Annotated in this window: 165 protein-coding genes, 7 tRNA genes, 1 rRNA gene and 1 pseudogene; 101 read left to right on the top strand and 73 right to left on the bottom strand. The window is 33.3% G+C overall.

The window, feature by feature from the left end; genetic code table 11:
* On the top strand, positions 1–388 hold a 388-nt coding region (locus tag EAH81_RS27480), incomplete at its 5' end, for a tetratricopeptide repeat protein (RefSeq protein ID WP_161595825.1).
* 431 nt (positions 389–819) lie between these two features.
* Here EAH81_RS27480 and EAH81_RS27475 read toward each other — a convergent pair.
* Positions 820–960 carry a hypothetical protein gene (locus tag EAH81_RS27475; protein WP_161595824.1) on the bottom strand — a complete coding sequence of 47 codons (141 nt, stop codon included), beginning with the start codon at positions 958–960 and terminating at the stop codon, positions 820–822.
* A 138-nt stretch (positions 961–1,098) separates the two neighbouring features.
* Between EAH81_RS27475 and EAH81_RS17235 the strand changes: the two genes are divergently transcribed.
* On the top strand, positions 1,099–1,485 hold the full coding sequence (locus EAH81_RS17235) for a hypothetical protein (RefSeq protein ID WP_140509393.1): 387 nt from the start codon (positions 1,099–1,101) through the stop codon (positions 1,483–1,485).
* Between the two features lie 267 nt (positions 1,486–1,752).
* On the opposite strand, the gene EAH81_RS17230 is transcribed toward EAH81_RS17235, so the two are convergent.
* The 7 genes from EAH81_RS17230 to EAH81_RS17200 form a co-directional block, all read right to left on the bottom strand.
* A complete protein-coding gene (locus EAH81_RS17230) occupies positions 1,753–2,157 on the bottom strand; it encodes a helix-turn-helix domain-containing protein (RefSeq protein ID WP_140509391.1) in 405 nt (134 codons plus the stop codon).
* Between the two features lie 163 nt (positions 2,158–2,320).
* A tRNA-Met gene (locus EAH81_RS17225) sits at positions 2,321–2,393 on the bottom strand.
* A 127-nt stretch (positions 2,394–2,520) separates the two neighbouring features.
* Positions 2,521–3,045 carry a DUF4269 domain-containing protein gene (locus EAH81_RS17220; protein WP_140509389.1) on the bottom strand — a complete coding sequence of 175 codons (525 nt, stop codon included), beginning with the start codon at positions 3,043–3,045 and terminating at the stop codon, positions 2,521–2,523.
* 2 nt (positions 3,046–3,047) lie between these two features.
* Positions 3,048–4,574, bottom strand: a complete 1,527-nt coding sequence (locus EAH81_RS17215) for a glycosyltransferase family 39 protein (RefSeq protein WP_140509387.1) — start codon at positions 4,572–4,574, stop codon at positions 3,048–3,050.
* Between the two features lie 157 nt (positions 4,575–4,731).
* A complete protein-coding gene (locus EAH81_RS17210) occupies positions 4,732–5,172 on the bottom strand; it encodes a hypothetical protein (protein WP_140509385.1) in 441 nt (146 codons plus the stop codon).
* Between the two features lie 78 nt (positions 5,173–5,250).
* Positions 5,251–5,793, bottom strand: coding sequence for a DUF4494 domain-containing protein (locus tag EAH81_RS17205; protein WP_140509383.1), 543 nt, complete (start codon positions 5,791–5,793; stop codon positions 5,251–5,253).
* 150 nt (positions 5,794–5,943) lie between these two features.
* On the bottom strand, positions 5,944–6,363 hold the full coding sequence (locus EAH81_RS17200; protein WP_140509381.1) for a hypothetical protein: 420 nt from the start codon (positions 6,361–6,363) through the stop codon (positions 5,944–5,946).
* A gap of 194 nt (positions 6,364–6,557) precedes the next feature.
* Between EAH81_RS17200 and EAH81_RS17195 the strand changes: the two genes are divergently transcribed.
* The 11 genes from EAH81_RS17195 (at position 6,558) to EAH81_RS17145 (ending at position 27,637) form a co-directional block, all read left to right on the top strand.
* Positions 6,558–8,657, top strand: a complete 2,100-nt coding sequence (locus tag EAH81_RS17195; RefSeq protein ID WP_140509379.1) for a glycoside hydrolase family 97 protein — start codon at positions 6,558–6,560, stop codon at positions 8,655–8,657.
* A gap of 424 nt (positions 8,658–9,081) precedes the next feature.
* Positions 9,082–10,050: a type I phosphomannose isomerase catalytic subunit gene (locus EAH81_RS17190; RefSeq protein ID WP_140509376.1), complete on the top strand. Its 969-nt coding sequence runs from the start codon at positions 9,082–9,084 to the stop codon at positions 10,048–10,050.
* Positions 10,051–10,456: 406 nt separating this feature from the next.
* On the top strand, positions 10,457–11,467 hold the full coding sequence (locus EAH81_RS17185) for a LacI family DNA-binding transcriptional regulator (protein WP_140509374.1): 1,011 nt from the start codon (positions 10,457–10,459) through the stop codon (positions 11,465–11,467).
* Between the two features lie 301 nt (positions 11,468–11,768).
* On the top strand, positions 11,769–14,858 hold the full coding sequence (locus tag EAH81_RS17180) for a SusC/RagA family TonB-linked outer membrane protein (RefSeq protein ID WP_241676579.1): 3,090 nt from the start codon (positions 11,769–11,771) through the stop codon (positions 14,856–14,858).
* 15 nt (positions 14,859–14,873) lie between these two features.
* Positions 14,874–16,388: a SusD/RagB family nutrient-binding outer membrane lipoprotein gene (locus EAH81_RS17175; RefSeq protein WP_140509370.1), complete on the top strand. Its 1,515-nt coding sequence runs from the start codon at positions 14,874–14,876 to the stop codon at positions 16,386–16,388.
* Positions 16,389–16,828: 440 nt separating this feature from the next.
* Entirely contained in the window at positions 16,829–18,817 is a 1,989-nt protein-coding gene (locus EAH81_RS17170) for a beta-mannosidase (RefSeq protein WP_140509368.1), read from the top strand.
* Positions 18,818–19,148: 331 nt separating this feature from the next.
* Positions 19,149–21,413: a GH92 family glycosyl hydrolase gene (locus EAH81_RS17165; protein ID WP_140509365.1), complete on the top strand. Its 2,265-nt coding sequence runs from the start codon at positions 19,149–19,151 to the stop codon at positions 21,411–21,413.
* Between the two features lie 158 nt (positions 21,414–21,571).
* Complete coding sequence (locus tag EAH81_RS17160) at positions 21,572–23,857, top strand: GH92 family glycosyl hydrolase (protein ID WP_140509363.1); 2,286 nt, start codon at positions 21,572–21,574, stop codon at positions 23,855–23,857.
* Positions 23,858–23,862: 5 nt separating this feature from the next.
* The gene (locus tag EAH81_RS17155; protein ID WP_140509361.1) at positions 23,863–25,323 is read left to right on the top strand and encodes a glycoside hydrolase family 125 protein; all 1,461 of its coding nucleotides are present in this window, start codon (positions 23,863–23,865) and stop codon (positions 25,321–25,323) included.
* Between the two features lie 142 nt (positions 25,324–25,465).
* Positions 25,466–26,368: an ROK family protein gene (locus EAH81_RS17150; protein WP_140509359.1), complete on the top strand. Its 903-nt coding sequence runs from the start codon at positions 25,466–25,468 to the stop codon at positions 26,366–26,368.
* A gap of 261 nt (positions 26,369–26,629) precedes the next feature.
* Entirely contained in the window at positions 26,630–27,637 is a 1,008-nt protein-coding gene (locus EAH81_RS17145) for an isoaspartyl peptidase/L-asparaginase family protein (RefSeq protein WP_140509357.1), read from the top strand.
* A gap of 98 nt (positions 27,638–27,735) precedes the next feature.
* Here the strand turns inward: EAH81_RS17145 and EAH81_RS17140 are convergent, their stop codons facing one another.
* Together EAH81_RS17140 and EAH81_RS17135 are read right to left on the bottom strand one after the other, a co-directional pair.
* A complete protein-coding gene (locus EAH81_RS17140; protein ID WP_140509355.1) occupies positions 27,736–28,866 on the bottom strand; it encodes an FAD-dependent oxidoreductase in 1,131 nt (376 codons plus the stop codon).
* A gap of 48 nt (positions 28,867–28,914) precedes the next feature.
* Complete coding sequence (locus EAH81_RS17135; protein WP_140509353.1) at positions 28,915–29,748, bottom strand: helix-turn-helix domain-containing protein; 834 nt, start codon at positions 29,746–29,748, stop codon at positions 28,915–28,917.
* Between the two features lie 391 nt (positions 29,749–30,139).
* On the opposite strand from EAH81_RS17135, the gene EAH81_RS17130 reads away from it, so the two are divergent.
* The 6 genes from EAH81_RS17130 to EAH81_RS17105 all read left to right on the top strand — a co-directional run bounded on the left by EAH81_RS17130 (position 30,140) and on the right by EAH81_RS17105 (position 33,618).
* The gene (locus EAH81_RS17130) at positions 30,140–30,661 is read left to right on the top strand and encodes a hypothetical protein (protein ID WP_140509351.1); all 522 of its coding nucleotides are present in this window, start codon (positions 30,140–30,142) and stop codon (positions 30,659–30,661) included.
* 144 nt (positions 30,662–30,805) lie between these two features.
* Entirely contained in the window at positions 30,806–31,126 is a 321-nt protein-coding gene (locus tag EAH81_RS17125) for a hypothetical protein (RefSeq protein WP_140509348.1), read from the top strand.
* A gap of 76 nt (positions 31,127–31,202) precedes the next feature.
* Entirely contained in the window at positions 31,203–31,550 is a 348-nt protein-coding gene (locus EAH81_RS17120; RefSeq protein WP_140509345.1) for a hypothetical protein, read from the top strand.
* Positions 31,551–31,742: 192 nt separating this feature from the next.
* Complete coding sequence (locus tag EAH81_RS17115; RefSeq protein ID WP_140509343.1) at positions 31,743–32,090, top strand: hypothetical protein; 348 nt, start codon at positions 31,743–31,745, stop codon at positions 32,088–32,090.
* Between the two features lie 150 nt (positions 32,091–32,240).
* Positions 32,241–32,588: a hypothetical protein gene (locus EAH81_RS17110; RefSeq protein WP_140509341.1), complete on the top strand. Its 348-nt coding sequence runs from the start codon at positions 32,241–32,243 to the stop codon at positions 32,586–32,588.
* A gap of 460 nt (positions 32,589–33,048) precedes the next feature.
* Positions 33,049–33,618 (top strand): DUF922 domain-containing protein, encoded by a 570-nt coding sequence (locus EAH81_RS17105; protein ID WP_140509339.1) that lies wholly within the window; start codon positions 33,049–33,051, stop codon positions 33,616–33,618.
* A 435-nt stretch (positions 33,619–34,053) separates the two neighbouring features.
* Here the strand turns inward: EAH81_RS17105 and EAH81_RS17100 are convergent, their stop codons facing one another.
* Together EAH81_RS17100 and EAH81_RS17095 are read right to left on the bottom strand one after the other, a co-directional pair.
* The gene (locus EAH81_RS17100) at positions 34,054–34,737 is read right to left on the bottom strand and encodes a hypothetical protein (RefSeq protein ID WP_140509337.1); all 684 of its coding nucleotides are present in this window, start codon (positions 34,735–34,737) and stop codon (positions 34,054–34,056) included.
* 142 nt (positions 34,738–34,879) lie between these two features.
* On the bottom strand, positions 34,880–35,974 hold the full coding sequence (locus EAH81_RS17095) for an exopolyphosphatase (protein ID WP_140509334.1): 1,095 nt from the start codon (positions 35,972–35,974) through the stop codon (positions 34,880–34,882).
* Positions 35,975–36,603: 629 nt separating this feature from the next.
* Between EAH81_RS17095 and EAH81_RS27470 the strand changes: the two genes are divergently transcribed.
* Both EAH81_RS27470 and EAH81_RS17090 read left to right on the top strand, forming a co-directional pair.
* Positions 36,604–36,780 carry a hypothetical protein gene (locus tag EAH81_RS27470; protein WP_161595823.1) on the top strand — a complete coding sequence of 59 codons (177 nt, stop codon included), beginning with the start codon at positions 36,604–36,606 and terminating at the stop codon, positions 36,778–36,780.
* A gap of 268 nt (positions 36,781–37,048) precedes the next feature.
* Positions 37,049–37,393, top strand: a complete 345-nt coding sequence (locus EAH81_RS17090) for a hypothetical protein (RefSeq protein ID WP_140509332.1) — start codon at positions 37,049–37,051, stop codon at positions 37,391–37,393.
* 319 nt (positions 37,394–37,712) lie between these two features.
* On the opposite strand, the gene EAH81_RS17085 is transcribed toward EAH81_RS17090, so the two are convergent.
* Positions 37,713–37,787: transfer RNA gene (locus EAH81_RS17085), tRNA-Glu, on the bottom strand.
* 310 nt (positions 37,788–38,097) lie between these two features.
* Here EAH81_RS17085 and EAH81_RS17080 point away from each other — a divergent pair.
* The gene (locus EAH81_RS17080; protein WP_140509330.1) at positions 38,098–39,156 is read left to right on the top strand and encodes a hypothetical protein; all 1,059 of its coding nucleotides are present in this window, start codon (positions 38,098–38,100) and stop codon (positions 39,154–39,156) included.
* A gap of 410 nt (positions 39,157–39,566) precedes the next feature.
* On the opposite strand, the gene EAH81_RS17075 is transcribed toward EAH81_RS17080, so the two are convergent.
* The 3 genes from EAH81_RS17075 to EAH81_RS17065 all read right to left on the bottom strand — a co-directional run bounded on the left by EAH81_RS17075 (position 39,567) and on the right by EAH81_RS17065 (position 46,168).
* On the bottom strand, positions 39,567–40,067 hold the full coding sequence (locus tag EAH81_RS17075; protein WP_140509327.1) for a GNAT family N-acetyltransferase: 501 nt from the start codon (positions 40,065–40,067) through the stop codon (positions 39,567–39,569).
* 399 nt (positions 40,068–40,466) lie between these two features.
* Entirely contained in the window at positions 40,467–41,162 is a 696-nt protein-coding gene (locus EAH81_RS17070) for a pseudouridine synthase (RefSeq protein ID WP_140509325.1), read from the bottom strand.
* Positions 41,163–41,320: 158 nt separating this feature from the next.
* Entirely contained in the window at positions 41,321–46,168 is a 4,848-nt protein-coding gene (locus tag EAH81_RS17065) for a RecQ family ATP-dependent DNA helicase (protein ID WP_140509322.1), read from the bottom strand.
* 603 nt (positions 46,169–46,771) lie between these two features.
* On the opposite strand from EAH81_RS17065, the gene EAH81_RS17060 reads away from it, so the two are divergent.
* Positions 46,772–47,584 (top strand): DUF5694 domain-containing protein, encoded by an 813-nt coding sequence (locus EAH81_RS17060; protein WP_140509320.1) that lies wholly within the window; start codon positions 46,772–46,774, stop codon positions 47,582–47,584.
* A 157-nt stretch (positions 47,585–47,741) separates the two neighbouring features.
* Positions 47,742–49,763, top strand: a complete 2,022-nt coding sequence (locus EAH81_RS17055; protein ID WP_140509318.1) for a M13 family metallopeptidase — start codon at positions 47,742–47,744, stop codon at positions 49,761–49,763.
* Positions 49,764–49,981: 218 nt separating this feature from the next.
* On the opposite strand, the gene EAH81_RS17050 is transcribed toward EAH81_RS17055, so the two are convergent.
* On the bottom strand, positions 49,982–50,386 hold the full coding sequence (locus EAH81_RS17050) for a helix-turn-helix domain-containing protein (protein WP_140509399.1): 405 nt from the start codon (positions 50,384–50,386) through the stop codon (positions 49,982–49,984).
* Between the two features lie 284 nt (positions 50,387–50,670).
* Here EAH81_RS17050 and EAH81_RS17045 point away from each other — a divergent pair, with 284 nt between their 5' ends.
* The 10 genes from EAH81_RS17045 (at position 50,671) to EAH81_RS16995 (ending at position 58,759) form a co-directional block, all read left to right on the top strand.
* Positions 50,671–51,273 (top strand): hypothetical protein, encoded by a 603-nt coding sequence (locus EAH81_RS17045; RefSeq protein ID WP_140509315.1) that lies wholly within the window; start codon positions 50,671–50,673, stop codon positions 51,271–51,273.
* Between the two features lie 206 nt (positions 51,274–51,479).
* Positions 51,480–52,001, top strand: coding sequence for an STM3941 family protein (locus EAH81_RS17040; RefSeq protein ID WP_140509313.1), 522 nt, complete (start codon positions 51,480–51,482; stop codon positions 51,999–52,001).
* Between the two features lie 526 nt (positions 52,002–52,527).
* Positions 52,528–53,208 (top strand): tetratricopeptide repeat protein, encoded by a 681-nt coding sequence (locus EAH81_RS17030; RefSeq protein ID WP_161595822.1) that lies wholly within the window; start codon positions 52,528–52,530, stop codon positions 53,206–53,208.
* Positions 53,209–53,401: 193 nt separating this feature from the next.
* Positions 53,402–53,815, top strand: a complete 414-nt coding sequence (locus tag EAH81_RS17025) for a hypothetical protein (RefSeq protein ID WP_140509306.1) — start codon at positions 53,402–53,404, stop codon at positions 53,813–53,815.
* 162 nt (positions 53,816–53,977) lie between these two features.
* On the top strand, positions 53,978–54,409 hold the full coding sequence (locus EAH81_RS17020) for a DUF4279 domain-containing protein (protein WP_140509304.1): 432 nt from the start codon (positions 53,978–53,980) through the stop codon (positions 54,407–54,409).
* A gap of 441 nt (positions 54,410–54,850) precedes the next feature.
* Positions 54,851–55,531 (top strand): DUF4844 domain-containing protein, encoded by a 681-nt coding sequence (locus EAH81_RS17015; protein WP_161595821.1) that lies wholly within the window; start codon positions 54,851–54,853, stop codon positions 55,529–55,531.
* A 151-nt stretch (positions 55,532–55,682) separates the two neighbouring features.
* The gene (locus tag EAH81_RS17010) at positions 55,683–56,351 is read left to right on the top strand and encodes a hypothetical protein (RefSeq protein ID WP_140509299.1); all 669 of its coding nucleotides are present in this window, start codon (positions 55,683–55,685) and stop codon (positions 56,349–56,351) included.
* 168 nt (positions 56,352–56,519) lie between these two features.
* Positions 56,520–56,954, top strand: a complete 435-nt coding sequence (locus EAH81_RS17005; protein ID WP_140509296.1) for a GNAT family N-acetyltransferase — start codon at positions 56,520–56,522, stop codon at positions 56,952–56,954.
* A gap of 222 nt (positions 56,955–57,176) precedes the next feature.
* Entirely contained in the window at positions 57,177–57,815 is a 639-nt protein-coding gene (locus EAH81_RS17000) for a hypothetical protein (RefSeq protein ID WP_140509294.1), read from the top strand.
* Positions 57,816–58,003: 188 nt separating this feature from the next.
* Complete coding sequence (locus tag EAH81_RS16995) at positions 58,004–58,759, top strand: alpha/beta hydrolase family protein (RefSeq protein WP_140509291.1); 756 nt, start codon at positions 58,004–58,006, stop codon at positions 58,757–58,759.
* A 217-nt stretch (positions 58,760–58,976) separates the two neighbouring features.
* Here EAH81_RS16995 and EAH81_RS16990 read toward each other — a convergent pair whose 3' ends face one another.
* The 3 genes from EAH81_RS16990 to EAH81_RS16980 all read right to left on the bottom strand — a co-directional run bounded on the left by EAH81_RS16990 (position 58,977) and on the right by EAH81_RS16980 (position 59,734).
* Complete coding sequence (locus tag EAH81_RS16990) at positions 58,977–59,231, bottom strand: GIY-YIG nuclease family protein (RefSeq protein ID WP_140509288.1); 255 nt, start codon at positions 59,229–59,231, stop codon at positions 58,977–58,979.
* Between the two features lie 115 nt (positions 59,232–59,346).
* Positions 59,347–59,601 carry a GIY-YIG nuclease family protein gene (locus EAH81_RS16985; RefSeq protein WP_140509286.1) on the bottom strand — a complete coding sequence of 85 codons (255 nt, stop codon included), beginning with the start codon at positions 59,599–59,601 and terminating at the stop codon, positions 59,347–59,349.
* Positions 59,602–59,661: 60 nt separating this feature from the next.
* Positions 59,662–59,734 (bottom strand) — tRNA-Met (locus EAH81_RS16980).
* 116 nt (positions 59,735–59,850) lie between these two features.
* Here EAH81_RS16980 and era point away from each other — a divergent pair.
* Positions 59,851–60,732 (top strand): GTPase Era, encoded by an 882-nt coding sequence (era, locus tag EAH81_RS16975; protein ID WP_140509284.1) that lies wholly within the window; start codon positions 59,851–59,853, stop codon positions 60,730–60,732.
* A 452-nt stretch (positions 60,733–61,184) separates the two neighbouring features.
* On the top strand, positions 61,185–62,495 hold the full coding sequence (der, locus tag EAH81_RS16970) for a ribosome biogenesis GTPase Der (protein ID WP_140509281.1): 1,311 nt from the start codon (positions 61,185–61,187) through the stop codon (positions 62,493–62,495).
* 72 nt (positions 62,496–62,567) lie between these two features.
* Here the strand turns inward: der and EAH81_RS16965 are convergent, their stop codons facing one another.
* On the bottom strand, positions 62,568–64,445 hold the full coding sequence (locus EAH81_RS16965) for a hypothetical protein (protein WP_140509279.1): 1,878 nt from the start codon (positions 64,443–64,445) through the stop codon (positions 62,568–62,570).
* Positions 64,446–64,770: 325 nt separating this feature from the next.
* Between EAH81_RS16965 and EAH81_RS16960 the strand changes: the two genes are divergently transcribed.
* The gene (locus tag EAH81_RS16960) at positions 64,771–67,521 is read left to right on the top strand and encodes an outer membrane beta-barrel protein (protein ID WP_140509277.1); all 2,751 of its coding nucleotides are present in this window, start codon (positions 64,771–64,773) and stop codon (positions 67,519–67,521) included.
* 169 nt (positions 67,522–67,690) lie between these two features.
* Here the strand turns inward: EAH81_RS16960 and EAH81_RS16955 are convergent, their stop codons facing one another.
* The 9 genes from EAH81_RS16955 to EAH81_RS16915 form a co-directional block, all read right to left on the bottom strand.
* On the bottom strand, positions 67,691–68,431 hold the full coding sequence (locus EAH81_RS16955; protein WP_140509274.1) for a DUF2490 domain-containing protein: 741 nt from the start codon (positions 68,429–68,431) through the stop codon (positions 67,691–67,693).
* 175 nt (positions 68,432–68,606) lie between these two features.
* A complete protein-coding gene (locus EAH81_RS16950; protein ID WP_140509272.1) occupies positions 68,607–71,168 on the bottom strand; it encodes a TonB-dependent receptor in 2,562 nt (853 codons plus the stop codon).
* 248 nt (positions 71,169–71,416) lie between these two features.
* Positions 71,417–71,830 (bottom strand): RrF2 family transcriptional regulator, encoded by a 414-nt coding sequence (locus EAH81_RS16945; protein WP_099711089.1) that lies wholly within the window; start codon positions 71,828–71,830, stop codon positions 71,417–71,419.
* Between the two features lie 9 nt (positions 71,831–71,839).
* Positions 71,840–72,619, bottom strand: a complete 780-nt coding sequence (locus EAH81_RS16940) for a tetratricopeptide repeat protein (protein WP_140509270.1) — start codon at positions 72,617–72,619, stop codon at positions 71,840–71,842.
* A 55-nt stretch (positions 72,620–72,674) separates the two neighbouring features.
* Complete coding sequence (locus tag EAH81_RS16935; protein ID WP_140509267.1) at positions 72,675–73,502, bottom strand: TPM domain-containing protein; 828 nt, start codon at positions 73,500–73,502, stop codon at positions 72,675–72,677.
* Positions 73,503–73,505: 3 nt separating this feature from the next.
* A complete protein-coding gene (locus EAH81_RS16930; protein ID WP_140509265.1) occupies positions 73,506–73,943 on the bottom strand; it encodes a TPM domain-containing protein in 438 nt (145 codons plus the stop codon).
* 90 nt (positions 73,944–74,033) lie between these two features.
* Positions 74,034–74,615 (bottom strand): LemA family protein, encoded by a 582-nt coding sequence (locus tag EAH81_RS16925; RefSeq protein ID WP_140509263.1) that lies wholly within the window; start codon positions 74,613–74,615, stop codon positions 74,034–74,036.
* 42 nt (positions 74,616–74,657) lie between these two features.
* The gene (locus EAH81_RS16920) at positions 74,658–74,990 is read right to left on the bottom strand and encodes a MerR family transcriptional regulator (protein WP_140509261.1); all 333 of its coding nucleotides are present in this window, start codon (positions 74,988–74,990) and stop codon (positions 74,658–74,660) included.
* A 48-nt stretch (positions 74,991–75,038) separates the two neighbouring features.
* The gene (locus EAH81_RS16915) at positions 75,039–76,016 is read right to left on the bottom strand and encodes a peptidoglycan DD-metalloendopeptidase family protein (RefSeq protein ID WP_140509258.1); all 978 of its coding nucleotides are present in this window, start codon (positions 76,014–76,016) and stop codon (positions 75,039–75,041) included.
* A 205-nt stretch (positions 76,017–76,221) separates the two neighbouring features.
* On the opposite strand from EAH81_RS16915, the gene alaS reads away from it, so the two are divergent.
* Positions 76,222–78,858 (top strand): alanine--tRNA ligase, encoded by a 2,637-nt coding sequence (gene alaS, locus EAH81_RS16910; protein ID WP_140509256.1) that lies wholly within the window; start codon positions 76,222–76,224, stop codon positions 78,856–78,858.
* Positions 78,859–78,968: 110 nt separating this feature from the next.
* On the top strand, positions 78,969–79,346 hold the full coding sequence (locus EAH81_RS16905; protein WP_140509254.1) for a GxxExxY protein: 378 nt from the start codon (positions 78,969–78,971) through the stop codon (positions 79,344–79,346).
* Positions 79,347–79,418: 72 nt separating this feature from the next.
* Here EAH81_RS16905 and EAH81_RS16900 read toward each other — a convergent pair whose 3' ends face one another.
* Positions 79,419–81,164: an ABC transporter ATP-binding protein gene (locus EAH81_RS16900; RefSeq protein ID WP_140509252.1), complete on the bottom strand. Its 1,746-nt coding sequence runs from the start codon at positions 81,162–81,164 to the stop codon at positions 79,419–79,421.
* Positions 81,165–81,544: 380 nt separating this feature from the next.
* Between EAH81_RS16900 and EAH81_RS16895 the strand changes: the two genes are divergently transcribed.
* From EAH81_RS16895 to EAH81_RS16865, 7 genes are all read left to right on the top strand, one after another.
* Positions 81,545–82,324: a hypothetical protein gene (locus EAH81_RS16895; protein WP_140509250.1), complete on the top strand. Its 780-nt coding sequence runs from the start codon at positions 81,545–81,547 to the stop codon at positions 82,322–82,324.
* A gap of 236 nt (positions 82,325–82,560) precedes the next feature.
* A complete protein-coding gene (locus EAH81_RS16890) occupies positions 82,561–83,301 on the top strand; it encodes a hypothetical protein (RefSeq protein ID WP_140509247.1) in 741 nt (246 codons plus the stop codon).
* Positions 83,302–83,544: 243 nt separating this feature from the next.
* On the top strand, positions 83,545–84,297 hold the full coding sequence (locus tag EAH81_RS16885; protein ID WP_140509245.1) for a hypothetical protein: 753 nt from the start codon (positions 83,545–83,547) through the stop codon (positions 84,295–84,297).
* A gap of 54 nt (positions 84,298–84,351) precedes the next feature.
* Positions 84,352–85,308: a GSCFA domain-containing protein gene (locus EAH81_RS16880; protein ID WP_140509243.1), complete on the top strand. Its 957-nt coding sequence runs from the start codon at positions 84,352–84,354 to the stop codon at positions 85,306–85,308.
* A 600-nt stretch (positions 85,309–85,908) separates the two neighbouring features.
* Entirely contained in the window at positions 85,909–90,999 is a 5,091-nt protein-coding gene (locus EAH81_RS16875; RefSeq protein ID WP_140509241.1) for a translocation/assembly module TamB, read from the top strand.
* Positions 90,983–93,301: a BamA/TamA family outer membrane protein gene (locus EAH81_RS16870; RefSeq protein ID WP_140509238.1), complete on the top strand. Its 2,319-nt coding sequence runs from the start codon at positions 90,983–90,985 to the stop codon at positions 93,299–93,301. The genes EAH81_RS16875 and EAH81_RS16870 overlap by 17 nt, the downstream gene beginning before the upstream one ends.
* A gap of 224 nt (positions 93,302–93,525) precedes the next feature.
* The gene (locus tag EAH81_RS16865; protein ID WP_140509236.1) at positions 93,526–94,155 is read left to right on the top strand and encodes a DUF4230 domain-containing protein; all 630 of its coding nucleotides are present in this window, start codon (positions 93,526–93,528) and stop codon (positions 94,153–94,155) included.
* Positions 94,156–94,441: 286 nt separating this feature from the next.
* Here the strand turns inward: EAH81_RS16865 and EAH81_RS16860 are convergent, their stop codons facing one another.
* Together EAH81_RS16860 and EAH81_RS16855 are read right to left on the bottom strand one after the other, a co-directional pair.
* A complete protein-coding gene (locus EAH81_RS16860) occupies positions 94,442–96,199 on the bottom strand; it encodes an aromatic amino acid hydroxylase (RefSeq protein ID WP_140509233.1) in 1,758 nt (585 codons plus the stop codon).
* A gap of 637 nt (positions 96,200–96,836) precedes the next feature.
* On the bottom strand, positions 96,837–97,223 hold the full coding sequence (locus tag EAH81_RS16855; protein ID WP_140509231.1) for a group III truncated hemoglobin: 387 nt from the start codon (positions 97,221–97,223) through the stop codon (positions 96,837–96,839).
* Between the two features lie 397 nt (positions 97,224–97,620).
* Here EAH81_RS16855 and EAH81_RS16850 point away from each other — a divergent pair, with 397 nt between their 5' ends.
* A complete protein-coding gene (locus EAH81_RS16850) occupies positions 97,621–100,020 on the top strand; it encodes an RICIN domain-containing protein (RefSeq protein ID WP_140509229.1) in 2,400 nt (799 codons plus the stop codon).
* An 82-nt stretch (positions 100,021–100,102) separates the two neighbouring features.
* On the opposite strand, the pseudogene ilvA reads toward EAH81_RS16850, so the two are convergent.
* The 4 genes and pseudogenes from ilvA to EAH81_RS16825 form a co-directional block, all read right to left on the bottom strand.
* Positions 100,103–101,346, bottom strand: a pseudogene (gene ilvA, locus EAH81_RS16845) (threonine ammonia-lyase IlvA).
* A 365-nt stretch (positions 101,347–101,711) separates the two neighbouring features.
* The gene (locus EAH81_RS16840; RefSeq protein ID WP_140509226.1) at positions 101,712–102,254 is read right to left on the bottom strand and encodes a DUF4136 domain-containing protein; all 543 of its coding nucleotides are present in this window, start codon (positions 102,252–102,254) and stop codon (positions 101,712–101,714) included.
* Positions 102,255–102,470: 216 nt separating this feature from the next.
* On the bottom strand, positions 102,471–104,447 hold the full coding sequence (locus EAH81_RS16830) for a urocanate hydratase (RefSeq protein WP_140509224.1): 1,977 nt from the start codon (positions 104,445–104,447) through the stop codon (positions 102,471–102,473).
* A 493-nt stretch (positions 104,448–104,940) separates the two neighbouring features.
* Positions 104,941–105,126 (bottom strand): DUF5522 domain-containing protein, encoded by a 186-nt coding sequence (locus EAH81_RS16825; protein WP_140509222.1) that lies wholly within the window; start codon positions 105,124–105,126, stop codon positions 104,941–104,943.
* A 113-nt stretch (positions 105,127–105,239) separates the two neighbouring features.
* On the opposite strand from EAH81_RS16825, the gene EAH81_RS16820 reads away from it, so the two are divergent.
* The 5 genes from EAH81_RS16820 to hemL all read left to right on the top strand — a co-directional run bounded on the left by EAH81_RS16820 (position 105,240) and on the right by hemL (position 109,287).
* Complete coding sequence (locus tag EAH81_RS16820) at positions 105,240–105,581, top strand: hypothetical protein (protein ID WP_140509219.1); 342 nt, start codon at positions 105,240–105,242, stop codon at positions 105,579–105,581.
* A gap of 3 nt (positions 105,582–105,584) precedes the next feature.
* Complete coding sequence (locus tag EAH81_RS16815; RefSeq protein WP_140509217.1) at positions 105,585–106,481, top strand: 1-aminocyclopropane-1-carboxylate deaminase/D-cysteine desulfhydrase; 897 nt, start codon at positions 105,585–105,587, stop codon at positions 106,479–106,481.
* Positions 106,474–107,364, top strand: coding sequence for a glucosaminidase domain-containing protein (locus EAH81_RS16810; protein WP_140509215.1), 891 nt, complete (start codon positions 106,474–106,476; stop codon positions 107,362–107,364). The genes EAH81_RS16815 and EAH81_RS16810 overlap by 8 nt, the downstream gene beginning before the upstream one ends.
* 49 nt (positions 107,365–107,413) lie before the next feature.
* Entirely contained in the window at positions 107,414–107,923 is a 510-nt protein-coding gene (locus EAH81_RS16805) for a hypothetical protein (protein WP_140509212.1), read from the top strand.
* Positions 107,924–108,000: 77 nt separating this feature from the next.
* Entirely contained in the window at positions 108,001–109,287 is a 1,287-nt protein-coding gene (hemL, locus tag EAH81_RS16800; protein ID WP_140509210.1) for a glutamate-1-semialdehyde 2,1-aminomutase, read from the top strand.
* A 48-nt stretch (positions 109,288–109,335) separates the two neighbouring features.
* On the opposite strand, the gene EAH81_RS16795 is transcribed toward hemL, so the two are convergent.
* Positions 109,336–109,776, bottom strand: a complete 441-nt coding sequence (locus tag EAH81_RS16795; protein WP_140509207.1) for a hypothetical protein — start codon at positions 109,774–109,776, stop codon at positions 109,336–109,338.
* A 232-nt stretch (positions 109,777–110,008) separates the two neighbouring features.
* On the opposite strand from EAH81_RS16795, the gene EAH81_RS16790 reads away from it, so the two are divergent.
* From EAH81_RS16790 to EAH81_RS16780, 3 genes are all read left to right on the top strand, one after another.
* Positions 110,009–110,932, top strand: coding sequence for a DUF4274 domain-containing protein (locus tag EAH81_RS16790; RefSeq protein ID WP_140509205.1), 924 nt, complete (start codon positions 110,009–110,011; stop codon positions 110,930–110,932).
* Between the two features lie 119 nt (positions 110,933–111,051).
* Positions 111,052–112,077 (top strand): 2-hydroxyacid dehydrogenase, encoded by a 1,026-nt coding sequence (locus tag EAH81_RS16785; RefSeq protein WP_140509203.1) that lies wholly within the window; start codon positions 111,052–111,054, stop codon positions 112,075–112,077.
* 53 nt (positions 112,078–112,130) lie between these two features.
* Entirely contained in the window at positions 112,131–112,730 is a 600-nt protein-coding gene (locus tag EAH81_RS16780; RefSeq protein ID WP_140509201.1) for a hypothetical protein, read from the top strand.
* A gap of 21 nt (positions 112,731–112,751) precedes the next feature.
* Here EAH81_RS16780 and EAH81_RS16775 read toward each other — a convergent pair whose 3' ends face one another.
* The 3 genes from EAH81_RS16775 to lysS all read right to left on the bottom strand — a co-directional run bounded on the left by EAH81_RS16775 (position 112,752) and on the right by lysS (position 116,317).
* Positions 112,752–113,279 (bottom strand): hypothetical protein, encoded by a 528-nt coding sequence (locus tag EAH81_RS16775; protein WP_140509199.1) that lies wholly within the window; start codon positions 113,277–113,279, stop codon positions 112,752–112,754.
* Positions 113,276–114,529, bottom strand: a complete 1,254-nt coding sequence (locus EAH81_RS16770) for an AAA family ATPase (protein ID WP_140509196.1) — start codon at positions 114,527–114,529, stop codon at positions 113,276–113,278. The genes EAH81_RS16775 and EAH81_RS16770 overlap by 4 nt, the downstream gene beginning before the upstream one ends.
* Positions 114,530–114,616: 87 nt before the next feature.
* Complete coding sequence (gene lysS, locus EAH81_RS16765) at positions 114,617–116,317, bottom strand: lysine--tRNA ligase (RefSeq protein WP_140509194.1); 1,701 nt, start codon at positions 116,315–116,317, stop codon at positions 114,617–114,619.
* A 625-nt stretch (positions 116,318–116,942) separates the two neighbouring features.
* On the opposite strand from lysS, the gene EAH81_RS16760 reads away from it, so the two are divergent.
* From EAH81_RS16760 to EAH81_RS16720, 9 genes are all read left to right on the top strand, one after another.
* The gene (locus EAH81_RS16760) at positions 116,943–117,668 is read left to right on the top strand and encodes a hypothetical protein (protein ID WP_140509191.1); all 726 of its coding nucleotides are present in this window, start codon (positions 116,943–116,945) and stop codon (positions 117,666–117,668) included.
* 461 nt (positions 117,669–118,129) lie between these two features.
* Positions 118,130–118,885, top strand: coding sequence for a hypothetical protein (locus EAH81_RS16755; RefSeq protein WP_140509189.1), 756 nt, complete (start codon positions 118,130–118,132; stop codon positions 118,883–118,885).
* Positions 118,886–118,890: 5 nt separating this feature from the next.
* Complete coding sequence (gene lipB, locus EAH81_RS16750) at positions 118,891–119,592, top strand: lipoyl(octanoyl) transferase LipB (protein ID WP_140509187.1); 702 nt, start codon at positions 118,891–118,893, stop codon at positions 119,590–119,592.
* Positions 119,593–119,776: 184 nt separating this feature from the next.
* Positions 119,777–120,598 (top strand): AraC family transcriptional regulator, encoded by an 822-nt coding sequence (locus EAH81_RS16745; protein ID WP_140509185.1) that lies wholly within the window; start codon positions 119,777–119,779, stop codon positions 120,596–120,598.
* A gap of 27 nt (positions 120,599–120,625) precedes the next feature.
* On the top strand, positions 120,626–121,525 hold the full coding sequence (locus EAH81_RS16740; protein ID WP_140509183.1) for a helix-turn-helix domain-containing protein: 900 nt from the start codon (positions 120,626–120,628) through the stop codon (positions 121,523–121,525).
* An 84-nt stretch (positions 121,526–121,609) separates the two neighbouring features.
* A complete protein-coding gene (locus EAH81_RS16735) occupies positions 121,610–122,449 on the top strand; it encodes an oxidoreductase (protein WP_140509181.1) in 840 nt (279 codons plus the stop codon).
* A 13-nt stretch (positions 122,450–122,462) separates the two neighbouring features.
* A complete protein-coding gene (locus EAH81_RS16730) occupies positions 122,463–123,302 on the top strand; it encodes an SDR family NAD(P)-dependent oxidoreductase (protein ID WP_140509179.1) in 840 nt (279 codons plus the stop codon).
* 288 nt (positions 123,303–123,590) lie between these two features.
* Positions 123,591–124,190: an NAD(P)H-dependent oxidoreductase gene (locus tag EAH81_RS16725; RefSeq protein ID WP_140509177.1), complete on the top strand. Its 600-nt coding sequence runs from the start codon at positions 123,591–123,593 to the stop codon at positions 124,188–124,190.
* A gap of 155 nt (positions 124,191–124,345) precedes the next feature.
* Positions 124,346–125,197, top strand: a complete 852-nt coding sequence (locus EAH81_RS16720; RefSeq protein ID WP_140509175.1) for a nuclear transport factor 2 family protein — start codon at positions 124,346–124,348, stop codon at positions 125,195–125,197.
* A gap of 93 nt (positions 125,198–125,290) precedes the next feature.
* Here EAH81_RS16720 and EAH81_RS16715 read toward each other — a convergent pair whose 3' ends face one another.
* Positions 125,291–125,950, bottom strand: coding sequence for a ribonuclease HII (locus EAH81_RS16715; protein WP_140509173.1), 660 nt, complete (start codon positions 125,948–125,950; stop codon positions 125,291–125,293).
* A 300-nt stretch (positions 125,951–126,250) separates the two neighbouring features.
* Here EAH81_RS16715 and EAH81_RS16710 point away from each other — a divergent pair, with 300 nt between their 5' ends.
* The 7 genes from EAH81_RS16710 (at position 126,251) to EAH81_RS16680 (ending at position 136,681) form a co-directional block, all read left to right on the top strand.
* Positions 126,251–129,418: a SusC/RagA family TonB-linked outer membrane protein gene (locus tag EAH81_RS16710; protein WP_140509171.1), complete on the top strand. Its 3,168-nt coding sequence runs from the start codon at positions 126,251–126,253 to the stop codon at positions 129,416–129,418.
* Positions 129,419–129,422: 4 nt separating this feature from the next.
* Positions 129,423–130,898 carry a RagB/SusD family nutrient uptake outer membrane protein gene (locus EAH81_RS16705; protein WP_140509169.1) on the top strand — a complete coding sequence of 492 codons (1,476 nt, stop codon included), beginning with the start codon at positions 129,423–129,425 and terminating at the stop codon, positions 130,896–130,898.
* 158 nt (positions 130,899–131,056) lie between these two features.
* Positions 131,057–133,024 (top strand): putative porin, encoded by a 1,968-nt coding sequence (locus EAH81_RS16700; protein WP_140509167.1) that lies wholly within the window; start codon positions 131,057–131,059, stop codon positions 133,022–133,024.
* 47 nt (positions 133,025–133,071) lie between these two features.
* Positions 133,072–134,433, top strand: coding sequence for a pyridoxal-phosphate dependent enzyme (locus EAH81_RS16695; protein ID WP_140509165.1), 1,362 nt, complete (start codon positions 133,072–133,074; stop codon positions 134,431–134,433).
* A gap of 84 nt (positions 134,434–134,517) precedes the next feature.
* The gene (locus tag EAH81_RS16690) at positions 134,518–135,000 is read left to right on the top strand and encodes a 3'-5' exonuclease (RefSeq protein WP_140509163.1); all 483 of its coding nucleotides are present in this window, start codon (positions 134,518–134,520) and stop codon (positions 134,998–135,000) included.
* A gap of 77 nt (positions 135,001–135,077) precedes the next feature.
* Complete coding sequence (locus EAH81_RS16685; RefSeq protein WP_140509161.1) at positions 135,078–136,349, top strand: DUF2851 family protein; 1,272 nt, start codon at positions 135,078–135,080, stop codon at positions 136,347–136,349.
* Positions 136,350–136,453: 104 nt separating this feature from the next.
* Positions 136,454–136,681: a PspC family transcriptional regulator gene (locus EAH81_RS16680; protein WP_007810860.1), complete on the top strand. Its 228-nt coding sequence runs from the start codon at positions 136,454–136,456 to the stop codon at positions 136,679–136,681.
* A gap of 60 nt (positions 136,682–136,741) precedes the next feature.
* On the opposite strand, the gene EAH81_RS16675 is transcribed toward EAH81_RS16680, so the two are convergent.
* Positions 136,742–138,220 carry an APC family permease gene (locus EAH81_RS16675; protein ID WP_140509159.1) on the bottom strand — a complete coding sequence of 493 codons (1,479 nt, stop codon included), beginning with the start codon at positions 138,218–138,220 and terminating at the stop codon, positions 136,742–136,744.
* Positions 138,221–138,492: 272 nt separating this feature from the next.
* Here EAH81_RS16675 and EAH81_RS16670 point away from each other — a divergent pair, with 272 nt between their 5' ends.
* From EAH81_RS16670 to EAH81_RS16580, 19 genes are all read left to right on the top strand, one after another.
* Positions 138,493–139,380: a ComEA family DNA-binding protein gene (locus EAH81_RS16670; RefSeq protein WP_140509157.1), complete on the top strand. Its 888-nt coding sequence runs from the start codon at positions 138,493–138,495 to the stop codon at positions 139,378–139,380.
* Between the two features lie 14 nt (positions 139,381–139,394).
* Positions 139,395–140,537, top strand: a complete 1,143-nt coding sequence (locus EAH81_RS16665; protein WP_140509156.1) for an acyl-CoA dehydrogenase family protein — start codon at positions 139,395–139,397, stop codon at positions 140,535–140,537.
* A gap of 158 nt (positions 140,538–140,695) precedes the next feature.
* On the top strand, positions 140,696–140,890 hold the full coding sequence (gene rpsU, locus EAH81_RS16660) for a 30S ribosomal protein S21 (RefSeq protein ID WP_140509154.1): 195 nt from the start codon (positions 140,696–140,698) through the stop codon (positions 140,888–140,890).
* A 148-nt stretch (positions 140,891–141,038) separates the two neighbouring features.
* Positions 141,039–141,932: a tyrosine-type recombinase/integrase gene (locus EAH81_RS16655; RefSeq protein ID WP_140509151.1), complete on the top strand. Its 894-nt coding sequence runs from the start codon at positions 141,039–141,041 to the stop codon at positions 141,930–141,932.
* Positions 141,933–141,966: 34 nt separating this feature from the next.
* Positions 141,967–142,269, top strand: a complete 303-nt coding sequence (hpf, locus tag EAH81_RS16650; RefSeq protein ID WP_140509149.1) for a ribosome hibernation-promoting factor, HPF/YfiA family — start codon at positions 141,967–141,969, stop codon at positions 142,267–142,269.
* A 101-nt stretch (positions 142,270–142,370) separates the two neighbouring features.
* A tRNA-Thr gene (locus EAH81_RS16645) sits at positions 142,371–142,444 on the top strand.
* Positions 142,445–142,498: 54 nt separating this feature from the next.
* Positions 142,499–142,579, top strand: a tRNA-Tyr gene (locus EAH81_RS16640).
* A gap of 120 nt (positions 142,580–142,699) precedes the next feature.
* Positions 142,700–142,771, top strand: a tRNA-Thr gene (locus tag EAH81_RS16635).
* A gap of 55 nt (positions 142,772–142,826) precedes the next feature.
* On the top strand, positions 142,827–144,014 hold the full coding sequence (tuf, locus tag EAH81_RS16630; RefSeq protein WP_089481524.1) for an elongation factor Tu: 1,188 nt from the start codon (positions 142,827–142,829) through the stop codon (positions 144,012–144,014).
* A 56-nt stretch (positions 144,015–144,070) separates the two neighbouring features.
* A tRNA-Trp gene (locus EAH81_RS16625) sits at positions 144,071–144,141 on the top strand.
* Positions 144,142–144,159: 18 nt separating this feature from the next.
* Positions 144,160–144,357: a preprotein translocase subunit SecE gene (gene secE / locus EAH81_RS16620; RefSeq protein ID WP_140509147.1), complete on the top strand. Its 198-nt coding sequence runs from the start codon at positions 144,160–144,162 to the stop codon at positions 144,355–144,357.
* 10 nt (positions 144,358–144,367) lie between these two features.
* A complete protein-coding gene (gene nusG, locus EAH81_RS16615; RefSeq protein WP_059116013.1) occupies positions 144,368–144,919 on the top strand; it encodes a transcription termination/antitermination protein NusG in 552 nt (183 codons plus the stop codon).
* Between the two features lie 67 nt (positions 144,920–144,986).
* Positions 144,987–145,424 carry a 50S ribosomal protein L11 gene (gene rplK, locus EAH81_RS16610; protein ID WP_007807442.1) on the top strand — a complete coding sequence of 146 codons (438 nt, stop codon included), beginning with the start codon at positions 144,987–144,989 and terminating at the stop codon, positions 145,422–145,424.
* Positions 145,425–145,437: 13 nt separating this feature from the next.
* On the top strand, positions 145,438–146,127 hold the full coding sequence (rplA, locus tag EAH81_RS16605; protein WP_072944426.1) for a 50S ribosomal protein L1: 690 nt from the start codon (positions 145,438–145,440) through the stop codon (positions 146,125–146,127).
* A gap of 22 nt (positions 146,128–146,149) precedes the next feature.
* Entirely contained in the window at positions 146,150–146,656 is a 507-nt protein-coding gene (rplJ, locus tag EAH81_RS16600) for a 50S ribosomal protein L10 (protein ID WP_140509145.1), read from the top strand.
* 91 nt (positions 146,657–146,747) lie between these two features.
* Entirely contained in the window at positions 146,748–147,119 is a 372-nt protein-coding gene (rplL, locus tag EAH81_RS16595) for a 50S ribosomal protein L7/L12 (protein WP_007807437.1), read from the top strand.
* Positions 147,120–147,381: 262 nt separating this feature from the next.
* Complete coding sequence (gene rpoB / locus EAH81_RS16590; protein WP_140509143.1) at positions 147,382–151,194, top strand: DNA-directed RNA polymerase subunit beta; 3,813 nt, start codon at positions 147,382–147,384, stop codon at positions 151,192–151,194.
* Between the two features lie 274 nt (positions 151,195–151,468).
* A complete protein-coding gene (gene rpoC / locus EAH81_RS16585) occupies positions 151,469–155,779 on the top strand; it encodes a DNA-directed RNA polymerase subunit beta' (RefSeq protein WP_140509141.1) in 4,311 nt (1,436 codons plus the stop codon).
* Positions 155,780–155,789: 10 nt separating this feature from the next.
* A complete protein-coding gene (locus tag EAH81_RS16580) occupies positions 155,790–156,101 on the top strand; it encodes a DUF3467 domain-containing protein (RefSeq protein ID WP_072959407.1) in 312 nt (103 codons plus the stop codon).
* 701 nt (positions 156,102–156,802) lie between these two features.
* On the opposite strand, the gene EAH81_RS16575 is transcribed toward EAH81_RS16580, so the two are convergent.
* Complete coding sequence (locus EAH81_RS16575) at positions 156,803–158,392, bottom strand: peptide chain release factor 3 (RefSeq protein ID WP_140509139.1); 1,590 nt, start codon at positions 158,390–158,392, stop codon at positions 156,803–156,805.
* 157 nt (positions 158,393–158,549) lie between these two features.
* Positions 158,550–159,992, bottom strand: coding sequence for an alpha-amylase (locus EAH81_RS16570; protein ID WP_140509137.1), 1,443 nt, complete (start codon positions 159,990–159,992; stop codon positions 158,550–158,552).
* Positions 159,993–160,532: 540 nt separating this feature from the next.
* Here EAH81_RS16570 and EAH81_RS16565 point away from each other — a divergent pair.
* Together EAH81_RS16565 and EAH81_RS16560 are read left to right on the top strand one after the other, a co-directional pair.
* Positions 160,533–161,963, top strand: a complete 1,431-nt coding sequence (locus tag EAH81_RS16565) for a peptidylprolyl isomerase (protein ID WP_140509135.1) — start codon at positions 160,533–160,535, stop codon at positions 161,961–161,963.
* A gap of 78 nt (positions 161,964–162,041) precedes the next feature.
* Positions 162,042–162,995: an AAA family ATPase gene (locus EAH81_RS16560; RefSeq protein ID WP_140509133.1), complete on the top strand. Its 954-nt coding sequence runs from the start codon at positions 162,042–162,044 to the stop codon at positions 162,993–162,995.
* 56 nt (positions 162,996–163,051) lie between these two features.
* On the opposite strand, the gene xrtN is transcribed toward EAH81_RS16560, so the two are convergent.
* Complete coding sequence (gene xrtN / locus EAH81_RS16555; RefSeq protein ID WP_140509131.1) at positions 163,052–164,293, bottom strand: exosortase N; 1,242 nt, start codon at positions 164,291–164,293, stop codon at positions 163,052–163,054.
* Complete coding sequence (locus EAH81_RS16550) at positions 164,286–166,790, bottom strand: XrtN system VIT domain-containing protein (RefSeq protein WP_140509128.1); 2,505 nt, start codon at positions 166,788–166,790, stop codon at positions 164,286–164,288. The genes xrtN and EAH81_RS16550 overlap by 8 nt, the downstream gene beginning before the upstream one ends.
* A gap of 436 nt (positions 166,791–167,226) precedes the next feature.
* On the opposite strand from EAH81_RS16550, the gene EAH81_RS16545 reads away from it, so the two are divergent.
* Positions 167,227–169,998, top strand: a complete 2,772-nt coding sequence (locus tag EAH81_RS16545) for a bifunctional aconitate hydratase 2/2-methylisocitrate dehydratase (protein WP_140509126.1) — start codon at positions 167,227–167,229, stop codon at positions 169,996–169,998.
* A 133-nt stretch (positions 169,999–170,131) separates the two neighbouring features.
* Complete coding sequence (locus EAH81_RS16540; RefSeq protein ID WP_140509124.1) at positions 170,132–172,396, top strand: aconitate hydratase; 2,265 nt, start codon at positions 170,132–170,134, stop codon at positions 172,394–172,396.
* Between the two features lie 232 nt (positions 172,397–172,628).
* Here EAH81_RS16540 and EAH81_RS16535 read toward each other — a convergent pair whose 3' ends face one another.
* Entirely contained in the window at positions 172,629–174,011 is a 1,383-nt protein-coding gene (locus tag EAH81_RS16535) for a carboxypeptidase-like regulatory domain-containing protein (RefSeq protein ID WP_140509122.1), read from the bottom strand.
* Positions 174,012–174,262: 251 nt separating this feature from the next.
* Here EAH81_RS16535 and EAH81_RS16530 point away from each other — a divergent pair, with 251 nt between their 5' ends.
* A complete protein-coding gene (locus EAH81_RS16530; RefSeq protein ID WP_140509120.1) occupies positions 174,263–175,690 on the top strand; it encodes a LysM peptidoglycan-binding domain-containing protein in 1,428 nt (475 codons plus the stop codon).
* Here EAH81_RS16530 and EAH81_RS16525 read toward each other — a convergent pair.
* The 6 genes from EAH81_RS16525 to EAH81_RS16500 all read right to left on the bottom strand — a co-directional run bounded on the left by EAH81_RS16525 (position 175,682) and on the right by EAH81_RS16500 (position 180,445).
* Positions 175,682–176,089, bottom strand: a complete 408-nt coding sequence (locus tag EAH81_RS16525; RefSeq protein WP_140509118.1) for a response regulator — start codon at positions 176,087–176,089, stop codon at positions 175,682–175,684. The two genes, EAH81_RS16530 and EAH81_RS16525, sit on opposite strands and share 9 nt — an antisense overlap.
* Positions 176,079–177,503 (bottom strand): sensor histidine kinase, encoded by a 1,425-nt coding sequence (locus tag EAH81_RS16520; protein WP_140509116.1) that lies wholly within the window; start codon positions 177,501–177,503, stop codon positions 176,079–176,081. Before EAH81_RS16520 ends, EAH81_RS16525 begins: the two co-directional genes overlap by 11 nt.
* A gap of 407 nt (positions 177,504–177,910) precedes the next feature.
* The gene (locus EAH81_RS16515) at positions 177,911–178,720 is read right to left on the bottom strand and encodes a hypothetical protein (RefSeq protein ID WP_140509114.1); all 810 of its coding nucleotides are present in this window, start codon (positions 178,718–178,720) and stop codon (positions 177,911–177,913) included.
* A 21-nt stretch (positions 178,721–178,741) separates the two neighbouring features.
* Entirely contained in the window at positions 178,742–179,152 is a 411-nt protein-coding gene (locus tag EAH81_RS16510; RefSeq protein ID WP_140509112.1) for a DUF5958 family protein, read from the bottom strand.
* Between the two features lie 200 nt (positions 179,153–179,352).
* A complete protein-coding gene (locus EAH81_RS16505; RefSeq protein ID WP_140509109.1) occupies positions 179,353–179,775 on the bottom strand; it encodes a hypothetical protein in 423 nt (140 codons plus the stop codon).
* A 16-nt stretch (positions 179,776–179,791) separates the two neighbouring features.
* Positions 179,792–180,445 (bottom strand): potassium channel family protein, encoded by a 654-nt coding sequence (locus EAH81_RS16500; protein WP_140509107.1) that lies wholly within the window; start codon positions 180,443–180,445, stop codon positions 179,792–179,794.
* 362 nt (positions 180,446–180,807) lie between these two features.
* Here EAH81_RS16500 and EAH81_RS16495 point away from each other — a divergent pair, with 362 nt between their 5' ends.
* Positions 180,808–182,217, top strand: a complete 1,410-nt coding sequence (locus EAH81_RS16495; RefSeq protein ID WP_140509105.1) for an APC family permease — start codon at positions 180,808–180,810, stop codon at positions 182,215–182,217.
* 524 nt (positions 182,218–182,741) lie between these two features.
* Here the strand turns inward: EAH81_RS16495 and EAH81_RS16490 are convergent.
* The 6 genes from EAH81_RS16490 to dinB form a co-directional block, all read right to left on the bottom strand.
* Positions 182,742–183,203, bottom strand: a complete 462-nt coding sequence (locus EAH81_RS16490; protein ID WP_140509103.1) for a DUF1810 domain-containing protein — start codon at positions 183,201–183,203, stop codon at positions 182,742–182,744.
* Positions 183,204–183,347: 144 nt separating this feature from the next.
* Positions 183,348–183,974, bottom strand: a complete 627-nt coding sequence (locus tag EAH81_RS16485; protein ID WP_140509101.1) for an alpha-ketoglutarate-dependent dioxygenase AlkB family protein — start codon at positions 183,972–183,974, stop codon at positions 183,348–183,350.
* A gap of 7 nt (positions 183,975–183,981) precedes the next feature.
* Complete coding sequence (xth, locus tag EAH81_RS16480; RefSeq protein WP_241676578.1) at positions 183,982–184,782, bottom strand: exodeoxyribonuclease III; 801 nt, start codon at positions 184,780–184,782, stop codon at positions 183,982–183,984.
* A 47-nt stretch (positions 184,783–184,829) separates the two neighbouring features.
* Positions 184,830–186,209 carry an exonuclease domain-containing protein gene (locus EAH81_RS16475; protein WP_140509099.1) on the bottom strand — a complete coding sequence of 460 codons (1,380 nt, stop codon included), beginning with the start codon at positions 186,207–186,209 and terminating at the stop codon, positions 184,830–184,832.
* A gap of 54 nt (positions 186,210–186,263) precedes the next feature.
* Complete coding sequence (locus EAH81_RS16470) at positions 186,264–189,329, bottom strand: DNA polymerase III subunit alpha (protein ID WP_140509097.1); 3,066 nt, start codon at positions 189,327–189,329, stop codon at positions 186,264–186,266.
* A 3-nt stretch (positions 189,330–189,332) separates the two neighbouring features.
* The gene (gene dinB, locus EAH81_RS16465) at positions 189,333–190,514 is read right to left on the bottom strand and encodes a DNA polymerase IV (protein ID WP_140509095.1); all 1,182 of its coding nucleotides are present in this window, start codon (positions 190,512–190,514) and stop codon (positions 189,333–189,335) included.
* A gap of 85 nt (positions 190,515–190,599) precedes the next feature.
* Here dinB and EAH81_RS16460 point away from each other — a divergent pair, with 85 nt between their 5' ends.
* Positions 190,600–191,373: an XRE family transcriptional regulator gene (locus EAH81_RS16460; RefSeq protein ID WP_140509093.1), complete on the top strand. Its 774-nt coding sequence runs from the start codon at positions 190,600–190,602 to the stop codon at positions 191,371–191,373.
* A gap of 370 nt (positions 191,374–191,743) precedes the next feature.
* On the opposite strand, the gene EAH81_RS16455 is transcribed toward EAH81_RS16460, so the two are convergent.
* The 12 genes from EAH81_RS16455 to EAH81_RS16400 all read right to left on the bottom strand — a co-directional run bounded on the left by EAH81_RS16455 (position 191,744) and on the right by EAH81_RS16400 (position 207,749).
* Complete coding sequence (locus tag EAH81_RS16455) at positions 191,744–192,505, bottom strand: phosphatase PAP2 family protein (protein WP_140509091.1); 762 nt, start codon at positions 192,503–192,505, stop codon at positions 191,744–191,746.
* 332 nt (positions 192,506–192,837) lie between these two features.
* Entirely contained in the window at positions 192,838–194,559 is a 1,722-nt protein-coding gene (locus EAH81_RS16450; protein ID WP_140509089.1) for an ATP-binding protein, read from the bottom strand.
* Positions 194,560–194,743: 184 nt separating this feature from the next.
* A complete protein-coding gene (locus EAH81_RS16445) occupies positions 194,744–195,871 on the bottom strand; it encodes a sensor protein KdpD (RefSeq protein ID WP_140509087.1) in 1,128 nt (375 codons plus the stop codon).
* A 220-nt stretch (positions 195,872–196,091) separates the two neighbouring features.
* Positions 196,092–197,168: a porin gene (locus tag EAH81_RS16440; protein WP_140509085.1), complete on the bottom strand. Its 1,077-nt coding sequence runs from the start codon at positions 197,166–197,168 to the stop codon at positions 196,092–196,094.
* 407 nt (positions 197,169–197,575) lie between these two features.
* Positions 197,576–198,142, bottom strand: coding sequence for a K(+)-transporting ATPase subunit C (locus tag EAH81_RS16435; RefSeq protein ID WP_140509083.1), 567 nt, complete (start codon positions 198,140–198,142; stop codon positions 197,576–197,578).
* 123 nt (positions 198,143–198,265) lie between these two features.
* Complete coding sequence (kdpB, locus tag EAH81_RS16430) at positions 198,266–200,299, bottom strand: potassium-transporting ATPase subunit KdpB (RefSeq protein ID WP_140509081.1); 2,034 nt, start codon at positions 200,297–200,299, stop codon at positions 198,266–198,268.
* A gap of 188 nt (positions 200,300–200,487) precedes the next feature.
* Positions 200,488–202,209 carry a potassium-transporting ATPase subunit KdpA gene (kdpA, locus tag EAH81_RS16425; protein ID WP_140509079.1) on the bottom strand — a complete coding sequence of 574 codons (1,722 nt, stop codon included), beginning with the start codon at positions 202,207–202,209 and terminating at the stop codon, positions 200,488–200,490.
* 91 nt (positions 202,210–202,300) lie between these two features.
* Positions 202,301–202,378, bottom strand: a complete 78-nt coding sequence (gene kdpF / locus EAH81_RS16420; RefSeq protein WP_072975519.1) for a K(+)-transporting ATPase subunit F — start codon at positions 202,376–202,378, stop codon at positions 202,301–202,303.
* Positions 202,379–202,542: 164 nt separating this feature from the next.
* Complete coding sequence (locus EAH81_RS16415; RefSeq protein ID WP_065448378.1) at positions 202,543–202,824, bottom strand: hypothetical protein; 282 nt, start codon at positions 202,822–202,824, stop codon at positions 202,543–202,545.
* 246 nt (positions 202,825–203,070) lie between these two features.
* Complete coding sequence (locus EAH81_RS16410) at positions 203,071–203,778, bottom strand: hypothetical protein (RefSeq protein ID WP_140509077.1); 708 nt, start codon at positions 203,776–203,778, stop codon at positions 203,071–203,073.
* Between the two features lie 134 nt (positions 203,779–203,912).
* The gene (locus tag EAH81_RS16405; protein WP_140509075.1) at positions 203,913–205,256 is read right to left on the bottom strand and encodes a sigma-54-dependent transcriptional regulator; all 1,344 of its coding nucleotides are present in this window, start codon (positions 205,254–205,256) and stop codon (positions 203,913–203,915) included.
* Positions 205,257–205,307: 51 nt separating this feature from the next.
* Positions 205,308–207,749: a sensor histidine kinase gene (locus EAH81_RS16400; protein WP_140509073.1), complete on the bottom strand. Its 2,442-nt coding sequence runs from the start codon at positions 207,747–207,749 to the stop codon at positions 205,308–205,310.
* Positions 207,750–207,957: 208 nt separating this feature from the next.
* Between EAH81_RS16400 and EAH81_RS16395 the strand changes: the two genes are divergently transcribed.
* Entirely contained in the window at positions 207,958–209,940 is a 1,983-nt protein-coding gene (locus tag EAH81_RS16395; protein WP_140509071.1) for a sigma 54-interacting response regulator, read from the top strand.
* On the opposite strand, the gene EAH81_RS16390 is transcribed toward EAH81_RS16395, so the two are convergent.
* Entirely contained in the window at positions 209,932–210,723 is a 792-nt protein-coding gene (locus tag EAH81_RS16390) for an alpha/beta hydrolase (RefSeq protein ID WP_140509069.1), read from the bottom strand. The genes EAH81_RS16395 and EAH81_RS16390 overlap by 9 nt on opposite strands.
* Before the next feature lie 213 nt (positions 210,724–210,936).
* On the opposite strand from EAH81_RS16390, the gene EAH81_RS16385 reads away from it, so the two are divergent.
* The 3 genes from EAH81_RS16385 to EAH81_RS16375 all read left to right on the top strand — a co-directional run.
* On the top strand, positions 210,937–212,169 hold the full coding sequence (locus tag EAH81_RS16385) for a polysaccharide deacetylase family protein (RefSeq protein ID WP_140509066.1): 1,233 nt from the start codon (positions 210,937–210,939) through the stop codon (positions 212,167–212,169).
* A gap of 263 nt (positions 212,170–212,432) precedes the next feature.
* Positions 212,433–213,437, top strand: coding sequence for an LLM class flavin-dependent oxidoreductase (locus tag EAH81_RS16380; RefSeq protein WP_140509064.1), 1,005 nt, complete (start codon positions 212,433–212,435; stop codon positions 213,435–213,437).
* A gap of 1,241 nt (positions 213,438–214,678) precedes the next feature.
* A 16S ribosomal RNA gene (locus EAH81_RS16375) occupies positions 214,679–214,867 on the top strand; the annotation flags it as partial.

Raw genomic sequence — 214,867 nt, 5'->3', positions numbered from 1 at the left:
GGAAGTTGAATTGTCTGAAGAAAAGAAGTTGACTTTTTACAACGAATACATCTATAAAATAAGAAAATTAGCTTATTCGGGTAATACTGATGCGCAATATGATTTAGCCCAACATTATGAAGATATTGGATTTTTAGGAGATCCAAATCCGTGTTTTAATAATTCCAAAAAATTTTATTGGTATCTTAAAGCTGCAAAAAATAATAATGGTGCTGCATATAATAATTTAGCAGATTTAACTGAAAGAGGAGATGGATGTGAAATGGATTTAAACAAAGCACTAGATTATTATAAAAAATCTATGGAATTGGGAGATGCTCTCGGTAAAAAAAATTATAAAAAAATGTTAAGGGATTTAAATAAGGGAGGTATATATAATGCATTGTAAAGCCAGATGGCGCTGAAATATACTAAATTTTATCGTTAACGGATAGCGCAGTTTTGCAATCTTGACGGAGGACTTGGCGCAATAACCCCCCCCGCTCCGAAGAGTTTCTTATAAAAAGCTGCGCAAATGTCTCCGCTCTCCGAAGAGTTCCTTATGAAAAGCTGCGCAAATGTCTATGACTTTGCGCATTTTTTGTTTCTTAGAAATTATAAACCCGATATAAGTCTTCCTGCTTTTTATGGTTAGTTCTTATTCTTGTTGTGGATTTTTTTTACATTCAAGAAAAAACATTCTAAGAAAATTGGTTTAAAGTCAGATACTTTATGAAGTTTTGTTTTTCAATTATATTTGTTTAAAATGTCGCAAAGTCAGAGACATTTGCGTAGCGTAAAGAAGAACACTTCGTAGAGCGGGGGTTTAGGTTTACCAGCCTATACTGCAATTGGAAATGGAGTAAGTGCTAGACATAAGCCAATAATAACTACACTTAGAGCGGTTGGGAATATTGGGTTTGGAGCAAATATGTTACAAGCAAAACCTCCCATAGTAGGCTCTAATTTTTGGTATGGCATAATTATGAATAAGGCTGGTCAGTATAATCAGTCCCAAAATGGTGGTAACGGTTATAATCCATATTTTCCTTATTTTGGAGAGCATTCTTACTCTGGAGGTTATATTTATTATGGATATTATAAACAATTTTACAAGCAATGAGAAAAATTTTAATTTTTATACCTATTATAGTTTTAGGTTGTGTAAATAAATTACAAGAAGATCGTCTGTATTTGAAAGAAATAAAAGTAAAAAATAAGGCTATAGAATGGTTCTATTATTCAAATGTTAGTTCAACTACTGCTGACTATGTATTACTCTATGATACAATAAATGGTAAAAATGACACAATTGTTAATTCAACAAATATAAAGGATGTCCGTTTTTCAAATGACACAATTACTTTGTTTTTTTATGGTAAGCCAAAAAAATATGATGATTATTTAATAATTAAAAAAAACATCGAGTATTTTAAAATTAAAATTGATACGAATTCTGTATCTAAAGAGCCAATGCCAAGCAGGGAGTCTTATTTAAAAAAATAATTTTTTTGTAGTCTCTAAATGCTAATATGTTATAAAAAAGGAAACCCCCGCTCCTCGAAGAGTTCCTTATGAAAAGCTGCGCAAATGTCTCTGACTTTGCGCAATTTTTTTGTACTTAATAATTCGTAAATCTTCTAAAAGTCTCCTGACTTTTTATAAATTATTCCAAAAAAATAAAGCTCCAGATTTCTCCGAAGCTTTTATTTTGATATAAATAATTATTTCTTAATTTAATATTTCCATATATGAATAAGAATTATTCCAAAATTATTTATCGAATAATTTTTCAAGCCTTGCCATCATTTCATCTTTTTCTTTCAACATACGCTCGTATAAAGCAATTTTTTCTTCGTGAAGTTTTTTGATCTCTTCAATCGGATTATTATTAAAAACTTCAATTCTGTTATTGAACATTGCATTATCTGAGAAATTACACGAAATTAAATTCACTGCTTGCTCTTCATCAAAATTCTGAAAAGCCTCCACAGGGATTTTTAACGCATTTGAGATTTGTTTAAGCAGATTATCTTCAATTACATCTTTTTGCTCGAGCACAGAAATTTTCTTTTGATTCCAGTCATTTCCCAAATCAAAAGCCAATGCTTCCTGTTTGATGCCAAGCATTTCTCTAAAACGTTTAACGTTTCTTCCCTGATGTACTTTCTGTTCCATAATGATTATCAATTTTCTAAAGACTCAAAGATAAAGCCATTTGGCTTAAAAAAGCCTGAATTTCAAAGATAAAAAAATATCCGTTTTCAAATGTGACTCGCCAAAGAATTAAAACTATAATAAAAACAAAAAAGCTCCAGATTTCTCTGAAGCTTTGTCTTAGTAGCGGGAACAGGACTCGAACCTGTGACCTTCGGGTTATGAGCCCGACGAGCTGCCTACTGCTCTATCCCGCGATGTTTCGGGTGCAAAGATACACAGTTTATACGGTTATGCAAAGAAAATCTGAATTTATTTTAAAATAAGATTGCTTTGTTTGCAATGTCTTAAAAGCTAGTTGTTTAATTTCGGGGAATGTGAGTTTTAAATTTTATATTTCAATAATTCTGAATATGGATCTCCATTTAAGCCTAATAAAGAAGCAAAAGCCGGTTCTGTTTTGTAGCCGTTTTGTTTGAGTTTGATGATTTCTAATCTAAAGTTTTCGTCTTTTGCTTTTAGAATTTCATATTCGATAAGCATATGTTTATAGCCATTTTGATTTTTGGTTGGGATGTTCTGACCAAAAATTTCAATTTCAAAACTGTTTATTTTAAAGTTGGCAATAACTGTTTCCTGATTATTGATAAGTGTTTCTCTGATTTGAAATTCACTTTCATTTGCAAATAGAGTTTTTAGTTTTTCTGCAAATTCGGCTTTGTTTTTCCAATAACAAATAATATCAAGATCGCTGTTTTCGATATCAATATTAATTGGGATTGTGCCAACCAAAATTGGGTCAAATTCGGCTAGATTTGATAAAATTTTAGTTTCAGATAAAACTTCAAAAGCCAGAATCTGTTTTGGATTTCCGATTTTTAAATAGTTGATAGTGGTAAAATCGATCATTTTTATTTGCTGTAATCTTTTTCAGCTTTTATTTCGCTTTCAATTTTTTTGTTGATATTGACTTTTGCATCCGTAAAAACAAAGATGGTAGTTCCGTATTCACGGGCATATTGGTTGGTGACTTCGCCTGAAATTTTAGCATTATTAAAAAATGGACTTGTTTCTTTTAGCTCTTCACTATCTTTTTCATAATCTTTAACCCTGATCAGGTTTTTATATTGAATATTCAGATTGAACCAATTTACATAATCGGCATTAAAAGAAACTGCCTTGATTCCTTTTTTAGTATAATAATTAATAGCTCCGGCTTGTCCGTAATTATCACAAAGAACGATTGTTTTATCCTGATTTGGAAGCATTGCATAAACAGAATCGGTTTTGCGGGCGAGTTCTTTCCAACCTAACATATCTGCAAAATCTTGTGGCAAGGCATGATCTTTTCCGTCTTCCCAGCGAAGCATGTCTAATTTTTTATACTTTTCCGGATGTTTTACGATGTATTCCGGGCTTTTATTTGGGAATACTAAATTGTACATTGGAATAAAAAACAAAAGCGGAATGATAATAAAAACTGGCTGCAGAAATCGTTTCCATCCTGTTCTTAAAATATCGGACAGAAAAACAGCACCAAAAGCAATATAAATAGGATAAAGTCCAATTGCATAATAGGCTTTGGCTTTGAAATAAATAAAAACCAAAAGCGTAACAATTATCGAAGTAAAAAAGAAGCGGTATTTATGGAAAGCTTTATAAAATAATAAGGCATATAAGCCGGCAAAAATAACAAAAAAGGAACCAATAAAAAATAATAATTGCTCTTTTAAAAATCCAATGCGATCAACATTGACCAATTGTGTTTCGGCCAATTCTTTCATGTGATGTACAATTGGAAACTGATTGTTGTATTGCCACAAAAGATTCGGAAGAATAATTATTAGTCCTAAAACTAATGCAAAGTAGAGTTCTTTTTTTACTAAAACCTGTCTTTGTTTAGAAAGCAAAAGCGCAGGCAAAAGTCCAATTAAAAGAAAGAGAATATTGTATTTGTTTAAAAAGCCAAATGCAAAAACTATTGCGCCTATATAAAACCATTTTGTTTTTTCGGTTGTGAAATATAAAATGATAACATAATAAAATCCTGTCCAGCACAAAACATCCAATGAATTAGGCTGATAAAGCGTGTTGAGTCGTAATAGCGCAGAAAACAAAATGCAAGTTGCGCCTAAAATCAAAGCATAGAGATTTCCTTTTAAGGTTTCAATGGTTTTCCAAACAATMAAAAGTGTCAATGCGCCAAAAAGAGCAGGGAAAAACTTTACCCAAAAAACCGAATTTCCAAGTAGATATATAAGGTAAGAAAACCAAGATGTTACGGGAGGAACTGATAAATAACCCCAAGCCAAATGATGCGCCTGATCAAGATGCAGATATTCATCGCGCTGCAAATCATATTCAGGACTTATGAGAATACATTGTAAAGCAAATTTTAAAATAATAAACCCAATTAAAATTAAAGTTTTTTTAGTCATCGAGATTTGGTTTGGTGAATTCTTGGTTAAGTACTTTTATATCAGTTCATAAAAAGTATAGCTAATATATCATTTATTTTGATTTTGGAGAAAATGAATGGTTTAAAAACGAAAAAGCTCCGGATTTCTCCGAAGCTTTCTGTTTTATAATAGATATTTATTTGAATGACTTTATCCACCACATCATTGTTTCTGCCTTATCTCTTCTTTCATTAGATTCAAAAGGATTATTTACAATTGACAAAAGCATATTATTCAGATCGTCTTTTTTATAAGTATTGAAAAGCCAAAGCGGCATATCCCTAATGCTTTTATTCCAATTTTCTAATACCATGTTTAGAATCGATTTAAAATCTAATTCCGATTTTGGATTAACATTCGTTAGAATTTTTCCTGCATACAATTGATCAAGATATAAAGTCTCGTTTCTATCCTTATTATTAAAAACCTTAATAACACTTTCTACAACTATTTCATCAGATACTTTAGGCAATAACATTAAAAGTTGTCTAATTCTCAAATCTCCTAGTTTCTCCGTCAGATCAGCACAAAGAAAAATTTCCTGGATTAAATCTTCTGACGACTTTGGAGTTTTCATAGAATAGTTTTAGACAATTATAATTTAAAGATAATCTTTATTCTGTTTCAGGAAATAAGTCTTTAATAGTATAAAAAACTATTCTTCTAATGCATTTTCAAATTCCATGTGATCGATTTTTTCAACTTCTACTGGTTTAGAGGCTTTAAGTTTGTTGAATCTTTCCAATTGTTCCGTTTCTCCTTCTTCACCACTGAAATAAGGGAAAACATCCATAATTGGAGATTCAGAAACAGCAGGAATCGAATATTCTCCCATCGTGCTTTGCATTACATGAAGCGTATTATCATAAGCTTCTCTCACATCATTTGCCTGAACCAACAAATACATATTTGATCTTCTCTCTTTACCGCTTTCTTCGTCATAAGCCATCAAAGAAACTTTTGATTTAAACCAACGATCTGCATTTTCAAAAGGATGAATTTCAGCATAGTTTGCCACTTTTATATTTGTGATTTTAAATTCTTCACTAATATAAGCCGCCATTTCTTCATTAATTCTTTTTTCGGCTTCTGTATAAGACAAAGCATCTACCAGATACGGTTCTGTTAAAACTTTTTGTCCTCCGGTTTCATCTGTCTTTCTATATTTTACTTTGCATTCGTACCAAGTTGCGCTCATCTTCTATTAATTTTTAAGGATGTCAAAGATAGATTTTACAGGAAAAAAAACTCTTAAATATTGAAATAGATATTCACAAATTTGGGTTGTTTTTAGTAATGTTTTGAATGTCTGTTAGTTGTGTTTTAATTAAATAATTTGAAGAAATTTTTACAGCATCGGATGTAAACTACTTTTTTGACTCATTTCTATTAAATGTAAAAAAATCAAAAAATCCAAGAAGTATAACCCAGATTGAAATACCATATATAATGATCTTCGAAAATCAAATTGATATTTTTCTGGTCCCCATGAAGCTTGTGGCTGTATGAATTTTAAATAAGCACAATAAAGACCAATAAGAATGGTGAGAGTTCCCATACTATATTTCAATAGTTTTGATGGAGTTGATTTAGTAATTTCTTTGTAAAAAATCACAAAGAATGAAATTACATATATAAAGAGGAAGATATGGAAAAGCGATATCCTGTCAATAAAAACTACTCTCAGAAGTTCTAAAAAGCCAAGAAGTATAAATGCTATTCGAGATATGATCCAAAAACTGTAAGTGCTTGAGTAGAATTGCTTCATTTATTTTTAAGTTTTGGTTTTAACTATTTTTCAATAAATGCTAATATAGATATTTATAATTTTATTCATAACGAGTTTTAATTCTCTGTTATTAATTTCATAATTGAAGTTTTTTTTCATGTAAGTATAACGGTTTCATAAAATTTATTATGTTTGCTAAATCGATTTAGCGACTATTGAAACTACGTTCATTTATGAAAAATATATTCCTTATCTGTTTTATTATTATTTCTAATGTATTTGTAAATGCTCAGGAATTAAAATCTCCGGATGGAAATCTGGTTTTGAATTTTAAATTAAATGAAGCCGGAACACCAATTTATACTTTAAGCTTCAAAAAGAAAGAAGTTATTAAAGAAAGTAAATTAGGTTTTATTTTGAAATCGGATAGTATGCTCAATAAAGATTTTGAGATTACAGATACTAAATTTCAATCTGAAAACAGTACTTGGAAACCGGTTTTAGGCGAACAAAAAGAAATTAGAAATCAATACAATGAATTGAAAGCTGATCTTGTTCAAAATAAAAGCAACCGAAAAATTTCGATTTATTTCCGTTTGTTTAATGATGGTTTAGGTTTTAGATACGAATTTCCGGTACAGGATAATCTGCGTCATTTTATTATTCAGGAAGAAACCACCGAGTTTAATTTAACGGGAGATCATAAGCTTTTTTGGATTCCGGGAGATTACGATACCAACGAATATAGTTATGTAACTTCTAAAATATCAGAGATGCAGTCTCTCGTATATAATGCAACTCATGTTTCGTTGGCAGCCCAAACTACGATCAAAAATCTGGCGACGCAAACGCCGTTAATGATAAAGACAAATGACGGACTTTATATTAATATTCACGAAGCGGCTTTGAAAAACTATCCTGCAATGTGTCTTAATGTCGATGATAAAACCTATTCGCTAAGTTCACATCTTGTGCCTGACGCTGTTGGTAATAAAGGATATATTCAAACCGGAAGTTTTACGCCTTGGCGAACGATTGTCGTGAGTGACGATGCAAGAAATATTCTGGCTTCAAAAATGATTTTGAATCTGAATGAACCTTGCAATTTTGAAGATACTTCATGGATTAAACCAACTAAATATATTGGAGTTTGGTGGGAATATTTTACAGGCGGAGGTTCGACTTGGGCGTATTCAGATAATCAGGATGTTGTTATTGGAACTAGTGATTTTGCCAAATTAAAACCAAATAATACACACGGAGCAAATACAAAACATGTAAAAGAATATATTGACTTTGCTACAGCGAATGGTTTTGACGCCGTTTTGGTCGAAGGATGGAATGAAGGCTGGGAGGATAATACGGCTTTTAAGAAAGAGCGTATTTATAGTTTTACCAAAGCATATCCGGATTTTGATGTAAAAGAATTAAGCGATTATGCAAGTAAAAAGAACGTGAAAATTATCATGCATCATGAAACTACATCTTCAACTGCTGAGTATGAGCGACAATTAGATGATGCTTTAAACTTCATGGTTGATAATAATTATAATGCTGTAAAAACAGGATATGTTGGGCCAATTATTCCAAGAGGTGAACATCATGACGGACAGCAAATGGTGAATCATTATACCTATGTTGCCAAAGAAGCGGCGAAACATAAAATCATGGTAGATTCTCACGAAGCAGTGCGACCAACAGGTTTACATCGTACGTATCCAAACTGGTTTGCGCAGGAATCGGCACGAGGAACTGAGTTTGAATCGATGGAAGGAATCCATCCGGATCATACTACAATTTTGCCTTTTACCCGATTAATGGGAGGTCCGATGGATTATACGCCCGGAATTTTTCAGGGAGATTTATCTGTTTACGGAGCTAAAAAAAATAAGCTGAGTACAACGCTTGTTAAACAATTGGCATTGTATGTTACGATGTATAGTCCGTTGCAAATGGCTGCAGATTTACCTGAAAATTATATTCGTTTTAACGATGCGTTTCAGTTTATAAAAGACGTTGCTTTGGATTGGGATGAAACTTATATTCTCGAAGCTGAGCCTGGTGATTACATTACAATTGCCAGAAAAACCAAAGGAAAACAAGAATGGTTTATTGGCGGAATCACAGACGAAAATTCTCGAACAGCTTTGATTGATTTTAGTTTTCTTCCATCAGGAAAATCATATACAGCAACAATCTACGAAGACGGAAAAACGGCAGATTACAAAACAAATCCGCAATCATATAATATTCGAAAAGTAGTTGTAAACAGTAAAACTAAGCTAAAACAAAAATTGGCTGCAAGTGGCGGAGTTGCTATTTCTATCAAGTAAATATTGTTTGAGAAATGGCACACGGATGACACGGATTCGCTAAAGCGAAAACACGGATGACACGGTTTTTTTTAGTATTTGTAAAAAAAAATCCACTCAATCTGCCAAATCTGCGAGAGAAAAAATCATTTTAATCTTTCTAATCTGTGGCTAAAAATTTTCTCTCGCAGATTAAGCTTATTTAGTTGAAATGTATAAATGTAATGGCACGCGGATGACACGGATTCGCTAAAGCGAAGACACGGATTAAACGGTTTTTTTTCTAGTATTTATAAAAAAAAATCTGCTCAATCTGCCAAATCTGCGAGAAACAAAATCTAAACACAGATTAAGCACGTTTGTTATTTAAATGAGTCAAAGCAATTAGCGAAAATTCGTGTAATTAGTGGCAAAAGAAAATAGATATTAATTTTAAAACATAAAAATGAGCATAAAAATTTATCCCTTACAATTTGAACCAATTTTGAAAGACAGAATTTGGGGTGGCGAAAAATTAAAAACAGTTCTTAATAAACCAATCGTTTCGGAAATTACTGGTGAAAGTTGGGAATTATCTACTGTAGAAGGCGATGTAAGCGTTGTTGCCAATGGCGAATTAAAAGGGAAATCATTAACAGATTTAATTGATAATTCACCAAATGAAATTTTAGGAACAAGAGTTTACGAACGATTTGGGAATCAGTTTCCTTTGCTTTTTAAATATCTAGATGCAAGAGAAGATTTGTCTATACAAGTGCATCCGAATGATAAATTGGCAAAAGAGCGTCATAATTCTTTTGGTAAAACCGAAATGTGGTATGTAATGCAAGCCGATGCTGATGCAAGGATTATTGTAGGTTTTAAAGAAGATTCAAGCAAAGAAGAATATTTAGAAAACCTAAATAACAAAACCTTAGTTTCTATTCTTGATGATGTAAAAGCCAAACCTGGTGATGTGTTTTTTCTGGAAACAGGAACGGTTCATGCGATAGGAGCAGGATTGGTTGTTGCAGAGATTCAGCAAACATCAGATATTACGTATCGTTTATATGATTTTGACCGAGTAGATGCTCAGGGAAATAAAAGAGAATTGCATGTAGATTTGGCGCTTGACGCAATTAATTATAAGAAAGTAGACACGCATAAAAAATACGAAACGACTCCAAATCAATCAAATGTAGTAGTAGATTGTCCTTATTTTACAACAAATTTCCTTCCGCTTGACGGAACAATTGAAGTAAGTAAAAGCGGAGAAACTTTTACGGTTTATATGTGTATTGAAGGTTTATTTGAGATTAGATTTGAGAATGTAATTTATAAATACAAGAAAGGGGATACCGTTTTATTGCCTGCTGATATGCGTAGTTATGCACTTGCTGGTTCTGCATCGATTTTAGAAATATACATTTCATAAATAAAGTTAAATCTTCTATATATACCCTGCAAGGTTTTTTAACCTTGTAGGTATATAAAAGTGAGGTGATGACAAAGCATACTTACAAGGTTTTGGAAACCCTGCAGGAAAGAAAAAGGAATGTTTTGATAGTGTTATTTTTGCGAAATCAATTGAAAAACAAAAGCTTTTTAATGCGACTAAAATAGGTAAATGCAGATTATTCATACTAAAACTATAAAGCTTGTTTTTAGTGTTTTAAAATGATTAATGCTGAGAATACCTGTAAATACTAATGATTTTATGTTTAATTAACTTTAAAAAAATGATTAGTTCAAAAAAATATTTACAAAATCGTTTTAGTAACTATTTTTATATATATTTGTGACACAATTAACAACAAGTTAATAAAAAATTAATTCGCTAAATGAAAAAGATTACTATTAAGGATATTGCCACACAGGCGCAAGTGTCTATATCTACTGTATCTTTTGTCATTAATGATAAAGGCGAAAAAATGGGAATCAGTCCTGCAGTAATCAAAAAAGTGCAGGAAGTTGCTGAAAAACTTAATTACAGACCCAGCATGATTGCAACCAGTCTTAGGACCGGAAAGACCAGATCGATTGGACTTATTGTTGAGGATATTTCGAATCAGTTCTTTGCAGATCTTGCCAGAGTTATTGAAGATGAGGCTAAAAGCATTGATTACAGAGTTTTTTATTGCAGTACAGGTGGAGATAATGAACGTTCTGAAGAATTGATAAACAGTCTTTTGCAAGCAAATGTGGATGGTTTTATTATTACGCCAACACCAAATCTTGAGGAGAAAATTGACCTTCTTTTAAAATTGAAAAAACCCGTTGTATTGGTCGACAGGTATTTTCCGGGGCAAAGAGTGAGTCATGTTGTGATGGACAACTATGAAGCTTCTAATACTGCCACAAAATTTTTGATCAATAAAGGTTGTAAAAAGATTGCTGTTGTAAATAATACATCTGAAATGGTTCAGATGAAATTACGAGAAGATGGTTATCGCGATGCCTTAAAAGAAGAAGGGATTTATGATGAATCGCTTGTTCTTCATTTAGATTACGGTAGTAATGAGGAAAGTAAGATCGCTAATATTTTAAGTTTTTTCGAAAAAAACAAAGGTATTGACGCTGTTTTATTTTTAACCAATTATATGGGACTTGCAGGTCTTCAGGCTTTTAGAAAGATGAAAATTAGAATTCCTGAAGATATTTCGGTGATTAGTTTTGATGATCATGACAGTTTTAAATTGCATACGCCAACAATTACCGTTATCGCGCAGCCTATTGAGGATATTGCAGTAAAATCGATACAGTTGTTAATGAGTCAAATGACTGATATGGAAAAGTTTGAAGTTGAAAAAAGCCTTAAAAAAGGGAGATTAATAATCCGGGAATCAGTTTGATTTTAACGGATAGTATTTAAAAAGAAAAAAGAAGCATTTCGCTTTTTTTTAATCATTTTACTAAATCGTTTTAGTAAATTTTAGAGAGATCAAACTGATAATCAGTTATTTTTTTGATCTGTTTACTATATCGATTTCTTAAAATTAGGAAAATGTTTACATCGCTATTAAGTCATAGTATTTCAGGAGATAAAAGCTTGAGATGCCATATTAAAAATGAGTTCAGAAATTATTACTAATTATTAAAAACAATCACGTTAAAACCAACAAAAATCAAAACAAATAACCAAAAAAAATGCTTATGAAACGAATTTTAGCAGTGTTAGGAATGGTATTGTTGAGCAGCTTAGGAGCTGTTGCGCAAAACCGATTAATAACAGGCATAGTGGCTGATGCAGAGAACAAGGGAATTGTTGCTGCATCCATTGAGGTTCAGGGAAAACCATTTAGCGCAGTTACAGACGCTGAAGGTAGATTCAAGATGAATGTTCCGGCAGGGAAGGTAACTTTAAATGTATCTTCTATAGGTTTTGCTTCAAAACAAGTAGTACTTCAGGAAAATGAAAACCGAGTTTCGGTTGTATTAGGAGAAAATTTACAAGAATTAAAAGATGTTGTAGTAACTTCATTTGGAGTTAAGAAACAAAGGAAAAGTTTAGGGTACGCAGTCGGAGAGATTAAAGGAGACGATCTGACGAAAAATAAGGAAATTAACTTAGGAAATGCCCTTCAGGGAAAAATTGCCGGAGTTAACGTTTCTGCGCCTGTGACAGGACCTTCTGGTTCGAGTCGTGTGGTAATTCGTGGAGCAACATCTGCTTCTGGTCTTAACCAGCCATTGTACGTGGTAGACGGAATCCCGATTGATAACAGTCAGCAAGGAAACGCCGGAATGTATGGTGGAGCAGATAAAGGAGATGGTATGTCATCGTTCAATCCGGACGATATCGCTTCAATGTCAGTATTAAAAGGTAGTGCGGCTTCTGCTCTTTACGGGTACAGAGGATCAAATGGTGTTATTTTAATTACCACTAAAAAAGGAAAAAGCGGAACTGGACTTGGTGTAGATTTTAGTACAAACTCTACTTTTAATACTCCGGCAAGTCTTTTGCACTGGCAAGATCAGTACGGAGCCGGAGCGCCAGTAAATGGAGTTGCAACAAGATTTTCTGACTTACAGGAACTTAGAGATTCTTACTATTTTGCATGGGGAGATAAATACGATGAAACGCCTTCTCTTTCGCTTGACGGTAAAACCAGACCCTATCAAGCTTATGGAAAAGACAATGTTGAAAATTTCTACAGAACTGGATTTTCTTTCAGTAATACTTTAGCAATTTCTGGAGGAAACGAAACAACTAACTTTAGATTGTCTTTCGGAAACACAAAAGACGAGTCTATTTTACCGGGAACAGATTTTGGTAGAAATAACGTGTCTTTGAGTTTAAACTCTGCGCCAAACAAAAAAATTAGTATAGAAACGAATGCACAATACATTTCAGAGAAAAGTCATAACAGACCTTATTTGAATGATTCACCAAGAAACCCTTCTTTCCCAACAACTTTCCTGACTCCGGGAACAGATATTAGATGGATTAATAACGGATATGATGAAAACGGAGGTGAAGCAGATTATTTTGGTGCAAACACGTATCACACAAATCCTTATTTTGCAACACAAGAAGATCTTAACGATGACCTTAGAAAGCGTTTTATAGGTTCTGCAAAAGTTAACTATAATATTACCGATAAAATTTATGCAAAAGCAGTAATTGGTATTGATGATATTAATTATGAATATACTGAAATTGAACCTACAGGAATTAATTATAATCCAGGAGGATCTTATGAAAACAGAATAGAGAATCGTTCTGAGTTTAATGCTTCGGGATATTTAGGTTACAAAGGCGATATTGCTAAAAATCTTTCATTAGATGCTTTTGTTGGAGCGAATCGTCAGGATAACAAATACAGTGGTATTAAAATGAAAGGTAACAACTTTATTGTGCCGTTTAAATATTTTTATGCTAATACGCAACCGGATAAAACAGAAAAACTATTTTCAGAAAGAGAAGTAAACTCTCTTTTCTATTCGGCAGATTTAGCGTACAAAGATTTCTTATATCTTAGTTTAACAGGTCGTGAAGATTGGTTTTCTACTTTAGATCCATCAAACAACAGTGTTTTTTATCCATCTGTAAGTAGTAGTTTTATCTATTCTGAAATAATCAAATTGCCAGAGTGGATGTCTTACGGAAAAATAAGAGCAGGCTGGGGTAATGTAGGAGGCGGATTGCAGGAAGCTTATGCTTTGTCATTGACGTATACTACGCCAGACGGACAAACAGATTCTCAAGGACAACCAATATTGGGAGTTAATGGAGAAACAGTTCCAAATAAATTTTTGAGACCATATAATGTAAGTACAATTGAGTTTGGTTTTGAGAATACATTCTTCAACAACAGAGTAAGTACAGATTTGACTTTCTATCAAAAGAGAACAACAAAAGATATTGCTGATGCTGATATTTCTCAGGCTTCCGGTTACAGAACTACAAAAATCAATGTGGGAGAAATCCTGAATCAAGGTGTTGAGTTTGCAGTAAATGTAAAGGCGATTAAAACACCAAGTTTCTCTTGGAGCATTGGTTATAATTTTGCTTACAATGATAGTGAAGTAGTAAGTCTTTCGGATAAAATCAATACAAAATCATTAGAAGGAAACAGAGATTCAAGAGCTTCTGTAGTTTTAGAAAAAGGACAGCCTTTTGGAGTTATTAAAGCTTATGATTATTTAAGAGATAAAGAAGGAAATATCGTGCTTGATACAAACGGTAAATTCATGAGAGGAAATTTAATTATTGCAGGACAAGGTGTTGCACCAACTTCAATGGGACTTTCAAATGACTTTCAATATAAAAACTTTACACTTTCAGTTTTTGTAGATGCTAAATTTGGAGGAGAAATCTACTCGGCTACAAACCAATTAGGAACTCGTTACGGATTGTCAGAACAAACACTTCCGGGTCGTGAAGGCGGAGTTCAGGTATCTGGTAAAGATGTTAACGGAAATCCTGTAAACACAACTGTTTCTGCATACGATTACTGGAGAAGTTATAGTGATATAACATCAAATTTTGTATACGATGCTGATTTTGTTAAACTAAGAGCAATTTCTTTTAGCTATAATTTTCCAAAAACAACTTTGTCAAAAACACCATTTCAAGCAATTAGCTTAGCATTTTCGGCACATAATTTATGGACAATTTATGACAAAGTTCCAAACATCGATCCAGAATCAAACTATTCTAATAGTAATGCACAAGGACTTGAAAGAGCATCTATGCCTTTGACAAGAAACTACGGTGTAAGTCTTAATGTCAAATTTTAATAATAAAATTGAAAGATGAAAAATAAATATATCAAAATATTCTGTATCGCAATAGTTGGTGCACTGACATTAACATCATGCGATAAAGGATTCGAGGAAATGAATACGAATCCAAATGCATTGACAGATCCAGCTGTAAAATCAATGTTTACACTTGCTGAAATTTATGTAGACGGACAAGATTATTCAAATACGAGAGGAAACAATGCTTACGCAGCTCAAATCGTTCAGCAGTTTTCTTCATTAGGAGGACCGGGTTCAAAATACACTTATTCTTCTGAATATTCAGGATCACTTTTTGGAGAATCATATGGTAAAGGATTGAATCAGATTTTTCAATTACTTTCTGTAGTACAAAATTCTCCTGAAAATAGCAATATGATTCAGGCTTGCAGAATCATGAAAGTGCTCATGTTTCAAAAATTGACAGATACTTATGGTGAAATTCCTTATTTCGAAGCCGGAAAAGGATATAACGGAAATATTTTTGCCCCAAAATATGACACACAAGAAGCTATCTACAATGACCTTTTAAAAGAATTAGACGAAGCCGGAACTGCACTTGATGCTAATAAAGGATTCGTAGGTAGTGCCGATTTGTACTACCAAAGTGACGTTGCCAAATGGAAAAAACTGGCAAACTCATTAATGTTGAGAGTTGCAATGCGATTGTCTAAAGTAAACCCTGCAAAAGCACAGCAATATGTTGAGAAAGCTGTTGCTAAAGGTGTTTTTTCTTCAAATGATGATAGTTTAGTTTTAAAACATGATGCAGGTCCTGCAGGAGTTAAAACTAATCCAATCACTTCATCTTGGGTTAGAAATGACCTAAACGGAGGTGAGTCTAATACTAAATTCAGTAAAACGTTTATTGATCAATTGAAAAACAATAACGATCCTCGTTTAAGAATTTATGCCAAATTGGAAGCGACAGGAGATAACAGTCCTGCAAGCCAACAAGGTCTTGCAAATGATGCAAAAGAATTTCCAGGAGGAGACAAAAAATTATTCTCAGATCCTAATACTTCTACCGTATTACGTTTAGATGCGCCAACTTTGATTATGTCTTATGCTGAAGTTCAGTTTATATTGGCAGAAGCAGCTGTAAAAGGCTGGAATGTTGGCGGAACAGCTCAAAAACATTACGAAGACGGAGTAAGAGCCGCAATGGAAGTTCTGGTTATTTTTGGAGACAAAGTGCCTGCAGTTTCACTTACAGAATACAACACTTACATCACTGCACATCCTTTTAAAGCTGCTGGAACAGAAGCTCAAAAAATTGAACAAATTATCACTCAAAAATGGATTGTATTGTTGTTCAACGGTTTTGAAGCATTCTCAGAATACAGAAGAACAGGATACCCGGTTTTAGTTCCTGTTAATGATCCTGCGGGAGAAACAAAAGGAACCATACCAAGAAGATTAATTTATGATCAGTCAGAATTGATAACAAATGAGGCTAATTATAAAGCAGCAATTGCTCGTCAAGGGTTGGATTTAATGACAACCAGAATTTGGTGGGATAAATAGTTTTAAACTTTTGGTTAAGTTAGTTGAATTAAGCCGGGTAGGAATACCTGTACCGCCCGGCTTATTTTTTAATTTCTATTTTGATTTTCATTAAATTAGACGAGTTATATCAAAAAATAGTTCAATAGTTTTTAAACCCTTTTTTTCGCAAAAGACAAAATTGCTTCTGCTGAAAAAGATGGAATTATTTTCAAAGAACATAAAATGATTGATTGCTTTTCGATTTTATAAGTCAAAAAAATTAACAATTTACAATCAACAATTAATAATTAATTAAAGCTTGGCAGCCGTAAAAAGGAAATGATTTCTGGATATTTTGTTAGTTACCTTTTATTCTGATATAAAACCTATCGAGAAGGAATAATTGAAAAAATCAATTGTCCTTCTCTAACTGCCGGTGATTAAATTGAAAAAAAAATAATAATATAGAATTCAGTACAATGGAATGTAAAAAAAGCTTTTATTGGTTTTTAGGTATTTGTTTTGCCCATTTTTCGTTTGCAGCAGATGCCCAAAATACAGATATAAAAACGGGTTGGCAATATCGGGAAACAAAAACTGAAAAGTGGAATCCTGCAACAGTTCCCGGAGAAATACATACCGATTTAATTAATAATAAAGTAATTCCAGATCCATTTTACCGTGATAATGAGAAAAAATTAGAATGGATAGAAAAGAAAGACTGGGAATATAAAACCACTTTTAAGGTAAGTCCGGAAACATTAAAAAAGAAAAATACAGATCTGGTTTTTGATGGATTAGATACTTATGCAACCGTTTATTTAAACAATCAATTGGTGCTAAAAGCAGATAATATGTTTCTGCAATGGCGTGTAGATGTAAAAAAGATTCTGAAATCAGGAAACAACGATTTGCTTATTGTGTTTAAATCGGCACAAAATGTTGTGGATTCATTGGCCAAAAAAGATCTTCCATTTGTGATTCCGGATAATCCTCGTGCTTATGTACGTAAAGCACAATATCATTTTGGATGGGATTGGGGACCAAAATTCACTACTTGCGGAATTTGGAAAACGCCACGTTTAGAAGCATATGATCAAAAAACTACTGAAAAACCATATGTATTAGATCGAAAAATCGAATTGGTACAAGAACCTGATAATGTTGGTAAAACATTCTATTTTAAAATAGATGGAAAACCGGTTTATATGAAAGGCGCCAATTATATTCCGTCAGATGCATTTTTATCCAGAGTAACCAAAAAAGAATATGAAAAAGTAATTGGAATGGCGAAAGATGCCAACATGAATATGCTTCGCGTTTGGGGCGGAGGTATTTATGAAGATGATTATTTCTATGATTTATGTGATAAAAACGGAATCTATGTCTGGCAGGATTTTATGTTTGCCGGAACAATGGTACCGGGAGATGATGCTTTTTTTGCTAATGTAAAAAAAGAAGTTCAGTATCAGGTAAAACGTTTACGTCATCATAAAAGCATTGTTTTATGGTGTGGAAATAATGAAATCGATGAAGCCTTTAAAGATTGGGGATGGCAAAAAAGCATGAAAATGCCAAAGCAAGATTCAATTCGTTTATGGAAAGATTACGTTCGTTTGTTTCAGGATAGTATCCCAAAATGGGTAAAAGAAGTTGATAATAAACGTCCGTATATCAGTTCTTCGCCGTCATTTCATTGGTCGCAAGCAAAAAGCTTAACAGAAGGTGACAGCCATTATTGGGGAACTTGGTGGGGATTAGAAGATGTAGAAGCCGTACAAAATAAAACTGGGCGTTTTGTGAGCGAATACGGAATGCAGGCAATGCCAAATTATTCGTCTATCGAAAGATTTACGCAACCTGAAGACCGATATTTATATTCGGATATATTGCAAGCACATCAAAAAGCAGGAAAAGGATTTATGAAATTAGATTCGTATTTAAACAGATATTTCATTGATTCGACCAAAATAAAGAAAATGAATGTCGAAGATTATACGTATCTGACACAATGTTTACAGTATTATTCCCTTAAAAATATTATCGGAATCCACCGATCAAAAGCGCCTTATAATATGGGAACATTAGTTTGGCAATTGAATGATTGTTGGCCAGTAGCAAGCTGGAGCGTAACCGATTATTACGATCGTCAGCCAAAAGCTGCTTGGTATGCTATGAAAGAAGCGTATCGGGATGATAAAACACCGGAAATTGATTTAACACGTCCGATAAGTTTAAACCTCGAGGATCCAAAAATAACCTGGATATTAAAAGGAAATAAACTGACGTTGAAAGCTTTAAAAGAGGCTAAATACGTCAATGTTTCTATAAAAGGATACACCGGAAAATGGAGCGATAATTACTTCAGCCTAAAAGCAGGCGAAGAAAGAACAATTACATTTGAAGGCAAAATTGCAAATCCAGAAGTGAGAATTTATTCTCTATATGATGTTTTGAAAAGGTACTAAGGTAGTAAGGTTCTGAGGTGCAAAGGTTCAAAGGGACAAAGGTTTCTTGTATTACGGATAAAAAATAGGGACAAAGGTTTTCCGTAGAGACGCACAGCAGTGCGTCTTATTAAAGGTTCAAAGGAACAAAGGTTTCTTTGTCTTGCGGATAAAACAGGGACAAAGGTTTTCCGTAGAGACGCATAGCAGTGCGTCTACTTTGTGACCTTTACGTAAATCATTATGTGCCTTATGGTTATTTTTTCTATGTTCAAAAACAAAAAAATCTGCATAAATCCGTTTAATCCGCGTCATCCGTGTGCCACACACAATTAAAATAAAAATGAATAACATGATTACAAAATACAAACACATTGTTTTGGCTATAATTATGCTAGTTAATTTACCTGCAATTTCACAGGAAAAAAAAGCAAAACAAACCAATTTAGATTATACCCAATATGTAAATCCATATATCGGTTCAGCAGGACACGGACACGTATTTGTTGGCGCAAATGTGCCGTTTGGAGCCGTACAATTAGGACCAGTAAATGTTTTTGAAGGTTGGGATTGGTGCAGCGGATACAATTATGCAAGTAATACTATTTTAGGATTTACACACACCCATTTGAGCGGAACCGGAATAGGAGATTTAAACGATATTCTATTGCTTCCTGTTTCGGGAAAAGTACCACTTACCAAAGGAACCAAAGAAGATATGGCAACTGGTTACGGTTCCTATTTCTCGCATAAAAACGAAGTAAGCAAAGCAGGATATTACAGTGTTTTATTAGACAAATACAAAATCAAAGCAGAATTAACGGCTAGCGAAAGAGTAGGTTTCCATAAATATACATTCAATGCTACAACCGATAATCACATATTATTAGACCTTGCAGACGGAATTGGTTGGGATAAACCAGTAAAAACGTTCATCAAAAAAATCAATGAAACTACTCTTGTAGGATATAGATATTCTGCAGGTTGGGCAGCCGATCAGCGTATTTTCTTTACAATGGAATTTTCTGAGCCAATTTCAAATATCGCACTTTATGATGATAAAACTTCTGTTGCCGGAAGTGAAGGCGAGGGATTAAAAATGAAAGCTGTTTTGGATTTTACAACCTTAAAAAACAAACAAGTTTTAGTAAAAGTTGGAATTTCTCCGGTAAGTTATGAGAACGCTTCAGCGAATATCAAAGCCGAGATTCCGGGTTGGGATTTTGACGCAGTTGCAAAAGAAGCGACTTCAAAATGGAACAAGGAATTGAATAAAATACAGATCAAAGCAGATGATAAAACGATGAAAGTTTTTTATACTGCAATGTATCACACGATGTTTGCACCATCAATCTTCAATGATGTAAACGGAGATTATAGGGGAACAGATAAAAAAGTATACGAAAAAGCAAATTTTACAAACTACACCACTTTTTCACTTTGGGATACGTATCGAGGTTTGCATCCTTTATATACAATCACACAGCCCGATAAAATCAACGATATTGTGAAGTCATTTTTGGCAATTTATGAGCAGCAAGGACGATTACCGGTTTGGCATTTAATGGGGAACGAAACCAATACAATGAACGGAAATCACTCGATTGCAGTTATTGTAGATGCCTACATGAAAGGATATAGAGATTACGATACAGCATTGGCATACGAAGCCATCAAAAAAACAGCCATGCAAACGCGTGACGGAATGGATTATGTTCAAAAATTAGAATATATTCCTGCTGATAAAATGTTGGAATCAGTTGGTAATGCTTTAGAATATGCAATCGACGATTATTGTGTGGCACAAATGGCAAAATCTTTAGGGAAGACAGATGATTATAATTATTTCACCAAAAGAGCCAATTTGTACAAACTTTATTTCGATAAAGAAACTACATTCATGAGAGGAAAATTGACTGATGGAAATTGGAGAACACCATTTAATCCGCTTTCATCAGCGCATCGTAAAGACGATTATGTAGAAGGAAATGCGTGGCAATACACTTGGTTAGTTCCACAAGATCCTTACGGTTTAATAGAATTATTTGGAAACGAAGATAAATTCTTAGCTAAGTTAGATTCACTATTTTTAATCACAGATAAAGTAGAAGGCGAAGAAATTTCACCGGATATTAGCGGATTAATTGGGCAATATGCACAAGGAAACGAACCAAATCATCATATTCCATATCTATATGCATTCGCAGGACAACCTTGGAAAACAGCGAAACTAATCCGTGAAATAGATGACAAATTCTATTCGACAAAACCGGACGGATTATGCGGAAATGAAGATTTAGGGCAAATGTCTGCTTGGTATGTTTTCTCAGCAATGGGATTTTATTCGGTTAATCCTGCAAACGGAATTTATGTATTAGGAAGTCCGCTAGTAAATACAGCAACAATTCATCATAAAGAAGGAATTTCATTTACATTGAATGCAGTAAATAACAGCAAAACAAATATCTATATTCAAAAAGCAGAGTATAATGGAAAACCGTATACAAAATCATACATCACGCATGATATGATTGTAAAAGGAGGAGAATTAAAATTGTATATGGGTAATAAACCATCGACAACATTTGGAGTGAAGAAAGAAGATAGACCTCTTTAGTGAGTTTTCAGTTTTCAGTCGCAGTTTTCAGTTTCCTAACTGGTTTTTAAAACCTGTTAGGTATGATTTAGAATATACACTCACGTCTTTGCATTTTAGAATAAATACATAATATACCTAACAGGTTTTAAAAACCTGTTAGGATAATAAAACAGAATATGAAAATAAAGAGTTTAATTTTTTTAGGGATATTACATTGTTGTGTTTTTGTAAACGCACAAGTTAAAACGTTGGATCCTGTAGAATTTGTAAATCCTTTAATGGGAACACAATCTTTACACAGTCTTTCAAACGGAAATACCTATCCAGCAATTTGCCGACCTTGGGGAATGAATTTCTGGACGCCGCAAACCGGTAAAATGGGAGACGGATGGGCATACATTTATACCGCAGAAAAGATTAGAGGATTCAAACAAACACATCAGCCTTCGCCGTGGATGAACGATTACGGACAGTTTTCAATCATGCCGGTAACAGGGAAATTAAGTTTCGTTGAAGATGAAAGAGGAAGTTGGTTCAGCCATAAAGCTGAGGTTTCGAAACCTTATTACTACAGCGTTTACCTAGCCGATTATGATGTAACGACCGAAATTACAGCAACCGAAAGAGCAGCACATTTCCAGATTACATTTCCGGAAAACGAACAATCTTCAATTGTAATTGATGCTTTTGATAAAGGATCTTATATCAAAATTATTCCATCAGAAAATAAAATTATAGGATACACAACCCGCAATAGTGGTGGAGTTCCGGAGAATTTCAAAAACTATTTTGTATTACAATTTGATAAGCCGTTTGCAACCAATTATACCTGGCATGATAAAGTTTTAGAAAAAGACAAACTAGAATTAAAAGACAATCATGTAGGTGCAGTAGTTGGTTTTAAAACTAAAAAAGGAGAAATCGTAAACGTAAAAGTTTCTTCTTCATTTATTAGTCCCGAACAAGCAGAATTAAATTTAGCAACCGAATTAGGAAAGGCTTCTTTTAATGAAACCGTAGCCGAATCTAAAAAAGAATGGAATAAAGTTTTAGGCAAATTAACTGCCGAAGGAGGAACCGAAGAACAACTAAAAACATTCTATTCTTGTTTATACCGCACCGCTTGTTTTCCGCAAAAGCAATATGAAGTAAATGCAAAAGGAGAAATCGTGCATTACAGTCCGTATAATGGACAAGTTTTACCGGGTTATATGTTTGCAGGAACAGGATTTTGGGATACATTCCGTGCCTTATATCCTTTGCTAAATCTGGTATATCCTTCGATCAATAAAGAGATGCAGGAAGGATTAATCAACGATTATAAAGAAGGCGGTTTCCTGCCGGAATGGTCAAGTCCGGGATTCAGAAATGTGATGGTTGGGAATAACTCGGCGTCTGTAGTTTCTGATGCTTATATCAAAGGATTACGTGGGTATGATATCAATAAATTGTATGAAGCTTTGTTGCACGGAGCCAATAACGAAGGTCCATTAGAAGCCGTAGGAAGAAAAGGAGTAGAGTATTATAATACTTTAGGATATGTTCCTTATGATGTAAAAATCAACGAAAATGCAGCAAGAACATTAGAATATGCTTATGATGATTTTGCAATTTGGAAATTGGCGAAAGCCTTAAACCGTCCGAAAAAAGAAATCAGTTTATTCGAAAAACGAATGATGAATTATAAAAAACTTTATAATCCGGAAATTGGTTTAATGAGCGGTAGAAACAAAGACGGAAGTTTTCCAAAAGATTTTAATCCGTTTAAATGGGGAGATGCTTTTACCGAAGGAAATGCGTGGCATTACAGCTGGAGCGTTTTCCATGATATACAAGGCTTAATTGATTTAATGGGCGGAGAGAAAAAATTCACCGCAAAATTAGACGCAGTTTTCTCAACTCCACCAGTTTTTGATGATAGTTATTATGGAGCTGTTATCCATGAAATCCGCGAAATGCAAATCATGAATATGGGACAATATGCGCACGGAAATCAGCCAATTCAGCACATGATTTATTTGTACAATTATGCAGGAGAACCCTGGAAAACACAATATTGGTCAAGAGAAGTTATGAACCGATTGTACAAACCAACTCCGGATGGATATTGCGGAGACGAAGACAACGGACAAACATCTGCATGGTATGTTTTCTCAGCAATGGGATTCTACCCAGTTTGCCCTGCAACAGACGAGTACGTTCTTGGAGCACCATTATTTAAGAAATTGACCTTACAATTAGAAAACGGAAAACAATTGGTTATAAATGCACCAAATAATTCTGAAACCAACAAATATGTTCAGGAATTAAAATGGAATAATGCAACTTATACAAAAAATTATATCAACCATTTTGATGTATTAAAAGGTGGCGAATTTAATTTTGAAATGATCAGCAAGCCTAATACACAAAGAGGAACAGACAAAACAGCGTTTCCATATTCTTATTCAACTTCAAAATAAATACTATGCAATCACGTAGAAAATTTATAAAAAATACAGGGATTTTTTCAGCAGGATTATTGGCACTTCAAACCGATGTTTTTGGAATGCAAACCGATGCTTTCAATTTTGCCTTAAAAGATTTTATTACCAAAAGACCACCATTAGCAGAAAGAAAATTTACCAGTAAAGCTGTTGAAGCGGCAATTGTAAGAATCAAAAAGCAAATTGCAAATCCGGAATTGGCATGGCTGTTCGAAAACTGTTTCCCAAATACATTAGATACAACTGTTGATTTTGAAATCATCGACGGGAAACCCGATACGTATGTCATTACAGGAGATATCGATGCGATGTGGTTACGTGATAGTACAGCGCAAATTTGGCCGTATATTCCGTTTGTAAAAGAAGATAAAAAACTTGCAGAATTGGTAAAAGGAGTGATTAACCGTCAGACAAAATGTATTCTGTTAGATCCGTATGCGAACGCTTTTTATAAAGATTTCAATCAGGTAAGCGAATGGAAAAACGATATGACCAAAATGCAGCCGGGAATCCACGAGCGCAAATGGGAAATCGATAGTTTATGTTACCCAATAAGACTGGCACACGGATATTGGAAAGAAACCGGAGATATCAGTTTGTTCGACAGCAAGTGGAAAGAAGCAATGCTTTTGGTATTACAAACTTTCAAAGAGCAACAACGCTGGACTGATAAAGGCCCTTATAATTTCCAGAGAGTTACAGCTTGGGCTACAGATGGCGTGCCTTTAAGCGGTTACGGATATCCTGTAAAACCATGCGGATTGATCGTTTCTACTTTCAGACCAAGTGATGACAGTACATTGTTTGGATATTTGATTCCGAGTAATATGTTTGCGATTGAAGTACTAGGATATCTTCAGGAAATTTTCTCTTTACCAGCTTTATTGGATAATGATTTAGTCGCTAAAGCAAAAGAATTACAAGGACAAGTTCAGAAAGGATTAGAAGAAAACGGAATCATCGACCATCCAAAATTCGGAAGAATCATTGCTTTTGAAGTAAACGGTTACGGAAGTTTTCACATGATGGATGATGCCAATGTTCCTTCGTTATTATCATTGCCATATTTGGGCGCAATTGAACCGGATAATCAGCTTTATCTGAATACAAGAAAAGTAGTGCTTTCAGAAAACAATCCGTTTTTCTATAAAGGAAAAGCAGGCGAAGGCGTTGGAGGTCCGCATACCGGAGCAGATACCATCTGGCCAATGAGTATTGTTTTGAGAGCGATTACCAGTGTCGACGAAAAAGAAATAAAAGCGTGTATCAGTAACCTGATCAAAACAAATGCCGATACGGGATTTATGCACGAGTCATTTCATAAAGATGATGTAACCAAATTTACAAGAAAATGGTTTGCATGGGCAAATACATTATTTGGAGAAATGATCGTTCACACCAGCATTCGTTATCCTCAAATTTTAAAAGACAAAAACATATAAAAAACTAAAAATAGATTTACCATTAAGAGATTAAGTTTATAAAGTATCCTAACAGGTTTTAAAAACCTGTTAGGTGTGAATTGAGCCCTAAAAGCCAGATTCAATTAATTACTTAAATGGTTCAATTCCAAAAAAAATAAGAATGAATAAAGAATATGCCGTTGGATTGGATATTGGAGGAACACATATCACCGCAGCGATTATAGATATAATAGGTATGAAAGTGGTGGATTTTTCATTGCACAAAGAGTCATTTGATTCTAATTTGCCAGTGGAAGAGGTGATGACTATTTGGGAAAAAGTAATTCGCACTTCTATAAAAAAATCTAAGGTTGAAAACACAACAGGATTGGCAATTTGTATGCCTGGTCCGTTTGATTATACCAATGGCGTTTGCTGGATAAAAGGGCAATCGAAATACGAACATTTTTATGGATTGAACGTTCGTGATTTGTTTCAGGATAAACTGAATCTTTCGAGTGATTTTCCAGTGCTTTTCGAAAACGATGCAGTTTGTTTTGGAAAAGGCGAAGTTTTTAAAGATGCCAATAATCTTTCTAAAAAAGTAATGGCAATTACACTTGGTACCGGACTTGGCGCTTGTTTTATAGACAAAGGAAAATCGATTAGTACAGGGAATTCAGTGCCAAAAGAGGGAGAAATATATGACCTTCCATACAAACACGGAATAGCCGAAGATTATGTTTCAGCACGCGGACTTATATCGAGTTATTTCGCTTTAAGCGGAAAAAAATTAAACAACGGATTAGAGATTTTTAATTTGGCTAAAGCCGGAGATGAAATGGCAATAAAAGTATTCGGAAAAATGGGAGAAGATTTAGCGGCAATAGTACTTCCGTGGTTAGAGAATTTTTCTGCAGATAGTTTTATTATTGGAGGAAAAATTGCAAATGCAAGTGAATTTTTCTTACCGGTTTTTATCCAAAAAATAAAAGAAGCAGGAAGTAATGTAACTGTTTCTGTTTCTACAGATAATGAAATCGCAGCTTTATTAGGTGCTACAAGTTTGTTATATACAGTCTAAGTTATTAAACCATATAAGTTATATAAGTTCATGTAAAAGAATTTTGTAGTTTAGTTTTAAGTTACTTTAGACAGCCTGCTTAAATGATCTTATATAACTTATATTGTTTAAAAATATTTAGTATGACAAATAAAAAGAAAAATTGGCTCAAAATATTTGTTGAAACTCTACTTGATTTTATTTTAATGTGGAAATAGAAAATTAGATTTCCGCAGCTTAAATGATCTTATATAACTTATATGGTTTAAAATTTAATTTATTATGACAAATTCAAATCGCAGAAATTTTATAAAAACGGCAGCAATCGCTTCAGTTGCTGTGGCGTTGCAATCTTTTACCACAGATAAGGAAGAAGAAAAAATAGTAGTTTCTAATTCGAATAAAGGAAAGAAACCAATTGTACTTTCTACATGGCGATTTGGAATCCCTGCCAATGAAGCTGCTTGGGAAGTTTTAAAAAAGAATGGAACAGCTTTGGATGCTGTTGAAGCCGGAGTTAAAATTCCGGAAGGCGATCCAAAAGAAAGAAGCGTAGGTTACGGTGGACGTCCCGATAGAGATGGTCGCGTAACGTTAGACGCTTGTATTATGGATGAAAATGCTAATATAGGATCCGTTGCTTCTTTAGAATATATAAAACACCCAATATCTGTTGCAAGAGCGGTAATGGAAAAAACGCCTCACGTAATGTTAGTAGGTGATGGCGCTTTGCAATTTGCATTAGCACAAGGCTTTAAAAAAGAAAATCTTTTAACAGAAGAGTCTGAAAAAGAATGGAAAGAATGGCTGAAAGACAGTAAATACAAACCAATTGCAAATATCGAAAATCACGATACCATTGGAATGATTGCTTTAGATTCTAATGGAAATCTTTCGGGCGCATGTACGACAAGCGGAATGGCTTTTAAAATGCACGGACGAGTTGGAGATTCCCCAATTATTGGAGCGGGTTTATATGTCGATAACGAAATTGGTGCTGCAACAGCAACTGGTCATGGCGAAGAAGTGATCCGAATTTCGGGCTGTCATCTGGTTGTAGAATTAATGCGACAAGGAAAATCGCCTCAACAAGCCTGTGAAGAAGCCGTTGCAAGAATTGTAAAATTAACGAAGAACAGAAATAAAGATTTAAAAGATATTCAGGTAGGATTTATAGCCTTGAACAAAGCAGGAGAATATGGTTCTTATTGCATTCAGGGAGGTTTTAACTACGCTGTTTATGACGATACAGGAAATAAATTAATCGACGCCGATTATTTCCTGAAGTAAGATTTTTTTAGTTAACTCTGTCGAGGGTTAATTGTTTTTTAAATGCGCAATAGCTTAAGGCTTTGCGCATTTTTTCTTCCAAAAATTGACAGAATTTCTTATTGATAAAACCTTTGAAAAGAAAAGTTGGGATCATGCATTTTTATTTCATTATTGCTGGTTTCAAGTTGCGCTTCTTTTGCATAAATAAACATTTGCTGTTCATAATCATTGATCGCAGATTCAAGGGTTTCAAATTTTCCGTTTGTTAAGTTTTCGGATAAAATCAAGGCATCTTTCAGTCCCGTATTTGCACCCTGACCTGCAAAGGGAGGCATTATGTGTGCAGCGTCTCCAATAAGAGTTATAGGTAAAGGACGATTAGTTTTCCAAGGGATATCTAGTGTTATTTTTCTTGTTGGTCCGGGAATAAAAGAAGAGGTGGAGCGAAATAATTCTTTGTAACATTCATGCCAATTAGAAAATTTGTTTTCAAGAAAAGTAATAATGCTTTCCTTATCTTGAACGTTTAATCTGTTGTCTTGCGACCATTCTTGAGGAGTTTTGAAAATTACATTATAAGTCAATAGATCTCCGTTTTTGGAATTTGCAACTAACAAATCTCCGTTGTTTGCGGACATAAGTATTTTCTCGTCGCAAAGTTGGAAGAATTCCGGGCATGATATTTCGGGTTGAGGTACTTCTCCTTGTATAATTAGAGTTCCTGTGTGTTCGATTTCAGCATCGGTAACAAATTTTCTGGCTTTAGACATTCCGCCGTTTGCACCAATAATAAAATCTGCGGTTGCGGTTACATTGTTTTCAAAATGTAAAATCCATTTTCCGTTGTGTTCTTCTAGTTCTGTGAATTTACTGTTCCAAAAAACAGTTTTAGGTGTTAAACTATCAAGTAATAATTGTCTTAAATCGTTTCTGTTTATTTCAGGGTTATCGTATTGTTCTTCGGGCGAAAGCTCTTTAGAAAATAATATTTCTCCTTGTTCATTGGCTACGATTCTACCCATCGCTATTGCCTTTGCAAAATAGTTTTCAAGCAATCCTGCTTTTTTCATGGCATCTTGTCCTGAGCCTTTATGAAGGTCAAGAGTTCCGCCTGAAATTCGGGTTTGTGCATTTTTGTCTCTTTCATAAACGGCGACATCAATTCCGTTTTGTTGTAATAATTTTGCCATTGTAAGTCCAACCGGACCAGCACCAATTATGGCTACTTTTTTGTCTTTTAGTAACATGATTTTGTATTGTAGTATTGAAAGACAAAATTCAGGAATACTATTAAATTAGGATTGTACAAATGCGACAAAATCGCTGTTTATGGCTTGTTGCTCTTTCTTTGTTTTTCGTGCAAATGCTGCCGGTGTAGTCCCACTGTAGCGTTTGAATTCCCTGCTTAAATGAGATTGATCTGTATAGCCAAGATCCTGGGCCAAGGCAGAAATATTAGAATTTGGATCAATCCATAACTGATTTCGGACTTGCTCAAATCGCATTAGCGCCGAAACATCTTTGACAGTATGGGCGGAAGACTGCTTAAATTTCCTTTCCAGCGTACGAACCGTTGCGTGTGCTGCAGCCGCAACTTTATTTACGGGCATATTGCCATTTGCATCTCTCATTGCAAATCCTGCCTTAAATAATGTATTGTCAAGAGGAATTTGCAATTGTGAATTCAAAAAATAATGTTGTATAAGGGTAATTGCGTTATCAATTTTATTACCACGAACACACTCGTTTAAAGTAGATTGAAGCTGAGCAATTGGATGTTTTACTATAGATGCAGCATTTTTTTCAGAAGGCAATCCGAGTAAATCAAAAACGGTCCACGGAAAACATCTGATTCCGATGATTTCTAAATAACCATTTGTTTTTAAAACAGCGGGCTGATTGAGTAATCCCATTATAAAAGGCGAAGGCAACGGCTGAAAGTCACCATGAATAGAAATACTGCAGGAATTTCCAAAATGAAAAACAATCTCGGCGTATCCATCAGGCATTATTTCAAAACTTGATTCTGTTTCTCCAAAGTCACTTTTGTCGTACCAAAAGCATTTAATCATATGCTGCAACTCTGCGGGAACTTCAAATTCTTGGTGTAAAGTATTTAGAGATCGCATATTCTGAATTTATTGATTATGATTTACTGAAACTTAGATTGAAGGTCTTATGATTGAGAAATTGAGATTGCAGTGGCTTTCTATAAGCATTAAACAAAGTTACGATAAACATTTTTATGAAAAGCTGCGCAAATATTTCTGACTTTAAGCATCTTTTAATCCTAAAATGATTGAGAAATTATAAATTTCATTAATTCTCCATTTTTGATATTGTTTTTATTAAAGTTGGAGCTCTAGGATTTTTCCGTTTTTAAATTATATTTGTTCGAAATGACACAAAGTCACATAGATTTTCGAAACGTGCATCAAAATCAACAGGGAAAGCATCTGTTAAATTAATTGAAAAATCAGGAACACAGATTTCATTTCGTTTCCCTAATATTTAAGCAAAATGATTAAAGAATTGCCAGATTATATTTTTAATAAAAATTATGATAATTTTTATTTACTTACAGAATATGATATTATTTTTAACGAAAAATTCACTAAAAATTTAAATATTTTTTGTAAAAGATTAAACTCTGAAAAATTATTAATAAAATTAGAAGTGCCATTGGAATACAATTCATTAGTTCCAAATAGAATTGAGCTTACAGATTCTAGTAATCTTAGTAATTTTTATGAAATGAGTGCAAATGTAAATGAGGCTGGATTAATGTATTATATGTTGAATTTTTTTATCAATGATAGTTCAGAATTATGGGAAATATATGTTTCTCTTGAAAATGAATTGAGTGTAATCGGTTGTTCAAAAGAAATCAGTTCACTTTTTGAAGTTCTTTTTAATCCATATAAAGATGAAAGTGTTCAATTAAAATACAAGATAATTGGGGATATGTTTGATGACGAAGAATTAAAAATATTATTTATAGAATCCTTGGAGAGAAACTATAAGTTTAGTGAAACTAGGTAATGTATCAGATGTGTTGGTGATTAATTATTGCATCTAACATTTACAGAAAATCCCCGCTCCCACACGAATCCTTGCGTGTGGCACAAAGGAGGCACGACATATAGAATCCCGTTAGGCAGTCGTTAATATAAAATAAATAAATTCATGAAATTAAAGTTTTTACCCTTAACAATTGTTTTTGCCATTTGGATTATGGGTGTTTGTATAAATAAATATTTTTCTGTGCAGGAAAAAAATATCTCGATAGACTTAATTATAACAAATATTGAAAGAACACCCACAAATCGATTGTTTCTTTATAATGATGGAAATTTAATAAATTTGAGCAATTATACATTTATGTATTATGACGATATAAAAATTGGAGACTCTATTATAAAAAAAGAAAATGATGATAAGTTATATTTTTACAGAAAAAATCCGAAAGGTAAATACGAGAAAAACTTTACTCTCTTACCTAACTAACGCCCCGCTCACGTACGAATTCTTTCGTGTGATGAAAGGAATCGACAAAGAATAGCGGTTTTAAAAAATTAAACTTATGAAATATATTATTTTATTATTGTGTTTATGTTTATGTTCATGTGTATTCTTAGGTGACTGTAGTGTAAATGCCAAAGATATGAAAGAAGATGAATGTTTATTAATTGTTAAGAAAATGCCAGGAATTCACGATGGAAGGTTTGGTTATGAGGGTGTTAATCTAGTTACTAAAGAAAAATGCAATTGTAAATCACCAATAAGTGATTTGTGGTGGTCAATTTATAAAGAGCATATAGAGCTCGGAGATACTATCATTAAGAAGAAAGGCGAACTCATTTTTAGTATTCACAAAAAAGATACTGTTTTGAGTTTTAATTTTGAATGTGAAGGTAAGGTTTATAAATAGTAGAGTTCTCCCAAACTCTGCAAAGAGTGTCCCTTATGAAAAACTACGCAAATGTCTCTAACTTTGCCCCCGCTCCTGCACGAATCCTTTTGTGCGGCACAAAGGAAATCGACAAAGAATAGTAACAAGAAACCTCGCCAATCGGCGAAATTTTGGAGAGCGGGCAGTAGAAAACAATAAAAATATATCAGAATGAAAAATAAAGAATTTTTAAAACTATTATTTTTTTCAATAGTAACAGCAGGTGTAGTTAAATATATTCACTTATTTGTTATTTGGGAGAGTATGGAAATTACCAAAGATAATTTTCACAAAAATTTAGTAAATCTAGTTACATATCAACAAAAAGCAATTGAAACGCTTTATCTTGAAGCAGCAAATTTATTTGTTTTGCCGTATATAGCTGCAATAGTATTTTATTTTTTTTCTAAAATTGATTTAAGGCCAAAAAATAATTTTTTATTGTTTATATTTTTATTTACGATATTATTTTTTATAACGTATATTTTAATTGGTTACTGTTATAGTCTTTTAAAATAAATCCCCCAGTTGCGCAAAGTGTAGCTGCTGTGCAAATGTCTCTGACTTTGCACCGACAACGATAATCGACAAAGGAATAGTAACTAGAAACCTCGCCAATTGGCGAGATTTTGAAGAGCGGGTAGTAGAAAACAATAAAAATATATCAGAATGAAAAATAAAGAAATTTTAAAACTATTATTTTTTTCAATAATAACATCAGGTGTAGTTAAATATATTCACATATATGTTATTTGGGAGAGTATGAAAATTACCAAGGATAATTTTCACAAAAATCTAATAGACTTAGTTACATATCAACAAAAGACAGTTGAAACTGTTTATCTTGAATTAATAAATTTATTTGTTTTGCCGTACTTTGCTGCAATAGTATTTTATTTTTTTTCTAAAATTAATTTAAAATCTAAATATAATTTTTTAATTTTTATATTTTTATTTACAATATTATTTTACTCATCGATTATTTTAATGGGGTACATATACCAATCTTTAAAATAAGTCCGCGCTACGCAAGGTGTAGCTGCTGTGCAAATGTCTCTGACTTTTGCACCCACAAAGATAATCGACAAAGAATAAAAACAAGAAACCTCGCCAATTGGCGAGGTTTCTTGTTTTAGAATATTTTCTGATTGTTTTTTACTAAGTAGAGAGTATTATTTTACTCTGCCAAAAAGCGTTCCTTATTAAAAGCTGTGTAAATGTCTCTGACTTTGTGCATTTTTTTTGTACTTATAAATCGTAAATCTTCTAAAAGTCTCCTGACTTTTTGCTCTAAACGAGTTAATAAATAAAATAAATCATCTATTTTTGAATTTAAAAGAATAAGATTAAAGAAGGATATGATTTATTTAGAATAGCGCAAAGTCAGAGATATTTGCGCAGCCTATATAAGATAAGACTTCGGAGAGCGGGGGGATACTAAAAGTGCAAGTGCTGAAAGTCGTTAACATATTTTAAAATGAAAATAGAAAGAGTGATATTAATAGTACCGTTGATTATTGCCTGTTGTTCAATGACAAACTTTTCTGTAGGTAAGAAGTTTAATGAAGAAAAGGATGAAATTTTGTGGGATAAAAATAGAAAACTAACTTGGGAGGATTTTAAAGGAATGCCTGATGGAAGTGATTCACTAATTGTTGCAGGAACTACTTCGACTATAAAATTTGAATATAGCACTACAAAAAACATGATTACTAATTATAAATTAGTATCTATTTTTATAAAAAGCAAATCTTGGAGTATAACAAATAGTATTCAGCTTTTAGCGCATGAACAATTGCATTTTGATATCACAGAACTATATGCTAGGAAAATTAGGAAATCTTTTGACAGTTTAAGAATTAAGAAAAATTATGATAAAGAAAATTATACTTTAATTTATAATTCCAATATTTTGAAAAGCCAAGATTTAAATAAATTATATGATAGTGAAGTATTTGGAAATAATATCAATCAAAATAAATGGATAAAAAAAATTAGTAACGAGATTTTAAAATTAAAAAAATACGAATACTTGTCAAATGATTAATATTTTAGAATTCGCCCCCCGCTCTCCGAAGAGTTCCCGCGCTGCGCAAAGTGTAGCTGCTGTGCAAATGTCTCTGACTTTGCTCCAGATCCGCAAAGTGTAACTGCTGCGTAAATGTCCCCCGCTGCGCAAAGTGTAGCTGCTGTGCAAATGTCTCTGACTTTGCACCGACAACGATAATCGACAAAGAATAAAAACAAGAAACCTCGCCAATTGGCGAGGTTTCTTGTTTTAGAATATTTTCTGATTGTTTTTTATTAGGAAGAGAATGTTTTTTGATCTGTTATCCGAAGAGTGTTTCTTATGAAAAGCAATGCAAATGTCTTAAATCAAGACATCATTATAATTGATTATTAAGTTTAAAGTAAAAGTCAGAGATATTTGCTCAGTATTTTTAAAAGGAAACTTCGGATAAGGGTGCAGCTTAAAAAATCTTTAAAAAACAATTCGTTTTTCTTTCTTTAATCCGTCAATAATATTATCCTCGATAAATTCTTCAGATCCGGAGTATTCATCGCGCAAAAAGATGTATAATTCTTCGTCAGTTGAAATTGATTTGTATTCCTGCTCAATAAATACCGATTGTCCATGCATTAAGGCATATTTTACTCTCTTTATTTGGTTATAGGCTTGAATTAAGTTTCCGCCTAAATCCCTTTCTTGTGCATAGGTAAGATCTAAGCCAAAATCATCAGAATCTTTTTTTGTCCAACTAATTGCAGTTGGTTTATGATTAATAAAAAGATCAATTATGGTTTGTTCAACTTCAATTTTACGTTTTGTTGAGGAAACAATAAATTTTTGGATTTTATGAAAAGTTGCAATTCTTGATCGCCAAAAATCAAAAGGTATGGTTACAATTTCTTTCATTGCATCCTCATACCAGTGACATAAAGTTGTGGGATAAAAAACATCTATTTTCTCCCAATCAGTTTCTATTTTTTGTATTGTAATATCGATAATTTGATCTGGAAAGCGTCTTTTTCTTAAACACCAATTAATATCTTCAAGAGATAAATCTGCAATGGGTTTATGGATATTTTTAGTATCAAAATCACTCTGATTCCAATCAACTGAAAAATCATAAAGTGTAAGTGATTTGAGATCTTGATTTGTCATATTTAATGGCCGTTAACGTCAGTCTGTGGAAAAAATGCTGTTTGTTCTTTTTCAAATATAGAAAAAGAATAGGTATCATTTAGAACAAAAAAGCTCCAGATTTCTCTGAAGCTTTGTTTAGTAATGTTGTAAAGAAGATACTTTAAAAATTAGTATTTACTTTTTTAGAACGATCTGCAATGTATGACATAAGCCATGTTACCTGACCATCTTTAACAAAGTATACTTTCTTAGTTTCTAAATTTGGAATACTTTCCAAGAAGTTCTGAAGAATGTTATTTGCCGAAATAAGATATTTCTGGTCATATGTACTCAAAACTCTCGCAATTTCTTTATTGGTTTTAGCAAGGTTAGTAAACTTTACAAAATTATTTTTCAGGATTGCATCATAATTGATAACGTCTTCCAGAGTTAGTGTAATGTAGTGATTTTTAATATCTTCATCATAATAAAGCGTTGCAAAAGCCCAAACAGCTCCACCTGATAAATAGATTTTTTCCTTTTTTAGCAAAAGAGGATTTGCATCCAGCATTTCTTTAATCTTCTTGCGTAGAACAGGGTTATAATCAAAAGATTTTTCCTGAAACGTCGACATATCATTTGCTTGATTTGGATTTACAACCGTTTTCTTTACGGCATCTGTAAGTGTCATTGTACCAAAATCAAGCTCCAAAGGCACAAACTCCAATTTGTTATCTTCAAGCTCGTCAATGTATCCGCCTTTGGTAGTTTGAGCACCAATATCAAGTAGTGAAGCATTAGAATAATCAACAGGCGGAATAGCACCTTTAACTAACATTTTAGCTTCTTCATTAACATTTATAATATCAAAACTTTTATTGGTTAGCGAAGCAATCTTATTTTTTAAAACATCAATGTTACGAGCAGAAGAGAAAACAGGAGCAGCCACTATAAAGATATTTTCTTCGCGTAGTTTAAATTCCTCTTTGATTTTCTTCAATTGATCAACAATTATAACGGTAACTTTATTGATATCTTCTTGAGGAAGTTCGCCTAAAGTACCAATATGATCAGCAAGACTAATTCTTTCATTTGCGAAATAAAGAATATCATAGTCGGCTTTTTTGATATTATTTACTTCCAAAACAGAAACTTTTATTGCTCTGCGTCCGATTTCGATTCCGGCATAAACATTCTTTTGTGAAAATGAATTAAGGGTAAAAAATAAATTTAAAAGAATAAAAAATAAAACTTGGGATTTGTTTTTTTTAAGCATTGGATTTAATTGTAGTTAGGGTATTATTTATTTGAATAAAGACTTTAAAATAGTTAGTTGTGGTATTTATGTGAAAGTCATAATTTTAAATTGAAAATAATAGGTTTCGGTATGAGATTGCAAATTTATAAAAACATTCACTAACATAAACGCAGTTATTAAGAAAACATGGGATTAAATTATTAAGGTAATTTTTTTAAGGTAATGACAATTTCTAACGTGTTGAAAAAGAATAATTAAGCAGAAATTTTTCGACAAAAAATAAGCGATAAAGCATTTATTTCCGGGACATTTTTATATAAAATTGTCGAAGTTTTTCTGGGTTTTTTATAATCATGTTCGATAATAAGAACTCATAAAATAATTTAAAGTATAGTGGTGTATTGTTCTCATTATGAGTGTAAAAGATGCTTTTAAAATTTTTATTTGTAAGAAATAATTGTATATCTTTGAATAGGTTAAGATAAAATAAAATAATATTTAAGCGATTTATTGCAAAAATCAAGAGCATAAAAAGGAATTTAATCTAATAGTAAAAATATATAAAAAATTCTTGCGCAAGGATAGACAAAAGCCCCAAGTGTCTTTAATTGATTGAGGTATTACCTAATTTTTTAAAACTTTATGTTATGATAAAAAACATTTTAAACCTAAAAGGAGTTACAGAATTAACCAAAAATGAAAAAAGAAGTATCACAGGCGGTTTGGCTTGTGTTGACGGTGTTTGTCCAAGACCAGGCGCTATCTGTTGTCGTACAGGAAATTTCGAAGGACTTTGCAGATTAGCCAGTCAAGGCTGTTTTTAATTAAGAGTCTTAAAATTCTCCACCTTTGGAGAGTTAGAATAAATATTGCGCAAATGTCTTTGACTTTGCGCATTTTTTTTGCTTTTGTGAATCGTAATAAGATTAGAATCTTCCTGATTTTTTATAAAGGAGAAAATCAAATTCTTTCAACTATTATCAATCGGTTTTAGTTAATTTTTCAGGTTATCATATAAGATAACCATTTTGGATAAAAATAGGACAACCTTTGAATTATCGTAAAATAAAATAAAAAATTTAAGATAGATCAATGGAACCAAAAGAAATTACAAACGCAGAGTATCTCAAAAAGTTGATGACTAACTATTTAAATACTTTAAAAACACCAAACGATAAAACAGAGTATTATACTGCCGAAATTAAATTTTTAGATTACGGAGAACTTGGTTGTGTTATTACCAATATGCTTAAATTATGTGTTTTGGCATTGGATACCGAGGCGCAAGAAATTTCAAAGACAGTCAAAAATCCATCTATTAATGTCGCTCTTATTTTAGAAGTTGTTCTTCAGTTATTTCCTGTGGATGAATTTGAGTTGCTGAGTGAGATTAATGAGTTACTTATTGCAGATTCGAATAGGGTTGAGGAACAATAAAGAATCCTGAAATCAGTCTAATTTTTATACGATTATAAGGTCAACACAAAAACCTGTGGAGAAACATAAACATTTTGTATTGTAAATAATTTTAACGCAAAGCACACTAAGATTTTATCTAGTAGTATGTTCAAAAAAACACAAGTTCGCAATCCCGTCCTGAGGCTTCGGGATCGGGATATATTGACGTAGCTTTGTGAACTTTGTGTTTTCTATGCGTAAAGCAAAATTAAGACTTAGCGCGCTTTGCGGTAAATTATACTTAAAAGTGAAATATCATAAAAACAAAAAAGCTCCAGATTTCTCTGAAGCTTTCTGCTGGTAGCCCGTAGCGGAATCGAACCGCTCTTACATGGATGAAAACCATGCGTCCTAACCGATAGACGAACGGGCCTACTTTTGTAATGCGGGTGCAAAAAAAGGAATTAATTTTAGAATATGCAAATTATTTTTTTGAAAATTTTTCTTGTCGTTATTCTAAAAATAGCCCATTTAGAAAAAATAAATCGTACGTAAATTGGGTTAGTTAAGATGTATTTGTTTGATTAATAATTAATTGTTTTACATGTAAAAAAAGGGATAAAGAGCCTTTTTTTCTTCTTTTATTGAAATGAGATTTTTTTGCTAAAATTGAAAATATTTATCTTTGAAGGAATATTCTTTTGTTTTTTTATTTTTACTTTTATACATTTGAAAGAAAAAACATGCAAATAGAAGCAGAGAAGGTAGAATGGTATATTGTTTTGAAAAATTGGTTTTTTAATAATTCTTATATAATTTTCCTTAGTTACTCATCTTGTTTTTTAATATTCTATTTAATTTATTATTTTAATTCTAATTTGCATGGACTATTATTAGATTACGCTGATTTAATAGATTTTTTAAAAACGCTTTGCATTCTTTCTTTTACAGCAGGCATTTTTACTGTTACCCTTAAATATTTTCAATATCTTAAAGTCTTTGAGGGTGAATTTAATAGAATTATTAATAGCCAAAATTTTGAATCAAAACTCCAAAGTATTGTTTCGACAATAACGTTTTCAGAAGATTTTTTAAATAAGCAAGGGGATTTAACTGAGATTTGGAAGAAAGTAACTTTAATAAAGTATAAAAAAGAGTTTCCAGAATTATATTATAAAATAGAAAAAAATATTAAAAATAATTTATTCGAAAATAATAGTTTAGATAAGTATTATAAAAATGTACAAATTAGTTATGAATTTGAATTAGCAGAAGATAACAAAACGATTAATGTAAAGGAATTTTCTTCATTTACAATTGTACGAAATTCAATTGATGATTTTTTTTGGGAGTTTTTCGTAACATTTTCTCAGCAAATTGAAAAAGAAAATAATCAAGAATCAGTTTTACTAATCCAAAGTTTTACTAGAATTGATGATGAGAAAATTGATTTAAAAAAGTGTATTATAACAAATCAGGAAGAAAATGAAAATTTTGTAAAAAAGAAGTATTCTTATCCTTTAGGTAAAAAAAAGGAATATCATATTGAAAGATGTTTTCAGTTTTCTCAAATAATTGAAGATGATAGAATAGTAAGTTTTAGTAGTAGTCATGTAGTAGATGATCTTACTGTGCGAATTAAATTATGTAAAAAATTACAAATTGTATTTGAGCCAGTAGGTGACAATCTTTTTAATAAAGAAAATATCTTTCAAGATAGAATTTGTTATGTAAATAGAGATGTGTTTCTACCTGGAGAAAAATATAAGATATTTTTATATCGAACTCATGATAATAATTAACATATAATTAATCATTATTAATTTGGCAGAGATTGAATATTAGACTATTTTTGATTATAGAAGAAAGATTCTATAAAGTATAAACTTTAAATATACAGATTATGAGAACTAAAACAGGAATTTAAGACTTAGATTAATGTTTAATGCATAAAAGAGAGCTACATTTTTGTAGCTCTTTCTTTTTGTAAAATCATAACTACAGTGTAAATTTAATCATTAGCTAATAGAATGCTATTTGCTCTCCCGCTCTCGCATGAATTCTTTCGTATGGCTTAACGGATAATACAATCAGTGAAAATTTTCTTATGAATAATTGCAAAAATGTCTAGACTGCACGCAATTTTTTTGTTTCTAAAACCGTAAATCCTATAAAAAGATATTTGCAATAAACACCTTACTGAGAATGGATATTACAATCTTTCGATCTTAAAATAAGCCAGTTCTTCTTGATTTCGTATTAAATTATCTAATCGTTCGAATCCGGCTTTTTGTAATACATTTTGTGATCCGCTGTTGCTGAGATCCGTTATGGCTACAACTTCTTTTGTATTTGTATTTGTAAAACTATATTGAGTTAGAGCCTTACATACTTCTGTAGCAATACCTTTTCCCCAATATTCCCTACTAAGTACATATCCTATTTCTATTTGGCTTGTATTGTGTACAAAAATACGAGCAACACACATTCCTATAAAATTATTATTTGTAGCATCGAATATTGCCCAGCGACTAAGATTTTTCTTTTCATAATTTTCAAGCAATTCCTTAAACATCTCCACATATCTTTCCGGTGAAGCATCAGGAAGGTATTGCGTAACTTGATTGTCTTTAAAAAGATCTAAAAATGTTTGTTTTTCCTGAGGTAGAAATTCACGAATAATTATTCTTGGGCTTTGGTAAAGAGTAGACATGGATGGTAGTTAATATTGACGTAAATAATTTAGTGGTTTTTTGCCGAAGTTAATAGCAGAATTTTTCTTTTGTAATCACAGCCGAATTTACAGAAAATAAATAAGCAGAGCAAACCTGATGTTCTTCAAAGTGGAATGTAAAGAAAAGATTTTAGAAAGTGATAAGATTGTCTAAATTCTTTGTTTGATATACGTTGCGTTTCTTCTCCCGAAGTTTCGGGATCGCTCAGGATGATAAAAAATAAAGTGCCATAAACAAAAAAAGCTCCAAATTTCTCTGAAGCTTTGTCTTTGTCGGGAAGCATTGAAATAGCTAACCAGTTTTTTGAGGATTATTCGAGTATTATAGCATGGGTATCTTAAATTTCAAAATACAACAATAATTTTAAAATTATTATTCTATTGATACTTACTCAAATCGAGATTAAGAATAGTTCCTACTCTGCTAAACTCTTCATTAATCTTTGCATTCAGGATTAGTTGTTCGTTGTTTATAGGATGATTAAAAATTAATTGATGCGCATGAAGCATCATTTCTTTCAGGTCATAATTCTCCAGCCATAATTTATTTTGTTTGTTACAACCATGAGGACGACTTCCTAAAATGGGATGAAAAATATGTTTGAAATGTTTTCGTAATTGATGCATACGTCCAGTTTCAGGAATTGCTTCTACCAAACAATATCGTGACGTGGGTTTATTGTTAAATTCTAACTCAACTTCGGCATTTTGCAAACGATGAAAGTATGTTATTGCATTTTGTGTAATGTCATCATCATTAGTTAAATCATAATCAATCGTTAGCTCTTCGGGTGACCAACCGCGTAAAATTGCTAAATATTTTTTTTCGACTTCGCGTGTGGCAAAACGATCATTCATAATTTTTAGAATCTCTTTATCCAAAGCAAATAACAAGACACCAGATGTTTTTCGGTCTAACCGATGAATAGGATAAACATGTTGCCCTATTTGATTTCTCAATTCCTGAATAGCATAAACTTTTGCATCGCGTGCATAAAATGATTTATGAACCAGCAATCCGCTTGGTTTATTAATTGCTATAATATATTCGTCTTGGTAAAGAATTTCTAACATTTGGCAAAAATAAACGAGATTTCGATTAAAATCACTTTTGGGACTTATTTATTTCTATATCTAGCTGTCCAAGGAGTTCTTATGAAACGCTGTGTGAATGTCTCCTGACTTTGCACCTGTAATCCTGGTCAAGTATTATTAATCCTTCACGTTATAGTTCACTTATGCCTAATAATTTCAAAATAAAGCTCAGGTAGAATTATTTTGACATCTTGTGTAGCTCCTTCCTTAAGCCAGTATAAAATGAAATTCACATTTACACTTTTTAATTCATAGTGTTTTGACTTCATTTCCTCAATTTTCTTAATGAATAGCTTTGAAAATTTCAATACAGACTGCCCGTTTGAATTTAAACATTCATCCCCATTAATATGTAATACATCTCCACATGCCAGTTGAGAAATTAAAGTCTGTTTGTTAATAAAATAATCCAGCCAGATATCTTTAAAAGTTGCATATACAGCAATTTTATCAGGTGCCGGATAATGCTCAAAATCTTCTCGTCGTTCAAGATTTTCCGCTATCAGATGATTAAGAAAGTTTTCATTTAGATGGATATTTAAATTGCGTTTAGCTCTGGTCATTGCAACATATAATTGCCGTTTGGCATCATCGGTAGTAGGATCAAAGCTCTCAAGCAAGAGGAAAACGTTATCAAACTCTTTTCCCTTAGCTTTATGGATGGTAGATACAAAAATTATTTCGCCATTTTCGTTATAAAAATCCTCCAGTTTAGATTCCCGGATTAAAACCTCCAAATCAGATTTGTACTTTTTATAAGGATTAGTGGTTTCAAAATCCTTGATAATGTTCAGGCAAATCTCTAATTTATTACTGTTATGAAAGGTACTCTTTAGCTCGCGTTTAGCATTCTCCCAAACTTCATCACTGATGGTGTAAATATCAGTTCCTAAATCTACTTTATTCAATAAAAACCGAACTTCAACAAGATTACACAAACTAAAACCATCATTAGATTGTATTAGTTTTGCTTTGATATTATTCTTTAAAAGTAACCCTGTAACTTTTATGGCTTCCTCGTTAGTTTTTGTGAGTACACAGGTGGTTCCGGAAAGGTCTGTATTAGTTATGTCAGTTACAATAGGAGTAATAAGATTATTATTTTGATACTTAATAACCTTGATTTTTCCGTTGTCGGTTTGATTTGCAATGATCGGTGTTTCTTTTAGACGGTGTTGAATTTGCCGTACAAATTGATTCGAAAATGCAACCAGATTACTTTTACTACGGTAATTTTCAACTAACTCATGTTTTACGGCGTTATTCTCATAGATAAATTGTTCAAGATATTTTGAACTCGCTCCTCTAAATTCATAAATGTTTTGGTCGTCATCTCCTACAGCAATAACCCTCATTTCTTCGTTTTGTTCCATCAATGCATTTATAAGGGCAAACTCATCAGCATTCATATCCTGGGCTTCATCAATAACTAAAACAGTTTTAGTGATTTTATTAGCCTCAACATCACCGTTCTTAATCCTTTCAACTGTAGTATTTAAAATATCCGTCGATTTCTCTAAAGTGCCGACTTTACCCAAAAGATCAAAACAATAAGAATGAAAGGTTTTGATCTCAATAAAGTTTGCAGCGTTACCAATTAGCTTTAGTAAACGCTTTTTAAATTCGGTAGCAGCCGCCCTTGAAAATGTCAACATTAGCAGCTGCTCATGTTTAACATCTTCCATTAAAAGGAGTGAAGCCAGTTTATGGACTAACACTTTTGTTTTTCCACTGCCAGGTCCGGCAGCAACAACGATATGTCGTGTTTCATTATCATTAATTATCTTCAATTGTGTCGGGGACAGTTCTCCAAACAGTTGCCTGAATTTTGCCGGTGTAATATTCCGTTTAATCTCATTTTGTCTGCTGCCTTTAAAATACTTATTTAAAAAAGAACTATAATTCAGCTGAAAATAATCTTCGACAAACTGAAGTGCGTTTTTGTAATCGGTAATCATTTTTTGGGCATATTCACCCACGATATGAATTTGCTGAACTTTGTTTTCGTAAAATTGGTTGAGCTTTTCATAGTCGTCTTTGGTATAACGCTTTTTATTATCCTGTTCGGTTCGCTCAATAGTTAAGCGATTATAAACTACAAGAAAGCCACCTTCGATCTTTATGGCCTCAATCCGCGAAAGGTAAAACAAGGTATCTTCAATATCATCAATGCTTATTTCTTTTTTGAAAAGGTTGGGGCTATTGTCATAAGCTTCCTTTAATTCGTGAACCGAAAATTCTACCAGAATCTCCTCTTTATCAACCTGATCTCTTACGGCTTCATTGACTGTTTTATCATAAAAAAAATCAACGATAAACTTTGCAAGTTCATGGCGTTTTTCAAGCTTATCTTTTAATTGCTCTTTACTTTGAAGACAGAGTACAGCAATATGATTTTTAGAATAGTCTAAAATTTTCCTTTTAATCCAGTTCTTAATACACCAAAAATTAATTATCGTTTTCAGCTTGTTAGTGTTTACGCTCTCACAGCCACTTTTTTCAGCCTCTTCGTTTAATTCTTTCAGATTAAAAACACTTTCTTCTTCTTTAAAAACAGGAAGTAAAAAGTTTTCAATTTTGCTGTATGTATCAACGATGCTAAGAGAGCGGTTTTTATGGTCTGCTTTCTTTATAAATGCAGTCAGGTCCTTCGCATCTGCCAGGATATTTTCCTCACGCAACAGGTTAATTACATTAATAACCTCTTCTTTTACTATACCCAAATGATCACTAATGTAGTCTACCCTTGATTCGGCAGTTTCGTTGCTGGTTTGCTGTTTGCTTTTACTTGAAAATAGTTTCTTTATAATACGAACGCCCTGCTCTTTTTGTTTTTCTTCAAATTTTCCCGAAGCGTTTATTTTATTAATGGCTTCCTGGGCATTTTTAGATAAAATACTGTTAGCAAATACTCTGGGCATATTTTGTCCACGTTTAAGATATCCTGCATCTTCCAAAGCTGCTATTGCGGTAGTTACACGAGTTTCTATTTCTACAACATTATCGTCCCAACCTGCTTTTCGGGCAATTTCCAATGCTGAATTAGATACTTTCGATCGGAATCTTGTAATATCCTTTATCGCTTTCCAGACCTGCTGGATTTCTTTTATGGAAAGTTTGGTCTGGTTTAACAAAATAAAATGCTTACTAAGGTCTTCTTCATTAAAAAGAACAAAACAATCGGCGGAGATATTTTCATCCCTGCCTGCACGTCCTGCTTCCTGCACATAGTTTTCAAGCGAATCTGATATTTCATAATGAATGACTAAGCCCACGTCTTTCTTGTCTACTCCCATACCAAATGCAGAAGTGGCAACCATAATTTGTGTTTCCCCGTTTAAAAAGGTATTCTGATTCTCGGTTTTCTCCTGTTTATCCATTTTGCCATGGTATGGTTTTGCATTAAAACCATCTTTTGCTAACCTTTCAGCAAGCAGATAAGCTTTTCGTGTTCGGGAAACATAGACAATTGTGGGGCAGTTTTTCTCTTCAATTAAATCTCGTGTGGTCAAATATTTTTCTTCCTCATTTTGCTTTTCAAAAACCTTGTACTGGAGGTTAGTCCTTGATGCTTTCGAGGTGAATACTTCAAGATCCAGTGATAATTTTTCACGAAAATAATCCCGTATGTCCTCAATTACCTTTTGTTTGGCCGTTGCAGTAAAGCAAGACACAGGTATACTATCTCCAAGGTTTTTCTTTTCCTGAATTAATTTTATAAAATCTCCAATATATAAATAGTCAACCCTGAAATCTTGTCCCCATGATGAAAAACAGTGTGCTTCATCAATCACAAAACGGGCTACTTTCCGACTTAAAATTAACTTTTCGATAGTCTTTGAGCGCAGTGATTCAGGTGAAATGTAGAGAATAGAAGCAGAACCATCTCCAATCCTTTCAATAGATTTAGCCTTTTCGATAGGGTCTAATAGTCCATTAATAGTAACAGCTTGAGTTATTCCATTCTTTTCGAGGTTGTCAACCTGGTCTTTCATTAACGACTGTAGGGGAGAAATTATAATGGTCAATCCTTTTGAGTTTTCGGCGCTCATAAGTGCAGGGACCTGAAATGTAATCGATTTTCCGCCACCTGTAGGGAAAACGGCAAGCACAGATTTGTTGTTAACAGCAGCCCTAACGGCTTTTTCCTGAAGCGGTTCACCGCCATAAGTTCGGTAGGAATCGAAACCAAAGAAACTTTTTAATCCTTTGTGTATATCGAGGGCGTTATTACAATAAGTACAGCCTGTTATACAAGGTTTATTCCGTAATAATACTAATATACGTTCCACTTCTGGATAGTTTTTAAGAACCCAGGCAGGTGTAATGGAGTGGACGCTCTTGTGCGTTATAAATGAATTAATCAGTGACAGGCAATAGGCCAGTTCAATTGGATGTTCAGCTATTATTTTGGTTAAATCTGACTTTTCGCAAATTTCGTCGCGAAACTTTAATCTAATCTGTGCGTCTGTTTCAGTATTTATGCGACTGTAATTTACAAACCGAAAAAAAGCTCCAAATTCTTTTGTAGGACTTAACAGCAGAGAGAAGATTTCTTTAAGTGTTTCATCCATTTGCCAAAAAGCGGCAACTTCGCTATTAAATAAATGTCGCGCTTTTATGGAATCATTTAAAGGGTTGTTTGTCTCTTCAGTGTGAAGTTTATCATCTTTTAATAACGCATGGTAAGGATTAGTTGGAAATAATAAAGGAGATAAATGTAAAGTATCAATTATGTTTGAAGGGTTAATACCAGCATCATAAATTGCATTACCTATGTATTTTATATCGTGATTTAAAATGTTATGCCCGCATACATAATCATCACCTTTGAGGAACTGAACAAAATCCCCTAAAGATGCTCTATGGAATTGATTACCGTTTTCTTTAATTGCACCTATATCAAGGATTTTACCTTTTGTTGGTTCAATTTCGGTGTCAATGAATGTAATTAAACGCTTATTATTTTGTTTATCTATTAGCATAAACTCAACAAGATTAAGGTTTGGTCTTTCTATCAAGTCATAAATACATAAGTATTTAACTATGAAAATGATAGTAAGCTAATTTAGCATTTAATTTCTAAATTTAAGATGCATTTGTTAAATCAGGCTTTTTGATGATTATTGTGTTTCCTTTAGTAACGGGAAGAATAGAAAATCTAACTACTTTTTTGAGGATGATGGTAGTATTATAGGATACGCATCTTAATATTTTAGAATGTTATGACCATTTGATTGAAAAAAGAAAGTACTTTCCTTTGAAATGTTAAACAACTAAAATTATTTAATGAATTTGGTAATTACGGAAATGTATTCTTAACTTTTTCTCTCAGGATCCGTTCTAAAATCATCTAAGGAATTAAAAGTATTTTTCATGATTTATTATGAAAAAAAATTATATTTGAAAATAAGTAATATATAATATTTATCATACAGATTTCCCTAAAATAAGGGGCTTGGTATGTTTGTCATGCAGAGATAAAAGTTGGGTCTTACATTTGGGTGGCAGAAATAACGAATCAAAATTTAGTGTCAATTTGGGAGAACAACAACGATAAAAAATAAACTAAACCATAAACCAAAAAAATGACTTTCATTAAAACAATTTCTACATTTTTAATTACGCTTTTATTAGTAACAACAACTTTTGGACAAGAATCCAAACCAAAAACTAAAATTTTATTAATTGGGACTATTCATTTTGAAACTCCACATACAGATGAATTTGAATTAAAAGTGGACGATTTTTTTAGCGCTAAACGACAAAGTGAATTAGAAAATTTAACTAATGTTCTTTCTCAAACAAAAGCGACTAAAGTAATGATTGAAAGACCATTTGAAAATCAACGTTCTGTCGATAGTTTATATAATTTATATTTAGCAGATCAATATAAACTTACAGTTTCAGAAAGAGAACAAATTGGCTTTAGGTTAGCTAAAAAATTAAAATTAAATCAAATAAACTGTGTAGACAAATTCTATGGACTGTCAGATAGCTTAATGGGTGCGACCGCAAAAGAAAATAATCAACTTTATTTGCTAAAAGATTTAGGGACCGAGGCAAATTTAATGGTGAAGGATTTTGATAATAAATTGAAAAAAGGCACAATAACCGATGTTTTAAAATACATAAATAAACCCGAAGAATTAAAAAGAAATTTATCAATTTATCTAAAATTTATGGCAAAGATTGGAGCTGGTAAAAATTATGCCGGAGCAAAATATGTATCAGATTGGTATTTAAGAAATCTTGCTATTTATTCAAATATTATGAATCAAGTTAAACCTTCGGACAAATATGTTATTTTAATTTTTGGGCAAGGACACATTCCTATATTAAAACACCTACTACAAAATAATGACGATTTTGAAGTCATTGAATTGAATAGCCTACTATAATTCTGATTTATATAAATAGTAATTTAAGTAGAAACTTTAGAATTAAAAACCGAATTCGTATATTGTTCTGCTAAAATTAAATTATGGAGGAATATAAATTTTAAGATATCGGCTTTCAAACATTTTTTAGTTCATTTTAATAGAAATAGTCCAGATTATGAAAAATTCATTAATGCTCTTCTTAGCATTCTTAGCATTCTTAGCTTTTACAGCGTGCTCAAAACATGAAGGAAAAAAAAATATTGCCATCACCGGAATAGATTCCACATTGCGACCTGGTAATGATTTTTTTAAATATGTAAATGGCAAATGGTATGATTCTGTAGCAATACCTGCATCTCAAGCCGGAGTTGGTACCTATATGTTTATGAATTTCCCGCAACGAATGCGCCTGCAGGGAATATTAGACAGTATTTCGCAAAGCAAGAATCCAGCAGGAAGTATAGCCCAAAAGGTAGGAGACTTTTATGCATCAGGTATGGATACTGTAACTATTGATAAACGCGGTTATACACCTATCAAACCGCTGCTTGCCAAAATTGAAGCCATTAGCGATTTACCATCCTTAATGAACTTTGTGGTTAATGAAGAAAAAGTGGGCAATTCCTCTATTATTGGTTTTGGAGTTTCACCCGATGAAAAAAACAGCAGTATGAACATTGCCCAAATTTATCAAACGGGTATTGGCTTGCCTGACAGGGACTATTATTTCAAATCAGATTCATCAACTCTTGCCATACAGAAATCGTACAAAAAATACCTTGCTACATTATTTCAACAAACAGGCAGTAATGTCAAAGAGGCTGAAAAGAATGCTAATTTGGTTTACGATATTGACAAACAACTTGCCGTTTCGCATAAAACAAAAGTTGAACTTCGCGATGTGCAGGCAAATTACAATAAATTGGCTTTGACAGATCTTGTAAAAAAACATACCAACATAAACTGGGGTGCTTTTTTAAATACTTTAGGAGCTCAAACAGATTCTATTAATGTAGGTCAGCCTGCTTATTATGATGCCCTGAATAAGCTTTTAAAAACCATTCCCATCAGTAATTGGAAAATTTACCTGAAAGCAAATTCTATAGAAAGATATGCAGATGATTTAAGCAAACCTTTTGCAGATGCCTCCTTTGAGTATACCAAAGTACTTTCTGGTCAGGCTGTTCAAAAATCACGTGGTGAAATAATGGCTAATGTCCTTGACAATTATTTAGGCGAGGCGTTGGGTGAATTGTATGTAAAGAAATATTTTTCGGAAGATGCCAAAAAACGTATGTTAGTCCTCGTGAATAATCTGCAAAAAGCATACGGTAAAAGAATTGATAAATTGGAGTGGATGAGTCAAAGTACCAAACAAAAAGCTAAAGAAAAATTGTTTGCCATGACCAAGAAAATAGGATATCCGGATAAATGGAGGGACTATAGGAATGTAAATATAGCCAGAGGTACTTATTTTGAGAATATGGTTTCGGCGGCTACAGAAGCGTATCAATTTCAATTGGCAAAATTGGGTAAACCGGTCGATAAATCAGAATGGTTTACAACAGTTCCAACAGTTACGGCATATAATAACCCTACTGCAAACGAAATTGTTTTTCCTGCAGGTATTTTACAACCCCCATATTTTGATAATACTGCAGATGATGCGCTTAACTATGGAGGTATCGGAATGGTTATAGGTCATGAAATAACTCATACTTTTGATGACCAAGGTGCTCAATATGACAAAGATGGAAACCTAAAAAACTGGTGGACAAAAGAGGATTATGCAAAGTTTAAGTCAAGAATACAACAGGTTATCAATTTGTACAGTACCTATACTGTTTTAGGCGATCTGCACATTAATGGCGCGATGACAGTTGGCGAAAATACGGCGGATATTGCGGGAATAGCAGTTGCCTATGATGCTTTTAAAATGACCGAGCAAGGAAAAGGAAATGCAAAAATTGACGGTTTTACTCCAGATCAACGCTTCTTTATTTCTATAGCCAAAATATGGAGAGTAAAAATGAAAGACGAGTTCCTGCGTTTGTGGATTAACAATAATCCACATTCTCCACCAAATTGGCGTGTTAATGGACCTCTTATGAATACTACGCCTTTTTATGAAGCATTTAATGTGAAACCTGGAGATAAAATGTTTTTGCCGAAGAAGGATAGAATAACAATTTGGTAATTTCGGTCTTCGAAGTTTGACTATAAAAAACTGCGCAAATGTCTCTGAACTTTGCGCAGTTTTTTATTTCTTAGAAATTTTATAAAAGTATCCAAACTTTTTCCATTTTAGCTGAAATAAAAAAGCTCCAAATTTCTCTGAAGCTTTATTTTGATATTTTTTATAAATGATTATTTCGTAATTTAAATTTCTATATATGAATGAGAAATATTCCTAAATTATTTATTGATTAATTTTTCAATCCTTGCCATCATTTCATCTTTTTCTTTCAGCATGCGTTCAAACAAAGCAATCTTTTCTTCATGAAGTTTTTTTAATTCTTCAACAGAATTGAAATTGAATGTAGAATTAGGATTTGCAACACAAGCATTATCTCCAAAAGTATTCGAAATGATATTTATTGCCTGTTCCTCATCAAAATTTTGAAAAGCTTCAACAGGAATGTTTAATATATTTGAGATTTGTTTAAGCAGATTATCTTCAATTACATCTTTTTGCTCCAGTATAGAAATTTTCTTTTGATTCCAGTCATTTCCCAGATCAAAAGCCAATGCTTCCTGTTTGATGCCAAGCATTTCTCTAAAACGTTTTACGTTTCTTCCCTGATGTATTTTCTGTTCTATAATGAATATCAATTTTCTGAAGGCTCAAAGATAAAGCCATTTGGCTTAAAAATTTTGAATTTCAAAGATAAAAAAATATCATTTAAATATCAGTTTTTTCAGATGTTATATACCTCGTTTTTCGAAGTGTTTTCATGAAAAGTTGCACAATCCCGAAAGCCATCGAAACTGACTTTGCGCATTTTTTTGTTTCTTAGAAATTTTAAACCCGAAAAATCTCGTATCTTTAATTCCCAACCTCGCCAAGAGCCAGAATGTTAGCGGCTATCTTATAAAAATCGTATATGAAAGAAAATTGGTTATTTATAAAAACTCCAGATCATTATGGGAAACCTGAGATAATTCAGTTTAATAAAAATAGTATTGATTTTTTTAACGTTGAAAAAAGTGATGCAATTTATTTAATAACAATCGTAAACGAGAATAGAAGTGAAAAAATAAGCGAAACGGAACATAAATTTATAAATCAAAATCGAATTAGGTTTTTTAGAAATGGAAAAATTCACAAAGTTTTAAGTGATGAAAAGTCTATAAATGAAGATTGTATATTCGAAAATGATTACGAAAAACTAATCGCTACTGAAACTAAATTGACAGAAAGTGAAATTCAGAATTTAAAGTTTGAATTTAATTGGAATGGAGAAAAAGTGAATGTTRGGTTCAATGAAGTTTTGGACTCACCAGTTATACAAGAAATAAACAAACGTTTGAATAGAGAAGGAACCAGAATTATGCTAGGAAAACTAAATGAAACGTTATTTCTTTCACTTTGCACGGATATTTATTTTGATAAACTAATTCCAATAAAATATGTAGACAGACAAAAGATGATTTTATATGGTTTCCCAAAAGAACCTTATGAAATTAATTGTCCAATAATTGAATAAAAAAAAGCTGATAACAGCTACATAATAATGGATTTGTGCAATTGACTTAATGGAAAATTGGTTTTGTATTTGGGATGATTTGACAAATCTAAAATAAAAGGCTTAATTTAGTCCCAAACCTGCTGTAGTCCCAGAACGGTATGTGGCATTTTAGAAAAACAGTAGGAAATACATTAACCAAAAGAAATTACTTAAATTAAATTCACTTGAAAGAAGAAAACTTTTATTCAAACAAATTAACATCATTTTTATTACTTTTAATTTCTTCAATATTTGTTATTGCAGGAATATTTTTGGGTGACAAATTGATTAATTTTGAAGGAAAGCTATTTAAAAGTGTAATTTTAATTTTTGTTTTTTTGTTATTTTCGTTTGGAATTATTTTGTCGCTTTTATTATTGACGAGAAAAAAGCCCCTTTTAACAATTACAAATAGTCAAATAATAATTCATAATGCTTTGATTTCAACTAGAACCATTCAGATTGATAAAATAAAATCATTTTTTATCGTTAATAATCATTATCGAGGAATTAAGACAAATAGACAAATATTTATTGAACTGAATAAACCAACAGAAAAATATACTAAAACGTGGTTTTATAGATTTCTAAATAAAATAAGCAAACCAACTGCTAACTCTCAATATTCTATTCAAACGGATTTTTTAAACATTAAACAACAGAAATTACTCGAACTGTTAAATAAAAAGATAAAAAACACCGTATAACAGCCGTTTGGTGAGATTGGGGTTTTAAGCTAAATTAAAGATGGTTTCGTACTTGGGAAGAAAAATCTCGCTTCTTTATTCCCCAACCTCGCCAACCGCCAGAATGTTATGCAACATTTTACCAAATGAGAATATTCGACTTTCTTAAGAGGTTTTAGCTATGGCTTTTGCAAAATTAGCAAGAGAAAGGAAAATCATTAATTTTAATACAAACAAATCACTCGAGTTAATGTTTAACGGCATTTCGGATGAAAAATATTGGATAGAACAAATTAAAGTATATATGATTGTTGACAAATGGACTAATAAAAAAAGTGCTAGAATATTACTGGAAAGAAGTTGACTTTGGAAGAAAAAACGTTGCATAACAGCTACTACAACGGATTTGGGAATTAGCTTAATGCGGAGTTGGCTTTGTATTTGGGATGATTTGGCAAATCCGAAAAACGGGATTAATTTAGTTCCAAACCCGCTGTAATACTAGAACATTAGCCGTAATATTCACTTAGAAAACAAAAAAATGAAATTGAAAATTACTTTACTATTATCACTTAATTTATTTATTATTGGTTGTGGTAATTCACAAAAAAAATATGATACTGTGTATTATGAACAAAAATTAAATTCTCCGACAAAAAACACAGAAGCATTAAAATACTATACAGAAGGATATAATGAGTTTCATAATGAGAATTATGTAGAAGCAATCAAAAATTATAAAAAAGCTATACAAATAGATTCTAATTATACAGATGCAATTGATAATTGTGCATTATCGTTTCGTAAATTAAATAAATTAGATGATGCCGAATATTATTATAAGCTATCATTAAAAAAATTACCAAAAAATGAACTTGCAATGCATAATTTGGGATTAGTTTATATGTTTAAAAATGACTTTAAATCAGCAAAAGAAACATTTAAAAAGCTAGTGAAAAACAATCCAAAATATGGAGATGGATTATATAGTTTATCTGAGGTTTATTTAAGAGAAAACAATAATGATTCTGCAATAGTTTATAGTAAAAAGGCGTATGAAGTTTGGAAAGATAATAATCCTGAATTTTCAGCAGATGCATTGTATTATACAGGAATTGGTTACCTTCAAAAAGGCGATAAAAAGAAAGCAATGGAATATTTTATAACTGCCAACAAACTTGGAAAAAACATAAGTCCTGAAATACAGAAACAACTAATGGAAAAATAAAATACTACGGCTAACAGCTACTACAACGGATTTGGGCAATTGGCTTAATGGGAAGTTGGTTTTTGTTATTTGGGATGATTTGGCAAATCCGAAAATAGGGCTTAATTTAGTCCTAAACTGCGTGTAGCGCAAGAACGTTATGCGACATATTAGAAAAAAAACTAAACGGAAATAATGAAAATCTAGATTTTAAATGAAGAAAATTTTATACCTAACATTAGGTTTGTTTTTTGGAATAAACTTTAACTCAAAAGCACAAAATATAACACAAACCAAAACCGAACTGAATAAAGCTTTATGTAAAACTTGGAAAGCGGATTATGCGATTATGAATGGAATGAGAATAAATCAATTACCAAATAATATTGCCTTTGAATTTGAGTTTAGTTCTGATAATACCTATTTAGTAATCAAAGAAAAAACTAAACAAAAAGGAAAATGGGCTTTTAATGAAAAGAAAAAATACATTGATCTTACAATTAATGACAAAACAAATTCACGCATAACTAAAATCAATGAAAATGAACTCATTTTGGTTTTAGTTTCTGACGGAAAAAGCAATCCCCCAGGTTTACCAAATATGGAAGTATATTGCAAAACTAAATAGAAAATACGTCACATAGCAGCTACAACGGATTTGGGCAATTGGCTTAATGGAAAATTGGTTTTGTATTTGGGATGATTGCTTCGCCTGTTCGCTATCGCTTGGGTGGCAAATCTGAAAACAGGGCTTAATTTAGTATCAAACTCGTTACAATTTTAAAAAACGATGTATAAAAAATTAATATATAGTGTAACAGAGTGCAATAACTATTTGTATTTCTCATTTGATGCCGAATACTTTGACACAATAGAAATTACGGAGAAACTAAATATTGAACCTACTTCTGTAATGATAAAGAAAGAGCCTGTGCCGAAATCTACAGCGTGGATCTATAAAATTGATTTAGAGACTTTCCTTAAAAAACTGATTGACATATTTGAACCTAAAATAGAAATCATAAAGAATCTAAAGGACAAATTAAATTTAAGTACAACGATACAGTTTGTGATTGACATAGATATTAATCCTGATTCATCGACACCGTATTTCGGACTAAACAAAAGAACCATTGATTTTTTAGCAAAAACCGAAACAACAGTTGACTTTGATCTTTACAAAGCGGATCCAATTGGAATATTGGAAAAACAGAATGAATAAAAAAACATTCTCCAAAGTGCTCTCGTGAAAAGGTAAATATCTCTAGACTTTGTGCGTTTTTTTTGCCTCGTAGAATTTGTAAACCTGATAAAAGTCTCAGACTTTTTACTTTTATTTTAAAACAAAAAAACTCCAGATTTCCCTGAAGCTTTGTCTTATTAGCGGGAAGCATCGAAATATCTGACCAGATTATCTTGGATTATTGCAGTGTTTTAGGATGTGCATCTTACTTTTTTCTCTATTTTTGTTTGCATAGCCACTCATGCAAGTGCCAAAAATCATCAATCAAATTTAAAGCCCTTTAATAGTTTGTAGTGAAAAACTATATATTTGAAAATAAATAATGTGTGAAATTTATAACACATATCTACGCAAATTTGGATGGCTTTGTGTGATTTTGTCACATATAAATAAGTTGCCAGTTACATTAAAGAAACAATAGTGAATAATACGATTTTAGCATTAGAAAAATTAAAAAGCACAGAAAAATTCTCAAGCGAAGAATGGGAAAATCGTGGATTGAATTCTTCAGAAAAAAGTCTATGCATTACACTTGAAAATTCTTTTAATGATTTACTAACGAATTTAATTTCTGCAAATAATACAAAAAAATCGGATAAAGAAATTGAGAACATATTTGAACGCCATTTCAAGGAAATTAAATCTGACGAATTAGATACAGAAGAAAAAGAATTTGTTTTGGATTATTTTGCTGAGATTGCCACAATTTTAAACATTAGGAGTATTAATGAAAAATTAAACTTCTGGACATACGGAATTGAAGCTTATGATCATGAGGAAGTCGAAAGAAAAGCTTCGGAAAAAATATTAGCAGAAGAAAAGAAAAGACATGAAATTCTTTCTATATTATGTCAAAAATGTAAAGTTCAATTGGAAACTTTTATATTGGAACGAGATAATGAAATTCCTACTTTTGAGTTTGACATAATTAAATGTATAAAATGTTCAGAACTCAATATTCTCGATAAAGGCTGTGGAATAAAAAGATATAGATTTCTAAATTATGAACTAATAGAAGAGTTGTCAAAAGAGGAATATGATTTGCCGAAAGCTTTACAAAGATTAGAACAATTAAAAATGAGAATAAAGGCAACTGAATAAAGGTTACAACAACGGATTTGAACAATTGGCTTAATGCAAAAATGGTTTTGTATTTAGCATGATTTGGCAAATCCGAAAATAGGGTTTAATTTAGTCCGAAGCCCGTTGTAGTTAAATAAATGTTATGCGCCATAATTTCAAATCCAGTAAAATGAGAAACATAATCATCCTAAGTATACTCGTATTCATTTCTTGCCAAAAAAAAGAAGTTGAAAAACTAGTGAAATTAGAAGAAGAAATGAGAACTAAAGACGTTGTAGGAACTACTGATTTTCATAAAATTGGTTACAGCGTAAAGGAAAATTATTTGGACAGCTTAGCGAAGCATATAAACCCTAATCGAAAATATAAATATTGGCAATACGTTGCGTATAATCAAAACTCTAGTTCAGAAACCTATACTGTTTTAAAACAAGGCGGAGATTCTATATTGAGAAAAAAAATAAATGAAAAACCAAGACCAAATTATAACGTTGGAATTTTCTTTGGAGGACATCCAAATTTTCGCTGTAATTATGTTGTGATAATTGATAATGGCAGAGTAAACAGCTTAAAAACTGAAGAACAATTTCGCGATTTCTTAGGAACAATTGATAATCTTGAAGAAGCGATTCTTTTGGCAAGGACTTATGGCTATGAGTTAGATAATGATATTCGAGGAAGTGAGTACAGAAATTTGCAAAATGGTTTTGAATTGCATCTTATGAAATATCATGAATTTCCAACCCGAAGAGAGTCTGTTGAAATAAAAATTAGTAGAGATGGATTTATTAAGACAAAGAGTCTTGGAATATATTGCGAAGGTTTAAATTGCCGTTGATAAAATATTACGTCGCTTAACAGTTACTACAATAGATTTGAGTAATTGGCTCAATAGAAAGCTGGTTTTGTATTTGGGAATATTTAGCAAATCAGAAAATAGGGCTTAATTTAGTCCCAAACCCACTGTAGCGCGAGAACGTTAGTAGTAATAGTAAATCTAAGAAGTATGAAACTGTTTTTAAGACATGCGGAATTAAATGATGTTGAATTTATAAACAAACTATCTAATCAATTAGGTTATAAATCAACAATTGAAAAAACACATAATCGACTTTCCGAAATTTTAAATAATGTTGATAATTGTATTTATGTAATTATCGTTAATGAAAATATTATTGGTTGGATTCATGGTTTTTATTCTCTTAGAGTTGAATCTGAGTCTTTTGTAGAAATTGGGGGTCTAATAGTAGATGAAAATTACCGAAGAAATGGGATCGGAAAAATTTTAGTTAAAAAAGTAATCGAATGGGCTCACTCAAAAAAGAGTAATAAAATCAGAGTAAGGTGTAATACACTTCGTAAAGAAACCCATATTTTTTATAATAGAATTGGTTTTATTGAAACGAAAGAGCAAAAAATATTTGACATGAACTTAGGTTAACACAAGCAACTACTGCTAACAGCTACTACAACGGATTTGGGCAATAAGCTTAATGGGAAGTTAGTTTTGTATTTGAGATGATTTGGTAAATCAGAATAATGGAATTAATTTAGTCCCAAACCCGCTGTAGCGCCAGAACGTTAGCTGTCAGTTTGAGAGAATCGAAAATACATGAATATATTCAACTTTTATACAAGTAAAAAGCATTTAAAACAATTTGAAATGAAAATTGCAGAATTGTTAAATAATGAGTTTCCAGAATTTAAAAAAGTAATTGAAATATCTAACCTTTCCGGAATCCACTTTACAGTAAAGCCTCAAGGAATTTATTTGAATAGAAGTTATAGTCCTAAAGTATTTGAAGAAATAAGAAGAAATCATAATACATCTTTCCATTTAAATGGAATTCTTGTTTTCGAAAAAAAATCCAAAAAGCATATTCCTTTAAAGTTACATTATTTTCATAATTCTTTGACAAGTATAAACATTGATGATCCGAAAAATTTTCATAGAAATTTTGACTTAAATAACATAAAAATTGAAGAAATTGAAATCGGATATTTAAAAATACAAAATTCAGATAAAGAAATTGTTTTGAAAGTTCTTAAGAATAGTAATGAAGAAAAACTAAACCTGTTGGATGTTGAAAATGCCTTTGAAATTGAAATAGACGAAAAACTTTTTTATACTATTTTAGATATGGAAGATGGAAACTACATTGCAGTTGATAAGCAAGGAAAAGTCTATCGGTTAAACCACGACCACAAGGAAAGAGTTATAAAAATAGCAGAAAATCCAAATGATTTTTTCAAAATATATAACGGACAAAAATCAGAATTAGAAAATATTATGAACGAATAAAACCGAACGCATAATAGCTACGACAACAGATTTGAGTAATTGGCTTTCCCGAAGTATCGGGAGGAAAGTTGGTTTTCTATTTGGATGATTTGGCAAATCCGAATAATGGAATTAATTTAGTCCCAAACTGCTTGTAGCGCGAGAACGTTAGCGGTCATGCTAAAAGACATACCTCAAAAGACAATAAAATGAATAGAATAATTTACGTTTTGGCATTAGCACTTCTGACAAGTTGCTCAACACTAACAAAATCGGTTAAAAATGAATCGGTATTCAGCATTGCTTTGGACACGTTGACTTTATTAGACCAATCAAGAAACAGGGAAATTCCAATTGCGATTTATAAGCCACAAACTAAGCATCCGCAAATTGTACTCATTAGTCATGGTTATAGTCAAAACGAAGGCAGACCCTATTTAGGCTATTCAGATCTCGCCAACTTTATGGCATCAAAAGGGTACTTTGTCGTAAGTATTCAGCACGAACGTCCTACAGATAGTTTAATTCCTGAAAAAGGAATTCCGCAAATTGTAAGGCGACCATTTTGGGAACGAGGAGCAGACAATATTTTGTTCGTAATAAACGAATTAAAAAAATCAAATCCTGAAATAGACTTCAAGCATATCACACTCATAGGACACTCAATTGGTGGAGATATGACCGCATTATTCCCTCAAAAATATTCAGGCATTGTTTACAAAATTATTACGTTTGATAATAGGCGTATGGCTTTACCGAGAACAACTTACCCAAAAGTATATTCATTGCGTTCAAGCGACCAACCTGCCGATCCAGGTGTTTTACCTACAGAAGCCGAACAGAAAAAATATGGAATAACGATTATAAAGCTGCCTAACACTATTCACAGCGACATGTGCGATAACGCAACTGATAAGCAACGTGAAGAAATAAGAGATTATGTATTGACGTTTCTGAAGGACTGAAAAATAAGAATAAAAAACTGACAATTTAAGCAATGCTTAAACCTCGCTCCCCGAAGAGTTCCAAGTTATGCGAATGTCTCCTGACTTCGCACCGGCAATCTAAATCAAATTTTAGTATATAAACAAAAAAGCTCCAGATTTCTCTGAAGCTTTTTCTCTTAGTAGCGGGAACAGGACTCGAACCTGTGTCCGCCGCGGCGGATATAAGCCCGACAAATTATAATTGGGAAATAAGATTTTTAATAAATTCTCTTCCAATTCCTGTTTTTAAATATTTTTCTCTTTTTAAAGCTTCAGATTTAGAATTGAAGAATTCAACATGCACAACAGTCCAAGGTCTAAATTTTAAAGTATATCCTTTTATTTCAAGAATATTATGAGATTTGAATCTTTCAATTAACTTAGAAGTATAACCAGTATAATTTTTATTGAATTTTTCAGAATAAAGAATGTAAACCACAAATTCTTCCATAAATGCAAAGTGTTATAAACGAAAAAACACCAACTTTTTCAAGTGGTGTTTTCTTTTCCGTAGCGGGAACAGGACTCGAACCTGAGTCCGCCGCGGCGGATATGAGTCAGGCGAGCTACTGGTTTTCAATAAGATTTTTAATGAACTCCCTTCCAATTCCTGTTTTTAAATATTTTTCTCTTTTCATCGCTTCAGATTTTGAATTGAAAAATTCTACATGAATTACTTTCCAAGGTCTAAATTTTAAAGTATATCCTTTTATTTCAAGAATATTATGAGATTTGAATCTTTCAATTAAATTAGAAGTATAACCAGTATAATTTTTATTGAATTTTTCCGAAAAAAGAATGTAAACAACAAATTCTTCCATAAATGCAAAGTGTTATAAACGAAAAAACACCAACTTTTTCAAGTGGTGTTTTCTTTTTAGTAGCGGGAACAGGACTCGAACCTGTGACCTTCGGGTTATGAGCCCGACGAGCTGCCTACTGCTCTATCCCGCGATGTTTCGGGTGCAAAGATACGCCGTTTTTTGAGAAATCCAACGAAAACTTTAAAAAATGTTTTATTTTCTGTATTGAGTTGATATGACTACCTTTGCAAAATAAATAGTACACAAATGTCACATAAAGCAGGTTTTGTAAACATCATCGGGAATCCAAACGTTGGAAAATCAACATTGATGAACGCCTTTGTTGGAGAAAGATTATCAATCATTACATCAAAAGCACAAACAACTCGTCATCGTATTCTTGGAATCGTGAATGGCGAAGATTTTCAACTTATATTATCGGATACTCCCGGAATCATTAAACCCGCTTATGAAATGCAGGAATCGATGATGAACTTTGTAAAATCGGCTTTTGAAGATGCTGATATTCTGGTTTACATGGTCGAAATAGGGGAGCAGGACTTAAAAGATGAAGCTTTCTTTAATAAAATTATCCATGCTAAAATTCCGGTTTTGTTGTTGTTGAATAAAATCGACAATTCAAATCAGGAACAATTAGAGGAACAAGTAGCATTCTGGACTGCAAAAGTGCCAAATGCTGAAATTTTCCCAATCTCCGCTTTACAGAATTTTAATGTTCCGGAAGTTTTCGGGAGGATCATCGAATTGTTGCCGGAATCTCCGGCATATTATCCAAAAGATCAATTAACAGACAAACCGGAACGTTTTTTCGTAAACGAAACTATTCGTGAGAAAATCTTACTGAATTACAGCAAAGAGATTCCGTATGCAGTTGAAATCGTTACGGAAGAGTTTTTTGAAGACGAAGCTATTATCAGAATCCGTTCGATTATTATGGTAGAACGCGAAACTCAAAAAGGGATTATCATTGGACATAAAGGTGCAGCTTTGAAAAAAGTGGGCGTAGATTCTCGTGCTGATTTAGAGAAATTCTTTGGAAAACAAATTCACATTGAACTAGTTGTAAAAGTGAATAAAAACTGGAGAAGCAATGCTAATATGCTTAAAAGGTTTGGATATAACCAGTAAAGAGTTTTCAGTCGCAGTTTCAGTTTTCAGTTTTAAAATTGGAATACTTAATTGTTTAAAGTTTCAGGTTTCAAGTTTGAAATGAGAAATTGGAACGGGTAAATTGTTTCAGGGTTTTGAAAGACATAACGTTTAGAACTGAAAATTGCGACTGAAAACTGAAAACTGGATTTTTAGCCCTGATAGAAGAGGAAATCCTTTTGTGACGCTTTTTAGCGGACCAAAAGATTGAAACGGATAGCAGGAAATAGCTCCAAAAAACAATCCTAAAAATAACAGGAAAAATAATAAAAAACTTAGGTAATTAGAAACTTAGTCCCGAAGCTTCGGGATAGTCACTTTTTTAACTACCTTTGCAAAAAATTAAAATAAAGCATTTTAGATTGATAAGTGATAGAATTTTAGGGAACTAGAATCTAAAATCTGCAATCTAAAATCTAAAATTCAAAAAAATGAATAACATTGTTGCGATAGTAGGAAGACCTAATGTAGGGAAATCAACCCTTTTTAATAGGCTGATACAAAGAAGAGAAGCTATTGTAGATTCGGTTTCTGGAGTTACCAGAGATAGAAACTACGGTAAAAGCGAGTGGAACGGAAAAGAGTTTTCTGTAATTGATACCGGCGGATATGTTCGCGGATCTGATGACGTATTTGAAGGAGAAATTCGTAAACAAGTGGAGCTTGCTATCGATGAAGCAGATGTTATTATTTTTGTGGTTGATGTTGAGGAAGGTATTACACCAATGGATGATGTTGTTGCGCGTTTATTGCGTAAAGTAACAAAACCGGTTTTATTGGCTGTAAATAAGGTTGATAATGCGATGCGTGAGAAAGACGCTCTTGAGTTTTATAATCTTGGTTTAGGAGAATATTTTACTTTTGCAAGTATTTCAGGAAGTGGAACCGGAGATTTATTAGATGCTTTGATTGACTCGTTTCCGGTAAAACCAGAACCAGTTCAGGAAGAAGTTGTTTTGCCTCGTTTTGCTGTTGTTGGACGTCCAAATGCTGGTAAATCAAGCTTTATCAATGCGTTAATTGGTAAAGAACGTTTCATGGTTACGGATATTGCGGGTACAACTCGTGATGCAATTGATACAAAATTTGACCGTTTTGGTTTTGAATTCAACTTGGTTGATACTGCGGGAATCCGTCGTAAAGCTAAAGTTAAGGAAGATTTAGAGTTTTACTCCGTAATGCGTTCTGTACGTGCGATTGAGCATGCAGATATTTGTATCTTGATTATCGATGCTACACGTGGATTTGAAGGTCAGGATCAGAGTATTTTCTGGTTGGCTGAAAAAAACCGTAAAGGTGTTGTAATCTTGGTTAACAAATGGGATTTAGTTGAAAAAGATACCATGTCGACTCGTGATTATGAAGCTAAAATTAGAGAAGAATTAATGCCTTTTACTGATGTGCCAATTTTGTTCGTTTCGGCTTTAACGAAACAACGTTTATTGAAAGCATTGGAAGCTACGGTTCAGGTTTTTGAAAACAGAAAACAAAGAATCCCAACTTCTAAATTCAACGAATTTATGTTGAAGGTAATCGAAGCTTATCCGCCGCCTGCAACAAAAGGTAAATATGTAAAAATTAAATATTGTATGCAATTGCCAACGCTAACGCCTCAGTTTGTGTTTTTTGCAAATATGCCTCAATATGTTAAGGAACCATATAAGAGATATCTTGAGAATAAAATTAGAGAAAATTGGGACTTTTCAGGAGTGCCAATCGATATTTATATCAGAGAGAAATAAAATTTTCTTTTACAAAAATAAAAAGCAACATTTCAAAGTTTGAAATGTTGCTTTTTTTGTTTACATTATTTTCTAGACTTGATTTTCATCATAGAAAAAAAGTTGTTCTAGAGGTGAACCTCCGTCAGAATCACCATAATCTCCATCGTGTTTTCTGGTAGAAGAATATAATTTCAGACTGTAAGTACAGCGTTTTAGATTATTATTGCTTGGTGGCGCATTTAGAGGTGAATCGTTATTTATTCTTTTAAGTAATACTGAATCGATTACTCCGTCTAAAACATCTCTGTCTATAGCAGGACTATTGCTATTTAAGTGCAAACGGCCAGATGCTAAATAAGGATGATATAAGGTGTATTTTGCATGTATTACACCATTAATTGGAGAACAAAGGGTACTTTCTTCCAACTCTTTTACAGACAATTTTCTATAGATAGGGTTGTTGTTCATAATAACAGAGTTCAATATTTTTCCGCCTGATAATGGTCCAAATTGGTTGGCAGGTTTATTGATTACTTCCCTGATTTCAAAACGAATGGAGAATTTTTCGATTCCAATATTATTTGCATCGGGAATATCTTGTCCGGGACCAAAAATATCAGGAACATTTGGTGCGCTGGTGAGCGCCGCGGTATTCATACTGATAAGTGTATCTTCTTCAATAAGATTATAAAGAGCTAAATCAGCAGCTGTTAAACCAGCATTTATCAATGCTCTTTCAATGGCGTGATTTACATCAAACCAGCCTTCAGTATCAAAATCACTTTGGTCGCTGTACACCGTAATTTGATTGTGAATAAGAGAAAAAACTTTACGAATCAATTTTGAAACCACGCCTGGAACAAATAAATTAGGATGCAATCCAACAATTTTTGTAAAGCTTGCTGCCGGAGGAACGTCAACTGTATTGTCATTTGCAAATGTGGTATCACTCACTGAAAAACGATATTCGATAGGATGTCCGGCTGCTGATTTTAAAGCGGCTTGTCCCGTTAAACGGATGGTTGAAAATAAAACATTTTTTCCGGAACCTGCATAGCCTTCAGCATCAAAATCTCCTGGATCAGTTCCGAATGATGAACTAAAAGCGTTTCCAATTCCTGTCCAGGCACTTGGGAAAGGATCTACAGGATCTATCACGGCTATATCTGAGCATAAATTGACACATAGACAATAGCCTACATTTTTGCGTGCATCTGCTTTGGTTTCATCTACCAATTTTATTCCGCCTAATTCAGCTTTGAAATATACATCAGGACCACTTTGAAAAGAAAGGAAATTGGGATCAGTTTCTATATTGAACCAAGGTGATAAAAAGGTTTTCTTGAAATCTACAGACGAATAATCGATTCTAAAATGTCCGTTTGCATCTGTTGTATCAGATCCTAAATTGTCATCCGTTAGAAAATCGGCATCCATTGCAGTAACTTTTGCATTAGCGATAGGTTTACCCGTTTTGCAATTCATTAAATGTCCGCAAATAACCCAGGCATCAAAAAAGTGACCTCTAATATAACACCACCATTTGTAGGCAATGGCATATTCCCATCTGTAATCTTGGTTTTCAACTTGTTGTTCAAGTTCTGAACGCATTGATAACGTGGTGATGTGAAACTGTACTACCTCTTCTCTTTTTGGTTTTGGAAATTTGGGAGGAACTGTTCCGCAAACAAAATCTATATCTATATCAGAATTTAAATGTCTTTCATCGATTGCAAATTCAAAATTGCCTTTGGCATCCGTTTTGGTTTTGCCAATAAATAAATCTTGTCTTTGTTTTGCTTCGTCTTTTGATACAAAATGAAACGCTTCTTTTGCATTTGTAACCTGATCCTCTGTGCGAGTTTCTCTTCTGTATGGAAGATAGAAGAGAATTTCAACTTCAGATATATCTTCAATACAATCTTCGCATACATATCCTCGTAAGGAACCTTTAAAAATATTTTTCATGGTAATTTGGTTTTAATAGTCTTCACTAATTTCTTTTTTGGTTTTCTAAGATGTCTTTTCAGAATCTTTATAAATCTTTGTGTCCTATAAATTCTACATCGCAAAGGTTTTGTATTTTTATAAGATAGAAGTAAGGTTATATACTGTTTTTGTCAGGGTTATTTTCCCCTTTTTACAGACGTTTTTAGGAGATAAAAATCAAAATAAAAAATGATTGCCGGAGTTGTGGACTAATTTTTGAGATAAAAAACCTAATAAAAATTCAAATACGACGTTAAACCTTTCGATCCTTTGTTAGTCTTAATGCTATAACTAACCATTTCTTATGACCAAATCTTTCGCTTATTTATTGTTTTTTCTTCTTCTTTTTTCTTCGGCAAATGCCCAAAGCAATGATATTGTTATAAAAGGAACCATCATTGATATCAATACACAGCTTCCTCTGGAAATGGCTACCGTTTATTTCTCGACTGTTAAAGATTCGACCGTTATTGAATATGCAACAACGGATAAAAATGGCGTTTTTAGAATAAATACTAAAAAAATAGAGAAACCTGTTTTTCTAAAAGTGAATTATATGGGTTATCAGCCTTTGGTTGAGGAGCAAAAAGGAATTTTGGAAAGTAAAGATTTCGGAAAATTATATTTATTAGAAAGTGTAAATGCCTTAAACAATGTTGTTATTAAGACAGAAGCACCGCCAATCACAATTAAAAAAGATACCCTGGAATTTAATGCGGCTTCGTATAAAGTTCGTCCGGATGCCAATGTCGAAGCTTTATTGAAACAATTGCCTGGCGTTGATGTGGATAATGATGGAAAAGTTACCGTAAACGGAAGGGAAGTAACACAGTTTTTGGTCAACGGAAAAACATTTTTTGATAAAGATGGTGCTTTGATTCTAAAAAATCTGCCAGCCGATATTATCAAAAAAGTTCAGGTTTCAGATTTTAAAACCAAGAAAGAAGAACTTGCCAAACAAGAATCGACTTCTGATAATTCGACTATAAATTTGACGATTGACGAAAAGAAAAATAAAGGTTTCTTTGGGAAAATCCTTGGCGGATATGGTTCTGATGATCGTTACGAAAGCAGTTTGATGCTGAATTTTTTCAAAGATCAGCAAAAAATTAGTGTTTTGGCATCGTCTAATAATATCAATTCGACAGGTTTTTCTATGGATGATGTATTTGATAGTATGGGCGGCGGGAGAAATAGTAAGAACGTCAACCAAAGTTCCGGTGGAGGAAAAGGAATTACGCAATCTAATATGGCAGGAATTAATTATTTTGATGCATGGTCTAAAAAATTAGATGTTACGACCAGTTATAATTTCTCGAACTCGATTAATAATAACGACAGTAAATCAAATCAGGAGAACTTTTTGCCAACCGGAAATATTCTAACGGCATCAGATTCAAAAACAAGAAATGAAAATACGGGAAACAAAGTCAATTTAGAGTTAGATTACAGAATTAATCCAACAACTCATATTTATATTGCGCCGACTTTCAATCAAACCAGAACAAATGGTGATTCAAAATCAAGTACGGCATCTGAGGATGAAAACGGACAGGCATTGAACGAAAGCAAATCGGAATCTAAAAGCGAAAGCACAAATAATAGTTTTATCAATACGATTAATTTCAATAAAACATTCAAAAAAGAATCTCGTAATCTAAGTGTGGTTTTTAATAATAATAACAGCAGAAACGATTCGAATGCACTGAATCTCTCTCAAACGATTTTTTATCAGGACAGCAAACCAAACGACGACCGAAATCAAAACAGTAAAAATAATACCAGTTCAGATTCTTATTCTTTAGATTTGGAATATACAGAGCCTATTACAGATTCGTTAAAAGCTAGATTTGGTACTGATTTTGACTGGTCGAAAACAATAAACGATCAAAAAACTTTTGATTTTGATGCGGCTACAGAATCGTATTCAGATTTGAATTTATCGTTGACGAATTATATTAGTTCGCAGCAAAATTCAGTAAGTCCGAACGTGGGAATTACTTTGAAAAAAAGTAAATTAGTAATTAATCTTACTTCCAAAACTTCTATTATTAATTATGATAATCATTCGTTATACGCAGGAAATTCGACTGATTTGAATAAAACATATGCTTTGCCTTTTGCAAATGCCTTAATACGATATAAGTTTAGCCGTTCTAAAAATCTGACTTTAAAATTTGATTATTCGAACGCGCTTCCAAGTGCAACCCAATTATTGCCGGTTCTTAATTTAATGAATCCGCTGAATACCGTAATCGGAAATCCAAATTTGAATCCGATAGAAAAGAATAGTGCCGGTATCGATTTTAAGAACTTTGATTTTAGAACACGTTCCGGTTATAGTATGTTTATCAAAGCAGATTATTATAACAATGATGTTGTTTCGACTTCAGTTTATGACGATAGCGGAAAAAGAACAACCACTTACGCCAATATATCAGGAACTTACATCGCCTCAATTGGCGGAAATTGGAATCAATCCTTAAAAAGAGATGCGCACGTTTTGAGATATGGTTTAGGAATCAACGGAAGTTATTCGTTTGATAAAGGTTTTACAAATGCCGTTTTATATAACGCAAAGTCAACGGCTGTTACACCAAGAGTTTATTTGACTTATGAATATGGCGAATTGTTTTCGATTTCGCCATCATACAGTTTCACCTATAATGAAACCAATTATGAGAATTATACGCGCGATGCGACTTCAAATGTGGTCCACAGAATCAATTTGCAGACAACTAATTATTGGCCGTTAAATTTTATTTTCGGAAATGATTTTGGTTATACCTATAATTCTAATATTTCGGGTGATTTCAAGAAAGATTTCTTCCTTTGGAATACAAGTTTGTCGTATGGATTTTTTGAGAAAAAGTTATATGCAAAAATTAAAGTTTATGATGTACTGAATCAAAATCAAAGTGCTACAAGAACCATTTCGGCAACCTCAATTAGGGACGAAGAAAACACAGTTTTAAAACGATACGTAATGTTTTCGCTAGCCTATAAAATAGGAAATTTTGCAGCCGAAAAAGGTTCGAAGAAAAGGCGGAATTAAGGTGCTGAGGTTCTGAGGTGCTAAGTTTTTCAGGTGCAAAGGTGCAAAGGTTTTAACGTAGAGATGCACAGCAGTGCATCTTTTTTATGTTTATACAGACCTAACAGGTTTTTAAAACCTGTTAGGTCTAACAATAGTAGTCAAATTATCACATTATCAAATTGCCACATTATCTAATTCTCCTCTCAATCCTATGATAAACCGTAAACCGAATAATATCCCGATCATAAAAATCTACACCACTTGCACGTCGCTGAAAGCTTTTTAAATACCCTAATTCTAAGCCAATATTTGGATTAAAGTGATACCGTAATGCGAGGTATAATCTGTTTTGATCGAAAGTGTTTCTTTTATTGTCTTTTCCGAAATTAAACATAACTTCATCAGAAATAGTGCCTTTTAAACTGCGTTTGTCTTTTTTCCAAAGATCAAAAGTCGACTGTAATCTATACCGAAATCGGAAAGCAAAATAAAAATCATCCAGTAATTCTATTTTATTTGCTTTTTGTGTAAAGCGTTCTTCAAGCTGAAAACGGTTGTGAAAAGTTACTTTGGCAATATCATTAATAAAAGTAACATCTTGCTGAATTCGATATTCGGGAATGGAATAATCAGGATCAATTTTAGGATCTTGTGTATTCACATTAAAGTAGGCAAAACCTGCGCCTAAATCGATGTTTTTATGAACGCGATATCTTCCTTGAAATCGAAGAACAAAAAGATTTTCATGAACAGGATTCAAAAAACTGCGATTGTCAAATTCAGAATGAATTGCCCATTTTTCAGTAAGCGGGAAAATATTATAATACCTAATCCAGGTTAGGGTTTGCTGATCTGTTTTTTGTAGATTTTGTGCCGATAAAAAAGGACTTATAAAGCCGAATATGAGCAGTATTTTGACAAATTTCATTTTATCGATATAAATTCAGGATGCGAATATATACAAATCAGAAATTATCTATAGAAGTGTAAATGGATTTTTAAATTCGTTTTAGCTCTTATTTTGTGATTTCGTTGTAACCAAAAAAAACGAGATAAGTTTAATAACCTACCTCGTTTCATGTATATAAAAATTAACTAACTGCTTACAACTTATATTTCAAAGTGATTCCGTATGTTCTTTGATCACCAATTACACCCGCATATTGTCCTGTGTTTCCACCGGCAGGCAATAATTGCTCATAATAATCTTTGTTCAAAAGGTTACGTCCCCAAAAATGAATAGATAAACCTTCGGAAGCACGGAAACCTAAACGGGCATTAAAAATAGCATAACCCGGAACGATTAAATATTTTGAAGCCGAAGGGCTTGAAGAAAATTCAGAACGTGCATAAGAATCAATTGCCAAGAATATTTTTCCGGAATTTCCAAAGAATTTTGCATCATCAGAAAGTTCTCCGCCTAAAGATCCTGCCCATCTTGATACACCAGGTAAATCTGTTCCTGAAACATCTTTATAAGCTACCTGAACTCCTCCAACAGTAGTTCCGGTTTCTTCTAATGGAAGCGGTGCATTTGTAAATTTCACATAAGTACCTTCTGTATAAGTAGCCGCACCATTTATCGTTAGATTTCTGTTAACTACAAAACTTGCATCTAATTCGGCGCCTCTTACACGTACTTTATCCGCATTAGCAAGATAACCGCGGTTCACACCTAATTCTGCTGCCTGAACGTTTGTTTGGTAATCTTTAATTTCGGTATTAAAGAAGGCTAAGTTGAAAACAGAGTTTCTGAATGGAGATGTTTTTACTCCAATTTCATAATGATTTACTTTCTCTGGCTTAATTACCGCAAGATCTAATAAAGGCAGACCTTTTGCATCTGTTGGAAGCCCGGCTACGTTTACACCAACCGGTTTGTAACTTTTTGCATAAGTTGCATAAGCGTTGATTTTGTCTGAAGCTTTATAAGTCAAGGTTAAATTTCCTGAAAAGTCAGTGTTATCCGTATTTGATGTAAAAGACTGATCTGAGTAAACTGATTTTTTCAAAGCCAATAATGCCGGATCAGTAGTTTGTAGACCACCATATGTTGTACGGGCATAATCTGCATCTTTCTTGTCATAGTTATATCTTAAACCCGGTAAAATATGTAAACGGTCTGTAATTGCCCAGTCTAATTGCCCAAAAACGGCAGCACTGGACGATCTGATACTTGCATCAGTTTTGATTCCGTATCCTTCAAAAAGTCCCGGAGTTTTCCATAATGGACTGGTAGAACTTTGTGCAAATCTCCATTGTGCATCACCGGATTCTTCAGTACCATTTGTTTTTGATGTTTGGTCGATAAAAAATACACCTACAACACCGCTTATTTTAGACGAAAGCTGACCTGCGTAGCGAACTTCTTGTGTAAATTGAGTTTGTCTTGTTGGATTTTGAGATTTTGCCAATACTTGTAATCCTGTAAAATCCCTGTCATTTGATGGATCCCAATTCCAGAATCTCCAAGCTGTAGTTGAAGTAAGGGTTCCACCTCCAATTTTTGTATCAATATTCAAAGATAAACCTCCCATATCCTGATTTGAACGCCATGGAGTATCGTGATCTATTTTACGATCAAAAGCATTTAAGCTTGGTAATTGATAATTCAAATCTTTAATAATGGCATCAAATTGGCGGTAAGCGGCTCTTTTAGTTGGAGCAACTCCGGCAACTACTTGTGCATAACCGTCAGGACGCTGTGTTGTAATATCAGCCGCTAATATAATATTTGTATTTTCTGAAGGAGTATAAAGTAACTGACCTCTAATTCCCTGATTATTCAAGGTGTTTGTAGGTCTTCCTGTAGCAACATTATCAATTAAACCGTCACGTTGTGTGCCGGAAAATGACAAACGACCTGCAAGTTTTGAACTCAAAGCTCCTGTAACCGAAGCTTTGGCTTGCAAAAAGTTATAATTTCCGTAGCTTACCTCAAAGTCAGCACCAGAAGTAAAACTTGGTTTGCGAGTCGTAATGTTAAACGCTCCCGAAGTAGTGTTTTTACCAAATAATGATCCTTGTGGTCCACGTAAAACCTCGATTTGTTCTACATCAATAAAGTCTAAAGTTGTAGCAGCAGGACGAGCATAATAAACGCCGTCTACGTAGAAACCAACTCCAGGATCGATTCCGTCATTTGTAAGTCCAAATGGAGAACCAAGACCACGAATGTTGATACCGGTATTTCTGGGATTTGAAGAGTAAAGTTGTACTGATGGAACAAGTTCTTTAATACGGTTTACGTTAAAAGCTCCCGTTTGTTCTGCTTGTTTACCAGTAATAACTGATATTGCGATAGGCACATCCTGAACTTTCTCTATACGGCGTCTTGAAGAAACCACCACTTCAACAAGTGCGTTCTCTTCATTAAGAGTCACATTTAATGCAGATGTTGGAAAAGCAGTAAATTCTAGTTCCGTAGTTTTATAACCTACATATTGAACTAGGATAGTAAAAGGAAGTTTTCCTCTTGTATCAATAGTAAATTTTCCGTTTTGATCTGATGTTGTGTTAGAAGTTGTTCCTTTAATAACAATGTTAGCAGCTTCAAGTGGAATGTTTTCGCTTGTTGAAACAACACCTTCAACAGTTTGTGCAAATGAAACAGAGAAAGTTAAAACGAATAATAAAGCAAGTATATTTTTTATAGAATTTTTCATTTTTTATATTAAGTATATGTGATTAGTAGAGTTTAAATTAAAATTTTTTTTACCAACACATACACATCATAAATGAATTTTTTTTCACGCTAGTGAATTGATTTTGTTTTCTTTGCAAAAGATTTTTGGTTACACCTGATGGACTGTAATTTACTTTCATAGGTTAAAATTTTGTAAATGGTTTGTTAATTATTTTTTGCAAATATATATAAATTCTATCAATCTACTAGGGAATAGAAAATATTTTTTTATTTTTTTATAAGTGAGGCTATTGTAATGCCTTGCATCGCTTTAAGAGTTTCGTCGCGAATAAGCATTAAACCATGTCTTAGACTGCATTCTTCCTCAGTTTTGCAGTCGGAGCAAGGCTCATAAAAGTTTAAAGAAGCACATGGCAAAAGCGCAATTGCACCGTCAAATAATCGGTGAATTTCTGCAAGAGTAATTTCATTTTTAGATTTTATCAGATAATATCCACCAAATTTTCCTTGCTTGCTGCTCACAAAACGACCACGTTTTAGATCCAATAAAATTTGCTCTAAGAACTTTTTAGGAATATTGGCTCCATCAGCAATTTCTATAGTTTTAGAAATGTGATTTTCGTCTTGTTCTGCTAAATAAAGTAAGGCCTTAAGGGCGTATTTTGCTTTATGTGATAACATCTTTTGGTATTAAATTTTACAATAATCTATTAGTAACTCCTGCGCCGGTAAATAGCCAAAATTAAAAGCTTTTTTTAAATCTGAGCAATAATCTCCTTTTATTTTGAAATTAATAAAATAAAGTGCCCTGTTAAAATATCCTTCTGCCTTTTCAGGCGCCAATTTTACGGCTGTATCAAAATCTGCCAAAGCATCTTTTGAATGAAGCATTGCTTTTGAAACAGCTCTATTTTGAAAAGCATCAATCGATTTTGGGTCAATTGCGATTACTTTATCAAAGTCGGCTATTGCTTCTTTATGTAAATTTAGTTCTTTTTTTAATAATCCCCTATTTTGATAGGCTGATAAATTATCTGGCTTCAAAGCGATACTTTTAGAGTAATCATCTATTGCACCCGTACGATTGTATATTTTTCGCTCTGCAAATGCACGGTTAAAATAAGCCTTTTGCGAGTTTTTATCTAATGAAATACATTTTGAAAAATCGGCAATTGCGCTTTCATAATCCTTTAGTTTTATATTTAGATTTCCTCTGCTGAAATAAACATTAAAATCATTTGGTGTCAATGAAATCGCCTGATTATAATCTGATAATGCTTCTGCATAGTTTTCATTTAAATAATTATTATAACCTCTGTAATAATAATTTTCAGCACTTGGATCCTGAATGATAAAATTATTTAGTTCTTCAATTTGTTTACTGTTTTCAACTCTATCAGTGTCAAAAAATTCTTGTGAATAAGACGTGAAATAAGAACAAAAAATAAAGAAATAAAAACTAATTTTCATAAATGAATTTTAACTTGATACAAAAATTGAAAACTGCGACTGAAAACTAAAAAAACTACCAGCCTCCGCTAGAACCTCCACCAGAGAATCCGCCGCCGCCAAAACCTCCACCGAAGCCTCCGCCACCGCCTCCGGACGATCCTCCACCGAAACCTCCGCCAAATCCGCCTCCGCCGCTTCTTCCAAGGCTACTTAAAAGAATCACATCCATCAGGCTAGGACCTCCACCGCCATTATTGCCATTATTTCCTCCGCCGCCTTTATTTCGGGACAGCAAAATTAATACAATTACAACAATTACAATAAAAGGGAATATCGGAAAGTTTTTTCCTTGGGTTTGCTTGCGTTCGCCTTTAAATTTTCCTTTAAAGACATCTATTATAGCATCAGTTCCTTTATCTAGACCATTATAAAAACTTCCTGCTTTGAATTCGGGAATAATAATATTTCTAATTATTGTTCCACCAATTCCTGCAGTCAAACGATCTTCGACTCCATATCCTGGATTAATGGCAATTTTTTTCTCGTTTTTTGCCAACAAAATTACAACACCATTATCATCTTTTGCAGTTCCTCCAATTCCCCAGGTTTGTCCCCATTTTGTTGCCAATTGGCTAACATCTTCGCCTTTTAAGCTTTCAATGGTGATGACCACAATTTGAGTTGTAGTAGAATCTGAATAACGAATTAGTTTTTCTTCTAATTGTGCTTTTTCAGATGCACTTAAAACATTTGCATAATCGTAAACAGAAGTTTGCAGGCTTGGTTTTTCCGGAATTGTAAATTGTGCAAAAATACCATTACAGGTAAAAAACGCTAGTAGTAAAAAGGTAAACTGAAAAATTCTTTTAGAATTTGAGCTTTTATTTTTGGAATTTTTCATCATTTAACCTTTTGATATTTCGTTTGATAATTCGTTGGTATCGCCTTCAAACCAAGGGAAATTCTTTTGTAATTGTTCGCCGGCACTTAAAATACCATCAACAATTCCTTGTTTGAAATTTCCTGATTTAAATTGTGCTACCATTTTTTCTTTGGTTGAGTCCCAAAAATCGGATGTTACAACATCATTTATGCCTTTGTCCCCGCAAATTGCAAAAGTTTTATCTGCAACAGCAAAGTAAAATAAAACCCCATTTTGAAGTTGGGTTTCATCCATTTTTAAATCATAAAAAACTTCTAAAGCCCTGTCAAAAGGAACTTTAGAAGTTGTTTGTTCTATATGTACTCTAATTTCGCCAGAAGTGTTTTTTTCGGCCACGCGAATAGCTTCAACAATATCTTGTTCTTCTTCTTTGGATAAAAAATCTTCTACTTTTGACATTCGAGTTATTTTAGAGTTTGGATTTCAGATTTTAGATCGCAGAATTCATCTACAACCTAAAAATCGTTAATCAAAAATATTAAATCTTTCTTAGAATTTTACTTCAACTGGTTTATCAGCACCTGCAACAGCTTCAAAATATGGTTTTTCTTTATAATCTAAGAACCATTTATTCGGAATAGCAAGAATATAACCGTTGTAATCTTGTACCGCTTCGTTAAAACGAGTTCTGGCAGTTAGAATTTGATTTTCTGTACTAGCCAATTCATCTTGTAATTTCAAGAAATTTTCGTTTGCTTTTAATGTTGGATATTGCTCAACAGAAACTAATAATCTGGACAAAGATGAAGATACGCCACTTTGAGCCTGGTTATATTGCGCTAATTGTTCCGGAGTTACATTACTTGGATCAATTGTTACAGAAGTTGCTTTTGCACGAGCTTCGATAACAGCTGTCAAAGTTGATTTTTCAAAATCTGCTGCACCTTTTACAGTGTTAACTAAATTCCCAATAAGATCATTTCTTCTTTGGTAAGTTGTACTCACATTTCCCCATTCTTTATTAACTGCCTGATTTTTTTGCAAACCGGTATTTTTAATTCCAATTGACCAAAAAGCAATAATAACAATAAGTACTACAATAATTCCTACGGGGATTAACCATTTTTTCATATCAGTTTTGATTTAAGTTTATTTCTAATTTTTATTATAAAGTTATAATTCGTTCTTAATTTCGGTTAATTGTGTTTTTATGGTCTCTAATTTACGTATTATTTCGAATTTATCTAATGTTTTCTTCTGTCCCTCTTTCAAATGTGTTTTGGCACCTTCAAGCGTAAAACCTCTTTCTTTGACCAAATGATAGATCAATTGCAGGTTTGTAATATCGTCAGGAGTAAACATTCTGTTGCCTTTGGCATTTTTTTTAGGTTTCAAAATGTCAAATTCGCTGTCCCAAAAACGAATCAATGATGCATTGACATTAAAAGCTTTGGCTACTTCGCCAATGCTGTAATATCTTTTATCTTTTGAAAGCTCAATATGCATGATTTTTTATTTTCTTTATTTATTCCAAAAATACTACTTTTTGCAGTATTAATCTAATGACTGATTTTCCTGATTTGCCATTTGCGAAATTGCGACATATTCGACAGCTGACATATTTCCGTAATAAAAATTCAGCGGATTTACGACTTTCCCGTCTTTGTGAACTTCATAATGACAATGCGGACCTTCAGATCTTCCGGTACTTCCCACATACCCAATTACATCGCCACGTTTGACATGTTGTCCGGGTCTGCAATTGTATTTGCTTAAATGCGCATACAAACTCTCGTATCCAAAACCATGCCTGATCACAACATGATTTCCAAATCCTGACGCTGCATCATCTGCTCTTTCTATAACTCCATCGCCTGTTGCATACACGGGAGAACCTGTATTAGCGGTAAAATCCATTCCGTTATGCATTTTTCGCACTTTCGTGAAAGGATCAGTTCTATATCCAAAACCCGAAGCCATTCGCTTTAAGTTTTCATTTCGAACAGGTTGAATCGCCGGAATTGCCAGTAATAAATTTCCTTTTACACTGGCCAATTTTAAAATTTCATCCAGTGATTTCGATTGAATCGCTAATTCTTTAGACAATCTGTCAATTCGTTTTGTCGTATTTAATACTAATTGTGAATTATTATAACCTTCTAATTTTTTGTACCGATTAGGATCTCTAAAACCTGCTTTTCTAATGGAATCCGGAATTTCAGTTTTATTAAAATAAACCCGGTATATATTGTTGTCTCTATTTTCTAATGCTTCTGTTACATCGTCAATTTCGTCCATTTTTTTGTTCAAAATTGCATATTGCAGTTTCAAATTTTCAATTTCACGTGTCTGTAAACGATCTTTTGGAGTTTCAAAGTAAGGTGTGTTTATTAAAAGTATAAAAACAAAGAAACCAAACAGCGCAGACGCCACCAAAAACAGCAATGCATAACCAATTTTGATCCTTTTTCTGGTTTTTATTTTTGTATAAGCCAGATTTTCTGAGTCGTAATAATATTTTACTTTCGCCATATTTTAAAATACCCTATTTTTGTAGCTTGTAAAATAAGTTAGTCGAACAAATTTAATAAATGTTTCAGTTGTTCGAAGCTTTTTTTCAAGAATAAAAAACAATTAGATAATTAGATAACGCGGGAATTAGATAATTAATTATAAACATATTTATTACATTTTCTAATTGTCACATTTTCAACAGATACATTTTCTTAATTAAAATATGAAATCACAAGACGTACGTAAACAATTTTTAGACTTTTTTAAAAGCAACGGACACTTAATCGTTCCGTCGGCTCCTATTGTGCTTAAAGACGATCCAACCTTAATGTTTAATAACTCGGGAATGGCCCAGTTTAAAGAATATTTCTTAGGAAACGGAACACCTAAAAGCAAAAGAATAGCCGATACGCAAAAATGTCTTCGTGTTTCCGGTAAACATAATGATCTTGAAGATGTAGGTTTTGATACCTATCATCATACGATGTTCGAAATGTTGGGTAACTGGTCTTTTGGAGATTATTTCAAAAAAGAAGCGATCAACTGGGCTTGGCAGCTTTTGACAGAAGTATATAAAATTCCAAAGGAAAATCTTTATGTTTCTGTTTTTGAAGGAAGCAAAGAAGATAACGTTCCTTTTGATCAGGAAGCTTGGGATATCTGGAAAACATTAATCGATGAAGACCGAATTATTCTTGGAAATAAAAAGGATAATTTCTGGGAAATGGGAGATCAGGGACCATGTGGACCTTGTTCTGAAATTCACGTTGATTTACGTACAGAAGAAGAAAAAGCACTAGTTTCTGGTAAAAGTTTAGTAAATAATGATCATCCGCAAGTGGTAGAAATCTGGAATAATGTATTCATGGAATTCAACCGTAAAGCTGACGGATCTCTTGAAAAACTTCCGGCACAACACGTAGATACCGGAATGGGATTTGAGCGTTTGTGTATGGCTTTGCAAGGTAAAACATCAAATTATGATACCGACGTTTTTACGCCTCTTATCGAGAAGTTAGAACAAATTACAGGTTTAAAATATACATCTGATGAAGTAAAAAACATCAGCGAAGAACAAAATAAAACCAATATCGCAATTCGCGTTGTGGTTGATCACGTTCGTGCCGTTGCTTTTGCAATTGCTGACGGTCAATTGCCATCAAACACTGGTGCTGGTTATGTAATTCGTAGAATCTTGCGTCGTGCGATTCGTTACGGATTTACATTTTTAGGTACAAAAGAACCTTTCATCAATAAATTGGTAGAAGTTCTGGCAAACCAAATGGGAGAATTTTTCCCGGAAATCAAATCGCAGCAACAATTGGTTACGAATGTAATTCGCGAAGAAGAAGCTTCTTTCTTAAGAACTTTAGATCAGGGATTACAATTGTTAGATAATGTAATTGCACAAACTACAGGTTCAGAAGTTTCAGGAGCAAAAGCATTTGAATTGTATGATACTTTTGGTTTCCCGAAAGATTTAACGGCTTTGATTCTGAAAGAAAAAGGAATGTCACTTAACGAAGGAGAATTTGATGTATCAATGCAGGAACAAAAAAATCGTTCACGCGCTGCATCAGAAGTTTCAACAGAAGATTGGACAGTTTTAATTCCAGGAAACGTAGAGACATTTGTTGGTTATGACAAAGTAGAGAACGACGTAAAAATTACCAGAATTCGTAAAGTAGATTCTAAGAAAGACGGAATTCTATATCAAATCGTTTTAGATAATACACCATTCTATCCGGAAGGTGGAGGACAAGTGGGAGATAAAGGAACATTAGTTTCTGCAAACGAAACGATCGAAATCATCGATACGAAGAAAGAAAACAATTTGATTTTGCATTTTGCAAAACAATTACCTGAAAATATTGAAGCTGGTTTTACAGCAAAAGTAAATACCGATTTAAGGAGTTCAACTTCTAAAAATCACTCGGCTACGCACTTAATGCATTTGGCTTTGAGAAACCTTCTTGGAACTCACGTAGAGCAAAAAGGTTCATTGGTGAATCCGAACTATTTGCGTTTTGACTTTTCGCATTTTTCTAAAGTTTCAGAGGATGAATTACGTCAGGTTGAAGCAAGTGTAAATGCACAAATCGAAGCACAATTGCAATTGGTAGAACACAGAAATATTCCAATTAAAGAAGCATTAGACAAAGGTGCTATGGCCTTATTTGGAGAGAAATACGGAGATAATGTTCGTATGATTGAATTTGGTGACAGTAAAGAACTTTGCGGTGGAATCCACGTGAAAAATACAGCAGAAATCTGGCATTTTAAAATCATCTCTGAAGGTGCAGTAGCGGCTGGAATTCGTCGTATTGAAGCGATTACAGGAGATGCAGTAAAAAACTTCTATCAAAATCAGGAGAATACTTTATCTGAAATAAAAGAAACATTAAAAAATCCACAGGATACGATTAAAGCAGTTGTGTCATTGCAAGATGATAATGCTAAGTTGAAAAAACAAATCGAGCAATTGCTTAAAGAAAAAGTAGGTGCATTAAAAACGGAATTAGAGAAAGATTTCCAACAAGTTAACGGAGTAAATTTTCTTGCAAAACAAGTAGATTTAAGCATGGCTTCAACGAAAGATTTAGCTTCGGCTTTAGGAGCTTCAAAAGCAGATTCTTTTGTGTTTTTAGCTTCTATAGAAGATGGTTTGCCAAATATTCACTGTTATATCTCTAAAGAATTAGTTGCAAGCAAAAGCTTAAATGCAAACGCAGTAATCAAAGAATTAGGAAAATATATTGAAGGAAACGGAGGAGGACAGCCTTTCTTCGCATCCGGAAAAGGTAAAAATGCTGCAGGAATCGCGGAAGCTTTGTCTCACGCAGTTGATTTCGTGAAGTAAGTTTTTTTATATTTCGCGCAAAGACGCAGAGTCGCAAAGTTTTTATATGCTTTGCGACTTTTTTATTTAAGTAATTTAATTTTTGTAAGTTTATACTTTAATTTTTAAGTATGAACGAAAATGAACTTTCAGCTATTGTAGTTGATATCTGTTACAAAATGCATGTAAAACTTGGTCCCGGTTTGTTAGAATCGGTTTATGAAGCAATTTTATATTACGAATTAACTAAAAAAGGGCTATTTGTCGAAAGGCAAAAAACACTTCCCGTTATTTGGGATGAATTAAAACTTGATATTGGTTTTCGAACGGATCTAATTATTGAAAATAAATTAATTCTAGAAATAAAATCAATTGAAAAAATAACAGAAGTTCATGCTAAACAAATTATGACATACTTAAAAATCACAAAAATCAAATTAGGATTGCTGATAAATTTTAATGTGCCTTTAATTAAGTTTGGTATTACACGGATTGTCAATAACCTTTAGATTATACATAAAAAAATAGTGAAATAATCAAGTCAAAAACTTTGCGACTCTGCGTCTTTGCGCGATTAAATATTACTTTCTCTCCCCAATTTGCTGACGCCACATAGCGTAATACAAACCTTTTTCGAGTATTAAATCCTCATGTTTACCCGATTCAATAATTTTACCTTGTTCTAATACAAAAATTCTATCGGCATGTAGTACTGTAGATAATCGATGTGCGATTAGAACAGTAATTCGGTTTTTATCAGATATATTTCTGATTGTAGCATTGATTTCTTCTTCAGTAATTGAATCTAATGCAGAAGTTGCTTCATCAAAAATTAATAAATTCGGGTTTCTTAAAATGGCACGTGCAATAGACAAACGTTGTTTTTCACCTCCGGAAACTTTAATTCCACCTTCGCCAATTGTAGTGTTTAAACCATCTTCGGCACGTTTCAATAATTTTTCACAGCTTGCTTTTTTAAGAGCATCATATAAATCTTCATCGGTTGCATTTGGTTTTACGAACAATAAATTTTCACGGATTGTTCCAGAGAATAATTGTGCATCCTGAGTTACAAAACCTAATTGTTTTCTTAAATCCAATAAATCAATTTCCGCCGAATCAATTTCATTATAAAGAACCTGACCTTCAGCAGGTGTGTATAATCCAACCAATAATTTTACTAACGTTGTTTTTCCGGAACCGGATGGTCCAACAAATGCGACAGTCTGACCTTGTTTAATTTCAAAATTGATGTTTTCAACGGCTTTAAATTTTGCCGTTTTATGTTGAAAACTCACATTCGAAAATAACAAAGATTGAATTGCCCCAACATGTTTAGGATTCTTAGGGCGAAATTCTTTTGGAGCACTTAATAATGTTTTGAAGTTTTCCATTGAAACTTTGGTTTCATTCAAAGCAATAATGAAATTCCCTAATTCCTGTAAAGGACCAAAAATGAAGAAAGTAAAAAATACCATTGTCAATAAATCACCAACAATAATTTTTTGTCCAAACAAGAAATAATACAAAGTAAAAACAACGCAAGTTCTTAAAAAGTGAACTGTTGTTCCCTGAATAAAACTTAAACTTCTGATAAAGCGGATTTTCTCTAATTCAAGCTGAAGGATTTTAAAAGTATTTAAGTTCAGACGTTTTTCTTCCTGATACGTTAATCCAAGACTTTTTACAAGTTCAATGTTTCTTAAACTCTCGGTTGTAGATCCCGCCAAAGCGTTGGTTTGATTGACAATTTTTCGAGAAACAATTTTGATCTTTTTTCCTAAATAAGAACTGATTAAAGCAATAATAGGAGCGGTAACCAAAAATATAAGCGAAATACGATAATCAATTCGGGCAACGTAAACAATTACAAAGATGAATCCGATAATGGTTTGAAAAATCAATGAAATAGAAAGCGTAATCAATTTTTCAGAATCAGAACGTACTTTAGTCAATTTACTTAAAGTTTCGCCACTTCGTTGATCTTCAAATTCGGCGTAAGGCAAATCGAGAGATTTTTTAATTCCGTCCGTGTACATTTGTGCTCCGGTACGCTGAATAACGACATTGGTAAAGTAATCCTGGAAGTTTTTGGTAATTCTGGAAATCATCGCGGCACCAAGCGAAAGCCCAAGCCAGAAGGATAAAGATTTTATAAATCCCATTTCATTTCCGACATATTTATGCAAACCAACACCGCAATCCTGCATTAATTTACCAGTAATAATAGAGTCAGATAAGCTGAAACAAATGTTGATAGAGGCCATAATCAACGCAAAAAACAGAAGCATTTTATGTTTGATTATATAGGAATATAGTAATTTCATAAGTGAATTTAAATTTATTGGAGATGCAAAAGTAATGAATAGTTTGGCTCTGTAAAGTTGCTTTTAGTTATTAAAAATGTAATTTTTTTTCACACATGAAATTATCAATGTATTTTTTTAAGTCTTGGATGTTTTAATTTTTTTGGAAACATATTTTTTTTAAAACTGGAATAATAAAAAAATAAGAAAAAAGCTAATCATTTCTTTGTTGTTTTACTTTTGACTAAATTTTTTACAAAGATAATTATGTGTCTATATTGTTTGCCATTAATAGATTAAGAAGTCTTTGGAATTTTATTATGATTTTATTGCGGGAACCCGTAAGGTTTTGATTTTAGGTTGTATTAGGTTTGCGTCAATAACAAATTTAACAAATCAAAATGAAAAAAATTTTATGCCTTTTTGGTGCTTTAGCTTTAATGCTAACTTCTTGTTCTAGTGACGATTCTTCAAACGATGCTGCATCTGACACATTATTGCCGAAAAAGATTGTTGAAACTAGTGTTGAAAACGGAAAATCCGGAAGTGTTACTTATACTATTACTTATGATGGAAATAAGTTAAAAGACATTGCACTTTCTACTGCTGCAAGATCTGTATATACTTATACTGGAGATCTTATCACAAAAGTTGAGTTGTATTATTCAAGTGTTTTGCAATCTACAGATGTTTATGCGTATGAAAACGGAAAACTAATTTCAAAAATTACTACTAAAGCTTTTGGTAGCACTCCTCCACAAAAATTAACTTTTGTTTATAATGCAAACGGAACGGTTAATGCAAATCAGTCTGAAATAATCGATGGGCAAGAAGTTAAATACGATACTACAACTCGTTATACTTTTGCTAATGGTAATATGATTTCTTCTGAAATTATCGATGGAGTTTTAAGAGAAAAAATAACAAGTACATTTGATGATAAGAAAAGCCCATTTGTTAATATAACAGGAGTGAAACTTTTATTAGATTTGGATGATAATTTTGACTTTTCTTCTGCGAATAATACAGTAAAAAATGTTACTCAAAGTTATGATAACGAAGGAGCTCTTGATGAAACAGCAACAGTAACGACTACAAATAAATACAATGCAAGTAATTTCCTTTCTGAGGTGTTCTCTGGAGATGCTCAAGATTCTTTTAAATTAGAGATTACTTATTAATTTTCTTTTTAGATTATTAAAAATCCCCAATCACTAATAATTGAGTTTGGGGATTTTTTTTGATTAATAAGGAGTAATTTGATATAGAACTTCCTAAGTTAATTATGGCGTAGGTTGTAAGTTATTAGTGTGTTAATTAAAAATCGGATTATTATTTGCTTTTAATACGGGATCCCGTAAGGTTTTGATTTTGTGTTGTATTAAGTTTGCTGCAACAACAAATTTAACCAATCAAAATGAAAAAAATTTTATGCCTTTTTGGTGCCTTATCAATGGTGCTAATGTCTTCTTGTTCTAGTGATGATTCATCTTCTGATGCATCTGATTCAATTTTACTTAAAAAAGTGGTTTTAACTGGAACAGACGGAAAATCAACAGTAAATTACAAATACAACGGAAATAAGCTAGTAAGTGTGATTGATGATTCTGGAGAAGTAAATATGTATTATACTTATACCGGAGATTTAATTACTAAAATAGAATTTAAATTTCCTACTGGAGAAATTGAACAAACGAATTCATTTACTTATAGTGCAGATGGAAAGTTAGCAACTTTTGTTAGAGTTGAAAAAGAGAATGATGAATTGAGAGGTTATAAAGAAGTTTATACTTATAATGCAAATGGTACAATTTCAGTGAAATCATATGGAGGAGATGATAAAACTCAAACTGAAGAGGGAGGAACATCAACAATTACATTTGTTAGTGGTGATGTAAGCGAAATTACTAGTACAAATTCACCAAATCATAAATATGTTTATGATGCAAAAAATAATGCAGCAAAAAATGTTTTAGGTTTAGATAAAATTTCTTTTGTAGATGGAGAAGGAACTGGCGTTTTTCATAACGAAGTTTCTGATACTTCAGGAGCAACTGTTTGGTCAACTTATAGTTATACTTACAATTCAGCAGGATATCCTGAAAAAAGTGTAGATAATGTCGAAGGATTAAAATATACTTCAGAATATTTTTATTAATACATAGGGGGCAAATTTGAAACTAAAAGCCAGAAGCATTTTGCTGATGGCTTTTTTTGTGAAAAACAGTCAAAATTTACACAAGCCAATCTTATGCAATTCAGAACCCAAACATCAATAATCCAATTAAGTATAATTTTGAAAGTACTCTATTTGGATTCTTGTTTTGTAGTGAAATTTTGAACTTTTTTATTCGAAACAATTTAAATTATATTTGCTGACCGAAAACAAATACCATAAACAATGAAAAACCTTTTATTACTTTTTGGCACTTTAACATTAGTGTTTACTTCTTGTTCTAGTAATGATTCATTAACAGATTCTAATACTGAAACTGCATTTAAACTAACAAAAATTGTTCATCTTACTCCCGATTATTCTGTGATGTATTTTACAGATATAAAATATGACGGAAATAAAATAGTAAGTTCAACTGATAATAATGGTTATGTGGCTAAATATACTTATACCGGTGAACTAATTACAAAAGTTGAAGAATTTCAATCATTTACAGTTCTTGAAAATATTAGAGAATACACCTATCTTAATGGGAAAATGAGTATTGAGATTCAAAGAATGCCTAATGAAACTAAGTATCTTGAAATAAAATATACACATAATACTGATGGTACTATTGCTTATGATAGAAGAGAAATTAATTCAGCATCGGGTAAAATTATTACTTCATCTGGAAAATATGCTTATAAAAATGGTAATATAATAAAGAATGAAATCATGAATAAAGGTCAAGTAGATATAGTATTTGAATATGAATACGATACAAAAAAGAATCCATTGAGTAATATTTTAGGTCTGAATTTATTATTAAATGGACCATTATCTGCATCACTTAATAATATGATTAAAATGTCTAATGCTTCTACTGCTCAACAGCGAACTTTTTTGTATTCATACTATAATAATGATTTTCCTAGTGAACAAAAGCGATTAGGAAATGGAGGAGGTTTAGAGGAAATTATAAAATATACATATTAAGTTCATTTTTTTTATTGGTGAAAATTCGTGAAATTCGTATTTAAATTAAATCACATGCAATTCAGAACCCAAATACCAATTTCTAAAACCAATAATCCAATCGATTATAATTCGAAAGTAGTATCTTTTGGTTCTTGCTTTGCAGAAAATATGGCGGAGAAATTTGATTATTTTAAATTTCAAAATACCACAAATCCGTTTGGGATTATATTTAATGCGGTTTCGATCGAGAAATTATTTAGCCGAGTTGTTAAGGAGGAATTTTATACCGAAAAAGACGTTTTCTTTTATAATGAACGTTGGCATTGTTACGAAGTACATTCGGATTTAAGCAACTCCGACAGACAGGAATTACTGGAAACGTTGAATAAAGCTATATCAGAAACCAATAAACAATTACAAGAAGCTACGCACATTATTATAACCTACGGAACTTCCTGGATTTATAGAAATCTGGAAAGCGATGAGATAGTAGCCAATTGCCATAAAGTTCCTCAAAAACAGTTTTCAAAAGAATTATTATCGGTAGATATAATTGAGAAAAGCATTCAAAACACAATCGAACTCATTCAGGTTTTAAATCCCGATATAAATTTCATTTTTACCGTTTCTCCGGTACGTCATATCAAGGATGGTTTTGCAGAAAATCAATTGAGTAAATCGCATTTATTTGCAGCAGTTCATTACAATCTGCAATCTAAAATCAACAATCTAAAATTAGAGTATTTTCCTTCTTACGAAATCATGATGGATGAACTTCGCGATTATCGCTTTTATACTGAAGATATGCTGCATCCAAACCAAGTAGCAATTGACTATATCTGGCATAAATTCAGTGAAAACTACATTGCAGAAAACAGTATTCCGACCATGCAGGAAATCGAAGAAATACAAAAAAGCCTGCGTCACCGAAGCTTCAATCCAGAATCTGAGCAACATCAGAAATTCTTAGCTAAACTGCAGCAAAAAATTAATCTTCTGGGAGAAAAATTACCACATATTAAATTTTAAAATATTTCTCCTTCTTGGCTTTGCCTTTATTTTGGATTAGTTTAAAAAAGAGTAAATTTATTCAAAGGCGAGCAGAACTATCGACTTTTGAGTCAAGAACTATTTCTCGCAGATTTAGCAGATTTTTTTGGGAATCTTTTTAGTCCTTTAGTCTGTGGCATAAAAAAAACTTTGCGACTTTGCGAGATTAAAAAAAAACGTTATCAACTAATTAAAAATAAGTGCTTACTATATTTAAAAGCGGCAATATTGGGTTTTTTTATGAAGATTTTAAAATTATTTTCTCACGCAGATTTGGCAGATTGAGCAGATAAAAAATTGCTAGACGATTTACGCAGATTTATAGCACACTAACCGGATAAATCTGCTCAATCTGCCAAATCTGCGTGAAACAAAAAAACTTTGTGACTTTGCGAGAGCTAAAAAAATCTTTGTGCCTTAGCGTCTTTGTGGCATAATAAATAATTATTTGTCCGTAAAATTTTAGAATAATTGCGCATAATTATGTAAATTGTTAAAGTTTAATTTTTTCAATTTTGTAAACTGTAGAAATACAGCTTTATAATAACGCAACTTTAATCTAACGTGTTTTATTGACGTATGAATAAGAAACCAATTCATTTTCTTAAAAAAACACTACGTGTGCTGCTTTGGTGCGTGGCTTCGGTTATTGTGCTTTTATTACTTCTGATTATTTTAATTCAGGTTCCGTCTATTCAAAATTATGTAAAGGACAAGGCGATTACGTATTTGCATGATAAAATTAAAACCAAAGTTTCCTTAGATCATATTTCGATAAAATTTCCTAAAGATGTAGTTCTTGAAGGTTTTTATTTTGAAGATCAAAAGAAAGACACTTTACTGGCAGGGAAACGTTTAGAACTCGATGTCGATTTGTTTAAATTGGTAAGCAGTGAACTAGAAATTAATTCAGTTTCATTGGAAAATGTGAAAGCTAATATTTCACGAAATAAAGAGGGCGTTTTCAACTTCGATTATATCATAAAAGCTTTCGAATCTAAAGAACCAAAAGTAGAAGATCCAAATAGTAAACCCTTTAAAATATCAGTTGTAAAGGTAAATCTCGACAATGTTAAATTTAATTTTAAGGATGATTTTTCTAAAAATGATGTCAAAGTAAAACTGACACATTTTGACACTAAATTCAAAGAATTCGATTTAGATAAAATGAATTTCGATATTCCGAATATTGATTTGAACGGATTAAAAGTAGTTTTGAATCAGGACGTTGTAGAAAAAATTGCTGAAGTTTCGGTGAAAACGGTAGATACAATTTCCAAGAGAAAAGACTTCAGTTTAAAATTAGGCAAAATCAAATTGGCAAAAATTGATATTGCTTATGATAATAAAGATTCCAAATTAGATTCCGGAATAAAACTGGGAAATTTGGATTTATCCGTCAATAAAATAGACCTGAATAATCAACTTTTGGATTTTGATACTTTCGAATTAAAAGACTTAAAAGGGAACTTACGTTTAGGAGCAAAAGACAAACAAATAAAAGCGCCAGATTTAGATTCAACAGCAATAAAACAGACAGGTTGGAAAGTGAAACTTGCCGATGTTAATTTAGAGAATATAGCTTTCAAGTTTGATGATATGCAATCAAAACCCGTTTCAAAAGGAATTGATTACAGTCACATGGATTTGTCTAAATTTAACTTTAAAGCGGAAAAACTATATTACGGAAATGATACTATTTCGGGAAATATAAAAGCGTTAACGGCAAATGATAAAAGCGGATTACAGATTCAGTCTTTAAAAACGGATTTCTTTTATGGACCGAAAAATGCATATTTGAATGATTTGTATTTGAAAACACCGCAAACACTTCTTCAAAATAAAGTAAAAGTTACCTATTCGTCCATTGCGTCACTTTCTAAAGATTTGGGAAACCTTTCTTTAGACGCTAATCTAAAGCAATCAAAAATTGGGTTTAAAGACATTTTGCTTTTTGCTCCCGATTTACAAAAAACAAATCCGTTTAAGAGTAATCCAAATGCAATTTTGTATTTGAATACACGCCTGAGCGGAAAAGTAAAAGACCTGAATATTCCGCAATTTGAAATGAGTGGAATAGGAACGACAAAAGTTGCCCTGTCGGGGAAAATAAAAGGTTTGCCGGATGCTCAAAAAGCCTATTATGATTTAGATATTCAAAAACTTTCCAGTACCTCTAAAGATATTTATTCGTTTGTGCCAGCCGGAACAATTCCGAAAAACATTCAATTACCATCACAACTTAATTTACGTGGAAAATTTAAAGGTTCAGTTCAGAATTTCAAAACCAATTTAGCTTTAAACAGCAGTTTTGGAAATGCAAAAATCGATGCTTTGTTTGATCAGCGTGTTAAGAAAAGAGAGAAATACGATGCTACGGTTTATTTATTGGATTTTGATTTAGGAAGATTAATCAAAAACGATTCGATCGGAAAAATTACGCTTAAAGCGAAAGTAAAAGGCAAAGGTTTAGACCCAAAAACGGCTCAGGCAGAATTTGACGGTTTGGTTCAGAAAGCGGTTTTTAATAAATATACCTACAAAGATTTGGCTTTAAAAGGAAATATAGAAAACGGATCTTTCGCGGTAAAATCAGGAATGAAAGACCCAAATCTAAATTTTAATCTTGTCGCAAGCGGAAACACAAAAGACAAATATCCAACGATTCAATTAAAATTAAACCTTGATATTGCCGATTTAGAAAAACTAAATCTTCATGCCGGACCAATGAAATTACGCGGAAATGTAGATGCAGATATTGCTAATAGTAATCCTGATTTTCTGAACGGAAAAGTGTTTCTTTCAAACATTCAGATTTTACAGGAAGCTGAACCAATTGTTTTAGATTCGGTTCGGGTAATTGCTTTTGCAGATAATAACCGAAATAATATCAAAATTTCCTCTCAGTTTTTAAAAGCTGAAGTTGACGGAAAATACAAACTGACCACATTAGCGGCAGCGATAAAAAAATCGTTGTCAAAATATATTGATCTAAAAAATCCGAAAGCAAACGGTGAATCAGACGAACAGCGATTGGCCTTTACGTTAACAGTTGATAACGATCCAATTCTCTTCAAATTGGTTCCGAAATTGACAGGTTTAGAACCCATTAAAATCACAGGAAAATACAATAACGTAACGGATTCTTTGGAAATAAAAGGAACGATTCCGAGAATTGTTTACGCAGAGAATACAATCGCCGACGGGAAAATAAATATCGAAGCAAAGGAAAATGCTTTAGAATATCAAATTTCTGTCGCAACGATAGAAAGTGGTTCTTTAAAAATTCCGTTTACGAGTTTATCAGGAAAAGTCGAAAACAATATTTTGACTTATGCACTTGAAGTGAAAGATGCCAAAGACAAACAGCAGTATTTTATTGCGGGAGAATTTAAAACAGAAGATTCTAAAAACATTTTCAAAATTGATGCAGAAAATTTCGTTTTAAATTATGATAAATGGAATGTCGATCCGGAAAATGCAATTGAATTTGGAGGTAAAAGATTGTACATTAATAAATTCTTTTTAGAAAATTCAGGTAACGAACTTAAAATTCAATCACAAGGAAATCAGGATAATGCACCATTGCACGTTGATTTTGTAAACTTCAAGATTGAGACTATTATGAACATAGTCAAAAAAGATCAACTATTAATGCAAGGTTTGATTAATGGAAATGCGGTAGTTGAAAATGTAATGACAAAACCAACTTTTACATCAGACATAAAAATAGACAAATTTGCATTTAAAGGTGAACCAGTTGGAGATATTGCCATAAAAGTCGATAATAAAACCGATAATTTATTGGCAGCAAATGTTACGCTAAGCGGAGAAGAAAATGACGTAAACCTGACCGGAAATTATAAAATTGACGATGGAAATCTTGATTTTAATCTCGATTTAAATAAGTTGAATATCAAAAGTATTCAGGGTTTCAGCATGGGAAATCTTACCGAAGGAACAGGATATTTAACAGGGAATTTTAAAATTACAGGAACTTCTGCCGCGCCAAAAGTAAACGGAGAATTGGATTTTAAAAATACAGGTTTCAGAGTAACCAAATTCAATTCTTATTTTAAAACCCAAGAAGAAAAAATAACACTTCAAAACGATGTAATTACATTTGATAGTTTCACTTTTCATGATGAAAATGACAATGAATTAACGATCAACGGAACAATTAAATCTGCAGATTATACCAATTTTGATTTTGGATTGACTGTTGTTGCAGACGATTTTAGAGCGATACATTCTAAAGAAAAGGACAATGATTTGTTTTATGGAGATTTGATTTTAGATACTAAATTAAATATCAAAGGAACTCTTGCAAATCCAGTTATTGGCGGAAATATCAAAATAAATAAGGATACTAAATTTACCGTTGTTTTGCCTCAGTCAGATCCTTCGATTGCAGACAGGGAAGGAATTGTAGAGTTTGTCGATGAAGATAATCAGTATTTAAAACAAACTGCTGCAATGGAGCAAAAGCTGAATCAATCGCAGTTAATTGGTATGGATGTTAGCGTTGCTATTTCGATCGACAAAGAGGCCGAACTTACTTTGGTGATCGACAAAGGAAACGGCGATTATTTAAATCTAAAAGGAGAAGCCGAACTTACAGGTGGAATTGATCCGTCCGGAAAAACAACACTGACAGGTAAATATGAATTCTCAGATGGTGCATACGAGATGAATTTTAATATGATCCGACGAAAATTTAATATTCAAAAAGGAAGTTCTATTACCTGGAATGGCGAGCCAACAATGGCGACTTTGAATATTACAGCAATTTATAATGTTGAAGCAGCGCCAATAGATTTACTTGGAAATCAATTGCCAACAGATAATCCTACAGTTAGAAATACCTATAAACAGAAAATTCCGTTTCAAACTTTATTGAAAATGAATGGGGAATTGCTCAAACCTGAAATTACTTTTGATATTGTACTTCCGGACGGAAATTATGATGTTTCGACAGATGTTGTGTCTCTTACGCAAACGAAATTGCAACAATTACGACAAGAACCAGCCGAATTAAACAAGCAAGTTTTTGCTCTTTTATTATTGAATAGATTTATTGGTGAAAATCCGTTTGCGAGTGAAAGTGGCGGCACAAGTGCAGAATCTCTTGCAAGACAAAGTGTTAGCAAGATATTGTCACAGCAATTAAATGACCTTGCCGGAGAATTAATTTCCGGAGTTCAATTAGAATTTGATTTGGAGTCTACAGATGATTATACTACAGGAACCAGAGAAAACAGAACGGATCTGAATGTTGGAGTTTCGAAAAAACTATTGGATGATCGATTAAAAGTTACCGTAGGAAGCAGTTTTGCGGTCGAAGGTCAGGAACGCGCCAACGAACAAAGTACCAACATTGCAGGCGATGTAGCGTTGGATTATCAGCTTACAAAAGACGGTCGATATATGGTTCGTGCGTATCGAAAAAATGAATATCAGGTTGCGGTCGAAGGACAAGTTGTGGAAACTGGTGTTGCGTTTATTATCACGATGAGTTACAATAAATTCCGAGAGCTTTTTCATCGCACTGCGGCAGAGAAAGAAATGATTAAGGAAGAAAAAATACGCAAGGAAAAAGCAAAAAAGAAAGAGAAGGAAGACAAGGAAAAAGAAGAAAATCAAATTGAAGGAAATGAGCAAAAAACATAGCAATATAAAAACGGAATACATCAGATATTTTATTGCGCTATCCTTATTTTTTGTTTTTGGATGCAGCAATACAAAGTATTTACCTGATGGAGAATTATTGTACACAGGAGGTTCTGTGACTGTAAAAGATTCTATTATAAAAAAGAAAGCACGAAAAGAACTGGAGACCGAACTTGAAGGTTTATTGCGTCCAAAACCTAATAAACAATTTCTGGGTTTACGTCCTAAGCTATGGATTTATAATATTGCAGGCGTACCGAAAAAAGATAAGGGAATTCGATATTGGTTGCGAAATAAAGTAGGTGAACCGCCAGTGCTTTTTAGCAAAGTCGATTTAGATTATAATGCATCAGTTCTCCGAAATTTCACTGAAAACCGTGGTTATTTTAAAACCCGCGTAAGTGCCGATTCTACAGTGAATAACAAAAGAGTAACCGCAGAATATACAGTTGTACCCAAAAAACAATATATCATCAAAAGTGTGACTTTTCCGGATGATTCACTGGCAATGTCAAGATTAATTGCAAGATCAAGCCGAAGAAGTTTATTGAAAGTTGGTAAACCATATGATCTTGATATTATTAAATCCGAACGCGAACGTATAGACGCAAGACTTAAAGAAAAAGGGTATTATTACTTTAATCCTGATTATATTTTGGCTCAGGTAGATAGCAGCAAAGGCGATCATGAAGTAAAAATCAGATTGGTGATAAAAGCCGATACACCTGCAAAAGCGCTTACATCTTATAAGATTAATAAAATTATAGTATATCCGAATTTTGTAATTTCTAAAGACAGCGTTAAGTATAAACCTGAAGATGTTGTTCAGTACAAAGATTTTACAATTATTGATACTGCAGATACTTTTAAACCGAGAGTTTTTGATAGGGCAATCTATTTCAAAAAAGGAGATTTGTACAATAGAAAAGATCATAATCTAACACTGAATCGTTTTGTGAATTTGGGAACTTTTAGCTTTGTAAAAAACGAATTTAAACTTTCGGATAGTTTACCAAATACTTTAGATTCCTATTATTATCTAACGCTTTTGCCAAAGAAATTTATTCGCGTTGAGGTTTTAGGAAAAACAAATTCGGCTAGTTATACCGGTACAGAAGTGAATGTAAACTGGAATAATAGAAACTTATTTCGAGGAGCAGAGTTGCTTACGGTTTCTGTTTTTGGCGGTGCCGATTTTCAGCTTTCGGGAGATAATAACGGAAAAAACATCTATAAACTTGGAACAGAAACGAGTTTGACCTGGCCAAGATTTATTGTTCCGTTTTTTCATGTTGATGGTTCAAGCGAATTTGTTCCAAGGACAAAAGCGACTTTGCGATATGAATATCAAAACAGAACACAATTGTATGCTTTAAATTCTTTTAAAACATCTTTTGGATATCAATGGAAAGAAAATATTCGAAAAGAACATCAGTTAAACATTATTGATGTTACTTATGTAAGTCCGAATCATGTTACGGAGGAATATTTGGCAGATATTGATGAGGATGCATCGTTAGGAAAAGTAATCGAGAAGCAATTGATTTTTGGTCCAACTTATACGTATACGTACACCAATACAATGCAGAAGCGTAAAAAGAATACGTTTTATTTTAGCGGAGATTTGGATTTGGCAGGAAACATTACAGGTTTAGTATCTGGAGCAAATGTGAAAGAAGGAAATCAGAAGAATATTTTTGATGTTCCGTTTAGCCAATATGTAAAAATGAGAGGCGATTTCCGACATTATTTAAAACTAGGAAAAGAAAGCGAATTAGCAAGCAGAATCATTGTTGGAGTCGGAATCCCGTACGGAAATTCAAGTGCTTTGCCAACATCCAAACAATTTGTGGTGGGAGGAACCAATAGTATTCGTGCTTTTAGAGCCAGATCTCTTGGACCGGGAAGTTACCTCAATGTAGCAACAACAAATAATTATTTACCGGATCAATCAGGAGATTTAAAACTGGAATTTAGTACAGAATATAGAGCGAAACTTTTTAGTATTGTTCGCGGCGCATTATTTATAGATGCAGGAAATGTTTGGCTTTTAAATGCTGATCCTGATAAACCAGGCGGAGAAATTACCAAAGATTTCATGAAAGAGATTGCCGTTGGAGCGGGAGCAGGATTACGTTTTGATTTGTCTTTCCTGATTTTAAGAACAGATTTAGCATTTCCGCTTAGAAAACCTTATTTGCCAGAAGGAGAGAGATGGGTAATTAAAGATATTGATTTTGGAAGTGGCCCATGGCGAAAAGACAATCTGATATTGAATATCGCAATTGGATATCCATTTTAGGTTTTTTCGCCACGAATTATCTTTTTTTTTCGCCACGAATTCCACGAATTTACACTAATACATACTTTGCGCATAATATTCAATTTCACAAATTTTTAATTCGAAAAATTCGAATTATAGATTGCTATCATTAGTGTAAATTCGTGAAATTCGTGGCAGAAAACCTCACCCAGATAGAGCGCTTTTTGAAAAAAAGAAGTAAATTGGTCTAATAAAATAATGGAATGCAAAATTTAATAAAAAGGATTATAGTTTTAGGTTCGGTTGTGCTTTTGATCGTTTTGGCTTTCAAATATTGTCAGTTCAAAAAAGAAGATGATTCTACCATCGATTATAACACCAATTTGATTCAGCAACAAATCCTGAATGTGGGTAAATTGGTTGTCACCGAAGGTCATTTTTCAGAAGTGATCACCTATAAAAATCAGCAGAAATATTTGATGGATATGGTTTCTTTCGAAAAGAAAGCACTTGTTGTTGTGAATGCAAATGTTACGGTAGCCTACGATTTGCATAAAATGAAATATGATATCGACGAAAAAAACAAAACCATCACAATATTAAATATCCCAAAAGAAGAAATCACGATCAATCCTGATATTCAGTTTTATGATGTCGAACAAAGTAAACTGAATCCGTTTACAGGAGACGATTACAATAAAATCAATAAATCTGTAAAAGCCAATCTGGCAAAGAAAATCGAAAATTCGACTTTAAAAACCAACGCTCAAAACAGATTAATAAGCGAATTGTCTAAAATCCTAATCCTGACCAATTCAATGGGTTGGAAATTACAATATAACGGAAAAACAATCGAATCTGAAAAAGAGCTAAATCAGGATTTGAAATTGTAAAGGAGAGGTTCAAAGGTTCATAGCGACAAAGGTTCATAGGTTTTTTCCAATCTTGTCAATTTCGACGGAGGAGAAATCGCACTAGAAACTCCGCACAGAAAGTCGTCAATCTTTATCGAGCTTCTTGCGGAGATTTCTCGTTTCTCGAAATGACAAACAGTACGGTTAATCCTTACTTTAATAAAACTTTGCGCCAAATAAAATCTGCTCAATCTGCCAAATCTGCGAGAAAAAATTTAAGACTATCAAAAAATCTTCGTGCCTTAGCGCCTTCGTGGCAAAACCATTAAACCGCTTCTTTATCAAAAATCAAATCCAATCCGCCAGCAATTAAATGCGCTACTTCCGGACGTTTAATTTTCAATTGATCCAGATGAACCAAGACTTCCTGTAAAAGCTGTTCTTCATTAGAATTTTTCAAAAGCTCTGCAATTTCAACCGAGAGCAACCAATCATTAGAATGATTTTCTTTTACTTTTTGAAAAACAGATTTTAGTTCTGCTTTAGAATCTTTATTTTCTCTAATCAAGCGAACCGTTTGATAAAGAACCTCCAAATCATCACGTTCGTCAGAATGTTTAGCTTTAATAGTAGTAGTTTTTGGAACAGAATTAATCAAATCGAAACTATTCACATCGGCTGGACCGGAAAAAGCAGAAACTACTTTTTTACCAATTGCCATATCATAATTTCCCCAGTCAGGCTGAAACAAAATCGTTTCACCGTGAGTTACGGTACAATTTCTAAAACTGATCAGGATAATTTCGCCGTGCAGGTTTCTTGAACCTGTAATGATTTCGCCTTCAACAATAATATTGCCTTCAAACTCTAGTTTTACGGTTTCGTTTTCAACGATAGAATACGCTTGTAAATCCTTCGGACTCATGTCTTCAATCGCTAAATTAAAGCCTTTCAGTTTCCCAATCGGACTTCCAAATCCGTGTGGATGTGTTAAAGTTCCGTGTCCAACCAATTCTTTTTCGCGATAAGATAAAGCCGTTTTTCCGGTGGTCTGAATGTAAATGGGCTTTCCTTCATCTTCAATTACATTGGTGAAAACTCCCGAGATTTGCAAACCTGTACTCAATTCAATAGTTCCTAAAGCATTTGAATGAATCAGCTTCTGAATCCCCGAAAGTCCTCCGGTTCGTAAAGCCATTTTATTAGCAAATTCTTCGAGAATCAAACTTAAATAAGAGAAATTTGGCGTTACATAAAGTTGAGGTTGCAACTGCGTAATATCAAAATTTTGATTTGCAGCCGAGATATCATAAGGGATTTTCTTTACATTATCCGTCATACACCAGGCACTTTCCCCGATAGAAGAAAGCAATCCGGCACCATATATTTTTGGGTTTTCGACAGTTCCAATCAAACCATATTCAACAGTCCACCAATGCAGATTTCGAATTTGAGCCATTTCAGACAATTCGCCCATATTATTCTGCAAATCGGCGACCGCTTTTTCAGCTTCGTCTATTTTATCTTGCGGAGTATCTTCGGCTTCTTTCAAAATCGAAAGCAATCGAATCGCTTCATACATCTGATAATCTTTGTGTGATGAAATCGCTTTACAGCCAATTTCTCCAAAACGACGTAAATATTCAGCATATTCAGGATTCGCAATAATAGGAGCGTGACCGGCACCTTCGTGAATAATATCCGGCGCAGGCGTATATTCAATATGTTCTAATTGACGAATATCTGACGCAATTACCAAAACGTTATAAGCCTGAAATTCCATAAAAGCATTTGGCGGAATAAATCCATCGACGGCAACGGCAGCCCAGCCAATTTCAGTCAGAATTCGATTCATTCCGTACATACTCGGAATAGAATCAACTTCGATTCCGGTTTTTTTCAAACCATCCAAATAGGAGTGATGTGCAACTTTCGATAAATAATCTACATTTTTACGCATTACGTAGCGCCAAACAGCCTGATTAATCGGCGTATAATCGCTATAATCCTGCGGTTTAATAAATTGCTTTAAATGTTTAGGCAATCGCTCTAATAACGGGTTTGTTTCAATACTTGCATTCATTTCGAAAACGTTGTAGATTAGAATGTAAAATTACGAATTTAAGACGCTATTTTTTGCTATTCATCACAATTTTTTTGTGTGAAATGATTTTCTATTGCAGTTTCGTTAGATATTTGCTTGTTATTTATTTTGGTTTTTAGGAGCTATTTCCTGCTGTCCGCTGTATCTTTTTATTTTTAAAGGAAAAATAAAAAGGATGCCGCTTCCATCAGGGCTATGGCTTCAGTTTTCAAAAGAACTATTTATTTAAAGAAACAAAAGGATTTCTTTAATTACAATTAACCTGTTGGTGTAATTAATCAAATTATGAGTTTCATTATTTGTATTAAGATAAATATGTATGTATTTATTGATTCTTTAAATTAAAGCTCCAGAGGAGCAATATGTTTATAGTTATGTAATACAAAACCCAAAAATAAGCCCCAGCGGGGCGATATTAGCATTTTTTATTGGTAGCTAAAATCCCACCCCGATGGTGTTCTGTTGTGTATTTTGTTGTATTCCTCGGCGACTCCAATGTTTGCAGTTATTTTTTTTAGCCACAAATTGCACAAATTTCCACAAACTAATTCGTGCTGATTCGTGACCCGAGCGATAGCGAACAGGCGAAGCAAATTCGTGGCTGATAAATTTTCTGTTACTGATTTTCCGGATTTCTAAAATACTCAATTTTATGATTGAACATAAAAGCCATATTTGTCGCACGCATTTTAGCCTCTTCGGTAATTGTTCCTGAAAATTGCTTATCAATTGTAGTATTAAAGATCTGAATCCAACGATCAAAATGCGTTTTATCTACCGGCAATTGTTTGTGTGGAGGAAAAGGACTTCCTGAATACGCACGAACATCAAACAAAATAGTCTGCCAAAAGCCATACATTTTTTCTAAATGTTCTGACCATCGATCTTGCAGTTTATCATTAAAAATTGGACCCAGAAGATCATCCTTTCTAACATTATCATAAAAAGTATTGACCATTAGTTTTATATCCTCGAGGTTCGAAATATCTTTAAGAGTTGCCATGTTTTAAGCTGTAAAGTGAATTACAAAAATACAATATATGATGGTGCATGTTTTCTGATATTTATCATTTTAAGATTATTTTATCTAAAGTGAATTAATCGGAAAATATTCTTGTTTTATAGTAAATTTTGATAGCTATTCCGCCAAATTTTGGTGAGTTTTATATTCTTACAAAATTTAAGTAAGAAATTGATTGTTTTTTATTTTTAAAATATTAAAAATCAAATAGTTGAAAAATAAATAGATAAGTTTTTGTTAAGGAAAATTTTCATTTTGATGTGTATTTGTAAAGTTGAATAATTGTCATTTTAATTAAATTTAACATAATATTGATCTGTATTAATAAAATTAATCTTAAAAAATGAGAAAAATTAAATTATCAAAAAACTAAAAAACTATGCACAAAACTACCCAAAAACCTAAAAACGGAATAAAAGCTGTGATAATGATAAACGTCATTATAATGCTTTTGTTTATTACTAAAGTAAATGCTCAAACGGTTACGCCGTGGATAACCTCAGGAGATCAAACGAAATTACTGCAACAACAAGGCACTGTGAGCTTTGGAGCCAATTCAGGATCTAATCCTTCGACTGTAACAGTCAATGCAGGAACAACTTACCAAACCATGGACGGATTTGGTTATACACTTACAGAAGGAAGTTGCGAGGTAATAAGCGGAATGGCTGCAACGCAACAAAATCAATTACTAAACGATTTGTATAATCCTACTACAGGTTTGAACGCAAATGTGATTCGTATTAGTATCGGAGCTTCAGATTTAAGCAGTTCTTCTTATAGTTATAATGAAACTTCGGGAGACGTTAATATGAATAATTTTAGTTTGAACGGACCAGATTTAACCTATTTAATTCCAATACTTAAGAAGATAAAATTAATAAATCCGAACATAAAAATACTAGCAACGCCTTGGTCGCCGCCACGTTGGATGAAAACCAATAATTCCTGGTTTGGCGGAAATTTGCAAACACAGTATTATGCAGCTTATGCCAAATATTTTGTAAAGTACTTTGATGCTATGACAGCGCAGGGACTTTCGATTTGGGGAATCACGCCGCAAAACGAACCTGAGAATCCAAATAATGAACCAAGTATGTTGATGAATTCAACAGAACAAAAAAACTTTATCAATCAACAATTAGGTCCTCAAATGGCGGCAGCCGGATATGGCGGAATAAAAATTATCGCTTTTGATCATAATTGCGATAATACTGCTTATCCCATCGATGTTTTAAACAACAGCAGCTATGTTGATGGAGCAGCATTTCACTTGTATTTAGGAAATATTTCAGCGATGTCAACAGTAAAAAATGCAACCAATAAAAATGTCTATTTTACGGAACAATTCACGGGTTCCGGAGGAAGTTTTAGCGGCGATTTTGGCTGGCACATGCAAAATGTAGTGATTGGAAGTACCACTAACTGGGCAAAAACAGTTCTGGAATGGAATGCGGCTAATAATTCAAGTCTTGGACCACATACTCCTGGAGGATGTACAACTTGTTTAGGTGCAGTTACAGTTAATAATAGTACAAGTTATACTAAAAATGTAGCGTATTATATTATTGGACAAATTTCGAAATTTGTAAAAGCCGGTGCTTTAAGAATTGCCTCATCAAGTTCAAACGGAAGTATTCTTTCCGTCGGATTCAAAAATCCTGATGGGTCAATTGCACTTGTAATTTACAATTCAGGATCAGCAAATACCATTAGAGTTGTTTCGGGATCATCAGCATTTGATTATGCGGTTCCGGCTGCATCGGCAGTAACATTTAATTGGGGAGCAAGCGCTCCGGTTGCAGTAACAAGCGTAAGTTTGAACCCAACCTCAGCTTCAATTTCAGCTGGATCAACAACACAATTAACAGCGACAGTTAATCCAAGCAATGCAACTAATAAAAATGTAAATTGGAGTTCAAGTAATTCTAGTGTAGCATCTGTAAATGCAAGCGGATTAGTTACAGGAGTTTCGCAAGGAACAGCAACAATAACTGTAACAACTGTCGATGGTTCAAAAACAGCAACAAGTGCTATAACAGTTACAGCGTCGACGTCAACTTATCCCGGATACTACAATATCATTTCAAGAAACAGTAATAAAGGACTTGATGTAGCTGATAATTCGACTACAAGCGGAGGTCGTATTCAGCAGTATGATATTACCAGTGGCGGAGGAAGTAATCAACGTTGGAAATTTGTTTCTGACGGAGGTGGAAATTTTTATATCATTGTGAAATCAACCGGAATGTATTTGGCGCCTGAAAATAATGGGACCGGAGACGGATTAAAAGTACAGCAAAAAACATTCTCAGCTTCAAATGAATTTAAGTGGACGGTTACCAGTCTTGGTGGAGGTTACTATAAAATCATTAATGTAGGCAGCGGAAAATCTCTGGATGTTGAAAATGTTTCTACAGCAAATGGAGCCAATATTCAGGTTTGGGCTTATACAAGCGGATTAAATCAGCAATGGCAATTGGTGCAAGTTGAAACTTCAACCGGTAAAAAAGCTGCAATAACGGAACCTAATACAACATCTGATTTTTCTCTTTATATTAATTCGACTAATGATTATTTAAAAATCAATACGCCAAATTCTGGCTCAGGTCAAGTTGAAGTTTATTCGGTTGGTGGTCAAAGTGTCTTAAAAAGAACCGTTAATTTTGAAAATGGAAGCGAAACAGAAGTTGAAATTTCGAAATTACCAAAGGGACTTTATATCGTGAGAGTTACTGACATTAAAGGTTCTTATTCTAAAAAAGTTTTAAAACAATAATTTCAAATCCAGAATTCAATTAGTAATTTTATATTTGAATTTAAAGGCTGTCTGATTCTGATATCAGACAGCCTTTTGCTTTTTATCCAATCAATTGCGTAAACAAATCCTGGTTGTCATTTAAGTATTGAAATTCAAAACCATTTTTGGTCATATTCATTTTAATAGCCAGAATATCTTTCTTGTTTTTTAATTCTAATCCAACGACTACAGAACCCACTTCACGACTGTTTTTCTTGGCAAATTGAAAGTAAGTAATATCATCATCAGGACCTAAAATATTGTTTACAAATTCTTTTAAGGCTCCCGGACGTTGCGGAAACTGAATCATGAAATAATGCATTAAACCTTCATATAATAAAGAGCGCTCCTTTATTTCGGCAGTTCTTTCAATATCATTGTTGCTTCCGCTTACGACGCAAATGACCGTTTTTCCTTTTATTTTATCTTTATAAAAATCCAATGCAGCAATTGTCAATGCGCCTGCAGGTTCTACAACCATTGCTTCTTCGTTATATAAACGTAAAATTGTGGTGCATACTTTTCCTTCAGGAACCAGAATAATATCTTCTAAATTATAACGACAAATTTCAAAAGTTTTATCACCAACTTGTTTTACTGCTGCGCCATCTACAAATTTATCAATCGTTGTTAAGGCAGTATTTTTATTTTCTTCAATCGAAGTTTTCATCGAAGGAGCACCTTTTGGTTCAACGCCAATAATCTTCGTATTTGGACTCAAATGTTTAAAAACTTCAGATAAACCGGAAGCAAGTCCGCCACCGCCAATCGGAACAAAAACATAATCGATAGGTTCTTTATAACTTTCCAGAATTTCTAATCCCACAGTTCCCTGACCTGCAATGACTTTCTCATCGTCAAAAGGGTGAATAAATATTTTATGGTTTTTGATAGCATCGGCAGTAGCCGAAGCATAAGCATCATCAAAAGTATCTCCTATAAGAACAATTTCAACAAATGATTTTCCGAACAATTGCACTTGTTTTACTTTTGCTTTGGCGTTGTTTTTGGCATATAAATTTTGCCTTTTATCTGCAAAAGATGACAGGAATAGGCAACGCCCTGAGCATGATTTCCGGCACTTGCACAAACAATTCCGGTTGCTTTTTCGGCATCATCTAACGAAGAAATTTTGTTGTAAGCGCCTCTGATTTTGTACGACCGGACAATTTGAAGATCTTCTCTTTTTAATAAAATAACAGACTTAAATTCTTCCGAGAGATTCAGGTTTTGTGTCAGTGGTGTAGCGGCAACTACATTTTCAAGCTGTTTTTTTGCAGCAAGTACTTCGTTAAATAGATTCATTGGGTTTGTTTTTTTGCCACGAATTGCACAAATTTTCTCTAATTTTTATTTGCTTGAAGCAAAAGATTAATTCGTGCTAATTCGTGAAATTCGTGGCTATTTTTTAATTCTTTTCTAAAAAAAAACCTCCCGATTTGGGAGGTTTAATAAATTGTATTTTGTTTACTTATTTATATAATACCTCACCATTATTGCTGAATTGCAATAATACTAATAGAGATAATAATGATATTTAAGTTTTTCATTTCAGATAATTGAAAGGCAAATGTATTAATTATTTTGTAAAGTATTCAATAACTGTTTCTTGTTTTTACAAAAACTGATCCCGATAGCTATCGGGAGTGACTGAAAACTGAGACTGAAAACTATTTTTTAACCGGAGGATATTGCGCCAGAATTTTAGTTACAAATTCAGCAACTTTTTCATCTTTTTTATCCACGTTTTTGGTTAAAGTACCAACACCTTCACCTTGCCAGATCATTTCTTTCTTTTTGGCATCGATCAAATCGATAAACAAAGTTCCTTGTGTTGAAGTTGAAACAGTGGTTTGTCCTCCATATCCATACATCATGTAAGGATTCCAACCGTATCCCCATCCGTAACCCCAACCGGCATTAAACTGGTTAACGTCAACTTGTTCTCTTGATTTAGTGAAAATGTTTACTAATAAATCAGGATTTTCACTTTTGGTAAAACCCTTGGCTTGCATTTGATCATCAATGGCACGTAGAATACGTCTTTTATCCAAATCAGATATTTCGACCTTATCAATTCCCGGCTTAAAAAAAGCATAAGTTTTATAAGGTGCAAAATTTACGTTTTTATCATAATCAGAATAAACACTAACCGTACTGCACGAAGCTAGTATCAAGAGCAAAAAAACGGGTACTAATTTGAATGTTTTCATATATTTAGGAATTTTAATGTTCTTGTTTTTGTCTGTCCTTCGACTCCGCTACCAATGACGTTTTTAATTTTTCACAATCCCTTAGCGATCTCAAAGCAAAGCGGAATAGGGATAAAGCTTCGTGAACTTTGCGTAAACCTTTGTGAACTTTGCGGTAAATGTCATTTATATTGCTTTTTTTTGAAAAAAATTAAGCCTCAGGATGACATTATTTGTCTAAAATAGATTTTCGTCGACTATATTAGGCAAAGTCACTTTTAATAATGGCTGAACTTTCATTGCTCTTTTTATTGCAAAAATAGCTTCGTCATTTCTAGCCCAGCTTCTTCTTGAAATTCCGTTGTTAACATCCCAAAAAAGCATTGATGCTAAGCGTTTTGAAGCCTCTTTAGAACCATCAAGAACCATACCAAATCCACCATTTATAACCTCTCCCCAGCCAACTCCACCGCCATTATGTATAGAAACCCATGTTGCACCTCTAAAGCTGTCTCCAATCACGTTCTGAATCGCCATATCGGCTGTAAAACGAGATCCGTCGTAGATATTTGAAGTTTCTCTGTAAGGTGAATCCGTTCCGGAAACATCATGATGATCGCGTCCTAAAACAATTGTTCCGATTTCGCCTTTTGCAATCGCCTGATTAAAAGCTTCTGCAATTTTAATGCGACCTTCAGCATCAGCGTATAAAATACGAGCCTGAGAACCTACAACCAATTTATTTTCCTGCGCACCTTTTATCCATTTAATATTATCCTGCATTTGCTGCTGAATTTCATTTGGAGAAGTCTTCGCTAATTCTTCCAAAACCTCACTTGCAATAGTATCTGTCTTTTGCAAATCTTCCGGTTTTCCTGAAGTACAAACCCATCTGAAAGGACCAAAACCATAATCAAAACACATTGGCCCCATAATATCCTGAACGTAACTCGGATATCTGAAATCAATGTTATTCTCTGCCATTACATCAGCACCAGCGCGAGAAGCTTCTAATAAAAAGGCGTTTCCGTAATCAAAAAAGTAAGTTCCTTTTGCCGTATGTTTGTTAATTGCTTTTGCTTGACGACGTAACGATTCCTGTACTTTTTCTTTGAATAATTCAGGATTGTTTGCCATCATTTCGTTAGCTTCTTCAAAAGAAATTCCAACAGGATAATAACCACCAGCCCAAGGATTGTGAAGCGAAGTCTGATCAGAGCCCAAATCAATTTTGATGTTTTCTTTGTCGAAACATTCCCAAACATCAACCACATTTCCTAAATAAGCAATCGAAACAACTTCTTTATTGGCTTTTGCCAAAGTCACTCTTTTGACTAATTCTTCTGTCGAAGTTACAATTTCATTAATCCAGCCCTGTTCGTGACGAATTTTAGTGATTTTCGGATTTACTTCGGCGCAGACCGTAATACAACCCGCGATATTTCCGGCTTTTGGCTGTGCACCGGACATTCCGCCAAGACCTGAAGTCACGAAAAGGTTTCCTTCTGGATTTAATTTTATTTTTCTAAAACCATTCAAAACCGTAATTGTAGTTCCGTGTACGATTCCTTGTGGTCCAATATACATATAACTTCCAGCTGTCATTTGTCCGTATTGCGAAACGCCCAAAGCATTCATTTTCTCCCAATCGTCCGGTTTAGAATAATTTGGGATCACCATTCCGTTAGTAACCACAACTCTTGGAGCTTCTGAATGGGAAGGGAATAATCCCATTGGATGTCCGGAATACATGGTTAACGTTTGCTCATCTGTCATTTCAGACAAATATTGCATTGTCAATAAATATTGGGCCCAGTTCTGGAAAACAGCTCCATTACCGCCATACGTAATCAACTCATGCGGATGTTGTGCCACAGCATAGTCAAGATTATTCTGGATCATGTGCATAATCGCTTTTGCCTGCAATGATTTCCCCGGATATTCGTCAATTGGTCGCGCGTACATTCTGTAATCAGGACGAAGGCGATACATATAAATACGTCCGTAAGTTTCTAATTCTTCTGAAAATTCCTTGATTAATTCGGCATGATGTTTAGCTTCAAAATAACGTAATGCATTTTTTAAAGCCAGTTTTTTTTCTTCAGCCGAAAGGATTTCTTTTCTTTTTGGAGCGTGATTAATGGCTAAATCGTATTGTTTTTTTGGAGGTAATATGCTTGGTATTCCTTGTTGTATTTCTGCTTTGAAAGTCATTATTTTTATTTTAGATTTTAGAGTGTTGATTTTAGATTTTTTGAATCCGAATAATCAAGCGTCTAAATTAATTTGTTTTTTTATGTCGCCCCGCTGGGGCTGAAATTCTGATCGGTAAATTAGGTTCTATAAATATTTCAATCCTTACGGATTTGTTCTCAGCCTTAGAAAGGCGTTATATTTATAGAAAACCATATAATTTATTTTGTAAAAGCTCCATAGGAGCGAAATACCTATCAATGTAAATTCTATTTGAAACAATTATCTCATTTTCAAATTGACTCATTGGCACATTGACACATTTTCTAATTAAAGCTAGGGATAACGAATATCCGACCTGTGATAGGATTTGTGGATCTTAATCCTAAATTTTCTTGAGCGAATATCCATTTATAATTTTAGAGTTTAGATTATTGATTTTAGAATCATCTAATTGACACATTTTTAAATTGACTAATTAAGGAATTATCTCATTATCAAATTGGCACATTTTCTAATTAGACTGTTTTCTAATTCTTCCCGTACGTTTATCAAACCCGTACGGACAATGACGACAACCGCTTTTGCAGCAATAACCCCGTTTTAAATGGTGTTTTTCGGTAAAGCATTTATAACCTTCGGGCGTATAGTAAAAATCTTCCCCTTCGATTAGTTTATTTTCATTACTTTGCTCTTCCATAAATCTGTTTAGCGTTCCTGTTTTTATTTTATTAAAATCAAATTGATTGTGTCGATTATGATTTTAACGAAATCGAACATTTTTTATCTACAAATTTATAAATTTTACAGCTAATGTTTCTGATTGTTGCTAAATATTTAATTCCGAAAGGATATCGAGGAATGGCTGTGTTTCCGTTTGTGTTTTTGAAATACAATCAGGACAAAGAAAATCCCGTTTTTGTCAATCATGAAAAAATCCATCTTCGACAACAATTAGAATTACTGGTTCTGCCTTTTTATGTCTTTTATGTTTTAGAATATATAATAAGGTTAATTCAATATAAAAATAAGGATCTGGCGTATCGAAATATAAGTTTCGAAAGGGAAGCTTATACTAATGAAACGGATTCTGATTATTTGAAAAACCGATCTTTTTTCGGATTTTTAAATTACTTAACATTAAAAGAAAAATAGATTTTGAACCAAGAAATTCATATCACTTTCCCAAACGATATTTCTCTGACAATAAAACGAGAAGACTTGATTCATCCTTTTGTTTCGGGGAATAAGTTCAGAAAACTCAAATACAATTTGCTTCAGGCGAAAGCCGAAAATAAAACTACTTTATTGACTTTTGGAGGTGCTTTTTCGAATCATATTGCGGCGGTAGCTTTTGCAGGAAAAGAACAAGGTTTTAAAACTATCGGAATTATTCGGGGCGATGAACTTTTTGATAAAATAGAAGAAAACCCAACACTGAAATTTGCTCAGGAAAACGGCATGCAATTTGGATTTGTTTCAAGAGAAGATTATCGGCTTAAAAGTGAAATTTCCTTTATAGAAAAGCTAAAAGATAGGTATGGCGATTTTTATTTGGTTCCAGAAGGTGGTACAAATGATTTGGCGGTAAAAGGCTGCGAAGAGATTTTGACTGATGAGGATGCGGTTTTTAATTACGTTTGCTGTGCGGTAGGAACGGGCGGAACCATTTCGGGATTAATCAATAGTGCATTGCCACATCAGAAAATTTTAGGGTTTCCGGCGTTAAAAGGTGACTTTTTAACCGATGAAWTTCGTATTTTTGCAAAAAAAGATAACTGGAATTTAATTTCTGACTATCATTTTGGAGGTTATGGGAAGATAAATTTAGAATTAATTGAATTTATCAATGCTTTTTTTGAAGAAAATAAAGTGCCTTTAGATCCAATTTATACAGGAAAGATGTTTTTTGGCGTTATAGATTTAATATATAAAAACTATTTTCCTGCAAATTCAAAAATTTTACTCATTCATACCGGTGGATTACAGGGAATTGATGGAATGAATATAAAATTGAAGCAGAAAAAATTACCAATACTCAAAAGCAATGGTTAAAAAAATAATTACATTCTTAATTCTGGCAACTTTAGTGAGTTGTTCCTCTAGTAAACCTACTATTGCGACAACCAAGAAAGCAGCAGCAGTACAGAGGCCAAGAGTGGCAACAACCAAAAAGCCAGCTTATTCTAAGCCAATTGGCAAAAATTACCCTTCTACAAATAATACAACTGAGGTTATTCAGTCTACTTCAAAAACAGTTGTAACCACCGATTTAGTCAATAATTATATTTTACAGTTCAAAGATATTGCAATGGGAAACATGCAGAAATATGGTATTCCTGCAAGTATTATTTTGGCACAGGGAATTCTGGAATCTGGTGCCGGAAAGGGAGATTTGGCTATTGATGCAAATAATCATTTTGGGATAAAATGTCATAATGACTGGCTTGGCGAAAGCGTTCGTCACGATGATGATTCGGCTCAGGAATGTTTTCGAAAATACACAGAAGCTTCAGAATCGTATCGAGATCACGCTTTATTTTTGGTTGGAAAAAAGAGATATGCAAGTTTATTCACTTATGAAAAAGATGATTATAAAGCTTGGGCAAAAGGATTAAGAGCTTGCGGTTATGCAACGGATCCTAATTATCCGGATAAATTAATAAGTTATATCGAGCGTTATAATCTGCATCAATATGATTGTCAGGTTACGGGCAGAAACTACAAACCTTTTGAGAAATCTGTTGCGACAAAAAGTTCAACTCCAATTTCGACTTCAAATACATCTTCAAACGATCTTTCCTTATATGAAGTTCAAAAAGGAGATACTTTATATTCGATTTCAAAAAAATTCAATGTGTTGGTTGATGATTTAAAACAGAAAAATAATCTTTCGGATAATGCGCTTTCTGTTGGGCAGAAGTTGAAAGTGAAATAGTTTAAGTCTCAGTTTTCAGTGGCAGTTCTCAGTTTAATTTAAAATAATAATGATCTATAAATATTGTAAAAATTTTGAGAGATCTAATCTGGAACTTAATTGTGAAAAGGAAAACCTAACAGAATTAGATTCTTATTTTCTAAGAGAAGGAAAAGTGAAAGTTTTAATTTACAAATGCTCAAAATGTAGTGGTTTGTGGAAAATGATTGAATACCAAAATATTGAAAAATGGTTGCAGGTAAACGATGTTACATCAAAGGAATATATTCCATTTGATTCTCCAAATTACTATCCAATTGAATATTTTGAATTTGCAGAGGCTTATTTTTATGATAACTCTTTACAATGTGGGAATCCAAAAGAATGTGAAAAATATTCCGGACTAACTTGTTCTCCAAAAACGTTAATTTTCACAGAGAAAATTTTAGAGGAAAGCGCTGGTTGTGATACTATAAAGGAAGAAATACAGGAATGCAGTAAATGTGAAAATAAGTGGATCTTGAGAGAAGAATTTGATACACATCATGGATATGCAATGTCTGCGAAAAAAATAAATTGAACAAAAAAAATTAATGAGTTAATAACAGGTTTAAGTTGATAAATCTAAAATTTGAACTCAAAAATCTAAAATAACTAATGATATATAAAAGAAGTAGTCAGCTTTTTGCTGAAGCAGAAAAAGTAATTCCGGGAGGCGTAAATTCACCAGTTAGAGCCTTTAAAGCGGTTGGTGGAACTCCTATTTTTGTAAAAAGTGCCAAAGGTGCTTATTTGTATGATGAAGACGGAAATAAATTAATCGATTATATCAACTCATGGGGACCAATGGTTTTGGGTCACGCTTATCAACCTGTTGTTGATGCGGTGATCGAAAAAGCAAAATTAGGAACTTCATTTGGAATGCCAACTGAATTGGAAACTCAAATTGCAGCTTTGGCAGTTTCTATGGTTCCGAACATTGATAAAATCAGATTTGTAAATTCAGGTACAGAAGCTTGTATGAGTGCGATTCGTCTGGCTCGTGGATTTACAAAAAGAGATAAAATAATTAAATTTGCAGGTTGTTATCACGGACATTCAGATTCATTTTTGATTCAGGCCGGAAGTGGAGCCGTAACTTTTGGATCTCCAAATAGTCCCGGAGTTACAGAAGGAACTGCAAAAGATACTTTGTTGGCAAAATACAATGATTTAGAGAATGTAAAGACTTTAATTGAAGCTAATAAAAACGAAATCGCAGCTATAATTATCGAACCAGTTGCAGGAAACATGGGATGTATTCCGCCTCAAGAAGGTTTCTTGCAAGGTTTAAGAGATTTGTGTACTGCAAACGGAATTTTGCTAATTTTTGATGAGGTAATGACCGGTTTTCGTTTGGCTCGTGGTGGAGTTCAGGAATTGTTTAATGTCAATGCTGATATTGTTACTTTCGGAAAAGTAATTGGTGGAGGTTTGCCGGTTGGAGCTTTTGCTGCCCGTGCCGAAATCATGAATTATCTTGCACCGCTTGGTCCTGTTTATCAAGCTGGAACATTATCTGGAAATCCGTTGGCAATGGCTGCGGGATTAGCAATGTTGCAATCTCTTGATAATGATCGTGCAATTTTTACCCGTTTAGACGAAAAAACGGCATATTTAGAAGCTGGAATAGATAGGGTTTTAAAAGCAAATAATGTTATTTTTACCATCAATAGAGTAGGTTCTATGATTTCTGTACATTTTGATGCAAATCCGGTTGTTGATTTTCAAACGGCTGCAAAAGGAGATAACGAAACGTTTAAAAAATTTTTCCACGGTTTGTTAAATGAAGGTATTTATATTGCGCCATCGGCATATGAAACCTGGTTTATTACAGATGCATTAACATACGAAGATTTAGATTTCACGATAAATGCAATTGATAAGGTTTCAAAGACATTCTAAAAAACAAAAAAGAGGCTCAAAATTGAGCCTCTTTTTTTTATACAAGAATTAGTTGTTTTCTTTTTTGTATTCTTTCATTTTTTCTCTTGCCTTGTCTTTGTTTTCTTCTTGAATTGCTTTCCATTTTGTGTATTGGTCCGCATTTAAGATCGCTTTCATTTTAGCATCGTTTGCATCTCTTTCAGCCATTACCTCTTTTTTGAAAGCTTCTTTTTCAGCTGCAGTAGGTTTTACATCGCTGTCTTTTTTGGCTTTACGAGCTTCTTTAAATTTTTCTGCTTTAGCATTTCGGTCGGCAAGAAGTTGTTTAACCTGCGCTTGTTGATTTGCATCTAAATTTAACTCAGAGGTAAGTTTTTTTAATTGTTTCTCAGAGCGTTGTTCCGGAGTTAATTTTTCTCTTTGTTCCTGAGTTGGCTTTTGATCTGTTTCTTGTGCAAAACTCGCTATTCCGATGAATAACAAAGCTGCAATAAATAATTTTTTCATGATGTAAGTTTTTTAATTGTTATAAGAATTAGACTTTTTCAAATTCAATAGGTTTAATCTGATAATCAGAATTATAGATTATTTAACAAATTAAAAATAAAAAAGGAGCCGAATTATTTGATATAGAGCTTTCTAGCTAATAATTTAAGAGCTTTTTCACTATTTGTAGTGTTTTTGTAAGAATTGGTTTTTAAATTTGTTTAGAATATAAAGTCAAGCATTAGAAGATAAAATGGAAGAATTATTCAATAAGAAAAGTAAAAACCGTGTTCTTAAAGCAGTAAATAACGAGATGTCGTATCAAAAATTAACAGCTCTCGAATTGCATCAATTTGTTCAGCATTGGAATTATGATGACGGACTTGAACCTTTTGAATGGATTATCAAACAAAAAAATCTTGACAAAGGAACAGCTCTATGTTTGTATTGGATGTTGCAGCCGGATTATTTTTGCAGGTTTAAAAATGAGGATGAAATAAAAGAAGATATAAATTATGAAACTTATCAGTTAATAAAAGAAATTGAGCAGCGATATGTTTCCGGTTTTTATGAAAGTGAAAATTTTTCATTTGATCCAGAGGAAGAGTTTCTTGACGAATATTCTAATACAAAATGTATTCCTTCAGAAATGTTGTTGAAATCACCAGGAAATGTTTTTGAACGTCAGGACATTGAATTCGCTTTTTTAAGAAAACCGAACGAAAAGGAATTAAAAACAATTAACACCAAAATTGAAGACGCTACAAAGATTATTCAAATCTCAAATCCTGATTTCCTTTACAAGGAACCTGAAGATGCAATCAAAGCGATAATTGAAAGTGTTGAGTTTTGGAAAGAGAAAGAATTAGGAAAAATAAAAATCAAAAACCTTTCGTATTTATGGATGGATTGTGTGCACAAAAAGCATCGTTGGGATTGGATTATTTGGGATTGGGAAACAGGGAATAATATAGGTGTTACAAATGCTACAAAAGAACTAACTTGTTTATCTGATACTATTATAAACCATACAATAGATGGATTTCAGGAATCTTCGATACTATATGATTTGTATAAAGATTTGGAAGGAGTAAACAATTTTTATGATTTGAAAAAAGATCCTTACAGTGGGATTGGGTTACTTTTCAGTACAGATCATTTGAAATTTAGAGATTAAAAAAACTATTTTGATAAAAGAGCTTTAGCAGAAGCTCTTTTTTTATGATCAGAAATTTACTTCAGATTTAATTACTTAACTTAGTAAAACCATTACTTAAGAATCAAATAAATAATATTATGAGTTTATCGACTACATCAAATAGTAATAAAATCGCCCTTTTTTCGACCCAACCTTATGACAAAACTTTCTTTAATAAATATAATATGGACTTTGGTTTTGAATTAGATTTTTTTGAAACACAACTAAATTCGCAAACCGTTATTTTGATCGAAAATGCTTCAATTGTTTGTGTTTTTGTAAACGATATTGTCAATGAAACTGTTATAAAACAATTGGCAGAAAAGGGAGTTAAAATTATTGCTTTGCGTTGTGCAGGTTTTAACAATGTCGATCTGGAAGCGGCAAAAAAGTATAATTTAAAAGTCTGTCGTGTTCCTGCATATTCCCCTCAGGCAGTTGCAGAACATGCGATGGCAATGATTTTGACCTTAAATCGAAAAACGCATAAAGCTTATAACAGAGTTAGGGAACAGAATTTTTCTTTAAACGGATTATTAGGTTTCGATTTATTCGGAAAAACAATCGGAATCATTGGAACGGGAAATATTGGAAAAGCTTTTGCCAAAATCGCTTTAGGTTTTGGATGCAAAGTTTTGGCGTATGATATTGTAACGAATGCAGAAATGGAAAAAGACGGAGTAAAATTTGTTTCACTGGAAGAAATCTTCAAATCGAGTGATATTGTATCGCTGCATTGTCCGCTAAACGATCAAACCAAACATGTAATCAATAAAAAGTCAATTGCTTTGATGAAAGACAGCGTGATGATTATCAATACAAGTCGAGGCGGATTGATTGAAACAGCTTCTGTTATTGAAGGCCTTAAAGAAGGTAAAATTGGATACCTGGGAATCGATGTTTACGAACAAGAAGAAAAACTATTTTTTAGAGATCTTTCAGATGATATTATTCAGGATGATGCAATTCAGCGTTTAATGAGTTTTCCAAATGTTTTGGTAACAGCACATCAGGCATTTTTTACCAATGAAGCTTTAACGCAAATCGCTTTAGTCACATTCAATAATATAAAGTCCTTATTGGCTCAAAATGATATTGAGAATAAAGCCGCTTTGTTGGCTTAAATTGAATTGGAAAACGCGATAGGTTTAGTACACAAACTTAAAAAATAGAAACTATGAAAAATAAAATTTTAGTGGCATTGGCAATATTGGCAATGTATTCATGTCAGAAGAAAGAAACAGTAAAAGAAAATATCGTTAAAACAATTGTAACCGATACAATATCTAAAACAGTTTCAGGAACAGCAGATCTTAGCGATGTTGCTCCAAAAGATGATAAAGCAGTAGAATTAATTAGAAAGCAGCTTTTGGTTTTGCTAAAGAAAGATTTACCGGCTATGACAAAAGAAGATCGATTTTTTTATTATAGCGCTTTCGATTTGAATAATGATAAAAAGAACGAATATTTTGTAGGTTTCTCGAATTCTTATTTCTGCGGAAGCGGAGGTTGTTCGGGATATATCCTGAATAACGACGGAAGTTTAATCAATTCTTTCACCGTAACTGATTTTCCGATTTATATTACAACTTCATTATCAGATAAATTTTACGATTTAATAGCTGTAAGTGGAGGAAAATTCCATCTTTTAAAACTGAAAAACGGAAAATATCCGTCAAATCCATCTGTTCAGGAAGTTGTCAAAGAGGAAGCTTCAAGAGATGACGCAAAGGTTTTGGATATTGATGGGAAGAAGTTGGAGAAATATTCGTTTTAAAACCCAAAACCCGACAGGTTTTTAAAACCTGTCGGGTTTTGGGTTTTCAAATTTAATAAGATTACCTTCTGAAAATTCTGAGTTATATTGCTTAAATAGCACTTTTCGTGCCTGATCCCCAGCTTTAATTGTTTTTGATTTGGATTGAAAACATATTTGAGAGAAAATTGTAATTGAATCTAAATCAACTTTAGATTTATAGAATTCAATCGTTGCGATCAATTGTTTAATTGCATCAATTCTTTCTTTTCTTCTATTTCTTGGTTTAACATCTTTTGATTCAATAAAATGAATATTATTGTTTCCGAATATTACCCAATCACACTTTTTTGAATCTTCATTTTTCATGATTGAATACTCGTTTTCTAGAAACAAAATTTCTTTTAGATTTTCATTTTCCAAACAGAGATTCCAGTATTCTTCTTCAGTTTTTAATTGAACTGTAGAGTCTTTAATTTCTTCAAGATAGTAAACCGAATTTTCTAATGTTTTGTAGCAAACATCTTTTTCTAAATCAGGAAAATGTGCTAATAATTCTTCAAAACTCATAAATCTAAAAGTTTATCAAATTCATCTGCAAAAGTATCAGAAACGGAGTCAATCATGTTTTCCGCAATCTGCCCTAACTTATCATTCATTATTTTTTTTGCTTTTCCATTTTTCAACTCATAAGCAATGAAGCTTTTAGGATTTAACCAAGATTCTTTTTTAATGATTTTATTTGCTTCTTTTGGATGTTTCTGACCTTTATCATAAGCTAGTAATAAATTATTTATAGAAGCTAAAACAAAAGGACTATGAGTTGTAAGAATTAAATTTTTTCTATCAAATAAACAATTTTTAACTAAGTATTTTATCAATTCATGCTGTGCTTTTGGGTATAAATTTAATTCAGGTTCTTCAACAACAAAATTAAAATTATATTTTTCCTTCAATGATTTTGAATACTCTACTAAAAGCAAAATTGGAATAATAGATTGTAATCCCGAAGCAGACTCTAATAAATCTACTTTTTCATTTTCATTATGATATATATAAGATGTTTTTCCTTCTCTTTTATATTTGAATTTTTTATTAATAATAGTTAATGGTAATTCTTTTATTGTATGAATTGCTTTTTCGTATTCTTGTCCAATCTCTAAAAGATGTTTTGGAATTTGAATATTATTATTAATCAATCCTAAGGTATTTTCGACAATTAAGTGAAGGAAATTTCTTTCAGAAGGAATATATAATGAATCAAATTTAATATTTATTCCATATTCTGTTAATATATTTTCATAATGGAGAAAAAAATCTACTATTGAAATTTCATATGGTTTAGTACCATTATTGAAATAAGCATTTAATTTTTTAAAAATATCGTTAACTATTTGTGGAGTAAATTGATTTTCCCAATTAGATACCAAATCATGTTTAAGAAGATTTTTGAATTCGTCATTTTTTTCTTTATTGGACTTACTATTTTTTAAAAAATCTACAAATTGTTCTTTAATTAACTCTCTAGGATTTGTCTTTGAATATTTGTGATTTCTAAATGTAAAACTATAATCTCCTTTGGAATAAGTGATAATAGTTCCATCATTGGGAAATGATTTCATATTATACTTGTTCAGCTCTTCTTCAAATGTAATTTTACTATTTCTTCTAAAATTTTCATCTTCTAATATAGAAATTAACTTAGCCAAAGTACTCTTTCCAGAAGCCTGCGCACCAATAAAAGTAACCATTTCTCTAACTTCGATATTAATATCTTTTAGAGGTCCGAAATTTTTAACAATAAGTTTTGCTCTTTCCATGTTTTCAAAATTAAGGAAAATTTTTATATAAGAAAAAGGAGCTTCAATAAAAGCTCCTTTTTAAATTTAATATGTTTTTAAAAGAATTTACTCTGCTAATTCCACAAATTTAAACTCACCATCAACAACAACTTTTGTTAAACCATGTTTAGATAAGTTTTTCATTGAGACATCCCATTTTTTACCGCTTAAATTAGCTGTAACTTTTAGTTGCGCAAGATCCATTTTATTTTCGTTTCCTTTTAGTAAAATGATAATTGCTTTCTCTTCATCAGACAATTCAATTGATTGTTTTTTCTCCGGACGCATTTGTGGGAACAATAAAACCTCCTGAATTGATGCGTTATTTGTTAAATACATAATCAAACGATCCATACCAATTCCCATTCCGGACGTTGGAGGCATACCGTATTCTAATGCTCTTAAGAAATCTTCGTCGATGATTCCATTAGCTTCATCATCACCTTTTGCAGCCAAACGCATTTGATCTTCAAAACGCTCACGTTGATCAATTGGATCGTTCAATTCAGAATAAGCATTTGCGATTTCTTTACCACAAACCATCAATTCAAAACGTTCCGTAAGTTCAGGATTGTCACGGTGTTCTTTACAAAGAGGCGACATTTCTTTTGGATAATCCGTAATGAAAGTTGGCTGAATATAATTTCCTTCGCATTTAGCGCCAAAAATTTCATCAATCAATTTTCCTTTCCCCATTGTATTATTAACGTCAATTCCCATACCTCTGGCAGCGTCAAACAATTCTTCTTCGCTTTTTCCAGAGATATCAAAACCTGTAAAATGTTTGATAGAATCCGTCATTGTCACACGAGCGTAAGGCGCTTTAAAGTTAATCTGGTGTTCACCAAAAGTAACTTCGCTAGTTCCGTTTACGGCAATCGCACAATGCTCAAGTAAACCTTCAGCAAATTCCATCATCCAGTTGTAGTCTTTGTAGGCTACATATATTTCCATAGCGGTAAATTCAGGATTATGCGTTCTGTCCATTCCTTCATTTCTAAAGTTTTTAGAGAACTCATAAACACCTTCAAAACCACCAACAATTAATCTTTTCAAATACAATTCGTTTGCAATACGCATATATAGCGGAATATCAAGCGAATTATGATGCGTAATAAACGGACGTGCCGCCGCACCACCAGGAATCGATTGTAAAACCGGAGTTTCAACTTCAAGATATCCTGCATCGTTAAAATAACCACGCATTGCAGTATACAACTTCGTACGTTTGATAAAGTTTTCTTTAACTTGAGGATTCACTGTTAAATCCACATAACGCATTCTGTAACGTAATTCAGGATCATTAAATGCATCGTGAATGTTTCCATCTTCATCTACTTTTGGTAAAGGCAACGGACGTAATGTTTTACTTAAAAAAGTAAATCCTTCAACGCGAATACATTGCGCACCAACTTTTGTAGTAAACAATTCACCTTCGATACCAATAAAGTCACCTAAATCAGTTAATTTTTTAAAAACCGTGTTGTATAAAGTTTTATCATCACCTTCGCACAAAACATCGCGATTCACGTACAATTGCAAACGTCCTTCGCTATCCTGCAATTCGGCAAAACAAGCTTTTCCCTGATCTCTCACACTCATTAAACGTCCGGCAACAATCACCTTCTTACCTTCTTCAAAAGATTCCTTAACCTGCTTCGAAGTATGATTTACAGGAAAAAGATTAGCTGGGTAAGGATTGATTCCTAAGTCGCGTAAGTTTTGAAGTTTTTCTCTTCTAATGATTTCTTGTTCTGATAATGCCATTTTGTGCTCTTTTTTAAGTGTGCAAAGATAAAGAAAAGAATGTAGATTTCAGAATGCAGTTTTTAGATTTTTTGAAGCAGTAATTTACGGGATTTCAATGACCTGTAGTCACGCTATTCACTTGTATCTTTTTTGCCGAAAACGCAAAAAAGGATACCGCTTCTATCGGGGCTATTTTAGAAATTTCAGTTTTCAAAAGACCTTTTAGTTGGGTGTTTATCGGTTGTTTTGTCACTTCGACGAAGGAGAAATCACACTATCCCGAAGCTTCGGGCAATGTCATTAAATTAAGGAGGAATCTATCAAATTACTTAACAGTTTAATCAGGAAAGTAATTAGAAAAATCCGTTTTTATCAGCGTTTTCGCTTTAGCGAATCCGTAAAATCAGCGTCTAATTTTGACGCGGATAAAACAGATTTACTTCGTAAAAACGCGGATAAAAACGGATTTTATTTTTTAAATGCTTAACTTAATGACATTGAGCTTCGGGACGCAAAGAAATTCGCCAATCTTTGTAGAATACTGGATGTGATTTCTCCTTCGTCGAAATGACAAACAAAAAAAGAAATTAAACAAAAACCTCAGTATCTTAGCCTCTCAGAACCTCAGTACCTTTCAAAAAAAATGAAATACATATCAGCCTTAATAATTCTGTTTATCCTAACAAGTTGTCAAATTACCGAAACCATTCAAATCAATCCGGACGGAAGCGGAACGATTGAAGTTGTGCAGCTTCGTAACGAAAATAGTTATATGCAATTGGCAGGAGATCAATATGCCCATGAAGAAATTTTTAAAGATACAAGTTATGTTTTTCAGGACTATATTAAGAAATATAACGAGACATTTTTGAAATACACGCCAACAGAACAGCAATTATTCCAAAAATATTCGAATGTAAAAGTGCATATAAAACAAAGCTCTTTCGAAAAAGAATTTAGAACCGTATTGTCATCTAATTTTAATAAAGTTTCAGAGATTCCGGATTTATACAAGACAGAAGATTATGCCAATGATATCAAATATAATTATGCTTTAACAGCCGAAAATCATTATTTCAACATACAATACAATTTTGACGGAACAGTTTTTAAACGATTAGTTTCCGTCACAAATCCAAAGGAACTTCAAAAAACAAAAAATCAATTTAAGAACGCTGATCCTAAATATAAGTCTTTAAAACTAACCCAATCTTATATTCTTAAATATCATTTTCCTAAGAAAATAAAATCGGTTTCAAACGAAAAGGCAAATATCAGTGCAGATAAAAAATCATTAACCTTAGAGTTTCAACTTTCAGATTGTTTGCAAAATCCTGAAATGACAAGTTTTGAGGTTGTTTTAGAGTAAGTTATGGGCCGCGGATTTTACGGATTTAAACGGGTTGAACGCAGGTTATTTCAGGTTTATCTTTGTCAAAGTTTTAAAGCAGTTCCGAAGAAACAAAATATATTGTAGGGATGGATTTCAATACATCTTCGCAAAGTTTAAACACATCTTGTTCATTTTGATCGAAGGGAGACCCGAGCGATGATGAACAGACGAAGTAAATCACATAAAGTAGTTTTGGTCGAAATGAACAAGATTGTGATCATTTTGTGTGAAATATTTTTTTAATGTTATCAAATTAAAGTTCCTTATAGTCAAAGTTTTAAAACTTTGACAAAGATCGTCGCTTCAAAAATAAAAAATCAGTGTTAGATTCGTTTAAATCCGTAAAATCCGTGGGCAATTTTTACATAAACAATTAAACATCTAAACGATTAACCAAATAAAATAGAGTTCGTATCTTTGATAAAAAATTAGTCCCTATGAAATTATATAAACTGCTTAGTTTTTCTTTTTTAATAGCAACATTAACAAGTTGCACCTTAACCGAAAACATTTACGTAAACGATAACGGAACTGGAAAGTTTTCTGTAGACATGGACGGTTCTTCTTTAATGGCAATGGCTGGCGACCAGCTTGGTGATCAAATGGGAGCCGATGCCAAGAAAAATATCGATACAACTTTTACTTTCAAACAATTATTTGAAGAGAAAAAAGACAGCATTGCAAAATTGTCTCCTGAAGCTCAAAAAGAACTTAAAAAACTGGAAAACTTTGTAGTAAATACAAAAATGAATGCCGAGAAAAAAGAGTTTTTAATGACGCTTTCTACTGATTTTAAAAACGTAAATGAGTTACAAGATGCATTGCAATCTATGAGTGCGCTTCAAAAATTAGAAGGCGGAGCAAATGCTGCAGCTCCTTTTAGTAAAGGATTAGGAGATAATAATAGTAAATTAAGTTATACCTATGACGGAAAGAAATTTACGCGTAAAGCAGTAATCGACAAGCAAAAACTGGCTGAAAAAGCAAAAGATTCTGCTGCGGATATGTCTAAAATGATTTTTGCGTCGTCAAACTATATTATAAAATATCATTTTCCTAAGCGAATCAAAAAGGTTTCAAACCCAAATGCTACGTTTAGTGAAGATCGAAAATCAATTACAATTCAATACCCTTTCACGGATTATATGGAGAATCCTGACAAACTCAACTTCGAAATCGAGTTTGAAAAATAATTAAAATGAACAAAAAAATTCAACTTCAGGATTTAGGAAGTAAAGACTATAAAGAAACCTGGGAATATCAGGAAGAACTTTTTAAGGACATAGTCGACTTAAAAATCAAAAATAGAAGAGAAGAACTTGATTTGCCAACGCCCAATTATTTACTATTTGTAGAACATCCACATGTTTATACGTTGGGAAAAAGTGGCGATTTAGAGAACCTGTTATTAAACGAAAAACAACTTGAGGCAAAAGGTGCAACCTTTTATAAAATCAATCGTGGCGGCGATATTACGTATCACGGACCGGGACAAATAGTAGGTTATCCGATTTTAGACCTTGAGAATTTCTTTACTGATATTCATAAATATCTACGTTTTCTGGAAGAATCAGTTATTCTGACATTGGCAGAATATGGATTGAAATCCGGAAGAAGCGAAGGTGAGACTGGGGTTTGGCTGGATGTTGGAACTCCGTTTGCGCGTAAAATTTGTGCACTTGGTGTTCGCGCTTCACGCTGGGTAACCATGCATGGATTTGCCTTGAATGTAAATGTAGATTTAGGTTATTTTGATAATATTATTCCGTGTGGAATTCGCGGAAAAGGTGTTACTTCATTGCAAGTAGAACTTGGTGTAGAAAGAGTTGACGAAGACGAAGTAAAAGCCAAAATCGTAAAACATTTGACGAATTTGTTTGAAGCAGAATTTGTTTCATAATATAAGATTTAAACACAGAGTACGCTAAGATTAATTTTACTTTACGTATAAAAAACACAAAGTTCACAAAGCTTTGTGTGATTTGGCTTTGTGAACTTTGTGTTTTTACAAAGTCTTTGGGGTAAAAAACTTTGTGTTCTCTGTGTTAAAACTGCACCTAACTACCTTTTAAAATATAAATAGTATGAAAAATGCTGAAGTAAATAACAATTTTAGAATTGCTGTTCCTTCAGCATTTGAAACTGTTTTTTCTCATTTTTATTTTGCCGAAAACAAAACGGCATTTCCTATTACAAAAACTTTATTACCTAGTTTTCAAACGATTCTTGTTTTTAACTTCGGGACAAAATCATCTTTAAAATCTGAGAAAAATTCTACTCTCGAAGTCGAAAAATGCATTGTTTTGGGACCCATAAAACAAGCATTTGATTATACTTTAGAACCCAATTCAGAGATTTTAGTCGCCAATTTTAAAGAAGATGCTTTTTATAGATTCTTCGGGAATGCACTTTTAACGCATTCATTGCCTATTCATCCGGATGTTTTAATTGCTGAGAATTGTTTTTCTGTTTTATGGGAAGAACTGAATAAATTATCTGATACAAAGGAACGTGTCGATTATATATTAGAATTCTGCAAACCTTATTTGAGAGAGCAAAATATCTTAACAACGCTTTTGGCCGATTTTAAAAATGAAAATTTAAATCCCATAAAAGCGATTGCGTCAAAAACCAATCAGTCAGAACGTAATATTCAATTGAATCAAAAGAAATTTTTCGGCTATACTATTAAAGAAATCAGTCGTTATGAACGGTTTTTGAAAGCTGTCGAAGCTATTCAGAAAGATATTTTAAGCAATTCTAAAACCGATTGGCTTTCTGTTGTAGATCAATGTGGTTATTATGATCAAAGCCAATTGATACATGATTTTAAATATTATATGAATATTTCTCCAACCAAGTTCCTGAAATTCCAAAATGACATTTGCAGTTCTAAATCTGAATAGATTGTTTGAATTTTGTAACTTTGTAAAATGGATAAGCTAGAAAGTATAGAAGATTTTTACCGAAAAAAACTCCTTTTTATGCCCGATAATCTCAAAAAAGAAATCGGTCATTTTAATGTTTTTGTATTGGATGATTTTATGGGCTGCAGCGCAAAACCTATTCCGTACAGCAGGAGAGATTATTTTAAGATCAGCCTGATTATCGGGAAGAACAAAGTACACTATGCAGACAAAATTGTAGAAATTGAAAAGCAGGTACTTTTCTTTGCCAATCCCCAAGTACCATACAACTGGGAACAATTAGAGGAACAGCAAACGGGCTTTTTTTGCGTGTTTACAGAAGCTTTTTTTCATCAGTTTGGCAATCTAAAAGAATATCCGGTTTTTAAACCCAACGGATCTCCCGTTTTTGCTATTGATGATGATCAGGTAGAAAAAATAAAAAGTATTTTTGAGCAAATGATTACCGAAATAAATTCTGATTATACCTATAAGTATGATGTCTTGCGCAATTTGGTTTTTGAATTGATCCACAGTGCCATGAAATTACAGCCGGCTAATATTTCTGTTACTCAGCATTCTAATGCTTCGAGCCGAATTTCGTCTTTGTTTCTGGAATTGCTCGAAAGACAATTTCCTATTGAAAATGCAAGACAGCGTTTTGGATTACGTTCGGCGGCTGATTTTGCCGATCAGTTGACTATTCATGTCAATCATCTTAATAGAGCTTTAAAAGAAACAACACAAAAAACGACTTCCGAGATTATTGCAGAACGCATTTTGCAGGAAGCAAAAATCCTTTTAAAACACACGGATTGGAATATCTCAGAAATCGCATATAGTTTGGGATTCGAAGAGCCAACTCACTTTAATAATTTCTTCAAGAAAAACATTCAGCTTACTCCACGACAATTTAGAACTGTTTGATTTTTGTAATTTATGGTTTGAATCACGTTAGCGCAAAGAACCGTTAGCGTCATACTTTTGTATTCTAATTAAAACACTATTAATATGGATACTAAAAAAGTATGGTTTATAACCGGAGCTTCAAAAGGTTTGGGCTTGAGTTTAGTAAATCAATTATTAAAAGCAGGTCAATATGTGGTTGCAACATCAAGAAATATTGATGATCTTATCAAAGTAACCAATTCTGATTCAGAAAATTTTCTTCCGTTAGCTGTTGATCTTAAAAATGATAAAGAGGTTGAGAAAGCAATTTCTCAAGCCGTGAAAAAATTCAACAGAATTGATGTTGTCATAAATAACGCCGGATATGGCATTGGCGGAAGCATCGAAGAATTAAATGACGAAGAAACACGTGCAAGTTTTGATGTAAATGTTTTTGGCACTTTAAACGTGATTAGAAATGTTATGCCTTATTTAAGAGCACAAAAATCAGGGCATATTATTAATATTTCTTCAATTGCAGGATTTACCGGAGCAACAGGATGGGCAGTTTATTCGGCATCAAAAGCTGCGGTTATTGGTTTATCTGAAGTTTTGGCCGAAGATGTGAAATCTTTCGGCATCAAAGTTACTGTCGTTGCACCGGGAGCATTCCGAACCAATTTTCTTAAACCTGATTCGCTTACATTACCCCAAAACACTATTTCAGAATACGAGGAGGTCAGAAATTCTCATGCCCGATATTTAAAAATGGATGGAGAACAAATTGGTGATCCTGAAAAAGCCGCTGCTGCTATGATTGCAATTGTTGCAATGCCGGAACCTCCTTTACATCTTTTGCTTGGGAACGATGCTTATCAGCGTGCAAATGCTAAAATTCAATCTTTGGAAAAAGAGTTTAAGCAATGGGAAACAATTACAAATGCTACAAGTTTTACAAACTAATTAAATTAAAAAAATGGATATAAATAAAGTATGGTTCGTAACTGGAGCCTCAAAAGGTTTAGGATTAACTTTGGTTAAAAAATTATTGGCAAACGGATATAAAGTTGCTGCAACTTCAAGAGATGTAAATGCATTAATTACTGAAATTGGCGCAACATCAGATCACTTTTTACCTATAGCAATGGATATTGTGACGGAAAGCAGTGTTCAAAAAGCAGTTCAAGAAACGATTAGTCATTTTAAAACTATTGATGTAGTGGTAAATAATGCTGGTTATGGTCAAATTGGTACTTTAGAAGAACTTTCGGACGAAGAATCAAGACGTAATTTTGATGTAAATGTATTTGGTTTATTAAATGTAATTCGAAATACTATGCCACATTTCAGAGCAAATAAATCAGGACATTTCTTTAATATTTCATCAATTGGTGGATATCACGGTGGTTTTCCAGGTTGGGGAATTTATTGTTCTACAAAATTTGCCGTTTCAGGTTTAACGGAAGGTTTGCAGGCAGAAGCAAAAGCTTTTGGCGTAAATGTGACTTTGGTTTATCCGGGGTATTTTAGAACTAACTTTTTATCTGCAGATTCAATGGGATTGCCTAAAAATCCAATTGCTGATTATGAAGAAGCACGTCAATCTGTTTTGGCGCATCAAAATGAAATTAACGGAAATCAGCCTGGAGATCCTGAAAAAGCAGTTAATGCCTTGATTCAAATCAGCAAGGAGAAAAATCCGCCGCTTCATTTGTTTTTAGGACAAGATGCCTATGATATGGCAAACAGCAAAATTGAAATTGTGAAAACAGATTTAGCAAACTGGAAAGATTTGACTATTTCTACATCATTTTAATTCACAATTAAACCGAGCACAATGTCATTAAGTTAAGGGGGAATCTATCAAATTACTTAACAGTTTAATCCAGAAAGTAATTAGAAAAATCCGTTTTTATCAGCGTTTTTGCTTTAGCGAACAGTAAAATCAGCGTCTAATTTTGACGCGGATAAAACAGATTTACTTTGTAAAAACGCGGATAAAAACGGATTTGCTATTTCGTGAAAACTAGATTTCGTTTTCTTACAATTGTGGCCAAATCTTCGGTTATACATTTGTCATGTTCAATCTTTAAAAATAGAAAACATGAAAAATTTAATTATTTATGCGCATCCAAATTCAGCAAGTTTAAACCATTTCTTCAAAGAAACAGTTGTTGAAAGTCTAGAAAAATCAGGGCAGGAAGTTGTTGTTCGTGATTTAAATCAAATCAATTTTAATCCGGTTTTTTCTTTAGAAGATATGAACGGACAACGCATGGGCAAAGTGGTAAATGATGTACAAACAGAACAGGATTATATCACCTGGGCAGATCAGCTTATTTTTGTTTACCCGATTTGGTGGACTGGAATGCCGGCAATTATGAAAGGTTTTATTGATCGTGTTTTTAGTTATGGATTTGCTTATCGATATGATCAGGGCGTTCAAAAAGGATTACTGACAGGGAAAAAAGCGATCATTATCAATTCGCATGGAAAATCAAATTCAGAATATGAAGCGATCGGAATGGATAAAGCTTTGGCGTTAACTTCTGATACGGGAATTTTCAATTACTGCGGACTGGAAATTCAAGAACACTTTTACTTTGATAAAGCGGATAGGGCTTCTGCCGAAAATATTTTGGAGTGGGAAAATCAAATTAAAGCTACGTTCACGAATATAAATGAAGTTTCTGTTTTGAGATAGGAGTTTGTTTTTGAAATAAAAGATGTCAAAAATTATTGGATTTCTATCCTGATTTTGAATTGATGCTAAATTATGGAAACGTTGTAATTCTTTGATGTTTTTATGGTAAATTTGGGTTAATACTTCTAAAAAGCTTTAACTAAATTTAAAAACTTATGAGAAAAATCTACTTTGTCTGCTTCCTTTTTATGCTTAATGGTCTTTTTGCTCAAAAGAAAGATAAATTAAATCCAATTGTAGTTTATGAAAAAGTATGGCTGGAACATAATAGTGATACGCGGCTAAAATTAATAAAAACTATTTGGCTGGACGACAGTACTTTTGAGGATCCTTCGGCATCTATTAAGGGCGGGGTTGCCTTAAATAATGTGATAAACGAGTTCTATAAAAAATTTCCGGATGCTGTAATAACGTCGGGCCCAAAAGTTGTAAAAGACAATTATGTAAGTTGGGATTGGAAAATTCTGGACTCAAAAAATAAACTTATAATGGGTGGACGTGATTTTGCGCGACTCAATGGAAAGGGTCAGGTGAGTAAAATTATTGGTTTTTGGGATTCAGAAGTTACATTGTCAGAGTCTGAAATTTTGAAAAATCTGGAAACAGATAATTTTAAAGTTGTGGCGCAATATTATGAAGGTCTCTTTAAAACCAGAAATTTTACGGCAATGTCTGCTTTAATAGAAGAAGGTGCAATTTACAGTCAAGCCGCAGGTTTACCTTATGGAGGAACTTATAAAGGTTTTGATGAATGGACTAAAATGTATGCAAAATCAAGCGAATTTTTTGATTTGGAAATAGAAAAAGAACCAGTTTATTTTAGCGATGTTACCAAAAATGAAGTAATAATTTATTTTACAATAAAGTGCAAAGCAAAGAAATCCGGCAAAACGCTTTTGATGCCAATTTCAGAACATTTCGATTTAAAAAATGGTAAAATTACTGCTGTCAAACCTTTCTATTTTGATACAAAACAATTTGCTGAATTCTTAAAGAGTAAAAGATAAGATTGTAATAGAATCGATTTTAAGGGATCGAAATTTAAGGGAAATATAAATGAGAAAGGCTTATCAGATTTGATAAGCCTTTCTTGTTTTATTTTAGAAATCAAACTCTAATTGATCCGGCAAAAGTCTGAAACTCATGCGGTGGTATTTTGTAGGGCCATATTTTTTAATGGCTTCCCGATGTTCTTTAGTTGGATAGCCTTTGTTTTTTTTCCAGTTATACATCGGAAATTCTTCATGGATTTGATCCATATATTCATCGCGATATGTTTTTGCCAGGATAGAAGCAGCAGCAATACTCAAAAACTTGGCATCGCCTTTTATGATACTTTGGTTGGGAATTGATTTTAAGAGTTCTATTTCGGTTGTAGAAAATTGTTTACCAACTATATTTTTTAAACCCAGTTTTGCATTCAAGGAACGATTTCCGTCAACAATAATAAATTCGGGAACCTGATTTAATTTTAAAATGCATTCCTGCATTCCTTTCATCGAAGCGTTTAGAATGTTTATTTCATCAATTTCGGCAGGAAATAAATGCGTAACTGCGAAGCAAACTGCATGCTTTTCAATAATTGGTTTTAAAAAAAATCTTGTTTTTTCAGACAGTTGTTTGCTGTCATTTAAGGTTTCATGCTCAAAATCAACGGGCAAAATTATTGCAGCAGCCGTTACAGGTCCTGCGAGACAACCACGACCGGCTTCATCAGTTCCAGTTTCGAAAATAAATCCAGAGAAATTTTTTGCAAGCATTTTTCAAATTTTAAAAGGCAAATATTAAACTTTTTTTCTAAAAATCAGGAATCGAAACAGACGAAATGATGATAACGGGGATGTATTTCTCCTTTTTTAAAAAAAAATCCATTTTTTTTTTAAACTCCAAATAAGTTTTATAAGTCTCAGATACACTGCGGTTTATAGACTATTGTTGTAAACTATTGTTTATATAAAGCTAAAAAAGTAAGAAAAATTTCAATATTTAACATTGCTTAAATTGCTATTGTAAGAAATTAATTTCATTTTTGTTAATTATTAACCGAAAAATAACTTAAGATGGGATTAAAATTTACACGTATTTTAACATTCTTAACAATGTTAATGATGCAATTGTCTTTTGCACAGGAAAGAACTATTTCTGGAGTTGTTTCAGATAATAACGGACCAATTCCCGGAGTGAATGTCACTGTAAAAGGCACAAAAAATAGTGCTCAAACAGATTTGGATGGCAAATTTGCTGTTAAGGCAAAAACTGGTGATGCATTGGTATTTTCTTATATGGGAATGCAGGACGCTATAGTGACTGTGGGAAATTCATCGACGGTTAATACCAAGATGAAAGAAGATGGAAAGGAGCTGGATGAAGTTGTGGTTGTGGCTTATGGTAATGCAAAAAAAGCTTCTTATACAGGTTCAGCGACTCAAATTAAATCAGAACAACTTGAAAATAGGCCTTTAACCAATGCACTTTCAGTTTTAGAAGGAAGTACTTCGGGAGTTCAGGTTCAAAGTTCAGCAGGACAGCCAGGATCAGCGCCAGCAATAAGAATAAGAGGTTTTAGTTCTGTTAATGGTTCGAATACGCCATTGTATATTGTGGATGGGGTTCCATTTTCGGGAGATATTAGTAATATAAACTCAAATGATATTGAGAGTTTAACGGTTTTAAAAGATGCTTCTTCAACATCTCTTTACGGATCAAAAGCAGCAAATGGAGTAATAATAATTACGACAAAAACGGGGAAATCACTTAAAGATAAATTCTCTCTAAATATGAGTACTGGTTTGACTTCACGATCTATTAAAGATTATAAAAGGGTAGATGCATATCAATATTATCCTTTAGAATGGGAAGCAATAAGAAATAGCCGTCCAATGGCTACGCAAGCGCAAATTGATGCAGCTAATATTTATGCATCTGGCAGAGTGGGAACGGTTTTGGTTACAAATCCGTTTAATGTTCCAATTGGCAGTGTTGTGGGTACTGATGGAAAATTAAATCCTAATGCACAATTATTATATCCTCATGATTTAGACTGGGAAAAACAATTGGAAAGAGCCGGTATTCGTCAAAATATAGATTTTTCGTATCAGGGCAGATCGGAAAAATCAAATTACTTTGCTTCTTTAGGGCACCTTAATGAAGAGGGATATATACGAAATTCAGGCTTCGAAAGAACAACAGGACGTTTGAATTTAAATACAAGTTTAAACAACTGGTTTAAAACCGGAATGAATATTTCAGGGACTTTAACTAATTCTAAATTAGGAACTGATGGCGTAGCCAATACAAATTCTTTCAACAATCCATTTCGAACAATAAGATATATGGGGCCAATTTATCCTGTTTTTGATCACACAGAAAATGGTGATTATGTTTTAGATGAGAATGGTAATAAAGTATATTCTACAACTCGTGGCAGCGGAGCTTCTAACGGTCGAAATGTAGTATATGAAACACTAAATAATACAGATGTTAAAAAGGGATTAGCTCTTTCAGGAAGAACTTTTTTCGAAATAAGTTTTCTGAAAGATTTCAAATTCACAACAAATGCTTCTATTGATAAAACGTATTCTAATAGAACTTATTCCTATAATACTCAAATAGGTGATGGGGCACCTACCGGATTAATGGCTAAAGAGGATAGGATATTTACGGGTGTGACTTATAATCAATTATTAAATTATTCCAAAAAAATAGGAAGGCATTCTATTACTGCATTGTTGGGGCATGAAAGTTTTGATTATGAAAGAAATTGGACCACGGGTGTAAAGACAGGTCAGGTTTCGCCAGATAATATAGAATTCATCAATTATGCTACAACTACTGCTTTAGAATCTATTACGAGAAATTATTCAACTGAATCTTATTTTTCGAGAGTTGGATATGATTATAGGGATAAATATATTCTTTCAGGATCGTTGCGTAGAGATTCATCATCAAAATTTGCAAAGGATAACCAGTGGGGTAATTTTTGGTCTTTTAGCGGAGCTTGGATAGTTTCTAAAGAAAGTTTTGTTAAAGAAGTTACGTGGGTAAATGATTTGAAGTTAAGGGCTTCAATAGGACAGGTTGGTAATGATTCTCATATTGCTTCTGATAGAGATGAAGATGGTACGGAAACGAAAGGCTTAAATTATTATATAGGTCAATCTACTTATAAATTAGGTAATGATAATGGCAGTGAAGGCGGGGTGATAATATATGGTTCAGCAGCACCAGATTTGAAATGGGAAGTTAATACTCAAAAAGATATTGCCGTAGAGTTTGGATTGTTTAAGAATAGACTTAGGGGAAGTGTTGAGTATTATAATAGAAATACTGATGGGCTTATTTTTGATGTTCCCAATGCATTGTCTTCAGGTTTAGATTATAGAGTTGAAAATATTGGATCGATGGTGAATAAAGGTTTTGAGATTTCTTTAGACGGTATAATCCTTAAGACAAATGATTTTTTCTGGAGTTTAAATATAAATGCATCAACGATAAGTAATAAACTTACCAAGTTGCCACAAAAGGAAATTATCGATGGAAATAAGAAACTTACAGTAGGTAGTTCGATTTATGATTACTGGTTAAGAAGTTGGTATGGTGTGGATCCGGCGGATGGCTATGCTTTATATGTTGCAGACGCTGATAAAATGATTGCAAACGATCCTACCGGAAGAGTTGTAAATGGTGTGAATGTAACTACCGATCAAAACAAGGCTTTATTTCATTATGCAGGATCAGCAATACCAGATTTATTTGGAAGCTTTGGTAATACTTTTAAATATAAAGGAATTCAATTAGACGTTATGTTCTCTTACCAAATAGGAGGCGAAATGTACGATTCAAATTATTCCACTTTAATGCATACAGGGAATAATTACGGGTCGGCTTTAAGCACAGATATTCTTGACAGATGGCAAAAACCAGGAGATATTACAAATGTGCCCCGATTAGATGTAAGTAGAAATACCCAGTCTAGTGCAGTTTCGGATAGATGGTTAAAAGGATCTGATTATCTAGCGCTAAGACAGATTAATTTATCCTATAAATTACCTTCTGATTTAATATCCAAATTAGCTATTGATAATGCAACTGTGTATGTAAATGGAGAAAATTTATTGCTGTTTACTAAACGTCAGGGAATGGATCCAACTCAAACTTTTAATGGAACAACTCAAAACAGGTATATTCCATCAAGAGTAATTACGTTAGGTTTTAATTTAAATTTTTAATAATATGAAGTCAAATTATATAAAACAAGTACTCTTTATAATTATAAGCGCATTTCTAGGGTCTTGTTCAGCGGATTTTTCAGAAAAAAGACCAACAGAGTTTGTAGACTACGATGGCGCGACAAAAACGACTGAAAACTTAATGACCCTTTTAAATGGTATTCATAGATCTTTGTATATTACATATGAAACTAATCAAAACGAAAGTGGTTTAGGAGGATTGATGCAACAAACAGATATTGTAGGAGAAGATGTTGTATTTCCTGTGACAAATGGTTGGTTTTTGCTAGTGTATAATTGGAGCGGGTTAAGCAGTGAAAACTCTCAGGATATTCGTTTTCCTTATAGAACATACTACAGAATAATTAGAAATGCCAATACAATAATAAATGCCACAGATGTCGCTATTGGATCAGTTGCTGATAAAAATATTGTAAAAGGGCAAGCTCTTTTGTATCGTGCATTTTGTCATTTTCAATTGGTACAATTATATGGAAAGAGGTATGTAAACGGAGAAACGAATTCTCAACCGGGAGTTCCGATTATTTTGACTGTAGGAAATGAAAACCTGCCACGGGCTACTGTAGAAGAAGTGTATGCTCAAATTAATAAAGATTTAGAGGAAGCAGATATTTTATTAGTAGGATATTCAAAACCAAATAATTCTCACTTGAATCTAAAGGTGGCTCAGGGATTAAAAGCCCGTGTCGCTTTAACTCAGGGAGATTGGGCTGTTGCTGCCGATTATGCGAACAAAGCCAGGTCAGGAATGACTTTAATGTCTGTAACAGAATATGGAGAAGGCTTTAATGATTACAATAACAAAGAATGGATGTGGGGTAGCCATATTAATGAAGTTCAAACACAATATTTCGGAAACTTTGGAGCATATATGTCTAGAAACTTTAGTTCGACGGTTATTCGTTCTTGCCCAAAAGCAATAAATAGTAAATTATATAATTTGATTCCGTCAACAGATGTACGTTCAACTCTTTTTAGTAAAGATGGTAAGCATCCGGGTCTTGATTTAGGAAGTGCTTTTGCTAAATTCCCTTATACAAGTCAAAAATTCTTGTCAGTGAGTACTGGAGATAGCAGATGTGATGTTCCATATATGCGTGCTGCCGAAATGTATCTTATCGAAGCAGAAGCTAAAGCAAGATTAGGGCATGCTGATGCAGCAAAAATTCTTTTTGATTTTGAGAAAGCAAGAGATCCTGATTATGTTTTATCTATTAATACAGGGCAAGCTTTGGTTGATGAAATCTTAATGCAAAGACGAATAGAATTATGGGGAGAAGGATTTAGATTTTTTGATTTAAAAAGAACAAATGCCTCTTTAGACAGAACAGGAGCAAATCATGATTCAGGAATTACAAACGGAATAATGATTGTGCCACCGACAGATAAAAGATGGCAATGGTTAATTCCAAAAGCAGAAATCAACGCAAACCCATTAGTTAAACAAAACGAACTTTAATTTACAGAACCCTCAATCACTTTTGATTGAGGGTTTTTTTATTAAAACGGTCTTTGATATTAAAAACTACCCAATACTAAAAGTATTTTTTTATACGTTTTTATCTTTTACCTTTGCTTGATAAATTTTATCGAAATAATTACCTATAAAGCCATCAAATGAGAATATTCATTTTTCTATATCTATTAGTTGTACCAACTTTATTGTTTTCTCAAGAAAAAATCGTTCCTAAAAATGGTTTAGACATGAACACAAAATATTCTAGTATAACGGATACTTTAAAGAAGAAAAAATCGTTAGTAGCGACTATTGATCAATACCAAATCATTGCCTTGGAACATGATACAACATATGCAGACACTTCACTGACATTAAAAAGTGCCTATAGACAAAATCATCTTAGAAAAGATACTTTTGGATTGTTACCTTTCTCAAATATTGGACAGAATTACAATACATTGCAATATAATTTAACTAGTTTTTCGCCTTATCCTGAAATTGGATTCAAGGCAAAACATTTTAATTATATGGAAGCAAACGAAATTAAATATTACTCAGCTGCAACCCCGTTAACCGAATTATTTTTTAATACAACAATAAATAAAGGACAAAACGTAGACTCATTTATTACACTAAACACATCCAAAAATCTTAACTTCTCTATTGCTTACAGAGGTTTACGTTCAGAGGGAGATTATATAAACCAGTTGGTAAGTGCCGGAAATTTTAGGTTTACAACAAGTTATGCAACTACAGACAGAAGATATGCTTTAAATGCTCATTTTGTTTCTCAGGATATTTCTAATGAAGAAAATGGCGGAATAACAACGCCAACAGATTTTGAAAGTGACAATAAAGATTATAAAAATCGTCAGCGTTTACAAGTCTATCTTACAGATGCCAAGTCATTTTTAAAAGGAAGACGTCTGTTTTTTGATCATGCTTTCAGAATAAATCCAACAAACGGAAGTAATAATTTATATATAACACATCAGTTTAATTACGAATATAAATTTTTCGAATACAATCAGCCAACAGTTATTTCTACAGTAGATGGAGAACCGGTTGAACGTTTTGGAGAGTCTTATGCAACAAGTAATATTAATGATCAGACTCGTTTTGAAAAATTATACAATAAAGTTGGAGCTACTTATGAAAATTCTCTATTAGGGAAATTCAACTTTTTTATAGACGATTACAGATCAAATTATAAATATGACAGGATTATTGTTTTTAAAGATGGAAGAACAATTCCGGATAATATATATCAACAGATTAATAATTTTGGAGGACAATATGAATATCAAAAAAACAAATGGAATGGTCGTTTTTTATATTCAAGATCAATCACAGATGTATCACTTTCTGACTTAGATGCTAAATTAAGATACAATCTGAATGATAAAATACAATTTGATTTTAGATATAGAAACGTCAATAAATTGCCAAACAACAATTACAATTTATATCAAAGCAGTTACGTAAAATACAATTGGTCACATAGTTATAAGAACGAAAAGATCAATACACTTAGTGCAAATGTTTTTACACCCTGGCTGAATGCTGAGGTTGAATATTCTGTTTTAAAAGATCATTTGTATTTTGCCGATGTTTCATCACCACTGGAGATTGCGAATCAAATTGAAATTATAAACCCGGCGCAATATGGAAATGCAATTAATTATCTGACTATAAAAGCAAGCAGAGAGTTTAAATTTGGACCTTTTGGTTTTGACAATACACTTTTATATCAAAAAGTAGATCAATCTGATTTGATTTTAAATGTGCCTGATTTTGTGACCAGAAATACATTTTATTATTCAGGATATTTCTTCAAGAAAGCTCTATACATGCAAACCGGAGTAATATTTAATTATTTTACCAAGTATTATGGTAACGGTTACAATCCTGTTGTGGGAGAATTTTTTATTCAGAAAAACGAGAAAATTGGTGGTTATCCATTATTTGATTTATTCGTAAATGCAAGAATTCGCCAGACTCGATTTTATTTAAAAGCAGAACATGTAAATGCTATATTTTCTAAAAGCGATTATTTTTCAGCACCTAATAACCCTTATCGTGATTTTGTTATCCGATTTGGTTTAGTTTGGAATTTCTTCCAATAAAATTAGATTCTTATTACATTAAAAACCAAATATTAAATTAAATAGAAATGGACTTTTCAAAAAACATTTTAGAAACAATTGGTAATACACCATTGGTAAAACTCAACAAAATTGTTGCTGAAATTGATGCCTTGGTATTGGCAAAAGTCGAAACTTTTAATCCGGGGAATTCTGTAAAAGACAGAATGGCCGTAAAAATGATTGAAGACGCAGAGGCAGATGGCAGATTAAAACCCGGAGGAACTATTATCGAGGGAACTTCCGGAAATACCGGAATGGGATTAGCTCTTGTAGCAATCATAAAAGGATACAAGTTAATTTGTGTAATATCAGATAAACAGTCTAAAGAAAAAATGGATATTTTGCGTGCAGTTGGTGCAAAAGTAGTAGTTTGTCCTACTGATGTTGAGCCTACTGATCCACGTTCTTATTATTCAGTTTCAAAGCGTCTGGCTTCTGAAACACCAAACTCATGGTATGTAAACCAATACGATAATATGTCTAATTCATTGGCACATTATGAGCAAACCGGACCGGAAATCTGGAAACAGACGGATGGTAAAATTACTCATTTTGTGGTTGGAGTAGGAACTGGAGGAACGATCTCAGGAGTTGGAAGATACTTGAAAGAAAAAAATCCAAATATTAAAATTTGGGGAATTGACACGTATGGATCTGTTTTTAAAAAATACCATGAAACGGGAATTTTTGATGAAAATGAAATCTATTCTTATATAACCGAAGGAATTGGAGAAGACATTTTACCTAAGAATGTTGACTTTTCATTAATTGACGGTTTTACAAAAGTAACTGATAAAGATGCTGCGGTTTATACTAGAAAAATTGCCCTTGAAGAAGCTATTTTTGTTGGGAATTCTGCCGGAGCTTGTGTTAAAGGCTTGTTGCAGTTAAAAGAGCATTTTAAACCAGAGGATGTTGTAGTAGTTCTTTTTCACGATTCAGGAAGTCGTTATGTTGGTAAAATGTTTAATGACGATTGGATGCGTGAGCGTGGATTCTTAGAAGAAAACGTAACTAAAGCCGAAGACGTAATTAAGGATCATATCGACAAACAATTGATCGTTGTTCGTACAGAAGAATTGGTTTCGCACGCAATTGAACGTATGCGTAAATATAAAATATCACAGATTCCGGTTGTAGATATTAACGGATTTGTTGGTTCTGTTGACGAAACAGACTTGTTTAGAAGTTATGTAGCGGATAAAAACGTAGCCGAAAAACCAATTAAAGAAGTAATGGGAAAACCATTTCCCATTGTAAAATTAGGAACTCCAATAGAGGAAGTTTCTAAATTGTTTACCAAAGAAAATGATGCTGTTTTAGTAGATCTTGAAAATGGAAGTCATCATATTATTACAAAGTATGATATCATTGGATCAATAAAATAAAAGATAGTTTATAATTTTATAAAACCATAAATCTAATTATTGAGATCAGATTTATGGTTTTTTTTAGCTTAATTAAATTTTAAAATGAACTTTACCGCAATAGATTTTGAAACTGCGACTGGACATCATCCATGTTCTGTTGGAATTGTTACCGTACAAAACGGAATAATTGTAGATGAGTTTGTTACTTTGATTAAACCACCTAATAACGAATATAATCCGTTTACGATTCGGGTTCATGGTATTTATCCGAAGGATACAATTAATGCCAAATCATTTTTGCAAGTTTATCCCGAAATTGAAAGAAGATTAAAAAACAGAGTGATAGTGGCGCATAACGAAAGTTTTGATCGGAATGTTCTAAGTAAATCAATGGCACTGCACGGTTTAAACTATGAAGATTTAAATATAGCTTCTAAATGGGAATGTACGGTCAAAATTTATAAAGCAAAAGGTTTAAAACCTACAAAACTAAGTGATTGTTGTAGGGAAATGAAGATTCAGTTGAGTCATCATGAGGCATTATCTGATGCCAGGGCATGTGCTAAGTTGTATTTGTTGAAATAAAAAACAATATAATTGTAAGATTAGTATTATTTTTTGATTAGATTTAGGCTTTTATAAATCATCATAAAAGCCAATAAATGAAAGAAGATTTTCTTCATTATCTCTGGAAATTCAAGAAGTTTGAAACCTTGAATTTAAGAACTACACAAAATGAATCTGTCACTATTATTAAAACAGGAGATTATTTAGAACTTTCTGGTCCTGATTTCTTTAATGCTCAAATTAAAATTGGAGATCAAAAATGGGCTGGAAATATCGAGATCCATATTAAATCTTCTGATTGGTATGTACATCATCACGAAAAAGATAGCGCATACGAAAATGTAATTTTGCATGTCGTTTGGGAGCATGATGCGGAAATATATAGAGAAAACAATATCGAAATTCCGGTTTTAGTTTTAAAAAACTATGTTTCGTCTGAGGTACTATCTTCTTATAAATCGCTTCTTACTCCCAAATCATGGATATTCTGCGAAAGACAAATTTCTCAAATTGATGATTTTGTATTTAAAAACTGGAAGGAAAGACTGTTTTTTGAAAGATTAGAGCGTAAATCAAAATTCATCTACGATTTGCTCGAAGAAACAAAACAAGATTGGGAAGCTGTTTTATTCTGTTTATTAGCAAAGAATTTTGGATTAAATACAAATGGCGTTTCTTTCTTGCAAATAGCTAAGGCTATTCCGTTTTCAGTAATCCGAAAAGAAAGTTTCGAAGTAGAAAATCTGGAAGCATTACTTTTAGGAACTGCCGGTTTACTGGATAAGGACGGAGAAGATGTTTATTTTACAGATTTGAAAATTAGATATTTTTATCTTCTGAATAAATATCAGTTTGAAAAATGTCATATTGATTACGTTCAGTTTTTCAAACATCGGCCGGATAATTTTCCAACAATTCGACTTTCGCAATTGGCAAATTTGTATGCAAAACATCAAAATTTATTTTCTAAGATAATAAATCTAAAGTCGGTCAGGGAAGTGTACAACTTGCTTGGTGTTTCTGCTAGTTCGTATTGGCAAAACCATTATCAGTTTGATAAAGAAAGTCCGAAGAAAGCAAAACATTTATCGAAAGCATTCCTGGATTTGGTAATTATAAATACCATTATTCCGCTTCAATTTGCATATTTCACAACAATGGGCGAAACAATTTCTGAAGATTTAATTGAGTTTATGGATGAAGTTGCACCGGAAAACAATACGATTATAAGTAAGTTTAAATCTTTTGGGATTCTTTCTAAAAATGCTTTTGAAACTCAAACTTTATTAGAACTTAAAAATGAATATTGTAACAAAAAAGCATGTTTAAAATGCGCATTGGGAATGGAATTACTGAAAAGTAATTAGTTAATTAGAAAATGTGTCAATTAGATAATTTTGTACATTTGTCATTCTAAGCAATGTCGAATGTCATCCTGAGCGGAGTCGAAGGATAAAATCTAAAATCAAATATGTCTGCTATCTTAAAACTAAAATTCTTTTTCGAAAAATATGGATTTCATGTTTCTTCAAGATTGGCTGACAAACTTGGAATGCGTGTAACCAGTGTTAGGTTATTTTTTATTTATATTTCGTTTGTAACCGCAGGTTTGGGCTTTGGAGTCTATCTGACACTTGCATTTTGGATTCGTCTAAAAGATTTAATTCGTGCAAAAAGAACATCAGTTTTTGATTTATAGAATAAAAAAAACTCCATTAGCAATTACTAATGGAGTTTTTTTATAAAATTATATTGATATTTATTCTGTTTCAGTTTCAGTACTTGGTTGGTTAAGTCTGGATCTTTTTTTACTATATCCAAAATAAACTACAATACCAATCGCCAACCATCCTAGTGAAAGTAATTGAGCATCTAAACTCAAATTGATCATTAGGTAAGTGTTGATTGCAATTCCACAAACTGCAATTACCGGTAAAGCAGGAACTTTAAAAGTTCTGGTTAATTGAGGTTGTTTTACTCTTAAAATCCAAACAGCAATACAAACCATTGTAAAGGCAAATAAAGTACCAAAACTTGTCATATCAGCTAATCTGTTGATTGGCGTAAAAGCAGCAACTATAGCAATAATACCGCCTAAAATCATTAAGTTAGTCTTTGGTGTTCCTGAAATCGGATTTACTTTAGAAAATACAGAAGGAATTAAACCATCTTTAGACATACCAAGGAAAATTCTTGATTGTCCCATGATCATTACCATTAATACTGAAATTAAACCAATAGTTGCAGCAACTGTAATAATGAATCCTGCCCAAGGTTGTCCTGCAATATCAAATGCATAAGCGACGGGTGCTTTAATCGCTTCAGGATATTTTCCTAGAGGGTTGAAATCTTTATAATTCATCATTCCTGTTAACACTAATGAAACAAGAATATATAACGTAGTACAAACTAATAAAGAAGCAATAATTGCAAACGGAACATCTTTTTTAGGATTGATTGCCTCTCCAGCTTGTGTAGAAACAGCATCGAAACCTACATAAGCAAAGAAAATTGCAGCAGCTCCAGAAACGATACCTCCAAATCCATAAGCATTATGAGTTGTTTCTTTTTCGATGATTTGAGTAGCAGCTGGAATAAACGGATGCCAGTTAGCAGTATTGATGAAGAAAAGTCCAGCTATGATTACGAAAATTACAGCAGAAACTTTTAGGATTACAATCATATTGTTTGCTTTCGCAGCGCTTTTTGTACCTTTAATTAGCAACGAAATAACTAAAAGAACGATTAAAAAAGCAGGAAGATTCATAGAAAAACCCTCTCCAGTATAACTGGCTGGGTCTGTTGTGAGCCATTCAGGAAGTTTAATATGAAACATTTTAAGTAATTTATTGAAGTACCCCGACCAGGAAACCGCGACGGTCATTGATCCCATTGCGTACTCAAGGATAAGACCCCAACCGATAATCCAGGCAAAAATTTCTCCAATTGTACCGTAAGCATAAGCATAAGCTGAACCTTCAACGGGTAAAATTGACGCAAACTCAGAATAACAAAGAGCAGCAAAAACGCAGGCAATACCCGCGATGATAAAAGAAAGTGCTAATGCCGGACCTGCGTGATAATATGCGCCTGTACCTGTAAGAACAAAAATTCCTCCACCAATAATGGCACCAACTCCAATTGCAGTAAGGCTCCACTTTCCTAGAACTCTTTTTAAATCACTTTTTTTCATATCGGCCTCAAAGGCAGATATTGGTTTAACTCTCCAAATTGACATATATAATATTGGTTTATTGTTATTAAGCTCCAAATGTATTGTTTTTTGTAAAAAATAAAAACAATAATCATGTTTTAAGTTATAAAATATTTAATTATGTGATAATACCCACAGGAAACACTCTTTAAATTCTTATATTCATTAAAATTATTAGTGTTTTGCAACAGATTAATCAATTCGCAAATTAGTCAAATTTTTACTATTTTTCTTAATAAATTAATTTATTTTAGCACAAATCTTATTTCAATTAGAGATAAAAAATATAGTATAGAATGAATTTCAAAATAGTATTGCAACAATTTAAGTTTACAAGCCAACAGCGAACAGGAATTTTTTTGCTTTTCATACTTATAATAGTGCTACAGGCAATTTACTTTTTTGTAGACTTTAGTGTTCCTGAAAAATCTTTCCCTGAAAAGCAACAATGGATTTCGCTACAAACAGAGGTAGATTCCTTAAAGTTGATAAAATATAATGAGAAGCCAAAGGTCTATACTTTTAATCCAAATTTTATCTCAGATTATAAAGGATATAAACTTGGGATGTCGATGGAAGAGATTGATCGATTAGTGACTTTTCGAAAAGAGAATAAATATGTAAATTCCATCGAGGAGTTTCAGCAAGTCACAAAAGTTTCCGATTCTTTATTAAGTGTTATTTCGCCATTGTTTAAATTTCCGGATTGGACTCAGAATAAAGCAGCATTTAAAACAGAAAAGAAAGAGTATGTTCAGAAATCTTATTTGAAGAAAGAAAAAATAGAAATCTTAGATATAAATCTGGCAACTCAGGAAGATTTAATAAAAGTATATGGAATAGGAGAAGCTTTATCTTTGCGGATATTAAAACAAAAAGATATTTTTGGTTGTTTTGTTTCGATGGAACAAATGAAGGATGTTTGGGGACTTTCGCCAGAAGTTATTGTGGAATTAAATTCACATTTTAAAGTTGTTATACCTTCAAATTTGAAGAAAATTGCAATAAACGATGCTTCTTTAAAAGAATTATCTCAGTTTCCTTATTTCAGATATGCCTTGGCGAGACAGATAGTAACAACTCGAAGTATGGACGGAAATTTTAATAATATTGAGGATTTGTCAAAAATTAAAGGTTTTCCTGTTGATAAAGCAAAAATAATTAGTTTATATTTGGAGTTCTAAAAAAATAGCACACAATGAATTTTGATTACAATGAAACGCAGTCGATGATTGCTCAGTCTATAAAAGAGTTTGCCGATAAAAATATAAGACCTTATATAATGGAATGGGACGAAGCTCAGATTTTTCCAATTCCCTTATTTAAAAAATTAGGTGAAATGGGATTTATGGGAGTTTTAGTGCCGGAAGAATATGGAGGTTCTGGTTTAGGATATCATGAATACATTACGGTTGTTGAAGAAATTTCAAAAGTTGATCCTTCAATAGGATTATCTGTTGCAGCACATAATTCGTTATGTACAAATCATATTTTGACTTTTGGAAACGAAGAACAAAAGAAAAAATGGTTGCCAAAATTAGCAACGGCTGAATATATAGGAGCTTGGGGATTGACAGAACATAATACTGGTTCTGATGCCGGCGGAATGAATACAACGGCGGTAAGAGATGGTGATGACTGGATTGTAAACGGTGCAAAAAACTTTATTACACACGCTATTTCCGGTGATATTGCAGTCGTAATTGTTCGTACCGGAGAAAAAGGTGATTCTAAAGGAATGACCGCTTTTGTTTTTGAAAAAGGAATGAAAGGCTTTACATCTGGAAAAAAAGAAAATAAATTAGGAATGCGTGCCAGTGAAACTGCAGAATTGGTTTTTGATGGTTGTCGCGTTCCGGATGCTAATAGATTAGGAGAAGTAGGACAGGGATTTGTTCAGGCAATGAAGATATTAGATGGAGGCCGAATTTCAATTGGGGCTTTATCGTTAGGGATTTCAAAAGGCGCCTATGAAGCAGCACTTAAATATTCTAAAGAAAGACATCAGTTTGGGCAGCCAATTAGTAGCTTCCAGGGAATTTCATTTAAACTGGCAGATATGGCAACAGAAATTGAAGCTTCGGAATTATTGCTACATAAAGCAGCTTTCTTGAAACAACAGCATAAACCTGTTACGACTCTTGGTGCAATGGCAAAAATGTATGCTTCTGAGGCTTGCGTGAGAATTGCAAACGAAGCAGTTCAAATTCATGGAGGTTATGGTTATACAAAAGACTTTCCTGTAGAGAAATTTTATAGAGATTCTAAATTGTGTACAATTGGAGAAGGAACTACTGAAATTCAAAAGGTAGTGATTGCAAGAAATTTGCTAAAAGAATAAACTAGTTTACAGTATTCAGTCTCAGTAAACAGTGAATCCAGCCTGTGACTGTAAACTGGCACTAAAGAAATGTTTTTTAAAATAATTTATAATTCATAACTCATTATTCATAATTAATATATACTTTTGCACCCTTAACGAGAGGAGGTGTCTATATTATGTTAATTATACCAATTAAAGACGGAGAAAATATCGATAGAGCATTAAAGCGCTATAAAAGAAAATTTGATAAAACAGGAACTGTTCGTCAACTAAGAGCACGTACTGCTTTTATTAAGCCTTCTGTTAAAAACAGAATCAAAATTCAAAAAGCGGCTTACATTCAAAACATGAGAGATGGTTTAGAAAGTTAGTATTAGACTTTTCAAAAATAATTACCGTTAGTTATCAAAATATTGATACTGACGGTTTTTTTATGCTTAAATTTGAGATAAATAGTATTCTTTATATATAATATATGTAGGATGTGAATTTGTGTAATATGAAAAAGTGTCTATTCTTATGAAATCAAATAAAGAAGCATTTCGTGATTATCTTCAGTTGGAGAAAAAATATTCGCCACATACGGTCCATGCATATTTGAATGATATTTTGTTCTTTGAAATGTTTAATAAGGATAATTTTGAACAGGAAAATATTGAGCAGGTAAATTATAGTCAAATAAGGAGTTGGATTGTTTCTTTGGTAGATGCGAATATTTCAAATGTTTCTGTAAATCGAAAAATGGCTTCTCTGAAAGCATTTTATAAATTTCTTTTAAAAACAAAGCAAATAGAAGTTAATCCGATGTTGAAGCATAAAGCTTTGAAAATACCTAAAATCATTCAGATTCCTTTTTCAGAAAAAGAATTAACAGATTTAATGTCTGATATTGATAATCCTATTGGTTTTGAAGAAATCAGAGATAAACTTATTATTGATTTGTTTTACACCACCGGAATGCGAAGAGCGGAGTTGATACATTTAATGAACAGTAATGTTGATTTGTCTTCAAATGTGGTTAAAGTTTTGGGGAAAAGAAATAAAGAACGCATTATTCCGATTTTACCTATTATTGTGGAGCAATTTAGTTTGTATTTGCAGGAAAGATCTCAGTTGGAAAAGATAGTAGATCATGATTATTTTTTTATTTCCAGGAAAGGGTTAAAATTGAGCGAATCTTTTGTGTATCGATTAATAAATTCTTACTTTAGTAGGGTCTCCGAAAAGGTAAAAAAAAGTCCGCATGTGCTTAGGCATACTTTTGCGACTCACTTATTAAATAACGGAGCGGATTTAAATTCAGTTAAGGAATTATTAGGACATTCGAGTTTAGCGTCTACGCAGGTTTATACTCATAATAGTTTAGCAGAGCTTAAAAAGGTGTATACTGATGCGCATCCTCGGAACAAATAATAGTTCTGAAATGTTTAACCCTAAAATTAGTATTATGAAGGTAGATGTTCATGCAGTTAACTTTACTGTTGACAAAAAGTTGGTAGATTTTATTCAGGAGAGAATGGATAAATTGGAAAAATTTTACGATCGCGTGGTTTCGGCCGATGTTTTTTTGAAAGTTGAAAGAACAAGTGATAAGGAAAATAAGGCAGTAGAGATTAAGATTAATGTTCCCGGGGATGATTTTTTGGTTAAAAAGCAATGTAAGACATTTGAAGAAGCGGTCGAACTTTCGGCAGAATCTTTAGAGCGTGTACTGGTAAAAAGGAAAGAAAAAATAAGAGCACATATATAATTGAGCATAATTGAAAAATTTTTTCAAAAAATGTTTTGATACAAAGATAAAATAGCTACATTTGCAGTCCGTTAGAAATAGCGGACTTTTTTATTGATATTGCCAGCGTAGCTCAGTTGGCTAGAGCAGCTGATTTGTAATCAGCAGGTCGTGGGTTCGAGTCCCTCCGCCGGCTCTAAATATTTCAAATGCGATTTGAAATTGTTCATGCAATTATTGATAAAATAAAGGGGAGATACTCAAGCGGCCAACGAGGGCAGACTGTAAATCTGCTGTGTGAACTTCGCAGGTTCGAATCCTGCTCTCCCCACAATTTTGATTTCAGATTAATGATTTCGGAGTTTAGATTTGTTGAAATGAAAATTTGAATTTGATTCGGGTTTTGTTTTTAATCTAAAATCAAGAATCAAGAATCTAAAATTAAAACTCTGCCGACTTAGCTCAGGGGTAGAGTGCTTCCTTGGTAAGGAAGAGGTCACGGGTTCAATTCCCGTAGTTGGCTCAAGTAAGTAGGAAATTGAAAATTAATATATAACTAAGATTAAAAATTAAGTAAAATGGCAAAGGAGAATTTTAATCGTTCCAAACCGCACTTAAACATAGGTACAATTGGACACGTGGATCACGGAAAAACTACATTAACTGCAGCAATTACAAAAGTATTGTCTGATGCAGGTTACTGTCAAGCAAAATCGTTTGATCAAATCGATAACGCTCCAGAGGAGAAAGAAAGAGGTATTACTATTAATACATCACACGTAGAGTATGAAACAGCTAACCGTCACTACGCTCACGTTGACTGTCCAGGTCACGCGGATTACGTAAAGAACATGGTTACTGGTGCTGCTCAAATGGACGGAGCTATCTTGGTAGTTGCTGCTACAGATGGTCCAATGCCACAAACTCGTGAGCACATCCTTTTAGGTCGCCAGGTTGGTATTCCTAGAATGGTAGTTTTCATGAACAAAGTAGACATGGTTGATGATGCTGAGTTATTAGAGCTTGTTGAAATGGAAATTAGAGATTTATTATCTTTCTACGAATATGATGGAGATAATGGTCCTGTTGTTCAAGGTTCTGCTTTAGGAGGATTGAATAATGATCCTGCTTGGGTTCCTAAAATTATTGAATTGATGGAAGCTGTAGATTCTTGGATCGAAGAGCCAGTTCGTGATACTGCAAAACCATTCTTGATGCCAGTTGAGGATGTATTTACAATTACTGGTCGTGGAACTGTTGCTACAGGTCGTATCGAAACTGGTATTGCTAATACAGGAGATGCTGTTGAAATCATTGGTATGGGAGCTGATAAATTGACTTCTACTATTACAGGAGTTGAGATGTTCCGTAAAATCCTTGATAGAGGAGAAGCTGGAGATAACGTAGGTTTATTGTTAAGAGGTGTTGATAAAGAATCTATCAAAAGAGGAATGGTTATCATTAAGCCAGGATCAGTAAAACCACACGCTACTTTCAAAGCTGAGGTTTATATCTTGAAAAAAGAAGAAGGTGGACGTCATACTCCATTCCATAATAACTACCGTCCACAGTTCTACGTACGTACAACTGACGTAACAGGAGTTATTACTTTACCAGAAGGAGTAGAGATGGTAATGCCAGGAGACAACTTGACAATCAATGTTGCTTTATTAAGCCCAATCGCAATGAGCGTAGGTTTACGTTTTGCTATCCGTGAAGGTGGTAGAACAGTAGGAGCAGGTCAGGTGACTGAAATAGTAGGATAATCCTATAAAAATTATAAAAAGCCAGTTGATTTTTTTAAAATCACTGGCTTTTAATTACGGGCGTAGTTCAAGGGTAGAATAGCGGTCTCCAAAACCGTTGATGGGGGTTCGAATCCCTCCGCCCGTGCAATATAAAATATATCAAATGACAAAAGTTACTAATTATTTATCAGAGGCTTTCGAAGAGTTAAAGTCAAATGTTACTTGGCCAGCTTGGGCTGAGGTTCAAAAATTGACAATTGTTGTGGCTGTATTTTCGGTTATATTCGCCTTGGCAACATGGGGAGTTGACGAATTTTTTGCAAAAGCTTTGGCTGGATTTTTTAACTGGTTAAAAGGATAATTTTTTTGTGATGGCAGATAATAATGTGAAAAAATGGTATGTAGTTAGAGCTGTAAGCGGACAAGAAAATAAAGTCAAAGCTTACATCGAAACTGAGATTGCCAGACTAGGTATGGGTGATTATGTTTCCCAAGTTTTAGTACCTACAGAAAAAGTAGTTACTGTAAAAGAAGGAAAGAAAATGTCTAAGGATAAAGTTTATTTCCCTGGATATGTTATGATCGAAGCCAATTTAGTTGGTGAGATACCTCATATTATTAAGTCTATTACTAGTGTAATTGGATTTTTAGGGGAGATCAAAGGCGGAGAACCTGTTCCTTTGAGACTTTCTGAAGTAAATAGAATGTTAGGTAAAGTAGATGAGTTAGCTGTAAATACAGATACTCGTTCTATTCCTTTCAACTTAGGAGAAACTGTAAAAGTGATCGATGGTCCTTTTAATGGTTTTAACGGAACAGTTGAAAAAATCAATGAAGAAAAGCGTAAACTTGAAGTTATGGTGAAAATTTTCGGAAGAAAAACACCATTGGAATTGAGCTTTATGCAAGTTGAAAAAGTATAATTTTTGTTACATCTATAATAACCACTATAATCGCTTCCAATGATTATGGTGTTAAATTTTTTAAAAAATGGCTAAAGAAATTAGTAAGGTAGTTAAACTACAAGTTAAGGGAGGTGCTGCGAATCCGTCGCCACCGGTTGGACCTGCTTTAGGAGCTGCTGGGGTTAATATCATGGAGTTCTGTAAGCAATTTAATGCTAGAACACAAGATAAACCTGGCAAAATATGCCCAGTACAAATTACTGTGTATAAAGACAAATCATTTGATTTTGTTGTAAAAACTCCTCCAGCTGCTGTCCAATTATTGGAAGCTGCAAAGCTAAAGTCTGGATCAGGTGAACCAAATCGTAAAAAAGTAGCTAGTGTTACTTGGGACGTTATCAAAGCAATTGCTGAAGATAAAATGGTAGATTTAAATGCATTCACAATCGAATCTGCAATGAGCATGATCGCTGGAACTGCTAGATCTATGGGTATAACTGTATCAGGAGATGCTCCTTTTTAATTAAGAGAAAGAAATGGCAAAATTAACAAAAAAGCAAAAAGAGGCTGCTTCAAAAATTGAAAAGAACAAACTATACTCTTTAAAAGATGCAGCTGCATTAATTAAAGTTATAGCTTCTGCAAAATTTGATGAGTCTGTTGATATCGCAGTTCGTTTGGGTGTAGATCCAAGAAAAGCGAATCAAATGGTTAGAGGTGTAGTTACATTACCTCATGGAACTGGTAAAGACGTTAAAGTATTAGCATTGGTTACTCCGGATAAAGAAGCAGAAGCTTTAGCTGCCGGAGCTGATTATGTAGGTCTTGACGATTATTTACAAAAAATTAAAGATGGTTGGACAGATGTTGATGTTATCATCACAATGCCGGCTGTTATGGGTAAATTAGGTCCATTAGGTCGTATTTTAGGACCTAGAGGTTTAATGCCAAACCCTAAAACAGGTACTGTAACTATGGATGTTGCAAAAGCTGTTGCAGAGGTTAAAGCTGGTAAAATTGACTTTAAAGTTGATAAAACTGGTATCGTACATGCAGGAATTGGTAAAGTTTCTTTTGGAGCTGAGCAAATTTATGACAATGCACACGAAATTATTCAAACATTAATCAAACTTAAGCCAACTGCTGCTAAAGGTACCTACATTAAAGGTATTCACCTTACAAGCACTATGAGTCCTGCAATTGCATTGGACCCTAAAGCAGTATAATTGGTAGTTAATAATTTTTAGTATGACTAGAGAAGAAAAATCAATCGCGATTGAAGATTTAACTGCACAGTTAGCTGGTACAAATATTATTTATGTATCTGATATTTCTGGATTAAACGCAGAAACGACTTCAAACTTGAGAAGAGCTTGTTATAAAGCAGGTATTAAATTAGAGGTTGTAAAAAACACTTTGCTTGCAAAAGCAATGGAAGCTTCTGCTAATGACTATGGTGATTTACCTTCAGTATTGACTGGTAATAGTGCTATATTTATTTCAGATGTTGCAAATGCACCTGGAAAAATAATTAAAGATTTCAGAAAAAAATCGGCTAAACCTGTATTAAAGGGAGCTTATATTAACTCTGAAATTTATATTGGAGATGATCAATTAGATGCATTAGCAACTATTAAATCTAAAGAAGAACTTCTTGGAGAACTTATTGGATTATTGCAATCACCAGCACAAAGAGTTATCTCTGCTTTACAAAACCAATTCGCTAAAAGCGAAGAGGCTGAGACTGAAGCATAATAACAAATGCAGGGAATTTTATTTCCTTGCTGCTTAAATAGCGCACAATAAATAAATTATATTTTACAAATCATTTTAAACGATAGAAAAAATGGCAGATTTGAAACAATTCGCAGAACAATTAGTTAACCTAACAGTTAAAGAAGTTAACGAATTAGCAACAATATTAAAAGACGAGTATGGTATCGAGCCTGCTGCTGCAGCTGTAGTAGTTGCTGCTGGTGGTGGAGAAGGTGCTGCTGAAGAAGCACAAACTGAATTTACAGTTGTATTAAAAGAAGCTGGTGCTTCTAAATTAGCAGTTGTAAAATTAGTTAAAGAACTTACAGGTTTAGGTTTGAAAGAAGCTAAAGATGTAGTTGACGGTGCTCCAAGTAACGTTAAAGAAGGTGTTTCTAAAGAAGAGGCTGAAGGTCTTAAAAAATCATTAGAAGAAGCTGGAGCTGTAGTTGAACTTAAATAAGTTTACTCGGTTTTAAGAACTAGGTTTAGGTCTTGAGTGAACGCTCAATGGCCTAAACCATTTTTCGTATAATAAAATATATCCAATTTTATTATTCAAATAGTTTAAAATACGAAAAAGTTTTTGATCAATACGAAGAAAAAAAATTGAATTTTTACTGGTTCATTTTTAAAGATGTATTGATTATAATAAGAAAGTATAGATTAAACAGTGTGTTTTTACACAAAAAATTACTTTTTTTTAATCAAAATTTTGTCCATTGATGATAACAAATCAGACTGAAAGATTGAATTTTGCCTCTACAAAAAATATTCCTGACTATCCGGATTTCCTAGATGTTCAGGTTAAATCTTTTAAAGATTTTTTTCAACTAGAAACTAAATCTGACGAAAGAGGCAACGAAGGGTTGTACAACACCTTCATGGAAAACTTTCCAATCACAGATACAAGAAACAACTTTGTATTGGAGTTCCTAGATTATTTTGTTGATCCACCACGTTATACAATTCAAGAATGTATAGAGAGAGGTCTTACTTATAGTGTGCCTTTAAAAGCCAGGTTAAAACTATACTGTACAGATCCAGAACACGAAGATTTTGAAACTATTGTACAAGATGTTTACCTTGGAACAATACCTTATATGACTCCAAGCGGTACTTTTGTTATCAATGGTGCTGAGCGTGTAGTAGTATCTCAACTACACCGTTCTCCTGGGGTTTTCTTTGGACAGTCATTCCACGCAAATGGAACAAAACTTTATTCTGCCAGAGTAATTCCTTTTAAAGGTTCTTGGATAGAATTTTCTACAGATATCAATAGCGTAATGTATGCTTATATCGATAGAAAGAAAAAATTACCGGTTACAACTTTATTCCGTGCAATTGGGTTTGAAAGAGATAAGGATATCCTTGAAATTTTCGACTTGGCAGAAGAAATTAAAGTTTCTAAAACAGGTATTAAAAAATATATTGGAAGAAGACTTGCTGCGCGTGTATTGAACACTTGGCACGAGGATTTCGTTGATGAAGATACTGGTGAAGTAGTTTCTATCGAACGTAACGAAATCATCCTTGATAGAGATACTATTATCGACAAAGATAATGTTGAAGAAATCATCGATTCTAACGTTAAATCTATTTTGTTACATAAAGAAGATAATAACCAGGCAGATTATGGTATTATTCACAACACGTTACAAAAAGATCCAACAAACTCTGAAAAAGAAGCTGTAGAGCACATTTACCGTCAGTTGCGTAATGCTGAACCGCCTGATGAGGAAACTGCTCGTGGTATTATAGATAAATTGTTCTTCTCTGATCAACGTTATAACTTAGGTGAAGTTGGTCGTTATAGAATGAACAAAAAACTTGGTTTAGATATTCCAATGGAAAAGCAAGTGCTTACCAAAGAAGATATCATTACCATTGTAAAATATTTGATCGAATTGATCAACTCTAAAGCAGAGATTGATGATATTGATCACTTATCAAACCGTCGTGTTAGAACAGTTGGAGAACAATTGTCTCAACAATTCGGTGTTGGTTTAGCACGTATGGCCAGAACTATTCGTGAGAGAATGAACGTTAGAGATAACGAGGTGTTTACACCAATCGATTTGATCAATGCTAAAACATTATCATCAGTTATCAACTCTTTCTTTGGTACGAACCAGTTATCTCAATTTATGGATCAAACGAATCCTTTAGCTGAGATTACACACAAGAGAAGATTATCTGCACTTGGACCTGGTGGACTTTCGAGAGAGAGAGCTGGTTTTGAGGTTCGTGACGTTCACTATACACACTATGGTCGTTTATGTCCGATTGAAACTCCAGAGGGACCAAACATTGGTTTGATTTCATCTCTTGGTGTTTATGCAAAAGTTAACGGAATGGGTTTCATCGAAACTCCTTACCGTAAAGTTACAGATGGTGTAGTTGATTTAGTAAGTACACCTATCTATTTAAGTGCTGAAGAAGAAGAAGGAAAAATGATTGCTCAGGCAAACATTGAAATGGATGCAACAGGTAAAATTACTGCAAGTAATGTTATTGCCCGTGAGGAAGGTGACTTCCCGGTTGTTGAACCTTCTGCAGTACATTATACAGACGTTGCTCCTAACCAGATTGCTTCGATTTCGGCTTCATTGATTCCTTTCCTGGAACATGATGATGCGAATAGAGCCTTGATGGGATCTAACATGATGCGTCAGGCGGTTCCTTTGATCCGTCCGGAAGCACCAATTGTTGGTACAGGTTTAGAGCGTCAAGTGGCTTCAGATTCCAGAGTATTGATTAATGCTGAAGGAGATGGAACTGTAGAATATGTTGATGCTAATATCATTACTATCAAATATGACCGTACTGAAGAAGAAAGAATGGTTAGTTTTGATTCTGATGAAAAAACATACAACTTAATTAAATTTAGAAAAACCAATCAAGGAACAAGTATCAACTTGAAACCAATCGTAAGAAAAGGTGACAGAGTGATTCTTGGGCAAGTATTATCAGAAGGATATGCTACTCAAAATGGTGAATTAGCTTTAGGTAGAAACTTAAAAGTTGCGTTCATGCCATGGAAAGGGTATAACTTTGAGGATGCGATTGTAATTTCTGAAAAAGTAGTTCGTGATGATATTTTTACTTCTATCCACGTTGATGATTATTCATTAGAGGTTAGAGATACTAAGTTAGGAAATGAAGAGTTAACAAACGATATTCCTAACGTTTCTGAAGAAGCTACTAAAGATTTAGATGAAAACGGTATGATCAGAATTGGAGCAGAGGTTAAACCTGGCGACATTTTGATTGGAAAAATTACACCAAAAGGAGAATCAGATCCTACTCCGGAAGAGAAATTGCTTCGTGCAATCTTCGGGGATAAAGCGGGAGATGTAAAAGATGCTTCATTAAAAGCTTCTCCATCTTTACATGGTGTAGTTCTTGACAAAAAATTATTTGCAAGAGCCGTAAAAGATAAACGTAAACGTACTCAGGATAAAGATGCTTTAGGCGCTTTAGAAATGGAATTCGAAACTAAATTTGTTGAATTAAAAGACAGATTGGTTGAGAAATTATTCCTGATCGTTAACGGAAAAACATCTCAGGGTGTAATGAATGATTTGGGTGAAGAAGTTTTACCAAAAGGTAAAAAATATACTCAAAAAATGCTTTATGCAGTAGAGGATTTTGCTCACTTAAGCAAAGGTCAATGGGTTGCTGATGACGCTACAAATAAAATGGTTAATGATTTGATTCATAACTATAAAATTAAGCTGAACGACTTACAAGGATCTTTAAGAAGAGAAAAATTCACTATTACAGTTGGAGATGAATTACCATCTGGAATCTTGAAATTAGCGAAAATTTATATTGCTAAAAAACGTAAACTGAAAGTAGGGGATAAAATGGCAGGACGTCACGGTAACAAAGGTATTGTTGCAAGAATCGTTCGTCATGAAGATATGCCTTTCCTTGAAGACGGAACACCGGTAGATATCGTATTGAATCCACTTGGGGTACCTTCACGTATGAACATTGGTCAGATTTATGAAACTGTTCTTGGATGGGCTGGACAAAATTTAGGTAGAAAATTTGCTACTCCAATTTTTGATGGTGCTTCTTTAGATCAAATTAATGAATTAACTGATGAAGCTGGAGTACCACGTTTCGGACATACTTACCTTTATGATGGTGGTACTGGAGAGCGTTTCCATCAAGCTGCAACTGTGGGTGTAATTTACATGCTTAAATTAGGACACATGGTTGATGATAAGATGCACGCACGTTCTATCGGACCATACTCGTTGATTACTCAACAACCACTTGGAGGTAAAGCTCAATTTGGAGGTCAGCGTTTTGGAGAGATGGAGGTTTGGGCACTTGAAGCTTATGGAGCATCAAGTACACTTCGTGAAATCTTAACAGTTAAGTCGGATGACGTTATTGGTAGAGCTAAAACTTACGAAGCTATCGTTAAGGGAGAGTCTATGCCAGAACCAGGATTGCCGGAATCATTCAATGTATTAATGCATGAATTAAAAGGTCTTGGACTTGACATTCGTTTAGAAGAATAAATAAAATTTTCAGTTACAGTCTCAGTATTCAGTTCAACACTGAAAACTGGGACTGAAGCTGTTTATTAAAATAAAAGTTTTTAGGATTTATACCCGTAACCCGTTCCGATTTTTTATTTAAAACCTTATGGTTTTGTAATTAGCACTTCAACATCACGTTTGAAGTTTAGAGAAGTAATCCGTGGTAGTGGCTTGATGGTTTTACTCTTTTTTGAAGAGGAAGTTATAAGTTAAAATCAATTTTTTAATTGCAGATAAATCAATAGTAAAAACTATGATGAATAATAGAAATAATAATAAAGATAAAAATCCTATAAAAAGATTTAACAAAATCTCGATAGGATTAGCTTCACCGGAATCTATCTTGAAAGAATCAAGAGGAGAGGTGTTGAAACCTGAAACAATTAACTACAGAACTCACAAACCAGAGCGTGACGGACTTTTTTGCGAAAGAATCTTCGGACCTGTTAAGGATTTTGAATGTGCTTGTGGTAAATATAAAAGAATTCGTTACAAAGGTATCATCTGTGACCGTTGTGGTGTTGAAGTTACGGAGAAAAAAGTACGTCGTGACAGAGTAGGACACATCAACCTTGTTGTCCCAATTGCTCACATCTGGTACTTCCGTTCTCTTCCAAACAAAATTGGTTATATCCTTGGTCTTCCATCTAAGAAATTAGATATGATCATTTACTACGAAAGATACGTGGTAATTCAAGCTGGTATTGCTAAAAATGCAGATGGAGAATCATTACAAAGATTAGATTTCTTAACAGAAGAGGAATATTTGAATATTTTAGATACTCTTCCACAAGAAAATCAATATTTAGATGATATGGATCCTAATAAATTTGTTGCCAAAATGGGAGCAGAATGTATTATGGATTTATTAGCTCGTATCGATTTAGATGCTTTATCTTATGAATTAAGACACAGTGCTAACAACGAGACATCTAAACAACGTAAAACTGAAGCTTTAAAAAGATTACAAGTTGTTGAGTCTTTCCGTGAGTCTAACTTAAACCGCGAAAATCGTCCTGAGTGGATGATTATGAAAGTGGTTCCTGTTATTCCACCAGAATTACGTCCGCTTGTGCCACTTGATGGAGGTCGTTTTGCAACTTCAGATTTAAATGACTTATACCGTCGTGTAATCATCCGTAACAACCGTTTGAAAAGATTAATGGAGATTAAAGCTCCAGAAGTTATCTTAAGAAACGAAAAACGTATGTTACAGGAATCTGTAGATTCATTATTTGATAACACTCGTAAAGCTTCTGCTGTTAAAACAGAATCTAACAGACCATTAAAATCATTATCTGATTCCTTAAAAGGTAAGCAAGGACGTTTCCGTCAAAACTTACTTGGAAAACGTGTGGATTATTCTGCTCGTTCGGTAATTGTTGTTGGTCCTGAATTAAAATTATTCGAATGCGGATTGCCAAAAGATATGGCATCTGAATTATACAAACCTTTCGTAATCCGTAAATTGATTGAAAGAGGTATTGTTAAGACAGTAAAATCAGCTAAGAAAATTATAGACAAAAAAGAGCCTGTAGTTTGGGATATCCTTGAAAATGTAATTAAAGGACACCCAGTATTACTTAACCGTGCTCCTACGTTACACAGACTTGGTATTCAAGCTTTCCAACCAAAATTAATTGAAGGAAAAGCGATCCAATTGCACCCATTAGTATGTACGGCTTTCAACGCCGATTTTGATGGGGATCAGATGGCAGTTCACTTGCCATTAGGACCAGAAGCTATTTTAGAGGCACAATTGTTAATGTTGGCGTCTCATAATATTCTGAATCCTGCAAACGGTGCTCCAATTACTGTACCTTCTCAGGATATGGTCTTGGGTCTATATTATATGACCAAAGAACGTATCTCAACACCAGAACATGTAATTTTAGGTCAAGACTTAACTTTCTATTCTGCAGAAGAAGTAAATATTGCATTAAACGAAGGAAGATTAGAATTGAATGCTCGTGTAAGAATCAGAGCGAAAGATTTTAATGAGGCTGGAGAATTAGTGTACAAAATTATCCAAACAACTGCCGGACGTGTATTATTTAATGAAGTAGTACCTGAAGCAGCCGGATATATCAATGATGTATTGACTAAGAAAAACCTTAGAGATATTATTGGACACATTTTAAGTGTGACTAATGTACCTACTACTGCTGCTTTCTTGGACAATATGAAAGATATGGGTTATAAATTCGCATTTAGAGGAGGTTTATCATTCTCTCTTGGTGATATTAGAATTCCAGAACAAAAAACAAAATTAATTGCAGATGCCAGAGAGCAAGTTGAAGGTATTTCTGTGAATTATAACATGGGTCTTATTACAAATAACGAACGTTACAACCAAGTTATTGACGTATGGACTTCTGCAAATGCGCAGTTGACAGAATTAGCGATGAAAAATATTAGAGAAGACCAACAAGGTTTCAACTCTGTATATATGATGCTTGACTCTGGGGCGAGGGGTTCTAAGGAACAGATTCGTCAGTTAACTGGTATGCGTGGTTTGATGGCTAAGCCTAAAAAATCTACTGCCGGTGGTGGTGAGATTATTGAAAACCCGATTCTTTCTAACTTTAAGGAAGGACTTTCGATCCTTGAGTACTTTATTTCTACTCACGGTGCTCGTAAAGGACTTGCGGATACGGCTCTTAAAACTGCCGATGCAGGATACTTGACAAGAAGACTTCATGATGTTTCGCAAGATGTTATTGTTAACATCGAAGATTGTGGAACTCTTAGAGGTGTTGAAGTTTCTGCTTTGAAGAAAAATGAGGAAATTGTTGAATCTTTAGGAGAAAGAATTTTAGGACGTGTTGCATTGCAAGATGTTATAAATCCTCTTACTAATGAAGTGTTAGTTCAATCAGGTCAACAAATTACTGAAGCAATCATGAGAGTTATTGAAGCTTCTCCGATTGAAAAAGTAGAGGTTAGATCTCCATTAACTTGTGAAGCTTTAAAAGGTATTTGTGCTAAATGTTACGGTAGAAACTTAGCTACCGGTAAGATGACACAAAGAGGTGAAGCAGTAGGAGTTATTGCAGCTCAATCTATTGGAGAGCCAGGTACACAGTTAACACTTCGTACGTTCCACGTTGGAGGGGTTGCAGGAGGTATTTCTGAAGAATCTAGTATTGTTACAAGATTCAACGGTAGACTTGAGATTGAAGATTTAAAAACTGTAAAAGGTGAGGACAGTGAAGGTAATGCGGTTGATATCGTAGTATCACGTTCAACTGAATTAAAATTAGTTGACGAGAAAACTGGAATCGTTTTAAATACACATAATATTCCTTACGGATCTAGTATTTTCGTTAAGGATGGTGAAGTAGTTACTAAAGGATCTACTATTTGTAAATGGGATCCATATAATGGTGTAATTGTTTCTGAATTTACTGGTAAGATTGCTTACGAGGATTTAGAGCAAGGACAATCGTTCATGGTTGAAATTGATGAGCAAACAGGATTCCAGGAAAAAGTAATTTCTGAAGCCAGAAATAAAAAATTAATTCCAACTTTATTGGTTTACGGTAAAGAAGGTGAATTGATTCGTTCGTATAACTTACCAGTAGGAGCCCACCTTATGGTTGAGAACGGTGAGAAAATTAAAGCAGGTAAAGTATTGGTTAAAATTCCACGTCGTTCTTCTAAAGCAGGAGATATTACGGGAGGTTTACCAAGAATTACGGAGTTGCTTGAGGCTCGTAACCCTTCAAACCCAGCAGTTGTTTCTGAAATTGACGGTGTTGTTTCTTTTGGAAAAATCAAAAGAGGTAACCGTGAAATTGTTATCGAATCTAAATTTGGTGAGATTAAAAAGTATTTAGTTAAACTTTCAAGCCAAATTTTAGTACAGGAAAATGACTTCGTAAGAGCAGGAATACCATTGTCTGACGGTGCAATTACACCAGATGATATTTTAAGAATTCAAGGGCCGGCTGCTGTTCAACAGTACTTGGTAAATGAAATTCAAGAGGTATACCGTTTACAAGGGGTGAAAATTAATGACAAGCACTTTGAGGTAGTTATTCGTCAAATGATGCGTAAAGTAAGAGTTCAAGATCCAGGAGATACATTATTCCTAGAAGATCAATTAATTCACACTAAAGATTTTATCGTTCAAAATGATAAATTATACGGTATGAAAGTAGTTGAAGACGCTGGAGATTCTGCTGTATTGAAACCAGGTCAGATTATTTCTCCTCGTGATTTACGTGATGAAAACTCATTGTTGAAACGAAATGATAAAAATCTAGTTGTAGCTAGAGACGTAATTACTGCAACTGCAACGCCAGTTCTACAAGGTATTACTAGAGCTTCGCTACAAACTAAATCATTCATCTCTGCTGCTTCTTTCCAAGAAACAACAAAAGTACTTAACGAAGCTGCTGTAGCTGGTAAAGTAGATGATTTAGAAGGATTAAAAGAAAATGTAATTGTTGGACACAGAATTCCTGCAGGAACTGGTATGAGAGAATACGATAACACTATCGTAGGATCAAAAGACGATTACAATGAAATGATGGCTAATAAAGAAGAATATATTTATTAATTAGGAAACTATGAGTAATCCGAAACAACAACAAGAGCAGATTAATATTGAGTTAGATGAAACTATTGCAGAAGGAATTTATTCCAATCTTGCGATTATCAATCACTCATCATCAGAATTTGTTTTAGATTTTGTGAGCATTATGCCCGGTATTCCTAAAGCCAAGGTAAAGTCAAGAATTGTCTTGACACCACAACATGCTAAAAGATTATTGAAAGCAATTGGTGAAAATATTCATCGCTTTGAAGCCGCTCATGGCGAAATCAAAGAGACAGAACAAGCACCAATACCGCTTAACTTTGGTCCGGCAGGACAAGCATAAATTTTAAAAGCCCCAGTAATGGGGCTTTTTTTTGTTTAAGGTTAAAATTAAATAGATCAAAATGCAAAAGTGAGAATTATGAAAAAAACAGATAACCTGAATAAAAAGAAATTTTCGGTTTTGTATTCGGAGCTGTTTATTTATAGTCCAATGTCATTAAGGTAGGTTTTTTGATTATAAATTTCCTCAAAAAGTTACAAAGACGTAAAGTTTAAACCCGATATTGTCATTTCGAGGAACGAGAAATCTTCACGAGTAAGTCCGCAACGAGAATCTAATCTTTGCCGAGCTTCTTGCGAAGATTTCTCGTTCCTCGAAATGACAAAATCTTTGCGATTTTATGCCTTCACGAGAGATTTATTAGCTAAGATTTTAAAGCTATTTTTCTTAACTTAATGACATTGATGTATAACTCAGGGTTTCAATCTTGGAAAACGGATTGACACGTGCATTGTATATGAATGGTTGTAACCATTGGCAATGTTTTTAAAAGAGTTTTTAAATGTAGTTTACCCGATTTAAATCCACTTTCGTCGACTAAATTTTCTGGTTTGATTGTATTGTTTTAATTTGGTTAMTCTGAATAAAAAGAGTTTAATTTATCGAATATAATGACTTAGTATAAAGGTTGGATTAATTCAAATTAAAAAAAAGCGCTAATGAAAATTAGCGCTTTTTTTATGGTATTTATAGAATGAAATTTAATCAAATTCAGAAGTAAAAAATAATTTTACACTTGGATATTTGTTCTGTGTCATTTGAATTGTAAAGTCAGAATCTGCTAAGAATACTAATTGATTATATTTATCGTGAGCCAGAAATTTTTGTTTGATACGTTTAAATTCTTTAAACTCATCATTCTTAGCATCATCAGGTTTTACCCAACACGCTTTATGTACAGGGAAATTCTCATACGTACATTTTGCACCATATTCATGTTCTAAACGGTATTGAATAACCTCATACTGAAGTGCTCCAACAGTTCCAATTACTTTACGGTTGTTCATTTCTAAGGTAAATAACTGCGCAACACCTTCATCCATTAATTGATCTACTCCCTTGTCCAATTGCTTGGCTTTCATTGGATCAGCATTGTTGATGTATCTAAAGTGCTCTGGAGAAAAACTTGGAATTCCTTTGAAACTCATGATTTCTCCTTCAGTTAACGTATCACCAATTTTAAAGTTTCCGGTATCGTGTAAGCCTACAATATCACCTGGATATGAAATATCTACAATTTCTTTTTTCTCAGCGAAGAACGCATTTGGACTAGAGAATTTTAAATTTTTCTTTTGGCGTACGTGGTAATAAGGTTTGTTTCTTTCAAAAGTTCCGGAAACAATTTTTATAAATGCCAAACGATCACGGTGTTTTGGATCCATATTAGCATGGATTTTGAAAACAAAACCAGTCATTTTTTCTTCTTTAGGATCAACTAAACGAGTTTCTGAATCTTTTGGTCTTGGAGATGGAGCAATTGCAACAAAACAATCTAACAATTCGCGAACACCAAAATTATTTAAAGCTGAACCAAAAAACACAGGCTGAAGTTTTCCGTCTAAGTAATCCTGACGATCAAATTTTGGATATACTTCATCGATTAATTCTAATTCTTCACGTAATCTGTCTGCTGGTTTTTGACCAATAATTTTTTCTAATTCAGGACTCTTAACGTCTGAGAAAGCAATAGTTTCTTCAATGTTTTTACGGCTGTCACCACTAAAAATATTAATGTTTTGTTCCCATAAATTATAGATTCCCTGAAAATCATAACCCATTCCAATAGGGAAACTTAGAGGTGTAACCGTAAGACCTAGCTTTTGTTCTACTTCATCCATTAAGTCAAAAGCATCTTTTCCTTCACGGTCTAATTTATTGATGAAAACAATCATAGGAATGTTTCTCATTCTACAAACTGCAACTAATTTTTCAGTTTGTTCCTCAACTCCTTTTGCAACGTCAATTACAACAATAACGCTGTCAACAGCAGTTAAAGTTCTAAATGTATCTTCTGCAAAATCCTTGTGTCCAGGAGTATCAAGAATGTTGATTTTTTTATCTTTATAATTAAAAGCAAGTACAGATGTTGAAACCGAAATCCCTCTTTGGCGTTCGATTTCCATAAAGTCACTCGTTGCTCCTTTTTTGATTTTATTATTTTTTACAGCTCCCGCTTCCTGAATAGCCCCTCCAAACAACAATAATTTCTCAGTTAAAGTAGTTTTACCGGCATCGGGATGCGATATAATTCCAAATGTTCTTCTGCGTTGTATTTCTTTTAAAAAGCTCATATTTCGTATAAATAGGTTGCAAAAGTACTATTAATTACGGCTTAATAAAAATATTCACTTCCTAAATTAGGAACTCTTTTGTTTTATTGGAGATAATGTACAAGCAAAAAAATAAGGCTGTTTTTTTAGAACAGCCTTAGAATTATAAATTTTAAAATTACTGGTTAATAGACCAAACCGAATATCCTTTAGGCGGACATTGAATTTTTACCCATTTATCTGCTTGTGTTGTTGGAAACCAGGTTGAGTTTCCTGTGAAATCTTTAATTTGTGTATTTGCCCAATTAGTCTGAATCCATCTTTCCTGCCAGGAATCTGAGTTGTTGATATATACAACCAGTCCCGGATTTCCATTGTATCCATTTCTTCTGGCAACATATTCATCATTATCAGAATATAAAATCGAAGTTGTACCTGTAGCTTTGTTATTGTGAATCCAAATCAAGTTGTTTAATTTGTTTTTGTCAAGCCATTCTTCATAATCTCTATAGAAAATTGTTGGATATCCTTCATGCGTTAATATATAAGAATAAGCTAATAATTTATTCGAAATTTCATCTGTATCGTGATTAGTCACAAACGTAACGGCTTTGTATGGATTTCTCTTCCACATCATGTCGTCGTTTAAGAGTGCAAGATTATTTCCGTCAAAAGCATCATTCATTTTGTAGTAGCAAGCAAAATCAAATACAGAACTGTTTGCACTGTTTGCCCACGATTCTAAAGTATTTACGTTGGCATCCCAATATTCTCCAACAGAAAATCCACCAACATTTGCATTCCAATCGTGAATAACCCATGGAGCAAAACCTTTTACATAATCAAATCTCCAGCCATCAAATTTCATTGTGTTTTTGTAGTATTTACCAACTCCGTCAGTTCTAAGCCACAACCAATTTTGAACATTTGGAGCTGCATGGCATAAATCCGGAAAGCCGCCAAAAGCTCCTTCATCATTATTGCCATAACTATTTTTATAAAAGTCATTGTAATTACGAGGGAATTTTCCAGATGCAATTCCGGTAAAATTGGTCCAAGTGCTGGTTCCCGTAAACGGATTCGCTTCAGATTGACCTCCGCTATTGTGATTAATTACAATATCAGCATACACTTTTAGGTTTTCAGTATGCGCGTTAGTGATCAAATTTACCAGTTCAGTTTTGGATCCAAATCTGGTCTCTATAGAACCATTTTGGTTGTAATCTCCAAAATCAAAATAATCAGTAGGGTCATATCCCATAGAGAATGCCCCGTTTTGAGCTTTTGAAGCAGGAGGTAACCATATAGATCCAATTCCTGCATTACCCCAGGCCGCTACTTTGCCGCTTACAGTATTCCACCAGGTTCCACCAGAAGGAACATCCCAATAAAAGGCTTGCATCATAACTCCGCCACCGGGATTGTCTACATATTTTCCTGTTGAAGATGATGAGGAAATTCCTGTACTGAAAGGTTTTCCGTCATGATGCGTTACATTAATGATTTCAAATTTCTGACTTTCAGCTTTTGAATCGACTTCCGTTGTTTCATTTTGCGAGCAGGAGCCAAGGAATGCTGCAACTGCTGCAATAAAATAAATCTTTGCATTAGGTTTTTTCATAATCGAGATTTGGTTAAGGTTAGATTAATAAAGTTATAATTACATATTTATTGAGGTATAAAAACGAACAATTCGTAATTTTAATACCTGTAAATTGTAAATTATTCATCTAAAGTATGTATTTTTTGTATTGATCAGTTTTTATAAGAAAATAGTTATACAGCGAAAACGTTGTAGTGTTAAAAACTTTTTTTTATTCGATTGTAATTTAACAGTTTGCATACGGTCGTTATTTTGATAAATACAGGATTTTCAGAACTATTAAAGCAATGATTTTGCTATTTTAAAAAGATTAATCTCTTTTGATTAGTGCTTCTTATGTGAAATTTAAGTGTACTCCATATAATTTTTTGTTAATAGTATAGCTGATAGTTGTATTATGTAATTGAATTGTTATTTTTGTTCGGCATAAGTTAAAAGAACTAGATCTTAAATATTTAGTGTTTTCAGAGTCATTTCTGAAAATATAGGTTAAGTTGATTTTAGTTTAAAACGAAATTCTAAAAACAAGATCTTTACATTCAAATTAAATTTAAAATAATGTTATTAAAAAAATTACAGCTAAAAACAGTTGATTACAAGCTAGTGCTGACAATGTGTTTTTTACTTTTTTTCAACTCAATTATTTCGGCTCAGGAAATTATAAAAGATACTGTAGTTAAGAAACCAGTTCAAATTCCTTCCGGTCAAAAGCTGAAAGTTGATGGTATTATTGCTAATGTTGGAGATTATATTGTTTTAGATTCTGATATTGATAAAGGATATTTAGAGATTACTGCTCAGGGTGGTTCTGTAAAAGATATAACAAGATGCCAAATGCTTGGTAAACTTTTAGAAGATAAATTATATGCACATCAGGCAATTCAGGATAGTATTATTGTCAGTGATGCCGAGGTTAGAAGTATGATGGACGATCGATTGAATTACATGGTTCAACAAGTTGGAGACATCAATAAAGTAGTGGCTTATTATAAGAAAAATTCTGTAGAAGAATTTAAAACTTATTTTTCCGATATTTTAAAAGAGCAAAAATTGGCTCAGGAAATGACCAAAAAAATCGTTGATGCAGTAGAAATAACTCCTGAAGAGGTTCGTAACTTTTTTAAAAAAATACCAAAGGAAGAATTGCCGACTTTTGGAGCAGAGATGGAAGTAGCTCAAATTGTGGTTGAGCCTAAAGTTTCAGCAGAAGATAAGCAAAAAGTTAAAGATCGATTAAATGCGATTCGTAAAGATGTTCTTGAAGGTTCCAGTTTTGCAACAAAAGCAGTTTTATATTCTCAAGATCCTGGATCGGCACCTAATGGAGGATATTACAAAATGACCAGAAAAACTCCTTTTGTAAAAGAATTTAAAGATGTTGCTTTTAGTTTAGCAGAAGGCGAAATTTCAGAACCTTTTGAAACTAGTTTTGGATTCCATATTATTATGGTAGAAAAAATTAAAGGACAAGAGGTTGAATTGCGTCATATTTTAATTGCGCCAACGGTTTCTGAAGATGCTTTAAAAGAAGCGAAAGAAAGAATTGCTAATATTAGAGCTAAGATTGTAAGCAAAGAGATTTCTTTTGCTGATGCTGCAAGAACAGAATCTGATGAAAAAGAAACAAGAGCAAACGGAGGAACTTTAGTAAATCCTAATACACAGGATACACGTTTTGAATTGACAAAAATGGACCCGACATTATACAGTCAGGTTTCAAATTTAAAAGATGACGAAGTTTCACAACCGCTTTTAAACACAGACGATAAAGGTAAAAAAACGTATAAGTTAATTACCGTTACCAATAGAATTGACGAGCACGTTGCTGATTATGCTAAAGATTATACAAAAATTAAAGAATTAGCATTGAAAGAAAAGCAAATCACAACGATTTCAAAATGGTTTGATACAAAAATAAAAGATACTTATATCAAAATTATCGGAGAGTACAGAGATTGTAATTTTGTATACAATTGGTTGAAAAAATAATTTTTATTAAATAAAGAAAAAGAGTTAGTTTTATGAATTCATAGCACTAACTCTTTTTAATTTAAAATATATTCATAGATGTCTGACGTAACAGCAATTCACAATCTAGTTCAAAAACGAAACGAATTAAAAGCCGAAATAGCCAAGATCATTGTAGGGCAAGATGATGTTGTAGATCAAATTTTACTTTGTATATTTTCTGGAGGACACGCACTTTTAATAGGTGTTCCCGGATTGGCAAAAACTTTAATGATCAATACTCTGGCTCAGGCATTAGGTTTAGATTTTAAGAGAATTCAGTTTACGCCGGATTTAATGCCGTCGGATATTTTGGGAAGTGAAATTTTGGACGAAAACAGACACTTTAAATTTATTAAAGGACCAATTTTCTCCAATATAATTCTTGCTGACGAGATTAACAGAACGCCGCCTAAAACACAGGCAGCTTTACTTGAAGCAATGCAAGAGCGCTCAGTTACTATTGCGGGACAAAATTATAAATTAGATTTGCCTTATTTTGTGTTAGCAACTCAAAACCCAATTGAGCAAGAAGGAACTTATCCGTTACCGGAAGCGCAATTAGACCGTTTTATGTTTGCGATAAAATTAGAATATCCAAGTTTTGAAGAAGAAGTGCAAGTGGTAAAACGTACGACTTCTGATGTAAGAACAACAATCAACCCATTGTTTACAGCGGAGGAAATTATTGATTTTCAACATTTGATTCGCCGAATCCCTGTTGCTGATAATGTTATTGAATATGCGGTAACTTTGGTAAGTAAAACACGTCCTGATAATGCTTTGTCAAATGAATTTGTAAAGAATTATTTAGACTGGGGAGCGGGGCCAAGAGCTTCTCAAAATCTAATATTGGCAGCAAAAGCACATGCAGCTTTCAATGGAAAGTTCTCACCGGATATTGAAGATGTAAAAGCAGTTGCAACCGGAATTTTGCGTCACAGAATTATTAAAAATTACAAGGCAGATGCGGAAGGAATTACAGAAGAAATTATTATTCAGAAGCTGATGTAAGAGAATATAAAAGCATAAAAAAGCCTAACAGATTTCTAAAATCTGTTAGGCTTTTTTTATAAAGGAGTTTTACTGGTTTCGTTTACAAGACGAATTGATTTATTATAAAAGAGTTTGATTAGTAAAACTTCAGGTAGAGAAGTGTATTTTCTATTATCGCATTCGTACCACCAATAAGAAAAGTATTGAATGTTATTTTTCTCCATTCGGACAAAGCTTATTTCATCGTTATTTTTACTGATCACTTTTGATTCTATTACTTTATAGCCATTTCCCGTCCAGCAAATCAAAGGATTGTGTGCTATTGTTTTAATGTAAATGAGTTTTCCGGGAGTTACAATCTTAAAAACTTCTTTGTTTACCCAGATCCCTTTACTACTATTATAATCAGAGTTTATATTGTCAAGCAATTTGTAATCTTGTTCTTTTTTGATTTCTAAACTGGTTATAAACAGAATCAGTATTACTATTGTAATTGGAAATAAATTAAAGGTATTGGTTTTGTCATTTTTGATTGCTTCTTTTTTGGGTTTGAAAAAACGAACTAAAAATAACATTGGAACAATTTGATAAAACAGAAAACAAAGCAAACCAATGGAATGATGAAGTGCATTTTCTTGGGTACAATTAAATACGATTAGCGTTATTATTCTAAAGTAATTCGAGATAATATTGAGTAAAATTACAAGAAAACAGAATAAAAGAATTTGTTTGATGTTAAAGTATTTTTGTTGTTTTCTTTCTTCTAAGGTTAATAAAAAAGCTCCGGCAAGTAAACCTGTTTTAAACATAGACAACCCCATGCAAGCAGTATCAATGGTTATTTTTGCATGGTTGATATAAAAATTAACGCCTTCAATTTTATCTATTAAGATGAAGTTTTTTAAAGTCAGATAAACACCATAACAAAGTGTTTGTTTTATTTCGACAGTTAAATAATCAAAAAAAGTATTAAAAAGAGAGGAAAACAATATGATGCAAATAAAAGCAACAAATGAAAACTTACGTGTAAAACAATAATAGACAAAGCAGGCGAATAATGATAAAGCCAAAAAATGCAATGATTTGGTGTGTAAGCGATAGCTGATAAATTCTAATAGAAAAATCAATCCCAAAAGGGGGTAATTCAAATTAAATGAAGTTTTTCTACCCCCAATAAGAAATAATAGTATAGAAAAAACAATTCCAAAAAGATTACTATCAAGACCGTTTAATACAATGGTATAGTTTATTCCAAAAAGGAAAATTAAAATAAACAGGATAATTGTTTTTTTATATTGAGCTAAAAAATCATTCATTAGATAGTTTGCTTTTGTTTTTTCTGTAATAAAAGAAAAGTACTGTTGATCCAATAATAATCAATAACCATTCGTGTGGTTCAGGAACAGCACCGTCATTATTAATAGAGGCGTTTCCTAAAGTATCGACGTTTTTCTCGATTCCATTTTTTTTGTAATCATCATCAGTTTCAAGGACGATCAAGGAGGATATGGGGGTTACAATATTGGCATCTTTAGCTAAATCGACATATTGGTTATTTGCCAATGAATCATTTTGGATTTTAACTTGTTCTTCCATAACTTTTCCAAAAGCATACATTCTGTAAATATGATTTGGTCCAATATTTTTAAGAGAATCGTTTTTAGGGTTTTCTGTGATAGAAATATTAGCTAGTTGAATATTGACTGTGTTTTTCTCGGTTTTGTATAAAACAAAATGATTTTGTTGGATTAGTTTCAGGCAATTTTTAGAACTCGTTTGAAAATAATCTACATACTTTTGTTCTTTTGCGGTTTGCCAAAATGGATTAATATCCGACGAGATATTGATTACTTTTAAATTTCGCTGTTTGGTTTCCGTTTTTATTCTTTTTAAATAATTAGAGTTTTCAAGTTCTTCAAAATTGGCAGAGAAAGTGCCGCATTTTGTGATAATCAAACTGTTTGGAGTAATTTTATAAAGAGGCAGTAAAGAATAATGCAAGTCTTCGAAGTCTAATTCGATAGCTTTGAAGTTTTCTTTATTTATAGCTTTCTTTTCTCCATTTACAAAAACAAATAAATTGGCTCTATGCAGCTCTGTAAAAGATTCGATTTGTTTAATAGTCCAACTGCTGTTTAAATCCAATATAATTTCTGAAGGTTTAAATGGTATAATTGTTTTCTGAATATCTTTTACTTCATAAACTTTATCCTTCCATGTAAATGAACTTGATTGAGAGTTTTTGATTATTGGCATGTAAGCTTCCCAATCGTCTAATCCCTTTGATTGATTTATGTAATAATGGTTTTTAAGTTCAAAATCTTTACTTGTTTCTATTTTTATGTTTCCAACAGTTTGAATTCTTGATATTGTTTCTGCATTTGAAATATTTGGACCTTTTATAGAAAGACTTTGGTATTTCATTTCGTTATCTTCGACTTTTAAAGGAGTTGTAAAACCGCATTTAAATTCCCTTGGATTTGTTCTGTTAATTGGAAAAACTCTCACCACGACTTTATTTCCCTCTTTCCATTGCATCAATGACGGATCCCGGCTTTCTACACCAACAATTTGTTTATAGGCTTTTTGAGCTTTTTCTTTCGTAGTCAAAACCCCTTTTCGTTCAATTCCATTTACCCATAAAGAAAGGGAAGTTGCAACGGAACCTTCCGGAAGCTGAAAAGAATAAATTGCTTCCTGATCTTCCCATGAATCTTCATCACAGGCAATCTTCATTGTGATTTCGGTGTAAGCCAAACGGGCATCAGGATATATTTTTACATCTTCTTTGATGTTTTTAGTAAATAAATCTTTTCCGCTCCACAATTGTTCTTCTGTTTCTAATCGTTTGTCAAAGTTTGATTTTAGGATATTAATTCTGTCGTCCTTACTCAGATTAAGATCTTCGCAAAACAAATACGCAATAGAGATAAATGGATTGTGAATTTTTCTTTCATTATATTGTTGGTTGCCCAATGAATCAAAACCTCCAAATGTGAATAGATCATGAAGTGGAATATAAACGATGTCTTTTTTAAGTAAAATTTCATTGAAGAAATTGGGTTTTAAGTTCTGAGAAACTGAAATATAACTTGGGAGATCTTCATTATTATTAAATGATTTCATTGAAATAGATTGCGCTATTTTTCTACTTTCCATACTCAGTCCGGTTGTAAAAGCAATTTGACCAATTAGTACAATCAACAATCCTGCACCAAAAGAAATATAATTGATTTTGTTTTGAGTTAGATTTCGTACGATTGTTAATAGATGAATGATAGTGACCAATGCGGGAACTAAACCATAGAAACCTAATCCTAAAGCGATGATTCCGATAAAGGAAATTGGCATAATTGGAATTAGATAGATCGCAAAATATAAAATGATTATAAAGGATATTCCATTTATAAAATAATAAATAGAGTTGTTCTGATTTTCTTCTGAATTTCTATAAATAAAAAAATTAGAGAGACAAAAAGCAAGAGTTGTTAGATAAACCCATATTGGCAAATCCTGAAAAATAGGAATAAATATATTCAAACAGAAACATCCAATAAGCCAATTGAGAATTAAAAATGGCATTAAATGAATGTATTTTTCTTTTTTTCTTAGAATTATAAAAGAAAGACTAACTCCGTATATAAATTCAAATATCAAACTTAATCCGGCAATTGATCCAAAATCATGAAAACGGAATTCTTTGGAAGTAAGAGCAATTATTAATAGAATAGTGCTCAAGACAGTCACCGCTAAACTAATCGTAACTCCTGTTTTTTTAGTATAATCTTGGAAAATCTCTAATTTGTGTTTCATAGTTGTATTTATTTAAAAGTACTTTGATATGCAAAGTTATAATAAAAAATGAATTTCGATCTTTTTTTATTTATTTTTTTGAAAGGGAAGATTTGAACTTGAACTTATCACTTTTCGGCATTCGAAAAAGCGGCAAAAAGAGCCAACTATAACGTTATAATTATTTATTTAGAAAGGTTCTTTGTTTAAATCGAGGTAAAATCCGACATCCTTTATAACAACAAATTCCGACTTTGTTAAAGAAAAGATTTTAAAATATTAATAATTCATTTTTTTAATATAAAACTGCTATTTTAGCAAAAACAGGCAGTCAAAATCGTTTTTTAACAATAATAATTTTTGAAAAGGCGACTTCTATTATATTTTTTTTAATTCTCGGCTTTAATACCTAAATTTGCGTACAAAAAAAATAAAATACCTAGAAAAGACTTTTATTATGAATATTTATCAGGATTACATCCAAGAAATTGAAGAACGAAAAGGTCAAGGGCTTCACCCGAAACCAATTGATGGCGCTGAATTATTAAGCGAAATCATTGAACAAATTAAAGATTTGAATAACGAGTACAGAGAAGATTCTCTTAACTTTTTTATTTATAATGTTGTACCCGGGACTACAAGTGCTGCTGGTACAAAAGCGAAGTTTTTAAAGGAAATTATTCTGGGTCAATCAGAAGTAAAAGAAATAACACCCGCTTTTGCTTTTGAGTTATTGTCACACATGAAAGGTGGACCTTCTATTGAGGTATTGTTAGATTTAGCACTTGGAGATCATACTTCTATTGCAAAAGATGCAGGAGATGTTCTTAAGACACAAGTTTACCTTTATGAGGCAGATACAGATCGTCTTAAAGAAGCATTCAAAAATGGTAATCCAATTGCAATAGAGATTATCAAAAGTTACGCACAGGCAGAGTTTTTTACTTCATTGCCAGAAGTAGTTGAAGAAATTAAAGTAGTTACTTATATCGCTGGTGAAGGAGACATTTCGACAGATTTGCTTTCTCCGGGTAATCAGGCGCACTCACGTTCTGACCGTGAACTTCACGGTAAATGCATGATTACTCCTGAAGCACAGGCAGAAATTAAAGCATTACAGGCAAAACATCCTGACGCGAGCGTTATGTTGATTGCTGAAAAAGGTACAATGGGTGTTGGTTCATCAAGAATGTCAGGAGTAAACAACGTGGCACTTTGGACCGGTAAACAAGCAAGTCCATATGTTCCATTTATTAATATTGCTCCAATTGTTGCAGGAACAAATGGTATATCTCCAATTTTCCTAACAACTGTAGATGTTACTGGTGGTATTGGTTTAGATCTTAAAAACTGGGTAAAAAAGCTTGATACAGACGGTAATATTATTCGTAATGAGAATAATGAACCAATTTTGGAAGAAGCATATTCAGTTGCTACAGGAACTGTACTTACAATAAACACAAAAACTAAGAAACTTTACAATGGCGATAAAGAACTAATTGACATTTCTAAGGCATTTACTCCTCAGAAAATGGAATTTATCAAAGCTGGCGGATCATACGCAATTGTATTTGGTAAAAAGCTTCAGACATTAGCAGCGAAAATTTTAGATATCGAAGCTCCTCTTGTATTTGCTCCATCAAAAGAGATTTCTATTGAAGGACAAGGTCTTACGGCAGTTGAAAAAATCTTTAACAGAAACGCTGTTGGTATAGCTCCAGGTAAAGTTTTACATGCGGGTTCTGATGTTCGTGTAGAGGTTAACATTGTAGGTTCACAAGATACGACTGGTCTTATGACAGCTCAGGAATTAGAATCTATGGCTGCTACAATAATTTCGCCAATTGTTGACGGTGCCTATCAATCAGGTTGTCATACAGCTTCGGTTTGGGATAAAAAAGCGCAGGCAAACATTCCAAAACTGATGAAATTCATGAACGATTTTGGTTTAATCACTGCACGTGATCCAAAAGGTGTTTATCATGCAATGACAGATGTAATTCACAAAGTTCTTAACGATATTACAATAGACGAGTGGGCTATCATTATTGGTGGTGACTCTCATACAAGAATGTCAAAAGGTGTTGCTTTTGGTGCTGACTCAGGAACAGTTGCTCTTGCTCTTGCTACCGGAGAAGCTTCGATGCCAATTCCTGAATCTGTAAAGGTGACGTTTATAGGAGAGATGAAAGATTATATGGACTTCCGTGATGTAGTTCATTCAACACAATCTCAAATGCTTAAGAAATTTGGTGGTGAAAACGTATTCCAAGGAAGAATTATTGAAGTTCATCTTGGAACTCTTACTGCTGACCAGGCATTTACTTTTACAGACTGGACTGCAGAGATGAAAGCAAAAGCTTCTATCTGTATTTCTGAAGATGATACCTTAATTGAATCTTTAGAGATTGCGAAAGGCAGAATCCAGATCATGATCAACAAAGGAATGGACAATGAAAAACAAGTTCTTCAAGGATTGATTAATAAAGCAGATAAGAGAATTACAGAGATTAAATCAGCTGAGAAACCAGCGTTGACTCCAGATTCTAATGCGAAGTATTATGCTGAAGTTGTAGTAGATCTTGATCAGATTATCGAACCGATGATTGCAGATCCAGATGTAAACAACGTTGATGTTTCTAAAAGATATACGCACGATACCATCAGACCTCTATCTTTTTACGGAGGAGAGAAAAAAGTAGATCTTGGATTTATTGGTTCTTGTATGGTTCATAAAGGCGATATGAAAATCCTTGCTCAAATGCTTAAAAACATAGAACAGCAACATGGTAAAGTTGAGTTCAAAGCGCCGCTTGTAGTAGCGCCGCCTACTTATAACATTGTAGATGAACTTAAAGCTGAAGGTGACTGGGAAGTTTTACAGAAATACTCCGGTTTCGAATTCGATGATAATGCGCCTAAAGGTGCTGCACGTACTGAATATGAGAACATGTTGTATTTAGAGCGTCCTGGATGTAACCTTTGTATGGGTAACCAGGAAAAAGCTGCAAAAGGAGATACTGTAATGGCGACTTCAACACGTCTTTTCCAAGGAAGAGTTGTAGAAGATACTGAGGGTAAAAAAGGAGAGTCATTACTTTCTTCTACACCAGTAGTAGTTTTGTCTACAATCCTTGGCAGAACACCTACACTTGCTGAATATACAGCTGCAGTAGATGGTATTAGTCTAACTAGATTTGCACCTTCTCATAAGCTATTGGTGATGTAATCATAAGATTAGGTATAATCATTATATATATAAAAAGCCCGAGCGATAAACTCGGGCTTTTTCTTTTCTACGTACTCTATTTTTCGTAACTTGTGATGTTCAAAATAAAAAAAAACAAAAACAATTATAACTTATGGCTTTTGATATTGAAATGATTAAAAAAGTGTATGAGAACATGCCAGGTCGTGTTGACAAAGCACGCGAGATAGTTGGTCGTCCACTTACATTGACTGAGAAAATTTTGTACAATCACCTTTGGGATGGAAATCCAACTAAGGCGTTTGGAAGAGGAGTAGATTATGTTGATTTTGCTCCGGATCGTGTTGCATGTCAGGATGCAACCGCTCAAATGGCACTATTGCAATTTATGCACGCTGGAAAAGCTAAGGTAGCAGTACCAACAACGGTTCACTGCGATCACTTGATTCAGGCAAAAGTAGATGCTGCAACAGATTTAGCACGAGCAAAAACACAAAGTAACGAAGTTTTCGATTTCTTGTCGTCAGTTTCAAATAAATACGGAATTGGTTTCTGGAAGCCAGGAGCTGGAATTATTCATCAGGTAGTACTTGAAAATTATGCTTTCCCGGGAGGAATGATGATTGGTACCGATTCTCACACTGTAAATGCAGGTGGTTTAGGGATGGTAGCTATTGGTGTTGGTGGAGCTGATGCCGTAGACGTTATGTCCGGTATGGCTTGGGAATTAAAATTCCCTAAATTAATTGGAGTAAAACTAACGGGTAAATTATCAGGATGGACAGCTCCTAAAGATGTTATTCTTAAAGTTGCCGGTATTCTTACTGTAAAAGGTGGTACAGGTGCTATTGTAGAATATTTTGGAGAAGGTGCAACTTCTATGTCTTGTACAGGAAAAGGTACTATTTGTAATATGGGAGCCGAAATTGGAGCTACAACTTCGACTTTTGGTTACGATGATTCTATGAGTCGTTACCTGCGTTCTACAAACAGAGCAGATGTTGCTGATGCAGCAGATAAAGTAGCTTCTTACTTAACAGGAGATCCGGAAGTATATGCTAATCCGGAACAATATTTTGATCAGGTTATCGAGATCAACTTAACGGAATTAGAGCCACACTTAAACGGACCATTTACGCCGGATTTAGCTACTCCAATTTCTAAGATGAGAGAAACAGCAATCAAAAATAACTGGCCGTTACAAATTCAGGTTGGTTTAATTGGTTCATGTACCAACTCTTCTTACGAAGATATTTCGCGTGCAGCTTCTTTGGCAAGACAAGTAAGTGCTAAAAACTTAAAAACTAAATCTCAATTTACCATTACTCCGGGTTCAGAAGTTGTTCGTTATACAATCGAAAGAGACGGTTTTATTGATACTTTCGAGAAAATTGGAGCAACTGTTTTTGCAAATGCCTGCGGACCATGTATTGGTATGTGGGATAGAGACGGAGCAGAGAAAGAAGAAAGAAATACTATCGTTCACTCTTTCAACCGTAACTTCTCAAAACGTGCAGATGGTAATCCAAATACTTTAGCTTTCGTAGGTTCTCCGGAATTGGTGACCGCTATGGCTATTGCAGGTGATTTAGGGTTCAATCCATTAACAGATACTTTGATCAACGAAGATGGAGAAGAAGTAAGACTAGAAGCTCCTACAGGAGACGAATTACCACCAAGAGGATTTGATGTTAAAGATCCGGGTTTCCAGGTTCCTGCTTTAGACGGTTCAGGAGTTCAGGTTGTTGTAAGCCCAACATCAGAGCGTTTGCAATTATTAGCTCCTTTTGATCCTTGGGATGGTAAAAATATTACAGGTGCAAAATTATTGATCAAAGCATTCGGAAAATGTACAACAGATCATATTTCGATGGCTGGACCATGGTTGCGTTTCCGCGGACACTTAGATAATATTTCTAACAATATGTTGATTGGTGCCGTAAATGCATTCAACCAAAAAACAAATTCAGTTAAAAATCAGTTAACAGGTACTTACGATGCTGTTCCTGCTGTAGCACGTTCATACAAAGCTGCCGGAGTTCCGTCAATCGTTGTGGGAGATCACAATTATGGAGAAGGTTCTTCTCGTGAGCATGCCGCAATGGAGCCACGTTTCTTAGGAGTTAAAGCGGTATTGGTGAAATCTTTTGCTCGTATTCACGAAACAAACCTTAAAAAACAAGGACTTTTGGGATTAACATTCGCAAACGAAGCTGATTACGATAAAATTCAAGAGGACGATACTATTAATTTCACTGATTTAACGGAGTTTGCTCCGGGAAAACCATTAACATTAGAGTTTGTTCATGCAAATGGTACAAAAGATATTATTTTGGCAAACCATACGTACAACGCAGGTCAAATTGGCTGGTTTGTTGCAGGTTCAGCATTAAACTTAATTGCTGCCGGAAAAGCTTAATTTATATCATTCAAGTATATTAGAAACGCTCTGTGAAAACAGGGCGTTTTTTTATTTGGAGCTATTTCCAGCTATCCGCTATATCTTTTTTATGGCAGAAAAAAGCCATAAAAAAGGATGCCGCTTCTATCTGGGCTAGGACATTCGTTTTCAAAAGAAAATTTGATTCTATTTAGATTTCCTAACAGGTTTTTTTTAACCTGCTAGGTATTTGCAATTCCAGTTTAAGAAATTATTCTATTTCCTTGACTAAATTTGAGTTTTGAGCTATAATTTTGATGTGATCTGGTTTTGTAGTTTCAAATTCATCAATAGCAATACTATATACATTTGAAGTTGGTGTTTTAGAATTGTTGCTTTGCATAGATCCTCCCAAAATATATAATTTGTTGTTGTCGAAATACATGGCAGAATCTTTTAAACCTAAGTCTACAATATACTCTTTCAGTTGTTTTGATTTAATATCATAGACATACATTTTTCTATTTTCGAAAAAATAAATAATGTTATCATGACAAGTAACGGCAGGTTTCTCAAGACCCGAAAACAGCTCTCCTTCCGTTTGCCATTTCTCAGTAATTAAATCAAAAGTTTCGATCTCTGATATAGGATTTCCATTATTGCCTCCAATCAGGTAAATTTTATCACCAACCAGAACTCCAGAAGTTTCTTTTGCAGTTGGCATACTGGCCAGTTCATACCAATAACCGGAATTAATATTATATAGGTGTACTTTGTTTGTAAATGCTGTAGAGCCTTTTTCTTTCGCTTTTGTTGAGCCTCCCATTATAATTATGTCATCCTTATAAGTAATAGAAACAGCATTTGAAGCCTGATGCGGATATGTTTTGTCAATTTTTATAGTCTGATTATTGAGATCAAAAACTTCAATTTCATTTTCTAAATATTGAAATACCGCATTAGGAGATATATTTTTTCCGCCAATAACATAGAGTGTATTGTTGTAAAAGTTAAGGTTATGATAAGCTCTCTTTTTGAAATTAAGTTTTAAATATTGCCACGAGTCCGTTTTTATATCATAAATCTGTAAGTTGCTCCTGTAGAATTCGACGTTAGATTCAATTGAAAGTTCTTTAAGGTAATCCTGTATGGTAAAATCAGGTCTTTCTCTCTTTATTTTTTCCCATGACTCCAATTTATACGTTGCGTCTCCGCCTGTAATATAAATTTTGCCATCGTTTAAAACGGATCCAAAGGAGTAAATGCCATATTTTAAAGGTGCAAGTTTAGTGTAAGAAAGCTTCGATTTTAGTTTTGCTCTTTGATTGCCACTAACTGTCAGCCCGGATAAATTTTCAACTTCTTCAGACAATGCAATTTTAAAATTGAGTTTTCTTAAATCTGCTAATGAGATTTTTTTAGTAACATATCCCATATGCGAAAATTGAAAATCACCTTCTTCCTTAAAATCATTTGGAAGTTTGAAATTAAATTCTCCATTTTCACTTGTTAAGGTATTTGTATTCGAGAATAGAGCAAAAACGTTAACGTCGGCAATTGGATTTCCGCTTTTTTCAGAAACAACAATACCTTTTATGTTTTGAGCTATTGATACCAAAGGTAAAAGAAAGAGAATTACGAGTAGTTTTTTCACAAGGCTTTTGGGTTTTGGTTAATTTTGGACTTAAAAACAGCGGTTTTTCTAAAGTGTACTGTTTCAAAATGTTGGCTCAATTTCTATGCCGATTCTGTTAATTTCAACTAAATTAGTTGTTAAAAAAAGTGTTTTTTTTACATTAAAAAGTTAAATTCGCCTTTCCGGTAATATAATTGCTGTTTTTGAGTTTAAAATTAGAGAGCTTCATCCCCAAGAAGAATGATAAATAAATAAAATTTCAATAGATAATGGTTTTCAGGTTAATAATAGTATTGTTTTTTTTTAGTATAAGTGCATTTTCTCAGGAAAAATACATCAAACACACCATTTCAAAAGGAGACAATTTTACTACTATTGCTAAGAAATATGGAGTAAAACCAAAAGATATTGAAGAAGCGAATCCTAATGCTCCTAAAGTTTTAAAATTAAATTCGGTTCTGTTAATTCCGAATAACAATAAAAAAGGGACTACGAAAAAAACTGAAATTGCTACCAATACAACTTCTGCAGTGATTTCAAATTCAGGTCAGCACGAAGTACGGGAAAAAGAAAATCTTTGGGTAATTTCAAAAAAGTATAATATTTCTGTTGATGATTTAAAGAAAGCAAATCCTTCGTTAGAAAATGAAGATTTGAAAATAGGACAGAAACTGAATATTCCTTCTACTGCTATTGTGTCGAATGAAAAGACAACGAAAAATCAAAATATAGAGAAGCCGGAAATAATTTCTTCTACAGATGCAGAAGTTGTTGTTGAGGTAAAACCAAAAGAAACAAAATATCTGATTGCAAAAAAATACGGAATCACAGTTGCAGAATTGGAACGTCAAAATCCATTTATCAAAAAGAAACTACCTGTTGGATCTGTTTTAAAAATTAGAACTTCAAAAGAAAAAGCAGATCAGCAAATAAAAGATAGTTCTGTTGCGTCTCAAACTCAGATTGCAGAGAATAACGGAGCAGCTTCAGAAGTTTCAAAACCAGAAATTATTCCAGCAACAACAGATGTTGAGGTAGTTGTTGAGGTACAATCTAAAGAAACAAAGTACTCAATTGCTAAAAAATACGGAATAACAGTTAAAGAACTGGAAAAGCAAAATCCATTTATCAAAGGAAAATTGCCAGTTGGTTACGTGTTGAAGATTCATACATCAAAAGAAAAAGCAGCTGTTTTAGAAGCTTCAAAAATAACACCGGAAACAAAAGATGGATTAATCTCTCCGGTTCAGGTTGTAGAAAATTCAGAAGTTAAAAATGATTCATCAACAGTTATTAGAGTAAGTAATCATTCAGATTTAGTCAATCAATTAATTGTAAATGCAACTGAAAATATTGGAATAAGATATCGATCGGGAGGAACCACAAGAGCTGGTTTTGATTGTTCAGGATTAATGATTTGTACTTTTAATAATTTCGATATTAAACTTCCAAGAAGCTCAATCGAACAATCCCGAATTGGTTTCAAAGTCAATTCAGAAGAAGCCCAAAAAGGGGATTTGATTTTCTTTAGAACCAATGGAAGACGTCAAATTAATCATGTTGGAATGGTAGTTGAGGTATTAGATGGAGAAATTAAATTTGTTCATTCTTCAACGCATGGCGGAGTGATGATTTCTTCGACAAAAGAGCCTTACTACGGCAGAACTTTTAAACAGGTAAATCGCGTTTTACAATAGTTTTTCATATAATAAAAGCTTGTTTTTCAATTCTTCTATTGGAAAGGGTTTGTTCAAAAAATCGGTTACATACTTATTCTCTTCTATCTGCCTGATTTCATCAGAATCCAGGGTTGAAGAAAGTACATAAATTTGAACCCTTTTTTTTGTTTTCTTGTTAAGTTTGTGAAACTCTTTCAAAAATTCAAAGCCATTCATAATAGGCATCTGAATGTCTAGTAAAATAATGAGTGGTTGTTTATTCCTTATATTATTGTTGTTAAGCCATTGAATTCCTTCTTTTCCGTTGTTTGCAATAGTTACTTGTTCAATACTAAGTATTTTTTTTAGTAATTGCTTCGTAACAAGCTGGTCGATCAGGTTGTCCTCAATTAACAAAAATAAAGGGTTAAGTTCCATATGCGTTTGGGATTGTTACAATAAACTTACTGCCAATATTGCTTTCAGAAAACACAGAAATGTTTCCTTTAATATTCTCCACAGCCTCTTTTACAATATAAAGGCCCAGACCAGATCCTTTGTTTTTGTTTGTACCATAATACATTTCAAAAATATAATCTTTAAATTCATCGTTGATTCCAATTCCGTTGTCGGCAACTTCAATTTTATTAGAACCTTCCTGAATGTAAGTTTTTATGGAGATGAACATTTCCTGCTTAGTAATATCAGCATATTTTATGGCATTAGAAAGTAGATTGCTAATGATGATTTTTAAACGCAATCCATCACTCTGAATTTGATCAACTAATAATTCTTGTCTAAAAGTTATTCTGTTAGCATTTTCAATATGCATTAATTGTGAGATAGCTTCACTAAACAAATCCTGCAAACTTACAGGTTCCATTATAATTTGTTTTCGCTTATTTTTTGAATAATCAATAATGTCACTGATAAATTGATCTTGTTTAATAAGGCTTTGATACATCAAACTCAGATATTCTTTAATTTGATCAACATCATCTTCTAATTGCGTAATCTCAATTAAACCTTTTAAAGAAGTTATAGGAGATCTCAAATCATGTGAAGCACTATAAACAAAGCGATCGAGTTCGTGATTGACAAGAATCAGGTTTTCGTTTTTAGCTTCAGTTTCTTTCTTTGAAAATAATAAGCGTTTTACCATTATTGAATAATAAAGGCAAACGCTGCAAATGATAATAAGTATAAAAATGACATTAAAAATCGTAAGTAAGAACTTTATTTTTCGGGTTCCTTCACCTAATGTATTGGAGAAGTTTCGTTCGTTAACAGTGAGTTTGTCGCTTAGGATACTAATTTCCTGAAGAAACTTTTTCTGATCGGCAATGGTTAAGATATTATGACTTATTTTGGCATTTATTTGTTCGCCTATAACAAATAATTTAAAGATTAACTGATCTCCCTGGCCCCACTCATGTATAGCTTTTGATAAATAAGAAACTTGTTTAAAATTGACAAACAACCAAATTAAATCATCCAGATCTTCCTGATGATTTCTGCCTACAAGTAAGGCTTTTCGAGCCACTTCGTTGTCACCGGCTTTTAAAAGTGTCTCGCGTGCAATACCATCTCCTTGCGGAACTTTTAATTCTTCCTGATACAATTTCCATTGATTTTTATCTTTAGTAAAAAGATAGGTTATGAGATGTCTCGAAGCATCTTTTTGTCCTTTAGAATAATGTGATTCACCATTGACATAGGCTCTGTTGGCAGATAAAATCTTAATCGTAAAAATGTTAATGCAAATTAATAAAGCACAAGAGATGAATACAATTAATAAAAGAATAAAAACATTCGGAAAACGTAGTTTTTTTAAGAAATTGACCTTAGACATAATTTTTTGAATTTGTAGGTTAATAATTAATTCTTCTGTCTTGCAAAGGTTGCTTTGTAAGCGGTTTTTCTCTGTTTTTATAATCTGTTTGGGGTGATTGTTTTTTGGATTAAAAATTAAACAATTGTTAATGAAATATTTGAAATTTTAAGGCCGATTAACTCCTGTATCAAATTTAGCAAAAAAAGTATAGAGTTTAACGGATGGTCTATTTTTTCTTGTTAAATTTATTTAATTACATGTAATGTGTTGATAATAAGTTATTTATGTGTATTTTTTTTAAAAAACAGAAGCATATAAACTTTGACCTAATCAGAATAGGATTAAATCTTAGTATTTGAAAATAAATAGAAATAAAGTTCGAGGGTTTATTTTGTTTAACAGTTGAATTTGGTCAAGTGAATGTTTTATTTGCTGATTTTTTCAAAAGCCTCTTTTGTAATAACGCTTAGTTCGTCAGTTTTACAATCCCAAATTGAAACATACTTTTCTGAAATTACGTATACATTTGCCCAACCAGTAAATTTCTCGTAAAGCATCGTGGTGCAAATGTCTGTGGCTGTCATTAATTCTCCAGTTGCAGGCAWGTGACTGTGAATGGATGCCAATGTGATATTTTTCTCATCGCCAAAATTCACCACAATAATATTAGCGTGTAATTTTTTAATGCTTTGTAGTTCATTTTTATCATTATACGTTAACAAGTAATCATTTCCATAAATTACAACTCCATTATTGGTTGGTCCAGTTAAAACGTAAACCTTTTTTTCGTTGTTGGAAATTATCGGAATCAAATTTAGATTCGAATTTTTGTATTGTTTAAAAATAGTATCAGTTTTTATGGTATTGAACGCTTTTGACCTTATTAAATATAAGTCAGTTTCATTTTTAGAAAAGCTTCTTTCTTCAAGTTCTGATTTTGCTGTTTGAATATTATAAGTATTGTCAAATACTATGGTACCAATAACTTTTGGGTTTTCGCCCTTTGAAAAGAAAATACATTTAGCTTTCTCATCTTCTGAGTAAGAAAAATAACCACCAATATTTTCATGATTTTTATATTTCTCCAGAAATAAATCGGTTCCATACCATGAAGCCATTTCAGATTTGTATAAAGTCTTACCTTCAGTAACTACATCAGCAATTTTTTTATCTAAATCTTTTTGTGAATAGGAGTTTAAACTAAATAATAAAATAAAAAATAGTATTTGTTTCATGCTTAAATGTATTATTTAATATTAAATGGGATTCAAATTTTCATGCCAAAAATGTCCGCAACCATTTTTGCATTCTGTATTTCTTCTTTCAGTATCGGTGGCTTTAAAAATCCAAAGTAATGAAATTATTGTTTTTGTATTTTCATTTTTAGGAAGTGTAGCCAATTTGTTAAAGGCAATTTTTGTACTGAAATTTTTTAGAATTACAATTGGAGTATAAGTTGGTTTTAAGGGAATTGTATTTATTGCGTTTTGATAGGTTTTAGTATTGTAATCTGTTTTGTCAGGAATAGAGTTGAAAATATTTTTTTTTAAGGTTACAAAAAGTATTTCAAAATTATATTCTTCATTTTCTAATATAAGCTTTGTACCAAGTTCAAAATCTATTTTGTCTTGTGCAATTTTATTGATTATTACTTCGTGTTGATGCATCTAAAGAATGAGATTTGTGGTACAGTTTGTTTTTGAAATAAACTCACTCCGAAGATATATAATTATTGTTTTTAATTAAAAAAAGCTAGCATTTTTTAGGATGTAGCTTTATTTGATTTTTTAGATGACTTAATAGAGGTATTTTTAAGTCAAGCTTAATCATCCTTTTTTATTTCAGAATTCACCATTAAATATTTGAATTATTTTCTTCTCGGAGCACTTCGGGTATGTGGTTGAACATATGTACCATTTTTTCGAGTATAACCTTTTACTTGAACTGTTCCTCCCGAGGAAGTTTTAGAAGAAGATTTATAACTACTACTACTACTACTACTACTACTACTACTACTTTGAGAAGTATAATTGGTAGAATTATTTGACATGCTTGCATTGCTATAAACGGGATTTATTACCCAGCCTTTATAGTTTCTCCATTTTATTTTTCTTGTTTTTTTGTCACTTGAATTTATGTAAGCACCAGATCCTTTCGGAATTGTTGCAATTAATTCTGTTCCCTCTTTAGAAGTATAAATAGAAGCATCTTCGTCAATGTTTACAAAGTAATAATTTGTAACACAAGAATTGAGTACAAATAAGAGTAGAATTAGTAAAAGCTTTTTCATTTTAGTAATGATTAAATTAATTTTTATTTTGCGTAACAAACCAAGATGCCACGTATGCTGTAAATGTGCCAAATAAACCAACCCCTGCAGTCATTAAAATAGAAGCAATAATTCTTCCTTCAGTTGTTACAGGAAATTTATCCCCATAACCCACTGTAGTAATGGTTACGTATGCCCACCAAATTGCATCTTCAGCAGTTTTGATATTGCTATTTGGATCATTTTCAACTTGAAGTATTCCAATTGCAGAAAAAATCACAAGTAAAACGGCAATTATTGATACAGAAGTGAATGCGCCTTGAGCCTTGTTTGCAAAAATATGTTCAACTACATTTTTTGTTGTTCTAAATGCTCTAACAATTCGAAGTAATCTAATTAGCCGTAATAATCGACCAGCGCGAAGTACATTTATCATTGGTACGCAGGAAATTAAATCTATCCAACCCCAACGCATAAACTTTAATTTGTTTTCTGCTCTTTTAAAACGAATACAAAACTCAATAAAAAAGAAGCAACAAATTCCATTGTCAATATAATTTAATAATAAGGAAGTTTCTCTGGGAAGGATATAAACGGAATCGATTATTAATGCACCTAATACATAAATTGATAGAATTAAAACTATAAGATTTAGTAATCCAAGTTTGTTTGGATTTGTTTCTTTAATCATTTGACGTTATTTTATTCGTTACAGTCATTAAGTTTATTTCTGATTATCAAATGTAAACAGATGAAAAAGTATTATTTTATGGAAATCCGTAAACGTAATTATTATCTAAAACTTCTAATGAAAACGAAATTTGCGTGAGGGTAGAGGTAGCATCCTTTTGCAAACGAAACAATGCAAGAAATATAGCCGGAAGCCCGATTCGCCGCGGCGAAACACGCCCAAAATATTTTTATTTTAAATGTTTGATTTGATAACTGTATTGAACCTGAAAATTATAACTTTCAACATAACCTAAAATCAACAATCTAAATTCTAAAATTTCTAAAAAAAGTATATCTTTAACCAACCCAAAAACCAAAATAATGCAAGAAAACGACCAGGAACATTTTAAAAGAGAACTCGGATTATTAGACGGAACCATGCTTGTTGTGGGGTCGATGATTGGATCCGGGATATTTATTGTAAGTGCTGATATCGCCAGACAAGTAGGATCTGCGGGATGGCTAACGCTAATTTGGTTGATTTCCGGATTAATCACTATTATAGCCGCAGTAAGTTATGGTGAGCTAAGCGCAATGTTTCCAAAAGCCGGAGGACAGTATGTATATCTCAAAGAAGCATACAATAAATTAATTGCGTTTTTATACGGCTGGAGTTTTTTCGCTGTAATTCAAACCGGAACTATTGCCGCTGTTGGTGTGGCTTTCTCGAAGTTTGCCGCTTATCTTTATGAGCCTTTAAGCGATGAGAACATACTTTATGAGTTAGGTTCTTTTAAACTCAATGCCGCACAGTTAGTATCAATAGTTACGATTATTTTACTGACTTTCATTAATAGCCGTGGTGTAAAAAACGGAAAAATTCTTCAAACAGTTTTAACGATTATCAAAATATTATCATTGCTAGGTTTAATCGTTTTTGGATTAACATTGGGAGCAAAAGCTTCGATTTGGGATGCCAACTGGACAGATGCATGGACACCTCGTTCGTACAATGCCGAAAGTGGTTCATGGCTGCCAATTGGAGGGAAAGCTTTGATTACAGGAATTTCTGCTGCAATGGTTGGATCATTATTCTCAAGTGACGCTTGGAATGGTGTGACTTTTATCGCCGGAGAAATTAAAAACCCAAAACGGAATGTAGGTTTCAGTTTGTTTTTAGGAACTTTTATTGTGACGATTATTTATGTTTTGACAAATTTGATGTATTTGGCTGTAGTTCCCTTAAATGAAATTGCTTTGGCAAAATCAGATAGAGTAGCAGTTGTAGCTTCGCATTATATTTTTGGAAACATCGGAACATTGATTATTGCAATTATGATCATGATTTCGACTTTTGCCTGCAACAACGGATTAATTATGGCTGGTGCAAGAGTATATTATACAATGGCAAAAGATGGTTTATTCTTTAAAAAAGCTGCTGTTTTAAACGAATCAAGTGTTCCTGCCTGGGCACTTTGGGCACAATGTATTTGGGCTTCGGCTTTATGCCTGACAGGTAAATATGGAGATTTATTAGATTTTGTGATTATTATAGTATTGATTTTTTACATATTAACAATCTACGGAATCTTCATCTTACGTAAAAAAATGCCGGATGTAGAAAGACCTTATAAAGCATTCGGGTATCCATTTTTACCAATGTTATATATCGTGATTGCAGCAGCAATTTGTATTTCACTATTAATCACAAAGTTTTCAACATGTGGTTGGGGAGTTTTAATTATGCTAACAGGAATTCCGGTATATTATTTAACAAAACCGAAAGAGTAAAAAAAAGGTACAAAGGTTCAGAGGTACAAAGGAGCAAAGGTTAAATTGCCCACGGATTTTAAGGATTAAACGGGTTTAGGCTAGTTTTTTTTAACTTTTTGTTGTTTCCTGTATGATTAAAATAAATAAAATGCCTTGTTTTTGACAAGGCATTTTTTATGTAATTATTTTGATAAATCCATAATCTTGTCATTTCGATTTCTATGATAAAACCAAATCTTTTTGTCTTTTTCAACGTATTAATCCCGAAGCCTTGGGACTTTGTTACAAAATAACCCATTCCTTCGGAATTTTAGAAAGGGTTCCGGAGGAACAAAATATATTGTAGGGATGGATTTTAATCCATTCTTCGCAATGATAACCACAATTTTTGTCTATTTCAGTGACAAAAAAAATAGAGATCTGCGTAAATCAGTTTAATCTGCCAAATCCGTGGGCTAAAAAAAAAGACACTACCAATTTGCGAAAGCAAAAAAACGTAGTGTCTTTTAATTTAAATAATCCGGTAAAACCGTTGGAGTACATTACACCATTTCAGTTTCGACAGATGATTTTATAGTTGAATTAATAATAGATAACGTAAGAGGATCTGATTCTCCAGAGAAAAAAGCTTCTAAAACTTCTTGGAATACAGGATTTGTATTTTCTACCAAAGAGAAAAGTGTCATAGAAGAACGTAATTTGCGTGCATCTAAATCACCTAAAATCCCATCTGCTGATTTTCTTTTAAAAGTCAAAAATAATTCTGAAATTTCTATAAGATGTTTTCCTAAAATAGGATGTTCCAAATATTCGGTTGCTTCTTTCAGATCGTTAATGGCGTAATAATTTGCTGTATCACTTGTGCCTAATCCTTTAATCTGAGGAAAAATGAACCACATCCAGTGTGTTTCCTTTTTTCCTTTTTTGATTTCAGAAAAAGCAGTAAGATAAAGTTTATTTTGCGCATCTAAGAAACGCAATAAATCATTGTTTGAGTGAGCCATTTTGGTAATTTATATATAAAAAAAGGTTGCAAAAATAGTAAAAAAGATAGGTTCTGCCTAATAAAAGGTGCATACACTGAGTATTTTAACTTTTAGAGGAGGAATTTTCCTCGTCGTTATAAACTCATTTATAGTCATTTATAATCATTCACTTCGTTTAGTTCTTCTAAAGGTTAAATTGATTCTGGGTAAAACATTTTTGGCCGTTTTAGGAACCTGATGTTGCCAGAAACTATTGGTTGTACCCGCCATTAATAAAAAAGAACCATGATGTAAAGGAATTTCTACTTGCGGAATTTCTTTGCGGAATTTATGACGCATTCTAAACATTCTGGTTTCTCCAAAAGTTACAGAAGCAATAATAGGATTTGGTCCTGAATTATGCTCTTTATCGCTATGCCATGCAACCCCATCATTGCCGTTTCGATATAAATTGAGCAATAAACTATTAAAATCAAGCTGAGTTTCTCTTTCAACGCGACCTCTAATAGTTAATAATTCATAAGTCCAGTCAGGACCATTTTGGTCTGCTCCGGTATTATCTTTGTCTTCATACCAGGAAATCATTCGGGGAGCTGTAACGATTTTATCATACATTTCCATTTCGTATTCTCTCCATTTAGTTTGATGGAGTAATTTTTCATAAAAACGATCAGATTCTTCTTTGGTGAAGAAATTATCGATCAAAATAAGTTCTGCATCAGGCAGGTCAAATACTTTTTTTCCTGCTAAACCTGTGGCAAATAATTCGGTATCGCTAAATAATGTCATTGTTCAGTTATTTTGTGTCAATTTCAATCCATACAGGAGCATGGTCACTTGTTTTTTCCCATTCCCGCACATGACGGTCAACTCCTCCGGAAAGCAGTTTTTTTGCTAGTTGTGGACTTAGTAAAAAATGATCAATTCTAAGGCCGGCATCCCGCTCATAAGCCTTTCTGAAATAATCCCAAAAGGTGTAAATTTTCTCGTCAGGATATAAGGTTCGAATCGCATCTGTCCATCCTTGCGAGACAATAGCTGCAAAAGCTTTTCTAACTTCGGGTAAAAAAAGAGCGTCGTTTACCCATTTCTCAGGTTTATAAACATCCAGTTCTGTTGGCATCACATTATAATCTCCAACTATTATTACCGGAACTTTTAAACTCAAAAGTGTTTCGGCACGATCAGCCAGACGATCAAACCATTTTAATTTATATTCTAATTTAGGTCCTGGCGCAGGATTTCCGTTTGGGAGATAAAGACATGCGATTACAATACCATTAATCAAAGCCTCAATATAACGACTTTGAATATCCTCATCATCACCCGGAAGAGTGCGTGTTATTTCTTCAATCTCCATATGGCGCGCCAGAATTGCAACGCCATTCCATTGCTTTTGTCCGTGCCAAATGGCATTGTATCCTGCATCATTAATCGCTTTAATCGGAAATCTATCCTGCGGCGCTTTTAATTCCTGCAGGCACACAATATCCGGAGTCGTTTCTTCAAGCCATTTCAGTAATACGTTTAAGCGCCCGTTGACCCCGTTTACGTTATAAGTTGCTATTTTCATAGTAGATTTAATTAGTTGTATCATTAAATTTACAGCTTTTTGCGCCTTTACATTTACACAAATCCATGTTCTTATTTCAGAAACTGTTTGTTAAAGAATACTTTTCGGGGATTTTTCTCTGCATAAGCAAAAATCAATTGCACAATGTATTGATTGCTTTTATAAGGCGTAGCATAATTTTTTACTTCTGACGGATCAGTAATCGCAACATCTGTTGGAATATATCCCATACCATAAAAATGACCATTTTCTATCCAGATGCAACTTCGTTCTTGTGCTGTTCTTCCTTTCTCTATAATTGCAAAAGTGGGTCTGTTGTTTAATAAAAAATCAATAGCATTGTCGACTTGCTCATTGTGGAGTGAAACACCCGGTAAATCTTTTATATCGTTATTTTGAAATATTTCTCCTTCTTCAGGTCTCGAATATTTGCAAAATCTATAATCAATTTCAAATTGTTCTGCTAAACTCCGCAATATATTTGTTGCTTCATGTATACTGCTGAAATGCTCAATGCACGACTGAAATTTATTGAGTTTTCCAATTGCCAGATATTTGTATCCATTGCGGGCTTCATATTGATACAATCCAAATTTGGGTTCAAACCGCTTTAACGCTCTATTGTAAGTTGGCCAAAGGTGTTTAATTTCGGTACATTCTAATAGAAGAGCCATTAATTCGTTGCCACAGACTTCAAAGGAAATGGAGTAAATATCCCTTAAAAAATGTTGCCTTTGCGGATTAATTTTATGACCGCTAAAATGAGATGCTACGCGTTTTTTTAAGTTGATTGCTTTTCCAACATAAATTACTTTTTTAACCTCATTATAAAAATAATAGACACCTGGTTTTTCAGGCAAGTTATTAAAATCTTCAGGAGGGAGATTTGGCGGTAAACGCTGATCTTGTGACGTGTTTTTGATCATTTGTTCAATATGACCTTCATCGTCCCATTCGAGTAATCGCGAGAATAATATAGCAGTCGCAGCTGCATCACCGCCGGCACGATGCTGGTTTTCTAAAGGTATGTCGAGCGAATTGCAAAGTTTTCCCAAACTGTATGATGCAAAACCAGGTCTGATTTTTCTTGCTGCGCGAACGGTGCATAGTTTTCTTGCTGTCCATTTAAAACCTGCTTGCTCGAGTTGATGGCGAACAAAAGAATAATCAAAATTGACATTATGTGCGACGAAGATTCTGTCAGTAAGCATTTCCAAAACTTTATCTGAAATGTCATCAAAGATTGGTGCATTAGCAACCATTTCGTTATTAATTCCTGTCAGGGCAAAAATCGAAATCGGAATTTCCTTTTCCGGATTAACAAGCGTTTCATAACGATCAATCACGTTTTCTCCGTCATGAATGATAATGGCAATTTCTGTAATGCGGCTGCCACTGGCGTTTCCACCTGTGGTTTCAATGTCTACTATGGCATATTCTTGCTTTTTCATCTTATGTATATAACGTGAAATCTATTTTTATTCTTGTAAAATCTATAAGTTATTTTAATTTGAAAACTTCATTCTATGTCGGGGCAAATTAATTTCATGTCCTTGCGGATATGGTTCCCGATGCGTGGGACTAACATCTTCCTTAATTAACTGTTGCGTTTTATATTGATCTTTTGCATCCATATATCGCGGATCAGGAATAAAAGGCATTTTTGCCATTTTGGTTATCGTAATCGTTGGGAAATGATAATCGACTTCGACAGTTCCTAAAAGGAGATAACAACCGCCACCCTGAAAAGGATGTTGTGCCAGAGAATCCGGAAAATGTGCGGTATCAAAATAAGTACCTTCATGATCGATCCACGTTCCAAAATACATATTGCCTTTTTTGGTAGGAACTTGTTTTCGGGCAATCAGATAAGCCAGCATACGAACTTGTTTTTTATGATGTGCGACTAAATCTTTTGCCATAATATCACCACGATGTTTGGTTTGAAGCAAATCAAAAACAGTACAGGAAACAGGGAAACTTAAAAGCTCAATTTCGTCAAAAGCATCTTCATATAAAGAACGTTCCAAAGTGGGAAGTTTATATTCTTTAACGGGTTCCTGCATTAGCATTAAACTTCTGTTCTCAGGTTTGAAATTATTTAAAAGTAAACTTGCAACGACTAAAAGCTGATTTTTGGTTTTTCCTGTAAAGCGAAAAGCATCTATAAAAATCAAAATTTTCATACTTTCAATCCCAATCGGAATCCGATTAATAAAGTTCTCCAAAGAAAGAAAATTACCATTTTTCTCCCGATCAGATTCGATTAAATGAGCCGTTTTAGATTCTAAACTTTGCAAATGCATAAAACCGAGATAAATATCAGTTCCATAAACCGTAGTTTGATATTCGCTTTTATTCACACATGGATTAAGAATCGTTCCGCCAGACATACGTGCTTCGTGTACGTAAACTTCAGTTCTGTAAAATCCGCCTTGATTATTGATTACCGCCGTCATAAATTCCACAGGATAATTAATCTTGAGATATAAACTTTGGTAACTTTCTACAGCATAAGAAGCTGAGTGTGCTTTGCAAAAAGAAAATCCGGCAAAGGATTCAATCTGACGATAAATTTCCTGACTCAGCCCTTCCGGATGTCCTTTTTGAGCACAAGAAGCAAAGAAATTATCTTTTACTTTTTGTAAAGCGTCTAAAGATCTTCCTTTTCCGGACATAGCGCGACGCAGGATATCACCATCAGCAGCCGGAAGTCCTCCGTAATGTTGAGCAATTTTAATAACATCTTCCTGATATACCATAATACCATAAGTTTCGCCAAGATGTTCTTTAAAAACCTCATGAAAATATTGAAACTGGTCCGGATTGTTATGACGAAAAATATACTCTTTCATCATTCCGGATTGTGCCACGCCGGGACGAATTATTGAAGAAGCCGCTACCAGAATTTTATAATTATCACAATTGAGTCGGCGTAATAAACCGCGCATGGCGGGGCTTTCGATATAAAAACAACCAATAGTTTTGCCTTCTGCTAAATAAATATTACAAACTGCTTCATCTTTAGAAATCGAAGTATTGCGAATATCAACTTTAATACCTCGGTTTTTCTCAATCAATTTTACGCTGTCATCAATATGACCAATACCACGCTGGCTTAGAATATCGAATTTTTCAAAACCAATTTCTTCTGCAATATGCATGTCAAAAAGCACAATAGGAAAACCTTTTGGAGGCATTTCCAGAGGTGTATAATTGGTAATGGGTTCTTCAGAAATAATAATTCCGCAAGCGTGCATACTACGCTGATTCGGATATTTACCTTTCAGCATCATATTCCCATATTCCTGTACAAATTTTACAACAGAATTGGTCTCGTGTAATGTCGTTGGATTTTTGGCAAGCATGTCTAATTCTTCTTTTGGAAGACCAAACACTTTCCCGATTTCCCTAAAAATAGACCGGTGTTTAAATTCGACATTGGTTCCGCAAAAAGCAACATGATCCCGGCCGTATTTATCGAAGATATATTCTAAAATTGTGTTACGTTCTTTCCAACTCCAATCAATATCAAAATCAGGAGGACTTTTTCGATTTAAATTCAAAAAACGCTCAAAATATAGATCGAGTTCTATTGGGCAGATATCGGTAATTCCTAAGCAATAAGCGATAATACTATTGGCGCCACTGCCTCGGCCAATGTGCATAAATCCCTGACTATTGCTATATCGAACAATATCCCAAGTGATTAAAAAATAACCGCTAAATTCTAATTCGTCAATTACTTTGAGTTCTTTTTCGATACGGGCTTTTGCCAAAGTATGATTTTCGCCATATCTCCAAATTAACCCTTCCTGAGCTAATTCCGTCAGTTTTGCGATATCAGTCTGACGATTCTCCGTATAGAATTTCTTGTTCTTGGGAGCTTTAAAATCATATTCAAAATTGCAAGAATCGATTATGTGTTGCGTATTGGCAATAATTTCAGGGTAATTTTCATAGAAAGGCAAAAGCGCTTCTAAAGGCAATATTTTTTCAGAAGTTCTGCAATAATCAGCTTCTGTAAGTTTCGATAAAATGATATTCGTATCAATCGCACGCAGAATTTTATGCAGGTTAAATTCTTTTTTATTTGTAAAAGTTACCGATTGAAGAATTACCATTTTGGAAATTCTATTTTTAAATTCAGAAGTAAAAAGCTTAGAAACTTCATCGGGACGAATTCCGATAAATTCATTTTCCCGAAGAGTTTTCGGAGCATTTTCTAAAGTATAAATAACAAAAACCGAATTAAATTCAGGAGCAATTAAAGGCAAAGATTCTCCGCTGAAATTATGATCCGTTAAAAACCGATTCATTTCGCCTAATCCTTCGGCATTTTTAGCCAGACCGATATATCGAAATTGATGATTCCATCGAAATTCCATTCCCACAAGAGGTTTGATTTTTTTTTCATCACAGGCTCTTATAAAATCATAAATTCCTGTCACGGTATTAATATCCGTAAGTGCCATAGCTTTTACACCGCAAGAAATAGCCTGCCCGATAAGTTTATCGAGAGAAATCGTGCCATAACGAAGCGAATGATATGAATGACAATTGAGGTACATGGTTTATTTGATACGTTTTAAAATTTCGTCTTTATTATTAGGTTTAAAATGAGCTCCTGCGCAACGCATAACGGCATCGAAACCGTAACGGCTTTTCATTTTATCCATCGCGGCATAAAGTGATAACATTTCCTGAGTATCTTCAAAAAGATCAATTTGATACGTTCCGCGAACCAATCCGCTGAAGCGAATACCAATCAAACGTAATCGCATACGACGTTGATACACCTTGTCAAAAAGATCCGTTACATTTTTGGTCAGAATATGATCTGCTGAAGTATAAGCGATTTTGCATTGTTTGGTTTCGGTATCAAAATTGGCATAACGTATTTTAACTGTAATTGTTGAAGTTAGCCATTGCTCAGATCGAAGTTGGAAAGCCAGTTTTTCGACCATTCCCAGAAGCACTCGATTGAGTTTTGCGAGATCAATAGTATCTTGAGAAAAAGTATGTTCGGTAGAAATCGATTTTCTTTCGCTATAAGGTTCAACAGGCGTATGATCAATTCCGTTGGCTTTTTTCCAGATGTCCAAGCCATTTTTACCAATCATTTGCTGTAAAACTTCGGCAGGCATTTCAGATAAAGTCTGTATGGTTCGAATACCAATTCGGGACAAAAGCTGAAAAGTCACATTTCCAACCATAGGAATTTTTTGAATCGATAATGGATTCAAAAAGGCTTGTACACCTTGTTCCGGAATTTCGAGATTCCCTACTGGTTTGCCTTCGCCAGTAGCGATTTTAGAGACGGTTTTATTAATAGATAATGAAAAACTAATAGGGAGCCCAGTTTCTTTAATTACAGATTGTGCCAATTCATCGGTCCATTTATAACTGCCGTGAAATTTATCCATTCCGGTAATATCGAGATAAAATTCATCGATACTGGCTTTTTCCATTATTGGAGCTTTTTCCTGAATCACTTGCGTAACATCATGTGATAAGCGAGAATACAATTCCATATCACCTTTCATGATTTTGGCTTGTGGACAAAGTTTCATCGCCATGTGAATAGGCATCGCAGAACGCACTCCAAAGCGTCGGGCTTCATACGAACAAGACGCCACAACACCACGATCGCCGCCACCAATAATAAGAGGTATCTCTCTTAATTCTGAGTTGGTTAGTCTTTCACAGGATACAAAAAAGGTATCCAAATCCATGTGTACAATTGCCCTTGCCATTTCCTTATTTTTGTATGCAACAAAATTAGTACAGATGATAACATTTTTTTGTATATTTGTTGTTCTAAATTATAACAAATTAATTATGTCCTTATTTTCAGATAACATCAGAGCATTGAGGGTTAAGCATAAAATATCGCAGGAGAAATTAGCTGAAAACCTAAGAATTACCCGAGGAAGATACGTTAAATACGAGGATGGAACGTCCGAGGCACCGTACGATATCTTAAAGCAAATTGCCTTATATTTTCATATGAGCATTGACTTAATATTGTCTGTCGATATACGAAAGATAGACGTAGAAAATTTGATAAAATTAGAAGGCAATCGACTTATTTTACCCATACAAGTAGATCGATTTGGAGAGAATTATATCGAAATTGTATCTCAAAAAGCAAAAGCCGGGTACCTAAACGGATATGCCGATCCGGAATATATTGAGAGCCTGCAACAAGTTTCCCTTCCGTTTTTAGGACCTGGAAAACACCGCGGATTTCCTGTTGAAGGCGATTCGATGCCACCGCATGAAGACGGATCGATTATTATTGGTCGTTATGTAGAAAGGTTGGGAGAGGTGATGGATGGTAAAACGTATATATTGATTACCAAAAACGAAGGAATGGTGTATAAACGTTTGAACAAAAACAAAAAAAATGCATTGGTTCTGGAATCTGATAATCGTTTTTATCCGAATTATGAAGTCAAAGCCTCAGATATTTTAGAGATATGGGAATACGAATGTAATATAGGACGAAGCGATAAACGTCATGAACAGACAGAATCTCAAAGTATGAAAGATTTGCTTCTCGAAGTTAAAAGAGAGGTAATGGAGATTAAGAATAATACTTCGAATACGTAGAAAAGTCTTTAGCCACAGATTTTAAGGATTAAAAGGATTATTTTTTTTGCCACGAATTGCACAAATTTGCACAAATTGTATTGATTATATTTGAATGAAATATGTGAGAATCCGTGTAATTTGTGGCAAAAAAAATTACATAAAAGAGTCCCAACGGGACGTTATATTTATAGAAATTTATTATTGCATTTTAATAAACCCCATCGGGGTGACATATTTCATGACGAAAGATATCGCTCCGCTGGAGCTTTAAATTGGGAATCTATAATAAGCTATAAATATGATGCTCCGCTGGAGCTTTTTAATTATAGAAAATAAAATCCTTTTAATCTTGTATTCCGATAGCTATCGGTAATGGCATAAAAAAAAACTAAAAAACCTTCACAAATCCCAACCCATATTGTTGACCATTATAAAAAGGCATTATCATAGAAGTTGATTTATTTTCAGCCGATGATTTAAAAAGTTTTCTGGTGATATACGGATTCATCCAATAGGCCAATTTGGTACTTAAAATCCCGATTCCGGCTCCGGCAGCAACATCCGTTAACCAATGGCGATTGTTGTAAATTCTAAATAATCCCGTTCCGGTTGCAACGGCATAACCGGCAATTCCGTACCAAATAGATTTGTCTTTGTATTCCTGCCATAAAAACTCAGCTCCTGCAAAAGCAGTTGCGGTGTGACCAGAAGGAAAAGAGTTATTTGAACTTCCGTCCGGACGTTCTTCATGAACAATCGACTTTAAACCCAAGACGGTCGAAGCCATTATAACATACGAAGTCACAAATATGACCGAACGATCCCGCATATTATTTTTCCCTTTTACACCAAAAGCATTCAAAGCATAAACCGATGCTGCGGGCGCATATTGAGAGAAATCGTCAATAGTGATTTTGTTGTCAATGTCTTCAGTAACTTCACTTTGGATTTGGTGATTAAAACTTAAAAGCTGATCATTTGCAATTCCAATAACTCCATAACCAATTAGCACACCCGGAATAATTAATTGTTTGTAATTGAACTTTAATTGATGTGAAGTACTGTCAATTTTTGTTATTGAGTCATTTTGTTGTGCATTTGCACTCAAAAAACCAAATAAAAATACCAGAGAAATCGTTTTGTAAAACATCTTTCGTTATCGTTATAAGTTGCAATAATAACGAATGTTCAATCAAACTATTTTTGGCTTAATACAACCTTAAGTCAATATTAATTTCTTGGTTTTAAATGAGATAGTTTGATTAAGATTGGCTAAATATTGGTAAAATAATTTATAGTAAATTAAGTCCCGGCGGGAAGTTATATTTATAGAAAATTGTTATCACATTTTATTAAACCCTAGAAGGGTGACATATTTAATGACGAAAGATATCGCTCCGCTGGAGCTTAAATAGATAATTTATCAATTAGCTATAAATATGATACTCCGCTGGAGTTTTAATAGAGGCTACGGCTCTTTTTTTAAACCTTCAATGAAAACCAAAAAGTACTTCCCAAACCTAAATTGCTTTCAACGCCAATACTACCATTTTGCGCTTCAATAAATTCTTTGCTGATGGCTAAACCTAATCCTGTTCCTGATTTTTGACTTCCCGGAATCTGAAAGTATTTATCAAAAACTTTGTCTTTATAGTGCGCGTCAATTCCTTTTCCGGTATCGATAACCTGAAATACAATTTGGTTGTTTTCCTGTTTTAATCTAACGATAATCGTACTTTTTTCGGACGAATATGTGATAGCATTCGAAAGATAATTAATCAATACCCAGCCTGTTTTTTCGCTGTCGGCTTTTACATCTTGCAGATTTTCATTGGCATCAATTATTAGCTTTATTTGTTTTTGATCTGCCTGAACTTTTACCGCTTCCGTTGCATAATTTGCGATGGCATACGGATCGCTTTTTTCAATATTTAGCTGAATATTTCCCGTTTCAAGCTGAGATAAATTCAGTAATTCTCCCGTGATTTTCAATAAACGCTGACTGTCATCTTTAATACTTTCGACCAATTGTTTCTGGTCGTCGTTCATATCGCCCGTTTTGTTGTTTTGAAGCAATTGCAAACTCAATTTTATAGACGCGATTGGTGTTTTTAATTCGTGCGAAACGGTGGCAATAAAATTGGTTTTAGCAAAATCAAGTTCTTTAAAAAGCGTAATGTTTCGCAGAATAATCACATCGCCAATATTAATTTCTCTTTCTTCTCCGGTTGGTGTTATCGTAATATTAATGGTTTCTTTATCGAAATAACTTTCTTTTCCATGGGCAAAAATTTTCAAAGGTTGTTTTTTCTGAGAATCCGTAGCTAGTTCTTTCAGAATTAACGAACGAATTAAATCATTTGACAGAGCCAATGTAGAAGCAGATTTCCCGATAACATCTTCAGATTTCATTCCGATAATTTTCAACGCTTCATCATTCACAAACAAAACAATACCTTTATTATCCAATCCAATAATAGGATCGTGCATATTATTGATAAGCGTTTCCAGTCGTTTCTTCTCAAAGAATAGTTTGTATAAGTTGCTACTATTGTACTCCTCGAGTTTTTGCGCCATTGTATTAAACGATTTTGCCAAATCTCCATACTCGTTATGGTTGGTGAAATGCACACGTTCTGAATAATTTTTATTTGCAATTTCCTTAATACTCTGAGTCAATTCCTTAATAGGGTTGGCAATATTATTAGGTAAATTAATCAATAAATTAAAGGCGATTAAAAAACACAAAGTTCCCACAATAGCAATCCATAAATTGGCAGTTTCAGCGGTATGTTTTGCAATGTCGCTTTTCTGTTTTATGGCATTCATATTGAGTTTCATAATCTCAAAAATGTCTTGTCTGATTTGCATTTTTAAAGTTTCATCGGAGCTGTTTTTTTCTAAAAGAACAAAATTTCTCTTCAAATTATCTGTGCCTTTTTTTTCTCCCGCTTCAGTAACATTTTGTGTTTGTTTTTGAAGGTTTTCTTTAAAAGTAATAATCGCATTATCCCTATTAATAGTAATTTCGTCCAAAGACAAAAGCATATTTCTAGAATATTCAAGCGTATTATAATTTGCTTTTAGAATATTTTCAGTGTCTTTTTTTATCGAGAAAATATAAAAGGCACTCACTAATGTAAGTATTATTATTAGCAAAAATAATAACCCAACTCCCAGATTCAATTTAGTTTTAATTCTCATGATGTTTGGTTTAAAAACATTTTATTTATTTTGAACCATATAAGTTATATAAGAAAATATAAGAAGATACGTAATTAAGGAAAAGACGAGAGGTGCAAAGAAAATAAACCTCGCGTCCTTTGCGGTTAAAATTTCACACGCCCTATTAAATGAACTTATACAACTTATATGGTTTAGAAATTTTTTACGATAAAATAACAAGGTCTACATTCGATAAAGACAGACTATTTAGCAAGCGTCTGAAAATCGTTGTAGACAAAATTACTTTAAATAAATTCAAATGCGGTTTTCCGATGCAAACAGTTGTGATATGTTTTTCTTCAACCGCCATTAAAATAGCATCGGCAATATTTTTATTTTCTACTTTAATGATTTCTGCGCCCAATTGCACTGCCAGTTTAAAATTATTAATCAAATGACGTTGTTTGTCCAGCGCAATTTTGGTACTGCTTTCTTTAGGCGTTTCTACATACAAAACATACCATGATCCATTGTAATAACTCGCCAGACGCGCTGCTTTTCTAATCACAATTTTGGCTGTTTTATCGTTACTGCTTATGCAAGCCAAAAGTTTTTCGTGTCGTAACGGATGTAATTGAGGTATTTCATTTTCTACTTTTCGAACCACCTGACTTGCCACTTCTTTCAAAGCCAATTCGCGTAATTGTAAAATTTGATCTGATTTAAAGAAATTCATCAAAGCCGTCTGAATTTTATCAGCCGTATAAATTTTCCCTTCTTTCAAACGCGCAATCAAATCTTCAGATGTCAAATCTATATTCACGACTTCGTCTGCCAATCGCAAAACATTATCAGGAATTCGTTCCTGAACATCAATACCCGTAATGCGTTTTACATCTTCATTTAAACTCTCAATATGCTGAATATTCACTGCCGAAATCACATTGATTCCCGCATCCAGAATTTCAAGGACATCTTGCCAGCGTTTTTCGTTTTTGCTTCCTTCAATATTCGTGTGGGCCAATTCATCGACAATTACAACTTCAGGTCTCAGATTGATAATTGCTTGCACATCAAGTTCTTCCAGTTCTTTCCCTTTATAGAAAATGGTTCGCCGTGGAATCACAGGCAAACCAGACAAAAGCTCATGCGTTTCCTTTCGCATATGCGTTTCGATGTAACCAATTTTCACATCAATTCCGTTCTTCAATAACGAATGTGCCTCTTGTAGCATCCGATACGTTTTACCCACACCGGCGCTCATTCCAATATAGACTTTAAACTTTCCTTTTCGTGATTTCTGAATTAAATCGAGAAAGTGCTGTGCGTTATTTTCTTTTTCCTGTTCCATAGTATTTGCCGCGAAGGCGCTAAGACACAAAGTTTTTTATTTTTTTTTAGCCACAGATTTCACAGATTAAAAGGATTTTTAAATGGCTTTGTGTAGATTTATTTGCCACGAATTACACAAATTTCCACGAATTATATTTAAATAAAAAATTAGTGAAAATTTGTGTAATTCGTGGCGAAAAAAATCCGTTTAATCTATGAAATCTTTGGCTGAATATTTTCTAGAAACTAATCGCCAACGAAGTCGTTACAAACGCATTCGTATTCGTTGGAAGATTGTCTTTTGTAAATATTTCATCTTTACTGGAAAGATTTCTTGCTTCTAATCTAAACATTACATTATCAGTAACTAAGTAATCAAAGTTAGCTGAAAAACCGTAAGTTTTAAAACCATTTGGAGTTTTCGTCGCGATAATAACCCCTTTTTCATCACTATAATATTCACCACGCGCTGCAAGCTGAATTTTATTCGTTGGTTTGTATTGCAGAATCAAAACAGGCGAAAACCAAGTGTCGTATTTATTACTGTTTTTAGCCGCTTGCTGAGATCCAACATCAAAACCCGCTGTAACATTTGTTTTATCCGTTACCTTAAATTGTCCGTAAAAGTTATTAAAATAACGCCATTTTTTGTCGATATCCGGCTGCTCATTTCCAACATACGTACTCCAATTCAAAACAATTTTATCAGATGGTTTGTATGTAACCTGCGTTCCAAAAGCAGGCGTATGATTGCCTTCCACTTTCTCAATACGTTGCCAGCCATTCAAATACATTCCGGCCAAATACCATTCTCCTGATTCTGACGTATAACCAATTTTAACTCCCGTTTCATAATACGGAGAATTCTCCGCCAGAATACTTCTCGTTAAAGTTTGGCAATCTTTCCCAATCGCACTTTCAAAACCAATGTGTGCCGGCATAATTCCCGCATCAATCCACAAATTATGGCTTTGCGAAATCTTCACACCCACATTTGCCTCATATATATTTTTCAATAAACCTTGTTCAGCCGCCATGTTGTACTCCGCATAAGTTCCGGCCATTAAAGCAAAATTTCCACGAACATTATCTTTTTGGTAATTCACTTTCGCCAAACCTAAATTGATATTTACTTCATTGCTTTTATTATAATTGTAAAAAAAACTCGGGCGGGTATGATCGTCCGGTTTTCCGAAATCATAACTATAATAGGTCTCAACATATCCCGAAAACGTAAACGGACTTTTTGATTCTTCTTGTGCATGCAAATTGCTAAAACCAAAAGCGATTAAAGCCGTAAGTATAATTTTTTTCATTTTTTTAATGTGGTATTCAAACCCGACAGTTTTCTAAACTTGTCACGTTTAATTAATTTTATTAGTAGGTTTTTTTGGAGCTAATCCCGCTATCCGTTTCAATCTTTTGTGCGGAACCCCCGCACAAAAGGATTTCCACTACTATCGGGGCTAGGGCTTGGGGCAAAAAAGGGCGTTTATTATCCTAACAGGTTTTCAAAACCTGTTAGGTATGGTATTAATTTTTATTGGTAATCAAACCCGACAGGTTTTTAAAACCTGTCGGGTTTACTTGGGACGAAGCAACCACACAGTTTGTGGTTATTTTATGATTAATAGTTGATGCATATTTTCTCATACCTAACAGGTTTTAAAAACCTGTTAGGATAAAAACTTAGTCCCGAAGCCTCGGGATAGCGACTCAAAACCTAAGAACCTTTCTTAGAAAGAGCATCCAAAGCCACATTCAATTCCAACACATTCACCGTTGGAGTTCCCATAACTTTTGGTGTGTTGATATTCGCTTCAACCAAAGCTTTTACTTTATCTTCGGATAATTTTCTTTCTTTGGCAACACGTTTAACCTGAATCAAAGCACCTTGTGGTGAAATATTCGGATCTAAACCACTACCGGAAGCTGTAACCATATCTGATGGAATCTCCGATTTTTTCAAATAAGGATGAACAACCAAAAACGTATCAATTCTTTTTTGAACCAAAGCCAAATATTCAGCATTGCTTGGTCCTTTATTGCTTCCGGCACTTCCTGCAGCATTATAATCTACAGCCGAAGGTCTTCCCCAGAAATAATTTGACTTATCGAATTTCTGACCAATTTTTTGGTATCCAACCACTTTTCCGTTAACCGAAATAGTTTCTCCTTTTCCGTGATTTGGAGCAAATTGTGCAATTCCGTAAATCGCAAGAGGATAAATTACTGCAAACAGAATTACGGTAAGCAGTGTCAATTTTAATAGTGAAAATATTGTTTTCATTTTTTTTGAGTTTCTAAGGGACTAAGTCTCTAAGTTTCTAAGATTTTTTGAAGATTATTAGCGGTAAGTTTCTAAGACACTAAGAAAAAAACTCAGAACCTTAGCAACTTAGCGCCTTAGCAGCTACATAAAAAGCGCTACCAATAAATCAATTAATTTAATTCCGATAAAAGGGACAATCAATCCACCTAAACCATAAATCAACAGGTTTCTTTTTAAGATTGCACTTGCACCAATTGGTTTGTAATCAACACCTCTCAACGCAAGCGGAATCAATATCGGAATGATAATCGCATTAAAAATTACCGCAGATAAAATGGCACTTTCAGGACTATGCAAACGCATGATATTCAAACCTTCAAGCGCAGGAATCGCAGTAATGAAAAGAGCAGGAACAATAGCAAAATATTTCGCAACGTCATTTGCAATAGAAAAAGTAGTTAAAGTTCCGCGAGTCATTAAAAGCTGTTTTCCAATTTCGATAATCTCGATCAGTTTGGTTGGATCATTGTCAAGATCGACCATGTTTCCGGCTTCTTTTGCAGCCTGAGTTCCGCTGTTCATGGCAACACCCACATTTGCTTGTGCAAGGGCAGGAGCATCATTAGTTCCGTCACCCATCATGGCAACAAGTTTACCAAGATTTTGTTCGTTTTTGATGTAGTTCATTTTATCCTCAGGTTTCGCTTCGGCAATAAAATCATCAACACCAGCAGCTTCGGCAATAAACTTCGCAGTAAGCGGATTATCTCCGGTAACCATCACCGTTTTTACACCCATTTTTCTCAATCGGTCAAAACGTTCTTTCATTCCGGTTTTTATAATATCCTGCAATTCGATAACACCTTGAACCTGATTATTTTTAATCACAACTAATGGCGTTCCACCTTTAGACGAAATATCAATTACTTTTTGCGCAGTATCTTCTGGGAAAATATTTCCGGCTTGAAGTGAAATGTTTTTTGCAGCATCCTGAGCACCTTTTCTAATATTGGTACCGTCTTTTAAAATAACTCCGGAAGTTCTGGTTTCTGCAGTAAATTTGATTAAAGCAGCACCCTCAATTGATAATTTATTGGCAGTTTCGGCTCCTGCCAGTTCCACGATACTTTTCCCTTCCGGAGTGTCATCTGCCAGTGAACTTAACACGGCAGATTTAATAAAATCTTCTTCAGATACGCCTTTTGCAGGATAAAAATTCGTTGCTTTTCTGTTCCCAATGGTAATTGTTCCGGTTTTATCCAAAAGCAATACATCAATATCTCCGGCAGTTTCCACCGCTTTTCCTGATTTAGTAATTACGTTGGCACGCAACGCTCTGTCCATTCCCGCAATCCCAATCGCAGAAAGCAAACCACCAATTGTAGTTGGAATCAAACAAACAAACAAGGCGATAAAAGCAGCGATTGTTATAGGTGCATGTGCATAATCTGCAAATGGTTTTAAGGTAACGCACACAATTACGAAGATTAATGTAAAAGCGGCCAACAAAATAGTTAAAGCAATTTCGTTTGGTGTTTTCTGACGGCTCGCACCTTCAACCAAAGCAATCATTTTATCCAAAAAGCTTTCGCCAGGTTCGGATGTTACGATTACTTTAATTTTATCAGACAGTACTTTTGTTCCTCCGGTTACAGATGATTTATCACCTCCGGCTTCCCGAATTACAGGAGCACTTTCTCCCGTAATGGCACTTTCGTCGATAGTGGCTAAACCTTCGATGATTTCACCATCGGTTGCAATTAAATCTCCGGCTTCACAAACGAAAACATCTCCTTTTTTCAATTCAGATGAACTGATGTTTTTGATATCTCCGTTAGGTAAAATTTGTCTTGCAGGAGTTTCTTCACGTGTTTTTCTTAAACTATCGGCTTGTGCTTTTCCTCTGGCTTCGGCAATAGCCTCTGCAAAATTGGCAAACAAAAGCGTTGCCAGTAATATTAAAAATACAATTAAGTTATAGATGAAACTACCTTGATCTGTTGCTCCCATTAAAATGGAAATACAAACAGCAAGCATAATAGCGGTTCCAATTTCTACGGTAAACATTACCGGATTTTTGATCATCATTTTTGGATTCAGCTTCACAAAAGATTGCACTAAGGCTTCTTTTACTTGCTTACTCTCAAACAATGATGTGGATTTATTAGTTGTCATTTTTCTTTATGTTATTTTGTTTAGCTGAATATTTATTTAAACACATAGAGATATAGTTTTTCGCATTGAGAGTAAGGTGTTTCACTTGCATACAAACACATAGCTATGTGTGAAAACTAGTTTTCTTAATACTCTTTTTTATAGATAATCAATTCTATGTTTCTATGTGTTTAAAATATTCAACACTCTTATTTTAGTGTAAAGTATTCTGCCAATGGACCTAAAGCCAACGCTGGAAAGAATGATAAAGCAGCAATAATCGCGATTACAGCAAAAACCATTACTCCAAAAATAGTAGTGTCAGTTTTTAAAGTTCCGGCACTTTCCGGGATATATTTTTTATTAGCCAATAATCCTGCAATTGCTAGTGGACCAACAATAGGAATGAAGCGGCTCAACAATAACACAATTCCTGTAGTAATATTCCAAAACGGATTGTTATCACCTAAACCTTCAAAACCAGAACCGTTATTGGCAGCGCTCGAAGTATATTCGTATAACATTTCTGAGAAACCATGATGACCTGAATTGTTTAACCAGCCCGTTGCATTTCCGCTAAACCAGTAACCCATTGCAGTATCATGTGCAGCAAAATAAGAAGCTAAAGCGGTACCTGATAATATTAATAAAGGGTGAAGAATCGCAATAAAAGCAGCAATTTTAACTTCCCGTGCTTCGATTTTCTTACCTAGAAATTCAGGTGTTCGACCAACCATTAATCCGGAAATAAAAACCGCCAGAATGATGAAAATATAGAAGTTCAGAATACCAACACCACAACCACCATAAAAGGCATTGACCATCATGGCAAGCAATTCCATTGCACCGGAAACCGGCATTGAACTATCGTGCATACTATTTACAGAACCTGTAGAAATTACGGTTGTTGCAATGCTCCAGAATCCAGAAATGGCAGGTCCAAACCGAACCTCTTTACCTTCCATTGCTCCGGTTGTTTGGGCGATTCCCATTTTTTCGATGGCAGGATTTCCGTTGATTTCACTTATAACTGTTGGGATAACGAGTAATAAGAATCCAACCGTCATGACTCCGAAAATCACGTATGATAATTTCTTTTTCTTTAAGTAAAAACCTAAAGCAAAAATCATCGCAAACGGAATAATTAATTGTGACCAAAGTTCAACTGCATTGGTAAAATAAGTAGGATTCTCTAAGGGATGTGCCGAGTTGGCTCCAAAAAAACCACCACCATTTGTACCTAAATGTTTAATAGCGATAAATGCTGCGGCTGGTCCGCGAGAAACTTCTACGTGATCGCCTTGTAAAGTTGTAATAGCATCTTTACTGTCAAAATCCATTGGAGTTCCGCTAAATGCTAGAATTGTAGCGACAATAATAGAAAGTGGTAATAAAATACGCGTACAACTTTTGATGAAATAATTATAAAAGTTACCTAGTTTATCTGTAGTTCTTTCTTTCATTGCATTAAAAATGATTGCTGCAGAAGCCATACCAACACCAGCAGAAACAAATTGCAAGAACATCAGGAACATTTGTGATAGGTAAGAAACTCCGCTTTCGCCTGAATAATGCTGTAAATTACAATTTACGACAAACGAAATGGCGGTATTAAACGCCAAATCCGGGCTCATAGACGGATTGTTATCAGGATTTAAAAACAGCGATCCCTGAAACAGTAAAACAAAAAAGCAGAGAAAGAACCAAACCATATTGATACTTAAAAGTGCTTTTAAGTGTTGTTTCCAGTTCATTTCTTCAGTGGAACTAATACCGCTGATTTTAAAAATAAATTTTTCAATTGGATTGAAAATCGGATCAAACAATGTTTTATCACCCAAATAAACTTTAGCGATATATTTTCCTAACGGAATGGCTAAAACTATCGAAATGATAAAAATACTGATGACGCCAAATAATTCTGTGTTCATAATTTTTGAGATTATTTTTGTTGTGAGATGTGATTTGTAAAAGGAGACTGACGCATAACATCTAACATCTCACTTATAACTTCTTACATCATTAAAATTTTTCCGGTTTGATTAATACATAAACCAAATAGCCAAAAACGGCGATAGAAATAATAAATAGTGCAGTCATGATTTAGATTTTTTCAAAGAATTCAACTGATTTAAAACAGATCGCAAACAGCAAAACAGCCAATGCGAGTAAAAGAATAGTGATCATAATTATTTTAGATTTAAGAGTTCAGATTTTAGATTTTTGGACGATTAACCAATTAAACAGTTAATCGATTAAACATTTTACACGCCCGAAGCATTAATTTGTTTTATATATTCCGCTTTAAGCGTTTGAGGAAAAAGGTGTGAAATGTTGCAGTGACGTACTTCCATGAAAGAAGAGACAGAGAAAACATACACATTAGAAATGGCATTTTTAGTTTCGATGCTTCCGCTAATAAATAAACGTTCAGCAAGTGCCAGACATTTTTTTGCACGGACGATATTACCGGAAATTATAGATTTTTTTGTGATCTCGGCAAAGCGCTCAGCTTGTTTGTAGATTGAGGTTACTTGATTTTTCATTTTGGATGAATTTTTATGTTCTTCCCACTTATGCCAAAAGTCAGACCGAAAAAAGGCAACAATGTTTAAAGTGTTGTAAATAAAGCATTTGAGGTTTCGTGCCGAAAATCAGACATAAAAAAAGCCTATCAAAATGATAAGCTTTTATTGAAATGATAAGGGTAATTACAGTAAGTTAAAATTATTTAAATAGATGTAAATGTATTCATTGTAAAAAAATATTATGAAAATACTCATTACAGTTTTTTATAGTCCTAATAATGGTTTTACTGTTTCAAAAATTCCTGATGAGGTCAAGTTGGTGAAGATTGGTAATCCAATATTTGAAATAAGAGATCCGATATTTAGAAGCTGTGGCTCGATATTATTTTCTTTTTCAAGTTGTTTTATGGCATAATTCATTTCCATTTCGAAATCTCCTCTTATTGAAGTATCAAGTTTTTCGATATCATTTTTTAGTATAGAAAAAAGGTCTACTATGTTTGAAGGACTATAAGATATTTTCTGTTTCTGAGAGGAATGATTTGAATTTTGTTGAATTTGAATTGGGGCATTCACATCACCTGTCGAAATTGAGTAAGTTCCTATATTGGGTTTTTCTTCTTTTGATTCTAACCATTTTTCAATAATTTCCGCATGTGCCAATTTACCATTTTTTGATCTAGGAAGAATTACATATCTTATTTGTGCTAAGAATTCTGATTGATTTCCTTCATAACGTGATAATTGATAATCAAGAAAAAAGGGAACCTTAAAAATTGGTTTAATTTTATACATAGCGGTACAAAATCTTCGATCATAATCTGCATCTGTCGCTTGTTTATATATTTTATTAATACTGATATATCCATTGACAGCAGAAACGGCCTTATGTTCAGTTTTATCGCCGAAAAATTCAATTTCGAATTCGTGAGGTTCAATACCTTCTTTTGCGATTGCATAAAAAATTTTCATTTTTTTATGCTAATATAATGAATATTAAATATTAATTTGAAAGGTAAACTTATGTGGAAAAACTAGTTTTCTAAAAAATACTTTCAGATTGAAATTTTAAATAGATGTTTCTATGTGTTTAAAATAATTAAATACTATTGTATACTATACTCTTCTAATTTTCGATACAATGTAGCAATCCCAATCTCCAGCAAACGAGCCGTTTCAGCTTTATTGCCTTTTGTATAATTCAAGACCTTCTGTATATGTAACTTTTCAACACTTTGCATAGAAAAAGCCGACATTGATTTGGTCGCTTTTTCAGGCTGATGCTGCATTTCGTAAGGCAAAACATCCGAAGTTAGAATCGTGCCGCTGTTTAAAATTACAGATCTTTCGATAACATTTTTAAGTTCACGGATATTTCCCGGCCAGGAATAACTTTCTAATTTCTGAAGAAAATCGTCAGCGATTTCTAAGTTTTTTTTATTCGTTTTCTCAGAAAATTGTTTGACAAAATAGAGCGTTATAGGAGCAATATCTTTTATTCTTTCTCTTAAGGGAGGAAGTTTAATTTCGAAAATGTTCAATCGGAAATATAAGTCAGAACGAAAACGGTGTTCTTCACTTTCTATTTTCAAATCTCTGTTGGTCGCGGCAATTAATCTGAAATTTGATTTTTTGGGAGTTGTATCTCCAATTGGGATATATTCACTGGTTTCCAAAACGCGTAATAATTTGGCTTGCAGTTCTATTGGCATTTCGCCAATTTCGTCTAAGAATAAAGTTCCGCCATTGGCTTCTTCAATAAAACCTTTTTTGTCTTTTAAAGCTCCCGTAAAAGCACCTTGTTTATGACCGAAAAGTTCGCTTTCCAGAATTTCTTTGCTGAAAGTGCTACAGTTTAAGGCAACAAAAGATTTCCCGACACGATTACTATTTTCATGAATGGCTTGCGCAAAAACTTCTTTTCCGGTTCCGGTTTCGCCCGTAAGCAAAACGGTCGAATCGGTTTTGGCAACTTTTTTGGCAAGATCAATAACTTGCTCAATTCCTTTAGATTTTCCGATAATGGTATTGAATGAATATTTATCGCCAATACGTTTTTCGAGTTGTTTTACCTTTTTTTGCAAATGCGCTTTTTCAACTGCTTTGTATAAAAGCGGAATGATTTTGTCGTTATCATCGCCCTTGACAATATAATCAAAAGCGCCATTTTTCATTGCCTGAACTCCATCGGGAATATTTCCGAAAGCGGTTAGTAAAATAACTTCAATTAAAGGAAAACTACCTTTTATATTCTGAAGAAAATCAACGCCATTTCCGTCAGGTAATTTTACATCACATAAAACAACATCAATATCAGTTTGTTCGAGTTTTTTAAAACCTGATTTTAAATCCTTGGCTTCAATAACTTCAAATCCTTCAGATTTTATAATGCGTGCCAACAGACTTCTAAGTTTTTCTTCGTCGTCTATAATTAAAATTTTATGTGTCATTTGAGGAAAAGTCTTCAATCGAAATTGATTTGTGAGATACAAATTTAGGATTTAAATTGTTCTACTTTTTTGATTGATTGGAAATTCTTGCGAAAATTCAATTTTCAGAATTGTTCCGTTATTATTTTCCATCGAGAATTTAGCATCCAAATCATCACTCAAACCTTTTATTAAACTCATCCCGAAGGAATTGATTTTTTTACTGCTAAAATCAGCATCAATACCAATTCCGTTATCTGAAATTGTGAGCAGATATTTGTTTTCCGAGATTTTTTCAAGCGTTACGTAAATCATTCCCGTACGGTCTTCAGGGAAAGCATATTTTATAGAATTGGTAATTGCTTCATTCAAAATTAGCCCAAGCGGAACTGCCTGTGCAACGTCTAATTCTAATGGATCAATTTTTACTTCAAATCGAATTCTTTGTCCGAGCGAAAAGGATTCTTTCAAATATTCAACTAATTCCTTAATATAATTGGGCATATTTATCGTCGAAATATTCTCAGAATTATACAATTTTTGATGAATTAAAGACATGGAATGAATTCGATGCTGACTGTTTTTGATTGCGGATAAAGCCATATCATTATCCAAATAAGCAGATTGAGAATTCAACAGACTTATTACCGTTTGAAGATTGTTTTTTACACGATGATGAATCTCTTTCAAAAGCCATTCTTTTTCATCGAGTAAATGCCTTAGATTAGTATTTTTCTGTTTGATTTCTTTTTCTTTGAGTTCAAGTTTAGCATGATTTCGTTGTTTTAAACGATAGCGATTGTATAGTAAACCAACTGTAATCAGTAATAAAATCAAACTCCAAATCGATAAATTATTAAGGAGTTTTGATTTTTGCAATTCACTTTTCTGTAAGATGGACTGATCATTTAAAAGCTTTATTTTTTGTTCTTTATTTTTAGTTTCATATTCAATTTTCAGTTCTTCTATTTGTTTGTTTTTGGATGTGCCATGAATCGAATCGCTTATTTTTTTAAAATTCTGAAAATGCACAATAGACGAACGGTAATTTCCATTAAGAGAATCGATTAAAAATAATGCTATTTCAAGATTATCTTTATTAGACTGCGTTTTATATTTTTTTGATAATGCGGTAGCTTTGTCTGCGTAGGACTGGGCTTTTTTTGCCTGATGTATAGTGGCATAAAAATAAGCTGCAGAGGTATAACACGATATAACTTCCTTGACGGTTTCAGGAGTAATTAATTGGGCTGAATAAATATCGATTTCCTTAAAGTTTTTCTCGGCCAAATTATAATTCTTTAATGCAGCATAACAATTAGCCTTTGTATAAGCAAGCATCATTTTATCAAAAGCATTCTTTGGCGGGTAATTGACCGTCATTGAATTGATATAATTAATTGCTTCTTTGTTTTTACCTTTTATTGACAAGGCCGAAACAGCACTTAAAAAGCTTCTATACCAATGGCCGCTGTTTAAACCTTTTTGTCCAAACTCAATACTTTTTTTATACAAATCCAGGGCTGTCTCATTATACCCAATTACATTGTAAACATTGCCCAAACGAATATAAAAAACATCAGCCAGAGTATAATCCTTTTCTGATTCCATTCGTTTTACACTTTTTAAGGCATAGTACAGCGCATTTTTCATATTGTACTGATTCAATTCAATATAAGAAATCGTAGTTTCATCAAATTGTTCGTGTTTAAAACCAATTTTACGCAGATCGACCAAATTTTGATACAATCTTTTTTTTGCCTCATTTACTTTTCCTGTCCAGAAATAAATAGTCGTAATCTTCATGTAATTTTCTATTCTCTTTTCTTCCATACCTAATGAGGCATAAAGAGAAATAGCTTCTTCGAGAATTTTTTCTTTTTCGGGATCAAGATTAGACAAAAAAGTTCCGTAAACGTCGAGAGCATCTGCAAGACCAAGCTGATCCTTTTCTTTTCGGCATTCATTACTAACCTGCAAAAAGCATTTTTTACTTTCAGGCAAATTACCGGCCTGAAAATAGTATTTACCTAGTAACAGTAAACTTTGATGTTGCCATTTTTTTATATTTAATTGATTACTGATATCAATTGCGTCCTTAATATATACGAATGCATTTTGAAGATCTTCTCGTTTTGTTCCGGGTTTAAAAAGATAAAAGTTTCCTAGTTGAAGACGTAATTTGATTTGATCTTCATTTATTGATTTCGTTAAAAGTCGGTGGACGGAATTGATGTTTCCTTTTTCGATTAGATCACTTCCAATCAAAACAGAACCATTATTAAAACTTTCATCATAAGCCAGAGAAACAGGTAATTTGTAAGCTTTGCAGGCTAGAACCACTGAGCTGTCAACATCTATGGCACCTTGATTTGAATTGTACAAATACATGGAACAAGCCTGAATCAAAAGTCGCTTTTTCTTTAAATCATATTTGCTTACAGAAGGCGAAGTTTGTGCCGAAGATTGAAATAAAATAAAGAGCATAAAAAAGAGAGAATACAATTGTTTCATATTTGGTTTACGATTAAACTGTTAGTGGTTTGGCACCCAACAAATATAGAGATAATCGAATCCGGATTTTTAAAATAATATCAGGAAAATTCACATAAAAGCATTTTTTTATGATTTATATTTGGAAAAATAACAGTTTTACTTCGGATAATTAACTAATTTTATACCACTATATTGCGTCGATTGTAACACTAAAAATACCACAATTATGAGAACGGTTTCCTGCGGAACAAATAATACATCTGAAACAGCCTTTAAAAAGCAAATTTTAATTGTTGAAGATCAATTTATTGAAGCACATGATTTGCAATTAATTCTTGAAAAGGCAAATTATGAGGTAACCGGAATTGCACGTTCTGTAGATCAGGCTTTGGAACAAATTGAAAGTGTAAAACCAAATTTGGTTTTTTTGGATATCATGCTAAAAGGAACTAGAAACGGGATCGAACTGGCTCAAATTTTAAAAGAAAAACATATTGGATTCATCTTTATCTCGGCAAATTCAAGTAAAAGTATTTTAGATCAGGCAAAAACTACAGAACCGTATGGATTTATAGTAAAACCATTTAGGGAACAAGATGTTCTAACCACATTAGAAATTGCTTTTTATCGTCAGGAATATAGCTTAGAGTCACAGTTATTACAACAATTACAGCTTCAAAACGGGATTAACGAAATTGTAAATTCAGATTTGAAATGGGAGGGAAGCTTATTGGCATTAGCAAAAAAATTGCAATCGTTTATTTCGTTTGATTATCTGGAAGTTGGTTTTGTCAATACAACCCATTATGATAATTTGGGTATTATGCGAAAAAACATAGACGATTATCAAATTATCAGTGCAGAAAAATTATCTAAAATAGCTGATATTTCGATAAAAGAATTAAATGAGACTTATAAAAAATCAAAACAAGATAGCAAACCTATTATATATAGTGAAGAATCTTTGATTAATAATTTTCAGGAAGCGCCAATAAAAAGTTTAGTAGCTCATAATTTCGGAATCAAATCGTATTTAGTTTTCCCCATTACAATCGCATCAGTACAAAGATTTTATTTTACTTTTTACAGCCGAAACTTCAGTATATATTCAGATGAAAATTTAAAATTACTATCCAATTTAGAAAATAATCTGCTCCAGTTTATTAATAAAGCCTATTCAGGAGAAGTTTTGAATGTGGATGAAAAAGTCAAAAAAGAGACCGTAAGTAAGAGTTCAAGTTCTGAAAAAAGAGCCATTGGTTTTGAAGGGATAATAGGAAACAGCAGCCAAATGATAACTGTTTTTGATTATATTAGAAAAGTCGCTCCCTCTGATACTTCCGTTTTGGTTTTGGGCGAAAGCGGAACAGGAAAAGAAAAGATAGCTCAAAGCATTCATGCACTTTCTCCTCGAAAAGACAAACCTCTGGTGATTATAAATTGTGGAGCAATTCCTGAAAATCTCGCTGAATCATTGCTTTTTGGACACGAAAGAGGTGCTTTTACCGGAGCATTAGACAAACGAATTGGTAAGTTTGAATTGGCTGATGGAGGAACTATTTTTTTAGACGAAATAGGAGAGATGCCGCTTGAACTTCAGGTTAAGCTTTTGCGTGTTTTGCAGGAAAGAGAAATTGAACGTATTGGAGGAAAAGCTCCATTGAAAATAGATGTTAGAATTATTGCCGCTACCAATAAAAACTTAGAAGAAGAGGTTGCCTGTGGACGATTTAGAATGGATTTGTATTATCGTCTGCATGTTTTTCCAATTTTGGTTCCGCCATTAAAAAAGCGAAAAGAAGATATTCCGGAATTAGCGCGTTATTTTATGCAAGTCTACAGTGAGAAAATGGGTAGAAAAACGCCCGTCCTTTCTGAAGATGCATTACAGCAGATTATGAATTACAATTGGCCGGGGAATATTAGAGAATTAGAACACGTAATTCAACGTGCCATTTTGCTGACAGATGGAAATACGATTAAAGAAATTGAATTTTCGTCATCATCAAGAATGCATCCTGATCAGGTAAATGAATCATTTTCGATTAAAACTATTCTGGAAAACGAACGGGATTATATTTTGTACATTCTGAAAAAATGCAACGGAAAAATATCAGGAACAGGTGGTGCGGCAGAGATTCTGGATATACATCCTTCAACATTGAATTCAAAAATCAAAAAACTGGAAATCAAGAGAGAATTAAATTAAGTTAATTTTCTCCAGCCAGTTAACGATAAAATCGGCAGTTTCCTTCCAGTTCAATTGTCCCAGAACAAAGTGATTTCTATTTTCAAATTCTTTATAGCACGTTATAGAATGCAGGTTTTTGTACTTCTTAAAATTAGAATAATTGAGAGACGACGGTATAATATTGTCATTAGAACCCGATAAAAAAAGTATGGGTACATGTAGTTTTTTAAAATTAATTTTAGCTTTATTAGACAATACATCTCGCATTGCCAGCTTAGATTCGGGAATTACCAGTTTTTCGTAAGATTCCTTTTGTTCCTCAAAAGACATTCCGTTTGTAAATGCATATTGCCATTCCTTAAACGACATTAAATATGTTTTTTTTGAAGAAGAAAAATACCCAAGAGGTTTCCAGATAGCTTTATAAAATGAAAAACTTGTGCTAATAACACCTCGTGGCGGAACAGAATGAATGCAGATTCCCGCAGCGGCAAGTTCTTTTTGAACCAATAATTGTGTCAAAAGCCCTCCATAAGAATGACCAATTAGAATAGGTTTTTCAGGTAGTTTTTCGATAATCTCAGTATAATAATCAAGTAAGGTATTGAGGCGTAGTTGCGCAATTTTAGAATTAGGATGTTCACCTCTTAAAGTTTCGGCCAATTCATTTTTATAAGGCCACGGCGGAGCAACGGTTTTATATCCTTTACCTTCAAAAAAAACAATCCATTCCTGCCAGCAAGAATGACTCACAAATGCTCCCGTAATAAACACAATGGTTTTTGTATTAGATAGGTACATGATAAGATAGTTTGAGTTTTTTGAATATTTAAGAGATAACAAACCATATGCCTTATTTGTAAAGTGTTGATTATAAAAGATTTGTTTGAATTTTGCGTGATGAGAATTATTATATATCGTTAAATACAATTTTGAACTATTGAAATATCATTTTTTTTAGGCGATCTTTTTTAAAGAAATGTATCTTTAGAAACTCTAAATCAGCTATTTCAAATGAAAATACCACAACTACGAATAAAAATATTTTTATTGACCGTTCTTCTTATCAACGGAATGTTTCTTTGCTCAGCAAACAATTCAAATCTTAAAGTAGATTCCTTAAAGCCGAAACTAATTTCATTTAAAATAAAACTAAAGACAATTGAGAAAGCCAAAATTCAAACTTCCGCTTTAAAATTCAATAAACATTTGGCTTATAGTTTTACCGTTGATGATGGATATCGATCGACTTATCTAACCGCTTTTCCTTTATTGAATGGAGGAAAAATAAGTGGACGAATGATTAGCGAATGGAAATATGATCAGGGAGGAGACGGAACAACTTCAAAAGGACTTTATTATACAAATGGTCTTGGGAATAAAATACCCTTTAAATTAGGTTTGGCTATTAACGGTGCTGCAATTGGAGATTTTTCGGCTTCACGCGGCCATCTTTCGTGGGCAGAAGTAAAAGAAATGTACGATACAGGTTGGGATGTTTTGAATCACGGCTTTCATCATGCAACCAAACACGGCACAAATTTTTTGACCGAAGTGACTGAAAATACAACTTCTATAAAACAAAATTTAGGATTTACCATGTCGCAGTTTGTGGTTCCTGGTGGCGAAAGCGATCCCGGATACCAACTGGAATATGAAAGAGACGCACTTGCAAATGGATCTTTTTCGGTAGCTTCTTATGTGGGCTCAGGACCAACAATAAATGTGAAAGAAAAAGTAAATCTTGATAAAATGATTTATGCGAGGACTTTTATACATAGTTCAAATGATACAATTGGATTTCAAACAATGGATAATTATCTAAAAACGATAGAAGCGGTCGCAAAATCGGAAAATCCGGTTTGGTATAACGAATTTACTCACGGAGTTGGAAACCAAAATTTGTGGTCATTGAGCATGCGTTTTCAGGATTTTAAATATTACATGACAACTATTGCCGACAAATATGGAGCAAAAGGAGATGATAGTATCTGGATGGCGCCGTGGCAGGAAGTTTACGAATATATCTGGCTGCGTGACAGAATCAAAATCAATTACGAGCAAAATAATAAAGAAGGTCTAGTAACAATTGAACTTCCTGAAATCCCCGAAACATTTAGATATCGTGCTATTTCATTATTAGTTGATACACCTTCAAAATTTGAAGTAGAAGCAAATTCTCCTGATTTTAAAATTTCAAGTGACGGAAAAACAAAGCATAAATTAATTACAATTCAGTTGAAGTGAGTGTAAGTAAAGAATAAAGAACCAGAGCAAAATAAAACAATAGCTAAAAAACGGGTAACGTAAACAATGTTTTCGAAACTAAGTAAGTGGTTTTTATTTCCGATTGAATTTAGTTTTGTTATTGTAAAAGTGTAATTAATTATTACAATGCGCTTGTTTTTAAGTGTTTTGAGATAGCAGATAAATATTATAATTCTATTAACAGTAGAAAAGAAAAGGCAACCGTATAAATGAGTTAATTTTGTATACTAGCATTTTTTTATATGAAAAACCCAATTTCAGTCTCTTTACTTGAGCTCGCTATCATCACTCAGGATAGCAACGCCACAGAAACATTTCAAAAAACAAAAGACATAGCGCAACTCGCAGATCAATTAGGATACAAGCGTTTTTGGCTTGCAGAACATCATAACATGGCACATGTCGCCAGTTCAGCAACAGTAGTTTTAATAGGCTATATCGCAAGCCAGACAAAAAATATTCGTGTAGGTTCAGGCGGAATAATGTTGCCGAATCATTCTCCCTTAATCGTAGCCGAGCAATTCGGAACCTTAGAAACACTTTATCCAAATAGAATTGACTTAGGATTAGGAAGAGCGCCCGGAACAGATCAGCCAACTGCAGAAGCAATCCGAAAAGATTTTTTCGAGCAAGCGCAGCGATTTCCTCAAAATGTAACCAAACTACAAGATTACTTTTCAGCAGAAAACGCAACAGCAAAAGTTCGCGCTTTTCCAGCCGAAGGTACAAATGTGCCAATCTGGATTCTAGGCTCAAGTATGGAAAGTGCCGCCCTTGCCGCTGCATACGGATTACCGTATGCCTTTGCCGGACATTTTGCACCACGCCAAATGATACAGGCTTTCGAATTTTACCGCGAAAATTTTCAGGCATCTAATGTTTTAGACAAACCCAAAACTATGGCATGTGTCAATATCGTAGCAGCAGATACCAATGAGGAAGCGGAATTTCTATCCACCAGTTTGTATCAAATGTTTCTCAACTTAATTCGCGGTGATCGCAAAGGACTTCAGCCACCGGTTCCATCCTTAGATGATATCATGGGCGAAGAAGAACGTTTTCATGTAGATCAAATGACTGCGTGTACCTTTACAGGAAACAAAGAGCAGTTGATAATAGATCTTAAAAAGTTTATCGATTACGCAAGAATAGATGAATTAATGGTGACCAGCCCAATCTTCGATCATCAGCTTAAATTGAAAAGTATTCAAATCACAAAAGAAGTTTTTGATACTTTAAATAAGTGATACTATATAGGTGTAAGTTGCATTATATATAGGAAGGATAATTTTATTCATACAACCCGACAGACTTTGAAAACCTGCGAGGTATTAAAGAGATATGATTTGGAATTTGGGATTTCAGACTTTGAATTTGAATAAGATCAGGAGCTATTTCCCGCTATCCACTACAATCTTTTGCTTTTTAAAGGAAAAAGCAAAAGGATTTTCGTTACTATCGGGGCTAGGGCAGCAGTTTCCAGAAGAATTTCCGGGATAAAATCACCGCAAAACCAAAACTCTGCGCCTTCGCTCCCGTCCCGAAGTTTCGGGATCGGGATTGCGCGATTAACCAAAACACCAGCAAAATGAGTCTTTGCGTCTTAGTGCCTTAGCGGCAACCCCCCGTAAAACAAGCAAAACCCCAAAAGCAACAAAAAACTTTCAANGAATTTGAATAAGATCAGGAGCTATTTCCCGCTATCCACTACAATCTTTTGCTTTTTAAAGGAAAAAGCAAAAGGATTTTCGTTACTATCGGGGCTAGGGCAGCAGTTTCCAGAAGAATTTCCGGGATAAAATCACCGCAAAACCAAAACTCTGCGCCTTCGCTCCCGTCCCGAAGTTTCGGGATCGGGATTGCGCGATTAACCAAAACACCAGCAAAATGAGTCTTTGCGTCTTAGTGCCTTAGCGGCAACCCCCCGTAAAACAAGCAAAACCCCAAAAGCAACAAAAAACTTTCAAAGTTAAAAAACGCAGAACCAGTGACTTATAAAATATATTAAAAAAACTCGGTTAAAAGGTATTGTTTAACGAAACAAACTCGCTACTTTTGCACCCGCAAGAGCGACAGACGTTCCCTGAAATACTGACAAGCAAAGAAATCCAAACGAAAATTTATTTTCAAAAAAGATTGCAAAAAGCTTGTGAGATTTGAAATTGGATGTTACATTTGCACCCCGCAAAACAACGGAAGTTCATTGATAGATTGGTTAGAAAATGAGARGAAAAAGGAAATTAAATTTTCTTAAAAAAACTTCAAAATTTACTTGCCAGTTGAAAATAAATTTTCTACTTTTGCACCCGCTTTGAGAAACAAGCGAAAGAAAAGAAATACACGTTCGTAGACATATTGAATTGACAGCCGTTTTAACAGAGATGTTAAAACAAAGAATAAAGAGTAAGATGATCGAGAGATTAAAGAATAACCGATAGAGACTGATTCGAATAACAATACGATCTTGATTTATTAAGATCRACAATATACGATGAAGAGTTTGATCCTGGCTCAGGATGAACGCTAGCGGCAGGCTTAACACATGCAAGTCGAGGGGTATAGTTCTTCGGAACTAGAGACCGGCGCACGGGTGCGTAACGCGTATGCAATCTACCTTTTACAGAGGGATAGCCCAGAGAAATTTGGATTAATACCTCATAGCATAGCAGCTTCGCAT

Origin of the sequence: Flavobacterium pectinovorum (assembly GCF_006438875.1) — a bacterium.
GTDB classification, from domain to species: Bacteria; Bacteroidota; Bacteroidia; order Flavobacteriales; family Flavobacteriaceae; genus Flavobacterium; species Flavobacterium pectinovorum_A.
Note: the sequence above shows the minus strand (reverse complement) of the source record. Positions and strands in the feature narration are given on the sequence as shown.

Excerpts from the sequence above, each read along its gene's own strand:
- EAH81_RS17065 (WP_140509322.1), bottom strand. The coding sequence starts at position 46,168 with ATGCTAATAGATAAACAAAATAATAAGCGTTTAATTACATTCATTGAC.
- EAH81_RS16500 (WP_140509107.1), bottom strand. The coding sequence starts at position 180,445 with ATGATTAAAGAAACAAATCCAAACAAACTTGGATTACTAAATCTTATA.
- rpsU (WP_140509154.1), top strand. The coding sequence starts at position 140,696 with ATGTTAATTATACCAATTAAAGACGGAGAAAATATCGATAGAGCATTA.
- lipB (WP_140509187.1), top strand. The coding sequence starts at position 118,891 with ATGAACAAAAAAATTCAACTTCAGGATTTAGGAAGTAAAGACTATAAA.
- EAH81_RS16915 (WP_140509258.1), bottom strand. The coding sequence starts at position 76,016 with ATGGCGAAAGTAAAATATTATTACGACTCAGAAAATCTGGCTTATACA.
- EAH81_RS16870 (WP_140509238.1), top strand. The coding sequence starts at position 90,983 with ATGAGCAAAAAACATAGCAATATAAAAACGGAATACATCAGATATTTT.
- EAH81_RS16540 (WP_140509124.1), top strand. The coding sequence starts at position 170,132 with ATGGCTTTTGATATTGAAATGATTAAAAAAGTGTATGAGAACATGCCA.
- EAH81_RS16485 (WP_140509101.1), bottom strand. The coding sequence starts at position 183,974 with ATGACATTATTTAGCGATACCGAATTATTTGCCACAGGTTTAGCAGGA.
- EAH81_RS17145 (WP_140509357.1), top strand. The coding sequence starts at position 26,630 with ATGACAAATTCAAATCGCAGAAATTTTATAAAAACGGCAGCAATCGCT.
- EAH81_RS17005 (WP_140509296.1), top strand. The coding sequence starts at position 56,520 with ATGAAACTGTTTTTAAGACATGCGGAATTAAATGATGTTGAATTTATA.
- EAH81_RS17090 (WP_140509332.1), top strand. The coding sequence starts at position 37,049 with ATGGAACCAAAAGAAATTACAAACGCAGAGTATCTCAAAAAGTTGATG.
- EAH81_RS16955 (WP_140509274.1), bottom strand. The coding sequence starts at position 68,431 with ATGAAATTTGTCAAAATACTGCTCATATTCGGCTTTATAAGTCCTTTT.
- EAH81_RS17235 (WP_140509393.1), top strand. The coding sequence starts at position 1,099 with ATGAGAAAAATTTTAATTTTTATACCTATTATAGTTTTAGGTTGTGTA.
- EAH81_RS16965 (WP_140509279.1), bottom strand. The coding sequence starts at position 64,445 with ATGAAAAATATTTTTAAAGGTTCCTTACGAGGATATGTATGCGAAGAT.
- EAH81_RS16680 (WP_007810860.1), top strand. The coding sequence starts at position 136,454 with ATGTCTGCTATCTTAAAACTAAAATTCTTTTTCGAAAAATATGGATTT.
- EAH81_RS16565 (WP_140509135.1), top strand. The coding sequence starts at position 160,533 with ATGTTATTAAAAAAATTACAGCTAAAAACAGTTGATTACAAGCTAGTG.
- EAH81_RS16400 (WP_140509073.1), bottom strand. The coding sequence starts at position 207,749 with ATGAAACAATTGTATTCTCTCTTTTTTATGCTCTTTATTTTATTTCAA.
- EAH81_RS16550 (WP_140509128.1), bottom strand. The coding sequence starts at position 166,790 with ATGAAACACAAATTAGAGATTTTCCAAGATTATACTAAAAAAACAGGA.
- EAH81_RS17230 (WP_140509391.1), bottom strand. The coding sequence starts at position 2,157 with ATGGAACAGAAAGTACATCAGGGAAGAAACGTTAAACGTTTTAGAGAA.
- EAH81_RS17115 (WP_140509343.1), top strand. The coding sequence starts at position 31,743 with ATGAAAAATAAAGAATTTTTAAAACTATTATTTTTTTCAATAGTAACA.
- rplK (WP_007807442.1), top strand. The coding sequence starts at position 144,987 with ATGGCTAAAGAAATTAGTAAGGTAGTTAAACTACAAGTTAAGGGAGGT.
- EAH81_RS17155 (WP_140509361.1), top strand. The coding sequence starts at position 23,863 with ATGCAATCACGTAGAAAATTTATAAAAAATACAGGGATTTTTTCAGCA.
- hemL (WP_140509210.1), top strand. The coding sequence starts at position 108,001 with ATGATATATAAAAGAAGTAGTCAGCTTTTTGCTGAAGCAGAAAAAGTA.
- EAH81_RS17120 (WP_140509345.1), top strand. The coding sequence starts at position 31,203 with ATGAAATATATTATTTTATTATTGTGTTTATGTTTATGTTCATGTGTA.
- EAH81_RS16780 (WP_140509201.1), top strand. The coding sequence starts at position 112,131 with ATGAAAAATAAAATTTTAGTGGCATTGGCAATATTGGCAATGTATTCA.
- EAH81_RS16490 (WP_140509103.1), bottom strand. The coding sequence starts at position 183,203 with ATGGCTCACTCAAACAATGATTTATTGCGTTTCTTAGATGCGCAAAAT.
- kdpB (WP_140509081.1), bottom strand. The coding sequence starts at position 200,299 with ATGACAACTAATAAATCCACATCATTGTTTGAGAGTAAGCAAGTAAAA.
- EAH81_RS16745 (WP_140509185.1), top strand. The coding sequence starts at position 119,777 with ATGAAAAATGCTGAAGTAAATAACAATTTTAGAATTGCTGTTCCTTCA.
- EAH81_RS16570 (WP_140509137.1), bottom strand. The coding sequence starts at position 159,992 with ATGAAAAAACCTAATGCAAAGATTTATTTTATTGCAGCAGTTGCAGCA.
- rplA (WP_072944426.1), top strand. The coding sequence starts at position 145,438 with ATGGCAAAATTAACAAAAAAGCAAAAAGAGGCTGCTTCAAAAATTGAA.
- EAH81_RS17220 (WP_140509389.1), bottom strand. The coding sequence starts at position 3,045 with ATGATCGATTTTACCACTATCAACTATTTAAAAATCGGAAATCCAAAA.
- EAH81_RS16885 (WP_140509245.1), top strand. The coding sequence starts at position 83,545 with ATGAAAAACCTTTTATTACTTTTTGGCACTTTAACATTAGTGTTTACT.
- EAH81_RS16385 (WP_140509066.1), top strand. The coding sequence starts at position 210,937 with ATGAAAATACCACAACTACGAATAAAAATATTTTTATTGACCGTTCTT.
- EAH81_RS16855 (WP_140509231.1), bottom strand. The coding sequence starts at position 97,223 with ATGGCAACTCTTAAAGATATTTCGAACCTCGAGGATATAAAACTAATG.
- EAH81_RS16695 (WP_140509165.1), top strand. The coding sequence starts at position 133,072 with ATGGACTTTTCAAAAAACATTTTAGAAACAATTGGTAATACACCATTG.
- EAH81_RS17205 (WP_140509383.1), bottom strand. The coding sequence starts at position 5,793 with ATGAGCGCAACTTGGTACGAATGCAAAGTAAAATATAGAAAGACAGAT.
- EAH81_RS16895 (WP_140509250.1), top strand. The coding sequence starts at position 81,545 with ATGAAAAAAATTTTATGCCTTTTTGGTGCTTTAGCTTTAATGCTAACT.
- EAH81_RS16675 (WP_140509159.1), bottom strand. The coding sequence starts at position 138,220 with ATGTCAATTTGGAGAGTTAAACCAATATCTGCCTTTGAGGCCGATATG.
- EAH81_RS16730 (WP_140509179.1), top strand. The coding sequence starts at position 122,463 with ATGGATATAAATAAAGTATGGTTCGTAACTGGAGCCTCAAAAGGTTTA.
- EAH81_RS16405 (WP_140509075.1), bottom strand. The coding sequence starts at position 205,256 with ATGACACATAAAATTTTAATTATAGACGACGAAGAAAAACTTAGAAGT.
- EAH81_RS16685 (WP_140509161.1), top strand. The coding sequence starts at position 135,078 with ATGAAAGAAGATTTTCTTCATTATCTCTGGAAATTCAAGAAGTTTGAA.
- EAH81_RS16435 (WP_140509083.1), bottom strand. The coding sequence starts at position 198,142 with ATGAAAACAATATTTTCACTATTAAAATTGACACTGCTTACCGTAATT.
- EAH81_RS16395 (WP_140509071.1), top strand. The coding sequence starts at position 207,958 with ATGAGAACGGTTTCCTGCGGAACAAATAATACATCTGAAACAGCCTTT.
- EAH81_RS17025 (WP_140509306.1), top strand. The coding sequence starts at position 53,402 with ATGAAGAAAATTTTATACCTAACATTAGGTTTGTTTTTTGGAATAAAC.
- xth (WP_241676578.1), bottom strand. The coding sequence starts at position 184,782 with ATGATACAACTAATTAAATCTACTATGAAAATAGCAACTTATAACGTA.
- EAH81_RS16525 (WP_140509118.1), bottom strand. The coding sequence starts at position 176,089 with ATGGAACTTAACCCTTTATTTTTGTTAATTGAGGACAACCTGATCGAC.
- EAH81_RS17180 (WP_241676579.1), top strand. The coding sequence starts at position 11,769 with ATGAAACGAATTTTAGCAGTGTTAGGAATGGTATTGTTGAGCAGCTTA.
- EAH81_RS17140 (WP_140509355.1), bottom strand. The coding sequence starts at position 28,866 with ATGTTACTAAAAGACAAAAAAGTAGCCATAATTGGTGCTGGTCCGGTT.
- EAH81_RS16690 (WP_140509163.1), top strand. The coding sequence starts at position 134,518 with ATGAACTTTACCGCAATAGATTTTGAAACTGCGACTGGACATCATCCA.
- EAH81_RS16860 (WP_140509233.1), bottom strand. The coding sequence starts at position 96,199 with ATGAATGCAAGTATTGAAACAAACCCGTTATTAGAGCGATTGCCTAAA.
- EAH81_RS16925 (WP_140509263.1), bottom strand. The coding sequence starts at position 74,615 with ATGAAAAAATGGTTAATCCCCGTAGGAATTATTGTAGTACTTATTGTT.
- EAH81_RS17185 (WP_140509374.1), top strand. The coding sequence starts at position 10,457 with ATGAAAAAGATTACTATTAAGGATATTGCCACACAGGCGCAAGTGTCT.
- rpoB (WP_140509143.1), top strand. The coding sequence starts at position 147,382 with ATGATAACAAATCAGACTGAAAGATTGAATTTTGCCTCTACAAAAAAT.
- tuf (WP_089481524.1), top strand. The coding sequence starts at position 142,827 with ATGGCAAAGGAGAATTTTAATCGTTCCAAACCGCACTTAAACATAGGT.
- EAH81_RS16950 (WP_140509272.1), bottom strand. The coding sequence starts at position 71,168 with ATGAAAAATTCTATAAAAAATATACTTGCTTTATTATTCGTTTTAACT.
- EAH81_RS16715 (WP_140509173.1), bottom strand. The coding sequence starts at position 125,950 with ATGCTTGCAAAAAATTTCTCTGGATTTATTTTCGAAACTGGAACTGAT.
- EAH81_RS16760 (WP_140509191.1), top strand. The coding sequence starts at position 116,943 with ATGAAATACATATCAGCCTTAATAATTCTGTTTATCCTAACAAGTTGT.
- EAH81_RS16875 (WP_140509241.1), top strand. The coding sequence starts at position 85,909 with ATGAATAAGAAACCAATTCATTTTCTTAAAAAAACACTACGTGTGCTG.
- EAH81_RS16905 (WP_140509254.1), top strand. The coding sequence starts at position 78,969 with ATGAACGAAAATGAACTTTCAGCTATTGTAGTTGATATCTGTTACAAA.
- EAH81_RS17100 (WP_140509337.1), bottom strand. The coding sequence starts at position 34,737 with ATGACAAATCAAGATCTCAAATCACTTACACTTTATGATTTTTCAGTT.
- EAH81_RS17080 (WP_140509330.1), top strand. The coding sequence starts at position 38,098 with ATGCAAATAGAAGCAGAGAAGGTAGAATGGTATATTGTTTTGAAAAAT.
- EAH81_RS16995 (WP_140509291.1), top strand. The coding sequence starts at position 58,004 with ATGAATAGAATAATTTACGTTTTGGCATTAGCACTTCTGACAAGTTGC.
- EAH81_RS16560 (WP_140509133.1), top strand. The coding sequence starts at position 162,042 with ATGTCTGACGTAACAGCAATTCACAATCTAGTTCAAAAACGAAACGAA.
- EAH81_RS16390 (WP_140509069.1), bottom strand. The coding sequence starts at position 210,723 with ATGTACCTATCTAATACAAAAACCATTGTGTTTATTACGGGAGCATTT.
- EAH81_RS16920 (WP_140509261.1), bottom strand. The coding sequence starts at position 74,990 with ATGCATATTGAGCTTTCAAAAGATAAAAGATATTACAGCATTGGCGAA.
- EAH81_RS16880 (WP_140509243.1), top strand. The coding sequence starts at position 84,352 with ATGCAATTCAGAACCCAAATACCAATTTCTAAAACCAATAATCCAATC.
- EAH81_RS17175 (WP_140509370.1), top strand. The coding sequence starts at position 14,874 with ATGAAAAATAAATATATCAAAATATTCTGTATCGCAATAGTTGGTGCA.
- EAH81_RS16960 (WP_140509277.1), top strand. The coding sequence starts at position 64,771 with ATGACCAAATCTTTCGCTTATTTATTGTTTTTTCTTCTTCTTTTTTCT.
- EAH81_RS16510 (WP_140509112.1), bottom strand. The coding sequence starts at position 179,152 with ATGCATCAACACGAAGTAATAATCAATAAAATTGCACAAGACAAAATA.
- EAH81_RS16720 (WP_140509175.1), top strand. The coding sequence starts at position 124,346 with ATGAGAAAAATCTACTTTGTCTGCTTCCTTTTTATGCTTAATGGTCTT.
- EAH81_RS16700 (WP_140509167.1), top strand. The coding sequence starts at position 131,057 with ATGAGAATATTCATTTTTCTATATCTATTAGTTGTACCAACTTTATTG.
- EAH81_RS17000 (WP_140509294.1), top strand. The coding sequence starts at position 57,177 with ATGAAAATTGCAGAATTGTTAAATAATGAGTTTCCAGAATTTAAAAAA.
- secE (WP_140509147.1), top strand. The coding sequence starts at position 144,160 with ATGACAAAAGTTACTAATTATTTATCAGAGGCTTTCGAAGAGTTAAAG.
- EAH81_RS16805 (WP_140509212.1), top strand. The coding sequence starts at position 107,414 with ATGATCTATAAATATTGTAAAAATTTTGAGAGATCTAATCTGGAACTT.
- EAH81_RS17190 (WP_140509376.1), top strand. The coding sequence starts at position 9,082 with ATGAGCATAAAAATTTATCCCTTACAATTTGAACCAATTTTGAAAGAC.
- EAH81_RS17160 (WP_140509363.1), top strand. The coding sequence starts at position 21,572 with ATGAAAATAAAGAGTTTAATTTTTTTAGGGATATTACATTGTTGTGTT.
- EAH81_RS16410 (WP_140509077.1), bottom strand. The coding sequence starts at position 203,778 with ATGAAAATTTTTTATGCAATCGCAAAAGAAGGTATTGAACCTCACGAA.
- rpoC (WP_140509141.1), top strand. The coding sequence starts at position 151,469 with ATGATGAATAATAGAAATAATAATAAAGATAAAAATCCTATAAAAAGA.
- EAH81_RS16670 (WP_140509157.1), top strand. The coding sequence starts at position 138,493 with ATGAATTTCAAAATAGTATTGCAACAATTTAAGTTTACAAGCCAACAG.
- EAH81_RS16795 (WP_140509207.1), bottom strand. The coding sequence starts at position 109,776 with ATGAAAAAATTATTTATTGCAGCTTTGTTATTCATCGGAATAGCGAGT.
- EAH81_RS17165 (WP_140509365.1), top strand. The coding sequence starts at position 19,149 with ATGATTACAAAATACAAACACATTGTTTTGGCTATAATTATGCTAGTT.
- EAH81_RS17070 (WP_140509325.1), bottom strand. The coding sequence starts at position 41,162 with ATGTTAGAAATTCTTTACCAAGACGAATATATTATAGCAATTAATAAA.
- rplL (WP_007807437.1), top strand. The coding sequence starts at position 146,748 with ATGGCAGATTTGAAACAATTCGCAGAACAATTAGTTAACCTAACAGTT.
- EAH81_RS16460 (WP_140509093.1), top strand. The coding sequence starts at position 190,600 with ATGTCCTTATTTTCAGATAACATCAGAGCATTGAGGGTTAAGCATAAA.
- lysS (WP_140509194.1), bottom strand. The coding sequence starts at position 116,317 with ATGGCATTATCAGAACAAGAAATCATTAGAAGAGAAAAACTTCAAAAC.
- EAH81_RS17010 (WP_140509299.1), top strand. The coding sequence starts at position 55,683 with ATGAGAAACATAATCATCCTAAGTATACTCGTATTCATTTCTTGCCAA.
- EAH81_RS16990 (WP_140509288.1), bottom strand. The coding sequence starts at position 59,231 with ATGGAAGAATTTGTGGTTTACATTCTTTATTCTGAAAAATTCAATAAA.
- EAH81_RS17020 (WP_140509304.1), top strand. The coding sequence starts at position 53,978 with ATGTATAAAAAATTAATATATAGTGTAACAGAGTGCAATAACTATTTG.
- EAH81_RS17210 (WP_140509385.1), bottom strand. The coding sequence starts at position 5,172 with ATGAAAACTCCAAAGTCGTCAGAAGATTTAATCCAGGAAATTTTTCTT.
- EAH81_RS17150 (WP_140509359.1), top strand. The coding sequence starts at position 25,466 with ATGAATAAAGAATATGCCGTTGGATTGGATATTGGAGGAACACATATC.
- EAH81_RS16755 (WP_140509189.1), top strand. The coding sequence starts at position 118,130 with ATGAAATTATATAAACTGCTTAGTTTTTCTTTTTTAATAGCAACATTA.
- EAH81_RS16380 (WP_140509064.1), top strand. The coding sequence starts at position 212,433 with ATGAAAAACCCAATTTCAGTCTCTTTACTTGAGCTCGCTATCATCACT.
- EAH81_RS16850 (WP_140509229.1), top strand. The coding sequence starts at position 97,621 with ATGCACAAAACTACCCAAAAACCTAAAAACGGAATAAAAGCTGTGATA.
- EAH81_RS17170 (WP_140509368.1), top strand. The coding sequence starts at position 16,829 with ATGGAATGTAAAAAAAGCTTTTATTGGTTTTTAGGTATTTGTTTTGCC.
- EAH81_RS17195 (WP_140509379.1), top strand. The coding sequence starts at position 6,558 with ATGAAAAATATATTCCTTATCTGTTTTATTATTATTTCTAATGTATTT.
- EAH81_RS16495 (WP_140509105.1), top strand. The coding sequence starts at position 180,808 with ATGCAAGAAAACGACCAGGAACATTTTAAAAGAGAACTCGGATTATTA.
- EAH81_RS27475 (WP_161595824.1), bottom strand. The coding sequence starts at position 960 with ATGCCATACCAAAAATTAGAGCCTACTATGGGAGGTTTTGCTTGTAAC.
- EAH81_RS16785 (WP_140509203.1), top strand. The coding sequence starts at position 111,052 with ATGAGTTTATCGACTACATCAAATAGTAATAAAATCGCCCTTTTTTCG.
- EAH81_RS16470 (WP_140509097.1), bottom strand. The coding sequence starts at position 189,329 with ATGTACCTCAATTGTCATTCATATCATTCGCTTCGTTATGGCACGATT.
- EAH81_RS17130 (WP_140509351.1), top strand. The coding sequence starts at position 30,140 with ATGATTAAAGAATTGCCAGATTATATTTTTAATAAAAATTATGATAAT.
- EAH81_RS17105 (WP_140509339.1), top strand. The coding sequence starts at position 33,049 with ATGAAAATAGAAAGAGTGATATTAATAGTACCGTTGATTATTGCCTGT.
- EAH81_RS16475 (WP_140509099.1), bottom strand. The coding sequence starts at position 186,209 with ATGAAAAAGCAAGAATATGCCATAGTAGACATTGAAACCACAGGTGGA.
- EAH81_RS16770 (WP_140509196.1), bottom strand. The coding sequence starts at position 114,529 with ATGGAAAGAGCAAAACTTATTGTTAAAAATTTCGGACCTCTAAAAGAT.
- EAH81_RS17125 (WP_140509348.1), top strand. The coding sequence starts at position 30,806 with ATGAAATTAAAGTTTTTACCCTTAACAATTGTTTTTGCCATTTGGATT.
- EAH81_RS16545 (WP_140509126.1), top strand. The coding sequence starts at position 167,227 with ATGAATATTTATCAGGATTACATCCAAGAAATTGAAGAACGAAAAGGT.
- rplJ (WP_140509145.1), top strand. The coding sequence starts at position 146,150 with ATGACTAGAGAAGAAAAATCAATCGCGATTGAAGATTTAACTGCACAG.
- EAH81_RS16865 (WP_140509236.1), top strand. The coding sequence starts at position 93,526 with ATGCAAAATTTAATAAAAAGGATTATAGTTTTAGGTTCGGTTGTGCTT.
- dinB (WP_140509095.1), bottom strand. The coding sequence starts at position 190,514 with ATGGCAAGGGCAATTGTACACATGGATTTGGATACCTTTTTTGTATCC.
- EAH81_RS17110 (WP_140509341.1), top strand. The coding sequence starts at position 32,241 with ATGAAAAATAAAGAAATTTTAAAACTATTATTTTTTTCAATAATAACA.
- EAH81_RS17135 (WP_140509353.1), bottom strand. The coding sequence starts at position 29,748 with ATGCGATCTCTAAATACTTTACACCAAGAATTTGAAGTTCCCGCAGAG.
- EAH81_RS16935 (WP_140509267.1), bottom strand. The coding sequence starts at position 73,502 with ATGAAAAATTCCAAAAATAAAAGCTCAAATTCTAAAAGAATTTTTCAG.
- EAH81_RS16450 (WP_140509089.1), bottom strand. The coding sequence starts at position 194,559 with ATGAGAATTAAAACTAAATTGAATCTGGGAGTTGGGTTATTATTTTTG.
- EAH81_RS16705 (WP_140509169.1), top strand. The coding sequence starts at position 129,423 with ATGAAGTCAAATTATATAAAACAAGTACTCTTTATAATTATAAGCGCA.
- EAH81_RS16810 (WP_140509215.1), top strand. The coding sequence starts at position 106,474 with ATGGTTAAAAAAATAATTACATTCTTAATTCTGGCAACTTTAGTGAGT.
- EAH81_RS16945 (WP_099711089.1), bottom strand. The coding sequence starts at position 71,830 with ATGTTATCACATAAAGCAAAATACGCCCTTAAGGCCTTACTTTATTTA.
- hpf (WP_140509149.1), top strand. The coding sequence starts at position 141,967 with ATGAAGGTAGATGTTCATGCAGTTAACTTTACTGTTGACAAAAAGTTG.
- EAH81_RS16890 (WP_140509247.1), top strand. The coding sequence starts at position 82,561 with ATGAAAAAAATTTTATGCCTTTTTGGTGCCTTATCAATGGTGCTAATG.
- kdpA (WP_140509079.1), bottom strand. The coding sequence starts at position 202,209 with ATGAACACAGAATTATTTGGCGTCATCAGTATTTTTATCATTTCGATA.
- nusG (WP_059116013.1), top strand. The coding sequence starts at position 144,368 with ATGGCAGATAATAATGTGAAAAAATGGTATGTAGTTAGAGCTGTAAGC.
- EAH81_RS16580 (WP_072959407.1), top strand. The coding sequence starts at position 155,790 with ATGAGTAATCCGAAACAACAACAAGAGCAGATTAATATTGAGTTAGAT.
- EAH81_RS16440 (WP_140509085.1), bottom strand. The coding sequence starts at position 197,168 with ATGAAAAAAATTATACTTACGGCTTTAATCGCTTTTGGTTTTAGCAAT.
- EAH81_RS16505 (WP_140509109.1), bottom strand. The coding sequence starts at position 179,775 with ATGAAAAAGCTTTTACTAATTCTACTCTTATTTGTACTCAATTCTTGT.
- EAH81_RS16900 (WP_140509252.1), bottom strand. The coding sequence starts at position 81,164 with ATGAAATTACTATATTCCTATATAATCAAACATAAAATGCTTCTGTTT.
- kdpF (WP_072975519.1), bottom strand. The coding sequence starts at position 202,378 with ATGACTGCACTATTTATTATTTCTATCGCCGTTTTTGGCTATTTGGTT.
- EAH81_RS16740 (WP_140509183.1), top strand. The coding sequence starts at position 120,626 with ATGGATAAGCTAGAAAGTATAGAAGATTTTTACCGAAAAAAACTCCTT.
- EAH81_RS16655 (WP_140509151.1), top strand. The coding sequence starts at position 141,039 with ATGAAATCAAATAAAGAAGCATTTCGTGATTATCTTCAGTTGGAGAAA.
- EAH81_RS16665 (WP_140509156.1), top strand. The coding sequence starts at position 139,395 with ATGAATTTTGATTACAATGAAACGCAGTCGATGATTGCTCAGTCTATA.
- xrtN (WP_140509131.1), bottom strand. The coding sequence starts at position 164,293 with ATGAATGATTTTTTAGCTCAATATAAAAAAACAATTATCCTGTTTATT.
- EAH81_RS16530 (WP_140509120.1), top strand. The coding sequence starts at position 174,263 with ATGGTTTTCAGGTTAATAATAGTATTGTTTTTTTTTAGTATAAGTGCA.
- EAH81_RS16575 (WP_140509139.1), bottom strand. The coding sequence starts at position 158,392 with ATGAGCTTTTTAAAAGAAATACAACGCAGAAGAACATTTGGAATTATA.
- era (WP_140509284.1), top strand. The coding sequence starts at position 59,851 with ATGTCACATAAAGCAGGTTTTGTAAACATCATCGGGAATCCAAACGTT.
- EAH81_RS17095 (WP_140509334.1), bottom strand. The coding sequence starts at position 35,974 with ATGCTTAAAAAAAACAAATCCCAAGTTTTATTTTTTATTCTTTTAAAT.
- EAH81_RS16825 (WP_140509222.1), bottom strand. The coding sequence starts at position 105,126 with ATGGAAGAGCAAAGTAATGAAAATAAACTAATCGAAGGGGAAGATTTT.
- alaS (WP_140509256.1), top strand. The coding sequence starts at position 76,222 with ATGAAATCACAAGACGTACGTAAACAATTTTTAGACTTTTTTAAAAGC.
- EAH81_RS16820 (WP_140509219.1), top strand. The coding sequence starts at position 105,240 with ATGTTTCTGATTGTTGCTAAATATTTAATTCCGAAAGGATATCGAGGA.
- EAH81_RS16735 (WP_140509181.1), top strand. The coding sequence starts at position 121,610 with ATGGATACTAAAAAAGTATGGTTTATAACCGGAGCTTCAAAAGGTTTG.
- EAH81_RS16445 (WP_140509087.1), bottom strand. The coding sequence starts at position 195,871 with ATGGAACAGGAAAAAGAAAATAACGCACAGCACTTTCTCGATTTAATT.
- EAH81_RS16725 (WP_140509177.1), top strand. The coding sequence starts at position 123,591 with ATGAAAAATTTAATTATTTATGCGCATCCAAATTCAGCAAGTTTAAAC.
- EAH81_RS27470 (WP_161595823.1), top strand. The coding sequence starts at position 36,604 with ATGATAAAAAACATTTTAAACCTAAAAGGAGTTACAGAATTAACCAAA.
- EAH81_RS16520 (WP_140509116.1), bottom strand. The coding sequence starts at position 177,503 with ATGTCTAAGGTCAATTTCTTAAAAAAACTACGTTTTCCGAATGTTTTT.
- EAH81_RS16930 (WP_140509265.1), bottom strand. The coding sequence starts at position 73,943 with ATGTCAAAAGTAGAAGATTTTTTATCCAAAGAAGAAGAACAAGATATT.
- der (WP_140509281.1), top strand. The coding sequence starts at position 61,185 with ATGAATAACATTGTTGCGATAGTAGGAAGACCTAATGTAGGGAAATCA.
- EAH81_RS16710 (WP_140509171.1), top strand. The coding sequence starts at position 126,251 with ATGGGATTAAAATTTACACGTATTTTAACATTCTTAACAATGTTAATG.
- EAH81_RS16840 (WP_140509226.1), bottom strand. The coding sequence starts at position 102,254 with ATGAAAACATTCAAATTAGTACCCGTTTTTTTGCTCTTGATACTAGCT.
- EAH81_RS16415 (WP_065448378.1), bottom strand. The coding sequence starts at position 202,824 with ATGAAAAATCAAGTAACCTCAATCTACAAACAAGCTGAGCGCTTTGCC.
- EAH81_RS16830 (WP_140509224.1), bottom strand. The coding sequence starts at position 104,447 with ATGACTTTCAAAGCAGAAATACAACAAGGAATACCAAGCATATTACCT.
- EAH81_RS17060 (WP_140509320.1), top strand. The coding sequence starts at position 46,772 with ATGACTTTCATTAAAACAATTTCTACATTTTTAATTACGCTTTTATTA.
- EAH81_RS17075 (WP_140509327.1), bottom strand. The coding sequence starts at position 40,067 with ATGTCTACTCTTTACCAAAGCCCAAGAATAATTATTCGTGAATTTCTA.
- EAH81_RS16940 (WP_140509270.1), bottom strand. The coding sequence starts at position 72,619 with ATGAAAATTAGTTTTTATTTCTTTATTTTTTGTTCTTATTTCACGTCT.
- EAH81_RS16790 (WP_140509205.1), top strand. The coding sequence starts at position 110,009 with ATGGAAGAATTATTCAATAAGAAAAGTAAAAACCGTGTTCTTAAAGCA.
- EAH81_RS16985 (WP_140509286.1), bottom strand. The coding sequence starts at position 59,601 with ATGGAAGAATTTGTTGTTTACATTCTTTTTTCGGAAAAATTCAATAAA.
- EAH81_RS17200 (WP_140509381.1), bottom strand. The coding sequence starts at position 6,363 with ATGAAGCAATTCTACTCAAGCACTTACAGTTTTTGGATCATATCTCGA.
- EAH81_RS16455 (WP_140509091.1), bottom strand. The coding sequence starts at position 192,505 with ATGTTTTACAAAACGATTTCTCTGGTATTTTTATTTGGTTTTTTGAGT.
- EAH81_RS16775 (WP_140509199.1), bottom strand. The coding sequence starts at position 113,279 with ATGAGTTTTGAAGAATTATTAGCACATTTTCCTGATTTAGAAAAAGAT.
- EAH81_RS17055 (WP_140509318.1), top strand. The coding sequence starts at position 47,742 with ATGAAAAATTCATTAATGCTCTTCTTAGCATTCTTAGCATTCTTAGCT.